The 207,641-nt window shown below is 35.7% G+C and carries 218 protein-coding genes, 2 tRNA genes, 1 other RNA gene, 4 pseudogenes, 1 riboswitch and 1 other annotated feature (1 of these 227 only partly in view); of the genes and pseudogenes, 29 read left to right on the top strand and 196 right to left on the bottom strand.

The features are described 5' to 3' along the window. Nucleotides 1–224: 224 nt before the first annotated feature. The 16 genes from LDM90_RS03220 to LDM90_RS03145 all read right to left on the bottom strand — a co-directional run bounded on the left by LDM90_RS03220 (nt 225) and on the right by LDM90_RS03145 (nt 17,973). A complete protein-coding gene (locus LDM90_RS03220) occupies nt 225–743 on the bottom strand; it encodes a TetR/AcrR family transcriptional regulator (protein WP_198213190.1) in 519 nt (172 codons plus the stop codon). 213 nt (nt 744–956) lie between these two features. Next, entirely contained in the window at nt 957–2,318 is a 1,362-nt protein-coding gene (locus tag LDM90_RS03215; protein ID WP_223896470.1) for a DEAD/DEAH box helicase, read from the bottom strand. Continuing rightward, nucleotides 2,311–3,267, bottom strand: a complete 957-nt coding sequence (locus LDM90_RS03210) for a DHH family phosphoesterase (RefSeq protein WP_223896468.1) — start codon at nt 3,265–3,267, stop codon at nt 2,311–2,313. The genes LDM90_RS03215 and LDM90_RS03210 overlap by 8 nt, the downstream gene beginning before the upstream one ends. Nucleotides 3,268–3,316: 49 nt before the next feature. Next, on the bottom strand, nt 3,317–4,453 hold the full coding sequence (gene dinB / locus LDM90_RS03205; RefSeq protein WP_198213184.1) for a DNA polymerase IV: 1,137 nt from the start codon (nt 4,451–4,453) through the stop codon (nt 3,317–3,319). Continuing rightward, a complete protein-coding gene (gene zwf, locus LDM90_RS03200) occupies nt 4,446–5,894 on the bottom strand; it encodes a glucose-6-phosphate dehydrogenase (RefSeq protein WP_223896466.1) in 1,449 nt (482 codons plus the stop codon). Before zwf ends, dinB begins: the two co-directional genes overlap by 8 nt. A 146-nt stretch (nt 5,895–6,040) precedes the next feature. Then, nucleotides 6,041–6,505, bottom strand: a complete 465-nt coding sequence (yajC, locus tag LDM90_RS03195) for a preprotein translocase subunit YajC (protein ID WP_198213182.1) — start codon at nt 6,503–6,505, stop codon at nt 6,041–6,043. A gap of 71 nt (nt 6,506–6,576) precedes the next feature. Then, on the bottom strand, nt 6,577–7,599 hold the full coding sequence (gene ruvB, locus LDM90_RS03190) for a Holliday junction branch migration DNA helicase RuvB (protein WP_370520787.1): 1,023 nt from the start codon (nt 7,597–7,599) through the stop codon (nt 6,577–6,579). 35 nt (nt 7,600–7,634) lie between these two features. Next, nucleotides 7,635–8,219: a Holliday junction branch migration protein RuvA gene (gene ruvA, locus LDM90_RS03185; RefSeq protein ID WP_223896464.1), complete on the bottom strand. Its 585-nt coding sequence runs from the start codon at nt 8,217–8,219 to the stop codon at nt 7,635–7,637. A 5-nt stretch (nt 8,220–8,224) separates the two neighbouring features. Further along, the gene (gene mutL, locus LDM90_RS03180) at nt 8,225–10,105 is read right to left on the bottom strand and encodes a DNA mismatch repair endonuclease MutL (RefSeq protein WP_223896463.1); all 1,881 of its coding nucleotides are present in this window, start codon (nt 10,103–10,105) and stop codon (nt 8,225–8,227) included. Nucleotides 10,106–10,107: 2 nt separating this feature from the next. Then, nucleotides 10,108–12,690, bottom strand: coding sequence for a DNA mismatch repair protein MutS (gene mutS, locus LDM90_RS03175; protein WP_198213211.1), 2,583 nt, complete (start codon nt 12,688–12,690; stop codon nt 10,108–10,110). Nucleotides 12,691–12,849: 159 nt separating this feature from the next. Beyond that, nucleotides 12,850–13,497, bottom strand: coding sequence for a pyroglutamyl-peptidase I (gene pcp / locus LDM90_RS03170; RefSeq protein ID WP_198213174.1), 648 nt, complete (start codon nt 13,495–13,497; stop codon nt 12,850–12,852). A 19-nt stretch (nt 13,498–13,516) separates the two neighbouring features. After that, nucleotides 13,517–14,440 (bottom strand): DUF979 domain-containing protein, encoded by a 924-nt coding sequence (locus tag LDM90_RS03165; protein WP_198213172.1) that lies wholly within the window; start codon nt 14,438–14,440, stop codon nt 13,517–13,519. Between the two features lie 8 nt (nt 14,441–14,448). Further along, nucleotides 14,449–15,117: a DUF969 domain-containing protein gene (locus LDM90_RS03160; RefSeq protein WP_198213170.1), complete on the bottom strand. Its 669-nt coding sequence runs from the start codon at nt 15,115–15,117 to the stop codon at nt 14,449–14,451. Between the two features lie 126 nt (nt 15,118–15,243). Continuing rightward, entirely contained in the window at nt 15,244–16,872 is a 1,629-nt protein-coding gene (gene groL, locus LDM90_RS03155) for a chaperonin GroEL (RefSeq protein ID WP_198213168.1), read from the bottom strand. Nucleotides 16,873–16,891: 19 nt separating this feature from the next. Next, a complete protein-coding gene (gene groES / locus LDM90_RS03150; protein ID WP_034980276.1) occupies nt 16,892–17,176 on the bottom strand; it encodes a co-chaperone GroES in 285 nt (94 codons plus the stop codon). Nucleotides 17,177–17,337: 161 nt separating this feature from the next. Further along, nucleotides 17,338–17,973 carry a redox-sensing transcriptional repressor Rex gene (locus LDM90_RS03145; RefSeq protein WP_034980278.1) on the bottom strand — a complete coding sequence of 212 codons (636 nt, stop codon included), beginning with the start codon at nt 17,971–17,973 and terminating at the stop codon, nt 17,338–17,340. Nucleotides 17,974–18,250: 277 nt separating this feature from the next. On the opposite strand from LDM90_RS03145, the gene LDM90_RS03140 reads away from it, so the two are divergent. Beyond that, on the top strand, nt 18,251–20,173 hold the full coding sequence (locus tag LDM90_RS03140) for an ABC-F family ATP-binding cassette domain-containing protein (protein ID WP_223896462.1): 1,923 nt from the start codon (nt 18,251–18,253) through the stop codon (nt 20,171–20,173). A 301-nt stretch (nt 20,174–20,474) separates the two neighbouring features. Next, nucleotides 20,475–20,879, top strand: a pseudogene (locus LDM90_RS03135) (GNAT family N-acetyltransferase). Between the two features lie 405 nt (nt 20,880–21,284). Here the strand turns inward: LDM90_RS03135 and LDM90_RS03130 are convergent. From LDM90_RS03130 to LDM90_RS03015, 24 genes are all read right to left on the bottom strand, one after another. Then, a complete protein-coding gene (locus LDM90_RS03130; protein WP_198213164.1) occupies nt 21,285–22,454 on the bottom strand; it encodes a hypothetical protein in 1,170 nt (389 codons plus the stop codon). Then, nucleotides 22,454–23,623, bottom strand: coding sequence for a hypothetical protein (locus LDM90_RS03125; protein WP_223896461.1), 1,170 nt, complete (start codon nt 23,621–23,623; stop codon nt 22,454–22,456). The genes LDM90_RS03130 and LDM90_RS03125 overlap by 1 nt, the downstream gene beginning before the upstream one ends. Continuing rightward, a complete protein-coding gene (locus LDM90_RS03120) occupies nt 23,623–24,243 on the bottom strand; it encodes an ABC transporter ATP-binding protein (RefSeq protein ID WP_223896459.1) in 621 nt (206 codons plus the stop codon). The genes LDM90_RS03125 and LDM90_RS03120 overlap by 1 nt, the downstream gene beginning before the upstream one ends. A 655-nt stretch (nt 24,244–24,898) precedes the next feature. Further along, nucleotides 24,899–25,948, bottom strand: coding sequence for a tRNA (adenosine(37)-N6)-threonylcarbamoyltransferase complex transferase subunit TsaD (tsaD, locus tag LDM90_RS03115; protein ID WP_308443168.1), 1,050 nt, complete (start codon nt 25,946–25,948; stop codon nt 24,899–24,901). Between the two features lie 16 nt (nt 25,949–25,964). After that, nucleotides 25,965–26,516, bottom strand: coding sequence for a ribosomal protein S18-alanine N-acetyltransferase (gene rimI / locus LDM90_RS03110; RefSeq protein WP_198213161.1), 552 nt, complete (start codon nt 26,514–26,516; stop codon nt 25,965–25,967). Then, nucleotides 26,500–27,246 carry a tRNA (adenosine(37)-N6)-threonylcarbamoyltransferase complex dimerization subunit type 1 TsaB gene (tsaB, locus tag LDM90_RS03105; protein ID WP_198213160.1) on the bottom strand — a complete coding sequence of 249 codons (747 nt, stop codon included), beginning with the start codon at nt 27,244–27,246 and terminating at the stop codon, nt 26,500–26,502. The genes rimI and tsaB overlap by 17 nt, the downstream gene beginning before the upstream one ends. Before the next feature lie 28 nt (nt 27,247–27,274). Beyond that, a complete protein-coding gene (locus tag LDM90_RS03100) occupies nt 27,275–27,793 on the bottom strand; it encodes a folate family ECF transporter S component (protein ID WP_198213158.1) in 519 nt (172 codons plus the stop codon). Between the two features lie 55 nt (nt 27,794–27,848). Further along, complete coding sequence (locus LDM90_RS03095) at nt 27,849–28,586, bottom strand: acyl-[acyl-carrier-protein] thioesterase (RefSeq protein ID WP_223896455.1); 738 nt, start codon at nt 28,584–28,586, stop codon at nt 27,849–27,851. Between the two features lie 8 nt (nt 28,587–28,594). After that, nucleotides 28,595–29,449, bottom strand: a complete 855-nt coding sequence (rsmI, locus tag LDM90_RS03090) for a 16S rRNA (cytidine(1402)-2'-O)-methyltransferase (RefSeq protein WP_198213154.1) — start codon at nt 29,447–29,449, stop codon at nt 28,595–28,597. 12 nt (nt 29,450–29,461) lie between these two features. After that, a complete protein-coding gene (gene yabA / locus LDM90_RS03085; protein ID WP_034980509.1) occupies nt 29,462–29,797 on the bottom strand; it encodes a DNA replication initiation control protein YabA in 336 nt (111 codons plus the stop codon). Nucleotides 29,798–29,806: 9 nt separating this feature from the next. Then, a complete protein-coding gene (locus LDM90_RS03080; protein WP_223896454.1) occupies nt 29,807–30,667 on the bottom strand; it encodes a DNA polymerase III delta subunit-related protein in 861 nt (286 codons plus the stop codon). After that, the gene (gene darA, locus LDM90_RS03075) at nt 30,667–30,990 is read right to left on the bottom strand and encodes a cyclic di-AMP receptor DarA (protein WP_034980303.1); all 324 of its coding nucleotides are present in this window, start codon (nt 30,988–30,990) and stop codon (nt 30,667–30,669) included. The genes LDM90_RS03080 and darA overlap by 1 nt, the downstream gene beginning before the upstream one ends. A gap of 5 nt (nt 30,991–30,995) precedes the next feature. Further along, a complete protein-coding gene (tmk, locus tag LDM90_RS03070) occupies nt 30,996–31,643 on the bottom strand; it encodes a dTMP kinase (protein WP_198213150.1) in 648 nt (215 codons plus the stop codon). Between the two features lie 102 nt (nt 31,644–31,745). Next, entirely contained in the window at nt 31,746–31,976 is a 231-nt protein-coding gene (locus LDM90_RS03065; RefSeq protein ID WP_187153816.1) for a YaaL family protein, read from the bottom strand. Beyond that, the gene (gene recR / locus LDM90_RS03060) at nt 31,976–32,575 is read right to left on the bottom strand and encodes a recombination mediator RecR (RefSeq protein WP_034980309.1); all 600 of its coding nucleotides are present in this window, start codon (nt 32,573–32,575) and stop codon (nt 31,976–31,978) included. Before recR ends, LDM90_RS03065 begins: the two co-directional genes overlap by 1 nt. Beyond that, nucleotides 32,576–32,905, bottom strand: a complete 330-nt coding sequence (locus LDM90_RS03055; RefSeq protein ID WP_198213148.1) for a YbaB/EbfC family nucleoid-associated protein — start codon at nt 32,903–32,905, stop codon at nt 32,576–32,578. Between the two features lie 20 nt (nt 32,906–32,925). After that, nucleotides 32,926–34,731, bottom strand: coding sequence for a DNA polymerase III subunit gamma/tau (gene dnaX / locus LDM90_RS03050; RefSeq protein ID WP_198213146.1), 1,806 nt, complete (start codon nt 34,729–34,731; stop codon nt 32,926–32,928). A 57-nt stretch (nt 34,732–34,788) separates the two neighbouring features. Then, nucleotides 34,789–34,882: signal recognition particle sRNA small type (ffs, locus tag LDM90_RS03045), an RNA gene on the bottom strand. A 28-nt stretch (nt 34,883–34,910) separates the two neighbouring features. After that, nucleotides 34,911–35,420 (bottom strand): tRNA adenosine(34) deaminase TadA, encoded by a 510-nt coding sequence (tadA, locus tag LDM90_RS03040; protein WP_223896452.1) that lies wholly within the window; start codon nt 35,418–35,420, stop codon nt 34,911–34,913. Beyond that, on the bottom strand, nt 35,420–36,040 hold the full coding sequence (locus LDM90_RS03035; protein ID WP_198213144.1) for a class I SAM-dependent methyltransferase: 621 nt from the start codon (nt 36,038–36,040) through the stop codon (nt 35,420–35,422). The genes tadA and LDM90_RS03035 overlap by 1 nt, the downstream gene beginning before the upstream one ends. A 119-nt stretch (nt 36,041–36,159) precedes the next feature. After that, complete coding sequence (locus tag LDM90_RS03030) at nt 36,160–36,930, bottom strand: hypothetical protein (protein ID WP_198213141.1); 771 nt, start codon at nt 36,928–36,930, stop codon at nt 36,160–36,162. A 101-nt stretch (nt 36,931–37,031) separates the two neighbouring features. Next, nucleotides 37,032–37,979 carry an SLAP domain-containing protein gene (locus tag LDM90_RS03025; protein ID WP_198213139.1) on the bottom strand — a complete coding sequence of 316 codons (948 nt, stop codon included), beginning with the start codon at nt 37,977–37,979 and terminating at the stop codon, nt 37,032–37,034. 11 nt (nt 37,980–37,990) lie between these two features. Then, nucleotides 37,991–38,533 carry a L,D-transpeptidase gene (locus tag LDM90_RS03020; protein ID WP_223896451.1) on the bottom strand — a complete coding sequence of 181 codons (543 nt, stop codon included), beginning with the start codon at nt 38,531–38,533 and terminating at the stop codon, nt 37,991–37,993. 58 nt (nt 38,534–38,591) lie between these two features. After that, entirely contained in the window at nt 38,592–39,557 is a 966-nt protein-coding gene (locus LDM90_RS03015) for a D-alanyl-D-alanine carboxypeptidase family protein (RefSeq protein ID WP_223896449.1), read from the bottom strand. Between the two features lie 185 nt (nt 39,558–39,742). Here LDM90_RS03015 and LDM90_RS03010 point away from each other — a divergent pair, with 185 nt between their 5' ends. Then, entirely contained in the window at nt 39,743–40,882 is a 1,140-nt protein-coding gene (locus tag LDM90_RS03010; RefSeq protein WP_198213131.1) for a C40 family peptidase, read from the top strand. A gap of 118 nt (nt 40,883–41,000) precedes the next feature. Here LDM90_RS03010 and rplL read toward each other — a convergent pair whose 3' ends face one another. The 21 genes from rplL to LDM90_RS02905 all read right to left on the bottom strand — a co-directional run bounded on the left by rplL (nt 41,001) and on the right by LDM90_RS02905 (nt 57,113). Next, complete coding sequence (rplL, locus tag LDM90_RS03005) at nt 41,001–41,366, bottom strand: 50S ribosomal protein L7/L12 (RefSeq protein WP_034980322.1); 366 nt, start codon at nt 41,364–41,366, stop codon at nt 41,001–41,003. A 42-nt stretch (nt 41,367–41,408) separates the two neighbouring features. Beyond that, nucleotides 41,409–41,918, bottom strand: a complete 510-nt coding sequence (rplJ, locus tag LDM90_RS03000) for a 50S ribosomal protein L10 (protein ID WP_045928399.1) — start codon at nt 41,916–41,918, stop codon at nt 41,409–41,411. Nucleotides 41,919–41,957: 39 nt separating this feature from the next. Further along, nucleotides 41,958–42,081, bottom strand: a sequence feature (ribosomal protein L10 leader region). 33 nt (nt 42,082–42,114) lie between these two features. Next, the gene (gene phoU / locus LDM90_RS02995; protein ID WP_198213129.1) at nt 42,115–42,789 is read right to left on the bottom strand and encodes a phosphate signaling complex protein PhoU; all 675 of its coding nucleotides are present in this window, start codon (nt 42,787–42,789) and stop codon (nt 42,115–42,117) included. A 15-nt stretch (nt 42,790–42,804) separates the two neighbouring features. Continuing rightward, a complete protein-coding gene (gene pstB, locus LDM90_RS02990; RefSeq protein WP_198213127.1) occupies nt 42,805–43,560 on the bottom strand; it encodes a phosphate ABC transporter ATP-binding protein PstB in 756 nt (251 codons plus the stop codon). 14 nt (nt 43,561–43,574) lie between these two features. Then, complete coding sequence (pstB, locus tag LDM90_RS02985) at nt 43,575–44,375, bottom strand: phosphate ABC transporter ATP-binding protein PstB (RefSeq protein WP_223896447.1); 801 nt, start codon at nt 44,373–44,375, stop codon at nt 43,575–43,577. Between the two features lie 12 nt (nt 44,376–44,387). Then, nucleotides 44,388–45,281, bottom strand: coding sequence for a phosphate ABC transporter permease PstA (gene pstA, locus LDM90_RS02980; protein WP_045928403.1), 894 nt, complete (start codon nt 45,279–45,281; stop codon nt 44,388–44,390). Nucleotides 45,282–45,288: 7 nt separating this feature from the next. Next, nucleotides 45,289–46,281, bottom strand: a complete 993-nt coding sequence (pstC, locus tag LDM90_RS02975; RefSeq protein WP_034980330.1) for a phosphate ABC transporter permease subunit PstC — start codon at nt 46,279–46,281, stop codon at nt 45,289–45,291. Between the two features lies 1 nt (nt 46,282). Then, nucleotides 46,283–47,149, bottom strand: a complete 867-nt coding sequence (locus LDM90_RS02970) for a phosphate ABC transporter substrate-binding protein PstS family protein (protein WP_198213123.1) — start codon at nt 47,147–47,149, stop codon at nt 46,283–46,285. A gap of 141 nt (nt 47,150–47,290) precedes the next feature. Beyond that, complete coding sequence (gene rplA, locus LDM90_RS02965; protein ID WP_045928405.1) at nt 47,291–47,983, bottom strand: 50S ribosomal protein L1; 693 nt, start codon at nt 47,981–47,983, stop codon at nt 47,291–47,293. Nucleotides 47,984–48,053: 70 nt separating this feature from the next. Next, the gene (gene rplK / locus LDM90_RS02960; protein ID WP_034980336.1) at nt 48,054–48,479 is read right to left on the bottom strand and encodes a 50S ribosomal protein L11; all 426 of its coding nucleotides are present in this window, start codon (nt 48,477–48,479) and stop codon (nt 48,054–48,056) included. A 126-nt stretch (nt 48,480–48,605) separates the two neighbouring features. Then, nucleotides 48,606–49,154, bottom strand: coding sequence for a transcription termination/antitermination protein NusG (gene nusG / locus LDM90_RS02955; RefSeq protein ID WP_034980337.1), 549 nt, complete (start codon nt 49,152–49,154; stop codon nt 48,606–48,608). 100 nt (nt 49,155–49,254) lie between these two features. After that, nucleotides 49,255–49,425 (bottom strand): preprotein translocase subunit SecE, encoded by a 171-nt coding sequence (secE, locus tag LDM90_RS02950; RefSeq protein WP_034980339.1) that lies wholly within the window; start codon nt 49,423–49,425, stop codon nt 49,255–49,257. A 2-nt stretch (nt 49,426–49,427) separates the two neighbouring features. After that, nucleotides 49,428–49,577: a 50S ribosomal protein L33 gene (gene rpmG / locus LDM90_RS02945; protein ID WP_081945356.1), complete on the bottom strand. Its 150-nt coding sequence runs from the start codon at nt 49,575–49,577 to the stop codon at nt 49,428–49,430. A gap of 178 nt (nt 49,578–49,755) precedes the next feature. Further along, entirely contained in the window at nt 49,756–49,974 is a 219-nt protein-coding gene (locus tag LDM90_RS02940) for a P8 family protein (RefSeq protein WP_034980340.1), read from the bottom strand. 72 nt (nt 49,975–50,046) lie between these two features. Continuing rightward, nucleotides 50,047–50,622, bottom strand: coding sequence for a sigma-70 RNA polymerase sigma factor region 4 domain-containing protein (locus LDM90_RS02935; protein ID WP_223896441.1), 576 nt, complete (start codon nt 50,620–50,622; stop codon nt 50,047–50,049). A gap of 210 nt (nt 50,623–50,832) precedes the next feature. Then, nucleotides 50,833–51,588 (bottom strand): 23S rRNA (guanosine(2251)-2'-O)-methyltransferase RlmB, encoded by a 756-nt coding sequence (gene rlmB, locus LDM90_RS02930; RefSeq protein ID WP_223896439.1) that lies wholly within the window; start codon nt 51,586–51,588, stop codon nt 50,833–50,835. Beyond that, nucleotides 51,575–52,000 carry a Mini-ribonuclease 3 gene (locus LDM90_RS02925; RefSeq protein ID WP_373307163.1) on the bottom strand — a complete coding sequence of 142 codons (426 nt, stop codon included), beginning with the start codon at nt 51,998–52,000 and terminating at the stop codon, nt 51,575–51,577. The genes rlmB and LDM90_RS02925 overlap by 14 nt, the downstream gene beginning before the upstream one ends. A 4-nt stretch (nt 52,001–52,004) precedes the next feature. Next, on the bottom strand, nt 52,005–53,435 hold the full coding sequence (gene cysS / locus LDM90_RS02920; protein ID WP_223896435.1) for a cysteine--tRNA ligase: 1,431 nt from the start codon (nt 53,433–53,435) through the stop codon (nt 52,005–52,007). A gap of 175 nt (nt 53,436–53,610) precedes the next feature. Next, complete coding sequence (gene gltX, locus LDM90_RS02915; protein ID WP_223896434.1) at nt 53,611–55,110, bottom strand: glutamate--tRNA ligase; 1,500 nt, start codon at nt 55,108–55,110, stop codon at nt 53,611–53,613. A 74-nt stretch (nt 55,111–55,184) separates the two neighbouring features. Continuing rightward, a complete protein-coding gene (gene radA / locus LDM90_RS02910) occupies nt 55,185–56,561 on the bottom strand; it encodes a DNA repair protein RadA (protein WP_223896432.1) in 1,377 nt (458 codons plus the stop codon). Further along, nucleotides 56,562–57,113, bottom strand: coding sequence for a dCTP deaminase/dUTPase family protein (locus LDM90_RS02905; RefSeq protein ID WP_034980349.1), 552 nt, complete (start codon nt 57,111–57,113; stop codon nt 56,562–56,564). 108 nt (nt 57,114–57,221) lie between these two features. Between LDM90_RS02905 and LDM90_RS02900 the strand changes: the two genes are divergently transcribed. Next, nucleotides 57,222–57,536 carry a hypothetical protein gene (locus LDM90_RS02900; protein WP_223896426.1) on the top strand — a complete coding sequence of 105 codons (315 nt, stop codon included), beginning with the start codon at nt 57,222–57,224 and terminating at the stop codon, nt 57,534–57,536. Between the two features lie 128 nt (nt 57,537–57,664). Beyond that, entirely contained in the window at nt 57,665–59,011 is a 1,347-nt protein-coding gene (gene pepC, locus LDM90_RS02895) for an aminopeptidase C (RefSeq protein ID WP_034980352.1), read from the top strand. A gap of 97 nt (nt 59,012–59,108) precedes the next feature. On the opposite strand, the gene LDM90_RS02890 is transcribed toward pepC, so the two are convergent. The 13 genes from LDM90_RS02890 to LDM90_RS02830 all read right to left on the bottom strand — a co-directional run bounded on the left by LDM90_RS02890 (nt 59,109) and on the right by LDM90_RS02830 (nt 69,567). Continuing rightward, nucleotides 59,109–59,708, bottom strand: a complete 600-nt coding sequence (locus LDM90_RS02890) for an ABC transporter ATP-binding protein (RefSeq protein WP_223896425.1) — start codon at nt 59,706–59,708, stop codon at nt 59,109–59,111. 9 nt (nt 59,709–59,717) lie between these two features. Then, on the bottom strand, nt 59,718–60,350 hold the full coding sequence (locus tag LDM90_RS02885; protein ID WP_223898671.1) for a hypothetical protein: 633 nt from the start codon (nt 60,348–60,350) through the stop codon (nt 59,718–59,720). Further along, complete coding sequence (locus LDM90_RS02880) at nt 60,305–61,132, bottom strand: hypothetical protein (RefSeq protein ID WP_223896423.1); 828 nt, start codon at nt 61,130–61,132, stop codon at nt 60,305–60,307. The genes LDM90_RS02885 and LDM90_RS02880 overlap by 46 nt, the downstream gene beginning before the upstream one ends. 171 nt (nt 61,133–61,303) lie before the next feature. After that, complete coding sequence (gene galT, locus LDM90_RS02875) at nt 61,304–62,782, bottom strand: UDP-glucose--hexose-1-phosphate uridylyltransferase (protein ID WP_223896422.1); 1,479 nt, start codon at nt 62,780–62,782, stop codon at nt 61,304–61,306. A 13-nt stretch (nt 62,783–62,795) separates the two neighbouring features. Further along, a complete protein-coding gene (locus tag LDM90_RS02870) occupies nt 62,796–63,962 on the bottom strand; it encodes a galactokinase (RefSeq protein ID WP_223896421.1) in 1,167 nt (388 codons plus the stop codon). 137 nt (nt 63,963–64,099) lie between these two features. Continuing rightward, a complete protein-coding gene (locus LDM90_RS02865; RefSeq protein ID WP_034980362.1) occupies nt 64,100–65,035 on the bottom strand; it encodes an AAA family ATPase in 936 nt (311 codons plus the stop codon). 84 nt (nt 65,036–65,119) lie between these two features. Further along, nucleotides 65,120–65,800, bottom strand: coding sequence for a 2,3-bisphosphoglycerate-dependent phosphoglycerate mutase (locus LDM90_RS02860; RefSeq protein WP_223896420.1), 681 nt, complete (start codon nt 65,798–65,800; stop codon nt 65,120–65,122). A gap of 1 nt (nt 65,801) precedes the next feature. After that, nucleotides 65,802–65,978, bottom strand: a complete 177-nt coding sequence (locus tag LDM90_RS02855; protein ID WP_162833770.1) for a hypothetical protein — start codon at nt 65,976–65,978, stop codon at nt 65,802–65,804. Between the two features lie 17 nt (nt 65,979–65,995). Then, nucleotides 65,996–66,883, bottom strand: a complete 888-nt coding sequence (locus LDM90_RS02850; protein ID WP_223896419.1) for a cation diffusion facilitator family transporter — start codon at nt 66,881–66,883, stop codon at nt 65,996–65,998. A 54-nt stretch (nt 66,884–66,937) separates the two neighbouring features. Then, the gene (locus LDM90_RS02845) at nt 66,938–67,618 is read right to left on the bottom strand and encodes a histidine phosphatase family protein (RefSeq protein WP_198213097.1); all 681 of its coding nucleotides are present in this window, start codon (nt 67,616–67,618) and stop codon (nt 66,938–66,940) included. Nucleotides 67,619–67,651: 33 nt separating this feature from the next. Beyond that, the gene (locus tag LDM90_RS02840; protein ID WP_223896418.1) at nt 67,652–68,413 is read right to left on the bottom strand and encodes a sulfite exporter TauE/SafE family protein; all 762 of its coding nucleotides are present in this window, start codon (nt 68,411–68,413) and stop codon (nt 67,652–67,654) included. Nucleotides 68,414–68,666: 253 nt separating this feature from the next. Continuing rightward, entirely contained in the window at nt 68,667–69,302 is a 636-nt protein-coding gene (locus LDM90_RS02835; protein ID WP_223896417.1) for an SdpI family protein, read from the bottom strand. Further along, nucleotides 69,289–69,567: an autorepressor SdpR family transcription factor gene (locus tag LDM90_RS02830; protein WP_034980372.1), complete on the bottom strand. Its 279-nt coding sequence runs from the start codon at nt 69,565–69,567 to the stop codon at nt 69,289–69,291. Before LDM90_RS02830 ends, LDM90_RS02835 begins: the two co-directional genes overlap by 14 nt. A gap of 262 nt (nt 69,568–69,829) precedes the next feature. Here LDM90_RS02830 and LDM90_RS02825 point away from each other — a divergent pair, with 262 nt between their 5' ends. From LDM90_RS02825 to LDM90_RS02815, 3 genes are all read left to right on the top strand, one after another. Continuing rightward, nucleotides 69,830–70,486, top strand: coding sequence for an HAD family hydrolase (locus LDM90_RS02825; RefSeq protein ID WP_223896480.1), 657 nt, complete (start codon nt 69,830–69,832; stop codon nt 70,484–70,486). Between the two features lie 36 nt (nt 70,487–70,522). After that, nucleotides 70,523–71,107, top strand: coding sequence for a DJ-1 family glyoxalase III (locus LDM90_RS02820; protein WP_223896416.1), 585 nt, complete (start codon nt 70,523–70,525; stop codon nt 71,105–71,107). 427 nt (nt 71,108–71,534) lie between these two features. Continuing rightward, complete coding sequence (locus LDM90_RS02815) at nt 71,535–72,569, top strand: linear amide C-N hydrolase (protein WP_034980376.1); 1,035 nt, start codon at nt 71,535–71,537, stop codon at nt 72,567–72,569. A 371-nt stretch (nt 72,570–72,940) separates the two neighbouring features. Here the strand turns inward: LDM90_RS02815 and LDM90_RS02810 are convergent, their stop codons facing one another. From LDM90_RS02810 to LDM90_RS02800, 3 genes are all read right to left on the bottom strand, one after another. Then, a complete protein-coding gene (locus tag LDM90_RS02810; protein WP_223896415.1) occupies nt 72,941–73,588 on the bottom strand; it encodes a hypothetical protein in 648 nt (215 codons plus the stop codon). Nucleotides 73,589–73,765: 177 nt separating this feature from the next. Further along, entirely contained in the window at nt 73,766–76,369 is a 2,604-nt protein-coding gene (locus tag LDM90_RS02805) for a cation-translocating P-type ATPase (RefSeq protein WP_223896414.1), read from the bottom strand. A 631-nt stretch (nt 76,370–77,000) separates the two neighbouring features. Beyond that, nucleotides 77,001–77,768 carry a DeoR/GlpR family DNA-binding transcription regulator gene (locus tag LDM90_RS02800; protein WP_223896413.1) on the bottom strand — a complete coding sequence of 256 codons (768 nt, stop codon included), beginning with the start codon at nt 77,766–77,768 and terminating at the stop codon, nt 77,001–77,003. Nucleotides 77,769–77,959: 191 nt separating this feature from the next. On the opposite strand from LDM90_RS02800, the gene LDM90_RS02795 reads away from it, so the two are divergent. The 5 genes from LDM90_RS02795 to hxlB are packed head-to-tail and all read left to right on the top strand — an operon-like array spanning nt 77,960 to nt 81,145. After that, the gene (locus LDM90_RS02795; RefSeq protein ID WP_223896412.1) at nt 77,960–78,475 is read left to right on the top strand and encodes an RpiB/LacA/LacB family sugar-phosphate isomerase; all 516 of its coding nucleotides are present in this window, start codon (nt 77,960–77,962) and stop codon (nt 78,473–78,475) included. A gap of 9 nt (nt 78,476–78,484) precedes the next feature. After that, entirely contained in the window at nt 78,485–79,843 is a 1,359-nt protein-coding gene (locus tag LDM90_RS02790) for a PTS galactitol transporter subunit IIC (RefSeq protein WP_223896411.1), read from the top strand. Between the two features lie 17 nt (nt 79,844–79,860). Further along, complete coding sequence (locus LDM90_RS02785) at nt 79,861–80,148, top strand: PTS sugar transporter subunit IIB (RefSeq protein WP_223896410.1); 288 nt, start codon at nt 79,861–79,863, stop codon at nt 80,146–80,148. Further along, a complete protein-coding gene (locus LDM90_RS02780) occupies nt 80,148–80,594 on the top strand; it encodes a PTS sugar transporter subunit IIA (protein ID WP_223896409.1) in 447 nt (148 codons plus the stop codon). Before LDM90_RS02785 ends, LDM90_RS02780 begins: the two co-directional genes overlap by 1 nt. 8 nt (nt 80,595–80,602) lie before the next feature. After that, nucleotides 80,603–81,145: a 6-phospho-3-hexuloisomerase gene (gene hxlB / locus LDM90_RS02775; RefSeq protein ID WP_223896408.1), complete on the top strand. Its 543-nt coding sequence runs from the start codon at nt 80,603–80,605 to the stop codon at nt 81,143–81,145. Nucleotides 81,146–81,477: 332 nt separating this feature from the next. Here the strand turns inward: hxlB and LDM90_RS02770 are convergent, their stop codons facing one another. From LDM90_RS02770 to LDM90_RS02760, 3 genes are all read right to left on the bottom strand, one after another. Continuing rightward, nucleotides 81,478–82,218 carry a DUF4097 family beta strand repeat-containing protein gene (locus LDM90_RS02770; RefSeq protein ID WP_223896407.1) on the bottom strand — a complete coding sequence of 247 codons (741 nt, stop codon included), beginning with the start codon at nt 82,216–82,218 and terminating at the stop codon, nt 81,478–81,480. 383 nt (nt 82,219–82,601) lie between these two features. Continuing rightward, entirely contained in the window at nt 82,602–82,865 is a 264-nt protein-coding gene (locus LDM90_RS02765) for a DUF1700 domain-containing protein (protein WP_223896406.1), read from the bottom strand. Then, entirely contained in the window at nt 82,858–83,172 is a 315-nt protein-coding gene (locus LDM90_RS02760) for a PadR family transcriptional regulator (RefSeq protein WP_223896405.1), read from the bottom strand. Before LDM90_RS02760 ends, LDM90_RS02765 begins: the two co-directional genes overlap by 8 nt. A 215-nt stretch (nt 83,173–83,387) precedes the next feature. Here LDM90_RS02760 and LDM90_RS02755 point away from each other — a divergent pair. The 3 genes and pseudogenes from LDM90_RS02755 to LDM90_RS02745 all read left to right on the top strand — a co-directional run bounded on the left by LDM90_RS02755 (nt 83,388) and on the right by LDM90_RS02745 (nt 86,494). Then, nucleotides 83,388–84,460: pseudogene (locus LDM90_RS02755) on the top strand (S66 family peptidase). Between the two features lie 88 nt (nt 84,461–84,548). After that, complete coding sequence (locus LDM90_RS02750) at nt 84,549–85,232, top strand: ABC transporter ATP-binding protein (RefSeq protein WP_034980388.1); 684 nt, start codon at nt 84,549–84,551, stop codon at nt 85,230–85,232. Continuing rightward, nucleotides 85,229–86,494 carry an ABC transporter permease gene (locus LDM90_RS02745; RefSeq protein ID WP_198213073.1) on the top strand — a complete coding sequence of 422 codons (1,266 nt, stop codon included), beginning with the start codon at nt 85,229–85,231 and terminating at the stop codon, nt 86,492–86,494. Before LDM90_RS02750 ends, LDM90_RS02745 begins: the two co-directional genes overlap by 4 nt. Nucleotides 86,495–86,571: 77 nt before the next feature. On the opposite strand, the gene LDM90_RS02740 is transcribed toward LDM90_RS02745, so the two are convergent. The 42 genes from LDM90_RS02740 to rpsL form a co-directional block, all read right to left on the bottom strand. Beyond that, nucleotides 86,572–86,928, bottom strand: a complete 357-nt coding sequence (locus tag LDM90_RS02740) for a DUF6176 family protein (protein ID WP_223896404.1) — start codon at nt 86,926–86,928, stop codon at nt 86,572–86,574. Nucleotides 86,929–87,348: 420 nt separating this feature from the next. Then, a complete protein-coding gene (locus LDM90_RS02735; RefSeq protein WP_156962766.1) occupies nt 87,349–87,513 on the bottom strand; it encodes a hypothetical protein in 165 nt (54 codons plus the stop codon). Nucleotides 87,514–87,531: 18 nt separating this feature from the next. After that, on the bottom strand, nt 87,532–88,182 hold the full coding sequence (locus tag LDM90_RS02730; protein ID WP_223896403.1) for an ABC-2 transporter permease: 651 nt from the start codon (nt 88,180–88,182) through the stop codon (nt 87,532–87,534). Then, nucleotides 88,163–89,020, bottom strand: a complete 858-nt coding sequence (locus LDM90_RS02725) for an ABC transporter ATP-binding protein (RefSeq protein ID WP_223896402.1) — start codon at nt 89,018–89,020, stop codon at nt 88,163–88,165. The genes LDM90_RS02730 and LDM90_RS02725 overlap by 20 nt, the downstream gene beginning before the upstream one ends. 456 nt (nt 89,021–89,476) lie before the next feature. Beyond that, nucleotides 89,477–89,872, bottom strand: coding sequence for a 30S ribosomal protein S9 (gene rpsI / locus LDM90_RS02720; protein WP_034980394.1), 396 nt, complete (start codon nt 89,870–89,872; stop codon nt 89,477–89,479). Nucleotides 89,873–89,883: 11 nt separating this feature from the next. Continuing rightward, entirely contained in the window at nt 89,884–90,327 is a 444-nt protein-coding gene (rplM, locus tag LDM90_RS02715; RefSeq protein WP_045928442.1) for a 50S ribosomal protein L13, read from the bottom strand. A gap of 106 nt (nt 90,328–90,433) precedes the next feature. Next, nucleotides 90,434–91,219: a tRNA pseudouridine(38-40) synthase TruA gene (truA, locus tag LDM90_RS02710; RefSeq protein ID WP_223896401.1), complete on the bottom strand. Its 786-nt coding sequence runs from the start codon at nt 91,217–91,219 to the stop codon at nt 90,434–90,436. After that, nucleotides 91,219–92,016, bottom strand: coding sequence for an energy-coupling factor transporter transmembrane component T family protein (locus LDM90_RS02705; RefSeq protein ID WP_223896400.1), 798 nt, complete (start codon nt 92,014–92,016; stop codon nt 91,219–91,221). Before LDM90_RS02705 ends, truA begins: the two co-directional genes overlap by 1 nt. A gap of 4 nt (nt 92,017–92,020) precedes the next feature. Continuing rightward, nucleotides 92,021–92,866 carry an energy-coupling factor transporter ATPase gene (locus LDM90_RS02700; RefSeq protein WP_223896399.1) on the bottom strand — a complete coding sequence of 282 codons (846 nt, stop codon included), beginning with the start codon at nt 92,864–92,866 and terminating at the stop codon, nt 92,021–92,023. After that, the gene (locus LDM90_RS02695; protein ID WP_223896398.1) at nt 92,842–93,693 is read right to left on the bottom strand and encodes an energy-coupling factor ABC transporter ATP-binding protein; all 852 of its coding nucleotides are present in this window, start codon (nt 93,691–93,693) and stop codon (nt 92,842–92,844) included. Before LDM90_RS02695 ends, LDM90_RS02700 begins: the two co-directional genes overlap by 25 nt. A gap of 317 nt (nt 93,694–94,010) precedes the next feature. Further along, nucleotides 94,011–94,394 carry a 50S ribosomal protein L17 gene (gene rplQ, locus LDM90_RS02690; protein ID WP_034980401.1) on the bottom strand — a complete coding sequence of 128 codons (384 nt, stop codon included), beginning with the start codon at nt 94,392–94,394 and terminating at the stop codon, nt 94,011–94,013. A gap of 25 nt (nt 94,395–94,419) precedes the next feature. After that, entirely contained in the window at nt 94,420–95,358 is a 939-nt protein-coding gene (locus LDM90_RS02685; protein ID WP_034980402.1) for a DNA-directed RNA polymerase subunit alpha, read from the bottom strand. Nucleotides 95,359–95,403: 45 nt separating this feature from the next. Continuing rightward, a complete protein-coding gene (rpsK, locus tag LDM90_RS02680; RefSeq protein ID WP_034980403.1) occupies nt 95,404–95,787 on the bottom strand; it encodes a 30S ribosomal protein S11 in 384 nt (127 codons plus the stop codon). Between the two features lie 22 nt (nt 95,788–95,809). Next, nucleotides 95,810–96,160, bottom strand: a complete 351-nt coding sequence (rpsM, locus tag LDM90_RS02675; RefSeq protein WP_034980405.1) for a 30S ribosomal protein S13 — start codon at nt 96,158–96,160, stop codon at nt 95,810–95,812. Between the two features lie 20 nt (nt 96,161–96,180). Beyond that, a complete protein-coding gene (gene rpmJ / locus LDM90_RS02670) occupies nt 96,181–96,297 on the bottom strand; it encodes a 50S ribosomal protein L36 (protein WP_006729432.1) in 117 nt (38 codons plus the stop codon). Nucleotides 96,298–96,311: 14 nt separating this feature from the next. Continuing rightward, a complete protein-coding gene (gene infA / locus LDM90_RS02665) occupies nt 96,312–96,533 on the bottom strand; it encodes a translation initiation factor IF-1 (protein WP_034980408.1) in 222 nt (73 codons plus the stop codon). Between the two features lie 65 nt (nt 96,534–96,598). Beyond that, nucleotides 96,599–97,255 (bottom strand): adenylate kinase, encoded by a 657-nt coding sequence (locus LDM90_RS02660; protein WP_223896397.1) that lies wholly within the window; start codon nt 97,253–97,255, stop codon nt 96,599–96,601. A 10-nt stretch (nt 97,256–97,265) separates the two neighbouring features. Further along, nucleotides 97,266–98,561, bottom strand: coding sequence for a preprotein translocase subunit SecY (gene secY / locus LDM90_RS02655; protein WP_198213054.1), 1,296 nt, complete (start codon nt 98,559–98,561; stop codon nt 97,266–97,268). After that, nucleotides 98,561–99,001, bottom strand: coding sequence for a 50S ribosomal protein L15 (gene rplO / locus LDM90_RS02650; RefSeq protein WP_223896396.1), 441 nt, complete (start codon nt 98,999–99,001; stop codon nt 98,561–98,563). Before rplO ends, secY begins: the two co-directional genes overlap by 1 nt. A 23-nt stretch (nt 99,002–99,024) precedes the next feature. Then, entirely contained in the window at nt 99,025–99,210 is a 186-nt protein-coding gene (gene rpmD / locus LDM90_RS02645) for a 50S ribosomal protein L30 (protein WP_034980417.1), read from the bottom strand. Between the two features lie 13 nt (nt 99,211–99,223). After that, the gene (gene rpsE / locus LDM90_RS02640; RefSeq protein WP_034980420.1) at nt 99,224–99,730 is read right to left on the bottom strand and encodes a 30S ribosomal protein S5; all 507 of its coding nucleotides are present in this window, start codon (nt 99,728–99,730) and stop codon (nt 99,224–99,226) included. 16 nt (nt 99,731–99,746) lie between these two features. After that, nucleotides 99,747–100,106 carry a 50S ribosomal protein L18 gene (rplR, locus tag LDM90_RS02635; protein WP_034980422.1) on the bottom strand — a complete coding sequence of 120 codons (360 nt, stop codon included), beginning with the start codon at nt 100,104–100,106 and terminating at the stop codon, nt 99,747–99,749. A 24-nt stretch (nt 100,107–100,130) separates the two neighbouring features. Beyond that, the gene (gene rplF, locus LDM90_RS02630; RefSeq protein WP_198213050.1) at nt 100,131–100,661 is read right to left on the bottom strand and encodes a 50S ribosomal protein L6; all 531 of its coding nucleotides are present in this window, start codon (nt 100,659–100,661) and stop codon (nt 100,131–100,133) included. A gap of 24 nt (nt 100,662–100,685) precedes the next feature. Further along, on the bottom strand, nt 100,686–101,084 hold the full coding sequence (rpsH, locus tag LDM90_RS02625; protein ID WP_034980428.1) for a 30S ribosomal protein S8: 399 nt from the start codon (nt 101,082–101,084) through the stop codon (nt 100,686–100,688). A gap of 22 nt (nt 101,085–101,106) precedes the next feature. Beyond that, nucleotides 101,107–101,292, bottom strand: a complete 186-nt coding sequence (locus LDM90_RS02620; protein ID WP_034980430.1) for a type Z 30S ribosomal protein S14 — start codon at nt 101,290–101,292, stop codon at nt 101,107–101,109. A gap of 12 nt (nt 101,293–101,304) precedes the next feature. Then, on the bottom strand, nt 101,305–101,847 hold the full coding sequence (gene rplE / locus LDM90_RS02615; protein ID WP_034980431.1) for a 50S ribosomal protein L5: 543 nt from the start codon (nt 101,845–101,847) through the stop codon (nt 101,305–101,307). Between the two features lie 17 nt (nt 101,848–101,864). Further along, nucleotides 101,865–102,125, bottom strand: a complete 261-nt coding sequence (rplX, locus tag LDM90_RS02610; RefSeq protein WP_034980434.1) for a 50S ribosomal protein L24 — start codon at nt 102,123–102,125, stop codon at nt 101,865–101,867. A 16-nt stretch (nt 102,126–102,141) separates the two neighbouring features. After that, nucleotides 102,142–102,510: a 50S ribosomal protein L14 gene (gene rplN, locus LDM90_RS02605; RefSeq protein WP_034980437.1), complete on the bottom strand. Its 369-nt coding sequence runs from the start codon at nt 102,508–102,510 to the stop codon at nt 102,142–102,144. A 32-nt stretch (nt 102,511–102,542) separates the two neighbouring features. Beyond that, nucleotides 102,543–102,809, bottom strand: coding sequence for a 30S ribosomal protein S17 (gene rpsQ, locus LDM90_RS02600; RefSeq protein ID WP_034980439.1), 267 nt, complete (start codon nt 102,807–102,809; stop codon nt 102,543–102,545). An 18-nt stretch (nt 102,810–102,827) separates the two neighbouring features. Continuing rightward, a complete protein-coding gene (gene rpmC, locus LDM90_RS02595) occupies nt 102,828–103,025 on the bottom strand; it encodes a 50S ribosomal protein L29 (RefSeq protein WP_034980443.1) in 198 nt (65 codons plus the stop codon). Continuing rightward, a complete protein-coding gene (rplP, locus tag LDM90_RS02590; protein ID WP_034980447.1) occupies nt 103,015–103,455 on the bottom strand; it encodes a 50S ribosomal protein L16 in 441 nt (146 codons plus the stop codon). Before rplP ends, rpmC begins: the two co-directional genes overlap by 11 nt. Then, nucleotides 103,455–104,126: a 30S ribosomal protein S3 gene (gene rpsC, locus LDM90_RS02585; RefSeq protein WP_034980450.1), complete on the bottom strand. Its 672-nt coding sequence runs from the start codon at nt 104,124–104,126 to the stop codon at nt 103,455–103,457. Before rpsC ends, rplP begins: the two co-directional genes overlap by 1 nt. Before the next feature lie 13 nt (nt 104,127–104,139). Then, a complete protein-coding gene (gene rplV / locus LDM90_RS02580) occupies nt 104,140–104,493 on the bottom strand; it encodes a 50S ribosomal protein L22 (protein WP_034980453.1) in 354 nt (117 codons plus the stop codon). Between the two features lie 19 nt (nt 104,494–104,512). Next, nucleotides 104,513–104,794: a 30S ribosomal protein S19 gene (gene rpsS / locus LDM90_RS02575; RefSeq protein WP_034980456.1), complete on the bottom strand. Its 282-nt coding sequence runs from the start codon at nt 104,792–104,794 to the stop codon at nt 104,513–104,515. An 18-nt stretch (nt 104,795–104,812) separates the two neighbouring features. Further along, nucleotides 104,813–105,649, bottom strand: a complete 837-nt coding sequence (gene rplB / locus LDM90_RS02570; protein WP_034980459.1) for a 50S ribosomal protein L2 — start codon at nt 105,647–105,649, stop codon at nt 104,813–104,815. Nucleotides 105,650–105,664: 15 nt separating this feature from the next. Beyond that, entirely contained in the window at nt 105,665–105,976 is a 312-nt protein-coding gene (gene rplW / locus LDM90_RS02565; protein WP_034980462.1) for a 50S ribosomal protein L23, read from the bottom strand. Then, nucleotides 105,973–106,605 carry a 50S ribosomal protein L4 gene (gene rplD, locus LDM90_RS02560; protein ID WP_034980465.1) on the bottom strand — a complete coding sequence of 211 codons (633 nt, stop codon included), beginning with the start codon at nt 106,603–106,605 and terminating at the stop codon, nt 105,973–105,975. Before rplD ends, rplW begins: the two co-directional genes overlap by 4 nt. A 14-nt stretch (nt 106,606–106,619) precedes the next feature. Continuing rightward, nucleotides 106,620–107,249 carry a 50S ribosomal protein L3 gene (gene rplC, locus LDM90_RS02555; protein WP_034980468.1) on the bottom strand — a complete coding sequence of 210 codons (630 nt, stop codon included), beginning with the start codon at nt 107,247–107,249 and terminating at the stop codon, nt 106,620–106,622. 24 nt (nt 107,250–107,273) lie between these two features. Beyond that, entirely contained in the window at nt 107,274–107,582 is a 309-nt protein-coding gene (gene rpsJ, locus LDM90_RS02550; protein ID WP_045928455.1) for a 30S ribosomal protein S10, read from the bottom strand. A gap of 483 nt (nt 107,583–108,065) precedes the next feature. Then, nucleotides 108,066–110,159, bottom strand: a complete 2,094-nt coding sequence (fusA, locus tag LDM90_RS02545; RefSeq protein WP_034980473.1) for an elongation factor G — start codon at nt 110,157–110,159, stop codon at nt 108,066–108,068. Nucleotides 110,160–110,183: 24 nt separating this feature from the next. After that, the gene (rpsG, locus tag LDM90_RS02540; protein WP_223896395.1) at nt 110,184–110,654 is read right to left on the bottom strand and encodes a 30S ribosomal protein S7; all 471 of its coding nucleotides are present in this window, start codon (nt 110,652–110,654) and stop codon (nt 110,184–110,186) included. 14 nt (nt 110,655–110,668) lie between these two features. Next, the gene (rpsL, locus tag LDM90_RS02535; RefSeq protein ID WP_034980479.1) at nt 110,669–111,076 is read right to left on the bottom strand and encodes a 30S ribosomal protein S12; all 408 of its coding nucleotides are present in this window, start codon (nt 111,074–111,076) and stop codon (nt 110,669–110,671) included. Between the two features lie 187 nt (nt 111,077–111,263). Here rpsL and LDM90_RS02530 point away from each other — a divergent pair, with 187 nt between their 5' ends. Next, a complete protein-coding gene (locus LDM90_RS02530; protein WP_223896394.1) occupies nt 111,264–111,953 on the top strand; it encodes a prepilin peptidase in 690 nt (229 codons plus the stop codon). Between the two features lie 71 nt (nt 111,954–112,024). Here the strand turns inward: LDM90_RS02530 and LDM90_RS02525 are convergent, their stop codons facing one another. From LDM90_RS02525 to LDM90_RS02500, 6 genes are all read right to left on the bottom strand, one after another. Beyond that, a complete protein-coding gene (locus LDM90_RS02525) occupies nt 112,025–112,537 on the bottom strand; it encodes an ECF transporter S component (protein WP_223896393.1) in 513 nt (170 codons plus the stop codon). A 135-nt stretch (nt 112,538–112,672) separates the two neighbouring features. Beyond that, a complete protein-coding gene (gene rpoC / locus LDM90_RS02520; protein WP_198213042.1) occupies nt 112,673–116,332 on the bottom strand; it encodes a DNA-directed RNA polymerase subunit beta' in 3,660 nt (1,219 codons plus the stop codon). A gap of 16 nt (nt 116,333–116,348) precedes the next feature. Beyond that, nucleotides 116,349–119,987 (bottom strand): DNA-directed RNA polymerase subunit beta, encoded by a 3,639-nt coding sequence (rpoB, locus tag LDM90_RS02515; protein WP_187153869.1) that lies wholly within the window; start codon nt 119,985–119,987, stop codon nt 116,349–116,351. A 210-nt stretch (nt 119,988–120,197) separates the two neighbouring features. Beyond that, complete coding sequence (locus LDM90_RS02510; RefSeq protein WP_223896479.1) at nt 120,198–122,690, bottom strand: ATP-dependent Clp protease ATP-binding subunit; 2,493 nt, start codon at nt 122,688–122,690, stop codon at nt 120,198–120,200. Nucleotides 122,691–122,975: 285 nt separating this feature from the next. Next, a tRNA-Pro gene (locus LDM90_RS02505) sits at nt 122,976–123,049 on the bottom strand. 44 nt (nt 123,050–123,093) lie between these two features. Next, a tRNA-Gly gene (locus LDM90_RS02500) sits at nt 123,094–123,165 on the bottom strand. A 268-nt stretch (nt 123,166–123,433) separates the two neighbouring features. On the opposite strand from LDM90_RS02500, the pseudogene LDM90_RS02495 reads away from it, so the two are divergent. Then, nucleotides 123,434–123,969: pseudogene (locus LDM90_RS02495) on the top strand (DUF2785 domain-containing protein). A 16-nt stretch (nt 123,970–123,985) separates the two neighbouring features. Continuing rightward, nucleotides 123,986–124,174, top strand: coding sequence for a hypothetical protein (locus LDM90_RS02490; protein WP_223898664.1), 189 nt, complete (start codon nt 123,986–123,988; stop codon nt 124,172–124,174). A 33-nt stretch (nt 124,175–124,207) separates the two neighbouring features. Here the strand turns inward: LDM90_RS02490 and lysS are convergent, their stop codons facing one another. The 12 genes from lysS to pth form a co-directional block, all read right to left on the bottom strand. Continuing rightward, nucleotides 124,208–125,749, bottom strand: a complete 1,542-nt coding sequence (gene lysS, locus LDM90_RS02485; protein WP_223896391.1) for a lysine--tRNA ligase — start codon at nt 125,747–125,749, stop codon at nt 124,208–124,210. Nucleotides 125,750–125,766: 17 nt separating this feature from the next. Beyond that, nucleotides 125,767–126,786: a tRNA dihydrouridine synthase DusB gene (gene dusB, locus LDM90_RS02480; RefSeq protein ID WP_198213032.1), complete on the bottom strand. Its 1,020-nt coding sequence runs from the start codon at nt 126,784–126,786 to the stop codon at nt 125,767–125,769. A 113-nt stretch (nt 126,787–126,899) separates the two neighbouring features. After that, entirely contained in the window at nt 126,900–127,526 is a 627-nt protein-coding gene (locus LDM90_RS02475; protein ID WP_223896390.1) for a histidine phosphatase family protein, read from the bottom strand. Nucleotides 127,527–127,641: 115 nt separating this feature from the next. Continuing rightward, entirely contained in the window at nt 127,642–129,222 is a 1,581-nt protein-coding gene (locus LDM90_RS02470) for an ATP-binding cassette domain-containing protein (protein ID WP_223896389.1), read from the bottom strand. A 70-nt stretch (nt 129,223–129,292) separates the two neighbouring features. After that, on the bottom strand, nt 129,293–130,168 hold the full coding sequence (hslO, locus tag LDM90_RS02465) for an Hsp33 family molecular chaperone HslO (protein WP_223896388.1): 876 nt from the start codon (nt 130,166–130,168) through the stop codon (nt 129,293–129,295). A gap of 47 nt (nt 130,169–130,215) precedes the next feature. Then, nucleotides 130,216–132,474 (bottom strand): ATP-dependent zinc metalloprotease FtsH, encoded by a 2,259-nt coding sequence (gene ftsH / locus LDM90_RS02460; protein ID WP_223896387.1) that lies wholly within the window; start codon nt 132,472–132,474, stop codon nt 130,216–130,218. An 86-nt stretch (nt 132,475–132,560) separates the two neighbouring features. Next, nucleotides 132,561–133,817, bottom strand: a complete 1,257-nt coding sequence (tilS, locus tag LDM90_RS02455) for a tRNA lysidine(34) synthetase TilS (RefSeq protein WP_198213024.1) — start codon at nt 133,815–133,817, stop codon at nt 132,561–132,563. Beyond that, entirely contained in the window at nt 133,807–134,172 is a 366-nt protein-coding gene (locus LDM90_RS02450) for a S1 RNA-binding domain-containing protein (protein ID WP_109586607.1), read from the bottom strand. Before LDM90_RS02450 ends, tilS begins: the two co-directional genes overlap by 11 nt. Beyond that, nucleotides 134,172–134,549 carry an FtsB family cell division protein gene (locus LDM90_RS02445; RefSeq protein ID WP_198213202.1) on the bottom strand — a complete coding sequence of 126 codons (378 nt, stop codon included), beginning with the start codon at nt 134,547–134,549 and terminating at the stop codon, nt 134,172–134,174. The genes LDM90_RS02450 and LDM90_RS02445 overlap by 1 nt, the downstream gene beginning before the upstream one ends. 74 nt (nt 134,550–134,623) lie before the next feature. Further along, the gene (locus LDM90_RS02440; protein WP_034981430.1) at nt 134,624–134,866 is read right to left on the bottom strand and encodes an RNA-binding S4 domain-containing protein; all 243 of its coding nucleotides are present in this window, start codon (nt 134,864–134,866) and stop codon (nt 134,624–134,626) included. A 10-nt stretch (nt 134,867–134,876) separates the two neighbouring features. Further along, on the bottom strand, nt 134,877–138,371 hold the full coding sequence (mfd, locus tag LDM90_RS02435) for a transcription-repair coupling factor (RefSeq protein ID WP_223896386.1): 3,495 nt from the start codon (nt 138,369–138,371) through the stop codon (nt 134,877–134,879). A 2-nt stretch (nt 138,372–138,373) separates the two neighbouring features. After that, nucleotides 138,374–138,940, bottom strand: a complete 567-nt coding sequence (gene pth / locus LDM90_RS02430; RefSeq protein ID WP_223896385.1) for an aminoacyl-tRNA hydrolase — start codon at nt 138,938–138,940, stop codon at nt 138,374–138,376. A 222-nt stretch (nt 138,941–139,162) separates the two neighbouring features. Here pth and cbpA point away from each other — a divergent pair, with 222 nt between their 5' ends. Continuing rightward, the gene (cbpA, locus tag LDM90_RS02425; RefSeq protein ID WP_034981438.1) at nt 139,163–139,870 is read left to right on the top strand and encodes a cyclic di-AMP binding protein CbpA; all 708 of its coding nucleotides are present in this window, start codon (nt 139,163–139,165) and stop codon (nt 139,868–139,870) included. A 54-nt stretch (nt 139,871–139,924) separates the two neighbouring features. Here cbpA and alr read toward each other — a convergent pair whose 3' ends face one another. The 15 genes from alr to LDM90_RS02350 all read right to left on the bottom strand — a co-directional run bounded on the left by alr (nt 139,925) and on the right by LDM90_RS02350 (nt 154,751). After that, nucleotides 139,925–141,052, bottom strand: coding sequence for an alanine racemase (gene alr / locus LDM90_RS02420; RefSeq protein ID WP_223896384.1), 1,128 nt, complete (start codon nt 141,050–141,052; stop codon nt 139,925–139,927). 1 nt (nt 141,053) lies between these two features. After that, entirely contained in the window at nt 141,054–141,407 is a 354-nt protein-coding gene (gene acpS / locus LDM90_RS02415; RefSeq protein ID WP_187153882.1) for a holo-ACP synthase, read from the bottom strand. 78 nt (nt 141,408–141,485) lie between these two features. Continuing rightward, nucleotides 141,486–142,967 carry a degradosome RNA helicase CshA gene (gene cshA, locus LDM90_RS02410; RefSeq protein WP_223896383.1) on the bottom strand — a complete coding sequence of 494 codons (1,482 nt, stop codon included), beginning with the start codon at nt 142,965–142,967 and terminating at the stop codon, nt 141,486–141,488. Between the two features lie 10 nt (nt 142,968–142,977). Then, nucleotides 142,978–144,345 carry a UDP-N-acetylmuramoyl-tripeptide--D-alanyl-D-alanine ligase gene (locus tag LDM90_RS02405; RefSeq protein WP_223896382.1) on the bottom strand — a complete coding sequence of 456 codons (1,368 nt, stop codon included), beginning with the start codon at nt 144,343–144,345 and terminating at the stop codon, nt 142,978–142,980. A 131-nt stretch (nt 144,346–144,476) separates the two neighbouring features. After that, on the bottom strand, nt 144,477–144,725 hold the full coding sequence (locus LDM90_RS02400) for a type B 50S ribosomal protein L31 (protein WP_034981446.1): 249 nt from the start codon (nt 144,723–144,725) through the stop codon (nt 144,477–144,479). Between the two features lie 115 nt (nt 144,726–144,840). Further along, a complete protein-coding gene (locus LDM90_RS02395; RefSeq protein ID WP_223896381.1) occupies nt 144,841–145,686 on the bottom strand; it encodes a transporter substrate-binding domain-containing protein in 846 nt (281 codons plus the stop codon). 10 nt (nt 145,687–145,696) lie between these two features. After that, complete coding sequence (locus tag LDM90_RS02390; protein ID WP_223896380.1) at nt 145,697–146,437, bottom strand: amino acid ABC transporter ATP-binding protein; 741 nt, start codon at nt 146,435–146,437, stop codon at nt 145,697–145,699. Between the two features lie 5 nt (nt 146,438–146,442). Next, nucleotides 146,443–147,120, bottom strand: a complete 678-nt coding sequence (locus tag LDM90_RS02385) for an amino acid ABC transporter permease (RefSeq protein WP_034981451.1) — start codon at nt 147,118–147,120, stop codon at nt 146,443–146,445. Continuing rightward, nucleotides 147,101–147,760, bottom strand: coding sequence for an amino acid ABC transporter permease (locus LDM90_RS02380; RefSeq protein ID WP_223896379.1), 660 nt, complete (start codon nt 147,758–147,760; stop codon nt 147,101–147,103). The genes LDM90_RS02385 and LDM90_RS02380 overlap by 20 nt, the downstream gene beginning before the upstream one ends. A 367-nt stretch (nt 147,761–148,127) precedes the next feature. Next, on the bottom strand, nt 148,128–149,036 hold the full coding sequence (locus LDM90_RS02375; RefSeq protein WP_223896378.1) for an L-lactate dehydrogenase: 909 nt from the start codon (nt 149,034–149,036) through the stop codon (nt 148,128–148,130). A gap of 152 nt (nt 149,037–149,188) precedes the next feature. Further along, entirely contained in the window at nt 149,189–150,103 is a 915-nt protein-coding gene (gene rbsK / locus LDM90_RS02370) for a ribokinase (protein WP_223896377.1), read from the bottom strand. A gap of 125 nt (nt 150,104–150,228) precedes the next feature. Next, nucleotides 150,229–150,699 (bottom strand): PTS sugar transporter subunit IIA, encoded by a 471-nt coding sequence (locus LDM90_RS02365; protein WP_223896376.1) that lies wholly within the window; start codon nt 150,697–150,699, stop codon nt 150,229–150,231. 11 nt (nt 150,700–150,710) lie between these two features. Then, nucleotides 150,711–152,423 carry a glycoside hydrolase family 3 protein gene (locus LDM90_RS02360; protein ID WP_223896375.1) on the bottom strand — a complete coding sequence of 571 codons (1,713 nt, stop codon included), beginning with the start codon at nt 152,421–152,423 and terminating at the stop codon, nt 150,711–150,713. Between the two features lie 17 nt (nt 152,424–152,440). Then, entirely contained in the window at nt 152,441–153,886 is a 1,446-nt protein-coding gene (locus LDM90_RS02355) for a PTS transporter subunit EIIC (RefSeq protein WP_223896374.1), read from the bottom strand. A 1-nt stretch (nt 153,887) separates the two neighbouring features. Beyond that, complete coding sequence (locus LDM90_RS02350; protein WP_223896373.1) at nt 153,888–154,751, bottom strand: PRD domain-containing protein; 864 nt, start codon at nt 154,749–154,751, stop codon at nt 153,888–153,890. A 288-nt stretch (nt 154,752–155,039) separates the two neighbouring features. On the opposite strand from LDM90_RS02350, the gene LDM90_RS02345 reads away from it, so the two are divergent. Continuing rightward, a complete protein-coding gene (locus tag LDM90_RS02345) occupies nt 155,040–156,347 on the top strand; it encodes an APC family permease (RefSeq protein ID WP_223896372.1) in 1,308 nt (435 codons plus the stop codon). 197 nt (nt 156,348–156,544) lie between these two features. Beyond that, on the top strand, nt 156,545–158,089 hold the full coding sequence (locus LDM90_RS02340; protein ID WP_223896371.1) for a caspase family protein: 1,545 nt from the start codon (nt 156,545–156,547) through the stop codon (nt 158,087–158,089). Between the two features lie 114 nt (nt 158,090–158,203). On the opposite strand, the gene LDM90_RS02335 is transcribed toward LDM90_RS02340, so the two are convergent. The 11 genes from LDM90_RS02335 to guaA all read right to left on the bottom strand — a co-directional run bounded on the left by LDM90_RS02335 (nt 158,204) and on the right by guaA (nt 168,716). After that, nucleotides 158,204–158,593 (bottom strand): DUF3021 family protein, encoded by a 390-nt coding sequence (locus tag LDM90_RS02335; RefSeq protein WP_034981501.1) that lies wholly within the window; start codon nt 158,591–158,593, stop codon nt 158,204–158,206. A gap of 1 nt (nt 158,594) precedes the next feature. After that, nucleotides 158,595–159,047, bottom strand: a complete 453-nt coding sequence (locus LDM90_RS02330; protein ID WP_109586636.1) for a LytTR family DNA-binding domain-containing protein — start codon at nt 159,045–159,047, stop codon at nt 158,595–158,597. 1 nt (nt 159,048) lies between these two features. Then, the gene (locus LDM90_RS02325; protein WP_223896370.1) at nt 159,049–159,894 is read right to left on the bottom strand and encodes an ABC transporter permease; all 846 of its coding nucleotides are present in this window, start codon (nt 159,892–159,894) and stop codon (nt 159,049–159,051) included. Beyond that, nucleotides 159,895–160,749, bottom strand: coding sequence for an ABC transporter ATP-binding protein (locus LDM90_RS02320; RefSeq protein ID WP_223896369.1), 855 nt, complete (start codon nt 160,747–160,749; stop codon nt 159,895–159,897). A 170-nt stretch (nt 160,750–160,919) separates the two neighbouring features. Next, nucleotides 160,920–161,651 carry an ATP-binding cassette domain-containing protein gene (locus LDM90_RS02315; RefSeq protein WP_223896368.1) on the bottom strand — a complete coding sequence of 244 codons (732 nt, stop codon included), beginning with the start codon at nt 161,649–161,651 and terminating at the stop codon, nt 160,920–160,922. Nucleotides 161,652–161,744: 93 nt separating this feature from the next. Continuing rightward, nucleotides 161,745–162,497, bottom strand: a complete 753-nt coding sequence (locus LDM90_RS02310; protein ID WP_223896367.1) for an ABC transporter transmembrane domain-containing protein — start codon at nt 162,495–162,497, stop codon at nt 161,745–161,747. After that, nucleotides 162,487–164,088, bottom strand: coding sequence for an ATP-binding cassette domain-containing protein (locus LDM90_RS02305; RefSeq protein WP_223896366.1), 1,602 nt, complete (start codon nt 164,086–164,088; stop codon nt 162,487–162,489). Before LDM90_RS02305 ends, LDM90_RS02310 begins: the two co-directional genes overlap by 11 nt. A gap of 348 nt (nt 164,089–164,436) precedes the next feature. Next, nucleotides 164,437–165,147, bottom strand: coding sequence for an acetolactate decarboxylase (gene budA / locus LDM90_RS02300; RefSeq protein ID WP_223896365.1), 711 nt, complete (start codon nt 165,145–165,147; stop codon nt 164,437–164,439). A 163-nt stretch (nt 165,148–165,310) separates the two neighbouring features. Next, entirely contained in the window at nt 165,311–165,817 is a 507-nt protein-coding gene (locus tag LDM90_RS02295) for a DUF4411 family protein (RefSeq protein WP_223896364.1), read from the bottom strand. Next, a complete protein-coding gene (locus LDM90_RS02290) occupies nt 165,817–166,929 on the bottom strand; it encodes an ImmA/IrrE family metallo-endopeptidase (RefSeq protein WP_223896363.1) in 1,113 nt (370 codons plus the stop codon). The genes LDM90_RS02295 and LDM90_RS02290 overlap by 1 nt, the downstream gene beginning before the upstream one ends. Nucleotides 166,930–167,159: 230 nt before the next feature. Beyond that, a complete protein-coding gene (guaA, locus tag LDM90_RS02285) occupies nt 167,160–168,716 on the bottom strand; it encodes a glutamine-hydrolyzing GMP synthase (RefSeq protein WP_223896362.1) in 1,557 nt (518 codons plus the stop codon). A gap of 184 nt (nt 168,717–168,900) precedes the next feature. Beyond that, nucleotides 168,901–168,998, top strand: a riboswitch (purine riboswitch). Between the two features lie 80 nt (nt 168,999–169,078). On the opposite strand from guaA, the gene LDM90_RS02280 reads away from it, so the two are divergent. Both LDM90_RS02280 and LDM90_RS02275 read left to right on the top strand, forming a co-directional pair. Then, entirely contained in the window at nt 169,079–169,657 is a 579-nt protein-coding gene (locus tag LDM90_RS02280) for a xanthine phosphoribosyltransferase (protein ID WP_223896361.1), read from the top strand. Continuing rightward, on the top strand, nt 169,657–170,970 hold the full coding sequence (locus tag LDM90_RS02275; protein WP_223896360.1) for a nucleobase:cation symporter-2 family protein: 1,314 nt from the start codon (nt 169,657–169,659) through the stop codon (nt 170,968–170,970). The genes LDM90_RS02280 and LDM90_RS02275 overlap by 1 nt, the downstream gene beginning before the upstream one ends. 74 nt (nt 170,971–171,044) lie before the next feature. Here the strand turns inward: LDM90_RS02275 and LDM90_RS02270 are convergent, their stop codons facing one another. After that, nucleotides 171,045–171,929, bottom strand: a complete 885-nt coding sequence (locus tag LDM90_RS02270) for a phosphotransferase (RefSeq protein ID WP_223896359.1) — start codon at nt 171,927–171,929, stop codon at nt 171,045–171,047. Between the two features lie 511 nt (nt 171,930–172,440). Beyond that, entirely contained in the window at nt 172,441–172,647 is a 207-nt protein-coding gene (locus tag LDM90_RS02265; RefSeq protein ID WP_223896358.1) for a helix-turn-helix transcriptional regulator, read from the bottom strand. Between the two features lie 203 nt (nt 172,648–172,850). On the opposite strand from LDM90_RS02265, the pseudogene LDM90_RS02260 reads away from it, so the two are divergent. Then, nucleotides 172,851–174,265, top strand: a pseudogene (locus LDM90_RS02260) (C69 family dipeptidase). Between the two features lie 164 nt (nt 174,266–174,429). Here LDM90_RS02260 and scrK read toward each other — a convergent pair. The 19 genes from scrK to LDM90_RS02165 form a co-directional block, all read right to left on the bottom strand. Beyond that, on the bottom strand, nt 174,430–175,302 hold the full coding sequence (gene scrK, locus LDM90_RS02255; RefSeq protein WP_223896357.1) for a fructokinase ScrK: 873 nt from the start codon (nt 175,300–175,302) through the stop codon (nt 174,430–174,432). 271 nt (nt 175,303–175,573) lie between these two features. Next, nucleotides 175,574–176,200 carry a hypothetical protein gene (locus LDM90_RS02250; protein WP_198212958.1) on the bottom strand — a complete coding sequence of 209 codons (627 nt, stop codon included), beginning with the start codon at nt 176,198–176,200 and terminating at the stop codon, nt 175,574–175,576. Between the two features lie 160 nt (nt 176,201–176,360). Next, nucleotides 176,361–177,635, bottom strand: coding sequence for a UDP-N-acetylglucosamine 1-carboxyvinyltransferase (murA, locus tag LDM90_RS02245; RefSeq protein ID WP_223896356.1), 1,275 nt, complete (start codon nt 177,633–177,635; stop codon nt 176,361–176,363). A 129-nt stretch (nt 177,636–177,764) separates the two neighbouring features. Next, a complete protein-coding gene (gene pyrG / locus LDM90_RS02240) occupies nt 177,765–179,384 on the bottom strand; it encodes a CTP synthase (RefSeq protein WP_198212954.1) in 1,620 nt (539 codons plus the stop codon). Between the two features lie 125 nt (nt 179,385–179,509). Next, nucleotides 179,510–180,064 (bottom strand): DNA-directed RNA polymerase subunit delta, encoded by a 555-nt coding sequence (gene rpoE / locus LDM90_RS02235; protein ID WP_198212951.1) that lies wholly within the window; start codon nt 180,062–180,064, stop codon nt 179,510–179,512. A 46-nt stretch (nt 180,065–180,110) separates the two neighbouring features. Next, complete coding sequence (locus tag LDM90_RS02230; RefSeq protein ID WP_223896355.1) at nt 180,111–180,515, bottom strand: YwiB family protein; 405 nt, start codon at nt 180,513–180,515, stop codon at nt 180,111–180,113. A gap of 116 nt (nt 180,516–180,631) precedes the next feature. Beyond that, a complete protein-coding gene (locus LDM90_RS02225) occupies nt 180,632–181,828 on the bottom strand; it encodes an MFS transporter (protein WP_223896354.1) in 1,197 nt (398 codons plus the stop codon). Nucleotides 181,829–181,930: 102 nt separating this feature from the next. After that, nucleotides 181,931–182,701, bottom strand: a complete 771-nt coding sequence (gene accA / locus LDM90_RS02220; protein WP_223896353.1) for a carboxyltransferase subunit alpha — start codon at nt 182,699–182,701, stop codon at nt 181,931–181,933. After that, the gene (locus LDM90_RS02215) at nt 182,691–183,545 is read right to left on the bottom strand and encodes an acetyl-CoA carboxylase carboxyltransferase subunit beta (RefSeq protein ID WP_223896352.1); all 855 of its coding nucleotides are present in this window, start codon (nt 183,543–183,545) and stop codon (nt 182,691–182,693) included. The genes accA and LDM90_RS02215 overlap by 11 nt, the downstream gene beginning before the upstream one ends. Then, nucleotides 183,535–184,932: an acetyl-CoA carboxylase biotin carboxylase subunit gene (locus tag LDM90_RS02210; protein ID WP_223896351.1), complete on the bottom strand. Its 1,398-nt coding sequence runs from the start codon at nt 184,930–184,932 to the stop codon at nt 183,535–183,537. The genes LDM90_RS02215 and LDM90_RS02210 overlap by 11 nt, the downstream gene beginning before the upstream one ends. Before the next feature lie 11 nt (nt 184,933–184,943). Beyond that, nucleotides 184,944–185,390 carry a 3-hydroxyacyl-ACP dehydratase FabZ gene (fabZ, locus tag LDM90_RS02205; protein WP_034977930.1) on the bottom strand — a complete coding sequence of 149 codons (447 nt, stop codon included), beginning with the start codon at nt 185,388–185,390 and terminating at the stop codon, nt 184,944–184,946. A gap of 11 nt (nt 185,391–185,401) precedes the next feature. After that, a complete protein-coding gene (gene accB, locus LDM90_RS02200) occupies nt 185,402–185,860 on the bottom strand; it encodes an acetyl-CoA carboxylase biotin carboxyl carrier protein (protein WP_034977932.1) in 459 nt (152 codons plus the stop codon). Then, entirely contained in the window at nt 185,861–187,093 is a 1,233-nt protein-coding gene (gene fabF, locus LDM90_RS02195; RefSeq protein ID WP_223896350.1) for a beta-ketoacyl-ACP synthase II, read from the bottom strand. 10 nt (nt 187,094–187,103) lie between these two features. After that, the gene (gene fabG / locus LDM90_RS02190; RefSeq protein WP_223896349.1) at nt 187,104–187,838 is read right to left on the bottom strand and encodes a 3-oxoacyl-[acyl-carrier-protein] reductase; all 735 of its coding nucleotides are present in this window, start codon (nt 187,836–187,838) and stop codon (nt 187,104–187,106) included. Beyond that, nucleotides 187,835–188,785: an ACP S-malonyltransferase gene (locus tag LDM90_RS02185; protein ID WP_223896348.1), complete on the bottom strand. Its 951-nt coding sequence runs from the start codon at nt 188,783–188,785 to the stop codon at nt 187,835–187,837. Before LDM90_RS02185 ends, fabG begins: the two co-directional genes overlap by 4 nt. Then, nucleotides 188,772–189,725, bottom strand: a complete 954-nt coding sequence (gene fabK / locus LDM90_RS02180) for an enoyl-[acyl-carrier-protein] reductase FabK (RefSeq protein WP_223896347.1) — start codon at nt 189,723–189,725, stop codon at nt 188,772–188,774. The genes LDM90_RS02185 and fabK overlap by 14 nt, the downstream gene beginning before the upstream one ends. A gap of 3 nt (nt 189,726–189,728) precedes the next feature. Continuing rightward, nucleotides 189,729–189,977, bottom strand: coding sequence for an acyl carrier protein (locus LDM90_RS02175; RefSeq protein WP_034977944.1), 249 nt, complete (start codon nt 189,975–189,977; stop codon nt 189,729–189,731). A 37-nt stretch (nt 189,978–190,014) separates the two neighbouring features. After that, entirely contained in the window at nt 190,015–190,986 is a 972-nt protein-coding gene (locus tag LDM90_RS02170) for a beta-ketoacyl-ACP synthase III (protein ID WP_373307158.1), read from the bottom strand. Beyond that, the gene (locus tag LDM90_RS02165; protein WP_084600351.1) at nt 190,986–191,459 is read right to left on the bottom strand and encodes a MarR family winged helix-turn-helix transcriptional regulator; all 474 of its coding nucleotides are present in this window, start codon (nt 191,457–191,459) and stop codon (nt 190,986–190,988) included. Before LDM90_RS02165 ends, LDM90_RS02170 begins: the two co-directional genes overlap by 1 nt. A gap of 297 nt (nt 191,460–191,756) precedes the next feature. Between LDM90_RS02165 and LDM90_RS02160 the strand changes: the two genes are divergently transcribed. Then, on the top strand, nt 191,757–192,521 hold the full coding sequence (locus LDM90_RS02160; RefSeq protein WP_223896345.1) for a biotin--[acetyl-CoA-carboxylase] ligase: 765 nt from the start codon (nt 191,757–191,759) through the stop codon (nt 192,519–192,521). Between the two features lie 123 nt (nt 192,522–192,644). Here LDM90_RS02160 and LDM90_RS02155 read toward each other — a convergent pair whose 3' ends face one another. Together LDM90_RS02155 and LDM90_RS02150 are read right to left on the bottom strand one after the other, a co-directional pair. Beyond that, nucleotides 192,645–194,348 (bottom strand): FAD-binding protein, encoded by a 1,704-nt coding sequence (locus tag LDM90_RS02155; protein WP_308443167.1) that lies wholly within the window; start codon nt 194,346–194,348, stop codon nt 192,645–192,647. A gap of 470 nt (nt 194,349–194,818) precedes the next feature. Continuing rightward, on the bottom strand, nt 194,819–195,643 hold the full coding sequence (locus tag LDM90_RS02150) for a helix-turn-helix domain-containing protein (RefSeq protein ID WP_187153929.1): 825 nt from the start codon (nt 195,641–195,643) through the stop codon (nt 194,819–194,821). Nucleotides 195,644–195,833: 190 nt separating this feature from the next. On the opposite strand from LDM90_RS02150, the gene LDM90_RS02145 reads away from it, so the two are divergent. Continuing rightward, nucleotides 195,834–197,195 carry an HD domain-containing protein gene (locus LDM90_RS02145; protein WP_223896344.1) on the top strand — a complete coding sequence of 454 codons (1,362 nt, stop codon included), beginning with the start codon at nt 195,834–195,836 and terminating at the stop codon, nt 197,193–197,195. Between the two features lie 69 nt (nt 197,196–197,264). Here the strand turns inward: LDM90_RS02145 and LDM90_RS02140 are convergent, their stop codons facing one another. The 4 genes from LDM90_RS02140 to LDM90_RS02125 form a co-directional block, all read right to left on the bottom strand. Beyond that, nucleotides 197,265–198,857, bottom strand: a complete 1,593-nt coding sequence (locus LDM90_RS02140) for an ATP-binding cassette domain-containing protein (RefSeq protein WP_223896343.1) — start codon at nt 198,855–198,857, stop codon at nt 197,265–197,267. 25 nt (nt 198,858–198,882) lie between these two features. Then, nucleotides 198,883–200,466, bottom strand: a complete 1,584-nt coding sequence (locus LDM90_RS02135; RefSeq protein WP_223898662.1) for an ATP-binding cassette domain-containing protein — start codon at nt 200,464–200,466, stop codon at nt 198,883–198,885. Beyond that, nucleotides 200,456–202,057 (bottom strand): ATP-binding cassette domain-containing protein, encoded by a 1,602-nt coding sequence (locus LDM90_RS02130; protein WP_223896341.1) that lies wholly within the window; start codon nt 202,055–202,057, stop codon nt 200,456–200,458. The genes LDM90_RS02135 and LDM90_RS02130 overlap by 11 nt, the downstream gene beginning before the upstream one ends. A 164-nt stretch (nt 202,058–202,221) precedes the next feature. Further along, entirely contained in the window at nt 202,222–203,193 is a 972-nt protein-coding gene (locus LDM90_RS02125) for a ribose-phosphate diphosphokinase (protein ID WP_198212912.1), read from the bottom strand. A 359-nt stretch (nt 203,194–203,552) separates the two neighbouring features. Here LDM90_RS02125 and LDM90_RS02120 point away from each other — a divergent pair, with 359 nt between their 5' ends. Further along, nucleotides 203,553–203,867, top strand: a complete 315-nt coding sequence (locus LDM90_RS02120) for a family 1 glycosylhydrolase (RefSeq protein WP_238480227.1) — start codon at nt 203,553–203,555, stop codon at nt 203,865–203,867. Beyond that, entirely contained in the window at nt 203,824–203,988 is a 165-nt protein-coding gene (locus tag LDM90_RS09410; protein ID WP_274381244.1) for a family 1 glycosylhydrolase, read from the top strand. The genes LDM90_RS02120 and LDM90_RS09410 overlap by 44 nt, the downstream gene beginning before the upstream one ends. Nucleotides 203,989–204,702: 714 nt before the next feature. On the opposite strand, the gene LDM90_RS02115 is transcribed toward LDM90_RS09410, so the two are convergent. The 3 genes from LDM90_RS02115 to LDM90_RS02105 form a co-directional block, all read right to left on the bottom strand. Next, nucleotides 204,703–205,800 (bottom strand): DUF871 domain-containing protein, encoded by a 1,098-nt coding sequence (locus LDM90_RS02115; RefSeq protein ID WP_223896340.1) that lies wholly within the window; start codon nt 205,798–205,800, stop codon nt 204,703–204,705. A 13-nt stretch (nt 205,801–205,813) separates the two neighbouring features. Further along, nucleotides 205,814–207,178, bottom strand: coding sequence for a PTS sugar transporter subunit IIC (locus tag LDM90_RS02110; protein WP_223896339.1), 1,365 nt, complete (start codon nt 207,176–207,178; stop codon nt 205,814–205,816). Nucleotides 207,179–207,446: 268 nt separating this feature from the next. Beyond that, nucleotides 207,447–207,641, bottom strand: partial view of a nuclear transport factor 2 family protein gene (locus LDM90_RS02105; RefSeq protein ID WP_223896338.1) — the 3' end only. The gene runs 204 nt beyond the window's last position; only the last 195 of its 399 coding nucleotides appear in the window; the start codon falls outside the window, past its right edge — the gene reads right to left on this strand; its stop codon occupies nt 207,447–207,449.

Genomic DNA, 207,641 nt, shown 5'->3' with positions numbered 1-207,641 from the left:
TCAGTCCCTTTTGTCAAGCACTTTTTTCTGGGATCTTTTTGCCGTCTTCCCCCGACAGCGTTTATTATCTTACTAAAACAGCTCGCTTATGTCAACTGCTTTTGCTCGATTTTTTTGTCGGCCTTAGGGGCCTCCTGCCTTGCGGCTCATTGCCCGACGACAGTTATTAATACTAGCAATTATTTTTGCCTTTTGCAAGTCTTTTTTACAAAAAAATTTAAAGTTTAGTCAGGTTTTTTTATAGATTGCTCAATATGAACCAATAATAAGTGAATACTTTGGTATACATCCCTGATATCATGTCTACACTCATCTACAACCCAATTGAAAACAATAGCATAGATTCCATTTGCTACTAATTCAACTTTACGAACCGAAAATGATCCTCTAGGTCGCATATACTTCTCTATGGCTATAGCATATTCTTTTCGTAAAACACGATAAAATTCTTGTGGGTTTTGCGCAATTCTATTGAGGTTAATATAGAAAGTCTTATTTTCTTTTATTTTCGACAGCATCCTGTAAAACATGCGATCCATCGTTTCACCGTCAATACTTCGTAATGCACGTCTAGTTTGTAAAGCTAAAACCGAAGTAAACAAATCACAAATATTACGGTATTTTCTATAAAAAACTCCACGGTTAATATTCAATTTCTTACAAAATTTAGTGACTGTGTACTTATAGACATTATATTTTGATAGCTCTAACACGAGAACTTGTTCATTCTTTGTTAAACTCATATTAAATGCTCCTGCTTATAATGCTATAAGTATATCAATAATAGTAACGACAAGCAATATTATCTTGGAAAAAAATGATTTTATTTTTAAAATGCTAAAAAGAACTTAAAACGACAAGATTCTTTAATTTGTATGCAAAATAAAAAGCCAACATCTAAGTGAAATCGTGTGTTAGCTTTCTAGGAATAATTTAAATATAATTTTTATTTTAAGTTAGTCTTGACTATCACGCCTATTTTTTCTTTGTCGTTTAGCTTTTCGAATTTTACTGCGCTGTTCAATTTTATTTTTTTGCGCTCTATCTTGCTGAATAGCTCTTTTAATCTTTTTCTTATAGCCAGGTTTACGTTTTTTCTGCGCTTTTTTTACCATCCCTCTTACCTTATTATCAAGGCCTTGAGAAGTTGATTGTCTTAATTTGCGGTTATGATAATGCGTTCGCGGTACCAGAGAACTATCTTTAATTTCGACAAAATCAAAATGGATCCCCATTTTTTCCAGCTTAAGAATTTGATTCATTTCTTCTTCACGAATTAATGTAATAGCGTGTCCCTTCATCCCATTTCGGCCGGTTCTACCAATACGATGAATCACAAATTCTAATTCACGGGGAATTTCATAATTAATAACTAAGCTGACACCTTCAATATCAATGCCACGTGCAGCTAAATCAGTTGCCACTACATACTGGTATTGCCCGGCTTCTACTTCACGCATTGTTCTTTTACGTTCGCGCTCAGTAATTCCACCATGAATTTTGGCCACTTTTAAGCCTTGATTAATGAGAAATTCTGCTAGTTCATCAACAGTTTGCTTTGTGTTAGCAAAAATTAGTGCTAAATACGGCTGGCCAATTGTTAATAATTGATATAGTATTTTTTCGCGACTTTTTGAGCCAATATCAAGCAAATCGTTTTTGACCGTTGGAGAAATAACGGTAGGATTATCTATGATAATAGTTTCAGGCTTTGCCATGTATTTACGTAAAAAGTTAGCCAACTTAACCGGAATTGTGGCTGAAAAAGCAGTCAAAACACAGTTTTGGGGTAATCTTTGTGCAATAAAATCGATTTCACTCAAAAAGCCCATGTCCAAAGTCATATCAGCCTCATCAATGACAAAGTTTTTGACATAATCTAATGGCAAAATCTTTTTTTCAACAAAATCATGTAGTCTACCGGGAGTAGCAATGATAATTTGCGGTTTATGTCTGCTAATACTTTCAATTTGTCGCTCACGATCGGTACCACCTGCTAATAACGCAATAGACAGGTTTAGATTGGAAGCATCCCTTAATTGGCGGGTTACTTGATACAATTGCTGTGCAAGTTCACGACTAGGCGTAGTCAAAATTGCCTGAGGAAATTGAAGATTCTCGTCAATTTCATTCATAACAGGAATCAAAAAGGCGTGAGTTTTACCCGAACCGGTAACTGCTTGCACTACAGCATTTTTGTGTGCCATTAAAACAGGGATCACTTTTTCCTGCACTTCAGTAGGTTTAACAAAGTTAATCTTTTTTAATCCCTGTCTAATTGCTGGATTTATCTGTTCATTTTCAAAAATATTATTCATGTTCCTCTTGATATTCCTTGGTTACCTGAACTAGTTCTGCGAAAATTTGTTTCACTTCCGCCATGTCTTTTGCGTTAGCTCCACTTGCTAAAGCGTGACCGCCTCCATCATGTTTTGCTGCTAATTCGTTAATTACTGGTCCCTTTGAACGATAATGGACTCTGAATGTACCATCTGGTTTTTCAACAAAAACATTCCAGGCAATGATATCCTTAATTCGACCGGGAGTAGAAACAGTACATGAAGCTTGTTCTGAATCTACACCCAATTTATGCAAAGTATCTTGAGTTAAAATTGCATAGGCTGCACCACTAGCATCGACTTTCATATACGCCAAAACTTCGGCCTGTAATTTTGCCTGTTCGAAGGTAACATCACTGATATTACGCGCAATCTCATTAATATTAATTCCGGTCGCTGCCAATTTAGCCGCAATTTTAAAAGTATGATCTGTTGTTTCAGGATACATAAATCTACCGGTATCACCCACTATTCCAGCATAAAGGGGATAGGCAACTTCTGCAATAAGTGGCATTTTTTCAGTAATAATAAAATCAGCTACAATTTGTGAAGCAGCAGGAGCCTGATCATCAACAAAACTCATTTCAGCGTACGGTTCAACATCGGGATGATGATCAATTTTTATTAAGAAATCACCTTTGCTATATAGTTTATTAGAAATACGGGCTGTATTTCCAGTGTCTGTTGTAATTACAAGAGCTCCTTCATAATCCTGTTCAGTCACTTGATCCATATGATTGATCCATGCTAGATCTCCTTCATCATTTTCACCCGCGCATAAAATACGCTTATTGGGAAATTGCAGCTTTAAAGAACGTGCAAGTCCAGCCTGTGAACCTAAAGCGTCAGGGTCTGGACTAGTGTGTCTATGTAAAATAATGGTGTCATATTGTGTGATTCTTTGATATATTTCGGTAAAAGTATTCATATCTAAACTCCTTTGTTACTTATATAGATTCCAGCCTAATAACAACTTTTTATTGAGTAAACAAATCCAAATCCATATTTTCATAGTCTGCTTCTGTAAAATCTGTAGCTGTCACACCCAAAAGTCTTATTCCATCATTTAAAAATGAACTGGAAATAGGATCAAAAAGTTCTTTAGCAGCATTGTATAGCTCTAATGGATTATTAGTAGCATGATCAAGTTTACGCCTTTTAGTAACAGTCTTGAAGTCACTGTTGCGAATTTTTAAAACAACCGTATTGGCATAAAAATTTCGTTCAATTAGCTTATCAGTCAGATCATTAACATAATTACGCAAATTTGTCAGTGCAGTTTGCTCATTGTAAACACTAGGTTCATAGGATCGTTCAATACCAATAGATTTGCGATTACGCTCATCATCAGGAATTACTCGTGATAAATCAATACCGTTAGCGTGTTCAGCCATTAAGTATCCCATACGGTTGAAGTGTTTTATTAAATCACGAACATGCATTTTTTGCAACCCATGGCCTGTAAAAATGCCCATTTCTGCTAATTTCGCTTGAGTTTTGGGACCGATACCATGAAACTGAGCAATTTTTTGTTTTGCTAAAAATTCCTTGGCTTCATCTGGCAGAATAACAGTGCGCCCGAATGGCTTCGAATACTCAGAACCCATTTTTGCTAAAAATTTGTTATATGTGACGCCAAAAGAACAATTAAGACCAACTTCTTTTTTTATTTTCTTCTGAAGATTAATTGCAATCTGCAATGCAGAGGTTATCCCTAATTTGTTTTCAGTTACATCTAAATACGCTTCATCAAGCGCGATAGATTGGACGTTATCAGTAATTTCATGCATCAACTGATGTATTTCAGCAGAAACACTATGATATTTAGTAAAATTTGGGCTCAAAAATACCAATTTATTTTTCGGTATCAGTCTTAATGCCTTAATCGATGGCATAGCAGAGTGTACACCGTATTGACGAGCGATATAATTAGCTGTTGCAATCACACCATGACCGTGATAATTTCTAGGATCTTGACCAATTACCAGTGCTTTATTTTTTAATTCGGGATTATCGCGTGTTTCTACAGATGCATAAAAAGCATCCATATCAAGATGAATAATTTTTCTATGTGTATCATTTTTAGGCAAAAGGCCATCGTCAAAATTACTCATAAATCCAACGCTCTGTCGGCGACTCAAAAATTTTAGCAGCTGACTCAGGACCCATTCTGTATGGCAAATATTGTTCAGGTTCCTGACCCTGTTCGTTTTCTTTTTGCCATGCTTCTTCAACATGGTCAATAAATTTCCAGTAGTTTTTTAGTTCACTCCAGTGAGTAAAATTAGTTGAATCATTTACAAAAACATCATGCAGTAAACGTTCATACCCATCTGGCACCTGTTTTTGCTCTTCACTTGTAAGTCCGTAGCTTAAATTCTCACGTCTGATTCCAGTTTCATTGATTTTTTTACCGTTAATAGTAATAAAAATCTGCATCTGCGGATCTATAATGATTGAAATATTATTTGAGTGAGCCATGCCATACTGATTCGACATATGCTTTAAAACAATGTCAATCCTATTTTTCTTTTCTCTCATTTCTTTACCAGTTCTAAAATAAATTGGTAAATCTGCCAATGGCCCCTTTTTAAACTTTACTTCACCTGCTACATAGGTTTCCGTATGAGAATCCTCAGCAACATTAGGCTCTTGACGATAGCCAAAGGTAACATCGCTTCCAAGATATTGCCCCCTCACAAAATGCCGCTCAATTTCATCTTCTGTGGGAATTACCATACTATCAAGAAGTTCTTGCTTTGCTTTGTGGATACTTTGCGAAGTTAGATCTTTAGGTTCCGGCATTGCGAGCAACGTAATTATCTGAAAAATATGGTTCTGTACCATATCGCGCAAAGCTCCTGCTGTTTCGTAATAGCCACCTCGAGCCTCAACTCCAAGTTGCTCAGCCAAAGTGACCTGAACGTTTTTAATATTATGATTATTCCAAATATTTTTAATCAATGGATTAGTAAGCCTCATTGGTAAAATGTTCTGAATCATTTCCTTGCCTAAATAATGATCAATCCGAAAGATATCATCTTCAGCAAAAGATGCAGTTATTTGCTTGTTCAACTCTTCTGCCGTGGCAAGATCACGACCAAAAGGCTTTTCAACAACAATGCGGTTAAAACCCGAACTAGTTAAATGTTGATCATTAATATGTTCAGCAATAGTACCAAAGAATTTAGGAGCCATCGCCATGTAGAAAATACGATTTCCCTGTGCACTATATCGATCGTCAAGATCTTGCGCCAAATTTTTCAAGGTTTCATAGTGTTCCACATTTGTCACATCATGAGACTGATAGTAAAAATGACTGGCAAACGCAGCTAAATCATTTTCATCCACTTCATTATGTGTTTCGTGCACAGCGTCACTCACTTGGTCGCGCAAATATTCATGTGACCAGGGACGACGAGCCGTGCCAATTACAGCAAAATTATCGTGAATTAAACCTTGTTCAAATAAATTAAACAGTGCTGGGTATAGCTTCCTATGTGCTAAATCTCCACTACCACCAAAGATAATCATAATTACCGGAATATTATTCATGAAAAAATCCTTTCTGTTACCTTTTTACACTAGCTTTATTTTATACTATTTTGCCGGTAAACTCGCGCTTTGAGCAATATTTGCTGTTTTTGCAAGCTAATTTTAGGTAATAAAAAAGTGCCATTAAGGCACTTAAGTAACTACTTTTATTTTGAATCGTCAGGTGTTTCATCAGATGAACTGGCTGGTCTTTCTTCAGTTGACTTTTCCGCTGGCTTATCTGGTTTCTGATCCGTTGTCGGTTCACTTTGCTCTGATTCTTCAGCTTTATCAGCACTTTCAGAAGTGGCAGCTGGTTCAGCATTAGTCGTATTGTTTGGCAAAATTTGCTGTACTGCCATTCTGCTAAAAGTTAAATAAATCCCATCGGCGTCAAGTACAACAGTTTTATCTTTGGTATTAACTGAATCAATTTTACCGTGAAGACCATCAATCATGATGACGCTGTCTCCTTTCTTCAATTGATTCATCATTTCCATTTTCTTTTGTTGTTGCTTTTTTTGGGGTTTGATCATAGTAAAATACATTAAGGCAATCAAAACTACAAAAACTATGATTGTCCACATAGTACTACCTGAATTATTAGCCTGTGCTAAAAATAAATTATTCACTTTTACACTCCTCAAATTAAAATTAATTATTGTCTAAATATTTATTATACAGAAAATAACAAACATTTGCATTACTTGTTTGGCAGCGGCAGTCCCAAATGACTATAAGCCTTCTCTGTTACCATTCTTCCTCTAGGTGTCATTAACAGAAAACCATTCTGCATCAAATAAGGTTCGTAAAGAGATTGAATTGTTTCTACATCTTCACCAGTATTAGCAGCTAGTGTCCTAATTCCTACAGGACCACCATGATATTTTTCAATAATTACACGCAAAATTTTACGATCAGTCTGATCAAGACCCTCATCATCAACTTGCAATTGCCGTAAAGAATCTGTCGTAGTTTTATAAGAAATTATTTCTTCTCCTTTAACTTGTGCAAAATCACGCACTCTTCTCAATAAACGGTTGGCTACACGTGGTGTGCCCCTCGATCTGCGAGCTAATTCATGTGCGGCCTGGGGGTCAATTTGAATGTTAAAAACTTTGCTAGAACGAGAAATGATTTTTTCAAGTTCATCAACAGTATAATACTGCAGATGTTCAACAATACCAAAACGTCCACGCAATGGTGCAGACAATTGCCCGGCTAAAGTAGTTGCACCAACTAAAGTAAACGGTGGCAAGGGAACATGTACTGCATGGGTAGTTTGACCTTCACCAATTACGATATCAACATAATAATCTTCCATAGCAGAGTAAAGAACTTCTTCAATTGGCTTTGCCAAGCGATGGATTTCATCAATAAATAAAATATCACCAGGATCCAGATCGGTTAATAAAGCAACCAAATCACCAGCTTTTTCAATGGCTGGACCACTAGTGCTCTTTAAATGAACACCTAGTTCATTCGCTATCACAAAGGCTAAGGTAGTTTTACCCAATCCCGGAGGGCCATAAAGCAGAACATGATCAAGAGCCTCATCCCTTTTTTTAGCAGCTTTAATATAAACTGCCATTTCTTTTTTGACACGATTTTGACCTAAATATTCCTTTAAAGTTTGAGGACGTAAAGGAAACTCAGCTTGCTTTTCTTCCTGTCCCTGGTTCTCTCCAGAAACAATACTGTTATCGTCTTCTGCCACCTGTTTCACTTCCCTTTAAAACATTAATTTTATTATAACAAGATTTACTTCTTTAAGAGAAGAGCCAGTCCTTTTTTAATGTACTGATCTGCTGTTGTCTTTTCCTCTTCTATTAAAGCCGGTGTAATCCTATCTACTTCTTTTTTAGTATAACCTAATGCCAATAATGCCAATAATGCATCATTTAATTCTGGAGTTATTTCTGCTAAAGCTTCTTTATTTGCTTTCTTGACATAGTCTCCTAATTTACCTTTTAAATCAAGGACAATTTGTGAAGCCGTTTTTTTGCCTACACCAGGAAAACGAGTTAGGTATTTCACCTCACCCTGTTCAATTGCTTCTGCTAGAGAATTACTGTCTTCAGCAGCCATAATTGCTAAAGCAGACTTTGGTCCGATACCACTGACACTTAAAAGTTTTAAAAACAATCCTTTATCATCTTCAGTCTGGAAACCATATAAGGTAACTCCAGTATCTCGCACAATTTGTTCTATAAAAACTCGAGCTTTTTGTCCCTCTTGGTATGCATATGGTGAGGGACTAAAAACCTTGTAGCCGACTCCATTTACGTCAACTACTATAAAATCTGGCTTAACTATTGCAATAATGCCATTCAAATATTCATACATTTTTATTAATCTTTCTTAAACATTTTGCTTAAATCATTCTTCTTTAGTCGCACAATTACCAAATTGCCCTTTGCATCATGATATGGATCAGAAACTTGCCTTAAATTTGTCAAAATTTCGCCACAATCTGCAGAAGTCAGTTTTTTACGTCCCGAAACTTCCCTTTGAGCCTGATCTGCTGCTATCCTTTTAATTAAATTTTGAGAATTGCTATCATCTATGTTCAAAAAGGTGTCTAAAATTATACGTACGGAATGTTCGACGTCTTCGCCCAACCAAGTGGGATAAGACCTCAATATAAAGGTATCTTGCCCAAAATCTTCCAAGAAAATACCAATTTTTTTAATATCTGCCAACTTATCTTTTATTTGTAAAAAATCCAGATTGCCAAATTCCAAAATTAAAGGACTCAATAAACCTTGCTGGCTGATTTTAGAACTAGACAATTCGAGTATAATCTTTTTAAAAGAAAGCAGTCTTCTGGCAGCAACTTGATCAATTAAATATAGGTCATCATTACTTGCAGCTATAATATAAACTTTAGTCTGACCTACAAAACTTAGCTCTGGTAAACTACTTGCCAGTAATTCATCCCCTGTAGAAATCAGTCCGCTATTAGATTGTTTACTGGTAAAAGGGGTCAATTGACATTGCTTTTTTACATTATCCGTCCAAGTTGCAGTAATCAGATAACGATCATCATCTCGTGGAGTATCTAAATTCACATACTGTGTATGTTGAATATGCTGAATTTTTTCAGGTACTGCTTCATTAATTTGGTCAGTTTGAGTTTCAGGTCTTTTAGTTTCAACCACGTTTTTATTTAAATTAAATTTTAACTGATCAACTAAAGTATCCTCTGTAGCATTATTCAAATTGCTGATAGCATCAGATTTTCTTTCATTCTTCAAGAGCACACTGCTGATTGCATTTGTTATTAAACGGCTTAATTCAGTTTCTTTGGATAAACGTACTTCTCTTTTTGTGGGATGCACGTTAACATCTACCAAAAGCGGATCAGTTTTTATCTTAACAACAGCTATAGGATAATGTTTATCAGCAAGGTTATTGCCATAGCCATCCAGTACTGCACTGGCTAATTTGAAATTCCTAATGTAACGGCCATTAAGCAAAATCGAAATAAAATTACGTGTAGATCTGGTAAGTTCAGGGTTAGAAATTAAGCCGCTTACTTCAAAGTCATTATCACTACCGTTAAAAGACAGCATTTTTTCAGCAATATTTCTGCCATAAACACTAGAAACTGTTTGTCGTAAATTATTATTGCCGGCAGTTCTTAATAATATTCGACCTTCGTTCATCAACGTAAATGCAATTTCGGGATAACCTAACGCAATCCGATTAACAATATCAACGATTTTCATAATTTCAGTTCTCGGACTACGTAAATATTTTAATCTCGCAGGTGTGTTGTAAAATAAGTCTTTAACAGTAATCTGTGTGCCCTTTCTCGCAGCCGCATTTTCCTGTATTTTCTTAACTCCACCTAAGAACTCAGCACGCGTACCTATTTCTCCAGAAGAATTAGTTAAAATTTCAACGTGACTTACTGCAGCAATCGAAGCTAAGGCCTCGCCTCTAAAACCCAATGTGTTAACGTTAAATAAATCACGCTCGTTTGCTATTTTGCTAGTTGCATGCCTGGTAAAAGCAAGATCAATTTGATCGTTATCAATTCCGGAGCCGTTATCTTGAACCACAATTTGCTTCAATCCGGCATCAATAAAGTCTATTCTAATTCTATTGCTGCCCGCATCAATTGCATTTTCAACCAGTTCTTTTACCACACTGGCAGGTCGTTCAATTACTTCTCCAGCTGCAATCTGATTAGACAGATTGGTCGAAAGCTCATGTATTTTTGCCATGACTAGTTTTCATCCTTTAAATCTTCCTGCCAGTTTTCGACTAGTTGCATCACTTGCAGTGGCGTCTGATCAGCCAAATAAATATTAGAAATTTCATCTAAGATATCTTTTTCTTTATCAGTCAATTCATCTTTAGAATCTGAAGGTGTTTCAACAGACTCAGATTCTTCTGTTGCGGTTGCGGAACTAAACAAATCTAATTGCGTAGAAGCCGGACCTAAATTACTTCCTTGAGCTTCAAGCCTATTAAGCAATTTGGTAGCTTTTCGTAATACTTTTCTCGGCAACCCGGCAAGTTGAGCAACGTGAATACCATAACTTTGATCAGCAGGTCCGGGTAAAATTTTATGAAGAAAAATTAATTTACCGTTTTCTTCAGTTGCTCCCACATGAATATTCTTTAAATGAGGCAATGTCTGTTCCATTGCTGTTAGCTCATGGAAGTGAGTCGCAAATAAAACTTTAGCACCAACCTCATCATGTAAATACTGGACAATTGCTCCAGCCAAAGCCATGCCGTCATAGGTTGCTGTTCCTCGACCAATTTCATCAAATAATACTAGACTCCGCTTGGTTGCATGCTGTAGTGCGTCGTTGGCTTCAGTCATTTCGACCATAAAAGTACTTTGTCCTGAAATCAAATCATCTGCTGCACCAATACGAGTAAAAATTTGATCAAAAATAGGCAGATCTGCACTATCGGCAGGCACAAATGACCCGATTTGAGCCATCACAGCAATAAGTGCCATCTGCCTCATATAAGTGCTTTTTCCGGACATATTAGGACCGGTTATCAGAAAAATGTCTGTATTTTCTGTTAATTTTACATCATTAGGAATAAACGACCCTGCCTTCATCACTTGTTCAACTACAGGGTGTCTTCCCATAATAACCTTAACATCCTGATTATCAGTATGAAATTGTGGTCTACAATAATTGTTGTCCTCGGCAACTTGTGCAAAAGCACAAAAAACGTCAAGTTTAGCTACTTGTCCACCTAACTTTTGCAATGCCGGAATGTATTTTTTGACTTCTTCTCTTAGTTTCACAAACAAATCATATTCTAAATCCGTCGATTTGGTTTGTGCTTCTAAAATAAGGTTTTCATGCTCTTTAAGTTCAGGTGTGATATATCGCTCAGCATTGGTCAAAGTTTGTTTACGGGTATAACGATCTAAAGGTACTTTGCTTTTATTCGAGTTTGTAACTTGAATGTAATATCCAAAAACCTTGTTGTAGCCTACTTTTAAATTTTCAATTCCTGTTTTGGTTCGTTCATCTTGCTCCATTTCGGTCAGCCATCTTTTACCATTATTCATGGCATCTCGGTAACGATCCAGTTGATTATCAACGCCATCTTTGATTAACCCGCCCTCAGTTGTCAGAACCGGTGGCTGATCAACAATAGTATCAGTAATTAATTTAGCAATACCCTTTAACGGATCAATTTGTCTTGCAAAATTTTGCAAATTTTTATTATCCGCCTTTTGCATTTCAGCCAAAATTGTTGGTACTGCATTGAGAGAATGTGCCAACTGCAATAATTCTCGCGCATTGACACTGCCAAAAGCAATTCGCCCAGTTAAGCGTTCCAGGTCATAAACCCCTTTAAGAGCATCATTAATATTTTCCCGAGTAAAATATTCATCAATTAATGCTTGCACCATTTCCTGCCGTTTATTTAACTGTTCAACAGACAAGAGTGGTCGAGCCAGCCATTGTTTTAACAGCCGTCCGCCCATTGCAGTGTGAGTTTTATCCAAAACCCAAAAAAGTGAACCCATTTTCTTACCTGTTTTAGCAGATGCTGTTAATTCTAAGTTATCTCGCACAGTATGAGACATTTGTAAATACTGATTGACTTCATAACTTTGGGCTACTTGCAAATGAGCTAAACTTCGGCGCTGGGTCTGCAATAAATAACCTACTAATTGTCTAACAGCTGCCTTTTCGGCAGAATTAGTTAAATTTTGTTCAGCAAAGGAAATCTCCGCATGTTTGCCAGTTAATGCAACAGGCTCTGATACGGTAATATTTGCTTTATGAAAAAAATCACTATCCTTGTCATTTAAATGTCCATTAAAAACAACTTCGCGAGTTCGCAGAGAAAGCAACTCATTTGAAACGGCAGCAAAACTCTTTAAATGTGTGGCATAAATTTCACCGGTAGATAAGTCACTGTATGCAAGTCCAAAGCAGCTTTTGGTAGTCACAACCGATGTAAGATAATTTGATTCTTTAGCTTCACTAGGTTTGTCATTCATCAAGGTTCCGGGAGTCACAAGTTGAATTATACCCCGTTTAACCATCCCTTTAGCTTGTTTAGGATCTTCGAGCTGTTCACACAAAGCTACCTTGTAGCCTTTTTCAACCAAAGTATCTACATAGGATTGAACCGCTACATGCGGAACTCCTGCCATTGGAACAGGATTTTCGGTTTTATTAGATCTGTGAGTCAAAGTTAATTCTAAAATTTGAGCACCTTTGATTGCATCATCTTCAAATAATTCGTAAAAATCACCTACCCGATAAAAAAGGAAAGCATCGGGATATTGCTTTTTAATTTCGTGATATTGCTCCATCATCGGAGTCAGGTTTGTTTGCGCCATTATTCCCCTTCTTTTCTGCATTACTGTTATTATTATACGCTAAACTTCTTGTTAAAAGAAAAAAGACCGCAAGTAAAACGATCTCTTTTCACAATATGCTTTTTAGTTGCAATAAATGCTTTCTGCTTAAAAAATTTAAGCAATGTGTCCTTCAATACTCTGTAAATCCTTTTTGCCATCCATTTTCACAATAGCGGTAATTGCAGCAGTAATGCCTCTAACATCATCTGTTAAATTAAGACATGGAGTTTCAGGTTTAGCAACAACTTGCTCAGGTAAATATGGAATATGCATAAATCCAGCTTTTAAATCATGAAATTCCTTATCAATCATATACTGCACTTGATACATAATATGATTGCAGACAAAAGTTCCTGCAGTTGTTGAAACAGAGCTTGGCAATCCAATTTCACGAATTGCTCGTGCCATGGCCTTAACAGGAAGTTGTGTAAAATATGCGTTTTGACCATCTTCATGAATAGGACTAGCAATAGGTTGATAGCCTTTATTATCAGCAATACGTCCATCATCAAAATTGATAGCTACGCGTTCTGGAGTCAAAGCATAACGACCACCAGCTTGACCGATATTTAAAACATAATCTGGTTTTTCCTTAAGAATAGCCTCATGAACCACTTCTGCACAGTCACCAAAAACTGTTGGTATTTCAAGTTTCACGATTTTTGCACCTGCAATTTCATTGTCCAGTCTTTTAACTGCTTCAATTGCAGGATTAATCTTATCCTCGCCAAAGGGATCAAAACCTGTTACAAGAATTTTCATTATATTTTCTCCTTACTATCTAAAATGCTAAAAAGTACATTAAAATAATTTGAATGAGCAACATGCTAATTGCAATCGGAAATTGTTGTTTGATCACACCTAATTGATCTTTCATTTCCATTAATGCAACTGGCAAAGTATTGAAATTGGCTGCCATTGGAGTAAGCAGTGTGCCACAATACCCCGATGTCATTCCCAATGCTGCAACTACAATCGGTGAACCACCTTGAGCCACAACGAAAGGTATACCAATCCCTGCTGTAATAACAGCAAAAGCAGCAAATGCATTACCCATAATTGCTGTAAATAATGCCATAGCAATACAATAAAGCGCAACTCCTAATAAGTGGTTTCCAATAGGAAAAAGACCAGAAATAGCCTTGGCAGTCACTTGTCCTACACCTGAAGCTGTAAATACAACGCCCAAAGTAGCGAGTAATTGTGGTAAAATTCCGGCAGAGCCGACAGAACGCACCATTCTTTGTGTATCTTCGTAGACTACTTTGGTATTCGATCTAGTCAAAATTTGTGCAACAACAAGTGAAACAATAGCTGCTACACCGATACCTACTTGACCACCTAAATTAGTAAATTGGGCTATGACCAAAGCTAAAACTGCCAGCAGGATACTTGGTAAGAAAATCCAGTTGCCAATGCGTTTAACCGTTTTTTGAGCAACTTTTTCATCTAAATCCTTTATGTGTCCTACACGCACTTGTTTAAACAAAGATAATAAAGCAATGATCAGGATAATGCCACCATTAATTGCATTTGGCAACCACTGTCCAGCACAGAAAAGCACAGCAAACAAAAGCCAAAATATTCCAGTACCCCAGCGGACTGGATTAGATTGATCACGCCAAGATTCAATAGCAGCAGCGAGGAAAAAAAGGCCAATTAAAATATAGAATGCAAGTAAAATATTATTAATTAAAGTTTCCATTATTTCTCCTATTTTTCTTTCTTCTTCATTAGCTTTTGGTCAAATGCGTGATTGTAAAACAAGCATAAAATATAGCTAATAATTGCGACTGGGAAGGTATATAAAACTATTCCAGATGGATCTACAGGATGACCGAGCGATTTCATTGTACTTGCAATAAGTAAAACACTTGAGGAAGCCACAAACAGGTTTTGCGCAAAGAAATTACCAAAATTTTCTGTTGCAGCAGCTCTTCCTTTAATTTGGTCTACTTCTAGAGGTGTCAATTCGCTATTAACCTTACCGGCCGCTTGCGCCATTGGATTAATCAATGGCGCAATAAACTGGACGTGTCCTTGTAATGAAATACCAAAGGCACCGGCAATTTCACGAATGGCCTGATAAATATCGAATATACGACCAGGTGTCAGTTTTTTCATTTTTTTAATTAAATTAACAGCGGCTTGTTTTAAACCATGTCTTTCTAAAATTCCAATAGTTGGTAAAGTGAGAAAGAAAAGAGAAACCATTCTGTTATCCATAAATCCTTTACCTAGAATTCTCAAAAATGAGGTAAAATCTATTCCTGAAACTAATGCCGTAACTAAAGCAGAAATTACGACTACAGCTATTGTATCAAGCCCCAAAGCAAACCCTAACACTATAACAACAATACCCAACAAACTTAAATATTCCACTAATGTTCCTTTCTAGTGAATAATCTTAACCAAGATAAACTAAAAATGAATTGTAACAAAAAAATCCCACTAGCAAGCCCCACAGGATTGCTAGTAGGATTTATTAATTAACTAATAAAAACTAAATTACATCACACCTGGATTGCCAGCACCTGCAGCATTTGGATCAGCAGCAGGTTTATCTTCTGGTATCTCGGCAACAACTGCTTCAGTAGTTAGGAGCAAAGCGGCAATTGAAGCAGCATTTTGTAAAGCAGTACGGGTTACCTTGGTTGGGTCAATAATTCCGGCTTTAACCATGTTTTCCCATTTGCCATTAGCTGCGTTATAACCGACTTCGTTATCTTGTCCTTCAAGTTTGTTCAAGATAACCGAACCGTCTTCACCAGCGTTGTCAGCAATTTGACGGACTGGAGCAGTCAATGCCTCTAAAACAATGTTGATACCAGTTTGTTCGTCAGCATTATCACCTTTAAGATCCTTAACAGCATCCTTAACGTCTACTAATGCTGTACCACCACCGGCAACATAACCTTCGTCAACGGCTGCACGAGTGGAGTTCAAAGCATCTTCAATGCGGTATCTGCGTTCTTTCAATTCAGTTTCAGTAGCAGCACCAACATGAATAACAGCGACACCACCTGTTAATTTAGCTAGACGTTCTTGCAATTTCTTCTTATCGAAGTCAGAGGTAGTCTCTTCAATTTGCTTTCTAATTGAATCTTCACGGTCTTTAATTGCTTCATCAGAACCAGAACCATCAACAATAGTAGTTGAATCCTTAGTTACAGTTATGCGACGAGCTTGACCTAACTGATCAATCTTAGTGTCCTTCAATTCAAGACCTAAGTCATCAGTAATTACTGTACCACCAGTTAAAGCGGCAATATCTTGCAATTGTTCTTTACGACGATCACCAAAACCAGGAGCTTTAACAGCAACAACGTTAAAGGTACCACGAATCTTGTTCAAAACCAAAGTTGGTAATGCTTCACCAGAAACATCATCTGCAATAATCAGCAATGATTTGCCTTGTTGCACAATTTCTTGTAACAATGGCAAAATGTCTTGAATGTTAGAAATCTTCTTATCAGTGATTAAAATGTATGGATTGTCAAGATCTGCTTCCATCTTGTCATTATCAGTTACCATGTATTGTGAAAGGTAGCCACGGTCAAATTGCATACCTTCGACTACTGATAACTCGGTTTCAATACCACGTGAATCTTCAATAGTAATAACACCATCATTACCAACTTTTTCCATTGCGTCAGCGATCAGGTCGCCAACTTCTTTTGAAGCTGAAGATACTGAAGCTACTTGAGCAATTTGGTCTTTTGAAGAAACAGTATGACTAATCTTATGTAATTCTTTAACTACGGCTTTAGTAGCTTTTTCAATACCGCGGCGAACTCCTACAGGGTTAGCACCAGCAGTCACGTTCTTCATACCTTCACGAATAATTGCTTGAGTTAAAACAACAGCAGTAGTTGTACCGTCACCAGCTATGTCATTAGTCTTTTGTGCTGCTTCGGCAACTAACTTAGCACCCATATTCTCATAGTGGTCTTTTAATTCAATTGCCTTTGCAATTGTCACACCATCATTAGTAATGTCCGGGTTGCCATATGATTGCTCCAAAACAACATTTCTGCCCTTAGGACCAATAGTTGCTTTAACAGTATCAGCTAATTTGTCAACGCCCTTTAACAGGGAACGTCTTGCTTTTTCTGAAAATTTAATTTCTTTTGCCATATTTTTATGCGCTCCTTAATTACTTAACAATTGCTAAAATATCTTTTTCATGAAGGACTAAATACTTTTCGTCATCGTATTTGACATCAGTGCCTGAATATTTGTCATATAAAACAACGTCACCCTTTTTGACAGTCATAGGAATTTTACTGCCATTTTCGGCATAACTACCTTCACCAACAGCAACAACTTCACCTTCTGTTGGCTTTTGTTTAGCATTAGAAGCCAGGACGATTCCGCCTACAGTTTTCTCTTCTTCTTCTTTAACTTTAACGATCACGCGATCACCAATTGGTTGTAACACGTTTGTCCCTCCTAAAATTAAATTATTAATCTATTTTACGTGTCATTAGCACTCTTATTCATCAAGTGCTAACTTACATTTATGATAATAACCCCTTTTCATAAAAAATGCAAGAAAAAATTAGCACTTTGAGTAAAAAAGTGCTAATCGTATTTTTATGCCTACTTTTTCTTATCTGAGTCAAGGAAGTAAATTAGAGTTTGTAATTCCGTTGCTAAATCAACGTTCTGAATTCTAATACCACTTGGAGCAGACAAACGAATTGGCGTGAAATTCATAATTCCTCGAATACCAGCTTCAACCATATCATCAGCTGTCCTTTGTGCTGTCGTGGAAGGAACAGTCAAAATTGCAATAGAAATCTGTTGGTCACTAAGCTGTTTTTTTAGTTCACTCATGTCATAAACAGGGACACCACTGAGAATCTTGCCTGTAATTTTATCATCAATATCAAAAGCACATGAAATACGAATATTGTTTGTGCGTTTGAAATTATAGTTTAATAAAGCATGGCCTAAATTACCAACGCCAACCAGGGCAACATTTGTTAAAGTATCTTGATTTAAAATCTTTTTAAAAAAGGAAAGCAAACTTTTTACATCATAACCATAGCCACGTTTTCCCAATGCACCAAAGTATGAAAAATCACGTCTGATTGAAGCACTATCTACTTGAACAGCCTCAGATAATTCAGTTGAGGATACCTTTTCTTTACCAGCCTCATTTAAAATTATCAGGTAGCGGTAATATAGCGGCAATCTTTTAGCCGTAGCCGTGGGTATTTTGATTTTTTCCATTTAAAAAGCCTCCAACTTGATTAAGTATATATTTTGTTTTGTGAACTTTTCAGCAATCACTACTATTTTATCTATAAATTTGCGCCATTTGCAAACATTTTTTTCACAATCTATCAAATTTTAGCATAATAGTAACAGGTTTGATAATAGAAATTTATTTTTTTACTCTTTTAATTAAAAAATGCTTCTTTTTTACATTTATTTCCTATATTTATCAATCAAACTCTCCCACAAGAATTTTGCTACGTATGCTAAAATGGTTTCTAGGTGAAAAATTATGATAATTGCTCAAGGACACGATTTAGAAAAACAATTCGGTGCCAACACATTATTTAAAAACGTCAATTTTTCAATTGACTCAAATGCAAGAATAGGTCTCATTGGACCCAATGGTGTCGGTAAAACGACTTTGCTTAAAATTATGACTGGCGAAGAAGAAGCCACACATGGTGACTTTACAATCAATAAAAATATAGATGTTGGCTATATTGCTCAAGAAAATGATTTAAATGAAAATAAAACTATTTGGGATGAAATGCTGTCTGTTTTTACTCCCCTAATTAATATGGGTAAAAAGATAAGGGATTTACAAGAAGAAATGTCTGCAAATCCGCAAAAAAAGGACCTGCTAAAACAATATGACCAGTTGCAATACAGCTTCGAACAACAAGGTGGATACACCTACCAGGCCGATATCAAAAGTATTTTGAACGGATTTAATTTTCCTGAAGCAACTTGGACTAAAAAGGTTGGCAGCCTTTCCGGCGGAGAAAAAACGCGGCTTTCTTTTGTTAAGTTGTTATTGCGCAAACCCCCATTATTACTGCTTGATGAACCTACCAACTATCTGGATTTAGACACTCTAGACTGGCTTGAAAGCTATCTTAAAAACTATTCTGGTGCTATTTTGGTAGTTTCCCATGATCAATATTTTTTGGATAATTTAGCAACACAAATTTTTGAATTACAATTTGGCAAATTAACTGTATTTAAAGGAAATTATTCTGCCTATCTCTCTGAACGTCAATTACGTGACCGTCAACAAGAAGAAGCATACGAAAAGCAACAAGAAAAAATCAAAAAAGACGAAGAATTTATTCAAAAAAATATTGTAAGAGCTAAAACTACTAAGAGAGCACAAAGTCGGCGCAAGCAACTGGAAAAAATGGAACGAATTAGTCCGCCCAAGCACAAAAACAAAGTCAGAATTAATTTTCAAAGTGAGCGACCATCTGGTAAAGAAGTGCTAATTTTACGTGATTTAACTATTGGCTATCCCACAAAAACAATGGTTCACGGTATTTCTCTGCAAATTAATAAAGGTGACCGTGTAGCCGTTATTGGTCAAAATGGTATTGGTAAATCAACTTTACTAAAAACCGTTATGAAGGAGTTAAAACCGAAAAAAGGTTCAATCAAATATGGAGCTTCGTTAGACATAGGCTACTATGATCAAGAACTGCAAGGGCTTGATCCAGGTAAAACTGTAATCGATACAGTTTGGGACCGTCATAAAACAATGCCTGAAAAAGATGTGAGGTCGATTTTAGCCAGTTTCTTATTCACAGCAAAAGATATTGATAAAACTGTAGGTCAACTTTCCGGTGGTCAAAAAGCGAGATTAACCCTAACAGTTTTGTCGCTTGAGCATAATAATTTTTTATTGATGGATGAACCCACAAACCACTTGGATCTCGAAGCCAAGGAGGTTTTAGAACAGGCACTACAGAACTATGATGGTACTTTACTTTTCGTTTCTCACGACCGCTATTTCATCAATCAGTTAGCAAATAAGATTGTAGAAATTAAAAACGGTGTTGCTCAAGTATATGAAGGTGATTATAGTTATTATCTAGATGAAAAGAATAAGCAAGACTTAGCCTCCGAAAATGAATCATCTGAGAATAGAGAAATAGTAGAACCTGAACAAAATAAAAATAAATTGTCCTATCAGGAGCAAAAGTTGCGCGATTCACAAAAGCGTAAATTGCAAAGAGAAGTTGAAAATACCGAAAATAAAATTGAAAAGTTGGAAAAAGAGCAAAAAGATATTCAATCTCAAATGGCTGATCCAGCAATTGCAACTAATTTTGACAAATTAGGTCCCTTGCAAGAACAGCTTAGCGCAGTACAAAAACAACTGGACGATGCAAATGATGCATGGGAAAGTGCATTGAATAAACTGGATAGCTTTGACTAAAATAATATATTATTAAGTTAACACAACTCCAAAATAAGATTAACTAGCCTTTTATCTACCGTTTCTATTCTTAGCTAGTGCTAGATTTTTTTATTAACTATTAATAAAATTTTCTTTTTATTTATAAATACGTAATAATTATCAGACGCAAAAAAGATCTTTATACTATTGCTTTTAAAATTGTAGTTGTTTAAACTTAAAGATAATAATTTTACTGGCTCTATCAAAAATAAATTGAGAGGTACACATGGAAAAATTACGCACTGCTCTTTAATTATTAATTAATTAAGGAGGAATAAAAATGAAATATATAGCTGACAAAAATATCGCTATGGAACAACTTATAAATTTATACACAAGCGTAGGTTGGAGTTCCTATACGCAAAATCCTCGGCAGCTGCAAAAGGCAGTTGTAAATTCGCTTTTTGCTATTGGCGCTTAGGATCAAAACCAGTTAGTAGGATTAATCAGAGTAGTTGGTGATGGTCTGACCATCATTTATATCCAAGATTTACTTGTTAATCCTGCTTATCAAAGACAAGGAATTGGTACGAAATTAATAAACAGCGTGCTAAAGAAATATAATTCTGTCAGACAGAAAGTTTTGTTGACAGAAAATACCGTTAAAACGCGCAGGTTTTATGAGAGTTGTAATTTTAATCCGTGTGACAAATACAACTTGATTGCTTTCTACAAAGATTTTTAAGAGATAATAAGGAGTCTGGAAAAAAACTATCTTTTCCCAGACTCCTTTGCTCAATATTTTATCTTTTAGTTTTAAGAAGAACTCACACCAATCTAGTTGACTTTATCATGGTAGGTACCTTATTACCTGATTAGAATAGATAACACTGTAACATTAAAATTTACACAGCAAGTTAAGATATTATTGAATATTAAATTTGTATATATTTATTTAATCAAAATGGGAAACTCTTTTGAAATGAGTTTCCCATTTTGTAATGACGAGAATGTTATTGCTTGTTATATATTTTTACACTTAGTTTTAAAAGACTTTTGAGTAAGCATAATTTAAATAAATAAATGAACGATCTAAAGTCATGATAACACTAATTAGAAGTAAAAATATTAATTTAAGAAATATAAAATTTTATTCTTTATATTTTATATGACTGGACAGTAAAATCATAATAATAATTATTAAAATTGAACAGCACAGCGTTAAAAGCCCTGTCGTATAGTTCAACTGCACATTTTGATAATTCATTCCTAAATTGCCAGATACTATGTCAACTGCGTTCAGGTAAGTCATTGGCAACCAGGCGGAGATCTTACGCAACGGCTCAACTATCATAGTTGCAATGTTGAGCCCTGGGACAAGTAGAATAGCGATAAGTAATGCTGGTAATTTATCACGAAAAATTTGGGCAAGGAACTGAACTAAGACAACATCGAAGATCAAGGTAAGTGCCTGCAATACAATTACTTTAATAATAAAGCTGCCAGTAGTTACACATTTAATAAGAGGACCACTAACTGTATATTGAACTACGATATAAGGGAAGGATAAACTACCAGTACCAGAAATAAGGGAAGCTACAATAAATAATACCAAGTTAATCCCTAAAAAACTAACAAGAGTCAGGACTATTCCTGCTATTGTATTCGAAATCATTAAATTATTTTTTTCAAGTGGTAATAACTGCGCCGTATCTAACTTTTGATGGTAAGAATCAGTTAAAGACAAAGTTAATAAAAACAGAGCAACAAGAGTAAATACGTAAGGCAAATATTGCTGATGTAATTGCAGTAAGAATTGCCAGCCTGTTACTGGCATATCCTGACTTTCATAAGGCAAAGGCTCATGGCGTAAGTAGTTAAAGAATTGCAGTTTTTTCTCTACATTTGTCCTTGAATTAAGGCCTGTTGAATCTTGGTCATTTGATGTAATAGTTTGTTCTTGCTTTTTTTGTTGCCACATAATCGTGTAGGCTTTGCGCCAGTTGCCTTTATTTGCCGCTTTTTGAACTTGTTTATCTTGCTTAACTGCATCTTGGTTTTGCTTAATAGCAGCTTTAGTATCATGGTAAACTTCAGTTTTTGATTTTTGTTTATCATGTTTAAGTAATCTTTGCTGCCGGTTAATTTCTTTTTGGCGGTAAGCAATCTCTGATTTAGCCCCCGCCTGCAAGGAAAATTGGGGATTAGTACGAATATTCATGAATAAGACAATACCCATCAATAAGAGCAAAATTGCTAAGCAAACTGGGGTTAGCTTATTCTTAAATACTTTTTTAAGCTGAAAAGCCAAATAGGACATTATGCCAATCTCCCATTTCTATGTGCAATAGTTGTAATGCGATCAATTAAAAGTACCAGCAAGAATAATAATATAGAACTTAGTATTAAGGTAAACACACCATTTGAAAAGTTAATCGCGGAGTTATCCATTGCATAGGCTGTTTGGTTTGATACAACATTTAAAACTCCTAAATAAGTACCAGGAAGCCACTGCGCAATCTTCTCCAACGGAATAATAAAAATTGTAATAAAATGACCTCCTAATAAAAGCAATAGCGAAACTAACAGAGTCGGTAACTGGTTATGAAAGATTTTAGCAGCCAGCTGCACAAACAAAACCATAAATATGAAATTTAAGAGCTGCAGTATAGCTGCTTGGGGCAACAATTTGGCGGTCGGAATAATTCCTGGCACCAAGTGGTCGTTAACCAGATGGTGAATGATGTAAGGATAGTCACTGCGACCAGTACCAAAAATGCTCGCTGCTCCACCGAAAACTAATAAGTTTAGTAATAGAAAAATAAAGCTGACAACTAATAGCCCAACAATATTATTAGTCAGGGTACTTTGCAAGCGATTAATTGGCAAGACAGTCGAAATGTTAAGACCATTTTTATAAGAACCAGTAAATAAATAAGTCAAAACAAAAATCATTACTAAACTAAATAAGACGGGCAAATAGTTTTCATTCAAATCTAATAGAAACTGTATCCCGGTGACTGCGCTATCGCTTTCATAAGGCATAGGGTGAGCTATGAGATACTTTAAACGCAGTATTACACTTTTATGTCCATCTTTTTCATCCGAACTTAGATCAGTCAATTTGCCTTTTTGATCCCTTTTTAATTTGGTCTTATAAACTCGCTTCCAGTGATTGTGATTAATATTATCAACAAAGGCCTGATCTTTTTTTAATTCCTTTTCAGTTTGTTTAATATCTTTTTCAGTGGCCTTGTATGATTTTCCTTGCGGTGAATATCGTTTGAGTGCTCGACGATCCGCTTGTAAGGCTTCCTCTTTCATGGCAATCTGTCCTTGAGCATCTCCTTTTAAAGAACCAGTACCACTGAGTTGCGTAGACTTCATGTATAGTAAGCCAAAAGAAATTAATAATAAAATAACCACTGAAATAATTGATAGATTGTGTTTAGTAACTTTTTTAAGTTGCAATGAAAAATATGAGATCATTAGTCTACCTCGTGCATCATTTGTTTTTGTAAAACGAGGCGGTGTAAGTTATTCACTTTAATCTCGCTGCTATAATGAGAGGTTAGGATAATACATTTATTACGCTGAGTCACCTCATCATTTAGCCTTTCATAAAGAACTGTGCGACTTTCTTCATCAAGACCGTTAGTGATCTCGTCCATCAAGTAATATTCAGCGTCACTAACTAAGTACATGGCCACAATCAATTTTTGCTTCATTCCAAGCGAATACTTTTTAATCGGGACTTTGACATACTCACGTACACCCAGCAAATCAAGTTCTTGATCAAGGTCGACATTTGAATGCCATTGGCTTTTCACGAATTTTAAGTAATCAAGGCTAGTTAAATTGGCGTTCAACCATTCATTGCTTTCAAAGAAAAAAAGCTTACGCTTATTTTTGGCATATGGTTTTCCGTCTAATAAGACTTTACCAGAAGAAACTGGAATAAGATCCGTAACAGCACGCAAGAAACTTGTTTTACCAGAACCGTTTTCTGCAGCAATTTGATAAAATTGACCAGGTGCAAATTGATAAGAAAAATCATGCAGGATTGGCTGCCTGGTTTTGAGTGATAGGTTTTGTACTGTTAGCATCATAGTCTCCTCTTTTGAGTGGTGAATTAAGTTGAAATGATAGAATACTATATCAGGATATCATTGAATTATATCAATTTCATTGTTTTTTGATTAGTAGTTTAAACATTTCCTCTATTTATTTGTAGGAACTTGGTTATATTTGAGTTTTATTAATAGTTCATCTTTATAAAATTCATAATCAAAATGATTATCAAATTTTGTATTTCTTGAACTTATTTTTTTGATTTCTTATTTTACCTGTTTGACTTTATTATAATCTGGTAGGAAAACTAAATTAAAAAATGTCATATATGATTTTTGAAGTGACCCCCAAATTTAAAACAAATTTGGGGGGGTCATTTTATGACTAAATTATCTAAACAAGATAAAATTCAAATCTTTTTCAGAGTTTTGATAATAGGCTTCATTAATTAGTTGATTAAATTCTGCTTCTTCTCAATAAAAGGACTGATCACGCTCATTTAGTAATTGATACATAAATTTAATGTTTAAAATAGTTTATCTTAAAACGTATAATGATAAAAAAGGGTCTAAGAAAAACTAGCCCCCCTGACTTAATAAAACTAAAGCCGACAAGCCACTTTTTTAGTGATTCGCCGGCTCTTTTAGTAAGATCACTGACCTACTTTTTTCACAGACTCTTTTATTGTTTATTTTATTGCAACATTTCTGATGCGTAAGGTAATTCTAAAGATGGATCAGCATCCAAAGTAAGATCAGCGAATTTTCCTTCTTGGTACAAGTTATAGGCCGCAGCACCAATCATTGCAGCATTATCTCCGCACAACTTTAACTCTGGCAAAATTACTTTCGGTTGTAAGTTTCGAGACAGGTTAGCTATTTCATGGTTCATTCTTTCACGTAAACCGTGGTTAGCTGCGACTCCTCCACCCATAATAAAAGTTTTTGGAGCATACTGTTTAATTGCTCTAATAGTTTTAGTAGCCAAGACATCTATCACTGCAGCTTGGAAACTAGCAGCTAAATCATATTTATTCAGGTCTTGATGAATTTGTTCAGCATGATGATAGGTATTAATAAAAGCACTCTTTAAACCAGAAAAAGAAAAATCATAATCATTTTCTTTAATCATTGCCCGCGGAAAATCAAAGGTATCCTTTCCCTTCTGAGCCCATTCATCAATAGTTTTACCAGCGGGGTAATTAACACCGAGTACTCTTCCAATCTTGTCGTAAGCTTCTCCAGCTGCGTCATCCCTAGTATCGCCAACTATTTCAAAGTGGGTTGAATCTTTTAACAATACAATCTCTGTATGACCTCCAGAAACTTGCAAAGCAAGAGCCGGATAAGAGATTTCTTCCTTTAACTGAGCTGCCATAATGTGACCCATGATATGATCAACGCCAATTAAAGGAATACCTGTAGCCATTGAAGCAGCTTTTGCCGCACTAACACCAATTAAAAGGGCACCTACCAAACCAGGTCCATAGGTTACCGCAATTGCATCAATATCTTTCCAAGCTACGTGTGCTTCTTTAAGTGCTTCATTGGTTATTTGAGTAATAACTTCAATATGATGACGACTAGCAACCTCAGGAACAACACCCCCAAAACGTTGATGGCTCTTAATTTGAGTTGCTACAATCAAACTTTCTATTTCTCTGCCATTTTTTACAACAGATGTTGAAGTTTCATCACACGAGCTTTCAAAAGCCAAAATACGGATGTCTTTTTTATTTACCAATTTAATTTCCTTTCTTTTAGTCACTTGCCAATTTAAGCACCATGTTAAAAGCATCTTGATGCGAACTCTGGTAATAATTAGGCCACACAAAACTCACCGTAAAACCTAACTTATAATATAAATTTTGAGCAGTAAAATTATTATCTTTTACTTCCAAACTAAGTTCTTTACAGTTTTTATTTTTAGCAATTTCAATTACTTTTTTAATTAAATAAGTACCAATTCCCAGTTTTTGCCAAGATGAATCAACCATCAGATTAGTAATATGTGCACTACTAACGTCAAAATGCACACCAATTAAGCCAATGACACACTGAGTTTGCAATACAACTAAATACAGTGAATCATTTCTACTTATTTCAGTATGAAAAGCCATTGAATTCCACGGTTGTTTACCCTGATAAAGACTTTGCTCCAATAACAATATTGCAGAAATATCTTTAACTTGGGCTTGCCTGATACTCAGACTAGATTGATTCACAATGATTTTTTCTGGCACAAACTTAATAAACTTTTTTTCTTTTGCTAAAAGCCAAAAAGACCCAAAATGCTTAAACTTCTTCCACATAATTGCTATCTGGTTTATAGGCTTCCCCTGTCTTTTTATGCCAGTCAATTTCAGCTTGCGTGCGACGCAAATAATTCGGCAATAATTGATCAGGGTCATCAGGTTTAGCATTCAGAGCCAGCTTACCTATTAAACCAGCATGAACAACATTCTGTTTTTCCGTGCCAAAACTGAAGGGAATATTTGTCTTTCTTATAGCCTCTTCCTGCTTTTCAAAGCCAGTCCCAACATAAATCACTTTTTCCAAATTATTAGCTGTACAATATTCTGATATCGCACTTAAAAGAGTATCAATGTGATAGTGACCATCGGGAATCACGCAGTCAGGTACATTACCTTTTTCATTATTTATATAGGCTCCTGCAAAATAATTATTATTGCGAGCATCTATACCTGCTACTATTAACGTTGCTTGTTCATTGCAACTGGAAGCTAAAGCCTGCAAAGTAGACACACCAACTACATCCTTATTTAATATGCTGGCAAACATCTTAGCAGTAGTCACACCTATTCGCAAACCTGTATATGAACCTGGTCCTATCGCAACGGCAAAGCGATCAATTTCAGCTAATTCCAGATTATGTTCTTTTAAAATTTGGTCAATTAAAGGATCCAAATGTGCACTGTGATTTTGTTTATCAAATTCGTTTTTTTCTGCAATAGTCTTACTATTATCATTTAAAGCTACGCTTAAATTATTTGTCGCAGTGGACATACTCAAAATTTTCATTCTAAAATTTTTATTCTCTTTTCGAAAATTACCTTTTTATTTTAACGCGTGAAATGGCGTTTAAAACAAAGTAACTAATAATCATCTCTAGCCACGGAGTAATCGCTTCTTTAGGTATTCGTTGAATAAGGACAACGCGAAAGTCCATGCCGTAAAGGAGGTGAACCCAAAGCGTATTTAAACCTATATTAACAACAACAGTTACTAATAGAGTTGCAAGAATTATCCGCCATACTTTAACTGGCTTTTGATAAAAAACCAAGCCATAAATAAAGGGACCTATCATAGCACTCAATGTAAAGCCAAGGAAAAAGCCCCCTTGATTGCCAAATAGAGCTGATGAAACCAAATCACTAATTCCACCACCAATGCTTCCCCATACTGGTCCAAACAAATAACCTAGCATTACACTGCCTATAAATCCAAGGCTAACATGCACAATAGTTGTTCCAACTGTAAAACGACTAAGAATAATTTTCATTGCAACAATAATTCCTAAAAGGACAAGGTCTCGCAATTCGACCTTAAGCATCTCTTTAATAGTCATTTTCAGCACATTCTTTCTTTAGTTAATTTTTGTGAAAACACAAAAAATAATTATATTATATTTTGCGCCAAGTTAGTTCACAAACAGCTTTATCATTTTTGTCATCATCCGCAATTGTATGATATGATTTAATACCATTTTCATCACTGATTACACTAACGCGCGAATATGGTGCTTCCCCATACCGCACTTCAAGGTTAAATTTAATATCAATAGTCTTGACAATATGATTTTTCAAAAAATCACGATCCAATGTATCAATAAACCAGTTAAAATAATGTCCATTTGTCATGTGATGATTTGTATCTAAATCATCATAACGAACCCGATATTGCCTCTCATTTTGATATTCATCCTGAACTCGCAACCTAGGGAAACGGGGTAATTTTTTTAAAAGTGGGATTCCCAGTTCAGACATCATTTCCTTGTCTGTCGACACCAATTTACGAGTCTGTAAATCAAATAAAACCCATTCGCTTTTAACAGTTATCAGCTCGTTGCCATTTTGATCTGTAAAAACGTAACTTCTATATTCTAAAAAACGGTTATAGCCAAATGGTTCGGTTGTGAGCGTAATTTCTTCATTTGGTCTGGGCAGACGTGCCACTTCAATATGATATTGTGTTACAACCCAGCCTAATCCTCTTTTAGTTAACGCACTTGTACTGCCATTGCCTGAGTCCAATTGATGCTCTGAAACGCTCATCATTAAATCAATCATTGCAGGTAATTTCAAATTTTTATTTTCATCACACTCATAATAATTTACTATATGTTTTTCACTATACTTCATACTTTCACCTACTTTTGATGGTAACGTTCATAAAGCTCATTTTTTGAAACATTATTTTCTTGAGCTACTGTCTTAATCGCCGATTTTTTACTTTCTCCTTTGTCAACTAACCGGTTCACCGATTTAATTAATTCGGCCCACGACAATTGCGTTTCTTGAGCAACATTAGGAGAAATTAAAACAACGAATTCACCTCTAGGAGCATTTTGTTTAAAATAATCTGTAACATCACTGATTGTACCACGAATAAATTCTTCATGAATTTTAGTAAGCTCCCTGGCAACAACAATTTTTCGTTCAGAATCCAGTATTTCAGACATATTATTGAGAGTTTTTACCATTCTGTGTGGTGCTTCATAAAAAATAGAGGTAGCTCGTGCTTTATTCATTTGTTCAAAAAAAGATTGTTGTTCACTTTTTTTGCGTGGTAAAAAGCCATAATATGTAAAAGGTTGTGCATCAAAGCCAGAAGCAATTAATGCAGTAGCAAATGCGGAAGCACCGGGCAGAGGCACTACGGGAATATTATTTTTGATACATTCTTGCACTAAAATGTATCCCGGATCTGAAATGACTGGCATCCCTGCATCGCTAATTTCAGCAATAACTGCCCCGTTCTTCATTAACTTAATTAATTCCGGTGCCCTTTCTTTTGAATTATATTTGTGAAAGGAAAGCATATGATTATGAACCCCAATTTTTTCAAGCAGAATTCCACTTGTTCTAGTATCTTCAGCAGCAATATAATCAGCTTCCTGTAAAATTCTTTTTGCTCTAAGGGTAATGTCTTCAAGGTTACCAATAGGAGTTGGCACTAAAAAAAGTTTGCCGTTGTCTTGGCCATAACTACTTTGCCTTTGCATTTAATCAATCCTTTAATGTTTTTTCTTTTTCTCTCCAAAATTATCAAGAATATCCAAACAAAACATGCAGTCAGTATTAGGATCACGGTGAGAGCCATAGTACATATTGCAAATATGGTAACCTGAACTATAAATTTGCCGTAAAGATTCAAGACCACTCTGAGTTTTAACGGTGCTATTGTGGGCATTATTCATTTTGTCCATTTTTTCACGCAGCAATTGATTCTCTACTTTTAATTCCGTATTTTCTTTCAACGTTTCCAAAATACTATTTTCTAAACTTTCGATTGTTTTGGTCATGCTAACCATTGAATCGTGAAGTTGTTCCAACTTTGAATAAGAATCCACCATGAACACCTACCGCTTCCATTGTAAAGCAAGAAAGTCGAGTAAATTGCGAAAACTAACATTGCTGTATTGCATTTTGTCAATTTCAAGCAAATACTTTAACATCCTTGCCCCGTTTTTTTGATTATTGCTTTTTAATTCTGCTTGAGCCCATTTTTTAAGTAAAAAGAGAACATAATTTTGCTCACTTTTGCTTTTAGCCATTTCTGCTAACTGATGTGCACTCACAAGTGAAAGTGAGTTATGTTCAAGCATTTCTTGGTAAAAATATTTGCTTCCTTTATCTAATTTAGCTGTATCTTCCAGTGAGTCAACTTCACTCGGACTAAAACCATTTGCCAGTAATTCTTCACTCTTGTCATGTTTTTTTTGATTGAGCGTGAAATTAATAATTTGAGTACGTGAGCGAATAGTTGGCAAAATTTGATCGGTATTATTTGTGATTAAAATAGTAACAACAGGAGCAATAGGTTCTTCTAATAAATTAAGTAAAGCATTAGCAGCAGGCAAAGTTAACTTCTGCGCTTCATTAATAAAAAAGAAACGTACACTGCTTTGAACCGGACTTTTAGCTAGTTCTTCCTTCAAAACACGGACTTGATCAATTCCCAAATTTTGCTTGCTTTCAGGCTCTATCAATAGTACATCAGGGTGATTGCCTGAAATAATTTGCCTGCAATTCTGACACGTACCATCCGGTTTTTCAGTACCGCTACAATTAAAGAGACAAGCTAACCAATATGCTGTATTTAATGCCTGGACTTCATTGGCATCAACAAATAAGTAGCTATGAGCCAATTTCTTTTGCTCAAAAGCATGACCCAAAAGTTCAGACTGCTTCTTGCCTCTTTTTGTAATATCAATTGACATCAGAACTGCTTGAATTCTTCAACAGGCAAAACAAAACAAGTGGCTCCGCCAACTGTAATTTTCACTGGTTGGCTACTAATATCAAAACCTGTCATAACCAAATTAGGGTTCATATATTCTTCACGAGATTTAGACTCTTCCTTGATGATGCGCAAAACCTGCTTGACATGTTTATCATCTATTCCGATAAGAAAAGTAGTGTTGCCTTCACTTAGAAATCCTCCAGTCGTAGCAAGCTTAGTCGCACGAATGCTTTCCTTAACAAAGGTACGTTGGAGCCTATTAGCATCTTCTTTTTGAACAATTGCAACTATTAACTTCATTTTAATCAGTCCTTTAACAAATCTGCTGGTAATTGGTTTGCAATTATTTTAACACAATCCTCTACTACTAAATTAAAGGGTTTATTTGCATCAACTACCTTTATTCTTTCAGGATGAGCCTTAATTACTTCTTGATAACCCTGATAAACTTTTTGATGAAAATTTAATTTTTCCTGTTCCAAGCGATCTTCTTTACCAGCACGTTCCTTGGCAATTCTGGTTAATCCAACTTGTGGCTTAACATCCAGAAAAATAGTTAGATCAGGCTCAATTTTACTTGTAGCAAAATCATTAATCTGTTTTACTGCAGCAATACCTAATTCTCGTCCTGCACCTTGATAAGCCAATGAACTATCAACAAAACGATCTGAAAAAACTATTTTTCCTGCTTTAAGTGCTGGTATGACAGTTTCAAACATATGCTGACTACGAGAAGCTGCATAAAGTAAAGCTTCAGTTTTCGCAGACATTTCTTCATTAACCGGGTCCAAAATTAATTGACGAATTTTCTCAGCAATTTTTGAGCCTCCTGGTTCCCGGGTTACTAGATATTGTGTTTTAAGTCTAGGCCCAATTTCTGCCACAACTTGCTTTAAAACTGTACTTTTTCCAGACCCATCCGGACCTTCAAAACTGATAAAATAACTCTTCATAAAACTCTCCATGTTTCTATTTTACAAGAGTTCTCTTTATATGAACACCCCAACGTACTTTTAATTTTTAATCAAAATAAAAAGCCCTTTTGAAAAAGGACTTTAGTCAGAAATTGCATTGGTAAAACCACTAAATCTTGTATGACGATGTCGCGCTTCATCATATAAAAATGAATACTTGGCTCTTAAAATTTTACCTGTTACTACATTATCTTCAGACATATCAAGCGTTGTCGGATCAAGATTTTTTTGAACAGCAATCTGTTCCTGTAAGTTTTCAATAGTAGTTATGAGCCACTCATCACCCATATTTTTAATTTTGTTACGTGCCATTAGATTGAAGTTCTCCCCTGTACTGCTCGTTTCAAAGTTATTGAATTAGCGTATTCAATATCACTCCCAACGGCCAAACCTGCAGCAAGCCTTGTTACCTTAATACCAGACGGCTTGATTAGCTTACTGATATACATTGCTGTTGATTCTCCTTCAGGAGTTGAATTTAAGGCCAAAATAACTTCTTTTACTCGATCTTGCTTTTGCAGACGAACAATTAATGACTTAATATTAATTTCTTCTGGGCCAATACCATCCATTGGGGACAAAACTCCATGCAAAACATGATATAATCCGCTATATTCACCCATATCTTCAAAAGCCATCACATCTTTTGGCTGCTCAACTACCATAATGGTCGATTGATCACGTTCAGGATTACTGCATATAGTACACGGATCTTTTTCTGTTATGTTGCCACAAATAGAGCAACGATGAAGTTTTTCCTTCACCTCGGCTAACGCAGTACTAAAACTATGAACGTCTTCATCAGGCATATCTAACGTATAAAATGCAAGTCTTGTGGCTGTTTTTTCACCAATACCAGGTAATTTCATGTAAGAATCAATTAAATGCGCAATTGGCGCTGGATACTGCAATTAAATCATGCCCTTCGTATATTTGCCTAAACTTTGCTGAGTAGCTTGATCGATTTCTTCTAATCCTTTATTAACTGCATCAATAATCAAATCTTGTAACATATCAGGATCATCAGGATCAATCGCATCTTTATCAATAGTAATATTTTTTAATTTGCGATCTCCGCTAAAAGTAGCCACAACCAAGTCATCTGCAGACTTGCCTACAAATTCCTGTGCAGTAATATTTTGTTGTTCTTGAGCCATCTGCTCCTGCAACTTCTTGGCCTGCTTCATCATTTGTTGCATATTCATGCCACCCATAGCACCAAAATTAGGTCTTTTACTCATAATACCTTCTCCTTTAAATTTTAGTCTTTAACATTTACTGTGTCACCAAATAGCTCTTTTGCTTTTTCTACAACCTGTTTACTTGTTTCGTCTTGCTCAGAATCTGAATTTGAATGTTTTTGCTTATTAAGAAGTTCTTTACCATGCTTTTGTAAAAACTCCGCCCGCACTGTGGACCAATCCTCATCAGGCACCAGCACTATTTCATAGTTATGTTTAGTAAATTTAGCAATTTCATCTGGCAACACATCTAATAAATTACCATCTTCACTGGCTTTTTCAAACCAAAGAGTATATTTGCATTTCATTACTACCTGATCTGAACTGGCTGCAACAGGTTCCAATACGTCTAGCAAAGCACGTTGTGACACGCCTAAATCTGATTGCAGATCCGGCCAAACATTTTTGATAGCCACTAGATTATCCTTAGTAGCATTCTCTAAGACATGGTAAACTTGTTTACGATTTTGTTCATTAGCCTTTTTCCTGCTTCCGATTGTTTTTTTAGTTTTGGAAGCAGTTTTTGCTTTGGAACTTTTACTTTTATTAGTATCAATTCGATCAGAAACGGCACTATCAAGATGAAAAATCTTATTGCTATTTTGAGTTTGCTTTTTGCTTAAATTAGAAACTTTTTTAGTCAAGTCTGTAACTTGCTTTTTTAATGCTGCTATTTCAGCTGTCAAATCAGTATTTGCATTCTTTTGACTTTCTGAATCAGCAAAAACATTTTCAGAATCTATTTTGCTTTTTTGATTGCTAGCACACTCAACTAAAAATACCTCTAGTGGAATCTGCTGCTGATTAGTATAGCGCAAATCATTTAACGCAGTATTTGCGGCTGCAATTACTTGGAAATAACGTTCAGAATTAACGTCCTGAATCTTTTGCATAAAGTCATCGTTCAAAAAAATTTTCTGATCACTATCGTTAGTTTTAACAGCCATTAATGCTTTAGTCGCTATTTCAATGAGTTCATCTAATATGTTTTTTGAACTTGCACCATTTTCAAGTTCTGTCTGTGCCAAAGCCAATGCTTCATTTGTATCGTTATTTAAAATTGCTAATAAAATTTGTTCGATCTTTTCTTCATCAGCAAAACCTGTTATTTCAAGAGCCGCATCATATTCAACTTTGTTTTTATCAAAACTTAAAAGTTGGTCTAAGATGCTTAACGCATCTCTCATACCACCGTCAGCTACTTGAGCAATTACGGCTAAGGCTTTTTCATCATAACTGATTTTTTCTTTTTCAAGAATATACTTCATTCTTTTTTCAAGGTCAGTTTGAGAAATACGCTTAAAATTATAACGCTGTGTCCTTGATATGATAGTCGCTGGCACTTTTTGCAATTCCGTAGTGGCCAGGATAAAAACGACATGTTCCGGTGGCTCTTCAAGAGTTTTAAGCAAAGCATTAAACGCCCCCATTGACAGCATATGAACTTCATCAATAATGTAAACTTTGTATTTGCCTTGAGTTGGAGCGTATTTAACTTTATCTCTAATATCACGTATTTCATCAACGCCATTGTTGGAAGCCGCATCAATCTCCATAATGTCTGCCATTGCGCCCTTGTCGGCTGCAAGACAATTGGCACACTTGTTACATGGCTCACCATCCTGCAGATTGCTACAATTCAATGCTTTAGCCAAAATTTTTGCACATGAAGTTTTTCCAGTACCACGTGGCCCAGCAAACAAAAAGGCATGGGAAATTGTACCTCGCTTAATTGCATTTTTCAAAGTATCCGTAATATCATCTTGACCAATCACACTATCGAAAGTGCGGGGTCTCCATTTGCGGTATAACGCTTGATAAGCCATTGATCAGTCTTCCCTAGTAAAAAACTCTTAACTCTTTCGAAAGAGTTAAGAGTTTGTAATTGTCTAATAAAAGGCACATGCCCGAGCAACCTTAGTGCTGCTACCTTCCGGTCCTGACACGCTTTGGAGGTCAAACATTGCCCATAAGATATATTAACGTATTTCAAGGTATTTTTCCACTAATTTGCGAAATTTTTGCCGGAGTCTTTTTTCGCTTTTTGTTTTTGTCTAATATCTTTAAAAAAGTTTTTTAGCATCTGGCTTGACTCTTCACGGTATAGTCCCCGAATAACGTTAGGATGATGATTAAACTTTTCGATATCAAAAAGGTTAACCACACTACCAGCTGCACCAGCTTTAGGGTCAAGTGCTCCAAAATACAAACTCTTAAGACGAGAGTTTATAATCGCACCTGCACACATTGGACAGGGTTCTAAAGTGACAAACAAACTGCAGTCAATTAAACGCCAAGTACCGAGTTTATTGCAAGCTTCCCTGATAGCAATCATTTCAGCATGTTGCGTAGAGTCTTGATCCAGTTCACGGCGGTTAAATCCTGTACCTATAACTTGCCCTGCACAATCAACAATTACAGCTCCAATTGGAACTTCTCCCAAATTTTGGGCTTTTTTTGCTTGCTGAAAAGCTAATTGCATAAAGTCTTTTTTCTCTGCACTTGAAAATGGCATTAATTATTCACCGCCTGCAAAACGTAGTAACCTTTATCTCTTTTTAAAATGGTACAGTTGCCAAAAGTTTTTGTTAATAATTTACGGGCACTCGGTTCACCCTGTTTTTTCTGAATTACTACTAGTAAAACCCCATCAGTTACCAAATGATTTTTCGCACCATACAAAATATTTGAAACAACTTCTTTACCTGCTCGAATCGGTGGATTAGTCAGAATTAAGCCATATTTCTTTGCTGATGAAATATGGCTATAAACATCAGAAGAAAAAATAGCAACATTATCTATATGGTTAAGTTCAGCATTCTTTTTCGCTAGGTTCAATCCACGTTCATTTACGTCTATCATTTCTACTGTTTGCTTTGGCCAAAATTTAGCTGCAAAAAGACCGATTGGTCCATATCCGGTGCCAACATCTAAAATATTGTTTTGAGGAAAATCTACATCAAGCATTTTCTTAATTAAAACACCTGAACCATAATCCACGCGTAATTTCGAAAAAACTCCGGCATCAGTGGTAAATTTGAGATCAATGCCGTTGACTTGATAATCAATTATATGCTCATCATGCTGAGAAGTGGGATTCTCAGTAAAATACATTTGGTTTTCTTTTTCAGTCATAATTCACTCATTTCTAAAACCTTATCCAGATAATTTTAGCGGACATGTAAATTTTTGCAAATATAAAAAAACTAATTATGTTTAAAAGATATTTTCGAACATAATTAGTTTCTTGGATTTTAGTAAATACCGTAAAGCATGCGAAACTTCACATAGTTTTTATATTTTTTAAATTTATCTATTTTAAAGAATATATAATGATAGCCGTAACTGGGATCATTTATCTCAACATTACCAAAACGAACTGTATCCATAAAATCAGCTACGGTATCTTTCATAGTATCAGAGGTATCAATCTTCCAATTCTGATAAAAGTGTTTTTGCTTTTTAGATGCAAGAAAATCTGTTTCGTTACCCTTTTTTAATTTAAAACCACCTTTTGGATCAATAAAGTCTTTATAAAAAGCTTTAAGCAAAATATTAGGAGTTAATTTAATTCTTTTGACCTTGATATTCTGCTTTTTCTTAAAAGCTATGCCATGAATTATTGCATTATCCCTAGTTTTATAGTGCATAATGAAGTTACCTTTTGAAAAGTCTGCACTAACCGCGTGAGCCTTTAATTGTTTAAATCTCGGATAATATGAAGATTTAACTGGTTTCATATTTTTAGTGTATTTTGTGTATCCACTATGATCGGTGACAACATAACCATTCATATGAATCCAAGGATTCTTAGCATAGGCTTTTTTAGAGGCCTTTTTTTGCAGTTTATAGCAGTAATCATACTTTTTAGGATGTTTTTTTGGAATTAGATGCTTAAGGCTGTAATAATTGTATTCATTATAGGATGCCTTTATTTCAGAGCTTTTTGCAGTAAACGGCAAGGCTAGACTGACTAACCCTATAGTTATGTAAGCCAAAATTTTGGCAGGTTTATGATGTTTCATTTTTACCTCAAAGGACGTTTAATATTATTTAATCAAATTACTTACTAAAGCTGACATGTTTTATTGTTAACAGACAACTTTTAACAAGTCTTTTTCGTCACTTAATATGTAACTCCAACCGATGAGTAAATTTGATCACTGTTGTTATCTACTACTGCACCAAGTCCAATTGTCTTATCCTTAGGATTAAGCAAAATGTCACGGTGACCCCAATTGGATGCAGCATCATCATAAATATACTCATAAACCATGTTATCGGCCACTAAAGCACTAGTGCCACCATGTTGGGCCTCAACAAGCTGGTTACTTGAATGATCCATTGTCCAACCCCAAGGAAACATCGCTAGACATTCAGAGGTACTGTTACGACTGATTCCAGCTTTATCAAAGAAGTCATTTAAGATAAATCTTCCATTCGCATCCACATGAGCAAAATTATCTGGTAATAATTTAGTTCTTTCCTGTACAACTTCATCAAGATGAGAATCTTCCGCCACTGGGCTTAACCCACGTTTTGTTCTCTCATTATTCAACTCTTTTAAGAATTCCTGTCTAAACTCACTGATTGAAAAATCAGCAATTGTAGAATTATTTTGAGTAGGCTGAGTTGTACCTGTATTAGCAGAGTTTGCAGGTGTATCTGTATCTACTGGATTGGTAGAATTACCTGGATTGGTTTGGGTGCTTTGATTTACAGGCTGTTTTTGTGGCTTTTTAATCTTTGACTTAATATTTGCAACATCTTTTACTAGAACAAATCTATTTTTAGTTACAAGATAAAATTTTTTTCCTTTTATTTTCTTGGCTTTTTTAACAACCTTTAGCTTCTTGCCCTTTTTTAAAATCTTTTTCTTTAACTTCTTGCCTTTTTTATTATAGTAATATGTTCTTTTTTTGACTTTTACCCTTTTAACAGCTGGTGCTTTCAAAACCACACTGCTTGAAACTTTCTTAGCTTCTGTAGTTATTGAACTAAAAGACATGCCACTTGCTATACTTGTAAATGTTAATAGTACTGCTACAGTTTTACGATAATTAAATTTTTTCATTGCTTTCTCCTTTATTTAATAATAACTCTTAGTCCAGTTGGTGCTTTTTGATAAAACCATTTTGCATCGCTTGTACTTAAATGGATACATCCATGAGAGGTTGGCTTTTTTCCCAATTTGTTGGCTACCTTTTTAATTAATTTGTGGTGAATATTACGCGGATTTTCATGAAAAAGATATAAGCCGCCTTGCAGCCAGCCTACCGCATATCTTGCTCCCATTTTTTCACTTGCAGAATAAAACCACGGGGCCCGATATGTATTAACACGAAAATGTCCCTTTGGTGTTGAGTTATTTGCACCTGTTGAAACATAGAACTCGTATCTGGTTTTTCGACCACGTATTAAATAAGCGCGTTGTTTTTTTAATGAGACTACTATCTTATCTTTTTTAACATTCATCCCATGAGGATATGGCTTAATTTCAGAAGACTTAGTATAACTAATCGGTTTACGCATATATTCTCGTGGAATTTCAGTAACAGATTTTGCCAATATTTTTTTCTGACCAAAATTTAATATTTGTCCGCAAAAAATAATTAAAAAACTTACCATTATAAATTTATTCTTTTTTATTTTCACTATTTATTACTCACCTTCTTTAATTTATTTTCTAACTACGATGCATATACGTAAATTTTACCAACTTATTGGCATCTGAAAACTCATTTTTGTCATGCAGTACAACTACAATTCTTCCAGTGCCTTTTTTACAGCTGCCAACAAAACAATAGCCGGATCGTGGCGTCCAGCCTGTTTTCATATCATCGGTTTTGAAGGATTTAACGTTATATTTACGACCAGGCAGTGTATCATTATAGTTATGCAATTTCTGGCCTGCCACATACATCTCAGGTGTGACAAAAAATTTCATCAAACTGGGATAATCATGAGCAACATGATAACCAATTATTGCTAAATCTTTTGCCGATAATAAGTTTCCTGAACTCCAAGCACCTTTAACATAATATCCATAAGGTGCTAAATCACTGTTTTCAAGCCCTGAAGCTGATACGAAATTTGCGGAAAGATGCCATAGCTTTGCCTGTTTATTCATCATTTTGATGAATTTCTTATTTGAACCTGCAACCCATTGACCCAATCGAATTGCAGAGTTATTGTCGGAATCAATTATTGCTGAAGACATGATCTCTTTGACAGTATACTTTTTTCCTTTTTTTACATGAAAGTAGTTAAGATTGGGATTTTTGGCCATTTTTACCAATGTGCTAGAAAACTTGAGCTTTTTTTGCCAATCATGCGGATTACGGGCAAGCTTGCGCCTGGCTAAATAAATCGTCATTAGTTTCCCAGTAGATGCTGTTAAATAGCGCTTCTTCGCATTTTTTGCTAGCAGTACTTCTCCAGTCTTACGATCCAAAACTAAGTAAGCTTTTGCTTTGGTTTTAGGCTTTTTTCCATGAATATACTTAGTATATTGACCAACTGATTTGTCTTGATTGTGACTATAAACTGTAGTCTTATGTTTTTTCTTTTTAGTTTTTTGATCCACTTTATTGTTTGCACTATTGCTGTCAATTTGAATAGTTTCATCAGCCTGAACTACTGAAGCGCTCACAAAAAAAGCTGCTATTATAGAAAAAAGTCCAAAAATACACTTATTTTTGACTTGCACCTATACCTCCCTATACATTTTCAAATTTAAAATTACAGGTGATATTTTAAAATTAATTAACTATAAATTTTATTATATTATAAAATGGTAAATGTAGTTAAATTTTTTTAAAATTGATTGGAGCTAAAATGTTAAGCAAATCAAAACTATTTTTAATGTTTATCAGTCTATCATTTTTGGGAATATTCAGTTTTAGTGTAAAAGTTTCTGCAGATACTATCAGTACACAAACGATCACTAATCAGCCAAACAATGAACAAAAAGAGCAAAACCAATCTAAATCAGACATTAGTGATAATTCCAGTTTTGATAATAATCAGACTGTAAATTCTAATAAGAGTAAAGATAATTCTCAGTCCCACAAGTCAATCAACACTGATAAAAAACAAAAAAAAGCACCAAAGATTATCTATTTAAGGAAAAAAGGCAGTGGTAAAATTTATCAAACCCATTATCGCTTTAGTAAAACATTAACCAGTAAAAAAAGATCAGTCAAAAATTGGTATAAAAAACAAATTAGCTATAGCAAAATAGCGAAAACTAACAAAGGAACTTTTGTTAAGACCAAGTATGGGTGGCTGAATAAAAAAGCTTTCAATCAGTTTTTATTAACTAAAAATAAAATAAATTATAAAATGAAAATTATCAGAAATGCCAAATTGTATAACTTACCAGCTCACACTAACGAAGCTAGAAAAATAGGAACCAGTAAAAAATTACATTTGAAGAATAAGTGGGTTTATGTCAACATGATTGCCCATACTAATTTGCATGCAGTTTATTATCGTTTTAAACATCAAGGGAAAAATTATTGGATTTTAGGAAAAAATATCAAATATAATTTAAAATCTTTAGAGGGCAATAAAAAATCTCTTGAGCGTATTATCAAAATCGGTGAAAAAATGATTGATCATTCAAAATATGACGAAAAATCACGACATTTTGACTGTTCTAGTTTTATGAATTATCTTTTTACTAAAGCAGGCCATCATCTAGGATCAACCACATTTAGTCAATGTTATAATGGCAAACCCATTAATTATAAAAACAAAAAACGTGGCGATCTCATTTTCTTCGATGATAAAGACGATGGTCATTTAGCCCATGTTGGAATGTACCTCGGAAAAGGATTATTTTTACATGATAGTCCATACACTGACAACGGTGGGGTTGGAGTTTCCAGCTTACAAGATAAATTCTGGAACTCACGCAATTCAAAGTATTTATCAGTTCACTATCCTGATGGCATTGTCAGAAGAATTATGTAAAAATAACTAACCGCCTTTAGCTTAAGTCTAATTTTAATAAAATCTCTCGAAAAATAAAAAGACGTATTTGCAAATTGCAAATACGTCTTTTCTTATAACTTGTCCGATCGGACTACAATTATTTCAATGTAACTGTAGCGCCAACATCTTCAAGCTTAGATTTAATGTCGTTAGCTTCGTCTTCAGAAACGCCTTCCTTAACGTTCTTAGGAGCGCCATCAACAAGATCTTTTGAGTCCTTAAGGCCGAGACCAGTAATGTCACGGACAGCCTTAATAACCTTAACTTTTTCTTGGCCAGCTTCTGTCAATTCAACGTCATATGTTGACTTAGCAGCAGCTTCGCCACCAGCGGCACCTGCAGCAGCAACTGGAGCAGCAGCAGAAACACCAAATTCATCTTCAATAGCCTTTACCAGGTCATTTAATTCAAGAATTGAAGCACCTTTTAAGTCTTCAATAATCTTATCAGTATCTAAAGCCATACTTATTTATCCTCCGAAATTTTTAGATATAAATTATTTTATTTATTCTGCAGATTCATCTTTTGAATCAGCAACAGCTTTAACAGCATATGCGAAATTGCGTACTGGAGCTTGTAATACAGAAACAAGCATTGACAATAATCCTTCGCGACCAGGAATGGCAGCAAGTTCCTTGATTTCTTCTTTAGAAGTCAATTTACCTTCCAGCATACCACCCTTAATATCGATAACATCATAATCATCTTCGTATTTTGAAACGATACGAGCTGGTTCGGTAATGTCATCAGCATTATCAGTATAAATTACAGCAGTAGGACCTACAAAAGTCTCATCAAGACCTTCTATACCGGCCTTAGCAGCAGCACGTCTTAAGTAAGTGTTCTTAACAACCTTCATGTTAACATCGTTTTCACGAAGTTCCTTACGCATGTTAGTAACTTCTTCAACAGTTAAACCCAAGTAGTTAATTATTAAGATTGCTTTAGCAGCTTTAAGTTCTTCAGCAAACGCATCAACAAACTTTTCTTTTTCAGCAATAGCAGCTTTACTCAATCGATTTCACCTCCATCAAATTTAATAATAAATTCCATCAGGCCCAATTAAAAACTCCATGCCAAGAAAGACATGGAGTTTTAAACTCATCAATATCTTCTGGCCTCGGCGGGAAATTAAGGCGTCATGCCACCCGAGTCTTAGGTAGAATTTACTTTATTAAATATAACAGGAATGTAACTTAATTGCAAGCCAATCAGTTCTTTTTCGGCTGAGGTTTTATTAATTCGAATAATTCACCTGAAGTTTTGTAAATTACCCAACTGGCCAGATTCACAATATGATCACTTATTCTCTCTAGTAATCTGATGATAACAAAGTAGCTGGCAGAAGCTACAGCGGCATCAGGCTCCTGCTCAACCCCGTCTATAATCATTTGTCTGGCATTCTTATAATCTTTAAAAACCTTAGCATGTCCAAGTACCATTTGTCTGGCATTTTTCTCATCTTCTTGCACGTAAGCTGTTAATACTTGTACCAGCATCTCACGCACCTGATGAGTCATATTAGAAATTATTTTTTCGACCTCTGGAAGACGTGGATTACCTTTAACTCTGACAGTTTCAACGGCAATGCTATTCGCATTTTCTCCAATTCTTTCCAAATCTGTTGTAGCTTTTAAAATACTAATAACAACACGGAAATCAGTTGCAACTGGCTGTTGTAAAGCCATTAATTCCAAAGCCTTTTTTTCGATCTTGACAGCTTCTTTAGCTACTTCCTTGTCTTCCGCAATCATTTCTTGCGCCGTCTTTTTATCATGTTCAACGAATGAACGCGTACCCTTGTCAATCAAATCATTGACCAAGACTCCCATTTCCATAAACTGAGCGTTCAACTTTTTCAGTTCATCTAAAAATATTTCGTGCATAATCCACCTCCAAAATTAGCCAAAACGGCCGTTAAGATAATTGTTTGTCATTTCTTTTTTAGGTGACAAGAACATTTCTTGTGTCGAACCTGATTCAATCAATTCACCATTCATTAAAAAAGCTACCTGATCTGAAACCCGACTCGCCTGTTGCAAGTTGTGTGTCACCATAATAAAAGTATATTTCTGTTTCAAAGCCATTAATGTTTCTTCAATTTCTGAACTTGATATTGGATCTAAAGCAGAAGTTGGCTCATCAAGTAAAACAACTTCCGGTCTGATTGCCAGAGCCCGGGCTATACAAATACGTTGCTGTTGTCCTCCTGAAAAAGCAAGAGCATTACGTTGCAAACTGTCTTTAGTTTCAGTCCAAATGGCAGCTTGTTTCAAACTTTCTTCAACTCGCTGTTCGATCAATTCTTTATCTTTAACACCAGCTATGCGTAAACCATAAGCTACATTATCAAAAACTGAAAACGGAAACGGCGTAGGCTGTTGAAAAACCATTCCCACCTTCTTACGTAAAGCAACTAAATCAATATGAGAATGATAAATATCTTTTCCTTCTAAAAGTATCTCACCTGTAATATTAATATCGTCAATATCATCATTCATACGATTTAAGCAGCGCAAAAAGGTGGATTTGCCACACCCAGATGGTCCAATCAAGGCAGTCAATTTTTGAGCAGGAAAAGCTAAACTTATACCGTGTAAAGCTTCAAAACTGCCATACTTAAGTTTAACATTTTTAGCCTCCATCACATTTGTCATCAATAACGCCACCTTTATCCAAAACTACCCTGAATGTACTTCTCAGTAATTTCACCTTGAGGGTTGGTGAAAATATTTGTAGTAGTATCATATTCTAACGCATGTCCCAAGTGAAAGAATGCTGTATATTCACTAATTCTTGAAGCCTGCTGCATATTATGCGTTACCATAACCATAGTATATTTCTTTCTCAACTGCTTTAAAGTATCTTCAAGTTTTGCAGTAGACACTGGATCTAAAGCACTGGCAGGCTCGTCAAGAAGTAAAATCTCAGGTTTCAGAGCAATTGCACGCGCAATGCATAATCTTTGCTGCTGACCCCCCGAGAGAGCCAATGCACTTTGATCGAGTTTATCCTTTACCTCATCCCATAAAGCAGCGGCTCTGAGACTTTCTTCTACAATTTGGTCCAGTTTCTTTTTATTCTGCTGACCATTTGCTTTTAAGGCATAAGTGATATTTTCTCTAATTGACTTCGGAAAAGGATTAGGCTTTTGAAAAACCATTCCAATTGCCTTCCGCAATTCATAAACATTAATTTTGCTCTGATTAACATTAAGGCCATGAAACATGATTTTGCCGTCAACTCGTGCCACACGATCATTCATACGATTAAGTGAGCGCAAAAATGTTGATTTGCCTGAACCAGATGCTCCTATTAATGCAGTAATTGTATTTTTCTTAAAGCTTAGGCTAACATTAAACAACTTTTGAACTGTACCACCATAGAAAACACTCAAATCATTAGTTGAAATTGCACAGTCATCTTCAGGAAAGGTCTTAATGTAGGTTTTTTGTTTTTGCCAATTTTCCATAAGAACCTCCCTTTACTTTATTCTTGCGGCAGTAAGCCGTTTATAGATCCAGTTTCCCAACGCTCTAGCACCGAAGTTAAAGATAATGACAACAATGACTAGCAAAGCAGAAGTGGCAGCTGAAACCACATTCACATCTGGAATTATCCCCTCAGTATTTACTTTCCAAATATGTACAGCTAGCGTTTCTGCTGGACGCATTACATTCAAAAAACTAGTAGGACTGAACATATTCCAGTTAGAATAATCAACCGTTGAACCACTTTGACCTGCGGTATAAATCAAAGCTGCAGCTTCACCAAAAACACGCCCAGCGCTCAAAATAACACCAGTAATTATTCCTGGCAGGGCTGCTGGCAATACAATGCCGTGGATGGTCTTCCAATTAGATAAGCCCAGAGCCCAGCCAGCTTCTCTTTGGGTTTGAGGAACACCTTTAATGGCTTCTTCAATATTACTAGTAAGAGTTGGCAAGTTGAAAAAAGTTAGTGCTAAAGCGCCTGCGAGAATTGAAAAGCCAAATCCGAACTGAACCACAAATAAAAGATAGCCAAACAGACCAACAACTATTGAAGGTAAAGAGCTCAAAATTTCAATCGTGGTTCTGATTAACTGAGTGAACCAGTTATCAGGAGCATATTCGGCTAAATAAATGGCAGCACCGAGTGCAATTGGCATAGAAATTAGTAAGGTAAGTAATAAAAGATAGATAGAATTAAATAATTGGTCTCTAATTCCACCGCCTGCTTCAAAAGAGGATGATTCTGAACTCAAGAAATGCCACGATAAATGCGGTAATCCCGAAACTAAGATATTACCAAGAATACCAACCAAAAGAAGTACAACGATTCCGACTAAGAAATAAATTACGCCAGTAGCAATTCTATTTGTTTTTTTTGCGTTCATAATACTACTAACTCTTCTTTCCAATTAAATGTACCAAGAAATTAAATACCAGTGACATAATTAATAACAAAAGTGCCAAAGACCATAATGAATTGTTCGGCAAAGTACCCATAACAGTATTACCCATTTGACTTGTCAACTGACTGGTTAATGTTGCTGCTGGGCTAACGAGGTTATATGGCATTAATACTGCATTTCCGATTGCCATTTGTACAGCTAAAGCTTCACCAAAAGCGCGAGCCATACCGAAAATAACGGCTGTCATAATACGTGAGCGAGCTGCTCTCAGCACAACGTGATATATAGTCTGCCATTTCGTCGCACCAAGTGCTGCTGAAGACTTTCGCAAATCTTTGGGAATAGCTTTAAACGCATCAACAGTAAGAGAAGTAATTGTGGGCAGAACCATTACAAAAAGTATCAATGTGGCAGTTAAGATGCCAAAACCTGTTCCACCAAAAATAGTTCTAACAGCTGGAACAACTACCATTAAGCCAATAAAGCCATAAACTACAGAAGGAATACCTACTAAAAGCTCCATTACGGATTGCAGTAACTGCACTCTCTTACCCGATTCATATTCTGTCATGAATAAAGCAACTGCAATCGAAAACGGTGTTGCAATCAAAGCAGCCAAAAGTGTTACAGCAAATGAAGTTACAATCATTGCTGCAGCACCCACATGGTTTTTACCAGCATTAGGATTCCAGTCAGTAGAAAACAGAAAATGGAAAATGTTCACTTTATTATCAATAAAAGTTGCTAAACCATGCATGCCAACAAAACCAATGATTGCAACTATTAATATTCCTATTAATATAATTGCCAAAAATGTTAATCCTCTGCCCCACCATTCTTGTCGTGTTTCTTTTGATGGTTTAGTTAAGCGATCAACATCAATATTTTTGGGATCAATACCTTTAAACTTAACATGCGGTACTTTTTGTTCGGCAAGAGCATTCTCAACAACTTGTTGTAAATCTTGTTCTTTTTTTGCCATTTTATTTACCTATCTTCGTAATTTTATTTTGACTATCACGCGAAACTTTCATTTCATGTACACTTATATAGCCAATTTTAGGAACTAAATCTTTTTGAACTTTTTTACTCAATACGTATTTAATAAAAGCTGCAGTAGGCTTATTCGGTTTGCCTTTTGTATACATATGCTCATAAGACCAAAGTGGCCACTTGTTCGTAGGTATGTTTCTATTATCTGGTTGAACGTTATTTATACTTATTTTTTGAATATTTTGGTCATTAGCATAAGGAAAAGAAATATAAGAAATAGTACCCGGTGTAGAATTGACAATTTTTTTGACAGTTCCATTTGAATCCTGTTCTTGAGAATTAATTGCTTCTTTTCCATTTAGAACCAAGTCCTCAAATGTCGATCGCGTACCACTCCCACGAGAACGGTTGATCACAATAATTGACTGATTTTTGCCACCCACTTGACGCCAATTTTTAATTTTACCAGTAAAAATATCAGAAAGTTGTTTAGTAGATAAATTTTTAACTCCGACACCCTTGTTTGCAATTGGCACAATACCAACTACTGCCACAGGATAATCTTCTAATTTTTTTGCATCAATACCCTTTTGGGTCTCAGCATAAACATCTGAAGTGCCTACTTCAACGGCTCCGGCTTGAACTTGACTTAAACCAGTACCGGATCCTCCACCCTGAACTACAATGTTGCTGCTCATGTGGGCTAAGTGATAGTCATTACCAGCTTGTTCTATTAAAGGTTGTAAGGCACTGGAGCCAACAATAGTAATTTTTTCTCGGTTTTGACTGCAACCTGCCAAAAATAGGGACATAAATAATATTAATGTCAGCAGTCTGCCTAAATTACTTTTTTTCATATAAAATTCCCTCAATTAAACAAATAAAATTTAGCTCTAGTTTATCAAAACTTTTACCTTTGACCAATCATAAATACTCGTAAATAGATAAAAAAAGCAACCTGCTTAATCGGCAAAGTTGCTTTAATTAATTGTTCAATTTTAGTCCAGATTTAATGGATCAAGTTTAATCCCAGGTCCAAAGGTTGCAGCTACAGCAACACTCTTAATGTATTGACCTTTAGCAGCAGATGGACGCGCACGTAAAATAACGTCACGCAATGCATCAAAGTTTTCAATTAATTGCTCATCAGTAAATGAAACTTTACCAATAGCAGCATGAATAGCAGCTTGACGGTCAACACGGTATTCAACTTGACCAGCTTTTACGTTCTTAACGGCTTTTTCAATATCCATTGTAACGGTACCAGTCTTAGGGTTTGGCATTAAACCTTTAGGTCCAAGTACACGACCTAAACGACCAACTTTTGCCATCATTGTTGGTGTAGCAACAACAACATCAAAGTCTAAGTAACCGTTCTGTACTTTTTCAACTAAGTCGTCAGAACCAACTTCATCAGCACCAGCAGCCTTAGCTTGTTCAGCTTGAGGACCCTCAGCAAATACAATAACTTTTTGTGTCTTACCAGTACCATTAGGCAAAACCAGTGAGCCACGAATTTGTTGGTCTGCTTGTTTAGGGTCAACGCTCAAATTGTATGAAACTTCAACTGAAGCATCAAAGCCTGCGTATGAAGTTTCTTTAACTAACTTCATTGCTTCAGCAACTGAATATAATTTCTTTGAATCTACTTTTTTAGCAGCTTCTAAATATTTTTTACCATGCTTTGGCATGTGATTTCCTCCTTAATATGTGGTCAAGCGAGCTAAAGCTCTCCCACCTAAATTGTTATAAATAACAGGATTAGTCTTCGACTTCGATACCCATGCTTCTAGCAGTACCTTCGATCATCCGCATAGCAGCTTCGACATCAGCAGCGTTAAGGTCCTTCATCTTAGTTTCAGCAATTTCCTTAACTTGATCCTTGGTAACCTTACCAACTTTCTTGGTGTTTGGTTCACCGGATGCCTTGTCAATCTTAGCAGCCTGCTTCAAAAGTACTGGAGCTGGTGGAGTCTTAGTTACGAATTCGAATGAACGATCTTCGTATACTGTGATGACTACAGGAATAATCATGCCCTTTTGGTCAGCAGTTCTAGCATTGAAGTCCTTAGTAAAGCCAACAATGTTAATACCAGCTTGACCTAAAGCTGGACCAACTGGAGGAGCAGGTGTTGCAGCACCAGCTGGTATTTGTAATTTAACAACATTTATAACTTTCTTTGCCACGGTCAAAACCTCCTTGATTCCGTGCGTGGTTAAAATGGAAAAGTTACCTACTTTTCCTCCCACAATAATAAAAGTACTTTAATATATTATCATCGATTTAGTAATTTTGCAATAAATGACTTATTACTAACTAATTTTCTTTACTTGATCATAATCAAGCTCAGTTGTGGTAGCACGACCAAACATGTCAACGGAAACAAACAATTTATATTTATCAGGTTGAATTTCAGTAATTTTTCCTTCAACACCGTTAAAGGCTCCATCAATGATCGTAACAGTTTCACCAATTTCAAAGTCAATTTGCGGTCTTTTAGCAGGTTCGCCTTGTTGACGTAAAAGCCTGTTAACCTCGTCTTCTAAAAGTGGGGATGGCTTAGAACCACCACCATGCGAACCAACAAATCCAGTTACATTTGGTGTGTTCCGCACAACAAACCAGCTTTCATCAGTCATTACCATTTCAACTAAAACATAACCTGGGAAGATCTTTTCTTCGACTTCTTTTTTCTTGTTATTTACCTTTTCAATCTTTTCCTGTTCAGGAACCATTACTCGAAAAATATAGTCTTGCATCCCCATACTTTGAGCTCGCGACAGCAAGTCTGATTTGACCTTGTCTTCATAACCTGAATAAGTATGAAGGACATACCATTGCTTTTTAGTAGTTTCTACCATTATTACGTATTCTCCTTATATTTTTGGCAAACAAAAAAGCCTCTGCTCCAGAGGACTTTCTAATTAATATTATTGTATCACAAATTAAAAAACTGTGCTATTACATAACTATTTGTGTAACATTAGTCAACAACAGATCAAGTAGCCCTAAATATGCAGCAAACAAAATTGAAGAAACAATTACGATTCCGGTGTCGTGACGGTTTTGTTTTGCTGTTGGCCAAGTAACCAGCTTCATTTCCTCAACTACACTCTTAAAGAATTTAACCATAATTACCTCGTTTCTTTATGTAACGTCATTTTACCACAGTGTTTACAAAATTTTTTTAATTCTAGTCGCTGAGTGCGATTCTTACTTGCAGCGATTGAGTAATTACGAGAGCCGCAGATGCTGCAAGCTAATGATGCTTTTTTCACTGCCATAATCTCACTTCCAAACTATTGTATTTTAGCAAAAATGGCTAACTTAAGCAATTAATTTAATAATTATTTGCAAACTTAATTATTACAAAACAAAAGCAGTTGCTCATTCAAGCAACTGCCTTTGTAGTAGCCAAACAAATGCGTGACCACAGTGCGTAGAACATTGTATTAGTCGGATTTACTTCTTAAGATTTTCATTAACGAAGGATTCGATTTTATCGTCAGAGTCTTTCAGGAATGGAAGCATAGCTTCTTCCGTTTTAATGGTGTCTCTGCCATTCTTTTCCATAAAATAATCCCAAAGGGCATCTCTAACTGGAAGATCTGAATCACTCCAGTCAAAAACTTCTTTCATGTGACGATCTAACAATGCAGTCTTCATAACTTCATCAGCCATCTTAACTACCTCCTAAAATTTATTCTACAAGACCCATTATACCGCAATTTCCAGATGTCAACTACAAAAATACTAATTGAGGAGTGTTTGACGCATTTTCTGCACGAGTCGTGAACGCGCTCTTGATAAGGTTAATTTACTAATTTTTAATTTTTGGATAACTTCTTTTTGTTCTATTACGCCAAGTCCTATTAATAATGCATTGGTCTCCAAATGAGACAACCTGCCCGTTAAAATTGCAATATTCTCACTTAAAGGAATTTCCGGTATAGAAACAAATGATTTATCTAAAGGCAATAAATTGTTTTTCTTAGCTGTTTCTAACGAAACGGATTGCTTCAAAGCCTGCCGGCGATAGGCATTATCATACCTTACGAGTGAACGTGCATGGTTAATCAAACGTGTTTTAAAATAACTGCCAAATTTTCCTTTATTTAAGTCAAAACTTATTGCGGAAGCATGACAAATAATCATTGCATCTTGTTCCCAATCTTGACAGTCATAATAGCGAACATGATACAAATTCTTCACCTTGTTAATCAATGGTTTATAAAGAAAACACAAATCTAATATAGCTTCATCCTCACCATTTTTTATTTGCCTAATAAGTTCCGCCTCACTTTTAATATTTATTTCAGTATTCTTCATTTGATTTCTCCTATTTAAATTTTTATTGAAGAATACAGTAACTAAATAAGCCCAAAAATCGAACCTAAGTTCAAACTCAGCAACTATTTTTTACTGTTAGCTCGGCTGCAACAAAAAACTAAATTTGTTAAAACCGCATTAAATTAAAAAGAGAATATTACTTTATTTGGCAACAAAAATACACTCTGATTAATCAGAGTGTAAGAAAAACTATTTAAGAGGATTGCGGCTGTTAAGCATCTGATAAAGCAAAACACCCGTCGCAACACTAGCGTTCAGTGATTGCACATGGCCCACCATAGGTAAAGTCAGCATTTGATCCATCTGCTCTTTAAGAAGACGTGAAATTCCTTTACCTTCATTGCCGATTACCAAGACAGTTTTGCCATTACTGTCCCACTGCCGATAATCTGTACCTGTCATATCAGTACCAAAAAGCCAATAGCCACGTTTTTTCAATATTTTCGCAGTTTGTACCAGATTATTTACCCTTGCTACTGGCACATAATCAATTGCTCCAGTTGAAGTTTTAGCTACAACAGAAGTTAACCCGCTAGCTCTTCTTTTAGGAATGATAATGCCGTCAACTCCAGTGGCATCTGCTGTTCTCAAAATAGAGCCCAAATTATGAGGATCTTCAATTGAATCAAGCATCAGTAAAAACGGTTCGTGATTGCTGTGGTCAAATTGATCTAGCAGTTGATCCAGATCGGCATATTCAAAACTAGCTACCGTTAAAACTAATCCTTGATGATTTCCACCTTGAACCAATTTATCTAATTTGTTTTTGGGTACCGTTTGGACAATTAACCCCTTCTGCTTAGCTAAGGTAAATACCTGACTCGCAAAATTTTCTTTAATGCCCTGCTGTAAAAATATTTTGTTGATATGATCGGCATCTTGAGTTTTTAAATAATCCAGTCCCGCATGCCTGCCAAAAACAAAATCTTTGTCATTTGAAGTCATATTCCTCTATGCCCCCATTTTCAATAGTTTTAATACACCATTTGGTCAGCTGCTCTATACGATCTTTTTTGTTTAACAGTTCTAAGTAACCCCAAATAGCTTCAAAACCTGTAGATAACTGATAAGTAGCCAAACTGGTATTTTTTGCTTTAGTATAGGTTTTCGAATTGCGACCGCGGTGAAAAGTTGCTACTTCATCTTCAGTAAGCAAATTATCTTCCTGAAGCTTAGTGATTAATGCTGCCTGCGCTTTGGCCGACACATAATGAGTAGCTCTTCTTTGCAAGACTTGGGGTTTAACAATGCCACATTTAATTAAATGTCTCCTAATAAAGATTTCATAAACTGCATCTCCCAGATAAGCTAATGTTTGCCCATTTAAAGTATCCGGATTAACATCATTTTCTATCATTTTTTTAGTTTGATTCACGTAGCCACCTTGTTCCTTGTGGTGTATCTTCAACTGTAATGCCCATTTGCTTAAGTTCATCCCGCAACGCATCGCTTTGTGCCCAGTCCTTGTTTTGACGCGCTTGCTCGCGCTTTTTAATGAGCTCTTGGACCTTTTTGTCGTCGCTTTTATTATTAGCATTAACTAATTTTTGAACATCTATTCCAAAAATAGCTAACCATTTCGTCAATAATTCTGCAGAATGGTCAAGAGCATCTTTATCAGCATTTTCGGCATTAATATTAGCATTAATTTCCGGTAATAAATCGTAAATGGCAGTTAAAGCATTCTGAACATTAAAGTCATCGTCCATAGCATTAATAAATTTATGCTGTGTCTCTTGAATTTTATTGTCTAAAATTTCTGACTTTTCACTATCTGTTTCATCTTTTAGTCGATATTCAAGATTGTTAAGAGTATTCTTAAACCTCTGCAAAATAATTTGTGCTTGTTTTAAATTATCAGTCGAATAATTAATTTGTTTTCTATATTGAACACTGGCCATAAAGAAGCGCAACACTTGTGGATCAACTTTTTGCAATAAATCATGTACAGTCACAAAGTTATGCAATGACTTGGACATTTTTTCTGCATCTGCTCCAACTGTAACAAAACCATTATGCATCCAATAGTGAACAAAGGGTTTACCAGTTGCTGCTTCACTTTGAGCAATTTCATTTTCATGATGAGGAAATTCCAAATCTTGACCACCACCATGAATATCAATTGTTTCACCTAAATATTTTGTAGCCATTACTGAACATTCAATATGCCAACCGGGACGGCCCTTGCCCCAAGGAGAAGCCCAAGCTATTTCATCAGGTTCCTTTTGCTTTTTCCATAAAGCAAAATCTATTGGGTCCTCTTTACGTTTTTGTTCTTCTTCATTAACATGTTCAGAAGCACCCTCTTCAAGCTCTGCAAGATTTTGGCTGCTAAGAGCACCATAATTTTTAAATTTTCTGGTACGATAATAAACATCACCATCTGACTCATAAGCATAACCCTTAGAAATCAGTTTTTGGATAAATTTAATAATTTCGTTGACTTCGTGAGTTGCACGGGGATTTTTAGTTGCCGGCTTAACGTTTAAAGCTGCAATATCTTCACGATATGCTTTAATGTAACGCTCAGCTAATTCAGGTACAGTAACATTTTCAGCTTTAGCCTCAGCGATCATTTTATCGTCTACGTCAGTAAAATTGGACACAAAATTTACCCTAAAATCGCGAAATTCTAAATAGCGCCTAATGGTGTCAAAAGCAATAACGCTCCTGGCATTACCAATGTGAATATAATTATATACAGTTGGTCCACAAACATACATTGTTACCTGACCTGGGTTTATCGGCTTAAATTCTTCTTTAGTATTAGTTAAAGTGTTGTAAATTTTCACTGTGGCTAACTGACCTTTCTACATTCTATATCTTATTTTACCAGAAACTTTAATCAATTTTTTTCAACCAAAAGTTTACAATCTTGTTTTTTGCGATAATCAGGTTTTGCCTAACTGAAAGTTAAAACAGCGTATTTCTCCCATTCAATAATAGAATAATACGCTGTTTTGATAACTATAAGCCGTTTTCACTCATTTGCTTGAGAGTTAAATCTAAATGCTCTAACACACGCTTTTTGCCTAAAAGCTCCATAGCTTCACCAATTCCTGGTCCCACCATTGATCTGGTAGTAGCAATTCTAATTGGCATGAATAAACGTCTACCTTTAATTCCTGTTGCCTTACGAGTTGCTTGTACAGCATTCATTATTTGAGGAGCAGTAAACCGTGGAATCAAATCAATTTGCTTCTTAAATTCTTCAATTACCGGTCTAGCGTCATCTTTACGAATTTCTTCAATTTCTTTTTCACTTAAGTCTTTAGGAGCATTAAAGAAAATTTTTGCCAGGTCAACGATCTGCTTTGTATATGACATTTGAACAGAATAGATGTTAACTAACTGTCTGACCCACTCCATTTTTTCCGGATTTGGATCTTTTTCAACCAAACCTGCTTCTTGCAAATTATTAAGTGCCAAGTCTAAAAGAGTATCACGATCAGCCTTTTTAATATACTGGTTGTTAATCCACTCCAATTTCTTCTGATCAAAAGCAGCAGGAGAATTAGATAATCTTGCCGGATCAAATTGCTTAATTAACTCACGTTGGCTGAAAATCTCGCTTTCGCCAACTGGAGACCAGCCTAATAATGTAATAAAGTTAAACATTGCATCAGGCAGATAGCCAAGGTCTCTGTATTGCTCAATGAATTGTAAAACAGATTCATCACGCTTTGAAAGTTTTTTACCAGTTTCAGAATTAATAATTAAAGTCATGTGACCAAATTTTGGCGGCTCCCAGCCAAGAGCCTCATAAACTGCTAATTGTTTAGGCGTGTTTGAAACGTGATCATCTCCACGCAAAACGTGAGTAATTTTCATCAGGTGATCATCAATTACCACTGCAAAGTTGTAAGTAGGCATGCCATCGCGCTTTTGAATGACAAAATCACCACCGATGGTATCAGACTCAAAACTAAGATGCCCCTTGACAATATCATCCCAAGAATATGTTTCCATTTCAGGAATATGAATACGAACAACCGGTTTTAAGCCCTTTGCCTTTGCCTGCTTTTGCTTTTCAGCAATTTCATCTGCTGTCATTCCCTCATATTCATACGTGTAGTGAGGTGCAATGCCCATTGCACGTTGTTCTTCACGTTGTTCTTCTAATTCTTCCTCAGTTTTATAAGAGTAATAAGCTTTACCCTCATCAACCAGCTGCTTAATGTATTTATTATAGATGTCTTTTCGTTCAGATTGACGATATGGACCATAATCGCCACCCTTGTCAGGACCTTCATCCCAATCAATACCAAGCCAGTGCAAGTTTTCCATTTGCGACTCTGAACCGCCTTCAACATTACGCTTCTGGTCAGTATCCTCAATTCTTAAGACAAAAGTTCCTTTATTATGACGCGCAAATAAATAATTAAATAGCGCAGTTCGTGCATTTCCAATATGTAAGTGCCCTGTTGGACTTGGGGCATATCTTACCCGAATTTTTTGTTTAGCCAAAATTCATGCCTCTTTCAAAAAGTAAATATAAACAATTTAAGTTTACGCGTAATAGAAAAAAAGTTCAATGTTCGTTAGCCTAAAACTAGTTTTAAGGCTTGCGGTATACTTGAAACGGGGATAACTTCAATTCCAGCGTTCTTTAGACTTGCACGCATATTGTGTTTCGGGATAAAAATACGCTTAAACCCAGTTTTAGCAGCTTCTTTAATTCGTGCATCTATTTGATTAACACGTCGTACCTCACCAGTTAAACCAACTTCACCAACAAAACAATCAGTTGGCAAAATTTCCTGATTTTTATAACTTGATGCGATAGCCATGACAACGGCTAGGTCAACTGCTGGTTCGTTCAGTCGAATTCCACCAGTAGCAGTTAAATATACATCCTGATTTTGCAACATCAAGTTGCCTCGTTTTTCTAGAACAGCCAGCAATAATCCCGCCCGATTATAATCAATGCCCGAAGTAGTTCTTTTGGCATAACCAAAAGCCGTAGGCGTAACCAAAGCCTGAATTTCTGCCAAAATAGGTCTTGTTCCTTCAAGAGAGACAACAATTGCCGATCCAGTTGATTTTGGCAGACGTTCATCTAAAAATATAGCTGAAGGATTAGTAACTTCTTTTAAACCTTTATTAACCATTTCAAACATGCCTATTTCATTGGCAGCGCCAAATCTGTTTTTCACAGAATGTAAAATACGGTAGGCATGGTGTTCATCACCCTCAAAATAAAGAACAGTATCTACCATGTGCTCTAGTATTTTGGGACCGGCAATCGCACCTTCTTTTGTAACATGGCCAATAACAAAAACGGTAATAGCATCCATTTTGGCAATTTTCATTAGTTCACTAGTAACTTCTCTTACCTGTGAAGCTGATCCTGTCATTGAGTCTAAGCTTGGTTCATTCATTGTCTGAATTGAGTCAATGACAACAAAATCCGGCTCTAAGTCGGAAATTTGTTGGCTAATGTCTTCCATGTCTGTTTCTGGATAAAGCATCATATCATTAGCTGGCAGTCCTAAACGGTCAGCCCGGAGCTTAATCTGATTGGCTGATTCTTCCCCCGAAACATACAGCACTTTATATTGATTAGCCAATTCGCTCATGATTTGCAACATTAAAGTTGATTTGCCAATGCCAGGGTCTCCTCCAATCAAGACTAATGAACCTGGAACAATACCCCCTCCTAAAACTCTGTTAAGCTCTTCCATACTGGTTTGTACACGTTCTTCTTTTTCTGCTTTAACATTTTCCAATTTAACCGGTTCACTAATTCCAGTTTTCTTGATAAGCCTGCTGGGACTGCCTTTAGTTGAACGGTTTTGCACTGCTTCAGTTTCTTTTTCAAACTGATTCCAAGCTCCGCAATTGGGACAGCGCCCTAAATAACTAGCAGAAATGTAACCACAAGAACGACATTTATACTTTGTTTTTAGTTTTGCCATTTAGCTTCCCTTCTTGTTTGTTGAACCAAAGCCATTTATTCTTTGTCTGTCAATAGGCACATCATTATCAGTTTTTAAATAATGAATAAAAATCCCCTGACCGATTCGGTCACCTTGATGAATCTGAATAGGTCTCACCCCATAGTTAATTAATTGAACAAAGATCTCGCCTTCATTGGCATCATTATTATAATAATCGGAATCAATGACACCAACCCCATTTGGAAGTGCAAGGTTTCTTTTAAAAGTATTTGATGACCGATTTGCCAGCAATAATACCTCGTCCTCAGGCATATATGCTTTCACTCCTGTGGGAATTAAAAAAGGTTTAAGGACATGTTCAGCCATTTCATAATCTTGTTCGTATAGTTGATGACCATTACGGATCAGCCTAAAAATACGGACAAAATTAAGCCTCCAAATACTTGGAATTAATACATCTTTTGCTGCAGCTAAGTCATAGCCTGCACTAGCAATCGTTTGTCTTCTTGGTAAAGTAACATTTTTATTTTTATATTTAGATACAATCTCAAAGCCCCGAATCTTTTCCATGTTATCTCCTTTAAAACTTTTAAACACTATTTTACATTAAATTGCAGACATTATCTGAAATCTTATATAATTAGGTACGTAAAATTTTTACTTTTGAAGGGAGAATAAATGTTTAATGTAGATGATCCCCACCAATTTTTTCGCGAAGACGATGATAATGGGGAAATGGTTTATAGTTGGACAATGGACAAAATTGAGCGTAAAGATGCTACAGTTTGGATTATGAATCACTTCTTCGTCAATCCCAAAATGAATAGCAAAAAGATTTTACATGATCAAATGAAAATAGTAATGTTTATTGCTCAAAAATCTCATCTGCCCGTTTGGCCACTTGATCCTTTAGTTATTAATTACTTTAATGAGCATCCAGATTTTGAATCAATTTGGTATCACAAACCAAGTCCAAAAAACGGTTCTATTTAGTATTGAAAGATTAAATAAGTAAGGTAAAAACAAATACTTTTTTAACAATAATTAAATTTTCAGAGATAGACTACTTCAGTCGGATAAGCTAAAATAGTATTAATTTGTTTAAGGAGGATCTATTTAATATGACAAAAGAAATTACAAGTGCAGCCATTGATGATTTCACAAAAGATTTAGCGAATCACTCTGGTATTAATATTGCGAGTCATGCCGCCCAAGAAAATGGCATCTATAAAGCTAGTCAAAACTTGCAATCTAAGATTGATTTAACACCAACCTTTTCAGTAGAAATTGATACAGGCAAGCCTGCTGATCAAAAGCAGTCCGGTCGTTGCTGGATGTTCTCTGCATTGAATACTATGCGCCACCCAATCCAAAAGGAATATAAGATTAAGGATTTTGAATTATCACAAAATTACACTAATTTCTGGGATAAATTTGAAAAATCAAACTTTTTCTTTGAAAATGTGATTGCTTCAGCCAAGAAACCACTCGGTGACCGTAAAGTTAGCTTCTTGTTTGCTACACCACAACAAGACGGTGGTCAATGGGACATGCTTTGTGGTCTAGTAGAGAAATATGGAATCGTACCTAAGTCAGTTTATCCAGAAACAGCTAATTCCAATAATTCAAGTGCTTTAAATGATACTTTGAATACCCTTTTGCGTAAAGATGGCTTAGAATTACGCAATTTAGTTAACGCCGGCAAGTCAGAAGATGAAGTTGAGCAACGCAAGAATGACTTTTTAAACGAAGTCTTCCGCATTTTGGCTATTTCATTAGGAGTTCCGCCAAAGAAATTTGACTTTGAATATAAAGATGATGATGGTAATTATCACCGTGAAGCAGGAATTACGCCTAAGGAGTTCTTTGATAAATTCGTAGGCATGAATTTGGAAGATCACGTTTCAATCATTAATTCACCTACAGATGATAAACCATATCATAAAGTTTTTTCCGTTGAGTACTTGGGTAATGTTGTTGGTGGTCGGCAAGTTCGCCATCTTAACGTCAAAATTTCTGAAATGAAAGATTTGATTATTAAACAACTTAAAGCTGGAGAAGTTGTTTGGTTTGGTTCAAATGTTGGTAAAGATTCAGAAAGACAACTTGGTTTGCTAGATACAGATATTTACAAGCGCGATGAGCTATTTGACGTTGACTTTTCAATGTCAAAAGCAGATATGCTTGATTCCAGTGAAAGTATGATGGATCACGCTATGGTTATCACTGGTGTTGACTTAGTTGATGACAAGCCTACTAAATGGAAGATTGAAAACTCTTGGGGAGAAAAGCCTGGCTTTAAAGGTTACTTTGTAATGAGCGATTCCTGGTTTGACAGTTTTGTTTACCAAGCAGTTATCAACAAGAAATTCTTGCCTGATGACTTAAAGAAAGCTTTTGATGAAGGTGCTAAAGACCCAATTCAATTATTACCTTGGGATCCAATGGGCGCATTAGCATTTAAGTAAAATTATTAGTTATATAAAATTAGTTAAAATATAAAACAGCATTGAGGAATTTTCTCAATGCTGTTTTTATTAGTTTGAACAAATATTTAAAGCTATTTTATTCGTCTTGCAGTATTCCATGATGCAATATGAATCGACGATCATATTTAAGTTCATTAATTTGATCATGGCTGGCAACTACAACGATTTTATTTTGCTGTTTTAATTTTTTCAACATGGTTACAAATAAGCTAATACTCTCCTGATCAATTCCACGAGCTGGTTCATCCAGCAAAATGATATTTTGGTTTTCCATCACAGCTTGAATGATACCAACCTTTTGTCTCATGCCAACAGAGTACTTAGCAATAGGTTCTGGATCATCTGGATCAAGCATAAAATATCTTAGTAATCCTCTGACTTCTTTTTCATTAAACCGTTTATTAAGATTAGCCAGAAAATGAAGATTGGTCATTGCCGATTCATATTCTAAAAAATCAGGATTTTCAATTAGTGCCCCAACAATATCATTTTTATCCAGCCTAATTTCACCACTGTCTGCCTCTAATAAACCGGTAATAATTTTAAAAATAGTGGACTTTCCAGAACCATTAATACCAGAGATATGAATCAGTTCTCCTGGCTTAGCTAGCAAAGATACGTTTTTTAAAACCAGCTTCTGACCGAAAGATTTTTTTATTTGCTTAAGCTCTAACATTATTTCTCCTTAAAAGCCACCATAAATTTCATGAATAGCCCTATATAATTCGTCATACAAAGGACTATAACTAATCAAAATATTTTTCTCTATATAGTAATGGTAAATTAAATCTATAATTATGACTATAAACAATAATAAGTATGGCCTATGCCAGTTGTAGCCTCCGACTAGCAACCAAAGTAGAAGTAAAAAAACAAATACATGCAGTATTATGAGTTCAGTGCCCAAAATAGGGTTGCCAAATTTAAATAAAGGGTAACCAGTTAAAAAATAAGGTACAAATAATCCTAATACAAATAATAAGCAATAAATTGCAGCCAGTACTATTAAATGAAATATCATCCACCTTCTCTTTCTTCTTACCGTTATAAACACATTAATGTTGCGAAAAGTAAGTATCTGTTTATAAAGTAACAAGAAGATCGCTGGTTGCAAATATAAAGATACCAAATGAAAATTGAGGTATTCATTTGGCAATTCCATAGTTTCTGGCAAACCTGTTTTTATCAGGATAATGCTACCTGTTAATCCTATAAAAAATATGAGAAAACCGGTTAAAACAAGCTTGCGTTGTATTCGCTTTAAACGCATAATCAGCCCAGCCTTCTTTTTTTCTTCCGCCAAAGTTGAATCAGGCAAGCAGCAAATAAAAGATAAATCAGTGCCACCGTCATAAAAAGTAAATATGAATTAATCGGTGGCAAACGCGAGGCTAACGCAAACTGACCCGGTGCAAGTACAGCAAATGGAAACCACGAATACGAGACAAAAAGCAAAAATTTATTGCCCATGGACATTAAGACTGACAATAAAGTCAAACCTAAACCCACGCACGGACCTAAGATTAGATAAATACTATTTTTTGTTACAAAAAGACCAATGCTGAAAATAAAAACAGCAAAAATACCCCAACCAACAGCAGCTAATATAACATACGAACATAAATCGATCAGTTGGTTAGTAGAAAAATATCCTGGTCTGACACCAATATACAATTTTCTGGGTCTAATTTTAAAGAAAAATGGATAATAAAATACTCTAATCAATGCTAACTGGTAGAGATTAGTCATCAAAGAAAATAGAAATCCAACAATAAAGGAATTAATAATTCCACCTTTTATAAAATCATGATAGCCAATTCTTTGTTGAACAGCACCGAACATATTATTATTTTTACAATAGATTAGGAGACCAGCTCCAAAAGTGGGAACGAATGCTAACATCATAACTAAATTTATGATATTTTCATTCCAGCCATTCGGCTGAATGGAAAAGAAAAGCATAACAGAAATGTCAACCGCTTTGCCGTTTAATGGTATTAATCCAGCCCCATCTTTAAAAGCCAAGACAATTTGCCAGGTAGTTAAGAGAAGATAAATAATTAAAATAATCAGAATAAATTTTTTGGTTCGGCTTAGCATTGGCACCATCCTCATATTAATATATCTTTGAATACTATATCAGGTATAACATCAATTATCAAATAAATGGTGTGCTAAAAAAGAGAGTTACAAAAAATTAACCTAATTTTTATTGGAAATGTCTTATTTTTGCTTTTCGCTCATATGGATCCTTTAAACAAAATCCGAAATTTAATTTAGCCCGACCTCCTTAACAAAACGCATAAAGGCTGCTTTGCCATCAGCGGTTTGCTTGAAAACTCCTGCATCTTCTAAGACACGAGCAAAAATGAGACCCAATTCCTTTTGCAAAATCTGATCTGTATTTTCATTGGTTATTTCATACTTTCTTTTAATTTTCTTAGCCCAGTCAAGATGCATTTGTGCAATATTGTTAGGCTGGTCAAGCAAAAACTTTTTTACCTCAAGTAATTCAGGTTTCAATCGCGGTGGAAAAATTGCTAATCCCATTACTTCAATTAAACCGATATTTTCTTTTTTAATATGCTGCACATCAGAGTGAGGGTGGAAAATACCATCAGGATACTTAGCCGATGTCTGATTATCTCTGAGAACTAAATCAAGTTCATAAATTTGACCATGTAAACGAGCAATTGGAGTTATTGTATGATGAGGCATATTAGCAGTAAACGCTCTAACAGCAACTTTTTCATCACTATAACTTTGCCAAATTGTAAAAATTTTATCTGCTAGTTTTACCAAACTTTTTTGATTTTGACTTCTTAGCCGGATAACTGACATGGGCCACTTAACAATACCTGCTTCTACATCATTAAATCCACTAAAATTAAGTGTTTTTACCACTGGTGCTTTTTCCATAGGAAAGCGATGCTTTCCACCCTGGTAATGTTCGTGAGACAAGATTGAACCACCTACAATCGGCAAATCCGCATTGCTACCAACAAAGTAACCAGGAAATTTGTTAACTATTTCCAGTAAATTAGCAAAAGTCTGTTCATTGATTACCATCTTTTCATGTTTTGGTGACAAGAAAATACAGTGTTCATTAAAATAGGCGTATGGTGAATATTGAAAACCCCAAGTTTCATTTCCCAACTCAAAACGAATGATACGGTGATTTGTGCGAGCGGGATAATTTACTTGACCCAAATAACCTTCATTTTCCATGCACAATTGACATTGCGGATAAGAGACAGCCGGATTATTTTTAGCAGCTGCAATATCCTTTGGATCCTTCTCCGGCTTGGAAAGATTAATTGTAATTTCAAGATCGCCATACTCGCTTTCAGCAACAAAATAAATGTTTTTTGCAATAGCTCGAGTCTTGATATAATCGCTGTTTTTACTCAAAAGATAAAAATTAGCTATCGCTTTTTGGGGTGATTCTTTATAAGTACTCCAAAATTTCTGGTTCACTATACTAGGTCTAGGCACAATGAAATTTAACAGCTGTGCACCTAAAATGTCTTCCGCTGAATTAGCTTTAGCGCATTTACCTGTTATTTGAGCAACTTTAACCAATTCGTCTTTAAGGTCTAAAAGATCTTTTTTGTTAGTTTTAACTTTTCTTGCATCATCGCCAACAAGAGCCAATATTCTATTGCGTAAGTATATCCGATCTAATTCTGTGAATTCGCTTTGTGCAATTATTAGTGTAATAAATTTCTCAACTAAATTATTTTCACTCATCTTAACTTTCCGATCATTTTAGTACTTTTGTGCCATCAGCTGTTTCTGCAATATAAAACGAGGGCAAATAGCCTATTTGTTTTTGATAGGTATCTGCAACATTCTTTTTAAAAGCAGCAACCTTGTTTTTTGCAACTAATGCAATGGCGCAACCGCCAAAACCGGCACCAGTCATTCTCGCACCTAAGACACCATGTTGCTTCCAAGCTGTATGAACTAAAGTATCGAGTTCTTTACCAGTAACTTCATAATCGTATTCTAAAGAAATATGTGAGGCATTCATTAACTGGCCAAATTCGATTAGATTTCCATTTACGAGTGCCTTTTTAGCATTTAATGTGCGCTCATTTTCCCAAACAGCATGTCGACAGCGTTTAAGCAAATTTTCACTAGGCAACAAATAGCTGTTTTCATCAAACATCAGATTATTTAATTCACCTAAAGACTGGATTGAAAGCTTTTGTTGCAAAAATTGCAATCCCTTTTCACATTCTGCTCTGCGCTCATTGTATTTTGAGTCCGCTAAGGTTCGCTTCTTGTTAGTGTTCATAATAACGATAACATTATCTTTCAAGTCAAGGGGTACCAGCTCAGACTCCACCTTTTCAGTATCAAGCAAAATGGCATGATCCTTTTTACTCATTGCTACAGCATATTGATCCATAATGCCCGAGTTAACACCAATAAATTCATTTTCGGTCTTAACTCCCATTTTAACAATTTCCAATTTAGCAAAAGACAGGTGAAATTGATCCTGCAATAAAATGCCAATTAACATTTCTAATGCAGCAGAAGAGGATAAACCTGCTCCATCAGGAATATTGCCATTAATATAAATGTTAAGACCATGATCAATTCTTGCACCATTTTCAAGCATAAAGTGAAGCATTCCTTTAGCATAGTTTGTCCAAGAATCTTCCTTTACAAATTTTATCTGATGTAAATCAATTTCAACTACTCCCATTTTTTCAAAATTAGCAGAATAAAAACAAAACTTTTCATCAGTTCGGGGACTAGCTGCACCATAGATTCCTAAAGAAATTGCACAAGGGAAAACATGGCCACCATTATAGTCAGTATGCTCACCAATTAAATTTATTCTCCCAGGAGAAAAGTAACACCTAGTTGGATTTTCATGATAAATATTAGCAAATTCTGTCCTAATTTCGTTGATTTTCATTTTTATCTGTTCCTTTTTAAAAGCGCTATCAAAAGTCAATAATCATATTATACTTCTTTTTTTATTATCAGCAATGGCAATAAAAAGCATAAGAAAACTAAAAGAGTTTCATAAGAATGAAACTCTTTTTATAGTTATTACCAAATATGTAATAGTCTATCTGGATGCAACTTGCATAAATTAAATTGATGTACGTGTTCCGGGTGACTTTGCGGAAATGGCTCTAAAAAATCAGCCGGATTAGCCAGTCCCGTAGAATATGACCACACACTTTTAACTTTTTTAATCGGATCAAGCATTTCATTTCGAATCGGAAAAGCCGAAATTAAAAAATGTTTGTGATGAAATTTAAAAACAAAAAATGGCAACCGAAAGTCGTTAACAACCTCTTCTTTGGTTTTCCCAATTGTAACTACATTGCGGTAGGTGCCATACTTTTCAGTAAATAAATCATTAAATGAAAAATAGAAATTCGAAATATGTACATGAGGAAAATTTTCTTCAGTCACATGGTCAGGAATTGCAATCACATGAGCAAAATGATCCAAATTGCTTTCTTTTTGTGAAAGTGCTCTTCCTAATTGATTGGGATTAATAACGTGAGCCCATTCCGGCACATCCAGATTATCTTGATAAGATAAAAACATTTCCCTAATTACATTAGGCTTTACCCAATCATATTGTCTGCGAACTTCATTGCGATTTAATAAACTACGCAAACTCTTATGGTACATTAAATCGACAACAAACAATTCATAGCGATAACGTTCGACCCATGGTTGATAATGCTCAATATTCTCCGCAAAGATATGCGTACTATCTACAATAACCGTTTCGCCACGTTTCATTTTTTCTTCAACGAGGTAATCCACCACTTTTTCCGTTTGCTCATTTGCATAACGCGGAATTACTTGATGTAAGCAATCGGTATCTTCTTCATAATAATAGGTTAAATTCGCCAGCAACAATCTAATTTGATCACGACTAATTGCATATGGCTGTAAGTGATGACGAGAAATAAATGAAGATTTACCGGAGCCGGGTGCGCCTCGTAATAAAAATATTTTACGCATGCCTCTACTCCAAACTAAGAATGTAAATTTTAAATGATATCGTAATAGATTTTAACATACATTTGTAGAAAACCTTACTAAGAACTAAAAGCAACGTAAAATCTTTTTGTCAACAATATTCATTTGCTGATCAAATATATAAACTATTGGCTGTGCATTTGGAACTTCAAGATTAATAATTTCTTGATCATCAATACTTTCTAATTCTTTAATTAATGCTCGTAAACTGGAACCATGAGCAACGATTAATTGATCTTCCCCTTTTTTTAATCTGCTAGCTACATTGTCATAGTAATAAGGCATAACTCGCTTTTGTGTTTGGTAAAGACTTTCACTTCGCGGCAAAAAGTGTGGATCAAAATTAGCATAACGTCTGGATGTTACTTTTTTACCTTCAGGTGGAATCGCATAGAATCCACGCCGCCACTCCAGCACTTGTTCTTTACCAAAAATTTTACGCGATTCGTCTTTATTCATGCCCCGTAAATTGCCATAGTGCCTTTCATTCAAACGCCAAGTTTTAGTAATGGGCAAATATAAAAAATTACAAATATCTGCAACTATATTAGCTGTAATAATTGCCCTCATTAATACCGATGTGTGAATATGAGTAGGGTGAAAATCGGTAATACTCTTAATCAAATTGCCAGCTTTTTCAGCCTGCTTTCGACCCTTATCAGTTAGGGCAACATCATTCCAACCCGTGTAGACATTGGCTTTATTAGCGGTACTTTCACCGTGTCTTAAAAGCACTAATTTGACCATTTTATCTCACCCAATGCATAATTATTAAAGCTAAGCCGCTAATTGTAAAAATGATTCCCAATATCATAAAAGGAGTTACTCCGTGATTATGATTACGATAGCGTCTATTATAAGCATAAGCAATATCATATAAGCCTACTATTAAAACAATAACGGCAGTAAAAATACTAACTTTCAACCTTAATTTTCTCCTGATTACTCTTGATTACGATCATTTACAATCATTTTATCATTTTTTCCTCGTTCACATTCTGCTTGAAAATTAATATGGTTAATTCCTAATTTTTGTAATTTTGCACTAATTTGTTGCGTTAAAAATTCAAATTTACCAGCTGTTAAATCAGCATCAACATTGACGTGTGCATCAAGCATGACATAACGATCGCTATAACGCCACACATGTACATGATGAATATTTTTTATTTCAGGAAAAGATAAAACTATCTTATTAACTTCATCCAGATCGATGTCAGGATTAGATTCCATTAGCACATTTGCTGCCTTTTCTGTTATTTCACAAGCTTCGTGAAAAACGAAGACCGACACTAATAAAGTCATCACCGGATCAATCCAGCTAATGTTCCAATAATAAATAAAAATTGCACCAATTACAACTGCTACGCTGGAAAGAGCATCACTTAGCATATGCATAAAAGTGGATCGCACATTTAGATTTTGCTGTCCACCTTGATGCATTACCAACATTGAAACTACATTTGAAATCAAACCAATAATTGCAACAATTAGCATTATGCCGCCACTGATTTTTGTTGGTTTCCAAAATCTTTCAATAGCTTCCACAAATAAAACAATACTAATTAAAATTAGAATAATACCGTTGGTAAAGGCAGCCAAAGTTTCAGCCCTGTCATAGCCAAAAGTTTTTCGCTTATTACTGCGTCTATTGCTAATGATATGTGCCACAAACGAAATAATTATTGCACCGACATCGCTAAGATTGTGTACCGCATCAGATAATAAAGATAAAGAACCTGATACGAAACCACCAATAAATTCTGCAACTGTAATAACAACATTAAGTGCAGTTACATAGGCAAATTTTTTTGTAGTATGATCTTTCATATTTTTTCCTTTCAAGCAATAAAGATAAAAAAAGCCCTACTTTTAAGCAGGACTTTACATATCTTCAGCATTTACATTATAATCTACAATTTCAAAGTTACCGTTATCACGAAGAATTCCCCGAGTGACACTACCGTTATTAGGAAAAATAATATCATGGAGACCATCACTCTGGTTCCAATACTTAATGGCTAAGGTTTTGATAAAATCGCCATGAGAAACTATTAAAACTCTTTTTTCATTTTTAGTCAGCTCATGGAGAACGTCAATCGCCCTTACCATCCGTTCATCCAGCTCTTTCTTATTCTCTGCCAAATGTCGCGGATCGGCCTTTTTTGTAGCCTCACGAAATTCATAAATTCCAACCTGATTGATAATTTTGGTTACATCTGTTTGCGGACCAACTCCTGCTGCCAGTGCAACTTCATTCCAGGTTTCCTCTATATCATCACCTTCGAAAGAACCAAAAAACACTTCCCGAAACTCAGGCAATTTTTTAATCTTTCCAATTTCTGAAACCTGGTTAGCGTCCTTCATTAAGTGAACCGTATCAATCGCGCGCTTCAAATCAGAAGAATACATGTTGTCAAAATGAACTTGGCTCAAGGCATTTGCAGTTACCTTTAGGTCATTAATGCCCTTGACTGTCAGCGGAGAATCACACCATCCCTGAACTTTGTTTAACTGGTTAAACATTGTTTCGCCATGACGGACAATATAAATTTCTGTTGCCAATTTGCATTCTCCTTTCATTTAACGTGCTTTAAACTATAACATATATGCCTTATAAAAGAAATACCCAGCCTGAATAAATGCTAGTGCTGCAATAAAGATACGCACATATTTAGCAGGAACTTTACGCAAAATATCCATTCCTAAATAACCGCCAATAAACATCCCAATAGCAAGAGGAATTGCCTGCATCCAGTATATTCGAGAAGTAAAAATAAAAACTATTAGAGCAACAAGATTCGCCAGTCCACAGATGACGTTTTTAATTGCATTGACAACTATAAACTTTTCATCAGTAATATAAGTTAATAAAACTAGCACAATTACACCACCGGCGGCTCCAAAATAACCGGTGTAAACACCCATCACTAATAATGCAGCAATATAAAAAATTTCCTGCCAAAGTGGTCTTTTATGCGGTTCTAAACTATGATGCTTACCTGAAACAATTACCATAACACCAGAGCCAGCAATAAAAATTGGTACCACTTTTTCAAAAACACTAGATGGAAAAGCTAACAATAAACGACATCCAATTAAAGAACCTACAATAATAAATATAGAGTAAAAGGCCACTTGGTGCCAATGACCCTTAAGCTCCTTTGTTGAAGAAATAGTCGAACCAATACTAGTCCAAATCAAGGCGGCATCATTTGTGACATTGGCATAAACCGGTGGAATACCAACTGCTAGTAATACCGGATATGAAGCAAGAGAAGCCATTGAAGCCACTGACGACAACAAACCGCTGGCTATGCCCCCTATTAATATAAAAATCAGTGAAAAAATAGATGCCATTCAAATTAACTCCCTTTTAAAAGTTAATTTCTATTATAATGCTCTTGAAAAATAATTTAAGCAGGTATTTTAATTCTGACCAATTGTCTATTTAATAATGAAGTTTGATTTAACAAATTAGTCTCTAAATAATAATTACTGAAACATTATAGTTTTTGCACAAAAAAAGAATTAACTTTAGTCGATAATAAAGCTAATTCTTCTCTAAAATAAATATTTTGTTTTAAATTCATCTCTCAGTTTCTTAAGTTACTTAATATCCTTTCTTACTCAACAGATATGAGTAACAAGTTGGAAGTAAAATAACTATAATAGTTACGGATATAACCATCCAATACATTTCCCAATAAGAAGTTAGAAACAGAACAATGCCGCTGATAAAAAAGATCCATCCGGCAAATCTGTGTGTTTTACGCCAATTTTCCGTATTATTCAAAGTCCATGGTAATTTAATACCAACGACATGATTGGGACTAACTTTAGGCAGATAATTACCAAAAATAATAAAGAACAGTCCCAAAAAAGCACTAAGCACAAAGGAGCCTTTTACTTTATGACCCAGTGCATAAGCATAAAGTGACAGATTTACGATATTAGTAATAACAGGAACAAGCCAAAGCGTAATATTAACTATCTTAAAATCAAGATTTTTGGTTTCTTTTTGATTGCGTAAGATCAAAAATACCATTACTTGAAGGATAATTCCCAAAAAAGGCAGACCAATAATGACCCATAATTTATTGCTAAAAGCATTTGGCATATCAGTCATCCCAAAGTGTGTGGCCATTTTTTGCGGCAAACGATTATATAAAAATGCTCCGGTCAAAATTGGAAATAAGATTAGCAGAAGCGAGATTAATTCTGTTTGACGAATACTATTCTTTTTCATCATGATCTCCTTTCAGATCAACAAGCCAACCCATAATTTCTTCTATAATAGAAGTATTTAGCGAATAATAAATAAAGTTTTTTTCGTGTTCCTCTTCAATTAAATCAGCCTTTTTCAGCATATTAAGATGGTATGAAATAGTAGCTTTAGTCATATTAAAATGATTAGCAATATCCCCTGCCGACATCGGTCCATTTTTTAAAAGCTGCAATATTTTGCGGCGCACTGGATCTGACAAGGCCTTAAAACTAGACTCAAAACTCACATTAGTTTCTTTTCCTTTCTATTTAGATAAATATCTAATTAGATATTTGTCTAAATAGTATCACAATTTTCGTAAAACACAATAATTTTTAACATATTAATTACAATTTCTTGAACTATAGTAAAAATAATAAAACAACATAGGTGGCTTTGTGAGAACTCAGAAAATTATGAGTAAAAACGTGTTCATGAATATTTGTCTTTAATTTGGGTTAGCTAATCGTTATAATGCAGAGGGTTAGTTAATGAAAGGAAAAGTACACTTGGCAAAATATGAAACTTTAATTTTTATTCTTGAAGGAAGCTTATTAAACGAAAAAGTTGCAGAACAAAATGCACTTAGGCAAACTTTGAAATTAACTGGCAGAGAATATGGTCCAGCTGAGCGCATACAATATAATTCATTACAAGAAAAGATTAAATTACTAGGATTTGATGAGCGCATTAAATTAACTTTGCAGGAATTCTTTATAAATGACTGGATTTCTGCGAAAGGCACTTTTTATAACCAGTTGCAAAAACAAGATCAGTTAAATAAAGATGTAGTGCCCTTTTTAGATGAGGTGAAAAACAAAGTTAACTTGGTTTTGCTGACAAAAGAGAAAAAAGATGTGGCTTCATCCCGCATGCAAAATACAGAACTAATAAATTATTTTTCCGCAGTTTATTTTAAAGACGATTTTGCATGTAAGTTTCCAAATAAGAAGGTTTTGACAACAATATTGCAGCAGCAGAATCTGACGCCAGCCACTTGTCTTGTAATTGGGACAAACTTAGTCGATGAAATTCAGGGTGCCGAAAATGCTAACCTGGATTCTCTTTGGCTAGCGCCCAAGAAAGCAAAAATGCCAATTAGTCCACGTCCAACTTTACATTTAAATAAATTAACTGATTTATTATTTTACCTAGAATTAAGCTAGTTTATAATAAAGTAAAAGAATTGTGAGGTAAAACAAATGAAAAAAGTAGCTGTGATTTTTGCCGATGGTTGTGAAGAAGTTGAAGGTTTATGCGTTATTGATGTATTACGGCGCTTAGGTATTCAAGCTGATATGATTGGGCTTACTAGTACAACGGTAAATGGTGCACACAATATCAAACTTACTTGTGATAAAACTGTTGCTGATAGTCTATTGGATTATGACGTAGTAGCTCTTCCAGGTGGTACAACGGGAGCAGAAAATTTACGTGATAATGAAAAACTGGCAGATCTAATGATAAAACGGCATAACGCTGGCAAGTGGGATGCCGCAATGTGTGCTGCCCCTATTGCTCTCGCCCGTTATGGCGTTATAGCTGACGCTGATTATACATGTTATCCCGGGTTTGAAAAACAAACCGAAAAAGATGCACCAAGTGGTCACTTCAAGGAAAATATCACTGTAACTGATGATGAACATAAAGTCATTACTAGTCGCGGTCCGGCAACTGCTTGGGCATTTGCATATGCAATTGCAGAAGCGCTGGGAATTGACACTAAGGATCTAAAGGCGGGCATGTTATACAATTATCTAGCCGACAATATTCAAGATAGTTTGTAAATTTTTCTCTGACACGAAAAGGTGAAGTTTTAAACTTCACTTTTTTTATTACGATAGATTTTTAACTTATTCATAACTTTAGATAACATCAAAAGTAAAATAATTCCTGAACCACCTATCAAAAATGAGTTGCGGTAGCTTGTCCCGCAAAATTTGAGTTAAAAAATTGACTATAACAATTAAATAAGTAAATTTAACATTAGTCTTAGTCAATTTATTCTTTCGAATATTTATTAAGTGACAGTAATTAACATTAAGATAACAATTTTTTGTAGCAGGAAATTGGCATTAATTTATTTTTTTACTGCTAAACACCTATGAACTAGTACTTCTTATTTACAAAATATTTTTTTAAGAGGTATTTTAAAAATATGATAAAATTAAATTACCCTTAAAAGGGGAAAACAAATAATGGGAGGTATTAAGCATGTGTACAACTATTGCAATTAAATCTGATAGTGGTGACGTATTTTGGGGACGGACTATGGACTTTACATTTGATCCCTTTAAACCTAGTGCGGATAGCAAAATGACTACTTTTCCTGCAAACTATGAATTAAAGGGTTTGCACCAAAGCTGGACGACCAAATATCCGTTTATGGGTATCAACGTCAATGATTCACTTTTTTTTAATGATGGTATAAATAGTGCAGGTATAGTTGGTGATGCACAATTCTTAGAAGAGGCTTCTTGGGATACAGTAGAAAGTCTTAAAAAGCGAGGATTAAAACCTATAATTGGCGAAGAAGTTGTTGCATATGTTTTAAGTAATTTTGGCAGTATCGCTGAAATAAAAGAAGCTTTTAAGCATCTTGGCCAAGAAAAAACCAATTATCCTGATTGGGAAAATGCAGACACTGGCATCCCTACTCCAATTCCAATGCATTACACTTTCTGTGATCCAAGTGGCAAAAGCGTTATTTTGGAGCCGGTTAATAATGGGGCCTTTAAAATATATGATGGTATTGGCGTTATGACCAACAGTCCAGAATATCCTTGGCACCTTGACAATTTGCGTAATTACTTACATTTAACCAATCACAATTTGGGTCATCACCAAATAAGCGATCAGCTAGACATTAAACAAATTGAAAGTGGTTCTGGATTATTAGGATTACCTGGTGACTATACTGCTCCATCACGTTTTGTTCGTGGAACATTTATTTCTAAATTTTTAGCACCATTCCATTCAGATCAGGGGATTCCTCAACTATATAATGTATTCAAATCGGTCATGATTCCACGGGGATTAGAGCATCTTCACGAAGGTGAAGACAAATGTGATTATTCAGGTTACTGGGCAGGATATGATGTTTCAAGCAGAAGTTTATATATTCAACCAGAGGATTGCCCAACAATGACAAAATTTGTTCTGGATCCCGCTACAACGACTAAAATTACCCAGCCTATTCAACATGACTTTAAAGTTTTGGAAACCAAAAGACAAAAAACTTTAGTTTAAAGTTAAACTTAAAAGATAGAAACAAAAACCGCATCAATATAGTAATTGACGCGGTTTTCTTATTTTTCAAGTTTCGGACGGTTCAGTTTTTCTTTCTTACTTAAGTCATTTACTTTTCTTATATTGCCAATCTCTTTTCTTGAGAAGAACTGAAAAGAAATATTTTTCCTAAAAATTTAGCTAAAATTGGTTTAGGTTGTAAACATAGTTATTACTAATATCAAAGCATTTCGGCATAGACACATTTCCGGTTAAATATATAAATTCAAAAACCAACGCTCAATTTCTTAAGTAGGTAATTAAAAATATTCTTTATTAAAGCAAAGTCCTTTTATTCATGAATATATATTTGGTATAAAAAGTAAAATAAACTATTTTCCAACTAATAGTGACGGATATTGTGTAAACGATAAATCACCTTTATAAGCAAACCAGTCTTTTATTTCCTTTATTGATTTATTGGCGATTTTTTTGTTTTGACCGTGTAGCTTTTTAGCCTCATTTTTAGTTTGAATTAGTGACGGCTTTTTGCCTTCAAACTGTGAATCCATGACTTTTAACTCGGCTTTGATCAGTGGCTGTAAAGCTTTTCTCTTAGCATTTATGTTATAAAGATCGCCATTAAAGAAGGTAACCCAGCCTTGATTTTTGCCACTTTGATCAACTATGTGAGCGACCAATTCAACCCTTCCGGTACCAAATTCAGTAATCTTAAATTTTATATTTTTATCTGCCATTTTCTTAACCCAGCTTTTGCCAAACGGCTTAGAAGTATGACTAATGAAATCATTAACTTCGTGATAAACAGTAGCATTCCTAGCTAATTTAAATACGTAACCTTCTTTAGAAAACCGTTTAGCAAGCGTAACGGTCATACCCGGGTCGGTTGCAGGACTAACTGCTGCTGGCTTAGCAGTATCAGTACTTTCTGCTTTGGTCACGGTTAAAGTGGTTAATGTTGTAAAAGAAAAAAGGATGGCTGCAGAACATAAAATTGTTCTAAAATACTTGTGTTTCATTTTTTAACCTCAAAAATAAACTATAATAATATTTTGTAACAAAATTGTAACTTTATTACAATTATATGTCAACAATAATTGATTATTTAACTATAAAAGAAGAATTTTTATCAATAATGACAAAAAATAAGCCTTGAAAGTTAGACAACTTTCAAGGCTTATTTTGAAATCAATTCTTTAGCAACCATTCTTTTCTGCTTCCATTTGAATGTTGTTAGTTAAACGTTTATTAACTTCCAGAACAAAAATAGGAATTAAACTACCAACCAAAACGACAAGCCAGCCTTGAACTGGTAACAAAGCCAAGTGTAAAAACTGTCGCAAATGAGGTAGGAGTGTCAGCGATAAAACCAGTATCATGCTTAGTAATAGTCCCCAATTAAGCATTTTATTGGTTTTAAAAGTTTGAAGTGTGATTGGTTGAGAATCCTTAATAGCATATATATCAATCATTGATCCCAGTGCTAATACTAAAAAGACCATGGTCATTCCAGCTTGTGGGTTATTAGTTGAAAGAATAAATCTACCATAAGCATACATGCTCAAAGTTAAAATCGTGAAAGTAATCGCGCGAATAATCATTCTTTGCATTAATCCACGGCCAAGAATGCTTTCATCATTACCTATTGGATTTTGATCCATTATGCTTGGTTCACCAGGTTCTTTGCTGATAAAGAATCCAGGTATTCCATCTGCAAGTACATTAATAATTAACAATTGTTCTGCTAAAAGTGGTGCACCCCAACCTATAATTGTACTAATAACCATTAAGAAAATTTGCGCGAAATTGACACCAATTAAGAATTCAACAGCCTTAATAATATTTTGATAAACAGTTCTGCCTTCAGCCACAGCTTTAATAATCGTGGCAAAATTATCATCCGTCAAAATCATGTCAGCAGCTTCTTTTGCCACTTCTGTACCCGTCTTGCCCATGGCAATTCCAACATCCGCTGCTTTAAGAGCTGGTGCATCATTAACACCATCACCTGTCATTGCGACTGTTTTACCAAGATCTTGCCATGCTTGAACTATTCTAATTTTGTCGCTGGGAGAAACGCGAGCAAAAACTCTTATATCTTGAATACAATCTTTCAATTCAGAATCTGTCATTTTTTGTAATTCTGACCCTGTAATTGCTTTTTGATCAGAATCTAAAATACCTATTTCTTTAGCTATTGCTTTGGCCGTTACAAGATGATCACCAGTAATCATTACCGTCTTGATGCCGGCCTGTTTTGCTTTAGTAACAGCTCTGGATACCTCAGGTCGAGGAGGATCAATTAATCCAATCATACCAGCAAGTTTTAAATTGGAATTATTTACAGCCCAATCAGTTGGATCCGCATTAGAAGCTATTACCTTATACCCAACTGCTAATACTCTTAACGCATTTTTAGCAAAATCATCATGAGCTTTTTGACCAGATTTAACTGGTTCTTTTTTATCTAAGTGCAGCCTGTCCCAAGCACCTTTAACGATTACTAATTGACGTCCATCAGTTAAGCGATGAACCGTCGTCATCATTTTTTTATTAGAATCAAAGGGATCTTCTGCTATACGAGGTGCTTCATTTTCCAGCTCTTGCCGTGAGCTGCCCTGTTGGTGTAACCAGTTTACAATCGCAACTTCGGTAGCATCGCCAACAACTTCTTCCGAGCCATCTTTTTCCATAATTTTGGCATTGTTAGCTAAACCTAGCATTTTCAATAAATTTTGTCCGCCTTTAGGTAAATCAGCCGCTTTCTTAATACCCGTTTCAGGTGTCCAATATTTAGTAATGGTCATTTTATTTTGAGTTAAAGTGCCAGTTTTGTCAGTAGCAATAACATCCACGTTACCGATAGTCTCCACAGCACCAATGTGTCTAATAATAGCATTGCGCTCAGCCATTTTTTTGACACCACGAGATAAACTGATTGTCACAATAATCGGCAAGGTTTCGGGAACAGCTGCAACTGCTAAAGAAAGACCAATCATCAAGCTGTCTGCTAAAGTCTTATTCTGCATTCCTAAACTCAATGTGAAAATTACAAGTCCACTCAAGCCGGCAAAAACAGTCATCCACTTGGATAATTTATCTAACTTGCCCTGTAAAGGTGTTTCTCTCTTTTCAGTTTTATTCAAAAGGTTAGCAATTTTACCAATCTCCGTTGCCATTCCAATAGCACTAACTTGAACAAGTGCTCTACCACTGACAACTGCAGTACCAGAAAAGACGCGTTCATCGTCAGTTAAATTGCTTTTGAGACGATAATTTTTTTTGGAAACGGGCAAACTTTCACCAGTTAAAATTGCTTCATCAACTGCTAAATTAGTCTCGTCTAAAATAACACCATCTGCTGGAACTTGATCACCAGTATTTAAATAGATCAAATCACCTGGCACTAATTCAGAAACAGCTATTGTAATATCTCGACCATCACGTCTACCTTTAGCTATGGGCAAACTCATTGCCTTCAAAGCTGCCAGCGATTTTTCGGCTGAAGCTTCCTGATACAAGCCAATTACCACATTAATAACTAAAATCAAGCTGATTACAATTGTTTTAGTCCACCCACCATTTTGGAATAAAGCCAAATATGTCGCTAATACTATCGCCAATAAAAGAACTAAGGACGAAATATCTTTTAAATGGTGCCATATTTTTCTATACAGCGGAATTGCTTTCTTTTCGAGCAACTCATTAGGACCAAATTTACTGCGCTTTCGTTCTACCTCAGCATCAGTTAAACCGGACTTGGGGGTTATTTTGAATAGTAGTTCTGATTTTTGGGACATGCTATCTCCTCCATTATTCGATTAAATTTATAATTAAGCTGTTTGAATAGAAAAGCCATATTTATCGTAATTGAGCCATTTATAACAAGCTAAACTTGATTTATGCATTAAAGACAATAATTAGTTTATTTTAAAAAAAGCAGAAAGCCTCTGATATTTATCCGAAGTTTTCTGCTCATCAAGTATTTAAAAAGTAGTTGTCAATTAACAACGTTTTTCAAAAATTGTCTTTAGCTTAGAATTTAATTTCTAAACTAAGCATCCTCTTTCCTATACAAGCTTATTATTATTTTACATGATTTGTTATTTTTTGGCTATTTTTATGCTTATACTGATAGCACTATATGGTTGAAAAAGCTCATTTTTTCGCTAAATAATTAATTTTGTAATTTAAAGTGTTTTATAAATTACTTTTTATAATCTGACCAATAATTAAACATACTATTTTGTCAACATAGCTAAAGCAAAAATTCCTACTTCAGTTATAAGCCGTTAACAGTGATTATGTACAAATAATATTACGGCACGAATTTAGTTTCTTATAAAATAAGTTTATTAAAATAACCAGTCACTTTTGTATTGACTGATTATTTTCTATTTCTTTAATTCGTAAACTATCTTTTTACTTATTTTAAATTTGAGAATTTTTAGCTTGAATTACATTAGTTAAAGAAGACAAAGTATCTGCTTGAGTTTTCGAAATTACATTAGTTATTAAGGCGGTTATGTTTTCCCAATTTGTTATTTGATAAAGACCTGAGCCTTCAAATTTAGTGGAATCAGCTAGAACATATTTTTTATTTGAATGTTCCAATAAAAGCTTGTCGACACCATAATCAGAATACGAAGGTGTTGTAGGACCGCTATGACCAGCAAAATTATCTGAGCCAATAAAACACATATTAGCCTTTATACTATTAATTGCTTCATTTGTCCATCCTCCATAAACCGAGGAAGATTTAGCTCTTATTTTTCCCCCAAAAAAATAAAGTTCGTTTTCTGAATTTGCCAAAGCAGAGGCCACAGGAAAAGAATCAGTATAAATTTTTAAATTCCTTCTAGCCACTAGTAATTTTGCCAACTCTAAAACTGTACTACCAGAGCCGAGTATAATTGATGAATTATCTAATATTAGCTTGGAAGCTGTAGTTGCTATTAACTTTTTTGATTTAATTTGTTTTTCCTGTCTTACAGTAAACGAATTTTCAATAAGACTATTTAAGGCTGTTGCTCCGCCATGCTCTTTGATTATATAACCTTTTTTGTCGAGAAATGTTAAATCTTTACGAATAGTTTCATAGCTAACACCAAATTCCTTCGAAAGATGATGAACTGTAACACTACCCTTTTTTATAATTTCGGTTAAAATGTCATTTCTTCTTTTATTCGTTAATTTCATTTGTTTACTCACTTTTTATCTTTTAATTTAAGAATATCATAGATTCTAATTTTTGGTACTTTTTTGCTGCAAAAATTGGTTTTAATTGTTTTTTATCAGAAAAAAAGTGTTTTTTTGGTATTGACACCAAGCAAAGTCAATTTTATAATTGGTTTTGTAATAGTATTAAGCGTTTACAGAAAGGAACTTTTATGAAAAAAATAGCAATAGCATGTGATGATATTGGTTTTGAACGAAAAGAAGTAATCAAGAAATATTTGGAGGAGGAAAAAAATTACAAAGTTGTTTGGGATCCTGTTAAAAAGCCTGAAGATGGTAAAAATACTTATGCTAAGTTAGCAGATAAGATGGCAGAAGTTATTCAAAAAGATAAATGCAGATTAGGCGTATATATATGTGGCACAGGAATTGGATTTACTATGCAGGCTAATAAACATTGGGGTATTAGAGCGACAGCTGTAACTAATCCATACTCAGCCAAAAGAGCAAGGCTAAGCAATAATGTTCAAATTATAGGTTTGGGAGCAAGGGTAAATGGGTTACCTTACATGGAAATGGTACTTGATGCTTTTTTAGATGAACCATTTGATTTTAAGAATTCGAGACCAAATTCGAGAGCAAACTTATTGGAAGCCAAAAAAGATGATGACCGTAATCTGAAAAAGCCTGATTATGTAGCTTGGAATATGGGCTTTACAGAAGAATAGGAGCTAAAAATGGAAATAATTACTCAATTCATTAATAATCTTGGTAACTTTATTTTTATTCCTTTAATATTTTTAGTGTTAATGAAAGCTGTAGGTCGGTCATGGTCAGAATCAATTTCTTCTGCCATGAAAGTTGGTATTGGTTTTATAGCTTTGACCATGGTCACTTCTTTCATGCTTGACAAAATGCAACCAGCAATTACTGGCTTAGCTAAAAGAACTGGCTCATCATTGCAAGCGATTGACGTTGGTGGCGCAGCAACAGCAGTTATGGGTTTCGGCTCAAAAGTCGGAGCAGTTATTATTCCCTTATGTGTAGGTATTAATATTGTTTTATTACTGCTAAAATTGACAGACTGTATCAATGTTGATGTTTTCAACCTACACCAAAATGCTTCAATGGGCGCAATAGTATATGCCTACTCCGGTAATTTCTGGTATGGTTTGCTCACCGCTGGTATTTTTCATATGTGGGCATTATTTATGGCCGATTTAGGAGCTAAGCAGAATGAAAAATTCTTTAATTTACCTGAAGGAGTTTCTATTTCACACCCTGTTGCAAATACATATATGATTTTTGCCTACCCTATGAATTGGATCTTTGATCATATTCCAGGAGTAAGAAAATGGAATGTAACCGCTGAAACAATTCAGAAAAAATTTGGCGTTTTTGGTGACCCTACTATTGTAGGTTTTATCATTGGTGTTTTCTTGGGATTTGCAGGTTATAGCTGGTCAAATCCTGGCGATACAATAATTCAAAGTTTACATTTAGGTATGTATCTAGCAGCCGTTATGCTTCTATTACCAAAAATGACTTCAATCATGATGGAAGGTCTGGTACCTTTATCAAATGCGGTTCGAAAGAAAATGACTAAAGCCTTCAAAGGCCGTGATATTACAGTAGGTATGGATACTGCATTAGTAATAGGGAATCCTGACGTAATTGCACCAGCCTTGCTTTTAATTCCAGTCATCGAAATTATTGCAGTCTTTCTTCCTGGCAATAAAGTCATGCCGATGGGTGACCTATCCCAATTTGTATTCTTTATTGCATGTATGGTTCCTATTTTTCATGGCAACATTATTAGAACTTGGATTACTTCTATTTTGATGTTTACACCAGGACTATATATAGCCTCTTGGATGGCAAAACCTACTACTCAAGTGTTTAGAGAATTTGGTAATGGTGCCAAAAATGGTGTTATGTATTCATCATTAAACCCATCAGCTAATCCATTTACAGGTTTGTTTGCTGAAGCCTCTCGTCTTGGTTTATGGTCATATGTTGTGATTGCCTTGATAATAGTTGCTTTTGGTTATTGGCTTAAAAAATATGAGCATAAACAAGACTTATTAGCTAAATAAAAATAAGGAGATATATTATGAAAAAAGTATTAGTAGTTTGCGGAAACGGAATTGCATCATCATCCGTTATGTTGGCTGAACTCCAAGATTACCTAAATGAGCAAAGTGTTTCTGACGTAAATTTAGATAAGAAATCATTGATGGACTGCACAGATGATGTTTTTAATGGCTATGATTTAATTGTTTCATCTACTAAATTAGATAAGCCAAATGTTACAACACCAATAATTGTAGGTACTGCTCTTTTAACCGGAATCAATGAGGATTCAGTTTTAGAAGAAATAAAAGACGAGCTGATCAAATAATGAAGATCTTTGTACAATCAAATAATGATGCTAATCTAGATTATCAAAAGGCTATCAAAATTGCTGGAAACCCGTTACTAGCTGAAAATTTAATAACTGATGAATTTACTAATGCCTGCATCGAAAGAGAAAAAGACTTTCCAACCGGATTACAAGTTAATTCTGATTTAGGCATTGCGATTCCACATGGAAATCAAAACTTTGTAAACACAAGCAGTGTTAGCTTTGTCCGATTTTCTTATCCAGTAAAATTTGGCCGCATGGATGATAAATCAAAAGATGTGAAATGTACTTTTATTTTTAATTTAGCTTTAGCAAAGGGAGATGAACATTTAACCATGTTGCGGACCCTTATGAAACTGTTTCAAAATAAAGATTTTTTAGAAAGTATTAAAAATAAGAAAGATAAAGAGTTGGAAGAATATCTTTATCAAAAATTGAATTAGGAAAATATATGGCATTTGAATTAAAAAAAATATGCGAAGAAATCAATAAAGTTGAAGATCCAGTAGATGAAAAAATTTTAGATAGAATCTGTCAGTTAATAATAAATAGTAATCATATCTATTTTTCAGGTTCAGGTCGTTCAGGCTTAATGATAAAATCTTTTGCTAACAGATTGCTACAACTGGGATTAGAAGTTAGCGTTGTTGGAGAAATTTCTTCTCCTCACACACATTCAAATGACTTATTAATATTTAATTCTGCTTCGGGAAAGTCAGAGAAACTAATATCCCAAGCAAGAATAGCAAAAAGCAACGGTTTAAAAGAAATCCTTTTTACTGTTGATCCCAATAGTCCATTAGCACAATTTTGTGAAATAGTTGTTCAAATTAATGCCCAAACAAAATTTGAACATAATAAATCTATTCAACCCATGGGAGCTTTGTTTGAGCAGTTTTCACTACTTTTATTTGACAGTATTGTGTTGAGATTAATGAAAAAACTTAATATTACAGAGGAACAAATGATAAAGAACCATGCCGATATTGAATGATTAAAAGTTGAAAATTATATATAAATAAAAAGCCAATATCTTTCCACCCTGTTAAGTGTGAGATATTGGCTTTTTTATTTTATATTAGTAAAAATTTGTCTTGTTTTAAAGTTTACTGGAATATTATTGATGTGCAAAATGATTTTTATTGAAAGTATCAGTTGAACTACGTGTTAATGAAATTAAAAGTTGCTTTATTTCAAATCTTATTTAATTGTAATAGTTACCTCTGTTGAATCTGACAGAAGAAAATTTTTCTTGGAATTATTTTTGATAAAGTTTTCATAAGGCTTTGAACCTTTGTACTTAATTGCTTTACCATCTGCAGTCAATTAATAACTCAGGTTAGGGGCATTTTTAATTGCTAAATTGCTCCTTTGTAAAGTAAAAGAATTTCTATTGATTAACTGCGAATTGGAAATTGTAATATTAGTGTTAGAAGTATCTAGAGTCATTGATGTACGACAATTTAAAAGTTCGCACCAGCCTCCTTTCATTTTGACACCTGAATCACCCAGATCAGAGTTATTAACTGTCAATCTTTTACCTACTCCAGTTGATAAACTTGTACTTTTGGCATGAATATTATCAATATTCGGATAACCGTCGGCACAACTTATAAAATATGCCTTAGCTTTCAGGTCTTTTAGCCTGATATTTCCGTGACCACTGTTGCTATCAAATTCAGTATAGTGAACATTTTGAGGAACCGTTACGTCAATTTTGGAGCCAATTTTACCCCAATTTATTGCAAGAGGTTTGGGCTCGTAAATATCTAAACGGTTATTGGCTATTTTGACTTGTACAGCGTCTGGATTAACACCTGTAACTCTAACTTGGTAATTTTTACCTGAATGCAGATAAATATCAGAGGAGTCAGTTTGAACAAAAACTTTATTAAATTTGCGGTTTGAAATATATGTACGTGTGAGCTTAGTATTATCAATAGCTTTCAGAGTAAAGTAGTTACGATTAGCGATTATTGGTTTAACACCATTATTGGACCAACCGACAAGCATCATAACCAGACCAACAATTAAAGCCAATCCACATATGCGATAAAAGTTTTTCATAATTAATCCTCCTTTACCAGTTAAGCATTTGTTTTATAGTAACGGTGCTTCAAAATTCTCCTTCCAATATGTTGAAAAAAAGCAGTACATTCTGCAGTTAAGAGACGGATAAACTTCATAATTATTGGAAACAGCATTAAGCTGATACATGTTAAAACTAAGCCTCCTCCAATATAGAAAAAGCCAGAGGCCCAATAACCACCAAAAAGAAGTCCAAACGATCTAACAAAAATAAAAATACCAGAAACAAATAGAGACGTAATAACGATAGCCAAAGCGATAAATATGGCCGTCAAGGCAACCAATGCTGCTACCATAACTACCACTGCCGCAATAGCTAAAGGGATGCCGACAGGTGCTGCTAGAACTCCTAATAAAATGACCTAAATAGTCTTTAAATTAGACTTTGAAGAGGCTTCGTGCAACTCTTCTTCTTTTTCGGGTATTGAAACAGAATAGTCGGCCATGACTTTTCGAGCTAACTGTTTGGGTGTCCCTAACTCCGTAATCATGTCAGCTTCACTGTGGAAATTGCCATCAAGTAAAAATTCCTGGTAAAATTGCACAACATCTTGAATATCTGAATCAGACAGATTAGTAAGATTATCTTTTAATTGCAAAATGTAATTATCAATTATTTTATTCATTTGCGTCCTCCAAAACTTGGTTTATTTTAGTGCTAAAATTTTGCCATTCTTCCTTTATTAATCTTAATTCTGTTTTGCCTGAAGAAGTAATTTGATAATAATTCTTAGTTCTCCCTTGAAAAGACTTAGAATAAGTTGATAAAAATTTGTCGTTCTTCAATCTTCTTAGAACAGGATAAGTAACAGACTCGGAAACACCAAAGGTTGCTTTAGCTTGCTCAGTTATAACACGGCTATAGATATTATTTTTTTTGATAAAAGACAAAATGATGCCATCTAGTAGACTGTTGGGAATTACTATTGCCATAATTATTTTCTCCAGTATTATATTTTATATAATACTGTAGAGCTTAATTGAGATGCTTTCAAGCCATTATTCCAATTTTCTATTTAAATTATATTTATTCGGATTGTCATACTCTTATTTAACCTTTTTGATCTCGTTAAAAAGGTTTTTAAGAGTAAATTTTTATTGTATTATTAATAAAATTGAAGTTCATTAAGAAAGAAGATGAGCAATCTATGCTAATAAAACCCAAGCAATTACACGTAGGTGAAAAAGTAGCAATCGTTAGTTTATCAGCTGGTACTCTAGGTGAAAGTTTTGTTTCCCATGAACTAAAACAAGGAACTAAGCATATGAAACAACTTGGTATAAATCCTGTATTTATGCCACATTCCCTTTCAGGTAGTACTTATGTTAAAAGTCATCCAGCTGAACGTGCCGCCGATTTAAAAGCAGCATTTCTAGATCCAGAAATTAAAGGTATTTTTGCTGCTATTGGCGGAGATGACACTTACAGAACTTTGCCCTATTTAATGGCAGATCAGGAATTTAAAAAACTGTCTGTGATCATCCCAAGTTATTTAGTGGCTTCTCTGATACTACGAATAATCATCTAATGTTTTACAAAATGGGCTTGCAAACATTCTATGGACCGAGCTTTTTAACTGATTTTGCAGAACTGGCTAATGAACTTTTACCTTATACAAAAAAGACTTTAATACATTACTTTGAAAATCCACTTGTTACTCTGATTCCTGCAAGTGAAAACTGGTATGAAGAAAGAACTGATTTCTCAATTAAACAAATTGGTAAAGAAAGAATAAGCCACAAAGACACCGGTTATGAAGTTTTACGTGGCCATGGAAAAGTTCGAGGTAGACTATGGGGTGGCTGCATCGATAGCCTTTATGATGACTTAACAACAAATCGATATCCAGACGAACCATCTGTTATTAACCAGTATCAGCTTATACTCACACCGGAAGAAGCCAAAGATAAAATACTTTTTATAGAAACATGTGAAGAAAAACCAGCTCCTGAACTTTATCGTCAAGAATTAGCTAAATTAGAAGAAGTTGGTATTTTAGGAAATGTTCGCGCAATTTTAGTAGGCAAACCTCAAGATAAAAAGTATTTTGCAGAATATAAACAAATCTTGTTGGAAGAAACTGCTAAGTTCAATACACCAATTTTATATAATGTAAATATTGGCCACGCTTATCCAAGGACCGCTCTACCTTATGGCGCACTCACACAAATTAACTTTGAAAAACCAGAGATAAAAATTATGGAATCCTGGTTTGCCTAGTCTGAAAAATTTTTAAAAAATATTTGCCTTTTTTTAATCATGGTGTATTATATATGTATTACAGTAATACAGGAAAGAAGGAGAATCTATGAGTTTACTTGAAACCCGTGAGGTAACCCGCACCTATGGCAAGGGAGCAACCAAATTTGAAGCCTTACGAGGAATTAATTTACAGATTGACAAAGGTGATTCTGTTGCTATCATTGGCAAAAGTGGTTCAGGCAAGTCTACTTTAATGCACATCTTGGCACTCCTCGACCACCCTACTACTGGTAGCGTATGGCTAAATAATGAGCCCACAAGTAAAATTAAAAACAAAACATTAAATAAATTGCGCAATCAGACCTTTGGCTTTGTTTTTCAACAATTTTTCTTAAATGCTCAAGATAGCGTTTTAGAAAATGTAATGCTTCCTTTAAAAATAGGTGGAATTACAGGAAAAGAACGCAGATCAAAGGCATTGGCAGCCATCAAAGCAGTTGGCTTAGAAAGTAAAGTTAAAAATAAAGCAAGTGACTTGTCAGGGGGTCAAAAGCAGCGTGTTTGTATTGCACGGGCCTTAGTGAACAACCCAGAAATTATTTTTGCAGATGAGCCGACAGGAAACTTGGATTCAGCTACTAGCGAAAATATTGAAAATATTTTATTTAAACTACATCAAGAAAAAAATATTACCTTAATAATTGTTACTCACGATCCTGATTTAGCAAAAAAGTGTGCGCGTCAAGTTCAGATTAAAGATGGTCAAATAGTGGGAGGAACACAGCAATGAGATTCCATGATATTCTAAATTCTGCGGCTACAAACTTATGGCACAATAAAGGGAGAACATTCCTAACCATTATAGCCGTTTTCATTGGCTCCTTAACTATTGCCTTTACTATGGGTATTAATAATGGTGTTAATGATTATTTGAAAAAGCAGGTCGGTAATGTAGGTAAAACTGAGCAAATGGGCATATCACTTGGGAGCTCAAGTCAAGATGCTAATGAGCCTCAAAAATATAATACCAAGAAGAGTAGTCAAAGTGCCGATGGGATGATGGACAAAAGAGACATTAAAAAAATCAAATCAGTTAAAGGCTTGAAAGATTTTAAAGCGTTAAAAGACTGTGATGTTGACTATGTTCAAGGCCCTAATAAAACTAAATATCTTATAACTGCGCAAATAACCCAAGGGATCAACTACGACTTAAAAGTTGGTCACCAAGTTGCTACTAGTGGAAAAAAATCACAGATTCTAATCACTAAACCAATGGTTAAATCCTACGGCTTCAAAAATGCTCAAGATGCTCTCGGTAAAAAAGTAACTTTAGTCACAAAATCACCCGTCACTAAGAAAAGAGCAAAAATATCTGCTACGGTTGTTGGAATAAGAAATGACAGTATAGTATCAAAAGGTTTTGCCATTTACAGTAATGGCTTAGGACAAAAAATAGTTTCAGCCAACCAAAAAGGACTTCCGCAAGCATTAAAAGATAAGTATACCAGTGTTATGGCTACCCCTATTAACAAGAGTGCTAGCAGTATTAAAAAAATTGAGGATAATCTAACTAAAAAAGGATATTCGGGTATGACTCTTAAGGAAGCAGTCAATGAGCTTTTCCTAACATTCAACGCAGTCACTGGGGTTTTAATTGTTTTTGGAGCTATCGCATTGATAGCTGCCAGCTTTGGAGTAATCAATACTCTGTACATGTCAGTGAGAGATCGTACAAAAGAAATTGGTCTTATGAAGGCATTAGGACTCAGCAAGGGTAAAGTATTTTCCATTTTCAGCTGTGAAGCAATCTTAATTGGTTTGCTTGGCTCTTCATTGGGATTACTACTAGCAATGGGTTTAGGCAATGCCTTAAACAATTTTGCTGCTAAATCATTCTTAAAAGGTCTAGATGGCTTTACTTTAATTCAATTCAACTGGTCTAGCAGCTTGCTAATTATTGGTATCATTTGCCTAATTACCTTTTTAGCGGGAACATTACCTGCCAAACGAGCAGCAAAACTAGATCCAATCACTGCTTTAAGATATGAATAAAAACCAAATAATAAAAACGTCAGACTATATCTGACGTTTTTCATTCTTCTTTTATTCAAGCAACTTAACATTTTCACTTAATCAGCATCTATAATGCTATTAATTTTAGGTGCTACTAGTTTTTCCATCACTTTCATATCCACCGGCTTATAAGCAGTATCTATACACTCTTCCCAATACTCTAAGTGTTTTTGATCAATATAGCTTTCCGAATTTTCAACAGCACTGCCTCCTTCTCCTTGGATAGAATACCAATAAAAGTATGTGTAACCATCCGAACTTTCCTCTTTAAATACAGTCTCAATATACATTCTTTCTCCAGCCATTGTCGCCACAGTATCTTGATGATGTTTATTTAAAAAATCCATCCATTCCTGTGCTCTTAATTCTTTACCTTTTTTAATACGAAAACGTGTTAATTCAATTTTTGTCATAATCCTACCTTTAATAATTATTATAATAAATAATGCAATACACTAAGAATAAGTAAATAGCGCTTACTAAATCGTGAAGCGTTACGAACCTTCTTAAGATCGGGTTTAACTAAATTTTAAAAGACTTTAATATCAGGTGTCTTCTCGCTTTTCTGAAAGTGCTGTTTCAATAAGTTTTAACTAACTTCATCTGAATGGTATGAATTTCACTTTTAAAAATATATGAATTGAGCTGATAAATACTAAAAGTTTACAGCATTTAATAACTTACTTTGGTTAAATTTTTGTAGAGTCCTTCGAGTTAATTATTTCAATAGAACATAATTTAGAAAGGCACTTTTATACTTAGCTAGCGTCTTTCTAATATTTAAAAGTTAAGAACAAAAAGGATATTTTCAACAATCATAGATTTACGCTTACTTATTTTGCTTTCTTTCCCTTACGTTCTATTAAATCTGCAATTAAGGCGGGAATAATTGCAATAAAAGCAGTCCCTTTTTCTCCCCAAATTAGTATCCCGACTGCGAGTACAATTGAAACTATTGCTAAAGCAACGGCTATTTGATGATATAATTTTTTAGTCATAATAGTTCAAACTCCTAACTACTTAAATGTGTTGGAATATACTTTTGTTGAAATTATCAGTGAAACGATTGATATTACGGCAATTAAGATACAGCTTGTGATTACTAGCAGGAAAGAATTAGTATTACCAATCCAAGCGATGAACGATAGACCCCAAGTCGTTTTCTGCAAAATATAAACCCCTCCCATAATAAGGACTAAAACCAGTATATTCACAATTGTGCTTCCAAACGTACCTGAAGCATAAACTGCCGGGAGTAAGAGTACTACATACATGATACCAATCAATAAGCCAACTATCGATATCAATATATGAATTTGCAGGCTAAATTGTTGGAAAATTAGAGCAGTGGCAATGCTTAAAATTAAAGTTATAAAGCTAATATATACAATTAAAGAAATACAAAAAATATATCTAGCCAAAACTATATTTCTTTTGGGAATAGGAAAAACACCTACGAATCTGTTCCATCCACTTTCTTGGTCAGCAATCAATAGACCAGTTGGCATTGATGCTAAACTAATCGGTCCCATTATTGAGAGAAAAATCGTTCCAGACTCCCTACCAAAAATTGTCACCAAAAGTAGTACTAATATGATTAGCAATCTACTTTTCACACTTAGCTTATTTAGTATAAGTTGAAAATCCTTATAAAGAAGTCCTCTCATCTATCTTTACTCCTTTTACTAAAAATAGGAATATTTCCTCTAATGAAGCATAATCTATATAATCAACACTTTCTTGTGATACTTCAACTAGATATTGAACCATGTTATCTTGGTATAGTTTATATTTGATGTTCTTCAATGGAAGGTCTGTTATCTCTGTTTTAATTGCATAATGATTAAGCAACTCACCTTGACTACCCTTTAATAAAATATTGCCATTTTCCATAAAAATAAAATAGTTAGCAACTTGTTCTAAATCACTTAAGATATGTGAAGACAATAATACCGTCATTTGATTATTATTTACAAATTCTTTTAACATAGATAAGATTTCTCTCCTTACAATGGGGTCAAGCCCACTAGTTGCTTCATCAGCAATTAAGTGTTTAGGATGATGAGAAAGTGTGGCAGCAAAACTTAATTTAACAAGCATCCCTCTTGAAAAATTACTAATAGGCTTATTGGTAGGCAAATCAAACTCATCAATTAAATTGTGATAGAGTTTTTTATCCCAACTTGGATAAACCTTTTCTAGCATTCTTTCAATTTGTTGAACAGAAAATGAGTTTGGAAAATAATTTTGCTCCAAAATTACACCTAAGTTAAGTTTTATCTGGCATTCATCTTTAACATAATCCAAACCAAAAATTTTAACATTGCCTATTTCACTTTTTATTTGATTTAATAGTAAATTCAAAAAAGTTGACTTACCTGACCCATTTTCACCAATTAAACCAACAATACTACCTTCATTTATTTTTAAATTGTTAATTTGTAGTTGAAAATCTGCGTACCGTTTACTTAAATTTAGCACATCTATTACTGGTTTTGTGTCCATATTTATACCTCACTATGATTGCAACATCATATATACAACCATTAAACTACTTCAAATTAAGTTTATCAAAGTCAGTAACGCATATTTCTTTTTTAGTACACTTATCTTCTTTAACTCAATGAATAGTAAAGCTACTAAAATATATTTACCCAAACTCATTAATAGTGTATATGAATTCGTTGTTGTGATAAATAAACTTGTTATTAAAGAGATATTCCCTGTTATTGAATAAGACAACAGGGCAAGCAGAACAACATTAGATGCTTTTTCAGAGACTCTACACATAGTGACACTCTCATAATTAGTACCAATACTTCAAATGTCAGACTAATTGCTGTTTGTGAAATTGCCTACCGTAACCTTAAAAGTAATGGTGTAAATTTTGCTAAAAATTATAAAAAAACACTTCATGGTATAAACCATGAAGTGCTTTAAACATTGATATAATCGTATTGATTAACGTTTACTAAATTGTGAAGCTTTACGAGCTTTCTTAAGACCTGGTTTCTTACGTTCAACCATTCTTGGATCACGAGTCAAGAAACCTGCTTTCTTTAATGGACCACGAAAATCAGGGTCTACTTCAAGAAGAGCACGTGCAATTCCTAGACGAATAGCTCCAGCTTGTCCCGAGAAACCACCACCATTTACGTTAACCTTAACGTCGTATTGATTTTCAGTTTCAGTCAAGGTCAATGGTTGCTTCAAATCCTTAACTAAGTTAGGAAAAGGAATGTATTGATCAATATCTTTATTATTAGCGGTAATTTTACCACTACCTGGTACTAAACGAACACGCGCAACAGAATTCTTGCGCCGACCGGTACCTGCATATGCAACTTGTTGTGCCATTATTTAACCTCCTAGATTAATTTGTTAATGTCTAATTCTTCAGGCTTTTGTGCTTCATGCTTGTGATCAGCACCAGCATAAACATGCATCTTCATAAACTCTTGATGACCGAGAGTATTTTTAGGAAGCATACCCTTAACTGACAATTCAACTAATCTAACTGGATTATTAGCCAGCAAGTCTCCAGCTGGAGTGGCTTTTATACCACCACGGTAATCAGAGTGATGGTAATAAATCTTGTCAGTAGCTTTTTTACCCGTTAACTTTAGTTTAGCTGCATTAATAATAATGACATTATCACCAGTGTCAACGTTTGGTGTATATTGAGGCTTGTTCTTACCTCTTAAAATAGTTGCTACTGCAGTTGACAGACGACCTAAAGATACATCTGTTGCGTCAATAACATACCACTTACGTTCAATTTCATTAGGTTTCGCTAATTGTGTAGTACGCAATTTAATTTCCTCCGTTTATACGTTGTTTGAAAACAATAAGATTCCGGGGCCTATCGTGGACAAACATACTTAAATATAATAAGTCTTTTTAATTAAAAAGTCAATATTAATCCCTATCAAGCCTGTACTTTTCCGGTATATTTTCATAAAAAACATGGTACAAAAATAGTCCATTTGCTGGTGCAGTTTCTCTCACCTGTTCTCGATCCTTAGCAGATATTACCCGGGGAATATCATTTACAGGACGTTTACCTCTGCCAATCTCTAATAACATAGCTACTAAAATACGAACCATGTTATAAAGAAATCCTGAACAAATAAAATCAAAGATAATTTCATTATTTCTTTGATCTTTTTGTATATTTACGTAATACATCTTACGCACTTTGTTTTTTATTTGGCCACCACTAGCAGCAAAACTGGTGAAATCATGAGTGCCCAGTAAATCAGTAGCTGCTTTTTTCATTTTTTCTATATTAACTGGATAAGGATAGTGTCCTGTATAGAAACGTTTAAAGGGGTCAACAAATCTATCCAGACTAACACAGTACCGGTACCACTTACCTTTTGCACTATATCTAACATGAAATTTTTCATCAACTACTGCGCAATTTTTAAATATAATATCTAGTGGCATCATTGAATTCAATGCACAAATCATTCTTTCAGGTGGAATTTTTTTGCCTGGATAATCAAAATGAATTACCTGACCTAGTGCATGAACACCAGCATCTGTACGGCCTGAGCCCTCGACAATCACAGTTTTGCCTTTTGTCATTTTATATAATGCAGTTTCAATTGTGCCTTGCACAGTTCTTTGGTGTGGTTGGTACTGAAATCCGTGAAATAGATGACCGTCATAAGCGACCGTCATTTTATATCTTGTTGTCATCAATGTGTCCTAAATACTAATAGAAGTCCTAATAATAAAACAAAATAAAATAAATTTATAAAGTCTACATTAGACCATTTTAAAACTCTAAATTTTGTTCTTCCCTTGTCACCGCGATATCCGCGAGACTCCATTGCGGTTGACAAATCAATTGCTGTTTCCAAAGAATTAATAAATAGCGGTACTAAAAGCGGTGTAATTGCCTTTGCTCTAGTAATTAATCCGCCGTTATTAAAATCTGCACCGCGTGAACGCTGAGCATTCATTATCTTAAAAGTTTCATCAAATAGAGTGGGCACAAAGCGAAGTGCTATTGACATTACAAGTGCTATTTTATCTACTGGAATATGAATCAATTTAAGCGGTTTTAACAGCCATTCTATCGCATCAGCAATCTCGAGTGGCTTAGTTGTAACTGTCATTACTGTTGATATTAAAATAATTACAGTGAAACGAATAAATATAAAAATTGCATTAGTAATGCCGTAACTTGATAAGGCAAAAATAGTCCAGCGCCAGTATACAGTTCCCCCAACAGTAAAAAATAGTTGTAAAAAAGAAGTAAACAAAATTAGCCAAATTAATGGCTTTACTCCATCCCAAAAAATTTTAGGTTTTAGCTTTGTAGCAGCAACTGCAGCTAAACTAAAAATAGTTACTATAAGATATGAAATTGGATTATTAGCCAAAAAGACAAATAAAATAAAGAGAATAGTTGCGAGTAATTTCCCTCGAGGGTCCATTCTATAGACTATCGAATCACCAGCTACATAACGACCAATTAAGATTTTACTCACGCAATCACCCCTTCAAATTATCTTCTATTTCTTTTACTAAACTATTTATATTTAATGGCATTTTTGTAAATTTATAATTAGTTAATTTAGCTGCAAACAAAGAAGCTTTGGGTTCTTCAAGGTGATGCTCTTGCAACCACTTACGATTTTTAAAAATTTCTGTAGGTGTGTCTTGCTTAATAAGTTTACCTTGTTCCATAATTAAAACATTATCAGCATATTTAGCCACATCATCCATATTATGGGTAACTAAAATTACCGTATGCCCGTCTTTTTGGTAATCAGAAAAAAGTGCCATCATTTGTTTACGTGCTTCTGGATCAAGTCCAGCTGCTGGCTCATCCAAACAAAGGATATCTGGTTCATATGCCATTACCCCTGCTATTGCCACTCTCCTCATTTGTCCACCAGAAAGCTCAAATGGTGACCTTTTGCCAATTTCTTCAGATAAACCCACTTTTTTTAGCCAATATTTAGCACTTTCAAGAGCTTTTTCATTGTCATAACCAAAATTTTTAGGACCAAAGGCAATGTCATCTAAAACTGTATTTTCAAACAATTGCGTTTCAGGAAACTGAAAAACCAAACTTACATGTCTTCTTAAATCTTTTAAATTTTTATTTGTAGTTTCAGGCGTTATAGTTGTACCAGCTATTTCTATTTTTCCTGTTGCAGGTTTAATAAGAGCATTAAAATGCTGCATAAGAGTCGATTTTCCACTCCCAGTATGTCCAATTATTGCATTAAAAGAACCATCTTTTAACTCAAATGAAACATTATCTAAACCTTTTTTTGCCATAGGGGTTTCGGGAGAATAAATGTAGCTTACATTTTTGAATTTAATTGACATAAATAATTAATCAACTCTTTTTCCGAATCTAAGTTATCAGGTAATTTTATAGCATCTTGCTGCAATTTTTCTTTAATTTGCTCAAAGAAGGGCACATCTAAGCCTATGCTTTTAAGAAGACTAACCTGACTAAAAACTGTTTTAGTACTTCCTTGTGTAATTAATTTACCATCATTCATTACTAAAACTTGATCAGCTATATTAGCTTCATCAATATCATGAGTAATAGAAATTACAGTCAAGTCATACTTATCTTTCATATCTTGAACAATTGATAATATTTGATTTCTTCCTTCAGGATCAAGCATTGAAGTAGCTTCGTCTAACACAATTATTTTGGGTTTAATAGCTAATATACCAGCAATAGCCACTCTTTGTTTTTGACCACCGGATAAATTTGCAGGCTCAGAGTTGGCATATTCACTCATTCCAACGGCTTTAATTGCTTCCGGAACTATTTTAACCATTTCTGAATGAGGAATGCCACGATTTTCTAAACCAAATGCAACATCATCAGCCACTGTTGCTCCAACAAATTGATTATCAGGATTTTGAAAGACAATACCTACTCTATTGCGAACTTCCCAAACTGTATCGTCCGTTAGTTTTATTCCATCTACTTCGATTAAAGGGTCTCCGCTTTCATCAGGTACCAGCAAGCCATTAATTAGGCGGATAATTGTTGATTTACCACTACCATTATGACCAATAATTGAAGTCCATGAACCCCGTCTCACATTGAAACTAATATTGTCTATAGCGGGAGTTTCTGACTCTGGATACGAAAAACTTACATTTTTTATTTTAATAATATTATCATTTGCCATACTCTTACCGTCCTAAAAGTCTGATTCAATTGTACCAAAAATATGGACAATTCTGAATACTGAATGGCACCTTTGCACATCAAAATTATCAGCTACTAAATCAACCAAGTTTATTTAATTCAGAGTCAACTTTAAATATTTTTAAGAAATTATCTTATGGTTTTAATACTAAAGCAGAATTAAAAAAGCAAAAAAAATCACCCATGAGGAGGGATAATATAATTATCTAAGCTAGACTAAACTTTCGTCATCATCTTAACGCTTATTCTCACTCTCACGGATAATTCTTAATAGCTATTAAGTTTGGATTATTTGAATTAAACTAATTCTAAAATAACCATTGGAGCTGCATCACCCTTACGAGCTGTAGCAAGCTTCATAATTCTGGTGTATCCACCATTTCTATCTTTGTAACGCGGTGCAATATCGCTAAAAAGCTTTTGCAAAGCTGATTTAACAACAACTGCATCTTTTTCTTCATGAATATCTGCAACCTCATCACGAACAAAGGCAGCTGCTCTTCTTCTTGCAGCCAAATCTCCGCGTTTGCCTAAAGTAATCATCTTTTCGGCTGTTTTGCGAACTTCTTTAGCACGAGCTTCAGTAGTAGTAATGCGTTCCTTCATGATTAATTGAGTAGTCATTTCTCTCAGCATTGCTTTTCTATGTGCACTGTCGCGACCCAATTTACGGTATGCCATCAGTTTACCTCCTTTATTTTTTAAATTAATCTTCTTGACGCAATGATAGTCCCAAGTCAGCTAATTTATTTTTAACTTCTTCCAACGATTTACGTCCTAAATTACGTACACGCATCATATCTGCTTCTGTTTTGTCAGTTAGTTCTTGCAGTGTATTAATACCGGCACGTTTAAGACAATTGTACGAACGAACTGAAAGATCAAGCTCTTCAATTGTCATTTCAAGCTTCTTTTCAGCTGTATCGTCCTCTTTTTCAACCATTACATCATTGAATTTAGTATTTGCATCAGCAGTTTCAAACACTTTAAAGTGTGCAACTAATATTTTTGCTGCGAAACTGAGGGCATCGTTAGGCTTGATTGAACCATCTGTCCAAATCTCTAAAGTTAGCTTGTCAAAATCGTCTCTTTTACCAACACGAGTTGATTCAACTTGGTAATTGACCTTCTTTATTGGAGAAAATAAAGAATCAACAGGAATAACCCCAATTGGCATATCCTCGCTCTTATTGTCACTTGCTGCAACATAGCCACGACCATTTTTAACAGCAATTTGCATATGCAAGTGGCCACCATCAGCAATAGTACAAATATATTGATCAGGATTCAGGATTTGAATATCTGCGTCAGCTTTAAGATCATCGGCGGTTACAGTAGCCGGACCCTCTACGTCAATTTCAATAATCTTTTGTTCATCTGAAAAAGACTTTAATTCAAGTTTCTTAAGGTTCAGGATTATCTTAGCGACATCTTCTCTGACGCCCGGAACGGTTGAGAATTCGTGTAAGACATCATCTATTTGAACGTAAACAAGTCCTGTACCTGGGATAGATGTCAGTAAAACTCTACGTAATGAGTTACCTAAAGTAGTACCAAAGCCTCGTTCAAGTGGTTCAATAACAAATTTACCATAAGACTTTTCTTGGTCCACAACGGTAATATTTGGTTTTTCAAATTCAATCATTACTAGGCCCCTTTCAAAACGCAATGTCCTTCAATAAGAACAAAATTAAACACGACGACGTTTTGGTGGTCTAGAACCATTGTGAGGAACTGGAGTAACATCGCGAATAGCGGTGATTTCAAGTCCAGTCGCTTGTAGCGATCTAATAGCAGATTCACGGCCAGCACCAGGACCCTTAACAGAAACTTCTACATGTTTCATGCCTTGATCCATTGCACTCTTGGCTGCTGCTTCGGCTGCCATTTGTGCTGCAAATGGTGTAGACTTACGACTACCTTTAAAGCCTAATGCACCAGCTGAAGACCAAGCAATTGCATTGCCTTGAACGTCAGTAATCATGACTAAAGTATTGTTAAACGTAGAATGAATATGAGCAACGCCTTTTTCAACGTGCTTCTTCACACGGCGTTTACGTGCTGTTTTAGGCATCAATAAACCTCCTTAAAAATTTTTATTTATTTTTCTTGCTACCCTTGCGTGTACGGGCATTATTCTTGGTATTTTGACCGCGAACCGGAAGTCCTCTACGGTGACGAATACCACGGTAAGAACCAATATCAATTAACCGCTTGATGTTCATGCTTACTTCTCTACGTAAGTCACCTTCAACACGGTATTTATCAACTTCTGCACGAAGCTTCTCTTGGTCATCTGGAGTCAAATCTTTTGAACGTATGTCTTCAGAAACACCAGCATCCGCACAAATCTTTTGTGCTGTTGGTTCACCAATTCCATAAATATATGTTAATGCAACAACTATTCTTTTATCTCTTGGTAAGTCAACACCAGCAATACGTGCCATAAATTGCACCTCCTATTATTTTAACCTTGACGTTGCTTGTGCTTTGGATTTGCAGAGCAAATAACCATTACACGACCATTTCTTTTAATTATCTTACAATGTTCACACATTGGTTTAACAGATGGTCTAACCTTCATGTTTCCCTCCGTTATTACTTTATAAATCGATAAGTTATTCTACCTTTAGTTAAATCATAAGGAGAAAGTTCAACAGTAACACGGTCTCCAGGCAGAATTCGAATATAATGCATCCTAATCTTACCGGAAACATGTGCTAAAATCACAGCTCCATTTTCCAATTCAACTTTAAACATAGCATTAGGCAGGGTATCAACAACCTTACCCTTCACTTCTATGACATCATCTTTTGCCAAAGCCGTTCCTCCGCATTTAAACAGTCATACTTTGAAATTATAACACGGAAAAGTAAATATACAAATTATTGCTTTTTACTTAAAACCGCATCAACGTTCTTAAAAACTTCTTCAGGCGTCTGTTCACCATTTACAACAGCTAACAAACCTTTTTTCTCGTAAAAGTCTTTCAGCGGTGTGTTCATCTTTTCGTTTACTTCTAAACGATTTTTTACTACTTCAGGTTTGTCATCTTCACGTTGGTAAAATTCATGCCCACCACAACGATCACAAGTATCCTTAACTTTAGGCATCTTTGTAATTTTATTATATGTTGAACCACAGTTTTTACACATAAAACGTGCTGATAAACGTTTTATCAAAGTTTCTTCTTTAACTTCGAGTGAAATTACATTTGTTAATTGCTTATTCATGCGCTTAGCAATATCTTCGAAAAGTTCCGCTTGAACAATTGTCCGGGGAAAACCATCTAAAATATACCCTTCATTAATATCGGGCTGACCTAAACGTTCTTCAACTAACTTGGCAGTAACTTCATCTGGTACCAAATTACCTTTATCAATGTAACTTTTGGCTTCAAGACCAACTTTAGTCTCATTAGCCATTGCTTCTCTAAACATATCCCCAGTTGAAATATGAGTTAGATGGTATTTGTCGACAATTTGTTCTGATACCGTACCTTTGCCAGCACCAGGCAAACCTAAAAGAAATATATTAATCATTTATCCGTTCCTATCTGATGAATCCAACGTATTCTCTCTTCATTAACAATCCGTTAATTTGACGAGATAGTTCCAAGACGACACCAATAACGATTAAAAGACTGGTACCGCCTAATCCAATTGAACTTGGTAAATCCCAAAAATTAGTAGCAAGTTGTGGCAGTAATGCTACAAGTCCTAAAAATACAGAACCTACAGTTGATAATCTAATTAAGACCTTTGATACGTAATCTTGTGTATCTTTGCCGGGCCAAACACTCGGAATGTACGCACCTTGTTTTTGCAAATTCTTAGCCAGCTTCTCAGGATTAACCTGAACAAAAGCATAGAAGAACGTAAACAAGATGATTAAAACTGTATAGATTATGACTCCCGGTGTAGTTTGCATACTAAATATGTTGGTCATTATTTTATACCATTGTTGGTCACCCTGAGATTTCTGAAAGGCCATCAAAATTGTTGCCGGTGTAATAATAAATGAACTAGCAAAAATGACTGGAATAACGCCAGAAACATTAACCTTTAATGGCAAAAAACTTTCAGAGCCACTAATAGTTGCCCGTCTTGTGTATTGTATTGGAATCCGGCGATCTGCCTGTTCTACCCATGTAACTAATTGAGTTACGATAAGTATTGCAATGATAATCGCGATGAAGAACAAAATCCCTTGCCAACGATCACTAGCATTATTATTGATAACTCCATCTTTATAAAGTTGCCACAAGCCACGGGGTAACCGAGCTATAATACCAGCAAAAATAATTACTGAAACTCCGTTGCCTAAACCTTTATCAGTAATCTCATCACCAAGCCAAGTCAAAAGCATCGTTCCTGCCGTCATAATTATTGCAATTTCACCATAAGACTGCCAATTCTGTGACTTAACTAGACCCATTTGTGTTAGTGCATTGAAGCCAATTGTAATTCCGAGACTTTGAATTAATGCCACAAACAAAGCAAGCCAACGAGTTATGTTATTAGTCTTACGGCGTCCAACTTCACCTTGCTTACCCCACTCTACCAATGTAGGTACAATATCCATCTGCAACAATTGAATAACAATTTGCGCGGTTATATAAGGGGAAACACCTAATGAGAAAATTGAATAATTATCTAGTCCACCACCAGAAACAGTATCCAGCATTGGAACTAAACCAGTTTGTGCAACTTGAGTAATCGCTTTTGCGTTGACACCTGGAACAGTAATATTCGCTCCAATTCGGTATATCAAAAGAATAAAGAGTGTAAAATAAATTTTATTTCTTATTTCTTTATCCTTAAAGGCGTTCTTCAAGGTCGAAAACATTAGATCACCTCAACAGATCCGCCAGCAGACTCTACTGCTTTTTTAGCAGCGGCGGAAACTTTGTTAATCTTTACGTTTAATTTAACTTTTAACTCACCTTCAGCAAGCAATTTAACGCCTGATAATTCTTTCTTTACCAAGCCTTTTTCCTTGAGATTGGCAACAGTAACTTCGCTGCCCTCCTCAAACTTGTTCAAGTCATCTAAGTTAATGATTGCATACTCCTTGCGGTTAACGTTCTTAAATCCACGTTTTGGCATGGTTCTGAATAATGGCATTTGACCACCTTCAAAACCTAGACGGGTATGACCGCCTTGACGAGACAATTGTCCCTTTTGGCCACGTCCAGAAGTTTTTCCAAAACCACTTGAAGTACCACGACCAACACGTTTTCTTGTATTGCGTGACCCCTCAGCAGCATGTAATTCATGAAGCTTCATTAATTTGGCACCTCCTCAATTAACTATTTATTAATTTCTTCAACTGAAATCAGGTGGGCGATTTTCATTAATGCCCCACGAGTTGCAGCATTGTCTGGTAAAGTAGCTGTACTATTAATCCTACCTAAACCAAGAGCTTTCACAACTTTTCTTTGGTCAGGCAGACGGTGTGCAGCACTTCTAATTAAAGTAACTTTTAATTCAGTCATTTATCCAGTCTCCCTAATCTAGTTCAGCGTGACGAAGCTTTTCAACATCTTCACTTGTTCTAAGTTTCTTCAATCCATCTATTGTCGCACGAACAACATTAATAGGAGTATTAGAACCAAGTGATTTAGAAGTAACATCCGCAATACCAGCCATATCCATAACGATACGAACGGCACCACCAGCAGCAACACCTGAACCAGCTGGAGCAGGTTTGATCATAATACTGCCTGAGCCATAATGACCGATTACTTCATGAGGAATAGTAGTACCAACCTTAGGAACCTTGATCATATTCTTTTTACCAGCTTCAACGGCCTTACGGATTGCTTCTGGAACTTCTTGAGCTTTACCAGTACCAAAGCCTACACGACCTTTTTTGTCGCCAACAATTACCAGAGCAGCAAATCTCATTCGTTGACCACCTTTGACAACCTTGGTGACACGATTAATTGCTACTAACTGATCTTCAATGTCGTCTTTATTTCTGCGATTATTGCGAGAATCGTTGCGGTTTGCCATGTATTTATCTCCTTTCCTAGAACTCTAATCCGTTTTCACGAGCGGCGTCTGCCAATGCTGAAATACGGCCGTGGTATAAATAACCACTTCTATCAAACACTACGCTAGTAATGTTTTTCGCTTTGGCTGCTTCGGCAATACCTTTACCAACAGCTTGAGCTTGTTCTACTTTAGTCTGATCTTTAGATACAGAATCGTCTAAAGTTGAGGCACTTGCTAGCGTTACACCCGCTACGTCATCAATTAATTGAGCGTAGATGTTTTTGTTTGAACGGAAAACGCTTAAGCGTGGGCGCTCAGCAGTACCAGAAATTTTGCTACGAATACGTTTATGACGCTTTAAGCGCAATTTGTTCTTATCTGGTTTTGAAATCACAATTTCACCTCAAAAATTTATTTACTATTTACCAGTTTTACCTTCCTTACGACGTACATATTCATCAGTATAACGAATACCCTTACCTTTATAAGGTTCTGGTGGACGTACATCGCGAATTTCAGCAGCAAATTGTCCAACATTTTGCTTAGAAATTCCTTCTACTTCAATATCAGTTGCAGAAGTAGTTTTTACTGACACACCTTCTGGTGCAGTCATTACAACTGGGTGAGAATAACCAACATTCAAAGTCAATTTGTTACCTTGTGCTGTAGCACGATAACCAACTCCAATTAATTTTAATGTCTTCTTGTAACCATCAACTACACCTTCAACCATTGAAGCTAAATTGGCTCTTTCAGTTCCATGAAGTGCTTTATCACTTTCACTTGAACGAGAAAAGTTAATCTTACCATCTTCTTGTTTAAATGTAATTTTTGGATCAAAATATCTGGTTAGTTCACCCTTAGGTCCTTTAACAGTGATATTGTCACCTTTTTTAGTAACAGTGACACTATCAGGGACTTCAATTGTTTTTAAACCGATACGGCTCATTGATTGCTCTCCTTTCTGTCAGAATTACCAAACATAGGCGATAACTTCGCCACCAACATCTTTTTGTCTTGCTTCTTTATCAGTTATCACACCTGCAGAAGTAGAGACGATGGCGATACCTAAGCCATTAAGTACTTTAGGTAAATTTTCAGCGCTAACATAATTTCTAAGACCTGGCTTAGAAATTCTCTTTAAACCCGAAATGACACGTTCTCCATCAGGACCATATTTCAAGAAAATCTTAATCATACCCTGTTTATTGTCATCGGTAACTTCGTAATCACGGATGAAGCCTTCGCGTTTCAAAATTTCTGAAATAGATTTTTTAATGTTTGATGCAGGAACTTCAACAGAATTATGTTTTGCCATGTTAGCATTTCTAATTCTAGTCAAGTAGTCTGCGATCGGATCTGTCATGACCATTTATGCTATCCTCCAATCCGAATTACCAACTAGCCTTTTTCAGGCCTGGGATTTGACCTTTGTGAGCTAAATCTTTCAAGCAAATACGGCATAAGCCAAACTTACGATAGACGGAGCGTGGACGACCACATCTCTCGCAACGTGTATATTCACGTGAAGAAAATTTAGCAGGACGATGATTTCTAATTTTTTGTGATGTCTTAGCCATTAATGTCCTCCATTATTTTGCAAACGGCATACCAAATTGACCTAGAAGCTCGCGAGCTTCTTCATCTGTATTGGCAGTAGTAACGATAACAACATCTAAACCCCTAGTTCTATTAACCTTATCAAAGTCAATCTCTGGGAAAATCAATTGTTCCTTAATACCTAAAGTGTAGTTACCACGACCATCAAATGAACGGCTTGATACACCGCGGAAGTCGCGAACACGAGGAAGTGAAACACTGATTAACTTATATAAGAAATCGTACATTCTATCTCCTCTAAGTGTTACCTTAGCACCGATAGACATACCCTCACGCAAGCGGAAATTAGCAATTGACTTTTTAGCTTTGGTAACCAATGGTTTTTGACCTGAGATTAAAGTCAATTCTTCTACAGCTTCGTCTAAGTTTTTAGCATTAGAAACAGCATCTCCAACACCCATGTTCAAAACTATTTTTTCAATCTTTGGTACTTGCATAACTGAGCTGTAATCAAACTTTTCTTGCAATGCAGGAACAATTTTTTCTTTATATTCTTGAGCTAAATAATTTGCCATTTGTGTCCTCCCTTCTACTACTTAGTTTCTTCTTTTTTGTCATTAGTTTTGCCTTCTGACTTAGCAATGACCTTAACGTTTGATGCATGAATTGAACCTTCAGATTCAACTACACCACCATTAGCGTTAGTCTGAGAAGGTTTTTGATGTTTCTTGATCTTATTAACGCCTTTAACAACTACACGGTTTTTCTTAACGTTAACGGATAAAACAATACCTTCTTTACCTTTGTCTTTTCCGGTAATAACTTTTACTTTGTCACCAGTTTTAACAAACATCAGTGCACCTCACTTATTATAAGACTTCAGGAGCAAGAGAGACGATTTTCATAAAGTCGTGCTCACGTAGCTCACGTGCAACAGGCCCAAAGATACGAGTACCGCGTGGGCTCTTATCTGCATTGATAACTACACCAGCATTTTCATCAAATTTGATGTATGATCCGTCTTCACGACGTGCGCCTGATTTTGTTCTAACAATGACGGCCTTGACAACGTCACCTTTTTTGACAACGCCACCTGGTGTTGCTTGTTTAACAGTTGCAACCACAATATCACCAATGTTACCAGTCTTACGTCTTGATCCACCCAAGACTCTAATAACTAAAAGTTCTCTGGCACCTGAGTTATCAGCAACCTTCAAACGGGATTCATTTTGAATCACTATATAATCCTCCCCTCACTAAATCCGCAAAATTAAACAGATTTTTTAACAATTTTAACTAAACGAAAGCGCTTTGTACGAGATAATGGACGAGTTTCCATGATACGAACAGTATCGCCAACTTTAGCTTCATTTTTATCATCTTGTGCGTAGTATTTCTTTGAATATCTAATACGCTTCTTATAAACAGGGTGATTCTTATAAGTATCAACAACTACAGTGATAGTCTTGTCATTCTTATCAGAAATTACTTGGCCTTGATATACATGACGATGATTTCTTTCGATTGATTCGCTCAAGTTAATAACTCCCTTCCACTAATCTTTTTCCAATGCTTTTTCGCTAAGAATTGTTTTAATTCTAGCAATATTTTTACGAACTTTGCCTAGGCGAGCGGTATTTTCTAATTGACCCGTTGCTTGTTGAAAACGCAAATTAAAGAGTTCTTCTTTATATTGCTTTTCCTTATCTAACATTTGATCAGTGGTTAATGCTCTGATATCTTTAGCCTTCATTAGAATTGCCACCTACTTCCGAACTTTTAGTCACAAATTTACATTTAATTGGTAACTTAGTTGCAGCAAGTCTTAATGCTTCGCGAGCTGTTGTTTCACTAACGCCACCAATTTCAAACATAATCTTTTCTCTCTTAACTACAGCTACCCAGCCTGCAGGTGCACCTTTACCAGAACCCATACGTACACCAACACCTTTAGCAGTGTATGACTTTTGAGGAAAAATTCTAATCCAAACCTTACCGCCACGCTTCATGTAACGAGTCATTGCAACACGAGCAGCTTCGATTTGTTGTGTAGTAATCCAGTGAGATTCAAGGGCTTGTAATCCATATTCACCAAAGGCAATAGTTTTACCACCCTTAGCAGCACCACGCATCTTACCACGAAACTCACGACGGTGTTTTACCCTTTTTGGTACTAGAGGCATTATTTGTTTCCTCCCTTCGCAGCTTTTTCGGGCTTCTTACTTTTAGAAGGTAAGATTTCACCCCGGTTAATCCATACTTGAACACCAATTTCACCATATGTAGTGTAGGCATTTACCCAAGCATAATCAATATCAGCTCTTAAAGTTTGTAATGGAACACGACCTTCTGTGTGCCATTCTCTTCTTGCCATGTCAGCACCGTTTAAACGACCAGATGTTTGTACTCTGATTCCCTTAGCACCGGCACGCATAGTTCTTTGAGTAGCTTGACGAGTAGCACGTCTAAAAGCAATACGAGCTTCAAGTTGACTAGCGATACTTTCAGCTACCAATTTGGCATCAAGATCTGGTTTCTTGATTTCAACAATATTAACGTGGACTTGCTTCTTAGTCAAAGCATTTAATTCTTTTCTCAATGCTTCAACTTCAGAACCACCTTTACCAATTACCATACCTGGTTTAGAAGTATTTATTGATACGTTGATTCTATTAGCTGCACGTTCAATTTCAACAGTAGAAACAGAGGCATTCTTCAACTTCTTATCAATGAATTTTCTGATACGCAGGTCTTCATTTAAGGTTTCTTTGTATCCTCTGTCAGCATACCATTTAGATTCCCAGTCACGAATTACGCCGAGACGAAAACCATTTGGGTTAATTTTCTGACCCATTAATATACCTCCCTTAATCGTTCTTTTCTGACACTACTACAACTACATGACTAGTTCTCTTATTAATAGGAGAAGCCATACCTTTGGCACGTGGTCTAAATCTCTTTAAAGTTGCTCCTTCATTTACGTATGCTTCAGATACATAAAGATTGGCACTTTCAAGATCGTAATTGTGTTCTGCATTTGCAATTGCTGAGCGTAAAACTTTTTCAACGATTGGGGAAGCAGCTCTAGGTGTGAATTGCAAGATTGCCAATGCTTCAGCAACGTCTTTGCCACGAATCAAATCAACAACTAAACGTGCTTTTCTTGGAGCAATACGAACTGTTCTTGCTTCCGCCCTAGCTGAACTAACTTGTTCTGCCATTTAAGTGTTTCTCCTTTCTTTATTTTGCAGTAGCCTTGTCATCAGATGTCTTATGTCCACGGAAAGTTCTCGTTGGAACAAATTCACCTAACTTATGACCAACCATATCCTCAGTAATATATACTGGAACATGCTTTCTACCATCGTAAACAGCTATAGTCAAACCAACAAAAGAAGGAAAAATAGTTGAACGACGTGACCAAGTTTTAATAACCTGTTTTTTATCTGTATCTGCCTGTGCATCAACTTTCTTTAATAAGGATGCATCAGCAAAAGGCCCTTTTTTAATACTACGGCTCATTAAATTACCCTCCTTCTATTATTTGCTACCTTTACGGTGACGAACAATTAGCTTCTCACTGGCTCTCTTACTATTTCTAGTCTTGATACCACGAGCTTTCTTGCCCCATGGAGTCATTGGTTGTGGACGACCTACAGGAGCTTTACCTTCACCACCACCATGTGGGTGATCGTTAGGGTTCATTACAGAACCACGAGATTGTGGACGTCTGCCTAACCAGCGACTACGTCCAGCTTTACCTAATTGAATTAATGAATGTTGTTCATTACCAACAACACCAATAGTTGCACGACAAACTGATAAAATCTTACGAACTTCACCACTTTGTAATTTAACTAAAGTATATTTACCATCATTACCCAAAACTTGAGCACTGGCCCCAGCACTTCTAACAAGCTGACCACCTTTACCAGGTCTTAATTCAATATTGTGAATTGATGTACCAGTTGGAATGTTCTTTAATGGTAAAGCGTTTCCTGGCTTAATATCTGCATTTGCACCGGATTCTACCACATCACCAACCGTTAAACCTTTAGGTGCTAAGATATAAGCCTTAATACCATCAGTATAGTGAAGAAGCGCAATGTTAGCAGTTCTGTTTGGATCGTATTCGATTGCCTTAACTACGGCTTTAGCGTTATCTTTATTGCGTTTAAAATCAATAATACGGTACTTTTGCTTATGTCCACCACCACGGTGTCTGCTAGTAATATGACCATAAGAGTTACGACCTGCAGTGTGTGATTGTGACTCAAGTAAAGTACGCTCTGGCTTGCTCTTAGTAATTTCAGCAAAGTCAGAAGTAGTCATATTACGGCGACCATTTGTGGTTGGCTTATAAATTTTAATAGCCAATTGACTGACCTCCTATTACTTATTTTCTTCTTTATTATCGTTATCGTCTTTGAAAATTTTGATGTCATTTGAATCTTCAGTTAAGGTGACGATTGCTTTACGTGTCCGAGCAGTTTTACCTGAATAACGACCAACACGCTTATCCTTACCACGGACATTCATGATATTAACTTTTTTGACCTTAACATCAAAAATTTCTTCAACAGCATCACGAACTTGAGTCTTGGTTGCAGTTAAAAGCACGTTGAAAGTGTATTTCTTATCATCCATTAAGTTCGTTGACTTTTCAGTAATGACAGGTCTTAAAATGATATCGTGTGCACTCATTTCGTCGAAGCCCCCTCAACATTCTTTTCTATCTTTTCAATAGCTTCTTTTGTCAAGATTAATTTGTCATAGTTGACAACATCTTCTACATTCAAGCCATTTGCAGTGATAACCTTAACGTTTGGCAAATTCCTAGCTGAGTATTGAATATTTTTATCTTCAGAAACAACTAAAACTTTGCCTTCAACCTTTAAGTCGTCCAAGATTGACTTAAACTCTTTTGTTTTAGGAGCTGACATAGTCAATTGATCTAAAACAATCAAATCTTTATCAATCAATTTTTGGGAAAGAACAGACTTGATAGCCAAGCGCCGTTGCTTTCTTGGCATTGAGTATGCATAAGAACGTGGAGTTGGTCCAAAAACAACACCACCGCCGCGCCATTGTGGTGAACGGATAGACCCTTGACGAGCACGTCCAGTACCCTTTTGTTTCCAAGGCTTCTTACCACCACCGCGAACAGCAGATCTATTTTTAACCTTCGAGGTTCCTTGACGTCTGCCAGCTCTTTGTCTGATAATTGCGTCAAAAACTACGCTTTCATTTGGTTTAATACCAAATACTTCATCATTTAAAGTAACTTCACCAGCATCTTTGCCTTTTTGATCAATAACTTTTAAATTAGCCATTCTAGTCCTCCTTCCTATTTATTATTTTTTACAGCAGATCTAACAGTAAGCAATGAATTCTTAGCGCCAGGAACGTTGCCTTTAATTAACAAAACATTCTTATCTGCTACAACTTTTTCAATTACTAAGTTTTCAATGGTAACTTTCTTCATTCCCATGTGACCTGGCAGACGTTTGCCTTTAGGCACACGGTTAATGATTGAACCCATTGAACCAGGAATTCTATGGTATCTTGAACCGTGAGTTTCTGGTCCACGTGATTGGCCCCAACGTTTAATGTTACCTTGGTATCCATGACCTCTTGTAGTACCAGTGACGTCAACTACGTCACCTTCCTTAAATGTGTCCACAGTAACTTCTGAGCCGACTTCGTAGTCCTTAAGCTCAACTCCGCGGATTTCACGTATGAAGCGCTTAGGCGAAGTCTTTGCTTTTGCAGCATGACCTTTTTCTGGTTTGTTGCTCAAAACTTCACGCTTATCTTGATATCCTAATTGAACTGCTTCGTAGCCGTCTGATTCAACTGTCTTAACTTGCATAACTACGTTAGGCGTTGCTTCAACAACAGTTACAGGCACGAGGATACCATCTTTAGTGAAGATTTGAGTCATACCAACTTTTCTTCCTAAGATTCCTTTGGTCATGATTACACCTCTTTCTTTTTAAAATTAAAGTTTAATTTCGATGTCAACACCGCTTGGTAAATCAAGCTTCATTAAAGAGTCAACAGTTTTAGGTGTTGGATTTAAAATATCGATTAACCGCTTATGCGTACGAATTTCAAATTGTTCACGTGAATCTTTGTTCTTGTGTGGTGAACGTAAAACAGTGAACAATACCCTTTCTGTTGGCAATGGAACTGGACCTGAAATCTCAGCTCCAGTTCTCTTTGCAGTAGCTACAATTTTAGCAGCTGATTCATCGAGAATACCATGTTCGTATGACTTAAGTCTGATACGAATTGATTGACTTGCCATTAAATTACCTCCTCAACGTCTTCTTTAAAAGATGACTAGCTTCCACAAAAATTACCGGCACTACCTCTGTGGCAATGCAGCCTGGTGTGCCGCAACCTTTTGTATCAATGCTTTACAACAAAATGCGCTTTAGGGCAGAATAATCCCTAGACGCACAAAAAATAGTATAACCGTTTTAAGCTTAATTATCAAGGATTAAAGGAACTTTTTTCATCTTTTAGAATGGAAAAATACAATTTTTATACTTTTTTAAATAAAATCCGAAATTTTATGTTTAAGAAGTCTACTACAAATAGAAAAATTTTCAAATAATTTATTCAGAAACGAAATTTTTGATTGTTATACTTTTTTTACGTAATTTCATAATTTTGAGAACAATATTTTCTTATGGTGAAATTTTTGATAAAAAAAGAGCCACTGGCTTTACCAATAGCTCGATTTTTATAGTTAATAACTTGTTTTTATATTATTAATTATTGAAAATTATTCAGCGTTACCGCCACGTTTTTTGATGATATCCTCTTGAATAGACTTAGGAGTTGGTGAGTAATGATCAAAGACCATCGTAAATGTACCACGGCCTTGAGTTGAAGAACGTAAGGTGGTAGCATAACCAAACATTTCTGCCAGAGGAACCATTGAATTCAACACTTTAGCACCGGCACGATCTTGCATGTTATCCATTGTACCACGACGAGCAGTAATTGAACCCATTACGTCACCTAAGTAATCTTCAGGTGTGATAACTTGAACCTTCATAATAGGTTCAAGGATAACTGCACCAGCCTTAGGAGCAGCATTTCTCAATGCCAATGATGCAGCAACTTTGAAGGCTGCTTCAGAAGAGTCGACTTCGTGGTAACTACCGTCATAAAGTTTAGCTTTTACATCAATCAGTGGGTAACCTGCCAAGATGCCGTTCTTCATAGATTCTTGCAAACCAGCATCAACAGCAGGGATAAATTCACGAGGAACAACACCACCAACAATGGCGTCTTCAAATTCGTAACCTTTTCCTCTTTCATTTGGTGTAAATTCAATCCAAACGTCACCATATTGACCTTTACCACCTGATTGACGCACAAATTTACCTTGTGCTTTAGCAGGCTTAGTGAAGGTTTCACGGTAAGCAACTTGTGGTTCACCAATCTTAGCTTCAACGTGGAATTCACGCTTCATACGTTCAACCATGATTTGCAGGTGTAATTCACCCATTCCGGAAATCAAAGTTTGGCCTGTTTCAGCGTTTGTTTCTGCTCTAAAGGTTGGATCCTCTTCAGTTAATTTTTGCAAAGCAACATCAAGTTTGTCACGGTCAGCTTTTGATTCTGGTTCAATTGAAACTTGAATAACCGGATCTGGAACTTCCAAACTTTCCAAAATTAATGGGTGATCAGGATCAGTTAATGAATCACCGGTAGTAGTATTCTTTAAACCAATAGCACCAGCAATATCACCGGAGAATACTTCAGAAATTTCACTTCGTGAGTTAGCATGCATTTGCAACAAACGACCAACACGTTCACGACTATTCTTAGAAGCATTCAAAACATATGAGCCTGATTCAAGTGAACCAGTGTAAACACGAATATAAGTCAAACGACCAACAAATGGATCAGTAGCAATCTTAAACGCCAAAGCGGAAAATGGCTTTTCATCTCCAGCAACTAATTCAACTTCTTCACCAGTTTTTGGATCATGAGCAACATAAGGCTTAACATCTAACGGAGATGGTAAGTAATCAACAACACCATCAAGCATCATCTGTACACCCTTGTTCTTAAAAGCTGAGCCTGCAAATACAGGGAAAATCTTCAAGTCCAATGTAGCTTTACGAATAGCAGCTTTTAATTCATCAACGGAAATCTCATCACCATTAAGGTATTTTTCCATGATGTCATCATCAACATCAGCTACTTGTTCAATTAATTCGGAACGACGTTTTTCAGCTTCTTCTTTGTATTCATCAGGAACAGGAATAGTATCCCATTTGGAGCCAAGCTTATCTTCATCATAAACATCAGCTACCATGTCAAGTAAGTCAATAACACCTTCAAAGCTTTCGGCAGAACCAATTGGCATTTGCACAGCTAGAGCATTGGCATTTAAACGTTCGTGCAAAGACTTAACAGATTTGTCAAAGTCTGCTCCAATCTTATCCATTTTGTTTACAAAAACAATTCGAGGAACACCGTAAGTTTCAGCCTGGCGCCAAACATTTTCAGTTTGAGGTTCCACACCAGCTTGAGCGTCAAGAACAGTTACGGCACCATCAAGAACACGTAAGGAACGTTCAACTTCGATAGTGAAGTCAACGTGTCCAGGGGTATCGATAATGTTAATTCTGTAATCTTTCCATTGTGCAGTCGTAGCTGCAGAAGTAATAGTGATACCACGTTCTTTTTCTTCATCCATCCAGTCCATTTGTGAATCACCCTCATGGGTTTCACCAATTTTATGGATCTTACCAGTGTAATAAAGAATACGCTCTGTTGTGGTAGTCTTACCCGCATCAATGTGGGCCATAATACCAATGTTACGTGTTTTTTCTAATGGAAATTCACGCTTATTAGCCATAGATTTTTTCCTTTCCCTAAAAAATTAGAAACGATAGTGTGCAAATGCACGGTTAGCTTCAGCCATACGGTGAACATCTTCACGCTTTTTAACAGCTGAGCCAGTATTGTTTGAAGCATCAATAATTTCGTTAGCCAAGCGTTCATCCATAGTATGTTCATTACGTAAACGAGCGTAAGAAACTAACCATCTTAAACCTAAAGTAGTTCTTCTTTCAGGACGAACTTCAACTGGAATCTGATAGTTTGAACCACCAATACGGCGAGCTTTAACTTCCAAAACAGGCATAATATTATTCATAGCTTCTTCAAAAACATCAAGTGGCTCTTTGCCGGTCTTTTCTTTAACAATGTCAAAAGCATCATAAAGAATGGATGAAGCCTTAGCTCTTTTACCATCGATCATTAAGTGGTTGATCAACTTAGTTACAAGCTTTGAATTGTATACTGGATCCGCTAAAATATCTCTTTTAGCTACATGTCCTTTTCTAGGCATTATTTAACTCCTCCTTAATCTTTCTTGGCACCGTATTTGGAACGTCCTTGCTTTCTGCCTTCAACACCAGCAGTATCAAGAGCACCACGAATAATATGGTAACGAACACCAGGAAGGTCCTTTACACGACCACCACGAATTAACACAACAGAGTGTTCCTGTAAATTATGGCCTTCACCTGGAATATAAGCAGTTACTTCAATCAGGTTAGAAAGACGAACACGAGCATACTTCCGCAAAGCTGAGTTTGGCTTCTTTGGTGTCATAGTGCCGACACGAGTTGCAACTCCACGCATTTGGGGCGCTGGGTTAGCTACTAATTCTTTCTTCATACTGTTGTAGCCATAGCTTAAAGCTGGTGACTTTGATTTAGTCGTCTTAGTATGACGGCCTTTTCTTACCAATTGGTTAATGGTTGGCATTAAATTTTCCTCCTAAAAAAATTCATTATTTTGTTCACACATCCAGGAGTTTCTTTTTTAAGTCCCAGATAATCATCAAAATACACATTGACTATTGTACTCGCTTGTCGCAAAAAAGCAAATTATTTTTACTAATTGAAAAGCAGATGATATTTTTTGCGTATTTGATTTAAGCGAGGTAAGCAATATGAAATGGATTTTTGGAATCAGTAATTTTTTAATTGGTACATGCCTAGCTTCTCATGCATGTGTAATTATCGAAAGACTCGGCAAAGAAGACTTTATCTTCAGTCGCTCAAAATGCACTAATTGTAATCAACAGCTGTGCTTGTTAGATGAAATACCTTTAATTTCCTATTTAATACTTAAAGGTCGTTGCCGTTATTGTAAAATTCACATCCCCTGTGAATATTTTTTAACAGAATTTTTAGGCGGTTTCGCTTTTTATAAAATTGATTTTAGCAGCATACATGATATTTGTACGGCGATTGTTTTGTTTAGTCTTCTACTAGCTGCTATCAGCGATTATCAGGTCCAGGAATTCGATATTACACTGGTACTGCCTGCACTTATTATTTCGCTTCAACATATAATGAATAATTTTTATAGAATTAGCACTACTGATCTCATAGAATTTTTACCTATTTTTTTGTTTTTTCTTTTTGAGACAGTTAGAAAAAAATGTGGTAGTGGAGACTTAATAGTCTACCTAATCTTATCTTTCTACTTTAACTCCAAATTCGCCAATTTAACTTTTTTAACTGCTTCAATAGCTCTGCTTATTGTTTTTTTGGGAAGTAAAATGAGCAAAAAGGAGCCTGTTGCTTTTATTCCTTTTATTTATATTGGGTTAATCATTCAACTTTTGTGCAAATAAAAAGCTGGGATCCATATAAAATGAGATAGCAGCTTTAATAAACTAGTAAAAATAATTTTTTCACGTAAGTATTAGTTGTATCTTGCCATCAGGTTTTGAAAACTAGGCAGCAGTACTATGGCTATAACAACTCCGACTACTCCTTGAATTGTATTGGTAAAAAGACTGGCAAGTCCTGCAGCCCAAGTATAAAGAACTGTATTAGTGATAAAATAGCCACCTACCATAAAGAATACTCCTATAGCTCCGGCGATAGCACCTTTGAATAATTGATTTTTTAAATTCCAGTATTTAAAGACTAAACCAACAAAAAAACCTTCTAAACCATGGACAACAAGAGAAAATAACATGAACTGCCCATATCCACCAAGAAGATCAAGTAAAAATCCAGAAAGACCTCCAACTATGCCTCCGGCCATTGGACCGTATAAAAGCGCCACTATAAAAATAATCGCATCACATAAATTAATATTTCCATGAGTCAAGGGCATAGGAATAATAAAAATTCGACTAACCACAACGTTAATCGCTGTTAGTAATGCCAATAATACAAGTCTCTTTAAAGAAAAATCATTTTCTCTCAACTTCTACATCCCCCCTCATAATTTTTCTGATTATAACATTTTCTAATAAAAATATCACTAATAATTCATAAAATTTCAAGCAAAAAAACTGTCCCGTTAGAAATTTCTAACGGAACAGTTTTTAATTAAATTAGATTATGATTCCTTAGCTTGGTCTGCTTCCTTCATCTTTTTCTCAATATCAGCAATTGAATAAACAGATTTAGGTTTCTTTACATCTGACTCAGGTTCCATATCACGATAAATCGGAAGACCAGTACCAGCTGGAATTATCTTACCAATAATAACATTTTCTTTTAATCCAAGTAGCGGATCATTCTTTCCTCTGATAGAAGCATCAGTTAGAACACGAGTTGTTTCCTGGAAGGAAGCGGCTGACAAGAAACTGTTGGTTTCAAGAGCGGCTTTAGTAATACCCAAAATTACACTTTGTGCAGTTGCAGGAATACCACCAGAAATAATCACAGCCTTGTTACGTTCCTTAAACTGATTGATATCCATTACCTCACCAGGTAAAAGATCAGTTTCTCCAGGATCGAGCACACGAACTTTTTGCAACATTTGTCTAGTTAATACTTCAACGTGCTTATCTGAAATATCAACACCTTGCATCCTGTATGCTTTTTGGACTTCGACCAAAATATACTCTTCAGTAGTTAATGTATCAGTAACCTGAATTAATTCTTTCGGATCAATAGATCCAAGAGTCAACTTGTCACCGCGATGAACTTCGTCACCCTCAGCAACAGCTACCGAAGCAGTATAAGGCACGCTGTAACTTCTAGTATCGATCTTACCCTTAACAGTAATTTCACGAGTATGTTCAGCAGGATTTTCCTGAATTGAATCAATTACTCCATCTACTTCAGAAATTATCGCACGACCCTTAGGATTACGAGCTTCAAACAATTCCTGCACACGAGGAAGACCTTGCGTAATATCTTCAGCACCGGCAACACCACCATTGTGGAAAGTACGTAAAGTAAGCTGGGTACCAGGCTCACCAATAGATTGAGCAGCAACTGTACCAACTGCTTCACCAACTTCGACTTCTTCTCCAGTGGCAAGGTTCATACCGTAACACTTGCGACAAACTCCATGTGGTGTATCACAAGTTAGGATCGAACGAATCTTCACGTTAGTTACACCCGCATCACAAATCTGGTGTGCTAAGTTTTCATCCATCATGACATTGCGACCAACAATTGTAGCACCAGTCTTTGGATCCTTCACTGTTTCGGCAGTAAAGCGACCAAGTAAACGATCATAGAGCGGTTCAATTAATTCGTCACCCTCCATAATTGCATGAACATTAATGCCACGGTCAGTCCCACAGTCATCATCACGAATAATAACATCCTGTGCAACGTCTACTAGACGACGAGTCAAGTAGCCAGACTGAGCAGTCTTTAAGGCGGTATCGGTCATTCCCTTACGAGCACCATGAGTAGACATGAATAACTCTAGAACTGACAAACCTTCCTTAAAGTTAGAAGTAACTGGAATTTCGAACAATCCACCGTTTGGTGTAGCCATCAAGCCACGCATACCGGCAAGTTGTGTAAAGTTGGAAATATTACCACGAGCTCCTGAATCGGCCATGATAGTAATAGGATTACGTGGGTCATAAATCTGGGCAATTTCATCTTGAACCTGATCTTTACAATCATTCCAAATGCTAATTACCCGGTCGTGTCTCTCATCTTCAGTGATTAAACCACGTCTAAACTGTTTAGACACAACATCAACTTGTTTATGGGCTTTAGCAACTTTTTCATCTTTATCTTGAATTTCAGGAACATCGGTCATACCGATTGTAATACCAGAAGTAGTTGAACTGGTATAACCTAAAGTCTTTAAGTCATCAAGATATTCAGACGTTCTTTGAACCTTATAATATTTATAAATTGTAGCAATTGAATCAGACAGGAATGATTTCTTAAAAGGTGTAGAAATCAAATCACTTGCGACACTATCAATTTTTTCATGAATATCTTCGCCCGGTTCCAAGAAATACTTGGAAGCAAGTGGGTTATTTAAATTTTCTTCAGTTGGCTCATTAACATAGAAATAGTCGTCTGGGAAAATCTGATTGAAGATGATTCGACCATAAGTAGTGACAAAAATACCATGTTCATAACCTTTTGGCCATGCCTTTTCTGGCATCGAGTCAGCTGACATTCCAATAATGGTGTGATAATGAATGTCACCATTATTATATGCAACGGTTGCTTCATCAGGTGAGTTGAAAATCATTCCTTCACCTTCACGACCCTTTTCAGCTTGAGTTAACCAATAATTACCCAAAACTATATCTTGAGATGGAGTAACAATTGGCTTGCCGTCCTTAGGAGCCAAAATATGGTGAGCGGCCAGCATTAGCATCCGTGATTCAGCAACAGCTTCGTCAGACAGTGGCACGTGGATAGCCATCTGATCACCATCAAAGTCGGCATTGTAAGCCTCACAGGCAAGAGGGTGCAGACGAATAGATTTTCCCGGCACTAAAACAGGTTCAAAAGCTTGGATACTCAAACGGTGTAAAGTAGGAGCCCGGTTTAATAATACCGTTCTTTCCTTAATCACGTCTTCAAGTACATCCCAGACATCATCATCTTCACGATCAATTTTACGCTTAGCGCTCTTAATATTTGTAGCTATCTTACGTTTAACCAGTTCGTGCATTACAAATGGTTTGAACAATTCGAGAGCCATCGGACGAGGAACACCACATTGATAGAACTTAAGCTTTGGTGAAACGTCAATTACTGAACGGCCTGAATAGTCAACACGCTTACCTAATAAGTTTTGACGGAAACGTCCCTGCTTACCTTTAAGCATGTGTGATAAAGATTTAAGTGGGCGATTACCTGGTCCAACTACAGAACGACCACGACGACCATTATCAATCAATGCATCAACGGCTTCTTGCAACATCCGTTTTTCATTTTGCACAATGATATTAGGAGCATTTAAGTCAAGTAATCTCTTTAACCTGTTGTTACGGTTTATAACACGCCGGTATAAGTCGTTTAAATCAGAGGTTGCAAACCGACCACCTTCTAGTTGAACCATTGGTCTTAAATCTGGTGGTATAACCGGAACAGCATCAATAACCATCCATTCTGGCTTGTTACCGGAATCTTTAAAGGCATCAAGAATATCAAGTCTTCTGATTGCCCGAGTCCGTTTTTGACCTGTTGCAGTTTCTAATTCTTTCTTTAAATCAGTAACTTCTTTATTTAAATCTACCTTACGGAGCAAATCACGAATTGCTTCAGCACCCATTTTTGCAGTAAAACGATTGCCATATTTTGCTTTTTGCTCACGATATTCAGCTTCAGTCAAAAGCTGTTTAAATTCAAGGTCAGTATCGCCTGGATCAATTACAATATAAGCCGCAAAATAGATAACTTCTTCAAGAAGTCTGGGAGAAATATCCAAAATAAGTCCCATTCTTGATGGAATACCTTTAAAGTACCAAATATGAGTAACTGGGGCAGCCAATTCAATATGACCCATTCGCTCTCTTCTAACTTTAGAGGAGGTAACTTCAACACCACAGCGATCACAAACGATGCCACGGTATCTCACACCCTTATATTTACCACATGCACATGACCAATCTTTAGTCGGTCCAAAAATTCGTTCGTCAAACAAACCGTCTTTTTCTGGTTTTAAAGTACGGTAATTAATAGTTTCTGGCTTTTTGACTTCACCGTATGACCAGCTACGAATTTTATTCGGAGAGGCAAGACCAATTTGCATGCTTTCAAATTTATTTACGTCGATCAAAAGTTTAACCTCCTACTTATTGAGAAATCTTATTATCATCGTCTGATTGATCTATAGGTACATTAGATTCCTCTGTCTCCGTTTCATCATCTTCGGAATCAGCGGTTTCTTCGGCTAACTTCTTCCGTTGTTGCTCTTCCGCCATCTTGGACAGGGTGTCGATATTCAAATGCTCATTTGAATCATCATCCATATCACGCAATTCAATTTCTTTATGATTCATATCAAGAACACGTATATCCAGTCCTAATGATTGCAGTTCTTTAACAAGAACGCGGAATGATTCTGGGACACCAGGTTTAGGAATTCTTTCTCCTTTAACGATTGCCTCATATGCTTTAACACGACCAACAACATCATCTGATTTGTAAGTCAATATTTCCTGCAGAGTATAAGCTGCACCATATGCTTCGAGTGCCCAAACTTCCATTTCACCGAAACGCTGACCACCAAATTGTGCTTTACCTCCAAGAGGTTGTTGAGTAACTAATGAGTAAGGCCCAATTGATCGTGCATGAATCTTATCATCAACCATGTGAGTTAATTTCAGATAATGCATGATACCGACAGAAACACGGTTATGGAATGGCTCACCTGTGCGTCCATCATAAAGAACAGTTTTACCATCTTTATCAATACCAGCCTTATGAACTGTGTCCCAAACATCGTCTTCACTGGCACCATCAAATACTGGTGTTGCTACATGAATACCTAAGTTAGCTGCAGCACGACCAAGGTGCAATTCCAAAAGCTGACCAATATTCATACGTGAAGGAACACCCATTGGGTTCAAACAAATGTCTACTGGAGTACCATCTGGCAAGTATGGCATATCCTCTTCCGGTACAACAGCAGCAACAGTACCTTTGTTACCGTGTCGACCAGACATCTTATCACCGACTTGGATTTTTCTCTTTTGCGCAATATATACACGAACCAATGTATTGACACCTGGAGATAGTTCGTCACCATTTTCTCTGGTATAAACTTTGACATCGCGAACAATACCGCCACCGCCGTGAGGAACACGCAGTGATGTATCACGAACTTCGCGGGCTTTTTCACCAAAGATAGCATGAAGAAGTCTTTCTTCTGCTGATAGTTCAGTAACACCTTTAGGTGTCACTTTACCAACCAAAATATCTCCATCATGTACTTCGGCACCTACACGAACAATACCTTGACCATCAAGATCTTTAAGTGCATCTTCACCAACATTTGGCAATTCACGGGTGATTTCTTCAGGCCCAAGCTTAGTGTCTCGAGCTTCTGATTCATAATCTTCAATACTAATTGAAGTATAAACATCATCTTTAACAAGCCGTTCAGAAAGCATGATGGCATCTTCGTAGTTATACATGTTCCATGTCATAAATGCGATAACAGGGTTTTGACCAAGAGCCAGCTCACCATGATCCATTGTCGGACCATTAGCAATAACTTCACCTTCTACAACTTTATCACCCAAGTTAACGTTAGGAGTCTGGTTATATGATTTCGAGTTATTTGAACGACGATATTTTTCAAGTGTATATTTATCTAATGTGCTGTCATCACGTCTAACTCTGATTGTATTGGCATCAACGTATTCAACGGTACCAGCAGCTTTTGCCAAAACAGCAGCTCCTGAATCATGAGCCGCACGATATTCCATACCAGTGCCAACAAGTGAACTATGAGGATTAATCAAAGGTGCAGCTTGTCTTTGCTGGTTAGCTCCCATCAAAGCACGGTTAGAGTCATCGTTTTCCAAAAACGGAATACATGCAGAGGCAACCGAAACAACCTGCTTAGGAATAACGTCCATGTAGTCAATTTTATCTGGACTGACTTCGACGTTATCTTCTTTATGTCGTGCTAAAACAAGATCATCTTTAAATGAACCGTCTGGATTAAGTGGAGTATTAGCACCAGCAATAATATAGTTATCTTCAACATCAGCTGTAAGATAATCAATCTTGTTAGTAACTTTGTGTGTCTTCCAGGAAACACGACGGTATGGTGTCTCAATAAACCCGTATTTGTTAATCACTGCATATGTAGCCAGTGAGTTAATCAAACCAATGTTTGGACCTTCAGGAGTTTCAATAGGACATAAACGACCATATTGGGTATAGTGAACATCACGCACTTCGTATCCTGCACGATCACGAGTTAAACCACCAGGCCCTAAAGCTGACATACGACGCTTATGCGTTAATTCTCCTAACGGGTTATGCTGGTCCATAAATTGTGACAATTGTGATGAACCAAAGAATTCTTTGATGCTGGCAACAATCGGCCTAATATTAATCAATTGTTGTGGTGTAACGGTTGAAGGATCCTGAATTGACATTCTTTCTCTTACAACACGTTCCATACGAGCCAAACCAATTCTAAATTGATTCTGCAATAATTCGCCTACACGACGAATACGACGGTTACCAAGGTGATCAATATCATCGGTTGTACCAATTTCATCTTGTAATAGGAAGAAATAATTAATTGATGCCAAAACGTCAGCCGGTGTCAGATATTTAACTTTCTTATCAATATGACCATTAGAAATCAATTTGACAACACGTTCTGGATTTACTTTAGAGTAGACTTTTATTTCTTGTACGTTAATTGGATCAGGTAACACGCCTTCTTGAGATGGCTGGTAAGTAACCATTTTAAAGTCATCACGATCAAGATACTTTTCAAGTGTCTCCATTACTTCATGGGTCACAACAGTACCCTTTTTAGCAATAATTTCACCTGTATCAGGATCTGCTAGCGTTTCTGCCAAAGTTTGACCATATAAGCGACTCTTTAAAGATAATTTTTTGTTAACTTTGTAACGACCAACAGGCGCTAAATCGTAACGACGTGGGTCAAAGAAACGTGCATAAAGCAGTGATCTTGAGGAATCAGTTGTTTTTGGTTCACCAGGGCGAAGACGTTCATAAATATCTTTTAATGCTTCTGCTACTCGAGAATCAGCGGGGTTTTTATGGACATCCTTATCCAAAGTAAATTGTAAAGTATCGCTTTGGCCGAAAACATCTAAAATTTCATCATCTGAACCAATTCCAAGAGCTCTGACTAAAACTGTCAGAGGCAGTTTACGAGTACGGTCAACACGAACATAAGATACATTTTTAGCATCAGTCTCATATTCAAGCCAAGCGCCACGATTAGGAATTACGGTAGTACCAAATATTTGACGGCCATTTTTATCATAATCACCAGAATAATAGACACTTGGAGATCTAACCAGCTGGGAAACGATAACTCTTTCAGCACCATTAATAATAAATGAACCGGATTCAGTCATTAAAGGTAAATCACCGAAGAAAACATCCTGAGTTTTGATTTCACCGGTTTTTTGATTGGTTAATTTTAAAGTCACGTGCATTGGAGCAGCATAAGTTGCATCATGGTCACGTGCTTCGTCAACAGTATATTTTGGCTTTTGCAGTTTATAACCCAAATATTCCAGGGAAAGCTTACCTGAAAAGTCACTAATTGGCATAATATCGTCAAAAACGTCTTTAATACCCTCATCCAAAAACCATTGGTATGATTCGGTTTGAACATCTGTCAAATTAGGCAGGTCCAACACTTCTTTAATGCGGGAAAAGCTACGTCTTGTCCGATGTTTGCCAAAATTCACTACGTGTCCGTTTAACAAGGAGAAAACACCCTTTCTGTCAGAGAAAGCTAATATTACATTTTGATTACAAATTCAAAAAGCCGGAATTTTATGCATAAAAAAGACAAAAACAACAAAAGTCGTTTTTGTCCTTTATTATTTTGCTGGACAATAGATCAGCAAAATCCTGAAAATCAGCCTTTTAATCACGCACTACTATAACAAACTATTACAAGTGTGTCAATTAATTTACTTCGCTCCTACTAAGTTATTTTCTTTATCAATATCAAATTTTAAATGATTATGACTACAACCAATTTTAAGAATATCGCCACTATTAAGATCACCCTTTATTAACATTGTGGCAATTTCATCCTCAATATCCTTTTGAATTGCACGTCGCAGCGGTCTTGCACCCATTTCAGGATTATAACCATCTTTTGCAATTTTATCGAGTGCTGCACGAGAAATTCTCAACTGAACTCCTTGTTTATGCAAGCGATCTATTAGTTTACGAGTTAATAGAGTAACAATTTGACGTAATTGTTTTTGATTGAGTTCATCAAAAATGACTGTTTCGTCTATTCTATTCAAAAACTCAGGTCTAAAGAATTGCTTTAGTGCTTCGCGTACGCGATCCTGACGTAATTTTACTTGACTAGTATTATCAGCATTAAATCCTACAGCCTTAGTTTCAAATAGTGAACGGGATCCTAGATTAGAAGTCATAATAATAATAGTATTTTTAAAGTCAATTTTACGTCCTTTGGAATCAGTTAAAAATCCATCTTCCAAAACTTGTAACAGCAAATTAAATACATCTGGATGCGCCTTTTCTACTTCATCAAATAGTATTACAGAATATGGATGACGACGAACTTGCTCAGTCAACTGACCGCCTTCATCATAACCTACATATCCCGGAGCAGAACCAATTAGCTTGCTGTTAGCAATTTGATCCATATATTCTGACATATCGATTCTAATTAAATTGTTTTCAGAACCAAATATGGCTGCGGCAATTGCTTTTGCCAATTCAGTTTTACCAACACCTGTCGGTCCTAAAAACAAGAAGGAACCAATTGGCCGATTTTCATCTTTAATGCCGCTGCGACTACGGCGAACTGCCCGACTAACAGCAGAAACAGCTTTTTCCTGACCAATAATCCTCTTATGCAAGTCTTTTTCTAAGTTGGCTAAGTGCTTTGTTTCATCACGATTCATCTGGGTAACTGGAACACCTGTCCAATTCGAAACAACTTTCGCAACATCTTCTGGTTGCACTATGGCATTCTTATTAGTTGCCAAATCGAATTTGGCCGATAGTTCGTCCTGCCTTCTTTGTAAGCTATTTTGTCTTTCCTGGAGTTGTGCAGCCTTTGCAAAGTTCTGATTAACGGCAGCACGATTCTTTTCACTAATAACCTTTTCAATTTGGTCATTAATTTGCAGCAATTGGTTATTCGAGCCTTTTCCTGACTTGATTTTAACGGCAGCACTAGCCTCATCAATTAGATCAATTGCTTTATCCGGTAAGTAACGATCAGAAATGTAGCGGCTTGAAAGATCAACAGCATTTTCTAATGCAGATTGTGATATTTTTACGTGATGAAATTTCTCATACTTTGGCTTCAGACCGTTTAAAATAGCCAGCGTTTCAGTGCGAGAAGGTTCATTTAAACGTACAATTTGAAAACGACGTGCTAATGCTTGATCCTTTTCAACGTATTTTTGATATTCATCAAAAGTTGTGGCACCAATCATTTGAATATCGCCTCTAGCTAAAGATGGCTTTAGAATATTAGCCGCATCAATTGATCCTTCAGCTCCACCTGCTCCAATCAAAGTATGCATTTCATCTACAAAAAGAATGATGTTGCCATTTGCAGTGATTTCTTTAATGATTTTTTTCATTCGGTCTTCAAATTCACCACGGTATTTAGTGCCGGCAACAAGACCACCTAAATCAAGTGATACCACTTGCTTTTTTAATAAATCGTGTGGAACTTTTTTAGCAACAATTGCAGTCGCTATTGCTTCAGCAACAGCGGTTTTGCCAACTCCTGGTTCCCCAATTAAAACTGGATTATTTTTATTTCGCCGAGATAAAATTTCAATTACTCGGGCTACCTCACGATCACGGCCAATAACTGGATCTATTTCAGCATTTTCAGCCCTCTCGTTTAAATTGACCGAAACCTGATCAAGAGTTGGAGTACTTGAATTTCTACTAGTGCTTTCTTCAGAGCCGTTAAAACTGGACCAATTATTGTCATCAGATTGATCGCCTTCATCCATGTCTTGTTCATCTTCGCCTAAACTGTGTAAAATGTCATTACGCAGACCATCAAGATCAATATTTAAATTGCGCAGTATTACAGACGCCAATATTTGTTCATTGAGCACCATACCTAATAGAATGTGGCAGGTTCTAATTTTAGAGGAACCTTCACGTTCTGCCAAAGTGCCGGCGTATGCCAAAACCATGCTAAGGCGCGGTGACATTTGCATATAACTGGTTTTGCCAGCTGAACCATAGCCTGTATAACGTTCAATTTCTTCACGAATCGCTTTCGGTGTTGCACCCCAAGCCCGCAGATTCTTGCCGGCTTCACCATCAGATTCAATTACCATCGCAAGTAGTACGTGTTCAGTACCAATTAAACGATGATGAAAATTCTGTGCTTGTTCACGTGCAATTTCTAATACTTGATTTGCACTGGTTGTATAAGATTTTTTCATCATTGCACCACCTTTAAAAATGACGTGTATACACTATAAACCTTTTTGACAATTTGTAAAATATTCTGTTTGAAACAGTCTTCACTGTCAAAAAACTTTGAAATCATTATATCAAAGACAGACACATCGTGCGACCCAGTCCTCCTTTATTATTTAAATTAGAAATAATTTTTTCAACATAATATTTATGTAAGTATACAAGTTGTCTGTTATAGCCTCCACAAACTAAAAATTTTCATACTAGCAAAAAGTAAATTATCAGTATGAGAATGTAACTGCATATTATCGGGAAAACAGGATTCGAACCTGCGACCTCTACGTCCCGAACGTAGCGCTCTACCAAGCTGAGCTATTTCCCGTTTATTAAAAAAACTCACCAAAAGTGGTGAGTCTTTTTCTTGAGAGCGGAAGACGGGATTCGAACCCGCGACCCCCACCATGGCAAGGTGATGTTCTACCACTGAACTACTTCCGCAAGACAGATATTATTATAGCAAACCAATCTAAATTTGCAACCTTTTTTATTAAAAAAATCGCTGAAATGAGCATCCTAACAGGAAAACTAACCTTGTGAGAATTTCTAAAACATAATTTCCGATAAGTGATACTATTCTGTTATACACAATATTAAATTTTAGAATCATTAGTGTAGAAAAGAGGCTACAAAATTGCAAAAAGAACTGGAAAAACTGGTTAATTTAGATTCTGGAAAAATCACTTTTAAAGATAGTCAAATCGACTATATGTTGCAAAATATCGGAAATCTTGACCCACATCTTCGTGATGATGTTGTTTATACGCTTTTTGCTCGTGGTTTTTTTGAAAGTTCACTTATATCAGAACAGAAAGCAAAGATTGTTACCAGTTTTATCAATTCAAAAAGTCTGTTTAAGGGTATCGAACAGCCAGAAAATGATTTAGTTTTTCTCAGAACATTCAGTGCATTACTGGGTTCTCTAATTTTAGAGGACGATAAAAAATATTCTATTTTAGATACAACTGAACGAAATACTATTTTTAATTGGAGTATTTGAAGGCAGAAAAAGACTTTCGCGGATATGTTAAAGATAAGGGCTGGGCTCATAGCATTGCTCATGGTAGCGACTTTCTAGGCTCCACTTTTAGTCATCCAGATTTTATGGCAAATAATACTGCTGATATTTTTGCCATAATTGAAACAATCTTTCAAAATATGCAAGGACCCTTTATAGATGATGAGGAGCAACGATTAGCTTTTGCCTTTTTTTCAAGGTGTTTATTTTGGCAAAATACCAGCTAGTGATTTTAATTCTTTTGTGAGTTGCTTTAACAAGCGAATCTATGGTCAACTTGATCAAGACGAGCGTATTAGTTGGTTTCGAATAATTTCTTGGTTTAAGTTACTGCAAAACTGGTATTTTTATTTTTCTGGTAATAAGCTTATTCAAGATAAGTTGCTTGAAAAAATCATTGACTATAACAAATACATGGGATTTTCAATTTAAACAAAAAATAAGACCAAATTAATGGTCTTATTTTTAATTACTTTTTTTCTTCAGATCTTCTTTAACTTCACGGTCAATATCTTCAACCTTCTCAGGACGCATAGTTGGGAAAAGTAACACGTCCCTAATAGCAGGTGCATCTGTCAAAAGCATCACCAATCTATCAATTCCGATACCCAATCCACCTGTTGGCGGCATGCCGTACTCCATAGCACGCAAATAATCTTCATCAATCATATCAGCTTCATCGTTTCCGGCTTCACGTTCTGCCATTTGTGCTTCAAAACGTTCACGCTGGTCATCTGGATCATTTAATTCAGAAAAGGCATTACCATATTCTTCGCCCATGATGTAGATTTCAAAACGATCAGTGAAGCGTGGATCATCGGCATTTTTCTTAGCCAATGGTGAAATTTCAACTGGATGACCATATACAAATGTTGGGTCAACAATTGTTTCTTCACAATACTTCTCAAAGAAAGCATTGATGATATGACCCACTTTCCAGAAGCTTTCAACCTTAATATCGTGGTCTTCAGCAATTTTGGTTGCTTCTTCAACGCTCATCTTTTGCCAAAAATCAACACCAGTCTTCTCTTTAATCATATCTACCATATGAACGCGTCGGAAAGGTTTGCCCAAATCAATGTTTGTACCCTGATAAGTAACTTTACCATCTTCTGATACGACTTTGGCAGCTGCACGAATAATGCCTTCGGCTTCATCCATGACATCGTGAAAATCCCAATAGGCACAGTAAGTCTCAAGTTCGGTGAATTCAGGGTTATGGTGAGTATCAATACCTTCATTTCTAAATACACGGCCGATTTCATAAACTCTTTCCATGTCACCAACGATCAAACGTTTCAATGGCAGTTCAAGGGCAATTCTCATATAAAGGTTAATATCTAAAGCATTATGATGAGTAATGAATGGACGAGCTTCTGCTCCACCTGGAATATTATGCAAAACAGGCGTTTCAACTTCCAAAAAGTCCTTGCTATTTAAATAATCACGGATAGCTTGGATAATTTTAGTTCGATTTACAAAACGCTCGTAACTTTCACGGTTGGTAATTAAATCGAGATAGCGTTGGCGATAAATTTGTTCAACATCTTTCAAGCCGTGATATTTTTCAGGCAAAGGACGCAAAGCCTTTGATAAAAAGGTGACATGAGTAGCACGGATTGTCAATTCGCCCGTGTCAGTTTTCATAACTTCACCGTCAATACCTAAGAAATCACCGATATCTGACTTCTTGAAAATCTTGTAGTTATCTTCGCCAACAATATCTTTACGAACATAAATCTGTACTTTACCTGTGCGATCATATAAATCAGCGAATCCAACTTTGCCCTTACCTCTTTTAGCCAGCATTCTACCTGCTATTTTAGTCTTAGGCAATTCTTCATTCAGTTCATCTTTGTCATCTTGAGCGTATTTTTCATTCAATGACCGAGCTAAATCTTGTCGATCAAACTTTCTCATTCCAAAAGGTTCGATGCCGTTCTCTCTTAATTCATCTAATTTTTGGCGTCGAACAATTAATTGGTCATTCATTTCATTTTTAGCCAATTATATTTCCTCCATTATTATTTAACTTCACTTCTGGCAGCCTTTTGCTTTTGTCTTTTTTCATAGTCTGCAACAAAATTATCAAGCAAATCATAAACTTCTTGTGCTGTCCAAACCTCATTTATTTTAGCACGAGTACGTGCAGAGCGGGGAACTCCCTTTAAATAATAGGCAGCTTGTTGACGAAATTCAGGTACAGCAATTTTTTCCCCCTTTAATTTAACCAATCCGTTAAGCTGGTGCTTGGCAGTTGCTACACGTTCACGCACTGTTTGTGGTGCAAGTTTCTCTCCAGTCTCCAAATAGTGCACCATGTTCTTAATAATCCAAGGATTTCCTAATGCCGCACGACCAACCATAACTGCAGTTGATCCGATTTCATCAAGCGCCTTCTTTGCCAGTTCTGGTGTTGCAACATCGCCATTAGCAACAAAAGGAATATCTAGCACTTGAGCTACATCATGCAACGTTTCCCAATCAGCTTCTCCCATGTACATTTGCTTACGGGTTCTGCCGTGCATTGCGATCATGCTGGCACCTGCTTCTTGAGCAGCTAAAGCATTTTCAACTGCAAAAATATGCTTGCGATCCCAGCCAATGCGCATTTTCACAGAAACTGGCTTTTGCACATTTTGTACAACTTTATGCACCATTTGGTAAATTTTATTAGAATCAAGGAGCCATTTAGAACCTGCATCTGTTTTAGTAACCTTGGGAACCGGACATCCCATGTTAATATCAATAATATCTGCAGCAGTATGCTGGTCAATATATTGTGCTGCTTCAAGTAATGTATCCTCAGTCCCACCGAATATTTGAATACTCATAGGATGTTCTCGCGGATCGACTTTCATCATTGACATAGTTTTCTTATTACGATAAATGATGCCATGATCCGAGATCATTTCACAAACAACTAACCCAGCCCCAAATTCCTTACAAATCATTCTAAAAGCAGAATTTGAAACTCCAGCCATTGGAGCAACCACAACACGATTGGGAATAGTTATATCACGAATTTTCCAACTATTATCCACTAAATCACCCTTTCAAAACACCATAATATCTTAACAAAAAGGATTCTATAAGCAAAATTCATGGTACTTTTCGTAATAAAAAGTTAACCCTTGATATCTATATAAATCTTTAATTACTTTTCGATAAAAAATTTTCCAGGTGCAACTCTATTATAATAACGCAAAAACGGTTTTTTGCTAGCTTCATCAACTGAAATGTTAATTACACCAGCATTTTGTATTTCACCAACCAAAGTTATTTTGGGAATGCCTAAAACATTCTGAACCAATGAACGAGAAGCTGTTCCGTGAAAGACCAATAAAACTGACTCGTCTTTGTGATTATTGATTAAGTCATGCCAGAAATCCATTAATCTATTTGCTAAATGTTGGTATGTTTCTCCTGTACAATAATCACTATAATTTTCTTTAAAATAGCCTAATTCATCAAATACTTGAGGATATTTTTCAATTATATCTTGTACATCTTGACCATCCCAGTTGCCGTAGTTCATTTCGCTTAAACGGTCATCAACAATAATTTCATGCTTTCCCTGGTTTAGAATTTCTGCAGTTTCACGGGCTCTTTTTAAAGGACTACTATACACACAATCAATTTTATTAATATCAAAACTATCTCTTAAATTTTCTGCCTGTTTTTTACCTTTTTCATTCAGTGGTAGATTTGTTCCTGACCCGTTAATACCAAAAGTTTTATTAGTATCTGTTTGGCCGTGACGAACAATATACACATTCAGCATTTAATTTTCTCCTTTTCTTTTCATTCATCTCTTTCATTATAGCAAAATTGGTACTGACCGCATCTTTAATCTTAAAAAACCTATGAACTATAATGCTATTTGGTTGAAACTTAAGTTAGTCTTTTTTAAGATTAACAACTTCATCATAATATTTCAATTCTGCAAAACGGTGTACAACACTAATTATTGTAGCATTCGGTAAATATTTTTTTATCATTTGGTAAACAATAGTGATTGTATTTTCATCTAAATTACTGGTAAATTCATCTAGCAGTATTATTTGTGGTTTTGATACAATTGCCCTTAAAAATAAAATTTTTTGCTTTTCGCCACCAGAAATTTTATTTTTAAAATCTCCAAGTGTCTTAGCTGTTAAGTCTTTTTCAGTATGAATCAATGTTTTTAAATTGATTTCTTCAATCAATTTGAAGACTTCTTCAATTGCAACTTTATTATTTGGATAACAAATGTTAGCCATAATTGAGCGATTAAATAATTGAGCACTCTGAGGTAAATATAATAATTTCGGCTGCTTGGCAAAAGGCAAAATAATTTGTCCGGATTGTGGTTGATAGAAACCAGTTAAAAGTTTAAGCAGCGTACTTTTACCAGTTCCATTTGGTCCTGCTAATGCAGTCATTTTACCTTTTTTAAATTCTAAATCCAAATTTTGGAAAACGTCTTGCTTATTTTTATAGGAATAGCTGATTTGCTTAAAAGCAATTGTTTTTGCATTTTGATCAAACTTAAAAGCTGACAAATTTTTAGCCGCATTTTTCCCGTATTCCAGTTCCGACAGACCAGAACGAATTCTGTTGAGAAATTCTTCAATCGCTAAATACTGGGTGCCAAAACCAGACAAATTAACAATAGAATATAACAGAATCAGGATCAAAGAGAGTGCCTGATTTTCTTTAGTGCCAATTAAAAATTGCCCTAAAACCGTAATAATGCATGCCAAAATCACAATTAAAAATTGCTGGAACAGAGAAGCTTCGTTAGTAATTTTTTGAACTTTGATAAAAGTGTTTTGTTCATCATTCAAGATTTTATCCATATTCTGTTCTTCAAAGTCTTTAGAATTAGTTGCTAAAATCGTTTCTATGTTACTGTAATAATCAATGATATATTCATTGACTTTTGAAGCACTTTTTAATGATGCCGCAACATTATCCCTATTTTTTCGCGCCATCCACACCGAAATCAACATATAACTAACAAAGAAAAATAAATATAAAAAACCCACAAAGATATTTTGTATACTTAACATTATTGTGTACATAATAAGCATAACAGACATTTGCACTACAACTCCTAGTCCGGATTGCTCCAACTCTCGACATGCAAATGAAACATCTTTAATGTAGCTTTGAACCTTTCCCACTGGTTTATCAGAAAAGTAGCTAAAAGGCTTATTAACAACTGACTCCCATAAAATTTGTTTAGAAAACTTTCTTACAGCCTGAATAAATGAATTATTACAACTATTTATTAACGGCATCATCATCAAAGAGACAGCCAGGGCGAGTACTAATAATATTTGACAATTTGTGCTTAAATGGGCCTGAAATAATTCAGTAATCAAATACGGTTGTGCAAAATACACGGCATAGGCAAGAAAAAGAAACACGCAAAAAAGTGCTATTTTTGGTATTCTAATTCTATTAATTACCTGTCGTAGATATTTCCCAACCAATTTTCTTTCCCTTCAAAATTCTAACTAAAATAAACCAAAACATACTTATCACTAATATGACGATAACTTATTAATTAATTTTAGTCAAAATATTTTTTAATTCTTCTTCAGAATAATGATACTTATTGCCACAAAAACTACAAGTTAGTTCTGCTCCGTGATCTTCTTTTATCATGGCTTCTATTTGACTTTTTTTCATTGTTCCTAAAATCTTACCATACTTTTCTTTAGAACAATCACACTTGAAAGCAACTTCATCTTTTTCTAAAATCTTACAGTCATCACCTAAAATCATGGTTGCTAATTTTTCAGGAGTCAGGCCATCTAGAAAGGCTGTAGAAAGTGCAGGTAAATTGTTGATTCTATCAATAGTTTTCGTAATTAATTGGTCTGAAGCGCCAGGCAATGCTTGCAACATGAATCCACTTGCTTCACCGATAGTATTATTAGGGTTGACAAATACAGATAAACTGACAGCTGATGGTATTTGCTCTGATTTTGTCAAATAATAGGCAATATCTTCAGCAATTTCACCGGAAACAATAGGTACTTGCCCCGTATAGGGTTCCTTTAAACCCAAGCCTTTAGTTACTTCAAGCCAACCTTCGCCAACTGCTTTTTTAACATCAATATGACCATTCTTTTTTGGTGGTAATGCAATGTGAGGATTTTTAACATAACCCTTAACAGTTAAATCTGATTTAGCCGTCACAATCGTAGAACCTACAGGTCCATTACCTAATAGTCTGATAGTCAGTTCTTCCTTATCGGTAAGTTCCGCGCCAGCTAGTAAAACCGCTGCAAGTAAACTACGTCCAAGAACGGCAGAAGAAGCTGACCAAGTATCATGACGAGTTTGTGCCTCTTGAACCAAACCTTTTGCAGTTATTGTTAACAGACGTAAGTTTTTCGATTTATCAATTGCTTTGATTAAATAATCATTCATTTTATTCTCCTAAAAAAATAGAGCCTAATTGTAGGCCCTATTAAATATTACTCTTGAGGATGATCATTTTCATTATGTGACTGATCAGTATCATTAGAATTTTGCTTTCCGGTAGAATCTTCATTTTTAGATTCTGAAGAATTTAACTCATGCTCTTTTTCTTCTTTATCTAGCTCTGATTCTTTTGGAAATTCATTCTTTTCCGGATTCTCAGGATTACTTTCCTCTGCTTCTTCGTTCTTTTGTGCAGGTGATTCTAAAGAGTTATCTCTTTCTTCCTGTGCTTTTTCAGAATTTACGATATTCTTTTTCTGAGAATGATTTTCTTTCTTTTCAGCAGCAGCTTTAGCCTCTTCATAAGTTGAAGCCTTCGATTCGCTAGGATATTCCTGCTCAGTTTTTTCTGGCATCTTTCCAGTTGTGTAAAGAGACATAATCTGCTTTTCATCTAGAGTTTCATACTTAAGCAGAGCTTCAGCAATAATGCGATGTTTTTCGCGATTATTTTTCACAATCTCAACTGCTTTAGCGTGAGCTTCGTCAAGTAACTTCTTAACTGCTTCATCAATTTTAGCAGAAGTTGCCTCACTATAAGGTTTAAAGCCGTACGGATTGGTTTCGCCTTCTTTTTCCAGTTCTACCATACCTAATGAGTCTGTCATTCCGTAATTAACTACCATACTGTGAGCAATTTGTGTTGCTTGCTCGAAGTCGTTAGAAGCACCAGTTGATTGATCACCAACTACTACTTCTTCACCAGCACGTCCACCCATTAAGCCAACGATTTGTTCCATTAACTGTTTCTTGGTTAACAGGAATTGATCATCTTTAGGCAACATCAAGTTATAACCACCTGTCCTGCCATGAGGCACAATAGTTACTTTACGAACTGTTCTTGAATCACTTAAAACTAACCCGCAAATAGAGTGACCTGCTTCATGGAAAGCAACTCGACGTCTTTCTTTTTGAGAAATCAAGCTATTTCTCTTAGCAGGACCGGCAATAACACGATCTTCTGCTTCATCCAAATCTGCAGCAGTAATATTTGTACCATTGCGTCTTGCCGCAAGAAGGGCAGCTTCGTTAAGTAAGTTAGCCAAGTCTGCACCGACAAAACCTGGCGTCTGGCGAGCAATTTCCTTTAAGTCAACATCATCAGCCAACGGCATATTCTTGGCATGAACACGTAAAATAGCTTCACGACCGCGAACATCAGGAGTTCCAACCAAGATTTTTCTGTCGAATCTGCCAGGCCGGAGCAGGGCTGGATCCAAGACATCGGAACGGTTAGTAGCCGCAATAACAATTACGCCTTCATTACCTTCAAAACCGTCCATCTCAACTAACAACTGGTTTAAAGTTTGCTCACGTTCATCATTGCCACCGCCACTAGCGTTGCCACCACGTCTACGACCAATGGCATCAATTTCGTCAATGAAAATAATACTTGGAGCATTTTTCTTGGCATTAGTAAATAGGTCACGTACACGACTAGCACCAACACCAACAAACATTTCAACAAAGTCAGAACCTGAAATTGAGAAGAAAGGTACATTTGCTTCTCCCGCTACGGCACGAGCAAGCAACGTTTTACCAGTACCCGGAGGACCCTCAAGTAAAACACCAGACGGAATTTTAGCACCAAGTTTGGTAAATTTAGCTGGATTCTTTAAGAATTCAACCACTTCTACTAATTCCTGCTTCTCTTCTTCTTCACCAGCAACATCGGAAAAACGAACTTTATTTTTTTTGGGATCCTCAGGTTTAACGTGAGAGCGACCAAAGTTCATAATTCCACCGTTGCCACCTCGGCCACCGCCACTTTGGCTAACCATCATCCAAAGCATAACGATGAAGAGAATAGTCGGTACAAGCATCACAATTGTAGAAATCCAGTTTCCAGACTGTGACTCCCCTTGAGTCGTCATCTTAGTGCCGCTCTTCTGAGCTAATTCTTGCACATTAGAAACGCTCGAATCGTTTTGCAACATTGTAGTTGAAAAACGCGAGACTTTTGATCCTGAATTGCCGTTAAAAAAGTCAAAACTGTTTTTTGACTGGCTTTTACTTTCCTGTGTTTCCTTATAACTGCCTGAAACAGTATAAACACCATTTGCAGGCTGAACGTTAAAATTCTTAACTTTTCCTTTGCGCAAATCACTGACAAATTCGGAGTAGCTAATATTTTCACTGCTACCAGAATTATCTGATCCACCAAGTGCCCAGTTGATTCCTCCTAATAGCAAGAGGAAAACAACTATATAGAAAAGACCATTTGAAAACAGCCGATTCCGGTTATTTTTCATAAAAAACCTCCACAAAGTTTCTAGAGATATACGAATAAAAGTTTATCACAAATTTAGATTGTGCTCTAATAATTTAAAATTTCTTATTAAATGTCTTCGTACAAAAAGTAATTCGTATCATTTGAACTGACCAACTGATTAGAATACGTTTTTTCAATAAAAACGACTTTATCACCAACATAAATAGTTAAGCAATAGGGGCGCAATATATTTGGAATACTACTTTGAGCAAATTTCTTCTTACTTTTTGTATGATTGCCATTTTTCAGTAACAATTTCGCCCCAGGTTTGATTGGACCTACCCTAATTTGTTTTTGATTTTCTGCAACAAATTGGCCAATTAATTTTTGGGACTTTTCTGGCTTTAGTGAAATCAAAAATTTACGATTATTAAAAGAAAACTTTTGACCCACATCGACTTTTTGGAATATTGGTAAAGAAGGTAATTCATTAAAAAGATAAAAAAAGCCTTGATACACAACTAAAGTGAAATTGGCTAAATTCTTATTAACGCGCTCATGCCATTTATGCCAAATAAAGTTCTGCCAAAAAGCACATTTCTCATCACTGGTCAAACCTTCTAATGTGCTTATATGCAAACGGTAAGCTATACCTAAAAATGGTTCCGGTTGCTGCAATTGAGCAAAACTTTTATTTGCTATTGTAGTTAGCAAACTGACTTGTTCGCTAAACCTAAGAGCATTTTGACCTACTTGCTTGTTTTCTTTTTTGAGCAAAGGAATTACATGGTGCCGCAGCTTATTTCGCAGAGTGTCATCTTCGTTGTTAGTCTTGTCAATCACGTAAGATATTTGTCGTTTCTGGTCGTATAACAATAAGTCCTCTTTTTTCTCACTTAAAAGTGGCCTTAATAAAGTCATGCCTTGAACTTTGCCAACTGCCCTTAAACTATTCATTTCGTTAGGATTACCAGAGCGTATAAACTTGAGCAAAATATTCTCAAGCAAATCATCCATATGATGTGCTGTTAATAAGTAATCGCCCTGATGTTGCTGCATCACTTTTACCAAAAAATTATAGCGGTACTTTCTGGCAGCAGCTTCTATCCCAGTAGCAGGATGTAAATTTTGAGGCCAAATTCCGTTAACTGACTGAATGCCTTTATTCACGCAGTACGCAGAGATCACTTTTTCCTCTTCCAAAGAATCAGGTCTGAGCTGGTGGTCTAAATGGGCTGATATCAACTTAAAATGATATCGTTTCTTTATTTGATATAGCAGATCAAGCAGGGCTAAAGAATCTGGTCCTCCGCTAACTGCAACAACAAGGGTTTTACCGGTTAATGGCAAATGATTTTCTTTAAAAAAGTTATCAATTTGCATAACTAATCAAATCTTTTTCTAATTTTTTGATTTCTTTTTTAGCATCAGATACTGTTGTAGACAATACTCTGGTAAAATCAGCTTTTTTAGTGTCTGAAAAAGAATTAGTATGATCAATTAAATCGGGATCATTAACTCTCATTTTAGAGAGTCCAATTTTACCTTTATAGTTATGAATAATTACTAGTCGTATCTGTTCACCAATATGATAATTATTCTTTTCACGCAGCCAATTATTGCCAAAATCACTATGGTGAACTAACCCCGTCTTATGATGAGAAAGCGTAACAAAAATGCCTAAGTCATTAATGTTATTAATAGTTCCTGTCACTCTCTGTCCAACTTGGTATTTCATTAATTATTATTTTTTCCTTCAGGTAAATTGTAAATTGTTTCGTTTGGTTTAGAATACAAAAACTTGAACCGCACTAGTTTAGCCACGTAATCAGTATCTTTCAAATCGTTTCTTTTTGTTATCAAAACCTGCTTTTGATTGTTTATTTTTTTAAGAGCCTTTTTAGAAGTTTGTACTTGACTATTAATATGCTCAGTTTGAGCATGACTAACTCCAATTTGTACTCCTAAAAATGCGAAAATAGCTACAAAAACTGCGATAATACGATTTCGCCTAACACGATGTACTTCTTTTTCTCTTTTTTCCTGTTTACGTTTCAGACGAGCAACCTGCTCTTCTGGACTAAGTGAATTATATATCCGTGGACCGTTCATAATTTTGACCTCTATTACCAAAACAAATATTATTTTAATTATAACAAGACCACTTATAAATGTCATTAAAGATAAAACTAATTTATCAATTCGTATAGTTCACTTGCTTCGGCTTTTTTCGTAGTTTCTTTAATAGCGCAGACTTTTGCTTTGACTTCTTTCGAGCCATATCCAACTTCAATAATATCTCCAATTTTAACATCGTAGCTGGATTTTACTACATGGTCATTTACCTTGATTCGACCTTGATCTGCCATTTCTTTAGCTATTGGACGCCTTTTAACTAATCTTGAAACTTTTAAAAATTTATCAATTCTCATTTCTTTCTCCTTATTTTTGTATGATATCACTGACTGCTGACATAAATGTTACTAAATTAGCAAATAGTTGCCGGTGCTTTATGTTTTCGGGTAATTCCAGCAATACAACTAGTCTCTTAACTGGAGAGAGACTGATTTTAACCTTATATGATACATGTTCTAGAGCTTTGAAAATATTTGGACCTTGCAATTCATTAGACGCCTCTTTAGCAAACTCAACTTTTACCTCATGATCATTAACTTTAGTAATGTTGCGTGCTTGAGCCAAATCTGCTTCAGCTTTTAGTTGTGAAACAGCTAGCAGATTTTCAACTGGCTCAGGATAATTGCCAAAACGATCAATTAATTCATCTTGAATTTGTTCGATATCATCAGTACCAGCCGTTTTGATCTTTTTATAAAACTCTATTTTTTCCTCCTGGTCGCTAATGTAGTCATCAGGAATATATGCTTCGAGTCCTAAATTGATTTCAGCATTACTTTTTTTAACTTTCTTTTTACTTTTACGGTTTTTAATTGCATCAGACAGCATCTGAGAGTACAAATCGTAACCTACGCTGTCAATAAAGCCATGCTGCTGTGCACCCAACATATTGCCAGCTCCACGGATTGATAAATCTCGCATAGCAATTTTGAAACCGGAACCCAGTTCAGTAAAATCGCGAATAGCATCCAATCTTTTTTCACCGACTTCTGTTAATACTTTATTAGGCTGGTATAAAAAATAAGCATATGCTAAACGAGCACTGCGTCCGATTCTGCCACGCAATTGATAAAGCTGACTTAAACCATAGTGATCTGCATTTTCAATCAACATAGTATTGACATTAGGCATATCAATACCAGTTTCGATGATTGTTGTTGTAACTAAAATATCAAATTCTCTGTTTAAAAACCGATACAAAATATCTTCCATTTGATTTTTGCTCATACGGCCGTGGACACTAACAATTCTAGCACTTGGCATTAGATTCTCTAATTCTGTTACTACGTCATCGATGTCACCGATATGGTTATGCAGGTAAAAAACTTGACCACCGCGCGCAATTTCTCTCATACAAGCTTCCTTAATTACACTCGGTATTTGTTCCATCACGTAGGTTTGAATAGGATAACGATTGGATGGTGGAGTTTCCATGACTGACAAGTCTCTCACGCCAATCATTGACATGTGCAAAGTCCGTGGAATTGGTGTTGCAGTCAAGGTTAAAACATCAATATTTGCTTTCAGTTCTTTTAGCCTTTCTTTATGCTTCACGCCAAATCTTTGTTCTTCATCAACAATGAGCAACCCTAAGTCTTTAAATTTTACATCCTTTGAAAGCAATCGGTGCGTACCCATCACTAAGTCAATTTTGCCTTGTTTCAATCCTTCTGTTATCTTTTTAGCTTCAGCAGGTGTTTGAAAGCGAGAAAGAACAGCATAATTGACAGGAAAATTTTTAAACCTGTCCTGAATCGTTTCATAATGCTGCTGCGCCAAGATTGTTGTAGGTACTAAAAACGCCACTTGCTTGTTATCTTCTATTGCCTTAAATGCTGCTCTTAAAGCAACTTCTGTTTTTCCAAAGCCTACATCCCCCACAAGCAAACGATCCATCGGTTTTTCCTGCTCCATATCGTGCTTAATTTCTTTAATTGAGCGCAACTGATCAGGCGTTTCAACATAAGGAAAAGCATTTTCGAATTGTCGCTGCAGGTCATCGTCTTTTGAAAAAGCAAATCCCTTTTCTGATTCTCTTTTTGCATACAAATCAATTAAGTCATCGGCTATATCTTCAACTTTAGATTGGACCCTGCTTTTTGTCTTAGCCCACTCACTACCGCCAAGTTTATTGACGTGTGGTCTCTTGCCCTCTGAAGAAACGTATTTTTGCACCAGTTTTAGTTGATCTGCTGGAACAAATAACTGATCACCGTGCTGGTAAGTAATGGTAATATAATCTCTTTTTACACCATTATTTTCTAAGGTCTTTATTCCCTCAAAACGTCCAATTCCGTGATTAACATGAACAACATAATCTCCTGGCTTTAGTTCAGTGTAACTCCTTAATCTTTGAGCATTCTCCATAGTTTTGATTCGTCGACTATGGTGAGTTACCTTATTAAAAAGTTCTCGCTCAGTTAAATAAACCAGATTATTATTAGGCAAACTAAAGCCGCTGGCAAAACCGCCAACCTTAATTTGAGTTTGATTTTCCACTAAATTATTTGACTGTACGATGGGGACATCCATGCCAAACTCAGCCATTGTTTGACTAATTTGTTTGGCTCTTTTGCTGTTATCGGCTTGTAAAATTACTGTCTGATTTTTTTTCTGATATGACTCTATTTCCGACTTGATCAAAGGCATTTGGCTGAAAAATTGCTGAGGTTCTCTAGTCTGCCAATCAAATAACTGTCCTAGTTTTATACGGCCGATACTGCGCTGAAATAACGAAAAATAAATATGATTATGTTTGTCTTGTGACCAATTTTTATGAAAGTCACTGCGCAATTCTTGTCCCGGAATCATTGCTCCTGTTTTCAATTCATCGTCAATGAAACCTGCGTTTTGTTCATCGACAGACTTAACAGACTGCTCAATTAAAGGCCAGTCATCCAGCATTACTATTCCTGAATCTGACAAGTAATCTAATAGATTTTTAGGTTCAGCTATTAAAAAATCTGCCAAAAAAGCGTAATTTTGCGGTAAAGATCCATTTTCCAAAGCATCTAAGGATTCTGAAAAATGATTATTAACATCTTTTTCAGGTGCAGGAGAATCTGCTATAGCTTTTCTTATCTTTTGTGCTGCTTGTTTGAAATTATTAGCTGAAAAAACTCGATCTTGGGCGGCAGTTACAACTAATTGGTCAATTTGCTTTTGACTACGTTGACTAGTTAAATCAAATTCCTTAATGGTATCAATTTCATCACCAAAAAATTCAATTCTAACAGGGTTTTCTCTATCAAGAGGATATATGTCTAAAATATCTCCTCGTAACGCAAACTCTCCTGGTTTAACCACCAGATTTTCGCGGTGAAATCCTACTTGCACAAGCCAGCTAGTAAGTTCAGCCAGGTCATATTCATTCTCTGAAACGAATTTGCGTCTTGCTTCCTTATATTTTTCCGGAGCAGACAACTTGTATTGCAATGCCTGGGGTGTGGCAACGATAATGCCCGGTTTTTGACTTAGTAAAAAATTAAGTGCTTGAATGCGGCTGCTTAATTCGTCAGGTGAAGTGACAGCAGTTTGAGTTGCAATTGATGCGTCAACCGGAAAAATTTGTATGCTCTCTTCAGGCATAATAGCATCTAATTCACTGTAAATTTTTTGCGCCTTATTTTCGTTTTCTTCAAGCAAAATTAACGGCTCATTCAAAGTCTTTACTATTTGGCATAAAAGCAAGTCAAAAGCACCGGCATTTGCTCCGGTGATTAAAGAATTTTTTACTTTGCTAACATTGGAAATAAAATTTATCAGATCATGATCTTTTTCTAAAATATTTGTTAAACGCATCTTTAATTATATTTGTTCATTAAATACTGTGAGCTTTTTCCAGCAATAAAGTCAGTTATAACTTCACTTGCTTTCGTAAAAGCTGCATCCATCAACTTTTTTTGTTCAGTATTAAATTGTGATAAAACCCATGAAACGACGCTGGCTTCTGTAACATTATCTGGATGTCTAATACCAATTTTCAACCTGTTAAAGTCGTTAGTGCCCAGATCACGTATAATACTTTTAATACCATTATGACCTCCGGATTTGCCATTTGCACGTATGCGGATTTTCCCTAAAGGCATGTCCATATCGTCATGAATAATCAAAATATCTTGTGGATCTACTTTAAAAAAGTGGGCAAATTGCGCAACAGATCTTCCTGAATCATTCATAAAAGTTTGTGGTTCCAGTAAGATAACATCAGTGCCAGCGATCTTTTGCTTCGTATACTTTCCTTCAAACTTTTCTCTTTCAAGGCTTAACTTATTTTCTTGTAAATAATGGTCTAAGGCCATAAAACCGGTATTATGTTTTGTTCCATCATATTTTTTACCTGGATTGCCTAGTCCTGCTATAATTTTCATCTAATTTCCCCTTATTTTTTATCGTAATAATGATAGCACAATCAACAGATTTAATTTTTTCAAAGACTATTACACTTTGATTTCATTAACTAATTTAGCTTTTTAAATTGTACCGCAAGTGCTAAAATCTATCTGAATAGTTATTTTCCTTTCATATTTATTTAATCCCTGATTTGTTTATGATATAATTGTTGGGATTATTTTTACAACGGAGGCAGTTTCATGCTTATCAAATCTTTAGTTAGAAAAAAAGATTATTTAACTACAGTTAACGAACACGCTACGCTTGAAGAAGCATTAAAAATTCTGGAGGATTCCGGGTTTAGATGTGTACCGATTTTAGATGATACCGGCACTATTTTCCGCGGTAATATTTATAAAATGCACATTTACCGCCATAAATCTCAAGGTAAGGACATGAGCCTGCCAGTTACGTATTTATTAAAAAATGCTACGAAAACTATCAAGGTTAATTCACCATTTTTTAAAGTTTTCTTCACAATTAAGGATTTACCTTACATTTCGGTTTTAGATGAAGAAAATAAATTTTATGGCATTCTAACTCACTCGAAATTACTTGGTATGTTATCAGAGGCTTGGAATATAAAAACAGGGTCCTACGTACTTACTGTTTTAACTGATGATTCACAAGGAAATTTGGCAAAGATGACTAAAATCATCAGTAAGTTTTGTGCCATAGCTGGTGTAATGAGTCTTGACGCATCTACAGCCGGTGAAACAAACAATGCTGTGAGACGTATCTTGTTTACATTACCGGCAGGACTTACTGAAGATACCTTAAAAGAAATTGTTAGGCGGCTTGAACGTAAAAGTTATGTAGTTGCTGAAATTGAGGATCTTCAAGCTGGAATGACACTGATGAGCGATGAAAATCCTGGTGTTTATATCAATCAAGAAGATAACAATTAAATATCATCATTATAAAAAGCACATCAGCTTGATGTGCTTTTTGCTTGCCTATTATTAATTATAGTATTTTCGCGGCAAACGATCATCCAGTAAACAGGCAACTTCATAATGAATAGTGTCAACATAATCTGCTGCTTTTTTGATACTGTTTGGTGCATCTGGATCATTTGAAATCAAAACTACTTTTGTTCCCACAGGCATTTCATAAGGCAATTGCACCATCAATTGATCCATGCACACTCGACCAACTATGGGACAATACTCAGAACCCACCTTAATTTTGAAGCCCTGAAATTTACGAATAAAGCCATCAGCATATCCAACTGGTACTGTACCAATAATTTGATCTTTATCAGCAATGTATGTAGATCCATAACCCACACCCTGTCCCTTATGAATGGTATGAACCTGCACCAGCTCACTAACAAAGGACAATGCCGGCTTTAATTTAATTACGGTCTTTAAATCAGGACTTACTGGATTTGATGAAGGATTTAAACCATAAATACCAATACCAAAACGCACCAAATCACTGTGAACTTTCTTATCAAATACACTGGCTGCAGTGTTATCAACGTGAATCCATCTTGGCTTTAATTTCAACAAACTTTTAAAATGATCAAATCGGTCAACTTGGCTCTGAAAGTATGAATCATCGCTGCTGTCTGCAGAAGCAAAATGTGTGAACATCCCTTCAACGTTAAAATTTGGATTATTCAATAAAAAATCGTTTGCAGCAATAAATTCTTCATCCTCGCTAAAGCCAATGCGTCCCATGCCAGAATCCACCGCTAAGTGAATTTTTAATTGCAGATGGTTCTGACTTAGTTCTGGTTCAGCTCCTTGCAGCCATTTTAAATTCGGAACTGTCAAAGAAATACCATTGACAGCTGCTAGCGAAGCGTACTTTTCAGGAGTCACGCCCAAAACTAAAATTGGCTGGACTATTCCAGCTTGTCTTAGTTCTATGGCTTCATCCAAAATAGCAACGCAAAACCCGCTGGCGCCGACTTTGACTGCTTCTCGAGCTATCCGTACTGCCCCATGACCATAGGCATTTGCTTTAACTACAGCAAACAACTTTTGTTCAGGTCTTAAATGCTTAATTTCTTCTTTGATATTCTGTCTGATTGCAGCTAAATCAACATATACCGCTGCAGGTCTATGAATTCCAGGAACCATTTTATTTCTCCAAAACAATTAATGTAACTATTTCATGTCTATCATGAGTAATACTGGGGAAAATCTTGCCGTTAAACTTAGTCGATGTTGTTATGGGGTGCCCTAATTCATCCCACAATGTTTCTATATCTTGCAAGCCTATACCTTTGCCAAATCCTGTTCCAATAGCTTTGACAAAGGATTCCTTGATAGAAAAGCGACCTCCCAAATATTCGGCTTTACGTCTGCCTGAGAGTTTTTGGTACTGCTCAAACTCCTTAGGAGTTAATACTTTACGAGCAAAATTATCTCCTTTAGCAATAATTTTTTCTACACGTCCAACTTCAACAGCATCAATACCGACTCCAACGATCATTTTGTTTTCCTCTTAATATCAAAAATATAATACTAAAAAAGAGTTGTAAATTGCCACAACTCTTTTTTAGTAAAAACGTTAACCTTTTTTATTTTTAATAACGAAGTTTTTGCCATTACCAGAACGGCGTGAATGCCCTCCACGGTAATTGCCACGCCCGCGACTGCGGTCGCCGCGATAGCCACCACGACTGCTTTTACCGCGACTATAACGGCCACGACCACTGCGACCGCTACCTTTATAAGGAAGAGGTTTTTCAGAGCTAATTTTAACCTCTACATTCGAAGAGTCCTTAGACAAGTTCTTCAAAAAGGCGGACACCAAATCGACAGCTGAATAATTTTCCAACAATTCATTTGCGTCATCAGTATACTTTGTTAAATCCTCTTTCATTAGATCTTCAATCTTAGACTTAGCAACCTTAAGTTGACCACGCAAAGCCTGATCATCAGATGGCGGACGTAATGGCGTCATCTTTTTCTTAGTTAACTGCTCAATTGTCCTCATATAGCCAATTTCATTTGGCGTAACAAAAGTTATGGAACTGCCATTTTGACCAGCACGGCCTGTACGACCAATACGGTGAACATAAGAATCTGGATCTTGTGGTATATCGTAATTGTATACATGTGTTACACCGGAAATATCCAGACCACGTGCAGCTACATCAGTCGCCACTAAAATATCCAATTTTCCGGCACGGAATCTTTTTAACACAGTAATTCTACGTGCCTGTGATAAATCGCCATGAATCCCTGCGGCATTATAACCACGTGCCTGTAAGCCTCTGGTAACCTCGTCAACGCGCCGTTTGGTTCTGACAAAAACCACTGCCAAATCAGGACTTTCAACATCAATCAAGCGGCACATGATGTCAAATTTTTCTGAATCTTTAGCACGCACAAAATACTGGTCAATTAAGTCAGCAGTCAATTCTTTAGTCTTAATGCGCACAATTTCAGGATTGTTCATGAATTTTTCACTAATGTTCAAAATTGGTTTTGGCATTGTGGCACTAAATAATAAGGTCTGTTTACGGTTCTTAACGTAACTCAAAATACTTTCAATGTCTTGGATGAAACCCATGTCTAACATTTCATCAGCTTCATCTAAAACAATGGTATTAACATTTTCCAAATCAATCGTTTTACGTTTTAAATGATCAAGTAAACGTCCCGGTGTACCTACCAAAATTGCTGGTACATGATTTTTAAGAGAACGAATTTGACGACCAATATCGGCACCACCATAGACAACCTGAACTCGCGCATTCTCGTCACGACCAAGTCTGAAAAGCTCTTCTTGTGTTTGAATAGCTAGTTCACGAGTCGGTTCAATAATTAATGCCTGAATTACTTTATTGTGCTTATCTAAATTTTGCAAGATAGGTAAAGCAAAAGCTGCAGTTTTACCTGTACCTGTTTGAGCCTGTCCAATTACATCTTTGCCAGCTAAAGCTAAAGGAATAGTTTGTTCCTGAATTGGCGTAGCTTCCTCAAAGCCTGAACGCTTAATTGCCTTTAACAGCTCATCTTTTAATCCTAATTCTGAAAATTTCACAAAATTCTCCTTATCTAAGCCGTTCTACTACTTTTTCCAGGTGCATCCCATGCGAACCCTTCAAAACCACAATATCGTTCGGCTTTATATCATTTTTCAAGTCAGTAATCATATGTTGCATTTGATCTTGGGTATAATAATGCAAGTTTTCCGGTTTATAACTCTCTTTAAGTACAGCTGCTAAATTTTTCATCTCTGTACCAAATAAATAAACTTCATTAATTACCTGGGGGTCGAGACAATCTGCCAGACCAGCATGAAGTGCAGCCGACCGGTTTCCTAATTCTAACATATCACCCAGAACAGCGATTCGCCGACTACCTGCTGGAACCTGAATCTGACCAAAACTGGTTATCACAGCACGGACGGCAGTAGGATTAGAGTTATAAACATCGCTCATGATGTCTTCTCCAACGTCACCTTTTTCCCATTCCATTCTGTCAGCCGTCGGAGTAAATTTTTCCAAAGCAGTAGCTATTTCTTCATCACTTTCACCAAAGTGCCTGCCGACACAAAGAGCAGAAAGTGCATTAGAAACATTGTGTTTACCAATCATAGGTATAGTAAATTTATGATCAGAGTTATTAATCGTAAATGTAGCATGATGTTTGTAGCTGCGATAGCCTGTTGCATAAACTGTATCATTTTTTGCAAAACCAAAGGTAACTTTTGCCTGTGTTATTTTATCAGCTCTTTCACGCAGAAGTGGTTCATCACCATTATATATTAGTTCGCCATCTTCACGTAAAAAATCGGTAATTTCCATTTTAGCATCGGCAATTCCTGCACGCGAACCTAAAAATTCAATGTGTGCTTCGCCAATCATGGTGATAACTGTAACGTCAGGATGGGTCAATTCACTTAGTTTATGCAATTGTCCCGCATGATCCATGCCCATTTCTAAAACCAAGATTTCTGTATTTGGCTTCATGTCTAAAATAGTCATGGGTACGCCAATTTCATTATTGAAGTTGGCATCAGTTTTATGAACATTAAATCTCTTTGCTAAAACAGCTGCCGTCATATCTTTAGTAGTGGTTTTGCCATTTGATCCGGTAATACCCACAACAGTAGGGTTAACTTTATTTAAATAATACTGTGCTAGTTCCTGCATGCTAGTTAACGGATCATCAACTTCTAAAACTGCAATACTATCAGGTTTATTAGGATGATCCTTTTGCCACAATGTAGCACTTGCTCCGTTGCTAATTGCACTATTGATAAAATCATGACCGTCTCTATCGCCTTTTAGCGGTACAAATAAACCGCCAGCAGCGATTTTTCTAGAATCGAAGGCAATAGAAGTAATAACGGTCTGATCATTGCCTTCACACTTTGAATTTATTGCTTTGGCTATTTCTGCCAGTTGCATTTTCATCTTTTTATCTCCTAGCCGAAAAGAGTTTTTTGCTAAAGTAATAATTATACTCCTTATTTAGGTAGTATAACAATTATGCTTTACATAAAAAAGCAGCCCCAATGGGACTGCCTTCCACCAGATTGAAGATATTACTTGTTGTTCATGCCATACTTCTTGTTGAACTTTTCGATTCGACCATCGGCCTGAGCAAACTTTTGCTTGCCAGTGTAAAATGGGTGAGAATCTGAAGTGATTTCAACACGAACTAGTGGGTAAGTTTTACCTTCATAATCCACTGTTTCCTTTGGCTTTAATGTTGAACCAGCAACAAATTTAGCACCAGTTGCTGAATCCATAAAGACTACTTGTTGGTAATCTGGATGAATATCTTGTTTCATAATTATTACTCCTTTGCCATGACTCCTATTTCAAGTCATAGATTAATCGATTAACGTTTAATACCTTATCATTTTTGATAATAAAATTCAAGACTTATTTATTATAGCAGCTGCATCAATTTAAAACAATGTCGCTCGGCTTAACTTCTTTACCAAAGTATGGTTTGAGTTCCTTATTATAATCATCAGTAAAGAATTTTTTATTTGCTAATTTAGTAATTTCTTTATTCGTCCAATTTAAAAGAGACTTATTACCCTTTTTGACCGCAGGAGAAATGAATTGATTAGGTCCGATGTTTTTAATTCCAACAGTGTAATTAGGATTCTTCTTTACCCAAGCATAAAGATATGAATTATCATCTGCTAAAGCCGCAGCACGTTTGTTTTTAAAAGCGTTGAATTGCTGCGTTTTAGAGTCAAATTTCAACAAGTCTACACCGCCCTTTTTGGTAAAGTAATTTTCTGCTGTTGTGCCCTTGTTGACAATCAAGTTTTTACCCTTTAGCTGAGAAGCGTTTGTAATCGGTGCATTCTTAGGAGAAATAACTCCAACTGATACCTTCATATATGGCTTAGCAAAGTCAACAACTTGTTTACGCTCAGGTGTTTGTGTAAAGTTAGCTAAAACGATATCAGCTTTATTTGAATTAAGAGTATCTACGCGATTATTCGCATTAACCTGGGTAAATTTCACTTTAACACCCAAATCCTTAGCCATTTGACGTGCAAGACGCACATCATAACCAACACGGTTGCCATGATCATCAACCCAACCATAAGGAGGCAAATCACCAAATACGGCAACTCGTAAAACTCCCCGCTTTTTAATCATAGTCACGCTGCTTTCATTGGCATTACTGCTATTATTTTTTGATGACTTGATACCAAAAAATGCGGCAACTGCAATAATTAAAACTACTAAAACACCAATAATAATATTTCTGCTTTTATTTTTCTTCATTATTTACTCCTTAAAAGTCCATACTAGTCAAGAAATCACGAGCACGATCTGTTTGGGGATGTTCAAAAAATTCTTTACCAGGTGTATTTTCTAAAATTTTTCCTTCTTCTAGAAATAAAACCTGATCTGCTATTTGGCGTGCAAAGTTCATTTCGTGGGTAACGATAATCATTGTCATATGATCAACACGGGATAAATCAGTCATAATTTGTAAAACTCCCCGAACCATTTCTGGATCAAGAGAAGCGGTAACCTCATCAAAAAGCATTACTTCGGGGTGCATTGCCAATGCTCTGACGATAGCAATTCTTTGTTTTTGTCCACCAGACAATTCACGAGGATAAGAATCAACGTATTTTTCCAATCCTACTCGTTTTAACAGCTGCAGAGCCTCTTTTTTGACTTCTTCTTCAGATCTTTTTTGTACTTTTACTGGTGCCAGCAAAACATTTTCGAGAACCGTAAAGTTAGGAAACAAATCATAACTTTGAAAAACCATGCCGATTTTTTGGCGTAAAGCCTGCCAATTTTTAGCATCAGTCTCAATCTTTTTTCCTTTAAAGTAAAGTGAGCCACTTTTAAAATCTTCCAAGCCGTTTAAGCATCTAATTAAAGTACTTTTACCAGAACCGGAAGGACCTAATAATGTCAGCACTTCACCTTGATGAAGCGTAAAACTAATATCATGTAAAGCTTGCCAATCACCATAAAACTTGTTTAGATGTTCAACACGTAAAACTTCTTTTGTCATTTATCTCACCTGTCCTGCTTTGCTGCTAGCCGTTTAGACCATACTGATAATGGATAATCTATTATGAAATATAAAAAGAAAATCAGACCGTAAATCCAAAAAACAGCTGTCGGATATTTTTGGTTATTAGCTTCAATAATCTGTTGTCCAATCGCGATGACATCCATAATACTGATCATCATTAATAAAGAGGTAGTTTTAATTACTCTTGTAGCCAGATTAATAGTTGCCGGTAACTCAAGCTGCACGGCTTGGGGTAATAAAACGTAGCGAAAAAGTTGCACTTTGCTCAAGCCCAAAGCTAAACCTGATTCTTTTTGAGCGATAGGAACTGATTCTATTGCTCCACGAACGATATCACTAAACTCAGCAGCAACCCATAGGGCAAATGCTAAAACTGCCATCCAACTGGCAGGCCAATTGATGTGAAAGCTGCGCGGTAAAATATAGTAGAACAAAAATAATAGTACGATGGTGGGAACTATCCTGAAGAATTCCAGATATAGCCGCAAAATAAACCGAATTATTTTATTGGGTAAAGTGCGCAATACACCAAGTAATGTACCTAAAACAAGACCAATAACCAGACTAACACCTGCAATCCAAACGGAAGTCCACAAGCCTTGCAAAATTCTGCTAAAGTTATTGCCTGCAAAGAAAACATTAATCGCCGAATGTGCCATAGCGTACCTTCCTTTCTAAATAATTTAAAAGTAAAATAATTGGAATTAAAATAATTGCGTAGGAAATCACCAAAATTAACAAATACTCATTTGTCCGGTAGTACATTCCAATTAAGTCCAGAGCTGTATTGGTTAATTCAGGAATAGCAATTACTGAAAAAATAGAAGTCTCTTTAATCAGGAATATAATATTTGCTGTTAAGGCAGGCATACTTAGCGCAAAGCCTTGCGGAAAGACTACATAACGAGCTAATTGCAAATTGTTCATCCCTAAAGCCTTACCGTCATCAATCTGTGTTGCACTGACACCGGCAAATCCACCAGTAAAACCTTCAGCCATATATGCTCCACCAAGAAATACCAGACCAACAATTCCGCATGTTTGAGCTGACATTTTTAGCCCAATAACTGGAAAAGCATAGTATAGGAAGAACAATTGAATTAATAAAGGTGTATTTCTTGCTAACTCTACATAAGCTGTTATTAGTTGACTCAAGATTGGTACTTTAAAATATTGGATTAAACTGCAGAAAACTCCCACCATAATAGAAAGAATTATTCCAACAGCAGACAACCAGATAGTCAGTTGAAAAGCTTTTGCAAAAATAGGCAAACTTTGATTAATAATTTGCCAGCTCATTTTTAACCTCCCCTGCAGTACTTAAAAGGACTCATAAGTCTACTTATTTGTCACAGTAGTTCTAACAAAACAAAAGGCCTGCGGATACTTTATTCGCCGGTCCTAAATACTTATTGTTTTAAAATGGGGCGCGAATACTAACAGAAACAATTATTTTGCAAATGATCTAATGAAATACATTTCTTTTCAATTCTTTGCATTTGTCTCATTAAGTGCACTTCTTTCTAAAACAACTATCAGTGTTTCTTATGCTATGCTTTTACTTACTTTTTGTCAATGACTTTGCTTAATATTACTTTCATTTTCTATTTTTTGGCTAATAAAAAACGCGCTTGTTTAGCGCGTTTGGTCTATTTATTTTATCTTCTTATGCCTGTGATTTTTCTTTAATTGCCTCAGCAGATTTTTCCAACAAATTTTCTTCAGCTGGAGTTAGCTGTAAATTAATTTTGTGAACTATGCCTTTTCGACCCACAATTGCAGGATAAGACATGTAAGTACCATACTTTTCCTGATAACTTGATACAGGCAACTCTGTACGTGAATCTGTTAAAACGGCTCGCACAATTCTCACCGCAGCAGCCGAAACACCATAATTAGTGTAATGCTTGCCCATAAAGACATTTTGACCACCAAATCTGATTTCATCTTCTAAGTCACTTGGCTGCCATGATTCATTTTTAGCCAATTCAGTTAATGACTGTTCAAATACTTTTACTGTTGACCAGGCTGTAAACTGAGTATCACCATGTTCACCCAATGCAAAACCACTTACAGAACGAGGATCAACATTAAACTTTTTAGCAACAACTTTTTTCATTCTTGCCGTATCAAGTAAAGTACCAGTGCCCAAAACATGTTCCTTTGGCAAACCAGTTAGCTGTTGGTAAAGACTGGTTATTGCGTCTACAGGATTAGAAATAACAATCAGAATACCGTTGAAGCCACTATTTTTGATAGATTCAGTTATCGGGCTTAACTGTTTTTTATTATATTCAAGTTCTTGGAACCGGTCACCCTTTGTTTCTAATGATATTTTTCCTAAAGTACTAATCACAATGTCAGCGTCTTTTAGTGCATTATAATCATTAACAATGATGTTGGTATGATATGGCAGGTTGGCCATTGCATCTTCAAAGTCAATTGCATCAGCGTTAACTTTGCCCTCATTAACATCGATCATTACTAAATCATCGACTAAACCTGAAATAATCAATTCATGAGCGACGGTACAACCAACATGACCGTCTCCAATAATACCTATTTTTGTTGTCATAATTAATTGCCTTTCTTTTTAAAACTGTTGAAATATCTCAGCAAACTCTCAATTACTCTTTTATTATACTAAAGATAGAGTTTAAAAAGGCGTTTTCGCTATACTAAATAAAGTAATCTTAATTTCTGAAACTTAAATTCAAAATTAAGTCGTCATTTACCAACTTTAATATCTTTTGCATAAGGAATTGAGGGCTGAGCACCATATTTTTGCACAGTAATTGATGAAGCTTTATTAGCAAAAAGAACTGCATCTTTTAAGTTAGACAAATCTGGCTGCAATATACTGGTCATTGCACCAATAAAAGTGTCGCCAGCAGCTGTAGTATCAACAGCCTTGACTTTAAAAGCTGGAATCAGTTCTCTTTTATCCTGATAGTCATAGAAGGCACCTTTAGCACCGATTGTGATAATAACTGTTTTTACGCCCTGATCATGTAGATTGGCAGCAGCCATTTGCGCAGTTCTTTCATCAGTCACCTTAATCCCAGTGATGGTTTCAGCTTCTGTTTCGTTTGGTGTAATGATATCAGTAAGCTTCAACAAATCAGCAGGGATTTTATCCATTCCAGGAGCTGGGTTTAAAATTGTTTTTACCCCCGCCTCATGAGCAATTTCGAAACCTTTAATTGTTGCAGCAAGTGGTGTCTCGAATTGTGCAATAAGAAAGTCAGAACTTTTAATCAAAGCTTGATTCTGCTCAACTTCAGCCGGGCCAAAAGCATAATTTGCACCTGCATATATAGTAATTGAATTCTGACCACTATCATCTACTGTGATAAACGCTTGTCCAGTTGATTCTTTTTTAGCTGTGATAATACCTTGGGTATTAATGCCTTCACTCTTAAGTAAGCCCAGCATCTCTTTTCCTGGTGCATCGTCACCTACACCACCAATAAAGCTAACTTCACATCCTGACCTTGCCGCAGCAACCGCCTGATTTGCACCTTTACCGCCTGCAGCTGAATAGTGTCCGGAAGCATGTACAGTTTCACCTGGTCTAGGCATCTGTTTTACGCGCAAATTAGTATCTAAATTAATACTGCCAATAACTGTAACTTTATTCATTTAAACTCTAAAACCTCTTAATTAGCATAATTTTCAAATAATTTATTTCTACCAAAAATAATAACACATTTGAAATTACCCTCAAATGTGTTATTAATTTTATTTATGTATATCCCCTAAAATATTTATTTAGGTAAAGATCCAATCTCTGTTTGTGAATTAACCTGACTCATACTAGTTTGATCAAAATCAATATTCTTATTATTTAAAAAGATCACAATTACATCTGTTTCCTTGCCCGCTTCTTTTGCTTGCTTAAAGTCGAAATTGGCAAGTAACTGACCTCTTTTGACCTTATCACCCTTCTTTATTTTAATGTTAAAAGGGCTTCCGTTAAGCTCAACGGTGTCAATACCCATGTGAATCATTATTTCTGTTCCATTTTTACTTTCAACGCCAATAGCATGTTTGCTTGGAGCCAACATGGTTATAACCCCCGTAATTGGAGAATAAATCTCCGTATCTGCAGGAACTACCGCAAAACCATCACCCATTTTTTTAGAAGCAAACAATTCATCATTAACTTCATCAATTGTTTTAAAAAGACCTGAACATGGGGAATAAATAGTTTCGTTTCTCTTAAAAAAATTAAGCATATTTTTCCTTCCTATATATGTGTATCCCAATAAGTGCAGAATGCATTAACTGGACTCTTACCTTTAAATGGAGATTTACCTAATAACTTATCTACTAAAATTGCTGGAACATATTCATTTGCTGTATAAGCATTGATATATGTTTTTACCATTGGAACATCTTGCAAATGGTATGGATTAGCGATTGAAATAAAAATAGTAGGGATTTCGTGTACAAACCAAGGAACGTTATACCCCATTGGCTTAAGCCAATTTAACCTGACAGTTGTTTGATTGCTGGCTGTTTTAACATTGGCAAAATATATTACAGTGTCAAACTTGGCTTTTAGCTCTTTGACGGATCCATTAACCATTAAATCCTTTAAATTTTCATTTTCAGGATCAAATACAGTTACATTAAACCCTTCTTCTTTCAATCTTGATATAAAAATACTTGAAACAGGCGGTTTGCCACTGGCACTAACAACATCACCTATAACGAAAACAAGAATTTTTTTGTTTTTCTGCAATGTTAAAGGTAGAACATCCTGCTTGTCTTTAACTAAAGTAATTGATTCATCTGCTAATTCTTTAGCCCATTTAACATGTTCTGGACATTTTAAAACTTTTAAAGCCTCTTTTTCAGGAACCAAAGTATTATTTCTTTGCTTTAAAAACAAGTGTAATGCTTCTTTAGTAGCTAATACTCTAGTAACAGCATCATTTAATCTGTCTGTTGATATTACGCCATTATTCACTGCATCCAGCACAAAATTAAAATCTTCATCCAAATCTCTGGTAAATAAAAGCATGTCGCAACCAGCATTAATTGCTTGAGGCAAAAGCTCTGCTCTTTTTCCTTGTGAACTAAAACCTGCCATATTAGTAGCATCACTTGAAATCAAGCCATTGAACCCCAGCTTTTCTCTTAGCAATTTTTGAAGCAATTCATATGATAGAGAACCAGGATAAATATCTTCATCTTTCACATCTGGATTAAAGTATCTGGTATAAGCAGGTTGATAAATGTGACCGGCCATTAAAGTCAGTGCTCCATTATCAATCATAGCCTGGTAGATCTTGCCATAGGTTTTGTCCCAATCAGAAACGCTTAGTGAGTTAACTGATGTCAGAAGATGCTGGTCGCGGTCATCAACGCCGTCTCCTGGGAAATGCTTAATTGCGACTGCCATACCCGAACTTTGGCATGCTTTCATATATTCCTGGGCCATTGATATGACAGTATCAGGATTATCACCGTATGTTCTAACATTTATGATCGGGTTAGCAAAATTTTTATTAAAATCTACAACTGGAGCAAATGACCAATTACATCCCACAGCGCCGCCTTCACGAGCAGAAATTAGTCCTAAGCGGTATGCGTTCTTTTTATCATTAGAAGCCGCTACTTCAATTTGTCTGCCGTAAAATGTCCCGTCAGTACCTATACCGTCTCCACCAGATTCAAGATTGGCTCCAAGCAGTAGCGGTATTGGAGAAACTTCCTGAATATAACGTTGCAAAGCCTGAATGCTGGAACTCTTTTGTGGCCGAAACATCATGCCACCAGGCCGATAGTTCTCAATAACCTCTTTTATTTCTTGTTCGGTTGAATAATTGCCCAATAAGCAAAATAATTGACCTACTTTTTCTCTGACTGTCATCTTAGACATGATCAATTTAATATTATCTATCTGTTCATCTTTCAAGTAGAATGGATTGCCCTTTAAATTTATTTCGGTCATTTGCAATGCTCCTTTTCTTAAATATTATTTGTTTGCTTTTTTGGTTTGCAAAAAATGAGGGTTAAGCAAAATGAAATTGCCATGGAAATTAATACTACTATCACTGCGCTAATAATACCGGAAAAATTAGTAGCATTAGGAGAAAGGAAGCAAGGAAAAGCAAATATACCTTGTCCACCCATTTGATAAAATTTAACTCCCATTAGCATTGCTAAAATGCCACCTATGGCTGAAGAAATACAACTAATGAAAAATGGCTTCTTCAGTGGCAGTGTCACACCGTATATTGCAGGCTCAGTAATCCCAAAAATTGCTGGGAAAATTGAAGCAATAGTATTGCGCTTTTGCTTAGTGTCCTTAAGGATCAAAGCCAGTGCACAAAGTGCTGCAAGCTGAGTAAAAGGACAGGCTATATTGGCGGCAAAAATAACATCAAATTTTTGTGTTGCTAAATTATTCAGTACTATTGGGATAATGGCATTGTGTACACCAAAGATTACCAATATTTGCCACGTTCCTCCGATAAAGGCACCTAATAAAATTGGACTAAGTTTATATAACTCTTTTACAATCCAAGCAATAATATCTGACAACCAAATTGATACTGGACCAACTATTAATAAAGTCAGTGGCACAATTACCAATATGGTTATTAATGGTACCAGAAAATTCGCAACGGATGCCGGACTGATTTTTTTCGCAAAACGTTGAACATAAGAAGCTGCCCAAACTGCTAGGATAATAGGAATGACAGTTGAAGTATAGTTATTTAACAAAACAGGTATATGTAAAAATGTTAAATATGCCTTAGTTTCAAAAATTGTACCCGACAAAACTGTTGCTGCAGCTTTTCCTGACATTGCTTGTATCAAAGTTGGATAAATAATTGCCGTACCAATAACAAGCGATGTCATTTGATCAACATGAAATTTTTTACCAGCAGTAACCGCTAAAAATACTGGGAAGAAGTAAAATAATGCATCTCCAATAGCGTACAAAATAATATATGTGCCATCTGTATTCTTTAAGACACCCGCTGTAGTCAAAATTGCCAGTAGTCCCTTAACCATACCGCTTGCACATAAAACTCCCAAGATTGGCACAAAGATACCAGATAAAAGGTCAACTGCTTTATCCCATAATGATTGTTTTTTATCAATTAACTTTGTATCTTCCTTCAGTGTCTCTTCGTCTGCTAAATTTTCTCCTCCGCTAAAGTGATAAAGGCTATTAATCTCATCAAAAACTGATTCTACGTGCATGCCAATCACTATTTGATATTGTCCGTTAGCCTGGATCACGTCAACTATTTCTTCGTTTCCTTTAAGGGCCTCTGTATTTGCCTTGTTTTCATCTTTTAAAACAAAGCGTAAGCGGGTAAAACAGTGTATTAAAGAGACCACATTGTCCTTTCCACCAATATTTTTTACTATAAATTTACTCAATGAGGTATACTTTCCCATTTTATTTCTCCTTTGAGATTATGTTTTTCAACATATTGTGAATATGAAGTACTAAATAGGCGCGTTCTTCCTGATAAATGGTGATGCCAAATTTTTGGGCAAAGTCATCACTAAGACCGTTCACACAATCTTTTTCCCTTTGATATTGTTTATCAGACAAAACAACTAACAGAGAAGAATTAACGTCATTTTCTTTATAATCATTATCTAAAATTCGTTGGGCAAAAAAGCGAACATGAGTATCAAAGCGCTGATAATACAGTGGATCTGCTTTCTCAGCAAAATCAATTTTAAAATAATTAAAAACGTAATTCGTAACCCAATGAACTATCTCAACTACACGATAACCGTTAAAATCTCCCTTATTTTCCAACTCACTGTTCACTACATGTAAAGCAATTGTGGCTGCTTCATCTTCAGCCAAATTGCAACCAGTCATATTACGAATTAATTTGATACCAAAAATACCAACTTCAAATTCTTGAGGATAAATTCTTTTTATATCTAAAATTAAAGGATTTGAAATTTTAATTCCTTTTTTAGCCTGCTCAACTGCTCTGTAAATATGATCAGTTAAAGCTACTATCAGGCTTTGATTCAACTCCTGCTTTAATCTTGATTTTGCTTTGTCAACTATGTCATTAGCAATTGCATAATATTCAATTGGTATATTAACCAACAACTTTGCCATAGCTGAGGAGATCTCTTGAGGCAATACTGGAAAATAATATTCTATTTTGCTTTCATCAACTTCATCGCCAACATGTTTTCCGAAAGCTATACCTCGTCCTGTAACAATTAATTCTTTTCCTTTGTCGTCGACTACAAAAGAGACGTTATTGTTAATCCCACGCTTAATAAACACTCAATTCTCCTCCCTTCAATAAAAAATAAAAACCTGCTTGCACACAAGAACCAAATTGATGATTTAAATTGTGTGACAAACAGGTTTAGCTTACTTAATAATCATTAGTAATAACTATCCGATAGTCATGTTTATTTTACCCGATCAAAAAAGGTATGTAAATACAAAATAGCAAATATTGCGTAACGCTTTCAGAAAAGATTTTTTAATTTTCAAATCATCATCTTTTAATTTTGTCTACCAAAGCATATAATTATTTTTATCATTCAATTTAAGTAAGGTAAAAATATGAAGAGACAACTTAACTTTTTCGCTGCTTTAGCAACTGTCATGGGTACCATGATTGGTGGCGGGGCTTTTTTCAAAATTGCTAACATTTCGGCTTTAACTCATAATGCCTGGCTAAGTATCATAGTGTGGCCCTTTGCCGGCTTAATTACTCTAATGGCAGGATTAAGTATAGCTGAATTGGCATCAATATATCCCAAAGATGGTGGACCTGTCAGATATCTGGAAGAAATATACGGTCCCAAAGTTGCCTTTCTGTTTGGCTGGTCATTAATAATTGTCTATTATCCAGCAAATATCGCCGCACTTTCAATCGTATTTGCGACCCAACTAAAAGAAATACCACATTTCAAAGATTTATCCACTACAGTGATTGCTCTAATCGTGATGCTGGCGATACTTTTAATCAATTGGATCGGGTCAAAATTGAGTGGTCAGGTACAAAAAATAACTTTGGTTATTAAGCTATTGCCGATTGCTGCAATTATAATCTTTGCTTTGTTTTATAGTGGACCCAATCAGCTGACAGGTGCCCCAGCGCCTAAAATAACATCTGCTTCAGGAGCAATGGCCTTCGGACAGGCTCTTTTAGCTGTGCTTTTTGCTTATGATGGCTGGTTAAGTATCGGTAATTTAGCCAGTGAAATAAAAAATCCCGCAAAAACTTTAGCCAAAGCTATTATTTGGGGACTTTTAGGAGTAACGATTATTTACACTCTTCTTAACTGGAGTTATGTTAGAGTCATTCCTTGGTCAAAAGTTGTAGGTAACCAGACAACTGCTCTACTTACCGCCAAAAAATTATTCGGCAGCGTGGGTGGTACTTTGGTTGCTACAGGAATTTTAGTTTCAGTGTTTGGTGCCATTAATGGCCACCTTCTTTTAGGATCCAGAATGCCTTACGTTTTAGGCAAAGAAAAGAAATTGCCAGCTGCAAGCTTTTTCAGCAAATTAAATTCTAAAACAATTGTGCCTACCAACAGCATGATTTTTGAATGCGTAATTGCTACCATTATGATTTTTTCTGGTACATTTGATTCATTAACAAACATGCTTGTTTATGTTTCCTGGATTTTTTCGATTTTATTATTTTTAGGTGTCCTTATCCTACGCAAAAGGCAACCAGATCTTTTACGACCGTACAAAACTCCTTGGTATCCTCTTCCACCTATTCTTGGGATCTGTGGTGCTTTATTTATTGTTGTTACCACTACGCTAACCCAGCCACTTTTGTCACTTACAGGTATTTTATTGACTCTTAGCGGCTGGCCTGTTTATGTTTATGTGCAAAAGAGAAATCAAACTTAATTAAAGTATAAAAATCTATATTAAAGACTTTTATAGAACAAAAAATATAGCCTTGGAGTATTTTCTATTCCAAGGCTTTTTAATGCTAAATCAATATTAGTTATATTATCAATAAAATTGACTGTAACATTACCGAATATTGATTTAAAATAAGTCTAGTTAAAGATAAAAATTAAATTTTATACGGTACAAAATTTATGAGCATAAAAGCACTAATAGTTGGTGTCAGTGAATATCATTACAACGATAATTCAAATCTTCCATTTTGTAAAAATGACATTAAGGCCATCTCTAAATCATTAATAAAGGGACTTGCAGTAAACAAAGAAAATATATTTATATTGGGAAACAATGGGATAGTTACAAGATCATCTTTTGTTGGTAAACTTTTTAAAACTGCTAATTGCGTTGATTATAATGACACTTTTATTCTTTATTTTTCCGGTCATGGAGGAAATATAGACGGAAAAAATCACTATCTTTTATTAACTGATAAAGAAATAAAAACAGAAGAGGTTCTTAAAGATTTAGATTTTATTCCTTCTAAAAACAAGTTAATAATTCTTGATACCTGCTACTCTGGTAATGTAAAAGTTAAAGAAGTAGGTCCTCTTAAAATTAGTGAAAGTATAAGTGACTTCCTAGGTAAAGGTTATGCTATTATTTCTTCTTCAAGCTCAACTCAAAGTTCATACGCCTATGATGATTCTAATATCAGTGCATTTACAAAGTTCTTTTGCGAAGCAATAGAAGATAAAGCAATAATTAAAAAAGGGGAAAAATCTTTAAATGATATAACGAATTTAGTACGTTTTTATTTTAGTTGGTGGAACAAACAAGTTAAAAGAGCCAAAATCCAAAACCCTTCATTTCATTCAAATATTAAAGGTACTATTACATTTCCTGTAAGTAGTTACATTCCTTACCATCCAAAAAAATATAGCGCAGAAACAAAAGACTACATTATCTATTCTGTTAAGCCTAGTAGTACAGGTTCTTTAAAAAGGCTTAAAGTTCAAATAATAGTTAAAAACTTTCCCTCCTTTACACAAATTGCAAATCTAACTAATCAAATCGTCGATAAAGTTAAATACCTAGATATATTTAATAGTAGCAGTTCTGAAGTTAAGTGGAAAAACAAAAAGGCAAATGTGGTCTTCTGCTTTTTTGGCAGAGATGAACAAGACATGATGTTTCCAAATTTCTTTTGTCGCACGGTTTGGACAGATAAACCTGAGAACAAGAAGCTTAAAAAAATAAACTTTGGTATTGAAAAAGAAATTAATAATATTGGTTTTGCTTTTAATGAGAATTACCTTATTTTGAAGGATTTTCAAAATAAAAATACTGAAAAAGAAAATTTACTATTGAAAAAGCAAAGGACAATAACATATAAATTAATTGATCAAGCGCAAAATTTTATTTCAACTTATAACGAATTTTTAAATAAAAACATTACTAAACAAGATTTAATCAAACATATAAATCAGATCGGTCTGAAAATTAATGAACTATATTTTAAAGATGGGGACCTGCCACTACCACCTAAAAAACTAAATAATTGGTATATCGCATGTAAGTGTTTAGCAGCAACAATTGATGACTTCACTTTAATTTTTAATAGTTACGATTTTGAAAAATCTCCATTTAAAGACTTAGAAATTAAAATGAATGATGTGATAGACAGATATTATCAAGAACTTGAAGAATTAAAAAAGGAAGAAAATAAGTTTTTGACGTAGAAAAAGTGATAGTGTCAACTTGACAATTAATGCATTAAGTTAATTTCAAACTGGTTATCTACGTGCTGATTGGTAAAAGCAATTTACAAACATAGAACTATATTTAAAAATTATTTATTTTTTCGCATTTCTTTTTTTAATACTAGAATTTATTTCTTTTACAGTCTGCACCTGTGACAAAATAACGATCAGCCAAATAACAATATAAGCTAATATAAATACGCCAATAAGCCAAAAATTAATCGGCCACTTATTTATCCAGGACATTAACAACACCAATAAAAATGTTCCTATAATATGAACGCTAAAAGCAATAGCTGGCGGCACATCCATTGCAAAAATCATTGATAAAATTCCTATTAATCCAGAAATAATAAAAACGGAAATAACACCTAAACGGGTAGGAACATCAGGAAAAGCAAAAGTCAATATTATCAAATAAGTAGCTGCACCAAAGCCCACACCGGTAAAGAAATAGTTAATGAAATTACTTAATTTTCTCATTTTAAAGACCCAACTCTCTTTTTAATGCTGGTAAATACAATCTGGAAACATCAGCTTTTAGATTATTTTTTAAAAGTGCGATCATATTTCCTGCAAAACCTACTTCTATCGATTCCAGAAAATTAATATTGATAATGCCATGTTTTGAAACCTGGATAAACCCATCACCCAGTTTTTCTAATACCTGATATAATCTACCAGTTGTTTTTATCATGTTTTTGGTAGTATAAAAGGTAATATCTGTTGTCTGGATTTCTACTTTGATAATTTCTGTTCGCTTAATGGTCACTATTCTGTCTTCCACTTTAACTGGTAAAAGATCGTATCTTTTTTCACCAAATTTGTGCAAATAATTAATTAAATTATTAACTGCTTCACTTTTTTGAGCTGCTTTAATTTCAACTTCAATTTCCTGTTCATTTAAATCAGAATCCGTTTTAAATTCAATTTTCACTTTACTTATTGCTCCTCCTATCAGTGATAAAAGAAAGCAAACCAATTACTAAAATTAGTATTGCAATCATTAATAGTAAAACGAGCATATTATTTAGCCGCCAATTATTCATCTTAAATTGTATTCCTAAATAATTTGTTAAATGCCGTTTTACATTAGCAGGAAAAGTGGCCAGTGTCTGCTTAAGTAAAAAATATCTTAAAGCAGCTGCTTCATAACTACTTGGTACTAATTTTACCAAACTTTGTGCTTGGGAGACTAATATACCATATGGCAAATAGGTCGCTACAGCAAAACCAGCAGCAGCTCCTAAAACAGCGGAAAGTCTGCTGAAAGTAGTGCTGGAATGCATGAAAAGCACGATTATTTCATCTAATAATGTAGCTGCAATCGCGCCTACCAAGATATATAAAAGTCCAGGTAAATAAGCTGATTGAGGAATCGTAATATGATCAACTAATGAAAAGTATATTGCCATTACGATAAAGGTGATGATTTGCATAAAAAAGCTGACTGTTGTTCCTGATAAAATGTAAGCAAAATTTTCTGCAAAGCGTGATATGCCCGTTAATTCAAAATCAGCGTCAGCGCGACTTTCGCGGTCACTTACTTGTTGACCTAAGGCCTGAAAAGCCGTAGTAATACCAGAAACCGCAACTATACCCGCTATCATCCATAAATCCAATATCTTAGTCACATGAGGCAATTGCTGCCAATTACTTCTTAAATTATTTTGCAAAAAGCCAATATAGATAAAGAAAGAAATCAGTGCACCCAGGCATGACATGAATACAGCAGGAATGTTAGAGAAATAAATTTTTAAATTTCTGCGAAATAATGCAAACATTTAATGTATCTCCTTTCCGGTAATCTGAAGGAAGGCATCATTGATTGTTCCTTTACGATATGAAAAATCGATAATGTTTTCTTGATTGTTTTTTAAAATTTCAATTGCTTCTCGTGGGGATAACAAGTCAATCGCAACCTGATCTTGACTGAGTTGAATAACTTTTTGTTTAATCTGTAAAATTTTGGTTTCCTTAACAGTAAGAATCAATTTATTAGGAGCAAATTCGGTCTTAATTTCAGCTGCAGAGCCACTGGCAAGAATTTTACCATTTTCCAAAATATACATTTGGTCAGCATTTTCTGCCTCCTCTAAATAATGAGTTGTCAAAAAAATAGTAAGGTTTTGTTGCTGCTGCAGTTTAGTCAATAATTTCCAAATAGCATTTCTTGTTTGGATATCAAGTCCTGTAGTTGGTTCATCTAAAAAAAGCAAATCCGGATTACAAATCAATGCTCGAGCTATGTCTACCTTTCTTTTTTGACCACCTGATAAAGTGCTAAATTTTTGATTTAAAAATTCTTTGATGCCGATCAAATCAATTAGGTGTTCAAGCCACTCATTAGAAAATTTACGATACATCTGTGCCCTTAAATAAAGGTTATCCTTGACTGTTAAAACATTATCTAAAACGCTATTTTGAAAAACTACTCCAATTTTAAGATTTGAGGCTTTTGAAATGATACCTGAGGTTGGTTTTAATAGTCCTGTTAACATATTTATTGTGGTGGACTTTCCTGCACCATTAGTACCTAAATACGCCACTAATTGTCCTTGCTTTATTTGGATATCAGCTTTATTAACGGCAATTTTATTCCCAAATTCTTTAGTTAATCCTTGTGTTTCAATTAACATAGCGACACCTCTTCCTTAATTTGAATTAAGCATACTAGTTCAAATAAATTTTGTAGCGCATTTTATAATAAGAGACAAAATAGTAATCACAAAAAGATAAAATTAAGACACAAAAATAAAAAAGGTGTTGATCAAATTTTTGATCAACGCCTTTAATGTTCAAAATTAACTTATTTACTTAAATGAATCTCGCGGTCAAATAAACTTTGCAGTTTTTCATCGAAATTATGCGCGATAAAAATTACAGTACTCGGCATTTTAAGGAGTTCTTGCAAGATTACTCTGGTTCCTTCCTGATCAATTGCACTTGTGCCTTCATCTATTAACAGAATTTTACTGTCATGTATCTGCGTACGCGCTAAAATAATTTTTTGCCTTTGGCCACCTGAAACATTCAGTTTTTGCAAATTTAGTTTGGTTTCTATACCTTGAGCAAATTGAGCCAGATCTGGTTTTAACCCGACGGCAACTGCAGCGGGTTCAGCTAGCTGATTTAACTTGGAATCAAACATAGTGATATTGTTTTTAATGGTGCTGGGAAATAAAACAGGATCTTGGGCAATATAGCCAATTTTAGCTAAATCAGGTTTAATCACTTTTCCCTCTTGATCCTTAAACGCTATTTTTCCCGAACTCGGTAGCAAAATCCCTAAAAGCAGCTTAAATAAAGTTGACTTGCCTGCACCGCTGTCACCTGATAGCAAAATTTTTTCACCAAAATTGACAGTGATATCAGGGAACTTTAGAGTCTCACCATTAGGAAAACTAATTGCCAAATCTTTTGTACTAAAAGCAAAAGGTGCCGCTAAGTTTTCCTCATCAGTTTTTACTGGTAAAGTCGCTGCTGTAACTTTATTTCTTAAAGTTTTACTACCCTTAATTAAACCAAAATAGAATGGCAAGTATTCGATTGCCAGCGAAATATAATGACTAAAATTACCGATAACTGCAATCGCACCAAACGTGACCAGACCGCTTTTAATTAAAATACCCGTTCAGACGAACAATATTAGGATCATAATTTGGGCAACACCGTTAGTAATAATGGACAAAACTTGTTGTTCTTGTGTCTGTTTGAGGTTGGCCTTTTCTAAATCCCGCGCGCCCTTATGCATCACACTAGATAATTTATCACCGGCAAGATAACGCTCTAATTCAGCAATACCGCTCAACCAATTTTCAATCAGATCCAAATACTGTCTATTTTGATGAGAAACCTTTTCCGTTGCTCTTTGCAACGGCTTTTCAATTATTTTAGGTAAAACAATGGAAACTGCTACCGAAATTAAGATGAGCAGCAACAAACTCCAGTGCATCGTTAGCAGGGCAATTACGGAGAAAATAACATAGCCCAGAAAATTGCAAATGACCGGAATTAAGTTAAAAGACTGATCATTAACCGTATTAAGATCATTGGTCAGGCGGTTTTTAACTTGCGAAGTTTGATGATTCTTACGATCATAATAGATGTGACTCACTATTTTGCTTCTTAAGTTGTGATTAAATTCTTGAACTTGTCGTGTCAGTAAATATTCGGAACCCCAGTCAAAAGCATACGATGAGAGATAAGCTAATGTAGTAAAAATGATGATTAACAGCCACGCTTGACCGTCATGCTGGCGCAAGGCGGTAAATTCCCACATATTTAAGTAAGATGCCCCGATTAAAACAAAGGGTTGTAAGAAACTAAAAAGCACAATGAATATGAAACGAATTCGATTGGAATGAAAAAAGTTTTTAAAAGTCATCGTTTCTCTCCTTCTGGCTTGCTAACCGAATCGTTTTATCAAACATATTTTTAACCTCAGAATTAAGATTATGAGCAATCATAATCACGGTCTTGTTAGTGTGAGTCAGGTCAGCAATAATTTGCATAGTTGCTTTACTATCAATGGCACTTGTCGCTTCATCCAGCAAAATAATTTCATCAGCGAAAACTTCTGATCTGGCCAGGATAATCTTTTGCCTTTGACCACCAGATAAATTGTTTTTATCCAAATTAACTTGGGTATCAGTTCCTTGGGGAAACCTTGCAATATCGCTCTGCAATTGTACTTTATTAATTAAATTAGGCACTTGATCCAAAAATTGTCGATGAAACATCACGATATTTTCCGCAATTGTTCCTGGAAATAATTGCGGATCTTGAGCAATGTAACTGATATGGTTTAAATTTGGTTGAAAAGCTTGCCCTGCTTTATTTCTAAAAATAATTTGCCCTTGATAGGGCTTGATCTTACCCAAAAGAGCTTGAAAGAGTGTTGACTTGCCAGTTCCGCTATCGCCTGCAAGCAAAACTTTTTCACCCTTATTGACCACAAAATCGGGATATTTAATTATTGGACCATTAGGATATTTAAGCGCCAAACTTTTAATTTCAATTTGGGCAATTTGAGCAGATGACCTATTCGGTTTGGTTTTAGTGTTAGAAATCAGACTAGCAGTAGTTTGATTGATATTTTTAGTGGATTTAATCTTGACCGCAGCACTTGTAATAGAGGACACAGCTGAAAAAATACCGAAAGCAAAAGAAGTCGAAGCTAATGCCTCCCCAATTTTTATTTGCCCAGTTAAAAACAGGATGCCCGCTAAAAAGGCGATCGACATTTGCCCTAAGGTATTGCCAATTCCATTAATTGTATTGGAAGCACAGTTTTTATTGGTTTGATTGACTTTAGATTTTTCTAACTTCTCAGCGTAACTGCTCAATTCTTTATTTAGGATCGTCCATGCATGATACCTTCGCAGTTCATTTAAGCCATTGATCCATTCACCGATATCAGTTAAAAATGCGCTGGTATTTTGCATCACTTTTCTACTTGCCTCTGAAGTCATGCGCGCCATTATTTTGGGTAAGCTTAAATCAATTAAAACAAAAAATGCAGTTAGTAAAACGAAAGACCAATTTAAGCTAAAAAGGACACCGGCAGAAAGCAAAATGATGAACAAATTGCTAAGAACATTAACCCAGGGCAGAGCAAAATCGCTGGTTAAAGTATCGAGATTGCTTTGCAGATAATTCTGCATTTGCGCGACTGTCGCATCGTTTTCATTATAAAAATGGTCTACCATTTGCCCTCTTAATTGATCAAGATATTCCTGAATCTGTGCGTTAAAAAGGTAAGTCGCTAAAGGCAAAATAAATACACCACAAACTACCGGGATAAATTCAATTAATTGCCAGCGAATGTAAACGGGCAAATTGCCAACGCTTAGTCCGTTAACTGCAAATTGAAAAAAATATTGGTCAAGTGATCCTGTAACAGCAAAAATAAAATAAAGTAAGATAATAAAAATTGCTCGTTGTTTATTAGAGCCAATCAGTCCCTTTAATGTCATGTGCTTGCGTCTTTCATTCTATGCTAAATCAATTTTATTAAATTTATCTAATAATAAAATGAATGAGCAAGGGTGTCAAATTAGCAGTCAAAATATAATGGCTGGTTATAAAAAACTAATTCTTTAAAAAAGAATTAGTGTGAAAGTGATTAAAATTTTACATTGGCGGTTTACGATAATGACGGTAATTAAAAGGTTTTTTATTTCTTTGGCAAATTCTTACTTTCCGAAGTGTATTGCCAAAATTATTAGCCACTCTACTTTTTTAAAAATTTGAGTCATTAAAAAATGCTCAATTATAGTTTCAACTTTAGTTGAACACTCTTTATTTTCATCTTACTAATAAATTTATTCTGACTTCGAAATAACATTGTCCAACTTGCTGGTATCACTTAAATTGGCATTTAAAAATTCCTGATTATCAACTGGCAAATGCAATTCAAAGTTTTCTATTGACTGAACGCTGACTGTTACATCTTTCATTGTAGCTGCCAAAACATGACCGCCAAAGCTTAAATCGTCGGCCAAAAAATGATTGTGAAATCCTGAAACTCCAACACCTTGAAAAACAGTTGGGGTGTAATAAGTAATCATTGTTCCACTGATATTTTCAGTTTCAAATTCGACTTGATTTTCAGCTATTTTCCCCAGAGACGGATAAGGCTTATGAGATTTTTTAGAAGACCTTGTACGAATTTTTTGGAAAACACCTTTAGTCAATATTGCGAAAAATTGATTTTGGGCAGTATTTTTGGTCAAAACATCTTTTAGCATTTCCGCCAATCCAATATTTTGGTAGCTTTTAAATTTGTGATAATCGGCAAAACTAACGTCAGCATAAGTCACTTTAAAGTCATCTGGCAGTTTCACAGCTGGACCACTAACATCTATTTTGTAACCGACACCGTCTAATATCACTAATTCACCATCAACGCCATCACCGGTTCCGATGCCAATATTACCATGTTTTAACAATTCTGACAGCGGTAAAGTGCCTTCCAATAGACCTTCAACCAACATTTGCATAGTTCCGTGTTGAAATAATGTGTTTTTCGTCATATTTGCTGCTCCTTTTTTCAAAAACTTATATATAAAAACAACCAGAACAAGATTAGTTTTTACAAATTAGTTTAGCACCAATTTGTTTTCAAATTATTATGTCTGATTGTTTTTCAACTCTTGATATTTTTAGTTTAGTGAATAATTAGCTCGGTCTAAAAATTCAAATGCACAAATTGATTTTTTCAAAGAAATCATTCATGTCAATGCAACCAACTTCTAAATCATCGCACACATCAGGTATTTTTGCAGCCTTATTACCATTTGGATTATGCAAATTAGGATTACGAATTTCGCTTGTTACAATTGTTAAATTTTCTTCTTTTGCAATAGCAATAAGCCAAGGATCTGCAATTTTCTCATGTGCCCATCCTCTGTCAGCTGATAAAGCTTCTTCTTTATAATATTCACAGTCATCAATATATTGTAGTACTTGTGCCCATTGCATTGCATAGTTTTTATGGTTTATTATTTCTTTTAAATAATTTTTGTCCAACCATTTTCTAAATTTAGGGTCTTGGTAGTTTTCATCAACCACAATTTCGGGAATGACAACATATTTATTTAAAATGGCGGGTAGCTTAGCCCAAAAGCTTGGAAAATACTTTACCCGATAATACCGTTCATAAAAATTTATATAGATATTAGTATCCAGCAAATATTTTTCCATTACATTCTGCCCCCCGTCAGAATCTTAAACGACTTATAACTAACACCAACAATATTAAAAGCATCCGTATAAGTAATCTTATTTTGTTTTATGGCATTTTCAATATAATGCACAAAAGTCTGATCAAAGTGAAACCTGATATTATTATCATAATTTCCGCCCTTAGATTTTTTGCTTGGCGGAATTTTTGCAAATTCTTTTTCTAACTGTGAAACCTTTTCATCATATTCTTTTTTTGTCAAAATGTTCATATCATATAATCTACGTACAATGACAAATTTACTAACAGGAAATTTGTGAGCTAAAAATTCAATATCGTAGTTATTTAGTTTTCTAATTTCTTTATCTGGCAGCAATATTTCGGCTGTAACTTTATTAACAAAAGCTTCTGTGCGATCAAACTTGTATGATCCTGCATCAACTAAACTGAGTATTTCTTCCTGATCAAGAAAAAGATGAACTAATTCATGAACAAGTGTAAATAATCGACCTGCTTCGCTATCCTTAGAATTAACGAAAATAACAGGTGCTTTTTTGTCACTTAAGACAAAACCCCTGAACTCATCTAGCGACAAACTTCGATGCGTGTTGCTTTTTACCGATCCATTAAAGAAGATAAAAATGCCTATTTGACTCATTTTATCTCTAAAATATTTCAACGCATTCTTTTCCACATTTTTCTGATAGTTAATCGGAATATTGAGATACTTGCGAATATCATCTACAACTTGCTGATACTCACTTTTAACTGAATATTTTCCAATAAAATCAAGTTCATAATCTATTTCATTTCGGAGAAATTCCTGCTTTGTTTGCATTTCAATAATCGTATCTCTAAGTTCATTACTAATCTTTTCAATACGATTTGAATTAATCGTTCTAAATTTAAGTGTATTCTTATTGGTCTCAACTGGATCTGAAAGAAGCAGCAAACCAGTCGGCACATCAATAAGTTTAGCAATTTTTGAAAGTTGATTAAAAGTAGGGTTTTTACTGCCATCTAAAAAAGCATCAATGTTCTGAACTTTCATTTGTAAATAATCTTTGGAAACACCAGAATTATCAATATAATAAGACAAAGTATGTGGATTTATGCCTAATCTAGTTACCATTAAAAACACCTCCCTTATTAATACGCATTTATACTTTTATTTTCCTCAAAAATTCACATTAATGCAATCTTTAAAATTATTTTATGATATTAAATTTGTTTTAAACAACTAAAGGAACAATTTTAACATTTTTTATAAATTAAAAATATTAAACACGCTCGCTCATAAAAATTATGAGTGAAAATAAAAAGCTTTGAAAGCCTAGTAGCTAGCAAAGCTAATTCATCATATTATTCCCACTCAATCGTTGATGGTGGCTTACTGGTAACATCGTAGACTACACGGTTAATGTTGGGCACTTCATCAACAATACGCGTTGAAATCTTTTGCAAAACATCCCACGGCAAGCGGGCAAAATCAGCGGTCATCCCATCAATTGATGTAACTGCACGAATACCAATAGTATAGTCGTAAGTGCGACCGTCACCCATCACGCCCACGGATTTGATACCGGGTAAAACGGTGAAGTATTGCCATACTTTTTCCTGTAAACCGGCCTTTTTAATTTCATCCCGCAAAATTGCATCACTGTCACGCACCAGTTTGAGTTTATCCTCAGTTACTTCGCCAATAACGCGAATGCCAAGGCCAGGTCCCGGGAATGGCTGCCGCCAAACTAAATCATGCGGAATTCCTAATTTTTCACCCAGTTCACGTACTTCATCTTTAAATAACTTGCGCAAAGGTTCAATTAGTTTAAAGTGTAAATCCTTAGGTAACCCACCAACGTTATGATGCGACTTGATTGTCTGGGCGGTATTTGTGCCGCTCTCAATCACATCAGTGTAAAGGGTGCCTTGGGCTAAAAAGTCCACATCCTTAATTTTCTTTGCTTCGTCCGCAAACACCTCAATAAACTCTTTGCCAATGATTTTACGCTTTTGCTCTGGATCGGTGACACCTTTCAGTTTATTTAAAAAGCGCTCTTGGGCATTTACCCGAATAATGTTAACGCCTAAATCACGGTTCAAGGCAGCCATTACTTCATCGCCTTCATTTTTGCGCAACATACCGTGATCCACAAAAATAGCCGTCAGCTGGTTGCCAATCGCTTTGTGCAAAAGGGTGGCGGTAACGCTGGAGTCTACCCCACCAGATAAACCCAGAATTACTTTTTTATTACCTACAGTTTTTCTAATTTCAGCAATTTGCAGGTCAATAAAATCAGACATTGACCAATCAGCCTTAGCACCGCAGACTTTAAAGGCAAAATTACGCAAAATATCAAGACCATACTGCGTATTGCGCACTTCCGCGTGGAACTGAATACCATACATTTTAGCTTGATCGTTAGCAATAGCGGCAATCGGGCAATTCTTACTTGAAGCGACCGTTTCAAAGCCAGCAGGCGCACCAGTAACCAAATCACCATGACTCATCCACACGTATTCATCTTTGGGCAAACCGGCAAATAAAACGGAGTTAGTATCTTCAACTTCGATGTCGGCACGACCATATTCAGAATTAGCTGCTTTTTCAACCTTGCCGTTTAAATAAGAAGCCATTAGTTGCATCCCGTAACAAATGCCAAGAATGGGTATGCCCAACTTAAAAATTTCAGGGTCAACTTTCAAAGCATTTTGGTCATAAATACTGTTAGGACCTCCCGAAAAAATAATGCCCTTGGGGTTAATCTGCCTTATTTGGTCCATACTAATATCATGGGGCAAAAGTTCAGAATAAATACCAAAATCCCGCAACCGCCGTGTAATTAATTGATTATATTGACTGCCAAAATCGAGCACAATAATCTCATCAAAATCACTAATATTCTTTTTCACCGACATCCAAGCTCCTTTACTAACCTTCTTCAATACAATATCAACTTTACTAAGAAATAGTTCAGTGGTCAACAATTTTTTAGCGTTATACTATTAGTTCACGAATATTTTTAAAAACAATTATATAAATAATTCGAGATTTACTTTTAAAATTGGTCTTGCACATATTATGCGACTCTGTTACAATGCTTGCAACAGGAAAATAAATATCTATATATTGCCGTAATGAGGTCGGCAGTTTCTACTCAGAACCGTAAATTCTGAACTATGGATAATTTGGCATTTTGTGTGGCTATTTGCTGCTTTAAAGGGCTTTTTTTACCATAGTTTTGGTAGAAAAAGCCCTTTTTGTGATGAAGGAGGAAAAAGTGAAATTATTAGAAGACCGGATTCGTAGTGACGGAGAAGTTTTACCCGGTAACGTTTTAAAAATCAACTCGTTTTTAAATCATCAGGTAGATCCCGAACTAATGAAGAAAGTCGGAGAAGAATTTAGCCGTTTATTTAAAGACAGTGGTATCACAAAAGTTTTGACTTGTGAGGCTTCTGGAATCGCTCCCGGAGTAATGACAGCCTACGAATTGCATGTGCCTCTGGTGTTTGCCCGCAAGAAAAAAACTGCAACATTAAATGACGCGGTATATTGGGCAGATGTTTATTCTTACACTAAAAAAGTCACCAACCAGATTTGTGTTGAACAAAAATTTTTGGACCAAGATGATTGCCTGCTAATTATTGATGATTTTTTAGCTAATGGAGAAGCTGTTAAAGGCATGATTAATATTGCTAACCAAGCTGGTGCTCAGGTTGCCGGTGTCGGTATCGTAGTTGCTAAAACATTTCAAGATGGCAGCGAGTGGATTAAAGATCACGGGTATCACCTCGAAGCATTGGCAGAAATCGATAGTTTGGCCAATAATCAAGTACATTTTGTGGGGGAAAAATAATGGCAGAAAAAGAAGTTAGCCAGCAAAAAGCAGCGGTTTTAGGTTTACAGCACTTATTAGCGATGTATTCCGGAGCTGTCGCTGTACCCCTTCTAATTGGTAATGCACTAAAATTTTCTCCTGCACAAATGACCTATCTTGTTTCAATTGACATTTTCATGTGCGGCCTTGCGACACTTTTGCAATTAATGCGCAACAGGTATTTCGGCATTGGTTTTCCAGTCATTTTGGGCTGCGCCATTCAAGCAGTTGCCCCATTGCAAATGATTGGTCAAAAATTCTCAATCAACGACATGTACGGTGCCATCATTGTTGCCGGCATTTTTGTAGTTTTAATCTCAGGTGTTTTTGCTAAAATAAAAAAATTCTTTCCTCCCGTCGTAACAGGGACTTTAATCACCACTATCGGTTTAACACTTGTTCCAGTGGCAATTCAAAATATGGGTGGTGGCAATTCTGCTGCTAAAAGTTTTGGCAGTGGTCAAAATCTCCTTCTGGCTTTTTGTACCATGTTCATTATCTTGGCACTGGAAATTTGGACTAAAGGATTCATCAGGTCAATCTCAGTTTTAATCGGCTTAGTTTCTGGGACAGTGATCGCAGCCTGTATGGGCCTAGTTTCATTCACTCCCGTCATGGAAGCATCCTGGTTCCACTTACCTCAACTATTCTATTTTGGAGTGCCGAAATTTGAATGGTCTTCCAGCCTGACAATGATCATTATTGCTTTAGTGTCAATGGTTGAGTCTACCGGAGTATTCTTTGCCATTGGTGATCTTTTGCACCATGACGTAACCGAAGAAGACTTGAAAAAAGGTTATCGTGCAGAAGGTATCGCCCAAATTTTTGGCGGTTTATTCAATGCGTTTCCTTACACTACTTTCTCTCAAAATGTTGGTCTTTTGCAATTATCCGGTATTAAAACCAAGCGTCCGATTTATTGGGCTGGCGGATTACTCATGGCTATGGGATTGTTGCCTAAAATTGGTGCTATGGTAACAATCATTCCTACCCCAGTTTTAGGTGGTGCCATGCTGGTCATGTTTACCATGATTGCTGTTCAAGGCATTAAGACTTTAGCCAAAGTTGACCTCAGTGATAACAATAATGTGCTAATTATTGCCATCTCAGTTGGACTTGGACTCGGCGTTACTATTTATCCCCAATTTTTCAAAAACCTGCCGGCTACTGTCCAATTATTTCTAAGTAATGGGATCGTAATTACCAGCTTGTCAGCTACTATTCTGAATTTCTTACTTAAAGGAGGTGACAGAAAGGCAAAACAAAAAACTCAAACTGCAAATATCATGTAAATAAAATTGTTTTTACCCTTGAGACAATTTTGTTTGCACCAAAAAAGTATCTTCTCTGTTAAGAAGATACTTTTTTAATTTGTAAATATCAAAGCATTCATGTTTGCCTTGTCGCTATTTTTCTTTCTGATGCCTAAAAATGAAAAACAAGTTGCCAGCATTTGTTCACCAATTTGCTTAAATGGCTTGTCAGCAATTTTTTCAGTATATTTCATAATTCCAATCGCAGTTATAAAAATGAGAAAGGATTGCGTCAAGGGAGTAACTGCTACTTCTTCACCACATTTTCTATACCCATTTATAAAGGAAGCAATTAGTTTTTGATTTAACCTGAAATCTTGGTAAAAGAGTTTAATGAAGTCCTGATAATTTACCCCCATGCGAGCGCGTTCAAAATCAATTAAACTCAGTTGACCCTTAACAATTTTATAATTACGTAAGCCTACATCCCCATGTAAAACAGTAGTGGCATGAGCCTTTAGGTCTTCTGCAATATCTGCTTTTTGCTCTGTAAATAAAATTAACGCCTGCAGCAGTCTGCTTTTTATTTCTTCATTCTGCAAACTACTAATGTCAAATTTCGCTTTCTCGAAAAGTTGGTTATTTAGGTATATGCCAGAAAAAGGTTTCACTTTTTGATGAAACTGTGACAATTCTATTCCCATGTCAAATGCCATATCAGGAGTGATTCCTTCTTTAATATCAATTGGCGCCAAATCTTTCATGACTAAAACAAATTGTTGAATCTGTTTGATAACAAAAGTGTCTAATACACGAGTATTTAGTTGCTCATTAACAGCTTTTTCGGTTAAAAATTTACCTTCTTGAGAAAAAACTTTAATAAAAATCACTTGTTTATAAATTTCACTATAACCAAAAAAGGTGCTGTTTAATGACTGATGCGTTATTTGGGTTAAGTTCGCTTTTAATTTTTTCTGTAAAATTTCCTTAGTTTCCATATCTATATCTCTTTTAGTCTTTAGGCTTTCTATAATTCATAATTCACTCGATTTTCTTGCCAATCGAGGTAGCAGTAAGCAAAGGCAAAAGCCCATTGACTTATAGTGATTAGCCTGCTAATCACTATAATGCTCATAGCAGAAACTGAAATAGGTATCACGATTGATTGTGATGGCAATTTTTCAATAACTATTAAAATAAGAAGTAAACCAACGGAGCAAAATAAGGTTACTATACCACTAATATAGTTTGTTCACAGCATTAATTTCCATTCACGTTTATCATTATGTGACATATTGGCTGAATAGCTATCAGTATTCCATCTATTGTTCGGACATGTTTATACCTAACTGTTTTACTCTTATGCTTACTAAAGCTATATATCCTAGTTCCAATAATATGATAATCAACAAGAAAAAGATCGAATTGTTTTCGTAGATGGAAAATACATTTAATAATACAAACATGAAAGTAGTTAACAACGTAACATAAACAATGTTTTTCTTTGTTTTAATCATTTTTTTCAACCTCATATAAGAATAACTTGTCAGCCGTTACCCCTAATATTTGAGCCAAGCGAAAAAAGAGTCCTAAAGATGGGTCATACTTATCATTTTCAATGGCGTTGATCGTTTGCCGAGTAACATGGGCAGCTTCAGCTAATTGAGACTGTGAGTATCTCTGCTTTTTACGCAATTGAGCAATTCTATTTTTCACTAGTTCACTCTCCTGTCAAACATATTGGACATTTTTAGTAAAACATCTTTTACATTTTAAGCCAACACCAAAAATATATTTTAGTTAAAATCTTTAAATCGAAAAAGTAATAATAATTTAGGCTTAAGTTTACTCATTTTTTTGCAAACAACCCGTTTTTTTTAATACAATATAGATTAAGTAATTTTGAAAGGACAGATAAGATGAAAAAAGCAGAATGTACGACTATTCTTGTCGGTAAAAATGCCACCATTGACGGCTCAGCTATGATTGCCAGAAGTGAAGACGGTGGCCGTGAAATAATTCCTGAAGGGTTTGAACTTATTACACCTGAAAAGCAACCTAAGCATTATGAAAGTGTCATTAGTCACCAAAAGATTGATGATGAAGACTTAGCAGAAAAGCCTTTACGTTATACTAGTGCACCTGATGTCTCCGGTGAAAGCGGCATCTGGGGTGCAGCCGGAATTAACTCAGAAAACGTAGCAATGACTGCTACTGAAACTATTACAACAAATGCACGTATACAAGGCATTGATCCCCTTCTTGCAAAAGGAGGTCTTGGTGAAGAAGACTTTGTTACTCTAACATTGCCTTATATTCACAGCGCCCTTGATGGCGTTAAGCGCATTGGTTATTTACTGGAAAAATATGGCACTTATGAAATGAACGGTATGGCTTTTGCCGACCACGATGAAGTTTGGTACCTGGAAACTATTGGTGGTCACCACTGGATTGCACGCCGTATTCCTGATGACGCCTACGTTGTTGCTCCTAACCGTTTAAACATTGATGAATTCCACTTTGGTAAAGATGGTTTCTTGGCAGATGATACCTTAGAAGACTTAATCAAGGAATACCATTTAAATCCTGACCGTGAAGGTTACAACATGCGTCATATCTTTGGTAGTTCAACTATTAAGGATGCCCACTACAACAATCCTCGTGCTTGGTTTGTTCACAATTACTTTGATCCAGAATTCGGCGGCAAGCCAACTGATCAGGATCAACCTTTTATTTGCCACGCAAACCGCAAGATTAGTATTGAAGATATATGTTTTGTTGAAAGTTCACACTATCAAGATACCCCATTTGATCCATATGGTGATCAGGGTACCCTGAGCAAAAGAAAACCTACCGTCCAATTGCACTAAACCGTAACTTCGAAACCCATATTTTGCAAGTTAGAAATGATGTCCCCGAAGAGATTGCAGGTGTGCAATGGCTTTGCTTTGGCCCAAATACCTTTAACAGCTTCGTCCCTTTCTACACGAATGTCAACGACACGCCAGCCAGCTTCCAAACTGGTCCTAAATTTGATTTGAACAAGATTTTCTGGTTAAACAAATTAACAGCACAATTGGGTGACACTAATTTTAAAGTCTACGGTGAACTTGAAAATGACTTTGAACAAAAATCATTAGCACAGTGTCACTTCATTCAACACGAAACTGATAAAAAAGTTGCAGGTCTGTCAGGCAAAAAAGCTGAAGACCTATTAACTGCAGCCAATCAAAAGATGGCTGACCAAGTATATAACAATACTATTGAACTGCTGGGTAACATGGTCACTGAAGGCCATAACCTGGCAACACTTAAGTTTGACTTGTTAGATTAATCTAATATTCAATCTCTAAAGGAGACTTAAAAAGGCTCAATTTTAAAATTTCATAGAACATTCATAGTTATTAATAAAAAAGCGTTGAGAACAAACTCAACGCTTTTTTAATCAATTTTTAATGCTATATTTCTTTCAAAATAATGTCTTAAAGATTTTACGGATTATTCTCTTAATAATCTTTTTGCTAAAGCAAAGTCACCAACAGTGGCAGAACCATTATTCACAATCTCGGGCATAGTAATATATTGCTCTAATGGAGGTACATGAACATAATCGTTTAGTAATTTTGCAAAATCACGTCGCACTTTTTCTAGAAACTCTTCACTGGTAACGCCACCGCCAAAGACAATTTTGTCCGGACGTAAAATCAAAGTAACTTGCAAGGCAGCCTGTGCTACATAGTAGCTCATAATATCCCACACAGGATCCGCAAGCGGCACATCTTTACCCGATTTATTTAGGCGTGCTTCAAAGGTGGGACCTGAAACCAAACCTTCTAAGCAATCTTTATGAAAAGGACAAACACCAGCAAAATCCAAGTCATCTGGATGGCGCTTAACTTTAACGTGTCCCATTTCGGGATGACCTAAAGAACCTACCAACTTGCCGTTAATAATAGCTCCGCCACCTACTCCGGTGCCGATTGTGTAGTAAACAAGAGAGTCAACATCTTCATTTGATAACTGTGACATCACGTATTCGCCACAAGCTGAACCATTAACATCAGTAGTAAAAAATATTGGCACTTTAATTGCTTTTGTCAAAAATCCGACAAAGTCAGTATTACTCCAACCCTTTTTAGGAGTATCAGTTATAAAGCCATAATTAGGTGCCGTTTTTCGCACCTCAATTGGTCCAAAAGACGCAATTCCAATTGCATCAACTTTAAACTGCTTAAAGTAATCTACCGTTTTTTGTAAGGTTTCCTCTGGTGTCGTAGTGGGAAAAGTTGTTTGATCCTTAATTTGATAATTCTCATTGCCGACCGCACATACAAATTTTGTACCACCGGCCTCAATTGATCCTAGTATCATTTATATCTCCTTAATTGACCTTTCATTTTAATTACTTTTTTATTATAACTCTCAATCAGAATCTAAAAAATTTTTTCTCAAATAAAAGGTGCACCTTCTTGCAAGCCATATAAAATAATTACTTATTAAAAAAGCCCGAAGCAATCATACTTCAGGCTTTATATTTTACTTAATCTATATTATTTATCTTATCTATATTAAGTTTTTGAACAATTTTCAATCAGTAGTAGCAATATTACCACATAATCTTATACTTGATCTATTCCTTTAATTAATCAGGATACTTTCCAATTAATAGCACTGGTATTTCTCCCATAGTCCCATACTTAACGAATTCTTTTAGTTCTTTGATAGATGTCAGTGCGATTTTCTTTTCGTATCCTGTCAATTCATTGGCCAACGTTTCAGCTTTAGCTAATAGTTCTGCAGTTGGCTTATTATTATCTCTAGCCGTCGTAACATCAAGCTCTGCTTGCACCAAAGGTTGCAGCTTTTCATCTTCTGTATTTTTGTTATATATACCAGTTAGATATGTAGTAGAACCCTTATATTTACCATCTTTTGAAACTAAATCAACAAACATGCCATTATGAATTGACCAAACTTTTTTAACTTTAAAAAGTGTATTGTTCTTGACGATCTTTTTAATGACTTTGGTACTATAGGGTTTACCAGTAGACTTATATAAGGCTCCCTTTGTGGCATCAGTTAGTTTAAAAACATAACCGGCCTGAGCAAACTTTTTGGACAAAGTCTTTTGAGAATAGTGAAAGACCGTTTCTGCGCTTGTAACAGTTTTTGCTTCAACATTGTTGACAGAAAAAACTGCTCCGACAGGAACGCTTAGCAAAGCAGCAGCTATGATAGTTTTAAAAAATTTATGAAAGTCCTTTTTCATTTTTATACCTCATTATTTCATCTATTATTAATAATGATGTAATTATATTACGTTTTTATTACAAAAAAAACAATAAAGTATTTTTTATAATTTAAAAATATAAACAAACAGGCTAATCATTATGATTAGCCCACTCAACTATTATTCAGTTACTATTAAATTATTTACTCGGCACATCCTGAATTTTCACATTGGCTCCGAGCAGACGTAATTTTTCTTGGACGCGATCATAGCCCCGTAAAATATTGCCAGCATTGTTGATAACAGTTGTACCATCGGCCATTAAACCGGCTATCATTAAACAGGCTCCTGCACGAATTTCGCCAGCTGAAACCGTAGTACCATGAAGTTTAGCAGTAGGATGAACCAAAATAATATTGTCTTCAACCTTAATATCCGCACCCATTTTGCGTAATTGCTCAATGTGTCCAATTCTTTTTGGATAAATTTGGTCAATGATGACACCTTCACCAGACTTAGCAGAAAGCAAAAGCGGTGTTACCGGCTGTTGCAAATCTGTCGCAAATCCGGGATAAGAAGAAGTACGAATTTGGGTCATTTTTAAATCCCCAGCAGGATAAACATAAAGCGAATCCTCTGTTGCATCAATTACCACACCCATTTCTTCTACTTTAGCTAAGTAAGAATCAAGATGTTCTTCAATAATATTATGAATGCAGATACCGTTGCCAATACAACCAGCAAGAGAAATATAAGTGCCTGCTTCGATTCGATCAGGAATAATAGTATGGGGAGTCTTAGCTTCAAGACGCTCAACACCCTCAATCCTAATAGAATCAGTTCCGGCACCTCTGATAACCGCACCCATATTATTTAAAAATGTAGCTAAATCAATTATTTCAGGTTCTTTAGCAGCATTATCAATAATAGTTTGTCCTTTAGCAGTTACAGATGCCATAATTATATTCATTGTGGCACCTACTGAAGGCATTGCCAAATGAATTTTAGCACCATGCAGACCATCTGCAGGTGAAGTAATTTTTATTTGATCATTCTCATTTTTTACACATGCACCTAGGGCCTCAAATCCTTTAATATGCTGATCAATGGGGCGGGGACCAATATCATCTCCACCAGGGAAGCCCACAACAGCCTTACCAAAACGACCAAGAAGAGCACCCATAAAATAATAAGATGCGCGCAAACTCTTGATTTTACCACTTGGCAATGGGCTCATCTTAATGTGTTCTGGATTGATACGCAATGTCGTATTTTGAAAATCACTTGCGACACTCATTTCACTTAGCAGATCCATTAAGTTGTCAACATCTGCAATCCTTGGAACGCCTTCCAAAGTTACAGGTGTACGCGACAAAATTGATGCTGGAATCAATGCAACAGTCGAGTTTTTGGCACCACCAATCCAGACATCACCCTGCAGGGGCTTTCCACCATGAATTATCATTTGCTTCATTGGCGAAAAAATCCTTTTCTATTTCGTTTAGTCATAATAATGTTATAGGAATTTAACAGAAAAAACAAGAGAAGACCTTCGCCTTCCCCAGCCCAAAAAACTAGTTTTTGTATTATCTAAATATTCCAATTAAAGCTTTTCTTCAGGAAGACCACTTGCAGCACCAATAAATGCTTTGTAAAGTCCCTCAGGTCTTTGTGGCCTGCTCAAAAATTCGGGATGATATTGAGCAGCAATAAAGAATTTATTTTTAGTCAATTCAATAATTTCAACTAAATGATTATCTGGTGAAACACCGGCAAATGTCATACCGGCTTTTTCAAAAGCTTCACGATATTCATTATTAAATTCATAACGATGACGGTGACGCTCTTGGATAACATCTTGATTATCATAAGCAGCAGCAGTCTTTGTCCCCTTCTTCAAAGTTGCAGGATAAAGGCCCAAACGCAAAGTTCCGCCAATATTTTCTTCATCACGTTTATCAGCCATAATGTCAATAACGTTGTGCTTGGTCTTAGGATCTGCTTCAGTAGTATTGGCATCCTTGTAACCCAATACATCACGAGCAAACTCGACTGTTGCCATCTGCATCCCAAGACAAACGCCTAAAAATGGAATATCATTTTCACGAGCATATTTAATAGCAGTAATCATACCCTCAAAACCACGAGAACCAAAGCCACCCGGAACGATTAACCCATCTGACCCTTTCATATAGTCAGCAATATTATCTTCAGTCACGTCTTCTGCCTGTACCTTATTAATCACGACGTTTGTATTGTAGGCGTAACCAGCGTGTTTTAAGGCATCTGTAACAGAAATGTAGGCATCTTCCAGTTCAACGTATTTACCAACGAGAGTAATTTTTGTAGTATGCTGCAAGTTCTTAACACGTTCGGCAAGTCTTTGCCATTCGGACATATCTGCTTTATCCTTAGGACTCTTGAGATGCAAGAAATCACAAACTTTTTGATCCATTTCTTGTTTTTGGAAAGCCAAAGGCAAATCAAAAAGTGAAGGAGCATTAATTGACTCAATAATGCGGTCAACCGGCACATCAGTAAAGTTAGAAATTTTATCTTTGTGCTCTTGATCAATTGGCATTTCTGCACGCAAAACCAACATATTAGGTTGAATTCCAATACTACGCAGTTCAGCGACTGAATGTTGTGTCGGCTTTGTTTTCATTTCTTGGGCTGCATGCAAGTAAGGTACTAAAGTACAGTGAATGTACATGACATTTTCTTCACCAACTTCACGTCGCATCTGTCTGATAGCTTCCATAAAAGGAGTTGATTCGATATCACCAACAGTACCACCAATTTCTGAAATGACAACATCAGAATCAGTTGTCAGACCTGCACGCATGATTTTTTGCTTAATCATATCTGTGATGTGGGGAATGACTTGAACAGTTGCACCATGATAGTCCCCGCGCCGTTCTTTTTCAAGCACTTCTTTGTAAATTTTACCGGTAGTAACATTGGAATATTTGCTTGTGCGTACGTCCACAATTCTCTCGTAGTGACCCAAGTCAAGATCTGCTTCAGTACCATCATCAGTGACAAATACTTCACCATGTTGATAAGGATTCATTGTTCCGGGGTCGATGTTAATGTATGGATCAAATTTTTGCATTGTCACCTTTAAACCGCGGTTTTTTAATAATCGACCTAAGCTAGAGGCAGTAATTCCTTTACCAAGTGAAGAAACAACACCGCCAGTAACGAAGATATATTTTGTCATTAGCTCAAACTCCTTTGCAAAAAATAAGAATAATCAAAAATAAAAAAGCTCCCATACGGGAGCTTAAACGCACATAACGTGCCCAAATAAAATACTATCTATTTTATGAGACAAAGTCAAGAAAATTATTCATCATCATCGTCGTCTTCATCATCGTTCAATTCAGACAACTGACCTTCAATGCCATCTGGCAAGTCTTCATCATCGTCGTCATCGGTGTTGACATATTCATCGTCATCGTCAAAATCATCCGGCTCATCATCAGCAGTGGCATCCAAGTCTTCGTCTTCTGGATCATCATTATCATAATCAATGATATCATCGCTACCTGTAGCACTCGCTAAAAAGGCATTAACTTTCTTATGGTGCGTCCGAGTATCTTCTTCATCCTCATCTTCTGGGTGATTAACTTCTTCATCAACTGATTCATATGGAAACCAAGAACGAAGAGCCCACACATTTTCACCCATCGAAATGAATTCACCATCGGTATTCATGTCAGTATAGAATTGGGGCAAACGGTCCCTTATTTCTTCATCACTCACGCCTAAGTACTTTTGCACTGCGTTAACAATATCAGCAAAAGCCATTCTTTTATTGTTATCTTCTAAAATTGCGCGAGCAACTTCAATCATTGATAATTCATTGCGATTTTTGTCTTTAAAGTCGTTTAATCCCACAATGTATTCCTCTCTCTTAAACAGTCTTTCTTATTTTACTAGGCGTTCAAGTAAAAATCAATGTGACGGTATAATTACCTATTAAGTATAGACCACTATAAAGGTTATATTCAATCTGAAGTTCGCTTGAACCATTATTTTTAGGGAAAAATTTAATAAATTCAGTTGTACTTTGGAGATCCATTTGATAACCTTGAGCAACATAGCGACAATCTTTCCGCTCACCAACGACAAAATGGAGTTGTGAGTAGTTATTTCTGTCAGTTCCCCGCCTAATAATCACATTACCTTCTCTAATTAATATCTTAACGGGAACTTTGCCATCTTCCAAATATGAAACTCTGGTATTGCCGGCAGACTCAACTAATTCGCCATCAGCTGTTTTCTTGAAAGTTTCACTATCTTTACCTTGGATTATTTTGCTAGTAAAATCAATTTTTACTTTAGTCATATATTTGATTCTTTGAAATAAAAAAGCCAACCTTCCAGATTAGCAAATATGTCGTAATGTCCTTCTTAATTTTAGCAAAAAATATTATAAAACAAATTATTTTTTAATGCCAACAATTACTTTAAATAGTTTTTTTTGGGTACTATCAGCAAAATATTTATACCACCTATTATAATTAAGCTCGCACAAAGAACAATAATAAATTTTTCACCAACATGATCAAGAATTATGCCAGAAACAACTGAAGAAACGGGTCCACCAATATTGGCAAAAGTTCTGATTGTGGTTAAAACCCGCCCCAAATAATTATTTGCTGTGGAAGTCTGAATGACAGATTCAGCAAGAACGTTATGAATACTGGTAGCAGGACCAAAAAGAAAAAGCAAAATACCAAAAAGTACCATGTTTTTTAAAGAAAACAACATCAAAATAAGCGGTATGGCGCTAATAGTCCAAGCCCAGCCAACTGTTATAATTTTTGCTTTCATTTTGCCGGCTATTAAGGCTCCCAGTATTATTCCCGCCAGTATGCATATGTAGAAAGTGCTATAAAGTGCCGGCTGTCCCGCTTTTGCGGCTATACGGGGTAAAATTAAAATCATTGCAGGTTGTGCAAACGAATAAAGCAAGCCAGACCAAAGATAGTGCAATAAAAAGACGTTTTTCTTAATGTAACTGTAGCCGCTGAAAATTTTTTGCCAATATTTAGTTAAGCCTTCAGTCTGACTTTCTTTTTCTTTAACTGCATTATGAACAGGTATTTTTCTCAGAGCTGCAATTAACAATAACAGCCCTAGTAAACTCAAGCAGGCACAAGCTAAAATAATGTCTCCGCTTGCCATAAAAGCCAGTAAAGCACCAGAAAGTGCAGTACCACCAACATTTACCAGTTGATCCACGATATTAATCTTGGAAACAATACTGGTCATTTCTGTTTCATCTAGAATAGATTCTTTTAAAATAGCGCGATCAGCCGGGTTAAAAAACTCATCACAAATTGATAGTAATCCAGCAATAATAATGGCTAAAATATAACTTTGGCTAAAATAAATAATCACAGCTGTAAGCATAAACAGTAAGATTACTTGAATCACCATAGAATAGATGCTGGTTTTCTTGAAAGAGTGACTGTCAATAAAAGGACCGTAAAAAATAGAAAGAGCAGCAGTTATTGTGAAAATAGCATTAGTAATGCCAACCACAGTTGAACTTTTAGTTTGAATCTGGATCCACCAAATAAAAACCATGCCATAAAGCGAATTACCCAAGCCACTAACTAAGCGTGATAATAAGTATGGTTTTTTCTCTAACATAATTTTTCTCGTTTCGTGCTAGGTCTGCTAAAATTCTATTTTAATTAAAAACTAATTAAACATTTAAAGCAATATGTTTTTTATTAATTAGTATTAATTCTTTTAGAACTTGCGGTATCTGGCATGTCTTTTATCTAATAAATCTGCCAAATTTTCAGTTTGAAATTTTTTTAGACTTTGCTCAATTAATTCTTTTAATCCTTGAGCTTGATTTTCCAGAACTTGTTCAGGCAAAACCCTTTCTACTATGCCCTGTTTCTTTAACCATTCCGGTTCAATGTGCATTATTTCTGCCGCCTTTGAGGCAAGTTTAGCATCCTTCCACATAATTGAAGCAAAACCCTCCGGTGACAAAACTGTATACATACTATGTTCCAGCATCCAAACTTCATCACTGCAAGCAAGGGCCAAGGCTCCACCTGACCCAGCTTCACCAATAATAATAGTCAGAATTGGTACTTTTAATTGCAGCATTTCACTAATATTAGCAGCAATAATCTGCCCCTGGCCGTTCTTTTCAGCTTCTGCTCCTGGATATGCACCAGGCGTATTGATAAGAGTGACAATGGGAGTACTCATTTTGGCAGCTGTTTTCATTACCCGCAGTGCTTTGCGATAACCTTGGGGTAAGGGACTGCCAAAATTAGTTGCCATGCGCTCTTTTAATTCTTGTCCCTTATTAGTTGCAATGACACAGATACTCATATCATTTATAGTTGCAAAACCCGCTATTATTGCTGCATCATCACTACTTGTGCGGTCTCCGTGCATTTCAAAAAAATCTGGAAACAATTGAATTACCAGACGATGCATGTTACTTTTATAGTCACTTCTTGCTCCATCCATAATGGCTAAAATTTCATCATTCGCCATGAACTTGAGCCTCCCATTTTTCTGCGGCAAAAATTTTAAGTATCTGACCTAGTTTTGCTACTTGCTCATCTCGGGGTACAATACTATCAATAAAGCCGTTTTGGTAAGCATTCTCAACTGTCTGAAAATCTGGTGGCAGTTTTTTATTAATAGTCTGTTCAATAACTCTCCGTCCGGCAAAACCTAACAATGCTTTAGGCTCAGCTAAAATAATGTCTGCCTGGGAAGCAAAACTGGCAGTGACACCACCAGTTGTTGGATCCATAATTACGCTGACATAAAGTAAATGTGCTGCGCGATGGTCATTAACTGCCTGTGAGATTTTAGCCATTTGCATTAGTGAATGAATTCCCTCTTGCATTCTGGCACCACCTGAAGCAGCAAACAAAACAACGGGTAATTTCTTTGTGGTTGCTTTTTCAAACAAGCGTGTTATTCGCTCACCAGTTGCTGTTCCTAGACTGCCCATTATAAACACCGGATCCATAATTCCTAAAGCAGTTTCGTAACCGGCAATATTTGCTTGGCCGGTTAAAACCGCATCCTTAAGTTTAGTTTTGGACTGCATTTTTTTAATTGTGGCTTGATAATCAGGAAAATTGAGCGGATCAGTAGTCGCTAAATCTGCATCCCATTCCGTAAAGTCCTTTGTTAGCATCTTTAAACGTGCTCTGGCAGTTACTCGAAAACCGTAGCCACAATTAGGGCACAGCTGATATTTACCAGCCCGATGAAAATAAAATTTATTGCCACATTTAGGACAAATTCTAAAAATGCCTTTAGGAACATTTTCCTGATACTTTTTTAATGCACTGTGGGGATGACTTGCGAATCTAATTGCCATTAACCTGCGCTTCCTTTTCATTATGTCTTAGTTGCTGAAGATAATCGGGTAAAAATTCTTGATCTATATACGTTGTTAAATATGTACCGGTCTGAAATTTATCATCATTAAGCAAAGCAATCAAAAAATCGCGGTTAGTAACTAAACCTTTAATTTCAAATTCTGTTAGTGCATCAAGCAAACGCTTAATTGCCATTTGCCTGTTAGCTGCATGTGCAATAATTTTGACAATCATCGAATCGTAAAATGGTGAAACGGTATCACCACTGTTAACTCCACTTTCAATCCTAATACCCAGTCCACTAGGCAATACCATTTTTGCGATCTTACCAGCTTGGGGGCAAAAATTTTTACTAGGATCCTCTGCATTAATGCGGGCTTCAATTGCAACGCCATGGACATGCACATCTTCTTGAGATATGCTCAAATCTCTTCCCGTAGCAATATTAACCTGTTCTTTAACTAGATCAACATGAGCAACTTCTTCAGTAATTGAATGTTCAACCTGAATCCTGGTATTCATCTCCATAAAATAGAAATGATGGTCAGGATCCATTAAAAATTCGATAGTACCGACATTTTCATAATTTATTGCCTTTATTGCTTTAACAGTTATCTGTTGCAAATAGTCTCTTTCTTTTGCACTGATTTGTGAACAAGGTGTTTCTTCAATCACTTTTTGCTGATTGCGTTGCATTGAACAGTCTCTTTCCGGAAGTGCCACCACATGTCCTGTTTTATCTGCCATAATCTGTACTTCAACGTGTTTTGCCGGGGAAATAATTTTTTCCAGATACATTCTGTCGTCTCCAAAAGAGATTCTGGCTTCTTCTTGTGCCTGGTTAAATGCTTCAGTTAAGTCAGCAGCTTGAGTCACACGTCTTATTCCTTTTCCGCCACCACCGGCAACGGCTTTGAGCATTACGGGGTAGCCCACTTTATTTGCAATTTTTATTGCAGCTGTAGCATTTTTAACAATCCCATCACTTCCAGGAATAACAGGTATATTATTCTTGCGCATCATTTCCCGGGCATTAGCTTTATTTCCCATTAAAGAAATGGTTTTTGACTTGGGACCAATAAAAACCAGGTGGCATTCTTCACACATTTGAGCAAATTCAGGACTCTCCGATAAAAAACCGTATCCTGGATGAATTGCATCTGCTCCAGTTAACACAGCCGCACTGACAATATTTTGCATATTTAAATACGAATCGGCCGGTTGGGGAGAACCAATACATATTGCCTCATCAGCTTCTTTAACATGTTGGGCATGTTTATCGGCCGTTGAATAAACAGCAACTGACTTAATTCCCATTTCGCGTAAAGCTCGAATTATCCTTATAGCAATTTCTCCACGATTCGCTATCAAAATTTTTTTAAACATAATGTCACACTTTACTGAATTGCAAATATTAACTGAGCAGTACAGGCAACTTTATCTTTAACAGTTGCTTTGGCTTCACCAATCCCGGCATTTCCACGTAGCTTATCCAGCTTAACTTCTAAATTTAAAGTATCTCCCGGCTTAACCATTGTTCTAAAGCGAGCATTTTTGATACCACCAAAATAAACAGTTTTCCCTTTAAAGTCTGGCATCGTCAACAACGCAACTGCACCAGTTTGCGCCAAAGCCTCAGTTATCAAAACACCCGGCATTACTGGATTACCCGGAAAATGTCCCTGAAAATAGCTTTCATTAATTGTGGTGTTTTTTTGAGCAACAGCATATTTTCCGGGTTCATAATCCAATACCTGATCAATTAACAGCATTGGAAATCGGTGAGGCAAAATAGCCTGAATCTGCACACTATCTAAAGTATGTAACTTTTTTGGTTCACTCATATTTGCTACCTTCACTCTGGAATAACCGTTATCAGTGGTTGATCATATTCAACCACTTGTTCATTTGTAACTAAAATTTTATCGATAGTTCCTGTAAAGTCGCTTTTAATTTCAGTCATCATTTTCATTGCTTCAATAACGCAAACCACATCACCTTTATTTACATGATCACCCGGCTTTTTATATTGAGGTTTTTCTGGACTTGCTTGTAAATAAACTATGCCAACAAGTGGTGCCTTAATTTTTAAAGTTTTCTGCTTAGGTGTATCTAAATTGCTAAGTTCTTGATGATTAGTTTCCTGCAGTGTTTTAGCAGACGATTGGCCCACAGGCCTTTCTTCCCTAATTTCTACTGGTGTAGCTTGACTTTTATCAATCTTAATATGACCACCGTTAAAGTCTAAATCCAGTTTGGTTATATCACTTTGATTAATTTCTGCGATTAATTTTTGAATTTCTTCAAAAGTCATTTAATCATCCCACCTTTTTAGTGCAATCACTGCATTATGTCCGCCAAAGCCAAATGAATTGCTAATGGCATAATCTATTTTTTGCTTATAATTTTGTTTATTGACCAAATTAACTTTACAGTCAGGATCTTGTTGGGTTATTCCTGCGTTTATTGGCAATAATTCTGAATTAAGTGCCAAAATTGTGGCAATGGCTTCAACAGCTCCTGCTGCTCCTAGTAAATGACCCGTCATGCTTTTAGTACTTGAAACTAGCACATTGCTATTTAGACCAAAAACCTGATTAATTGCTTTAGACTCAGCCCAATCATTTGCTTTGGTACTTGTCCCGTGAGCATTGATATAGCCCACTTGCTCAGGAGTGACCTGCGCTTCACCAAGCGCCAGTTCCATAGCTCTTGCAGCCTGGCTGCCACTAGGATCAGGAGACGTAATATGGTATGCATCTGAACTAGTCCCATAACCAACAATTTCACCTAAAATTTGTGCGCCACGACTTTGAGCATGTTCTAGCGATTCTAAAACAAGAGAGCCTGAACCTTCTCCCATCACAAAACCGTTACGATTTTGATCAAAGGGAATACTTGCTTTTTCAGGATCCCTTGACGTCGACAATGTTGAAATTGCAGCAAAACCGGCTATTCCACTTTCATTGATTGCAGCTTCTGAGCCACCGGCAATCATGACATCAGCATAGCCATCTTTTATTTGTCTGAAAGCTTCACCAATTGCATTTGTACTCGAAGCACAGGCAGTCACAATTGTGGTACTGATTCCTTGAGCATGATAGCGAATAGAAATATTGCCTGCTGCCATGTTAGCAATTGAAGTTGGAATAAACATTGGCGAAACTCGATCCAGACCTTTTTCGTGCCATTTAATAACTTGTTCCTGGATGGTAGTTAGTCCGCCAATTCCTGTGCCCCAAATTACGCCAAAACGTTCACTATTGGTATTTTTTTCATCAATTCCTGCTTGTTCCATTGCTTGTGCCGTTGAATACATAGCGTATAGTGTGAATGCATCCATGCGTTTAGTATCTTTTTTAGTTAAAAAAAGCAATGGGTCAAAATTGTCCAGTTGCCCTGCCAGAGTGACCCCACTTGAATCAGCATCAAAATAAGTAATTGGCTCAAAACCAACTTTTTGACTATTGAGTCCAGCTTCAAAACTGGTAACGTCATTACCAATAGGTGTTAAGGCACCCAAACCTGTAACTACTACTCTTGACATTACTTACTCCTTACTGCATTGTCAATCCGCCGTCTACCGTTATTGTTTGACCAGTAATATAGTCATTTTGAGCTAAAAAAACTGCGGTTTGTGCTACTTCTTCAATTTGGCCTAATCGTTTCAGCGGAATTTCCTTAACTATTTGTTGCTGGATCTTTTCACTGAGATTTCTGGTCATTTGTGTGTCAATCATCCCTGGGGCAATGGCGTTACAGCGCAAATTGCGTAATGCAGCTTCTTTAGCAACAGATTTAGTTAAGCCAATAATTCCTGCTTTACTAGCGGCATAATTAGCCTGACCAATGTTACCTGTTAAACCAACTACACTCGATAAGTTAATAAAACAGCCTTTTCTTTGCTTATACATCGGTCTCAGTGACTGTTTAATGACATTAAAGGTGCCAATCAAATTGGTGTTAACTACACTTTGAAAGTCTGCTTTAGACATTCTATTGAGCAGTCCGTCTTTGACAATACCTGCATTATTGACCACAACATCTAGATGTTCAAAATGATTGATGATTTTGGCAATCATTTCTTTAACATCTTCTTCTTTAGTTACATCTGCGCTAATATCCATTACTTCAACATGATCTTTTTCAAACTGGCCTATCACTTCAGAACTAATTGGTTGGCGGGCATTTAAAACTATTTTTGCTCCCTGTTTGGCAAAAGCTTGAGCAATTGCCAGGCCAATACCGCGTGAACTACCAGTGACCAAGACCACACCATCTTTTAACTTCATGAATTAAACTCCTTTAAAGCAGAAATCGTTTCTTGCATATTTGTCACGCTATCTGTTTGATAGGTTGGAACTCCTTTAAGAATTTTTCGTGCAAAAGAAAGCAAAGTTTTACCTGGTCCTAATTCAATAACCGCAGTTATATCTTGACTATGCTGAGCCAAAGTCTTTGCAAAATAGGTAGTAGAAACCAGCTGCTCCGTTAAAGTCGGAACAAGATTGTCAGGTGCAAACTCTTTTTGGGTCGTAGTGCTATAAATTGGAAAAGTGCCATTATGCCAATCAACTTTGTTCAATTCAGTTTTCAAAGCTCCTTGAATTGATTTCATTAATGGTGTGTGAAAAGCACCGCTTACTTTTAGTGGAACTACACGCGCACCATCTTTTTCAAGTTGTTCACGCAAATTTTGAACTGCATCTTTTTCACCACCAATAACAATTTGGTTAGGAGTATTAACATTTGCTATTCCAATCGCGCCTGTTTTTCGAGCATCTTTTACAACTGATTCAACACGTGTTAGAGAACTCTTCATGACAGCCACCATAACTCCCGGATTTTGACTGCTTGCTTGTTGCATTAGTTCACCACGCTTTTTTATCAGGTGAAGTGCTGTCTCAAATTCTAAGTAATTGGCACAAGCAAGACCACTATATTCACCCAGGCTGAGTCCGATACCTAATTTTTTAAAATCTGCATTTTCGCTAAGAATTTGGTACAAGCCATAACTTATTGTCAAAATAGCAGGTTGGGAATAACGCGTTTCGGCCAGCTCATGTGCTTTATCGGAATCAAACAGCAATTCTGCTAAATCAACATGCAATATATCACTTGCTTTAGCAATGATTTTACGGTAGTGCGGTTCGGTTTGATATAAATCATATGTCATACCAGTTTTTTGAGCACCTTGACCACTAAATAGTAAACAAATCATTTGCTTATCTTTCTCCATTCAGCAATTTGTCTGCTTGACTATAAACCTCAGTCAGAATTTCAGCAGCAGGTTGTTCCTTTTTTACCATACCTGCAATTTCTCCGGCCATAAATGAACCGGTTTCCGCATCGCCTTCAATTACTGCTCTTCGCAGACTACCAGTTCCCAGTTCTTCCAACTTGTCGTAATCAGGATGTGGCTTTAATGCCTCTTCTTTTTCAAGTCCAATATATGTTTTAGCCATCTTATTTTTTAACACCCGTGAAGGATGGCCCGCATATTCACCAGTGACTAAAGTACTGGCATCTTTGGCACGTAAAACAGCTTTTTTATAATTGGGATGTATCTTTGATTCAGTTGCTACTAAAAAGCGAGTGCCCATTTGCACGCCTTCAGCACCCAACATGAATGCAGCAGCCATGCCGCGACCATCGCCTATTCCTCCAGCTGCAATTACGGGAATTTTAACTGCATCTACAACTTGTGGTACAAGGGCCATCGTTGTTAATTTTCCAATATGACCCCCTGATTCCATCCCTTCGGCCACAACAGCGTCAACACCTACACGTTCCATCATTCTGGCCAAAGCAACAGAACCAACAACTGGGATTACTTTAATACCAGCATCTTTTAACTTTTCTATGTATTTTGCCGGATTACCCGCTCCAGTAGTCACAACTGCAACACTGTCTTTATTTGCCAAAATAACCTTAACAACTTCATCTGCATAAGGTGAAAGCAACATCACATTTACACCAAAAGGCTTTTTTGTTAGAGATTTAGCTGATTCAATCTCGTCAGCCACTACATTTCCGGGTGCATTGCCTGACCCAATGATACCTAAGCCACCAGCATTTGAAACAGCAGCTGCCAGCTTGCCATCTGCTACCCAGGCCATACCTCCTTGAAAAATGGGGTATTTAAGGCCCAGTTCTTTCATAAATGGACTTAATTCCATTTGTTAACCTTCTTTCGCTGCTAGTTGCTTTTTAACAAAATCAACTAAATCCTGAACTGTTTCAATACCTTCTTCACTTTCAATCTTGATATCAAATTCATCTTCTAATTCATTAATCACTTCAAACACGTCCAGACTGTCAGCATTTAAATCGTTTTTTATATTGGATTGAGCTGTGACGGCACTTTCATCTTCTCCAGTTTGTGCAACAATAATTTCTTTTACTTTGTTAAAAATTTCTTCTTCAGTCATTTGATTTCTCTTTCTTAAAAAATTATCTTTATCGTTTTTAAAAGCTTAGGGCAATGCTGGCAACCGTCAGGCCACCACCAAAGCCACTTAATATTAATTTTTGATTTCGTTTAATGATGCCAGAATTAACTGCTTCATCCAACAGTATTGGTACACTGGCAGCAGAAGTATTGCCATATTTTGCAATATTTTCCAAAAATTTTTCTGCAGGAATATTTAGATGCTTTGCTATTGCGGAGATAATGCGTCCATTTGCCTGATGGAGCAAAAGCCACTGCACATTATCCTTTTTCCAGTTTGCTTTTGTTAAAACTCGCCTAATGGAATTAGGTACTTCATGAGTAGCAAAGTCATAAACAGCTCTACCATCCATCTCAAAGTATTTCTTGTGTTTTGCAATCTTATCCGAACTATACGGTGAACATAAAGGTTGGTACCCTGCGGTTAATTTTGCTCCCAATTCTCCAAAAGCTGCCAAATCTTCAGCAACTATTCCTTCTGCTTGAGAACTTTTTTCAACTAACACTCCCCCACTGCCATCCCCAAAGAGAACAGCTGTTGAACGCTCTTGCCAATCTATCAACTTTGACAAAACTTCTGCTCCGATAACTAATCCTCGTTGATAGGGTCCAGCTAAAAGTTTATTCGCAATTGCCAAAGCATAAATAAAACCAGAACAGGCTGCATTAATATCAAATGCCAATGCATGACCAGCGTGCAGTTTCCCCTGCACAATTGCTGCAGTTGAAGGTGTCAGATAATCAGGTGACATAGTTGCCACAATAATAAAATCTAATTGTTCAGGCTTGAGATCAGCTTTTTGTAAAAGCTGTTGAGCAACAGTTAAAGCCAAATCCGAAGTCTGTTCACCTTGAACTACATGTCTTTCTTTAATTCCTGTCCTTGAAGAGATCCATTCATCTGAGGTAGTCATTATCTCTGCTAAATCATCATTGGTAATTACCTTAGGAGGAACATAATGAGCAGTCTGACTAATTCTTAAGCCCATCAATTAACGCTCCTTTTATTATCAATTCGTGGCGGAAATTCAAGAAAAGCACGCAGGTTCAATAGCGCACGTTCGATAATTGCCACCTGTTCATTATCAAAGCCTGCAATAAACTTTTTCACCATATGGCGGTGAAATGAATCGTGCGCCCTATAAATTAAGCGACCCCGACTAGTTAAACCCAGTCGGATTATCCTGCGATCATCTTCACCATTTATTCGTATTACATATCCCTTACGTACCAAGTTATTTACCATAGTTGACAGCGAACCTGCTGTTACCATCAATTCACTTGCTACTTGGGAACTGGTCTTGTGTTCATACATGGTAATCGCGTCGATTGCGTGCAATTCTCTTAGTGAAATGTCTTTAAATTCGCTTTTACGTAATTCGCGTTCTTCAACTTTCATAATATCTGAATAAACTGTGGACAAAAGATTATTGATGCGTTTTAAACTTGTCTCCAATAGCATCACCTCTTACTCAACTATATAATCCATAAGGATAAACATATATAAAGCCATAATTAAACTTTTTAATTCAAATAATTTCGCTTTATATCAATGACTAGCATCTCCTTTAAATACTTTTATATTCAAAATAAATTATTAGAGTATGATATGGTATTATTTATTAAATGTCAAACTCTTTTTGCAATATTAATTTATTTGCGGTAGCAAAGCAAGTATTTCTTAAAAAACTCTAAAAATAAATAGTTTGAATATCAAAGTATTTTTGCAAATTCAATTAGGTATAAGGATAGATTATTAATGAACAGTATAAAAAGAGAAGAAAATCTCAAAATATTGTTAAGCAAATTTCAACTAGAAATTAATTGGTGGAGAAGTATTAATTCCACAAATTTGTATGCAAAACAAAAACTAGCTTCTAAGGGATATTTAGGTCCCGTGCTATACGGAAGTGATGAGCAAACCTCTGGCTACGGTAAACAAAGTCGTCACTTTATTTCACAAAAAGGTGGCATCTATCTATCACTAGTAATTAAGGTGCCGCAATTGAACTGGCAGAATCAAGGATTATTAACTACCGGTATTGCATGGCAACTGCATTTGGCTATTAAAGAGATATTTCATCTAGATACTCATTTCAAGTGGGTGAATGATCTGCTTTTTAAAGGTAAAAAAATAGCTGGTATTTTGGTTGAAGTACCACAACCCCAAGTTGCCATTATTGGGATTGGCTGCAATCTTTATCAAGATCATTTGAATAATGAATTAAAGACTGCTGGAAACTTACTAACAAAAATCGCAAGTGGAAAGCAAATTTGTCAATTTATAGCTCAAATTACAGAAAATTTATTAGAATTTATTCCTCATTTTGATCAAATCAATTTTTTGCCTGAATACAAAAAAAACCTTGCACTAATGAATCATGACGTTGTCCTGACTTTAGGCAAACAAAGAATACAGGGAAAAGTGACAGACTTAACGCAACAGGCAAATTTAGTTTTAGAAACTGAAGAGGGATTGAAAAATTTTAATGCAGGCGAGGTAACAAAAGTGAGAGATTTTTAGCAAACAAAAAAGACGAAACTACTTCGTCTTTTAAAAATGTATATTATCTTAAACAGTTATAGCTTTTAATATAACAAACACACCTGCAAATAATGCATTTTACAGGTGCGTTTGAAAAATCTATTACTTTCTCTCTGCCTTATTTAACGAATCTTTGACAGCTTCTTTTATTGCTCTGCTGGTTTCTGATGCTCCAGAAACAGCATCGACATCGTAGGTGTTTTGCTCAACCATTTTTTGAGGCAACTCTTTAACAGCTTTTGAGCCGTAGTCATCACTTTCAGTTTGCTTTAAAATTTCGACATCCACAATCTTGCCTGATTCATCCAAGGTAGTTCTGACAATCACACCATCACCCATACCTTGATTACTGTATCCTAAATATTGATTAGGACCTACTTTAAATTTTTGAGCGCCTTCATCACTTGAGGCAACAAAATTATCATTAATTGGCGCACTAGTTAAATTCGTTGTACCGATTCTAGATATATCCTGTTTAGTAGCAGCAGCATTTTCTCCAGCAATTTTACCAGAAATTAAACAATCGGTAATATTACCACCGGTAGTATATTTATTAACAAATGGTGAACCTAATTCTCCTGCTTCAAACAAATGCGGGATTGGAGTCCCATTAGGATCTAGTACTTGAGCATGACCGTCACGCCGGCCGCCACCTTGAGTATTAAGCATATTTTGTCTCAGGGCAATTGCATAAAACGGTCCATTCTGACTAAACGCACGCAAAGTTGCAGGATCGCGGTGATAAGCATAATCTTTTCCTTGTTGTGCCATAAAATTGAACTCTGAAATTGTTTGAGACAAAATTTCGGGATCTTTATCAATTGCTGAAGCCAAATCAGCAATTGAATCAGCCTTAATAATATTATCCAAGAAATGAGGCACTTTAAGACCATCATCTGGTTCATTAAGAAGTTCTTCATATTTTTCCTGGTCAAAAATCATATAAGGATGGTTTTGATTCAACGGCACTACCCAATCACCATGATTATAAATATGACCATGTCGATTTAGTTCTGCTTCATTGAAGTAACGACTACCATCTTCACCAACAACGATTGCACTACCTTTTGCTATTTCTGACCAAAAAACATTTAGAGCATATGTCGAACGAATGCCTTCTTTTTGCCTTGGTGAAAGGCCATGAAATTGACCAAGTGATTCAAATGACCGCATATTCCACAACTGCGCATTTACTTCTTCCAACATTTTAATGCCATCACCCTTATTGTACAGAGAACCAATTGGTGACAAATAAGAAGACTGTAAAAACGTCTGGATCATTTCCTTATTATTTTCAAAACCACCGACAGCCAAAACTACACCGTTATTTGCTTTAATGTTGCGTAAGACATGATCTCGTTCAATTTGAGCGCCTAAAACAATTTTTGAGCCACCATCTTGGATCAAATGTTTAGCTGGACTACTGTACCAAACAGTAATTTTTTCTGAACGATCTAGTACTTTTTGGCGTAAAAGTTTCCACAAAGCAGCATCACTTGTGCCATTATGAACTAAGTAATCATCATAAGGCAATTCAGGATATTCGGTCACATATTTGGTTGAAGGAGTGCCAGCCAGCAATTTCTTCATGCTAACTGGTTTAACACCCAAATATTTTTCAAAATATTCACTCATATTAGCCATTCCTTCAATTAAATTGTTGAATGTTTCTTTGTCTGGCTTCAAAGGTGCCGCCAAATTTTCATGGTACTTTTTTAAAGCTTCATAATCCGTACCAGCTCCTACCATTTGACCAGCATAGCGTGTATTACCACCCTCATGACCTTCTGGCGCACTATCTACCAATAAAACTATAAAACTTTAGCACCACTGTCTGCCGCAAACCTGGCTGCTGTAGCACCAGCACCACCAAATCCTAAAACTATTACATCATAAACAACATCCCATTTAAAACTGTGTTCATTATTCATTATTAAGCCTCCATATAAAAACCTCTGATATAGACAACTTATTTATAATTCTAAATTCAGATATTGTGAATAAGGTAACTAAATAATTAAGAAAAGTTATTAATCGTACTTAATTTTATTTCACAAAATAGTGTACACAAAAAAGCTAATCTCACCCAAACTGTAGCAAAATTAGCTTTCAAAATTATTTATTTTTATCCGTTACGGATCCGGCATTATTATAATTAATCCTCTTAAAAGATTCATGATCTTCCCTCCCTTCAAATTTCTCACTAATTTATTTTTAAATCCATTTTATAACATATGCATCTGCAAGTATTTAAGTTTTCATATTTGAAATATTTTTTACATTCTTTTGACTATTGATTTATAGCCAGATTCATATAAAACTTCTTTGATATTTTCACCTTTTTCCTTATTTCCACCAATTAACTCTGCAAAATAAAGTCCCAAAATTTTAGAAAAGGCCAGCTCTATATTGTTAGGCATCTGTTTTATATAATTTAGAGGCTCTTTACATAAATCAAATTTATTTTTCTTAAAGCACCAATCTACATAATTAATAAGTAAAACACTTAAAGCAACTTCAATTTTTTTATCTAGTTTATTTATATTTTGATAACGTCTTATAATATTTTTAACAAAAAAAGTAGCTTCATCTACGCTGTATACCTGCATTAAGTTGGCAATAAGTATAATTCTATAATATTCTTCATCACTATAGCTTTCTTTAAAAATTAAATTTCTAATACTATTTTTTTGGTCACTAGTTAATTTTTTTAAACCTGATTTATCCTGAGTTTTGACAATTAGCTTAGCAAGCATAATCGAAAATTTAACAAACGGAGTTTGTGGGTTAATTTTTTCAAAATCTTTAATAATTTTTGTCATTTCATAATTATTTTCTGTGTAAGCTACTTTCATGAATTTGTTTATCAGAATAATCAACTTTTTCTTACTTTCTTTTTTATTTTCATAGTCATTGAAAAAATCTTTCGGATCAACATCATGTTTTTGCAAAATTTTTAGAAAGTCATTTGTCCCGATATCATTTAGGCCTCGTTCTACTTTAGAATAAAATGAAACAGAAATGACGTCAGCTGCCATTTCTGTTTGCGTCAATCCTAACTCTTGGCGTAAACTTTTTAGTTTTTTGCCTATATAGTTCATTTAATCACCTATCTCTTTATTGTTATTTATGCCATTATAATTATGAGCACATTTACCAAAACTGGCAAAACTTATTATTTAATTTTAATAAAAAAAAGCAAAAGAACAATGATATTAAACTAAAACTCTTAAGTTTGCTATAATTAAGTAAGTAATATCAAATTAATTCAGCTATCTTAGAAGGTTTCATATGCCAAATTTTCATAACAGTAAACTTAAAAAAGAAGTAGTTTTAAGAGATCCAGTTCACGAGTACATCCACATTGAAGACAAAGTTATACTTGATATCTTGAAAACCCAGGAATTTCAAAGAATGCGCAGAATTAAGCAACTTGGTCCCATTGCATATGTTTTCCCTGGTGCAACACACACACGTTTTGAACATAATCTGGGCGTTTATGAATTAACTCGTAGAATTTGCAATATTTTTGCAAAAAAATATCCATCACACAGGCCTGGTGATGGTCTATGGGACGATAATAACAGATTATTAGTCGAATGTGCTGCACTTCTCCATGATATTGGACATGGACCGTATTCACATACTTTCGAACATCTTTTTGATACAAACCACGAAAAAATTGGTCAAAAGATTATCACTGACTCAAATACAGAAATTAATCAAGTCCTGCGGACAGTTTCACCAAATTTTCCAGGTCTTGTAGCCAGCGTTATTGCTAAAACTTACCCTAACCCACAAGTAGTCAAAATGATTTCTAGTCAAGCAGATGCCGATAGAATGGACTACTTGCAACGCGATGCTTACTTCACTGGAGTTACTTATGGAAGGTTCGATTTATCTAGAATTTTGCAAGAAATTCGCCCATATAGTGAGGGAATTTGCTTTACAATGGCGGGAATGCATGCTGTTGAAGATTATATTGTTTCTCGTTATCAAATGTATCAACAGGTTTATTTCCACAGAGTCGGTCGTTCGATGGAAGTTATTTTACAGCATTTGCTTGAAAGAGCCAAAATCATTTACAAACAAGGGAATTTGCCAGTTACTCCTAGTTTAGCAAAATTTCTGGCCAATGACTGGACGCTTGATGATTACTTGGAGCTAGATGATGGCGTAATGGAAACTAATTTTTTAATGTGGACAAAGGCCAGCGATCCGATTCTATCTGATTTAACTAGGCGCTATCTTTTCAGAAAACCTTTGGCCAGTGTATGTATCAACCCAGAAACCAAAAATCTGTTGCCAAAATTAAAAGATTTAATCAAACAGGCTGGTTTTGATCCAAATTATTACACCGATACTAATTCAGCTTTTGATGAACCTTATGATGCATATAAACCAACTGGTAAAAATGCTAACAGTCAAATTGAAATCATGCAAGACGATGGACAATTAATCGAATTATCACATTTAAGCCCTCTCGTACGTTCCTTGAATGGTACATTGCAAGGCGATGAACGCTTTTTCTTCCCTAAAATCATGATGTCAAATAGCGATGAACCCCAAATTTTTGATCCGTTATATCAAAAATTTCAGCGCTACGTTAAAAATGGTACTTTGCGATACTTGAGAAAACCAAAAAATAAATAAACAGCTGAATCGCTGATTCAGCTGCTTTTACTACTTTTGTTATGATTTAAGTTAAAAGTATAATTCTTTTCAATCTTTAACTTTTTTGACCAAATGAATTTCTCTGTCGAAAAGCTGTTTCATTTGTTCATTAAAACTGTGAGCGATAAAAATAACCGTAGCAGGAGTAGACGTCACTTCATGCAAGATTTGCATAGTAGCTTGCTGATCGATTGCACTAGTTCCTTCATCAATCAAAATTATTTCACTTTGATGAACTAAAGCCCGCACCAGAACAATTTTTTGTCTTTGTCCTCCCGAGATATTTAACTTGTTCAAATCGATTTTTTGATTTAATCCTTCATCAAATTTGGCAATATCACCTGCCAATTGTACTTTTTCAACCAGTGACGGTAAAGCGCTCTTTAATTTGTCTACAAACATCGTCATGTTGTCAGCAACACTTACCGGAAAAAGCACTGGATCTTGGGGAATATAGCCAATTTTACTCATATCTGGGTTAATTACAGCACCAACCTTGTCTTTAAAAACAATCTGCCCTGAAGTTGGTTTGATTTGTCCGAGAATGAGTTTAAACAAAGTTGATTTCCCAGCTCCAGAATCACCAGTCAGAAGCACTTTTTCACCTGACTTAATATTAATGTCTGGAAAAATTAGACTTTCACCATTAGGAAATTGCAAACTAAGATCATGCGTACTAAGTGATGCTGGAGTTGCTACTTCTTCAGCTTGCTCTTTTTTAACTGGCGCAGCCGTTTGGGCAATCTCCTGATTTAAAGTTTTGGAGCCCTTTATTTGTCCATAACGACTAACTATGATTTGAATACTTTGCCTTAAGTAGAGATTACAATTGCCTACTCCAGTGATTGCACCAAATGCTACTATTTTAGCTTGGAACAAATAACCCGTTAGTAAGAATAAAATTAATGAAAAAGAAACTGATACCAATCCATTAATTATACTTAGTAATTGCGTAATCCCATTTTGCTTGACATAAGCATCTTCTAGCTCTTTAGCTGCATCATTAGTTACTTTAAATAGTTTTCCTCCGGCAAAATAACGTTGTAGTTCTTCAAGACCATTAAGCCACTTTTCTAAGCAATCGAGATATTGATTATTACTCTTTGAAATCTTGGTCATTGAATTTTGTAGTGGCTTTTCTAATAATTTTGGTAACAATAATGAAATAGCCACCATCAAAATAATTGTGAGAAGTAAACTCCAGTGTAATGAAATAAGCAGAACAATTACAGATACTAAATTAATAACACCACCAATTAGACCAAAAAATGGTGCAAAATAATTTTCTTGGCTTTGATTCAGGTCATTTGTTAATCGATTTTGAATCTGGGCAACAGAATGCTCTTTTTGATCCGCATAAAAGTGAGATACAGATCTTTTTCTGATATGAAAATTAAATTCCTCTTGTTGTTTTGATAGAAAGAACGCATGCAGTCCTTGTATTAAATATTGAAATAAGAAAGGTATAAATGAAATGACATTTATAATTAAAAACTGTTGGAATTTCTGTTGCTGAATTGCTGTGGTTAAAAGCATAATTAATTGTGTAGTTACAATTGGTAAAGTCCACTCTAAAACGGTAATCAAAATTAGTATCATGAAGCGTAAAGGGTTTTGCTTATAAAAGTCCTTAATTGTCATAATATCTTACCTCCTTTTTATTGCTTTATGTTTTCGTTAAGTGAATTTCTCTGTCAAACATTTCTTTCATCTGGTCATTAAAGTTGTGTGCAATAAAGATTACTGTAGCAGAACTCGATGTGATTTCCCGCAAAATTTGCATTGTCGCTTGCTGGTCAATAGCACTGGTTCCTTCATCAATCAAAAAAATTTCACTTTGATGGACTAAAGCTCGTACTAGAACAATCTTTTGTCTTTGACCACCAGAAATATTCAATTTGTTTAAATCGATTTTTTGTTCTAAACCATCATCAAACTTGGCAATATCGCCAGCAAGTTGAACTTTTTCAACTAATTGTGGCAGTGCACTTTTTAATTTATCGGAAAACATAGTCATGTTATCAGCAATGGTTACCGGAAAAAGCACAGGGTCTTGCGGAATATAGCCAATTTTACTCATATCTGGATTAATCCTTGAACCATCTTTATCTTTAAATATGATTTGTCCAGAACTTGGCTTGATTTGTCCTAAAATAAGTTTAAACAATGTTGATTTGCCAGCTCCTGAATCTCCAGTCAACAATATTTTTTCACCTTGTTCAATATTAATATCAGGAAACTGCAACCTTTCACCATTGGGAAATTGTAAATTCAGATTGTGAGTGCTAATCGCAACTGGTCTTACCTTTTTTGTAGTTTGCACCTTTTCTACTGGTGTCGCTGTTTTAGCAATTTCTTTATTTAGAGTTTCGGACCCCTTCATTTTCCCATAAGAGGTTACTATAAACTGAATTCCCTGTCTCAAATATGATTGGCAGTTACCTACTCCGGTAATGGCACCAAACACAACTAGTTTTTGTTGAAACAAATAACCAACTAATGAAAATAAAATCAAAGAGAAAATAGCCGATACTAGACCATTTATTACGGTTAGTAGTTGCATAACACCATTCTGTTTAACATTAGCATCTTCTAAATTTTTAGCAGCTTTACTCGTTACCTTAAATAATTTTGCACCACTAAAATAGCGTTGTATTTCTGCAAGTCCATTAAGCCATTTCTCCAGGCAATCTAGATATTTTTGGTTGGTCTTAGAAACTTGAATCATTGAATTTTGTAAGGGCTTCTCCAACAGCTTTGGCAAAATTAAGGAAATTAGTACCATTATTGATATGGTAACAAGCAAACTCCAATGTAATGAAACCAATAATATAATGGTAGAAACTATAATGACTACTCCTCCAATTAAGCTAAAAAAAGGAGTAATATAATTTTGCTGACTTTGAACTATATCATTGGTTAACCGGTTTTGAACTTGTGCTACTGCATGGTCTTTTTGATCTGCATAAAAATGACTAACAGTTTTTGCTCTGATTGCAATGTTATATTGTTCTTCTTGTCGCGACAAAAGATAGTTTGACAGCCCTTGCATTAAATAATCTGATATTACGCATAGAAAGGAATATAAAATAGCAATTAAAAAGTTTTTAAAGTTTCCCATCTGAATTGCCGTTGTTAAAAGCATGCTGATTAAAGTAGTAATTATTAAAAGACAATAGAAACCAATATTGATTAAAAGTAAAACAATAAAGCGTAAAGGATTTATCCTATAAAATTCTTTAATTGTCATTTTGATTACCTGATTTTCTATTTGATTTTAAATTGATTTGATAATCAAACTTGTCTTTTAGTTCCGGACTGAAGTTATGTGCAATCATTAAAAGTGTTTTATCGGTATCGAGCAAATTGCCAATAATTTCACTGGTAGACTTACTATCAACTGCACTAGTTGCTTCATCAAGTAACAAAAATGGTTCATCATGAATTTCAGCCCTGGCTAAAACTACTTTTTGTCTTTGTCCACCTGATAAATTGCCTTGATCTAAATCAACCGTTGTATTAATTTGATTTGGAAACTTTGCTAAATCTGGTACCAACTGAACTTTTTGGACAGCTTCTTTTAGTTTGCTAACCAATTTACTGTTAAACATCGTAATATTATTTGCAATAGTATCAGGAAAGAGCGTTGCATCTTGTGCTATGTAACCTAGTCGAGCTTGCTGAGGCGATATTTTAGTCCCATCTTGAGCAGTAAAGTAGACCTCACCAGTTTTGGGCTTAAGTTGTCCCAGTAGGACCTTGAATAGAGTTGACTTACCTGTGCCTGAATCTCCTGAAAGTAAGACCTTATCGCCTTTATTAATAGTAAAATCAGGATAAGATATACTTTCTCCATTTTGATATTGCACTTTCAAATTGTGACATTCAACACCATAAACAACCGTTCCAGGCTTCTTTTCAGGTATTGATTTTGTTAAATCAGCAATTTCCTGACGTAACTTTTTGGTTGATCTCATTTGCGTCATTGCGTTGATAACTTCCCAGAGACCATTAAAAATGGTCGAAGCAAAGCTACCTGCTATAAACCAATCACCCAAAGTGATTATATGATTAAAAAATAGTAGTCCACTGAATAAACTTGACCCAATTTGACCAATAGCATTACCTAAGCCGTTAATACTAATCGAGATCCCTTGTACTTTTTTTCTATAAACATTGGCTTCTGCCAGTTTCCGACTATCTTGACCAAGTGCTCTATCTAATCTGCCACTTGCACTGTATCTGCGCAATTCACTTAAACCAGAAAACCAATTTTCAATTGTATTTAAAAGCTGCGCGTTTTTCTTGGCTGCTGCGGCTGTGGAATTAGATAACTTTTTTGTCATAATTTTAGGTAGAGTCAACACAATAATTGCCGCTACAGCAACAAATAAAATTAATGACCAGTGAAGAGTTATCAATGTACCAATTGCGAAGATAAGACTTAACAAGTTGGTCCAAATTTGAATCCAAGGCGTAGCATAATCGTCTGTTAAAATCTTGAGATTATTGCCTAACTCATTTTGTATTTCTGATACCTTATAACCGCCAGAGTTGTAATACCGCCGCATTATTTGGGAACGAATATTATGTAAGCATTCTTGAACTTGCTTATTAAACAAAAATGTTCCTAATGGTAAGGTCAAAACAGTAAGGATTGATACAATAAAATCAATGACTAACCAAAATACAAATCTGTCCCAGTTGCCTTTTGTTAAATCATTGATTGCATATTTAAAAAGGTATGTTGCCAATGTTCCACAAATGGCATAACATAAGAAAATAATTAGAATGAAAATACCCCGAAAAATATTGGTTTTAAAAAGATTTTTAAGTGACATTGCTCTTTTATCCTTTCATCTTTTGTATGTTTTTATTAAACTTTAATTTTATTTTAAATGCAATAGGATTTCACTAAGGGGTCAATAAAGCAGACTAAGTGGTAATTCTGCCAAACTAAAAGATCTGCTTAAGTTAAGCAGATCTTAGTAAATTTTATAATTTATTAATGTTTATCTTTTTCGTATCTAGTGTTAAATAAAGGACTGAGTGGTTCATGTTTTTGAATGCATTTGATTGCATCCCCAATAAGCGGACCTACTGAAACCAGAAGAGTTTTTTCCAACTTCTTTTCTACTGGCTGATTAATAGAATCTGTCAATACCAAATTTTTAATCGGAGAATCATTCAATCTTTGGATAGCTGGACCTGATAAAACTGCGTGAGTAGCACTGGCATAAACTTCAGTAGCTCCAGCATCTATTAAAGCTTGAGCAGCTAGTGTAATAGTGCCTGCTGTATCAATCATGTCATCAATAATGATTGCACGTTTACCCTTGACATTGCCAATGATATTCATTACTTCAGAAACATTTGCGCGAGGACGACGCTTATCTACAATCGCAATAGGTGTCTTCAAAAACTCAGCCAGTTTGCGAGCACGGGTTACTCCACCATGATCAGGCGAAACGACAACAGCATCTTCTTGTAGTTTGTTTCTCAAAAAGTAATCAGCAAGTAATGGTGCACCCATTAAATTATCAACAGGAATATCGAAAAATCCTTGAATTTGTGGTGCATGCAAATCCAGTGACAAGACTCTGGTTGCTCCAGCTTCTTGCAGCATGTCAGCTACTAACTTAGCAGTAATTGGTTCACGTGGTCTAGTCTTACGATCTTGCCGAGCATAACCATAGTAAGGAATCACGATATTAATTGTTTGTGCACTTGCACGGCGCACAGCATCAATCATGATCAACAATTCCATTAGGTTATCATTAACCGGTACACTGGTTGACTGAATCAAATATACATCCTTACCCCGAACAGATTCATCAATGTTAATTTGAATTTCACCATCGCTAAAGCGTTGCACACTGGACTTACTCAGTGGCACTCCCACCCGCTGTGCAATTTTTTCCGCCAGCGGAACATTGGAATTGAGGGCAAACAACATCATATTGTCTTTATAAGACATAATTTCCTCCGTATTAAAATTGTTAACAACTTATTATTTTACCAAAAGTTGTCTGAAAAAGTTACTTCTGATATTATTATTCAACTTTAACGAACGACATTCAAGCCCTGAATCTTAGTTTATGAAGTAAATTATATAAGTTTTTAGCTAAACTCCAGTGAATACCAAAATGAAAGTTAATACTATTTAAAAAAATGACTGTCAAGTTTAAGTACTTCACGTATTCAGCTTTTACTCTTACAAATAAAAAATATTTTCACCAGTTATTTTAGCTATATGAATAGTAACTTCCTTTTGGTAGCGCTACAGCATCCTATTAGTGTGATGGTGCATGGAATGTTGATGATAAGGCTGAATCCATGTGGGATCATTATTTACATGAAAATAATTTAGAAAACGGTGATGTAGCTAGCGATCATTATCATCATTTTGAAGAGAATATCAAAATGATGAAAGGTGGTGGTCAAAATGCATACCGTTTTTCTTTGTCTTGGCCACGCATTATCAAAAATCGTGCCGGGGATATTAGTCCGAAAGGAATTGAGTTTTACAATAAACTAATTAATTGTTGCCTTAAAAATGACATAACGCGTTTGTGTCACTTTACACTGGGATCTGCCACAGTAGTTGGTGGCTGGTTCAATCTCGACACCAACATGCTTTTGCCCAGCTAAAGTTTGTTTTAAAGCTTTTGGTGACAAGATTAAACTCTGGACAACTTTTAACGAACCCAAATGGTTTACTGTCAGTAGCTATTTTATCGGCAACTATCTGCCAACTGAGCATGATTTGTAATACACGATCATTTGCGGCTTTAACATAATGCATGCCAATGAATTAGCCATTCAAAATTTGGTCAGAAAAAATTTCAGGGACAAATAGGCATTGTTCATAGTTATTCTCCAATTGATGTTATAGATGAAACGGTTGAAACTAAAATTGCCATGCGGAATGTTGATAATTATGCTAACAACTGAGTGTTAGGTACCTTTACACTAGACGGCTTATTAATAGCTTTGACTCACTTTGTTCAAACGAATGCTTTAATACTTTCTTGGTTAAGTTCCGTTTCGATGAGCGCAATGTCTGTTTTTATTTGCGTAGATATTACCTACTTTTTATGCCAGCATTACAAAGAAAATCCTCTATTACCTATTACATTTTCTTTAGCAGGATTTTTTTGTTAGTTTTTGATCCTAAAAAACTTGGCTTTACTGAAACTTTGCAGATATTAGTTATTGGGATGGACGTGGAATTATCTTTGCCATTTTGATTGCTATTCTAACAACGGAAGTGTACCAAGCAATGTATAAGCACTATTTGGAATTTCCAAGCTTATGATATTTGGTACACCGTTAATGCTAAATCCAATCTTTTTCATTCCATTTATTTTTTCCTTGACATGTGAAATCACTTACAGTCATTATTATATTATATATACGGAGATTATGAGTAACTAAAAAATTCGTGGACTAGTGTCCACGAATTTTAATAATTAAGTCAATGTAATTAACTTTTTTGTAATATAAACGTACTCCAAGGTTCAATAGATTTTAACAAGTCTAAATCATCGGGATGTAAGTGTCCTACAAGATTACGTCTGCCATCATTAACAAACGGTGTTAAAACAATTTGAAGCTCTCCTTTATACCTCGGGTATTTATCATTAACAACAACTATATCTCCTCTTGCAAAAGAGGCTTTGTCATTATTATGAGCCGGAATATCTTCCTTAGCATAAACAACACGAGGCTGCGTGTCGCGTAAGAGAAATGCAGAAGCATCACCGCGATACAAATGAGGCTCTTTTAAGCAAATCGTTTGCTCAATTGGTAAAATATCATCTTCAAAATCGATTCCAAAAGTAGGATATGAACTGTTAAAAGCATTTGCTGCAGCAGCTAACTCATCTTCACTGGCAAAAGCGTTGCCAATAATAATATCATCAATCATTTTACTCAAACGTAAGTGAGTAACCTGACTAAAAATGCTCCGCTTACGATCACTTTCAAGTGTAGGTAAGCCTTCATGAACAGGCCACGGACCAAATTTAGCATTTTTTGATGAAATAAACGCAGCTGTATGCAATCCATAATCACGATACTTTTGTGAATATTCATTAAAAATTTTTTCACTTAATCCCGTATATTCTTGTGGATAAAAGTTATGACAACCAATTAGATTATCATTCTCCGGATTATAAGCCATGATACTATCTAGATAGTTGGTTCCCCTGCTCATATTAAGTTCGATTTTTAATCCATATTGATTATGAGTCATTGAAGCCTCTTCCATGCCACTGAAACCTTCATCTAGACGCAAGCCCCAGACACCTAAGTTATGGAAAAAAACAAGATCATTGTAATCAATTTTTAGTTCTTTAAATAAAACAGGGTTAATATCTACTACTGTTTTAAAGCCTAGTTCATTGGCATAAGCTACATCTTTCTTTAACTTTGCAAGTATATCTTCTCCACTTGCACTTTTTAATTGCAAAAGTGATGTAAATATTCTGCTATAGTCATAATGATGGGCTAAATCCATATATTTTTTATCCTGTTCAAATGTACTTTGCTCGGGATAAAGTGAAATACCTAATTGTTTCATAAACTATTGCTCCTTAAACTTTATTAACTTTTTTAGGATCAATGTTATTAGAAGCAATAACAAATGGTGCATAAATCAAGAAACCTACGACCATATTAACAATTTGTAAAATAACTGGACGCCAGTCAATCGTTGCCATTATTGAATTAAGGAATGGCGGCATTGCCCAAGTTGTCTGTACGGCAACTCGGTTTACCAAGCCAAGACTTAGAGCACCATATGCAATTGATACCATAACTAATGGAGCAAGAATAAATGGAATAATGTAAATTGGATTCAAAACAATTGGCATACCAAACATCATAGGTTCATTAATGTTGAAGATTCCAGGTACGAGAGAAATCTTAGCAACAGCACGTTCATCTTCACGCTTTGAAAAAGCAAGAACAGCTAAAATGAGTAACAGAGTTGAACCTGCACCACCGATCCAAACATAAAGGTCAAAGTCACTTCTAGTCCACATATACGGTAATGCTTTTTGCACCTTATGTGCATTAGTATTGGCAATCAGTGCAGTAGTCCAAATACTTTCTGTAACTGGTGCCAATACATTGGTACCATGGATACCAAAGAACCAAAACAGTTGGACTAAGAATACAATCAGTAACAACGAGCCATATCCTTGACCCATCTTCATTAGAGGCTCTTGAATTGTTTTGGCAATTAAGTCAATAACTGTTGTGTTTTTAAGAGTGAATAGATAGTCAATAATTCCAACAACGAACAAACCAGCAGTCGCAGGAATAATACCTGTAAAGGCATTAGAGACAGCTGGCGGAACACTGTCAGGCATTTTAATAGTAATATGTTTCTTTACTAAAGCAATATATATTGCAACAGAAATGGCACCCATAATCATAATGGTAAAGAAGCCGTAAGCACCAAAGTACTTGCTAAAATTAAACCATCCCCAAGCACTAATATTCTTGCCATTAACAGCCATTTGAGCATCAGTTAATGTTTTTATATCTCCCTTAGTAAGAACATTTTTCAAGTCAGCTGAAAAACTCTGAGGCAAGCTCATGATAAAGGTACCTAATGTAAGCAGGCCACCTGCGATTGGTTCAACTTTATATTGGATACACATTTGATAGCCAAACGTGAAGGCAAACAGCAATCCTAGAATCGCTGTTGAACCTGTCCAAACCAGTCCATTAATACTAATGAGCCATTGCATTGAGTTAACAACGCCCATCCATCCTAGGTTAGTGGGAACATCCCTAAAGATGGCATTTAATACACTAGCTACTGAACCAGCCAGCATAATAGGCATAATGGAGATAAAGGCATCACGCAGTGCAACAAGCCAGCGAAGTGAGCCGATCTTAGCCGCAACAGGAACGAGATGCTTGTTTAGCCAGTTAATTATAGCATTCATAATAATTCCTCCTACTAATATTTCACTACACTTGCATTATACCATAGCAAATGGAAACGTTTACCATTTTACAGGCGAAAATTATTGTGGCTGTAGGTTTTATGACTTTGGTCTACACCAATATAATTCAGTATTCTCTAATCGATATTAGTCAAGTGATTAAAATGGTATATACCATATTTTTTACTAATAAAATACATCTTTTTAATTATTATTTAATAAAAGTATTCATCTATTATTTCCCACCTTCAATGGGAATCAATTTGATTTAGAGTTTATCTTTAAAAGGACGAAAGGTTTCGTGTTTAGTTGAATATTCCACAACTTTCTTTATCTTATTCCCAGTAAACTCTATTAGTGACACTCCATCGAAGTAATATTCCTCTTTTTCTACAGCATTAAAATACCAAGTAACAACAAATTTACCAGTATCAGTTTGTTCAATTTTATAAATATCCCATTT

This window comes from Lactobacillus huangpiensis (assembly GCF_019972815.1).
Taxonomy (GTDB): domain Bacteria; phylum Bacillota; class Bacilli; order Lactobacillales; family Lactobacillaceae; genus Lactobacillus; species Lactobacillus huangpiensis.
Note: the sequence above shows the minus strand (reverse complement) of the source record. Positions and strands in the feature narration are given on the sequence as shown.

Coding starts and splice junctions, on each gene's coding strand:
- LDM90_RS03220 (WP_198213190.1), bottom strand. CDS start 743: ATGAGTTTAACAAAGAATGAACAAGTTCTCGTGTTAGAGCTATCAAAA.
- LDM90_RS03215 (WP_223896470.1), bottom strand. CDS start 2,318: ATGAATAATATTTTTGAAAATGAACAGATAAATCCAGCAATTAGACAG.
- LDM90_RS03210 (WP_223896468.1), bottom strand. CDS start 3,267: ATGAATACTTTTACCGAAATATATCAAAGAATCACACAATATGACACC.
- dinB (WP_198213184.1), bottom strand. CDS start 4,453: ATGAGTAATTTTGACGATGGCCTTTTGCCTAAAAATGATACACATAGA.
- zwf (WP_223896466.1), bottom strand. CDS start 5,894: ATGAATAATATTCCGGTAATTATGATTATCTTTGGTGGTAGTGGAGAT.
- ruvA (WP_223896464.1), bottom strand. CDS start 8,219: ATGTATGAATATTTGAATGGCATTATTGCAATAGTTAAGCCAGATTTT.
- mutL (WP_223896463.1), bottom strand. CDS start 10,105: ATGGCAAAAATACATGAGCTTTCGACCAATCTGTCTAATCAGATTGCA.
- mutS (WP_198213211.1), bottom strand. CDS start 12,690: ATGATGGAGCAATATCACGAAATTAAAAAGCAATATCCCGATGCTTTC.
- pcp (WP_198213174.1), bottom strand. CDS start 13,497: ATGAAAATTCTTGTAACAGGTTTTGATCCCTTTGGCGAGGATAAGATT.
- LDM90_RS03165 (WP_198213172.1), bottom strand. CDS start 14,440: ATGGAAACTTTAATTAATAATATTTTACTTGCATTCTATATTTTAATT.
- groL (WP_198213168.1), bottom strand. CDS start 16,872: ATGGCAAAAGAAATTAAATTTTCAGAAAAAGCAAGACGTTCCCTGTTA.
- LDM90_RS03145 (WP_034980278.1), bottom strand. CDS start 17,973: ATGGAAAAAATCAAAATACCCACGGCTACGGCTAAAAGATTGCCGCTA.
- LDM90_RS03140 (WP_223896462.1), top strand. CDS start 18,251: ATGATAATTGCTCAAGGACACGATTTAGAAAAACAATTCGGTGCCAAC.
- LDM90_RS03130 (WP_198213164.1), bottom strand. CDS start 22,454: ATGTCCTATTTGGCTTTTCAGCTTAAAAAAGTATTTAAGAATAAGCTA.
- LDM90_RS03125 (WP_223896461.1), bottom strand. CDS start 23,623: ATGATCTCATATTTTTCATTGCAACTTAAAAAAGTTACTAAACACAAT.
- LDM90_RS03120 (WP_223896459.1), bottom strand. CDS start 24,243: ATGATGCTAACAGTACAAAACCTATCACTCAAAACCAGGCAGCCAATC.
- rimI (WP_198213161.1), bottom strand. CDS start 26,516: ATGTGGAAGAAGTTTAAGCATTTTGGGTCTTTTTGGCTTTTAGCAAAA.
- tsaB (WP_198213160.1), bottom strand. CDS start 27,246: ATGAAAATTTTGAGTATGTCCACTGCGACAAATAATTTAAGCGTAGCT.
- LDM90_RS03100 (WP_198213158.1), bottom strand. CDS start 27,793: ATGACTATTAAAGAGATGCTTAAGGTCGAATTGCGAGACCTTGTCCTT.
- LDM90_RS03095 (WP_223896455.1), bottom strand. CDS start 28,586: ATGAAGTATAGTGAAAAACATATAGTAAATTATTATGAGTGTGATGAA.
- rsmI (WP_198213154.1), bottom strand. CDS start 29,449: ATGCAAAGGCAAAGTAGTTATGGCCAAGACAACGGCAAACTTTTTTTA.
- LDM90_RS03080 (WP_223896454.1), bottom strand. CDS start 30,667: ATGTCAATTGATATTACAAAAAGAGGCAAGAAGCAGTCTGAACTTTTG.
- darA (WP_034980303.1), bottom strand. CDS start 30,990: ATGAAGTTAATAGTTGCAATTGTTCAAAAAGAAGATGCTAATAGGCTC.
- tmk (WP_198213150.1), bottom strand. CDS start 31,643: ATGAAGAGTTATTTTATCAGTTTTGAAGGTCCGGATGGGTCTGGAAAA.
- LDM90_RS03065 (WP_187153816.1), bottom strand. CDS start 31,976: ATGGCACGTAACAAAATTAAAAATATGGGTGATGAGTGGCTCATAACT.
- LDM90_RS03055 (WP_198213148.1), bottom strand. CDS start 32,905: ATGAGTAAAAGACCTAATTTTGGTGCTATGGGTGGCATGAATATGCAA.
- dnaX (WP_198213146.1), bottom strand. CDS start 34,731: ATGGCTTATCAAGCGTTATACCGCAAATGGAGACCCCGCACTTTCGAT.
- tadA (WP_223896452.1), bottom strand. CDS start 35,420: ATGCCATTTTCAAGTGCAGAGAAAAAAGACTTTATGCAATTAGCTTTT.
- LDM90_RS03035 (WP_198213144.1), bottom strand. CDS start 36,040: ATGACTGAAAAAGAAAACCAAATGTATTTTACTGAGAATCCCACTTCT.
- LDM90_RS03030 (WP_198213141.1), bottom strand. CDS start 36,930: ATGAAACATCATAAACCTGCCAAAATTTTGGCTTACATAACTATAGGG.
- LDM90_RS03025 (WP_198213139.1), bottom strand. CDS start 37,979: ATGAAAAAATTTAATTATCGTAAAACTGTAGCAGTACTATTAACATTT.
- LDM90_RS03020 (WP_223896451.1), bottom strand. CDS start 38,533: ATGGTAAGTTTTTTAATTATTTTTTGCGGACAAATATTAAATTTTGGT.
- LDM90_RS03010 (WP_198213131.1), top strand. CDS start 39,743: ATGTTAAGCAAATCAAAACTATTTTTAATGTTTATCAGTCTATCATTT.
- rplL (WP_034980322.1), bottom strand. CDS start 41,366: ATGGCTTTAGATACTGATAAGATTATTGAAGACTTAAAAGGTGCTTCA.
- phoU (WP_198213129.1), bottom strand. CDS start 42,789: ATGCACGAAATATTTTTAGATGAACTGAAAAAGTTGAACGCTCAGTTT.
- pstB (WP_198213127.1), bottom strand. CDS start 43,560: ATGACAAATGTGATGGAGGCTAAAAATGTTAAACTTAAGTATGGCAGT.
- pstB (WP_223896447.1), bottom strand. CDS start 44,375: ATGGAAAATTGGCAAAAACAAAAAACCTACATTAAGACCTTTCCTGAA.
- pstA (WP_045928403.1), bottom strand. CDS start 45,281: ATGAACGCAAAAAAAACAAATAGAATTGCTACTGGCGTAATTTATTTC.
- pstC (WP_034980330.1), bottom strand. CDS start 46,281: ATGGCAAAAAAAGAACAAGATTTACAACAAGTTGTTGAGAATGCTCTT.
- LDM90_RS02970 (WP_198213123.1), bottom strand. CDS start 47,149: ATGAAAAAAAGTAATTTAGGCAGACTGCTGACATTAATATTATTTATG.
- rplA (WP_045928405.1), bottom strand. CDS start 47,983: ATGCCAAAGCATGGTAAAAAATATTTAGAAGCTGCTAAAAAAGTAGAT.
- nusG (WP_034980337.1), bottom strand. CDS start 49,154: ATGGTAGAAACTACTAAAAAGCAATGGTATGTCCTTCATACTTATTCA.
- secE (WP_034980339.1), bottom strand. CDS start 49,425: ATGGTTAAATTCTTTAAGAGTGTAGTTGAGGAAATGAAGCTGGTTACT.
- rpmG (WP_081945356.1), bottom strand. CDS start 49,577: ATGGCAGTGAAAAAAGCATCATTAGCTTGCAGCATCTGCGGCTCTCGT.
- LDM90_RS02940 (WP_034980340.1), bottom strand. CDS start 49,974: ATGGCTGATGAAGTTATGAAGACTGCATTGTTAGATCGTCACATGAAA.
- LDM90_RS02935 (WP_223896441.1), bottom strand. CDS start 50,622: ATGAAGAATACTGAAATAAATATTAAAAGTGAGGCGGAACTTATTAGG.
- rlmB (WP_223896439.1), bottom strand. CDS start 51,588: ATGACTTCAAATGACAAAGATTTTGTTTTTGGCAGGCATGCGGGACTG.
- LDM90_RS02925 (WP_373307163.1), bottom strand. CDS start 52,000: ATGATAGAAAATGATGTTAATCCGGATACTTTAAATGGGCAAACATTA.
- radA (WP_223896432.1), bottom strand. CDS start 56,561: ATGGCAAAACTAAAAACAAAGTATAAATGTCGTTCTTGTGGTTACATT.
- LDM90_RS02905 (WP_034980349.1), bottom strand. CDS start 57,113: ATGGAAAAGATTCGGGGCTTTGAGATTGTATCTAAATATAAAAATAAA.
- LDM90_RS02900 (WP_223896426.1), top strand. CDS start 57,222: ATGTTTAATGTAGATGATCCCCACCAATTTTTTCGCGAAGACGATGAT.
- pepC (WP_034980352.1), top strand. CDS start 57,665: ATGACAAAAGAAATTACAAGTGCAGCCATTGATGATTTCACAAAAGAT.
- LDM90_RS02890 (WP_223896425.1), bottom strand. CDS start 59,708: ATGTTAGAGCTTAAGCAAATAAAAAAATCTTTCGGTCAGAAGCTGGTT.
- LDM90_RS02880 (WP_223896423.1), bottom strand. CDS start 61,132: ATGCTAAGCCGAACCAAAAAATTTATTCTGATTATTTTAATTATTTAT.
- galT (WP_223896422.1), bottom strand. CDS start 62,782: ATGAGTGAAAATAATTTAGTTGAGAAATTTATTACACTAATAATTGCA.
- LDM90_RS02870 (WP_223896421.1), bottom strand. CDS start 63,962: ATGAAAATCAACGAAATTAGGACAGAATTTGCTAATATTTATCATGAA.
- LDM90_RS02865 (WP_034980362.1), bottom strand. CDS start 65,035: ATGCGTAAAATATTTTTATTACGAGGCGCACCCGGCTCCGGTAAATCT.
- LDM90_RS02860 (WP_223896420.1), bottom strand. CDS start 65,800: ATGGTCAAATTAGTGCTTTTAAGACACGGTGAAAGTACCGCTAATAAA.
- LDM90_RS02850 (WP_223896419.1), bottom strand. CDS start 66,883: ATGAAAGATCATACTACAAAAAAATTTGCCTATGTAACTGCACTTAAT.
- LDM90_RS02840 (WP_223896418.1), bottom strand. CDS start 68,413: ATGGCATCTATTTTTTCACTGATTTTTATATTAATAGGGGGCATAGCC.
- LDM90_RS02835 (WP_223896417.1), bottom strand. CDS start 69,302: ATGAAAAAGAATAGTATTCGTCAAACAGAATTAATCTCGCTTCTGCTA.
- LDM90_RS02820 (WP_223896416.1), top strand. CDS start 70,523: ATGAAAAAAGTAGCTGTGATTTTTGCCGATGGTTGTGAAGAAGTTGAA.
- LDM90_RS02815 (WP_034980376.1), top strand. CDS start 71,535: ATGTGTACAACTATTGCAATTAAATCTGATAGTGGTGACGTATTTTGG.
- LDM90_RS02810 (WP_223896415.1), bottom strand. CDS start 73,588: ATGAAACACAAGTATTTTAGAACAATTTTATGTTCTGCAGCCATCCTT.
- LDM90_RS02805 (WP_223896414.1), bottom strand. CDS start 76,369: ATGTCCCAAAAATCAGAACTACTATTCAAAATAACCCCCAAGTCCGGT.
- LDM90_RS02800 (WP_223896413.1), bottom strand. CDS start 77,768: ATGAAATTAACGAATAAAAGAAGAAATGACATTTTAACCGAAATTATA.
- LDM90_RS02795 (WP_223896412.1), top strand. CDS start 77,960: ATGAAAAAAATAGCAATAGCATGTGATGATATTGGTTTTGAACGAAAA.
- LDM90_RS02790 (WP_223896411.1), top strand. CDS start 78,485: ATGGAAATAATTACTCAATTCATTAATAATCTTGGTAACTTTATTTTT.
- LDM90_RS02785 (WP_223896410.1), top strand. CDS start 79,861: ATGAAAAAAGTATTAGTAGTTTGCGGAAACGGAATTGCATCATCATCC.
- LDM90_RS02780 (WP_223896409.1), top strand. CDS start 80,148: ATGAAGATCTTTGTACAATCAAATAATGATGCTAATCTAGATTATCAA.
- hxlB (WP_223896408.1), top strand. CDS start 80,603: ATGGCATTTGAATTAAAAAAAATATGCGAAGAAATCAATAAAGTTGAA.
- LDM90_RS02770 (WP_223896407.1), bottom strand. CDS start 82,218: ATGAAAAACTTTTATCGCATATGTGGATTGGCTTTAATTGTTGGTCTG.
- LDM90_RS02765 (WP_223896406.1), bottom strand. CDS start 82,865: ATGAATAAAATAATTGATAATTACATTTTGCAATTAAAAGATAATCTT.
- LDM90_RS02760 (WP_223896405.1), bottom strand. CDS start 83,172: ATGGCAATAGTAATTCCCAACAGTCTACTAGATGGCATCATTTTGTCT.
- LDM90_RS02750 (WP_034980388.1), top strand. CDS start 84,549: ATGAGTTTACTTGAAACCCGTGAGGTAACCCGCACCTATGGCAAGGGA.
- LDM90_RS02745 (WP_198213073.1), top strand. CDS start 85,229: ATGAGATTCCATGATATTCTAAATTCTGCGGCTACAAACTTATGGCAC.
- LDM90_RS02740 (WP_223896404.1), bottom strand. CDS start 86,928: ATGACAAAAATTGAATTAACACGTTTTCGTATTAAAAAAGGTAAAGAA.
- LDM90_RS02735 (WP_156962766.1), bottom strand. CDS start 87,513: ATGACTAAAAAATTATATCATCAAATAGCCGTTGCTTTAGCAATAGTT.
- LDM90_RS02730 (WP_223896403.1), bottom strand. CDS start 88,182: ATGAGAGGACTTCTTTATAAGGATTTTCAACTTATACTAAATAAGCTA.
- LDM90_RS02725 (WP_223896402.1), bottom strand. CDS start 89,020: ATGGACACAAAACCAGTAATAGATGTGCTAAATTTAAGTAAACGGTAC.
- rpsI (WP_034980394.1), bottom strand. CDS start 89,872: ATGGCACAACAAGTTGCATATGCAGGTACCGGTCGGCGCAAGAATTCT.
- truA (WP_223896401.1), bottom strand. CDS start 91,219: ATGACAACAAGATATAAAATGACGGTCGCTTATGACGGTCATCTATTT.
- LDM90_RS02700 (WP_223896399.1), bottom strand. CDS start 92,866: ATGTCAATTAAATTCAAAAATGTAAGCTACATTTATTCTCCCGAAACC.
- LDM90_RS02695 (WP_223896398.1), bottom strand. CDS start 93,693: ATGGCAAATGATAATATTATTAAAATAAAAAATGTAAGTTTTTCGTAT.
- rplQ (WP_034980401.1), bottom strand. CDS start 94,394: ATGGCATACCGTAAATTGGGTCGCGACAGTGCACATAGAAAAGCAATG.
- LDM90_RS02685 (WP_034980402.1), bottom strand. CDS start 95,358: ATGATTGAATTTGAAAAACCAAATATTACCGTTGTGGACCAAGAAAAG.
- rpsK (WP_034980403.1), bottom strand. CDS start 95,787: ATGCCTAAAACAGCACGTAAACGCCGTGTGAAGAAGCACGTTGAAAAA.
- rpsM (WP_034980405.1), bottom strand. CDS start 96,160: ATGGCACGTATTGCTGGTGTTGACTTACCAAGAGATAAAAGAATAGTT.
- rpmJ (WP_006729432.1), bottom strand. CDS start 96,297: ATGAAGGTTAGACCATCTGTTAAACCAATGTGTGAACATTGTAAGATA.
- LDM90_RS02660 (WP_223896397.1), bottom strand. CDS start 97,255: ATGATTAATATATTTCTTTTAGGTTTGCCTGGTGCTGGCAAAGGTACG.
- secY (WP_198213054.1), bottom strand. CDS start 98,561: ATGTTTTCGACCTTGAAGAACGCCTTTAAGGATAAAGAAATAAGAAAT.
- rplO (WP_223896396.1), bottom strand. CDS start 99,001: ATGAAGCTTCATGAATTACATGCTGCTGAGGGGTCACGCAATACAAGA.
- rpmD (WP_034980417.1), bottom strand. CDS start 99,210: ATGACTGAATTAAAAGTTACTTTAATTAGAAGTGCTGCACACCGTCTG.
- rpsE (WP_034980420.1), bottom strand. CDS start 99,730: ATGGCAAACCGCAACGATTCTCGCAATAATCGCAGAAATAAAGACGAC.
- rplF (WP_198213050.1), bottom strand. CDS start 100,661: ATGAGCCGTATCGGTTTAAAAACAATTGAAGTCCCTGATAGTGTCACT.
- rpsH (WP_034980428.1), bottom strand. CDS start 101,084: ATGGTCATGACAGATCCGATCGCAGACTACTTGACTAGAATTAGAAAT.
- LDM90_RS02620 (WP_034980430.1), bottom strand. CDS start 101,292: ATGGCTAAGACATCACAAAAAATTAGAAATCATCGTCCTGCTAAATTT.
- rplE (WP_034980431.1), bottom strand. CDS start 101,847: ATGGCAAATTATTTAGCTCAAGAATATAAAGAAAAAATTGTTCCTGCA.
- rplX (WP_034980434.1), bottom strand. CDS start 102,125: ATGTTTGTTAAAACTGGTGACAAAGTAAAAGTTATTACCGGAAAAGAC.
- rpmC (WP_034980443.1), bottom strand. CDS start 103,025: ATGAAGGCTAAAGATATCAGAGCATTAACCACTGATCAAATGTTAGAT.
- rplP (WP_034980447.1), bottom strand. CDS start 103,455: ATGCCTCTAGTACCAAAAAGGGTAAAACACCGTCGTGAGTTTCGTGGT.
- rpsC (WP_034980450.1), bottom strand. CDS start 104,126: ATGGGTCAGAAAATTAACCCAAATGGTTTTCGTCTCGGCGTAATTCGT.
- rplV (WP_034980453.1), bottom strand. CDS start 104,493: ATGGCAGAACAAGTTAGTTCAGCTAGGGCGGAAGCAAGAACAGTTCGT.
- rpsS (WP_034980456.1), bottom strand. CDS start 104,794: ATGAGCCGTAGTATTAAAAAAGGGCCTTTTGCTGATGCATCCTTATTA.
- rplW (WP_034980462.1), bottom strand. CDS start 105,976: ATGAGTGCACACGATATCATTTTAAGACCTGTCATTACTGAAAAGTCA.
- rplD (WP_034980465.1), bottom strand. CDS start 106,605: ATGGCTAATTTAAAAGTTATTGATCAAAAAGGCAAAGATGCTGGTGAA.
- rplC (WP_034980468.1), bottom strand. CDS start 107,249: ATGACCAAAGGAATCTTAGGAAGAAAAGTTGGTATGACTCAAATCTTC.
- rpsJ (WP_045928455.1), bottom strand. CDS start 107,582: ATGGCAAGTCAATCAATTCGTATCAGACTTAAGTCATACGAACATGGT.
- fusA (WP_034980473.1), bottom strand. CDS start 110,159: ATGGCTAATAAGCGTGAATTTCCATTAGAAAAAACACGTAACATTGGT.
- rpsG (WP_223896395.1), bottom strand. CDS start 110,654: ATGCCTAGAAAAGGACATGTAGCTAAAAGAGATATTTTAGCGGATCCA.
- rpsL (WP_034980479.1), bottom strand. CDS start 111,076: ATGCCAACCATTAACCAATTGGTAAGAAAAGGCCGTCATACTAAGACG.
- LDM90_RS02530 (WP_223896394.1), top strand. CDS start 111,264: ATGAAATGGATTTTTGGAATCAGTAATTTTTTAATTGGTACATGCCTA.
- LDM90_RS02510 (WP_223896479.1), bottom strand. CDS start 122,690: ATGAAAAAATCTTATACAACCAGTGCAAATCAAGTATTAGAAATTGCA.
- LDM90_RS02475 (WP_223896390.1), bottom strand. CDS start 127,526: ATGCTGAATGTGTATATTGTTCGTCACGGCCAAACAGATACTAATAAA.
- hslO (WP_223896388.1), bottom strand. CDS start 130,168: ATGAATGATTATTTAATCAAAGCAATTGATAAATCGAAAAACTTACGT.
- ftsH (WP_223896387.1), bottom strand. CDS start 132,474: ATGAAAAATAACCGGAATCGGCTGTTTTCAAATGGTCTTTTCTATATA.
- tilS (WP_198213024.1), bottom strand. CDS start 133,817: ATGCAAATTGATAACTTTTTTAAAGAAAATCATTTGCCATTAACCGGT.
- LDM90_RS02450 (WP_109586607.1), bottom strand. CDS start 134,172: ATGAAATACCAAGTTGGACAGAGAGTGACAGGAACTATTAATAACATT.
- LDM90_RS02440 (WP_034981430.1), bottom strand. CDS start 134,866: ATGAGAATTGATAAATTTTTAAAAGTTTCAAGATTAGTTAAAAGGCGT.
- mfd (WP_223896386.1), bottom strand. CDS start 138,371: ATGCGTTTAACAAATATTTTAGAAAAAGATCATGATCTGATAAATTTT.
- pth (WP_223896385.1), bottom strand. CDS start 138,940: ATGAAAATTATAGCAGGACTAGGCAATCCAGGTAAAAAATATGATGGA.
- cbpA (WP_034981438.1), top strand. CDS start 139,163: ATGCTTATCAAATCTTTAGTTAGAAAAAAAGATTATTTAACTACAGTT.
- alr (WP_223896384.1), bottom strand. CDS start 141,052: ATGGTTCCTGGAATTCATAGACCTGCAGCGGTATATGTTGATTTAGCT.
- acpS (WP_187153882.1), bottom strand. CDS start 141,407: ATGATCGTTGGAGTCGGTATTGATGCTGTTGAAGTTGGACGTGTAGAA.
- LDM90_RS02405 (WP_223896382.1), bottom strand. CDS start 144,345: ATGAAAATGCAACTGGCAGAAATAGCCAAAGCAATAAATTCAAAGTGT.
- LDM90_RS02400 (WP_034981446.1), bottom strand. CDS start 144,725: ATGAAACAAGATATTCATCCAGATTACCAACAAGTAGTCTTTATGGAT.
- LDM90_RS02395 (WP_223896381.1), bottom strand. CDS start 145,686: ATGAAGAAAAATAAAAGCAGAAATATTATTATTGGTGTTTTAGTAGTT.
- LDM90_RS02390 (WP_223896380.1), bottom strand. CDS start 146,437: ATGACAAAAGAAGTTTTACGTGTTGAACATCTAAACAAGTTTTATGGT.
- LDM90_RS02385 (WP_034981451.1), bottom strand. CDS start 147,120: ATGGCACATTCGGCGATTAATGTTTTCTTTGCAGGCAATAACTTTAGC.
- LDM90_RS02380 (WP_223896379.1), bottom strand. CDS start 147,760: ATGAGCTGGCAAATTATTAATCAAAGTTTGCCTATTTTTGCAAAAGCT.
- LDM90_RS02375 (WP_223896378.1), bottom strand. CDS start 149,036: ATGACAACAAAAATAGGTATTATTGGAGACGGTCATGTTGGTTGTACC.
- rbsK (WP_223896377.1), bottom strand. CDS start 150,103: ATGAATAAAGTTACAGTTATTGGCAGTATTAATTTAGATACTAATTTG.
- LDM90_RS02365 (WP_223896376.1), bottom strand. CDS start 150,699: ATGCTTAATTTTTTTAAGAGAAACGAAACTATTTATTCCCCATGTTCA.
- LDM90_RS02360 (WP_223896375.1), bottom strand. CDS start 152,423: ATGACCGAAATAAATTTAAAGGGCAATCCATTCTACTTGAAAGATGAA.
- LDM90_RS02355 (WP_223896374.1), bottom strand. CDS start 153,886: ATGGGAAAGTATACCTCATTGAGTAAATTTATAGTAAAAAATATTGGT.
- LDM90_RS02345 (WP_223896372.1), top strand. CDS start 155,040: ATGAAGAGACAACTTAACTTTTTCGCTGCTTTAGCAACTGTCATGGGT.
- LDM90_RS02340 (WP_223896371.1), top strand. CDS start 156,545: ATGAGCATAAAAGCACTAATAGTTGGTGTCAGTGAATATCATTACAAC.
- LDM90_RS02335 (WP_034981501.1), bottom strand. CDS start 158,593: ATGAGAAAATTAAGTAATTTCATTAACTATTTCTTTACCGGTGTGGGC.
- LDM90_RS02325 (WP_223896370.1), bottom strand. CDS start 159,894: ATGTTTGCATTATTTCGCAGAAATTTAAAAATTTATTTCTCTAACATT.
- LDM90_RS02320 (WP_223896369.1), bottom strand. CDS start 160,749: ATGTTAATTGAAACACAAGGATTAACTAAAGAATTTGGGAATAAAATT.
- LDM90_RS02310 (WP_223896367.1), bottom strand. CDS start 162,497: ATGACTTTTAAAAACTTTTTTCATTCCAATCGAATTCGTTTCATATTC.
- LDM90_RS02305 (WP_223896366.1), bottom strand. CDS start 164,088: ATGACATTAAAGGGACTGATTGGCTCTAATAAACAACGAGCAATTTTT.
- budA (WP_223896365.1), bottom strand. CDS start 165,147: ATGACGAAAAACACATTATTTCAACACGGAACTATGCAAATGTTGGTT.
- LDM90_RS02295 (WP_223896364.1), bottom strand. CDS start 165,817: ATGGAAAAATATTTGCTGGATACTAATATCTATATAAATTTTTATGAA.
- LDM90_RS02290 (WP_223896363.1), bottom strand. CDS start 166,929: ATGGTAACTAGATTAGGCATAAATCCACATACTTTGTCTTATTATATT.
- guaA (WP_223896362.1), bottom strand. CDS start 168,716: ATGTCGGTGAAAAAGAATATTAGTGATTTTGATGAGATTATTGTGCTC.
- LDM90_RS02275 (WP_223896360.1), top strand. CDS start 169,657: ATGGCAGAAAAAGAAGTTAGCCAGCAAAAAGCAGCGGTTTTAGGTTTA.
- LDM90_RS02270 (WP_223896359.1), bottom strand. CDS start 171,929: ATGGAAACTAAGGAAATTTTACAGAAAAAATTAAAAGCGAACTTAACC.
- scrK (WP_223896357.1), bottom strand. CDS start 175,302: ATGATACTAGGATCAATTGAGGCCGGTGGTACAAAATTTGTATGTGCG.
- LDM90_RS02250 (WP_198212958.1), bottom strand. CDS start 176,200: ATGAAAAAGGACTTTCATAAATTTTTTAAAACTATCATAGCTGCTGCT.
- murA (WP_223896356.1), bottom strand. CDS start 177,635: ATGAAGCAAATGATAATTCATGGTGGAAAGCCCCTGCAGGGTGATGTC.
- pyrG (WP_198212954.1), bottom strand. CDS start 179,384: ATGACAAAATATATCTTCGTTACTGGCGGTGTTGTTTCTTCACTTGGT.
- LDM90_RS02230 (WP_223896355.1), bottom strand. CDS start 180,515: ATGACTAAAGTAAAAATTGATTTTACTAGCAAAATAATCCAAGGTAAA.
- LDM90_RS02225 (WP_223896354.1), bottom strand. CDS start 181,828: ATGTTAGAGAAAAAACCATACTTATTATCACGCTTAGTTAGTGGCTTG.
- accA (WP_223896353.1), bottom strand. CDS start 182,701: ATGGCGAATGATGAAATTTTAGCCATTATGGATGGAGCAAGAAGTGAC.
- LDM90_RS02215 (WP_223896352.1), bottom strand. CDS start 183,545: ATGGCAATTAGATTCGCAAGTCATCCCCACAGTGCATTAAAAAAGTAT.
- LDM90_RS02210 (WP_223896351.1), bottom strand. CDS start 184,932: ATGTTTAAAAAAATTTTGATAGCGAATCGTGGAGAAATTGCTATAAGG.
- fabZ (WP_034977930.1), bottom strand. CDS start 185,390: ATGAGTGAACCAAAAAAGTTACATACTTTAGATAGTGTGCAGATTCAG.
- accB (WP_034977932.1), bottom strand. CDS start 185,860: ATGACTTTTGAAGAAATTCAAAAATTAATCGCAGAAATTAATCAAAGT.
- fabF (WP_223896350.1), bottom strand. CDS start 187,093: ATGTCAAGAGTAGTAGTTACAGGTTTGGGTGCCTTAACACCTATTGGT.
- fabG (WP_223896349.1), bottom strand. CDS start 187,838: ATGAAGTTAAAAGATGGTGTGGTCTTGGTCACTGGTAGTTCACGCGGT.
- LDM90_RS02185 (WP_223896348.1), bottom strand. CDS start 188,785: ATGGAGAAAGATAAGCAAATGATTTGTTTACTATTTAGTGGTCAAGGT.
- fabK (WP_223896347.1), bottom strand. CDS start 189,725: ATGGAATTAAGTCCATTTATGAAAGAACTGGGCCTTAAATACCCCATT.
- LDM90_RS02175 (WP_034977944.1), bottom strand. CDS start 189,977: ATGACTGAAGAAGAAATTTTTAACAAAGTAAAAGAAATTATTGTTGCA.
- LDM90_RS02170 (WP_373307158.1), bottom strand. CDS start 190,986: ATGGGCTTAAGAATTAGTCAGACTGCTCATTATGTTCCTCCTAAGGTA.
- LDM90_RS02165 (WP_084600351.1), bottom strand. CDS start 191,459: ATGCTATTGGAGACAAGTTTAAAACGCATCAATAATCTTTTGTCCACA.
- LDM90_RS02160 (WP_223896345.1), top strand. CDS start 191,757: ATGAACAGTATAAAAAGAGAAGAAAATCTCAAAATATTGTTAAGCAAA.
- LDM90_RS02150 (WP_187153929.1), bottom strand. CDS start 195,643: ATGAACTATATAGGCAAAAAACTAAAAAGTTTACGCCAAGAGTTAGGA.
- LDM90_RS02145 (WP_223896344.1), top strand. CDS start 195,834: ATGCCAAATTTTCATAACAGTAAACTTAAAAAAGAAGTAGTTTTAAGA.
- LDM90_RS02140 (WP_223896343.1), bottom strand. CDS start 198,857: ATGACAATTAAGGACTTTTATAAGCAAAACCCTTTACGCTTCATGATA.
- LDM90_RS02135 (WP_223898662.1), bottom strand. CDS start 200,466: ATGACAATTAAAGAATTTTATAGGATAAATCCTTTACGCTTTATTGTT.
- LDM90_RS02130 (WP_223896341.1), bottom strand. CDS start 202,057: ATGTCACTTAAAAATCTTTTTAAAACCAATATTTTTCGGGGTATTTTC.
- LDM90_RS02125 (WP_198212912.1), bottom strand. CDS start 203,193: ATGTCTTATAAAGACAATATGATGTTGTTTGCCCTCAATTCCAATGTT.
- LDM90_RS02120 (WP_238480227.1), top strand. CDS start 203,553: ATGTGGGATCATTATTTACATGAAAATAATTTAGAAAACGGTGATGTA.
- LDM90_RS02115 (WP_223896340.1), bottom strand. CDS start 205,800: ATGAAACAATTAGGTATTTCACTTTATCCCGAGCAAAGTACATTTGAA.
- LDM90_RS02110 (WP_223896339.1), bottom strand. CDS start 207,178: ATGAATGCTATAATTAACTGGCTAAACAAGCATCTCGTTCCTGTTGCG.